Annotated in this window: 172 protein-coding genes, 1 tRNA gene, 1 other RNA gene, 7 pseudogenes and 1 riboswitch; of the genes and pseudogenes, 49 read left to right on the top strand and 132 right to left on the bottom strand. The window is 35.9% G+C overall.

The window, feature by feature from the left end; all coding sequences use genetic code 11:
* Positions 1-136: 136 nt before the first annotated feature.
* The 4 genes from WAK64_RS11700 to WAK64_RS11685 form a co-directional block, all read right to left on the bottom strand.
* Positions 137-937: a nucleotidyltransferase domain-containing protein gene (locus WAK64_RS11700; RefSeq protein ID WP_336587156.1), complete on the bottom strand. Its 801-nt coding sequence runs from the start codon at positions 935-937 to the stop codon at positions 137-139.
* 816 nt (positions 938-1,753) lie between these two features.
* The gene (locus tag WAK64_RS11695) at positions 1,754-2,425 is read right to left on the bottom strand and encodes a TetR/AcrR family transcriptional regulator (RefSeq protein ID WP_336587155.1); all 672 of its coding nucleotides are present in this window, start codon (positions 2,423-2,425) and stop codon (positions 1,754-1,756) included.
* 16 nt (positions 2,426-2,441) lie between these two features.
* Complete coding sequence (locus WAK64_RS11690; RefSeq protein WP_336587154.1) at positions 2,442-3,239, bottom strand: ABC transporter permease subunit; 798 nt, start codon at positions 3,237-3,239, stop codon at positions 2,442-2,444.
* Positions 3,240-3,253: 14 nt separating this feature from the next.
* Complete coding sequence (locus tag WAK64_RS11685; protein WP_336587153.1) at positions 3,254-4,132, bottom strand: ABC transporter ATP-binding protein; 879 nt, start codon at positions 4,130-4,132, stop codon at positions 3,254-3,256.
* Between the two features lie 793 nt (positions 4,133-4,925).
* On the opposite strand from WAK64_RS11685, the gene WAK64_RS11680 reads away from it, so the two are divergent.
* The 5 genes from WAK64_RS11680 (at position 4,926) to WAK64_RS11660 (ending at position 7,882) form a co-directional block, all read left to right on the top strand.
* Positions 4,926-5,372: a hypothetical protein gene (locus WAK64_RS11680; protein ID WP_336587152.1), complete on the top strand. Its 447-nt coding sequence runs from the start codon at positions 4,926-4,928 to the stop codon at positions 5,370-5,372.
* A gap of 296 nt (positions 5,373-5,668) precedes the next feature.
* The gene (locus WAK64_RS11675; protein ID WP_336587151.1) at positions 5,669-6,094 is read left to right on the top strand and encodes a MarR family winged helix-turn-helix transcriptional regulator; all 426 of its coding nucleotides are present in this window, start codon (positions 5,669-5,671) and stop codon (positions 6,092-6,094) included.
* Positions 6,078-6,419, top strand: coding sequence for a DUF3147 family protein (locus tag WAK64_RS11670; RefSeq protein WP_336587150.1), 342 nt, complete (start codon positions 6,078-6,080; stop codon positions 6,417-6,419). The genes WAK64_RS11675 and WAK64_RS11670 overlap by 17 nt, the downstream gene beginning before the upstream one ends.
* Before the next feature lie 580 nt (positions 6,420-6,999).
* Positions 7,000-7,353, top strand: coding sequence for a DUF2500 domain-containing protein (locus WAK64_RS11665; RefSeq protein WP_336587149.1), 354 nt, complete (start codon positions 7,000-7,002; stop codon positions 7,351-7,353).
* A gap of 352 nt (positions 7,354-7,705) precedes the next feature.
* Positions 7,706-7,882, top strand: a complete 177-nt coding sequence (locus tag WAK64_RS11660) for a Fe3+ hydroxamate ABC transporter substrate-binding protein (protein ID WP_419465935.1) — start codon at positions 7,706-7,708, stop codon at positions 7,880-7,882.
* 212 nt (positions 7,883-8,094) lie between these two features.
* On the opposite strand, the gene WAK64_RS11655 is transcribed toward WAK64_RS11660, so the two are convergent.
* Positions 8,095-8,688, bottom strand: coding sequence for a hypothetical protein (locus WAK64_RS11655; RefSeq protein ID WP_336587148.1), 594 nt, complete (start codon positions 8,686-8,688; stop codon positions 8,095-8,097).
* Positions 8,689-9,845: 1,157 nt separating this feature from the next.
* On the opposite strand from WAK64_RS11655, the gene WAK64_RS11650 reads away from it, so the two are divergent.
* Positions 9,846-11,438 (top strand): MFS transporter, encoded by a 1,593-nt coding sequence (locus WAK64_RS11650; RefSeq protein WP_336587147.1) that lies wholly within the window; start codon positions 9,846-9,848, stop codon positions 11,436-11,438.
* Between the two features lie 724 nt (positions 11,439-12,162).
* Complete coding sequence (locus WAK64_RS11645) at positions 12,163-12,603, top strand: NUDIX domain-containing protein (protein WP_336587146.1); 441 nt, start codon at positions 12,163-12,165, stop codon at positions 12,601-12,603.
* Positions 12,604-13,319: 716 nt separating this feature from the next.
* Here WAK64_RS11645 and WAK64_RS11640 read toward each other — a convergent pair.
* A complete protein-coding gene (locus tag WAK64_RS11640; RefSeq protein ID WP_336587145.1) occupies positions 13,320-14,207 on the bottom strand; it encodes a LysR family transcriptional regulator in 888 nt (295 codons plus the stop codon).
* Between the two features lie 104 nt (positions 14,208-14,311).
* Between WAK64_RS11640 and WAK64_RS11635 the strand changes: the two genes are divergently transcribed.
* The gene (locus WAK64_RS11635; RefSeq protein WP_336587144.1) at positions 14,312-14,437 is read left to right on the top strand and encodes a hypothetical protein; all 126 of its coding nucleotides are present in this window, start codon (positions 14,312-14,314) and stop codon (positions 14,435-14,437) included.
* A 21-nt stretch (positions 14,438-14,458) separates the two neighbouring features.
* Positions 14,459-15,373 carry a PhzF family phenazine biosynthesis protein gene (locus tag WAK64_RS11630; RefSeq protein ID WP_336587143.1) on the top strand — a complete coding sequence of 305 codons (915 nt, stop codon included), beginning with the start codon at positions 14,459-14,461 and terminating at the stop codon, positions 15,371-15,373.
* 126 nt (positions 15,374-15,499) lie between these two features.
* Here the strand turns inward: WAK64_RS11630 and WAK64_RS11625 are convergent, their stop codons facing one another.
* The 3 genes from WAK64_RS11625 to WAK64_RS11615 form a co-directional block, all read right to left on the bottom strand.
* Positions 15,500-15,997 (bottom strand): CBO0543 family protein, encoded by a 498-nt coding sequence (locus tag WAK64_RS11625; RefSeq protein ID WP_336587142.1) that lies wholly within the window; start codon positions 15,995-15,997, stop codon positions 15,500-15,502.
* 249 nt (positions 15,998-16,246) lie between these two features.
* Complete coding sequence (locus WAK64_RS11620; protein ID WP_336587141.1) at positions 16,247-18,259, bottom strand: beta-1,3-glucanase family protein; 2,013 nt, start codon at positions 18,257-18,259, stop codon at positions 16,247-16,249.
* Between the two features lie 887 nt (positions 18,260-19,146).
* A complete protein-coding gene (locus tag WAK64_RS11615; RefSeq protein ID WP_473700447.1) occupies positions 19,147-20,364 on the bottom strand; it encodes an MDR family MFS transporter in 1,218 nt (405 codons plus the stop codon).
* A 37-nt stretch (positions 20,365-20,401) separates the two neighbouring features.
* Here WAK64_RS11615 and WAK64_RS11610 point away from each other — a divergent pair, with 37 nt between their 5' ends.
* Positions 20,402-22,264: an SgrR family transcriptional regulator gene (locus tag WAK64_RS11610; RefSeq protein ID WP_336587140.1), complete on the top strand. Its 1,863-nt coding sequence runs from the start codon at positions 20,402-20,404 to the stop codon at positions 22,262-22,264.
* Positions 22,265-22,554: 290 nt separating this feature from the next.
* Here WAK64_RS11610 and WAK64_RS11605 read toward each other — a convergent pair whose 3' ends face one another.
* A complete protein-coding gene (locus tag WAK64_RS11605) occupies positions 22,555-24,045 on the bottom strand; it encodes a UDP-N-acetylmuramoyl-L-alanyl-D-glutamate--2,6-diaminopimelate ligase (RefSeq protein WP_336587139.1) in 1,491 nt (496 codons plus the stop codon).
* Positions 24,046-24,481: 436 nt separating this feature from the next.
* On the opposite strand from WAK64_RS11605, the pseudogene WAK64_RS11600 reads away from it, so the two are divergent.
* Positions 24,482-24,874: pseudogene (locus tag WAK64_RS11600) on the top strand (DDE-type integrase/transposase/recombinase); the annotation flags it as partial.
* A 237-nt stretch (positions 24,875-25,111) separates the two neighbouring features.
* Here WAK64_RS11600 and WAK64_RS11595 read toward each other — a convergent pair.
* The 4 genes from WAK64_RS11595 to WAK64_RS11580 all read right to left on the bottom strand — a co-directional run bounded on the left by WAK64_RS11595 (position 25,112) and on the right by WAK64_RS11580 (position 30,741).
* Complete coding sequence (locus WAK64_RS11595; RefSeq protein WP_336587138.1) at positions 25,112-27,709, bottom strand: polynucleotide kinase-phosphatase; 2,598 nt, start codon at positions 27,707-27,709, stop codon at positions 25,112-25,114.
* 2 nt (positions 27,710-27,711) lie between these two features.
* Positions 27,712-29,070 (bottom strand): 3' terminal RNA ribose 2'-O-methyltransferase Hen1, encoded by a 1,359-nt coding sequence (locus WAK64_RS11590; protein WP_336587137.1) that lies wholly within the window; start codon positions 29,068-29,070, stop codon positions 27,712-27,714.
* Between the two features lie 598 nt (positions 29,071-29,668).
* Entirely contained in the window at positions 29,669-30,091 is a 423-nt protein-coding gene (locus WAK64_RS11585) for a YbaN family protein (protein ID WP_336587162.1), read from the bottom strand.
* Positions 30,092-30,267: 176 nt separating this feature from the next.
* Positions 30,268-30,741 carry a GNAT family N-acetyltransferase gene (locus tag WAK64_RS11580; protein ID WP_336587136.1) on the bottom strand — a complete coding sequence of 158 codons (474 nt, stop codon included), beginning with the start codon at positions 30,739-30,741 and terminating at the stop codon, positions 30,268-30,270.
* A gap of 622 nt (positions 30,742-31,363) precedes the next feature.
* Here WAK64_RS11580 and WAK64_RS11575 point away from each other — a divergent pair.
* The gene (locus tag WAK64_RS11575; protein WP_336587135.1) at positions 31,364-33,550 is read left to right on the top strand and encodes a hypothetical protein; all 2,187 of its coding nucleotides are present in this window, start codon (positions 31,364-31,366) and stop codon (positions 33,548-33,550) included.
* Between the two features lie 503 nt (positions 33,551-34,053).
* Here WAK64_RS11575 and WAK64_RS11570 read toward each other — a convergent pair.
* From WAK64_RS11570 to WAK64_RS11495, 16 genes are all read right to left on the bottom strand, one after another.
* Complete coding sequence (locus WAK64_RS11570; RefSeq protein ID WP_336587134.1) at positions 34,054-34,515, bottom strand: GNAT family N-acetyltransferase; 462 nt, start codon at positions 34,513-34,515, stop codon at positions 34,054-34,056.
* Positions 34,516-35,082: 567 nt separating this feature from the next.
* Positions 35,083-39,963 carry a phage head spike fiber domain-containing protein gene (locus WAK64_RS11565; protein WP_336587133.1) on the bottom strand — a complete coding sequence of 1,627 codons (4,881 nt, stop codon included), beginning with the start codon at positions 39,961-39,963 and terminating at the stop codon, positions 35,083-35,085.
* 1,056 nt (positions 39,964-41,019) lie between these two features.
* Positions 41,020-41,325 carry a hypothetical protein gene (locus WAK64_RS11560; protein WP_336587132.1) on the bottom strand — a complete coding sequence of 102 codons (306 nt, stop codon included), beginning with the start codon at positions 41,323-41,325 and terminating at the stop codon, positions 41,020-41,022.
* A gap of 424 nt (positions 41,326-41,749) precedes the next feature.
* Positions 41,750-42,113: a transfer-messenger RNA gene (gene ssrA / locus WAK64_RS11555) on the bottom strand.
* Positions 42,114-42,252: 139 nt separating this feature from the next.
* The gene (gene smpB / locus WAK64_RS11550) at positions 42,253-42,726 is read right to left on the bottom strand and encodes an SsrA-binding protein SmpB (RefSeq protein WP_336587131.1); all 474 of its coding nucleotides are present in this window, start codon (positions 42,724-42,726) and stop codon (positions 42,253-42,255) included.
* 196 nt (positions 42,727-42,922) lie between these two features.
* A complete protein-coding gene (gene rnr, locus WAK64_RS11545) occupies positions 42,923-45,268 on the bottom strand; it encodes a ribonuclease R (protein ID WP_419465933.1) in 2,346 nt (781 codons plus the stop codon).
* A 36-nt stretch (positions 45,269-45,304) separates the two neighbouring features.
* Positions 45,305-46,051, bottom strand: a complete 747-nt coding sequence (locus WAK64_RS11540; RefSeq protein WP_336587129.1) for an alpha/beta hydrolase — start codon at positions 46,049-46,051, stop codon at positions 45,305-45,307.
* A 259-nt stretch (positions 46,052-46,310) separates the two neighbouring features.
* Positions 46,311-46,541 (bottom strand): preprotein translocase subunit SecG, encoded by a 231-nt coding sequence (gene secG / locus WAK64_RS11535; RefSeq protein ID WP_336587128.1) that lies wholly within the window; start codon positions 46,539-46,541, stop codon positions 46,311-46,313.
* Between the two features lie 115 nt (positions 46,542-46,656).
* Complete coding sequence (locus tag WAK64_RS11530) at positions 46,657-47,766, bottom strand: D-alanyl-D-alanine carboxypeptidase family protein (RefSeq protein WP_336587127.1); 1,110 nt, start codon at positions 47,764-47,766, stop codon at positions 46,657-46,659.
* A 617-nt stretch (positions 47,767-48,383) separates the two neighbouring features.
* Positions 48,384-49,673, bottom strand: coding sequence for a phosphopyruvate hydratase (eno, locus tag WAK64_RS11525; protein ID WP_336587126.1), 1,290 nt, complete (start codon positions 49,671-49,673; stop codon positions 48,384-48,386).
* Between the two features lie 20 nt (positions 49,674-49,693).
* Positions 49,694-51,229: a 2,3-bisphosphoglycerate-independent phosphoglycerate mutase gene (gene gpmI, locus WAK64_RS11520; protein WP_336587125.1), complete on the bottom strand. Its 1,536-nt coding sequence runs from the start codon at positions 51,227-51,229 to the stop codon at positions 49,694-49,696.
* Entirely contained in the window at positions 51,222-51,983 is a 762-nt protein-coding gene (gene tpiA / locus WAK64_RS11515) for a triose-phosphate isomerase (RefSeq protein ID WP_336587124.1), read from the bottom strand. Before tpiA ends, gpmI begins: the two co-directional genes overlap by 8 nt.
* A 44-nt stretch (positions 51,984-52,027) precedes the next feature.
* Positions 52,028-53,212 (bottom strand): phosphoglycerate kinase, encoded by a 1,185-nt coding sequence (locus tag WAK64_RS11510; RefSeq protein ID WP_336587123.1) that lies wholly within the window; start codon positions 53,210-53,212, stop codon positions 52,028-52,030.
* Positions 53,213-53,367: 155 nt separating this feature from the next.
* Positions 53,368-54,375, bottom strand: coding sequence for a type I glyceraldehyde-3-phosphate dehydrogenase (gene gap, locus WAK64_RS11505; RefSeq protein ID WP_336587122.1), 1,008 nt, complete (start codon positions 54,373-54,375; stop codon positions 53,368-53,370).
* 54 nt (positions 54,376-54,429) lie between these two features.
* Positions 54,430-55,452 carry a sugar-binding transcriptional regulator gene (locus WAK64_RS11500; RefSeq protein ID WP_336587121.1) on the bottom strand — a complete coding sequence of 341 codons (1,023 nt, stop codon included), beginning with the start codon at positions 55,450-55,452 and terminating at the stop codon, positions 54,430-54,432.
* A gap of 126 nt (positions 55,453-55,578) precedes the next feature.
* Positions 55,579-55,821: a glutaredoxin family protein gene (locus WAK64_RS11495; RefSeq protein ID WP_336587120.1), complete on the bottom strand. Its 243-nt coding sequence runs from the start codon at positions 55,819-55,821 to the stop codon at positions 55,579-55,581.
* Between the two features lie 727 nt (positions 55,822-56,548).
* Here WAK64_RS11495 and WAK64_RS11490 point away from each other — a divergent pair.
* The gene (locus WAK64_RS11490) at positions 56,549-56,998 is read left to right on the top strand and encodes a hypothetical protein (protein ID WP_336587119.1); all 450 of its coding nucleotides are present in this window, start codon (positions 56,549-56,551) and stop codon (positions 56,996-56,998) included.
* Positions 56,999-57,555: 557 nt separating this feature from the next.
* Positions 57,556-57,750, top strand: coding sequence for a hypothetical protein (locus WAK64_RS11485; RefSeq protein ID WP_336587118.1), 195 nt, complete (start codon positions 57,556-57,558; stop codon positions 57,748-57,750).
* 217 nt (positions 57,751-57,967) lie between these two features.
* Here the strand turns inward: WAK64_RS11485 and WAK64_RS11480 are convergent.
* Positions 57,968-58,502 (bottom strand): annotated as a pseudogene (locus WAK64_RS11480) (recombinase family protein).
* A 1,024-nt stretch (positions 58,503-59,526) separates the two neighbouring features.
* On the opposite strand from WAK64_RS11480, the gene WAK64_RS11475 reads away from it, so the two are divergent.
* Entirely contained in the window at positions 59,527-59,871 is a 345-nt protein-coding gene (locus WAK64_RS11475; protein ID WP_336587117.1) for a hypothetical protein, read from the top strand.
* Positions 59,872-60,041: 170 nt separating this feature from the next.
* On the top strand, positions 60,042-60,221 hold the full coding sequence (locus tag WAK64_RS11470) for a hypothetical protein (protein WP_336587116.1): 180 nt from the start codon (positions 60,042-60,044) through the stop codon (positions 60,219-60,221).
* Between the two features lie 10 nt (positions 60,222-60,231).
* Here WAK64_RS11470 and WAK64_RS11465 read toward each other — a convergent pair whose 3' ends face one another.
* Positions 60,232-60,384: a hypothetical protein gene (locus WAK64_RS11465; protein WP_336587115.1), complete on the bottom strand. Its 153-nt coding sequence runs from the start codon at positions 60,382-60,384 to the stop codon at positions 60,232-60,234.
* Between the two features lie 481 nt (positions 60,385-60,865).
* Here WAK64_RS11465 and WAK64_RS11460 point away from each other — a divergent pair, with 481 nt between their 5' ends.
* Positions 60,866-61,777, top strand: coding sequence for a right-handed parallel beta-helix repeat-containing protein (locus WAK64_RS11460; protein WP_336587114.1), 912 nt, complete (start codon positions 60,866-60,868; stop codon positions 61,775-61,777).
* A gap of 393 nt (positions 61,778-62,170) precedes the next feature.
* Here WAK64_RS11460 and WAK64_RS11455 read toward each other — a convergent pair whose 3' ends face one another.
* Entirely contained in the window at positions 62,171-62,344 is a 174-nt protein-coding gene (locus tag WAK64_RS11455; protein WP_336587113.1) for a hypothetical protein, read from the bottom strand.
* Between the two features lie 395 nt (positions 62,345-62,739).
* A tRNA-Arg gene (locus WAK64_RS11450) sits at positions 62,740-62,811 on the bottom strand.
* 241 nt (positions 62,812-63,052) lie between these two features.
* On the opposite strand from WAK64_RS11450, the gene clpP reads away from it, so the two are divergent.
* On the top strand, positions 63,053-63,646 hold the full coding sequence (gene clpP / locus WAK64_RS11445) for an ATP-dependent Clp endopeptidase proteolytic subunit ClpP (RefSeq protein WP_336587112.1): 594 nt from the start codon (positions 63,053-63,055) through the stop codon (positions 63,644-63,646).
* 112 nt (positions 63,647-63,758) lie between these two features.
* Here the strand turns inward: clpP and WAK64_RS11440 are convergent, their stop codons facing one another.
* The 12 genes from WAK64_RS11440 to hprK form a co-directional block, all read right to left on the bottom strand.
* A complete protein-coding gene (locus WAK64_RS11440) occupies positions 63,759-64,016 on the bottom strand; it encodes an HPr family phosphocarrier protein (RefSeq protein WP_336587111.1) in 258 nt (85 codons plus the stop codon).
* On the bottom strand, positions 64,009-64,992 hold the full coding sequence (gene whiA, locus WAK64_RS11435) for a DNA-binding protein WhiA (RefSeq protein ID WP_336587110.1): 984 nt from the start codon (positions 64,990-64,992) through the stop codon (positions 64,009-64,011). The genes WAK64_RS11440 and whiA overlap by 8 nt, the downstream gene beginning before the upstream one ends.
* Positions 64,993-65,048: 56 nt before the next feature.
* Positions 65,049-66,023 carry a gluconeogenesis factor YvcK family protein gene (locus WAK64_RS11430; protein WP_336587109.1) on the bottom strand — a complete coding sequence of 325 codons (975 nt, stop codon included), beginning with the start codon at positions 66,021-66,023 and terminating at the stop codon, positions 65,049-65,051.
* Positions 66,020-66,913 (bottom strand): RNase adapter RapZ, encoded by an 894-nt coding sequence (gene rapZ / locus WAK64_RS11425; protein WP_336587108.1) that lies wholly within the window; start codon positions 66,911-66,913, stop codon positions 66,020-66,022. The genes WAK64_RS11430 and rapZ overlap by 4 nt, the downstream gene beginning before the upstream one ends.
* A gap of 16 nt (positions 66,914-66,929) precedes the next feature.
* A complete protein-coding gene (locus WAK64_RS11420) occupies positions 66,930-67,388 on the bottom strand; it encodes an 8-oxo-dGTP diphosphatase (protein WP_336587107.1) in 459 nt (152 codons plus the stop codon).
* Between the two features lie 295 nt (positions 67,389-67,683).
* Positions 67,684-68,628, bottom strand: coding sequence for a thioredoxin-disulfide reductase (gene trxB / locus WAK64_RS11415; protein ID WP_336587106.1), 945 nt, complete (start codon positions 68,626-68,628; stop codon positions 67,684-67,686).
* A 101-nt stretch (positions 68,629-68,729) separates the two neighbouring features.
* The gene (locus WAK64_RS11410; RefSeq protein ID WP_336587105.1) at positions 68,730-70,238 is read right to left on the bottom strand and encodes a tetratricopeptide repeat protein; all 1,509 of its coding nucleotides are present in this window, start codon (positions 70,236-70,238) and stop codon (positions 68,730-68,732) included.
* A gap of 317 nt (positions 70,239-70,555) precedes the next feature.
* On the bottom strand, positions 70,556-71,089 hold the full coding sequence (locus tag WAK64_RS11405) for an acyltransferase (RefSeq protein WP_336587104.1): 534 nt from the start codon (positions 71,087-71,089) through the stop codon (positions 70,556-70,558).
* 2 nt (positions 71,090-71,091) lie between these two features.
* A complete protein-coding gene (gene ppaX / locus WAK64_RS11400) occupies positions 71,092-71,736 on the bottom strand; it encodes a pyrophosphatase PpaX (protein ID WP_336587103.1) in 645 nt (214 codons plus the stop codon).
* Positions 71,733-72,671, bottom strand: a complete 939-nt coding sequence (locus WAK64_RS11395) for a nucleoside recognition domain-containing protein (protein WP_336587102.1) — start codon at positions 72,669-72,671, stop codon at positions 71,733-71,735. Before WAK64_RS11395 ends, ppaX begins: the two co-directional genes overlap by 4 nt.
* A 14-nt stretch (positions 72,672-72,685) precedes the next feature.
* Positions 72,686-73,492: a prolipoprotein diacylglyceryl transferase gene (lgt, locus tag WAK64_RS11390; RefSeq protein ID WP_336587101.1), complete on the bottom strand. Its 807-nt coding sequence runs from the start codon at positions 73,490-73,492 to the stop codon at positions 72,686-72,688.
* A gap of 14 nt (positions 73,493-73,506) precedes the next feature.
* On the bottom strand, positions 73,507-74,451 hold the full coding sequence (gene hprK / locus WAK64_RS11385; RefSeq protein ID WP_336587100.1) for an HPr(Ser) kinase/phosphatase: 945 nt from the start codon (positions 74,449-74,451) through the stop codon (positions 73,507-73,509).
* 186 nt (positions 74,452-74,637) lie between these two features.
* On the opposite strand from hprK, the gene WAK64_RS11380 reads away from it, so the two are divergent.
* Positions 74,638-75,309, top strand: coding sequence for an N-acetylmuramoyl-L-alanine amidase (locus tag WAK64_RS11380; protein ID WP_336587099.1), 672 nt, complete (start codon positions 74,638-74,640; stop codon positions 75,307-75,309).
* Between the two features lie 137 nt (positions 75,310-75,446).
* On the opposite strand, the gene WAK64_RS11375 is transcribed toward WAK64_RS11380, so the two are convergent.
* The 12 genes from WAK64_RS11375 to WAK64_RS11320 form a co-directional block, all read right to left on the bottom strand.
* Positions 75,447-75,794 (bottom strand): phage holin family protein, encoded by a 348-nt coding sequence (locus WAK64_RS11375; protein ID WP_336587098.1) that lies wholly within the window; start codon positions 75,792-75,794, stop codon positions 75,447-75,449.
* A 123-nt stretch (positions 75,795-75,917) separates the two neighbouring features.
* The gene (locus WAK64_RS11370; protein ID WP_336587097.1) at positions 75,918-77,000 is read right to left on the bottom strand and encodes a DUF4097 family beta strand repeat-containing protein; all 1,083 of its coding nucleotides are present in this window, start codon (positions 76,998-77,000) and stop codon (positions 75,918-75,920) included.
* An 18-nt stretch (positions 77,001-77,018) separates the two neighbouring features.
* Positions 77,019-77,333 (bottom strand): magnetosome magnetite crystal formation protein family, encoded by a 315-nt coding sequence (locus WAK64_RS11365; protein WP_336587096.1) that lies wholly within the window; start codon positions 77,331-77,333, stop codon positions 77,019-77,021.
* Positions 77,334-77,688: 355 nt separating this feature from the next.
* Positions 77,689-80,562, bottom strand: a complete 2,874-nt coding sequence (uvrA, locus tag WAK64_RS11360; RefSeq protein ID WP_336587095.1) for an excinuclease ABC subunit UvrA — start codon at positions 80,560-80,562, stop codon at positions 77,689-77,691.
* A gap of 7 nt (positions 80,563-80,569) precedes the next feature.
* Positions 80,570-82,564, bottom strand: coding sequence for an excinuclease ABC subunit UvrB (gene uvrB, locus WAK64_RS11355; RefSeq protein WP_336587161.1), 1,995 nt, complete (start codon positions 82,562-82,564; stop codon positions 80,570-80,572).
* A 406-nt stretch (positions 82,565-82,970) separates the two neighbouring features.
* On the bottom strand, positions 82,971-83,201 hold the full coding sequence (locus WAK64_RS11350) for a CsbA family protein (RefSeq protein ID WP_336587094.1): 231 nt from the start codon (positions 83,199-83,201) through the stop codon (positions 82,971-82,973).
* A 75-nt stretch (positions 83,202-83,276) separates the two neighbouring features.
* Positions 83,277-83,912: an HD domain-containing protein gene (locus WAK64_RS11345; RefSeq protein WP_336587093.1), complete on the bottom strand. Its 636-nt coding sequence runs from the start codon at positions 83,910-83,912 to the stop codon at positions 83,277-83,279.
* A 56-nt stretch (positions 83,913-83,968) separates the two neighbouring features.
* Complete coding sequence (locus WAK64_RS11340) at positions 83,969-84,739, bottom strand: alpha/beta fold hydrolase (protein WP_336587091.1); 771 nt, start codon at positions 84,737-84,739, stop codon at positions 83,969-83,971.
* Between the two features lie 141 nt (positions 84,740-84,880).
* Entirely contained in the window at positions 84,881-85,636 is a 756-nt protein-coding gene (locus tag WAK64_RS11335; protein WP_336587089.1) for a (S)-benzoin forming benzil reductase, read from the bottom strand.
* A gap of 1,277 nt (positions 85,637-86,913) precedes the next feature.
* Positions 86,914-87,459, bottom strand: a complete 546-nt coding sequence (locus WAK64_RS11330) for a TlpA family protein disulfide reductase (RefSeq protein WP_336587088.1) — start codon at positions 87,457-87,459, stop codon at positions 86,914-86,916.
* On the bottom strand, positions 87,459-88,022 hold the full coding sequence (locus tag WAK64_RS11325) for a MauE/DoxX family redox-associated membrane protein (RefSeq protein WP_336587087.1): 564 nt from the start codon (positions 88,020-88,022) through the stop codon (positions 87,459-87,461). Before WAK64_RS11325 ends, WAK64_RS11330 begins: the two co-directional genes overlap by 1 nt.
* Complete coding sequence (locus WAK64_RS11320; RefSeq protein ID WP_336587085.1) at positions 88,015-89,799, bottom strand: ABC transporter ATP-binding protein; 1,785 nt, start codon at positions 89,797-89,799, stop codon at positions 88,015-88,017. Before WAK64_RS11320 ends, WAK64_RS11325 begins: the two co-directional genes overlap by 8 nt.
* A 110-nt stretch (positions 89,800-89,909) precedes the next feature.
* Here WAK64_RS11320 and WAK64_RS11315 point away from each other — a divergent pair, with 110 nt between their 5' ends.
* Complete coding sequence (locus tag WAK64_RS11315; protein WP_336587084.1) at positions 89,910-90,485, top strand: hypothetical protein; 576 nt, start codon at positions 89,910-89,912, stop codon at positions 90,483-90,485.
* Positions 90,486-91,151: 666 nt separating this feature from the next.
* Here the strand turns inward: WAK64_RS11315 and WAK64_RS11310 are convergent.
* Complete coding sequence (locus WAK64_RS11310; RefSeq protein WP_336587083.1) at positions 91,152-91,691, bottom strand: GNAT family N-acetyltransferase; 540 nt, start codon at positions 91,689-91,691, stop codon at positions 91,152-91,154.
* 280 nt (positions 91,692-91,971) lie between these two features.
* The gene (locus tag WAK64_RS11305) at positions 91,972-92,721 is read right to left on the bottom strand and encodes an alpha/beta fold hydrolase (protein WP_336587082.1); all 750 of its coding nucleotides are present in this window, start codon (positions 92,719-92,721) and stop codon (positions 91,972-91,974) included.
* 356 nt (positions 92,722-93,077) lie between these two features.
* On the opposite strand from WAK64_RS11305, the gene WAK64_RS11300 reads away from it, so the two are divergent.
* Positions 93,078-93,674, top strand: coding sequence for an ArsR/SmtB family transcription factor (locus WAK64_RS11300; protein ID WP_336587081.1), 597 nt, complete (start codon positions 93,078-93,080; stop codon positions 93,672-93,674).
* Positions 93,675-93,763: 89 nt separating this feature from the next.
* On the top strand, positions 93,764-95,563 hold the full coding sequence (locus WAK64_RS11295; RefSeq protein WP_336587080.1) for a M3 family oligoendopeptidase: 1,800 nt from the start codon (positions 93,764-93,766) through the stop codon (positions 95,561-95,563).
* A gap of 375 nt (positions 95,564-95,938) precedes the next feature.
* Here the strand turns inward: WAK64_RS11295 and WAK64_RS11290 are convergent, their stop codons facing one another.
* The 6 genes from WAK64_RS11290 to WAK64_RS11265 all read right to left on the bottom strand — a co-directional run bounded on the left by WAK64_RS11290 (position 95,939) and on the right by WAK64_RS11265 (position 101,126).
* Positions 95,939-96,562, bottom strand: a complete 624-nt coding sequence (locus tag WAK64_RS11290) for a GNAT family N-acetyltransferase (protein ID WP_336587079.1) — start codon at positions 96,560-96,562, stop codon at positions 95,939-95,941.
* Positions 96,563-96,686: 124 nt separating this feature from the next.
* Positions 96,687-96,953 carry a CD3324 family protein gene (locus WAK64_RS11285; RefSeq protein ID WP_336587078.1) on the bottom strand — a complete coding sequence of 89 codons (267 nt, stop codon included), beginning with the start codon at positions 96,951-96,953 and terminating at the stop codon, positions 96,687-96,689.
* A 290-nt stretch (positions 96,954-97,243) separates the two neighbouring features.
* Entirely contained in the window at positions 97,244-97,576 is a 333-nt protein-coding gene (locus WAK64_RS11280; RefSeq protein WP_336587077.1) for an HIT domain-containing protein, read from the bottom strand.
* Between the two features lie 450 nt (positions 97,577-98,026).
* On the bottom strand, positions 98,027-98,773 hold the full coding sequence (locus WAK64_RS11275; protein ID WP_336587076.1) for a class I SAM-dependent methyltransferase: 747 nt from the start codon (positions 98,771-98,773) through the stop codon (positions 98,027-98,029).
* A gap of 232 nt (positions 98,774-99,005) precedes the next feature.
* On the bottom strand, positions 99,006-99,158 hold the full coding sequence (locus WAK64_RS11270) for a hypothetical protein (protein ID WP_336587075.1): 153 nt from the start codon (positions 99,156-99,158) through the stop codon (positions 99,006-99,008).
* A gap of 771 nt (positions 99,159-99,929) precedes the next feature.
* On the bottom strand, positions 99,930-101,126 hold the full coding sequence (locus tag WAK64_RS11265; RefSeq protein WP_336587074.1) for a PDZ domain-containing protein: 1,197 nt from the start codon (positions 101,124-101,126) through the stop codon (positions 99,930-99,932).
* A gap of 690 nt (positions 101,127-101,816) precedes the next feature.
* Between WAK64_RS11265 and WAK64_RS11260 the strand changes: the two genes are divergently transcribed.
* A complete protein-coding gene (locus WAK64_RS11260) occupies positions 101,817-102,365 on the top strand; it encodes a GNAT family N-acetyltransferase (RefSeq protein ID WP_336587073.1) in 549 nt (182 codons plus the stop codon).
* Between the two features lie 206 nt (positions 102,366-102,571).
* Here WAK64_RS11260 and WAK64_RS11255 read toward each other — a convergent pair whose 3' ends face one another.
* The 5 genes from WAK64_RS11255 to WAK64_RS11235 all read right to left on the bottom strand — a co-directional run bounded on the left by WAK64_RS11255 (position 102,572) and on the right by WAK64_RS11235 (position 108,840).
* A complete protein-coding gene (locus WAK64_RS11255; protein ID WP_336587072.1) occupies positions 102,572-104,008 on the bottom strand; it encodes a S41 family peptidase in 1,437 nt (478 codons plus the stop codon).
* 162 nt (positions 104,009-104,170) lie between these two features.
* The gene (metX, locus tag WAK64_RS11250; protein WP_336587070.1) at positions 104,171-105,241 is read right to left on the bottom strand and encodes a homoserine O-acetyltransferase MetX; all 1,071 of its coding nucleotides are present in this window, start codon (positions 105,239-105,241) and stop codon (positions 104,171-104,173) included.
* Between the two features lie 11 nt (positions 105,242-105,252).
* A complete protein-coding gene (locus WAK64_RS11245; RefSeq protein ID WP_336587069.1) occupies positions 105,253-106,563 on the bottom strand; it encodes an O-acetylhomoserine aminocarboxypropyltransferase/cysteine synthase family protein in 1,311 nt (436 codons plus the stop codon).
* Positions 106,564-106,697: 134 nt separating this feature from the next.
* Positions 106,698-106,808, bottom strand: a riboswitch (SAM riboswitch).
* Positions 106,809-106,909: 101 nt separating this feature from the next.
* Positions 106,910-108,064, bottom strand: coding sequence for a trans-sulfuration enzyme family protein (locus WAK64_RS11240; protein WP_336587068.1), 1,155 nt, complete (start codon positions 108,062-108,064; stop codon positions 106,910-106,912).
* A 227-nt stretch (positions 108,065-108,291) separates the two neighbouring features.
* Positions 108,292-108,840, bottom strand: coding sequence for a redoxin domain-containing protein (locus tag WAK64_RS11235; RefSeq protein ID WP_336587067.1), 549 nt, complete (start codon positions 108,838-108,840; stop codon positions 108,292-108,294).
* A gap of 572 nt (positions 108,841-109,412) precedes the next feature.
* Between WAK64_RS11235 and WAK64_RS11230 the strand changes: the two genes are divergently transcribed.
* The 4 genes from WAK64_RS11230 to WAK64_RS11215 are packed head-to-tail and all read left to right on the top strand — an operon-like array spanning position 109,413 to position 112,422.
* On the top strand, positions 109,413-109,976 hold the full coding sequence (locus WAK64_RS11230; RefSeq protein ID WP_336587066.1) for a sigma-70 family RNA polymerase sigma factor: 564 nt from the start codon (positions 109,413-109,415) through the stop codon (positions 109,974-109,976).
* Complete coding sequence (locus tag WAK64_RS11225) at positions 109,973-110,407, top strand: anti-sigma factor (protein WP_336587065.1); 435 nt, start codon at positions 109,973-109,975, stop codon at positions 110,405-110,407. The genes WAK64_RS11230 and WAK64_RS11225 overlap by 4 nt, the downstream gene beginning before the upstream one ends.
* On the top strand, positions 110,408-111,490 hold the full coding sequence (locus WAK64_RS11220) for a hypothetical protein (protein WP_336587064.1): 1,083 nt from the start codon (positions 110,408-110,410) through the stop codon (positions 111,488-111,490). It abuts the gene before it with no gap.
* Positions 111,487-112,422, top strand: a complete 936-nt coding sequence (locus WAK64_RS11215; RefSeq protein ID WP_336587063.1) for a hypothetical protein — start codon at positions 111,487-111,489, stop codon at positions 112,420-112,422. Before WAK64_RS11220 ends, WAK64_RS11215 begins: the two co-directional genes overlap by 4 nt.
* 123 nt (positions 112,423-112,545) lie before the next feature.
* On the opposite strand, the gene WAK64_RS11210 is transcribed toward WAK64_RS11215, so the two are convergent.
* From WAK64_RS11210 to WAK64_RS11045, 34 genes are all read right to left on the bottom strand, one after another.
* Positions 112,546-112,680 (bottom strand): tumor necrosis factor receptor family protein, encoded by a 135-nt coding sequence (locus WAK64_RS11210; protein WP_336587062.1) that lies wholly within the window; start codon positions 112,678-112,680, stop codon positions 112,546-112,548.
* A 132-nt stretch (positions 112,681-112,812) separates the two neighbouring features.
* Positions 112,813-114,891, bottom strand: a complete 2,079-nt coding sequence (locus WAK64_RS11205; protein ID WP_336587061.1) for a heavy metal translocating P-type ATPase — start codon at positions 114,889-114,891, stop codon at positions 112,813-112,815.
* Positions 114,892-114,912: 21 nt separating this feature from the next.
* A complete protein-coding gene (locus WAK64_RS11200) occupies positions 114,913-115,248 on the bottom strand; it encodes an ArsR/SmtB family transcription factor (protein ID WP_336587160.1) in 336 nt (111 codons plus the stop codon).
* Positions 115,249-115,887: 639 nt separating this feature from the next.
* Complete coding sequence (locus WAK64_RS11195) at positions 115,888-116,298, bottom strand: disulfide oxidoreductase (RefSeq protein WP_419465932.1); 411 nt, start codon at positions 116,296-116,298, stop codon at positions 115,888-115,890.
* An 18-nt stretch (positions 116,299-116,316) separates the two neighbouring features.
* Positions 116,317-116,979 (bottom strand): DsbA family protein, encoded by a 663-nt coding sequence (locus WAK64_RS11190; protein ID WP_336587059.1) that lies wholly within the window; start codon positions 116,977-116,979, stop codon positions 116,317-116,319.
* 226 nt (positions 116,980-117,205) lie between these two features.
* Positions 117,206-118,495, bottom strand: a complete 1,290-nt coding sequence (locus tag WAK64_RS11185) for a murein hydrolase activator EnvC family protein (RefSeq protein ID WP_336587058.1) — start codon at positions 118,493-118,495, stop codon at positions 117,206-117,208.
* Between the two features lie 41 nt (positions 118,496-118,536).
* Positions 118,537-119,421 (bottom strand): permease-like cell division protein FtsX, encoded by an 885-nt coding sequence (gene ftsX / locus WAK64_RS11180; RefSeq protein WP_336587057.1) that lies wholly within the window; start codon positions 119,419-119,421, stop codon positions 118,537-118,539.
* The gene (gene ftsE, locus WAK64_RS11175) at positions 119,411-120,097 is read right to left on the bottom strand and encodes a cell division ATP-binding protein FtsE (RefSeq protein ID WP_336587056.1); all 687 of its coding nucleotides are present in this window, start codon (positions 120,095-120,097) and stop codon (positions 119,411-119,413) included. Before ftsE ends, ftsX begins: the two co-directional genes overlap by 11 nt.
* A 504-nt stretch (positions 120,098-120,601) precedes the next feature.
* Positions 120,602-120,898, bottom strand: a complete 297-nt coding sequence (locus tag WAK64_RS11170; RefSeq protein WP_336587055.1) for a c-type cytochrome — start codon at positions 120,896-120,898, stop codon at positions 120,602-120,604.
* A gap of 51 nt (positions 120,899-120,949) precedes the next feature.
* On the bottom strand, positions 120,950-121,822 hold the full coding sequence (locus WAK64_RS11165; protein WP_336587054.1) for a YitT family protein: 873 nt from the start codon (positions 121,820-121,822) through the stop codon (positions 120,950-120,952).
* Positions 121,823-122,148: 326 nt separating this feature from the next.
* Positions 122,149-123,250, bottom strand: a protein-coding gene (gene prfB, locus WAK64_RS11160; protein ID WP_336587053.1) for a peptide chain release factor 2 whose coding sequence is annotated in 2 segments (ribosomal slippage) — positions 122,149-123,177 and positions 123,179-123,250 — 1,101 coding nt in all. Because the reading frame shifts where the segments join, the coding sequence is not laid out codon by codon here.
* Between the two features lie 212 nt (positions 123,251-123,462).
* Complete coding sequence (secA, locus tag WAK64_RS11155) at positions 123,463-125,970, bottom strand: preprotein translocase subunit SecA (protein ID WP_336587052.1); 2,508 nt, start codon at positions 125,968-125,970, stop codon at positions 123,463-123,465.
* A gap of 231 nt (positions 125,971-126,201) precedes the next feature.
* Positions 126,202-127,245 (bottom strand): SEC-C metal-binding domain-containing protein, encoded by a 1,044-nt coding sequence (locus tag WAK64_RS11150; RefSeq protein ID WP_336587051.1) that lies wholly within the window; start codon positions 127,243-127,245, stop codon positions 126,202-126,204.
* Positions 127,246-127,457: 212 nt separating this feature from the next.
* On the bottom strand, positions 127,458-128,015 hold the full coding sequence (hpf, locus tag WAK64_RS11145) for a ribosome hibernation-promoting factor, HPF/YfiA family (protein ID WP_336587050.1): 558 nt from the start codon (positions 128,013-128,015) through the stop codon (positions 127,458-127,460).
* Between the two features lie 206 nt (positions 128,016-128,221).
* Positions 128,222-128,644, bottom strand: coding sequence for a DUF8042 domain-containing protein (locus tag WAK64_RS11140; protein ID WP_336587049.1), 423 nt, complete (start codon positions 128,642-128,644; stop codon positions 128,222-128,224).
* Positions 128,628-128,969, bottom strand: coding sequence for a flagellar protein FliT (fliT, locus tag WAK64_RS11135; RefSeq protein WP_336587048.1), 342 nt, complete (start codon positions 128,967-128,969; stop codon positions 128,628-128,630). The genes WAK64_RS11140 and fliT overlap by 17 nt, the downstream gene beginning before the upstream one ends.
* The gene (gene fliS, locus WAK64_RS11130) at positions 128,969-129,367 is read right to left on the bottom strand and encodes a flagellar export chaperone FliS (protein ID WP_336587047.1); all 399 of its coding nucleotides are present in this window, start codon (positions 129,365-129,367) and stop codon (positions 128,969-128,971) included. The genes fliT and fliS overlap by 1 nt, the downstream gene beginning before the upstream one ends.
* Positions 129,368-129,388: 21 nt before the next feature.
* A complete protein-coding gene (locus WAK64_RS11125; RefSeq protein ID WP_336587046.1) occupies positions 129,389-130,918 on the bottom strand; it encodes a flagellar hook-associated protein 2 in 1,530 nt (509 codons plus the stop codon).
* 12 nt (positions 130,919-130,930) lie between these two features.
* Positions 130,931-131,293, bottom strand: coding sequence for a flagellar protein FlaG (gene flaG / locus WAK64_RS11120; RefSeq protein WP_336587045.1), 363 nt, complete (start codon positions 131,291-131,293; stop codon positions 130,931-130,933).
* 947 nt (positions 131,294-132,240) lie between these two features.
* The gene (locus tag WAK64_RS11115; protein ID WP_336587044.1) at positions 132,241-133,500 is read right to left on the bottom strand and encodes a flagellin N-terminal helical domain-containing protein; all 1,260 of its coding nucleotides are present in this window, start codon (positions 133,498-133,500) and stop codon (positions 132,241-132,243) included.
* A gap of 144 nt (positions 133,501-133,644) precedes the next feature.
* Positions 133,645-133,872: a carbon storage regulator CsrA gene (gene csrA / locus WAK64_RS11110; RefSeq protein ID WP_336587043.1), complete on the bottom strand. Its 228-nt coding sequence runs from the start codon at positions 133,870-133,872 to the stop codon at positions 133,645-133,647.
* Positions 133,873-133,876: 4 nt separating this feature from the next.
* On the bottom strand, positions 133,877-134,320 hold the full coding sequence (gene fliW, locus WAK64_RS11105) for a flagellar assembly protein FliW (RefSeq protein ID WP_336587042.1): 444 nt from the start codon (positions 134,318-134,320) through the stop codon (positions 133,877-133,879).
* Between the two features lie 18 nt (positions 134,321-134,338).
* Positions 134,339-134,929 (bottom strand): DUF6470 family protein, encoded by a 591-nt coding sequence (locus WAK64_RS11100; protein ID WP_336587041.1) that lies wholly within the window; start codon positions 134,927-134,929, stop codon positions 134,339-134,341.
* 48 nt (positions 134,930-134,977) lie between these two features.
* A complete protein-coding gene (gene flgL, locus WAK64_RS11095; protein WP_336587159.1) occupies positions 134,978-135,886 on the bottom strand; it encodes a flagellar hook-associated protein FlgL in 909 nt (302 codons plus the stop codon).
* 14 nt (positions 135,887-135,900) lie between these two features.
* The gene (gene flgK, locus WAK64_RS11090) at positions 135,901-137,451 is read right to left on the bottom strand and encodes a flagellar hook-associated protein FlgK (protein WP_336587040.1); all 1,551 of its coding nucleotides are present in this window, start codon (positions 137,449-137,451) and stop codon (positions 135,901-135,903) included.
* A 20-nt stretch (positions 137,452-137,471) separates the two neighbouring features.
* The gene (locus WAK64_RS11085; protein WP_336587039.1) at positions 137,472-137,966 is read right to left on the bottom strand and encodes a flagellar protein FlgN; all 495 of its coding nucleotides are present in this window, start codon (positions 137,964-137,966) and stop codon (positions 137,472-137,474) included.
* Positions 137,967-137,990: 24 nt separating this feature from the next.
* The gene (gene flgM, locus WAK64_RS11080; RefSeq protein WP_336587038.1) at positions 137,991-138,251 is read right to left on the bottom strand and encodes a flagellar biosynthesis anti-sigma factor FlgM; all 261 of its coding nucleotides are present in this window, start codon (positions 138,249-138,251) and stop codon (positions 137,991-137,993) included.
* A 64-nt stretch (positions 138,252-138,315) separates the two neighbouring features.
* Complete coding sequence (locus tag WAK64_RS11075) at positions 138,316-138,735, bottom strand: TIGR03826 family flagellar region protein (RefSeq protein WP_336587037.1); 420 nt, start codon at positions 138,733-138,735, stop codon at positions 138,316-138,318.
* Between the two features lie 76 nt (positions 138,736-138,811).
* Positions 138,812-139,492, bottom strand: coding sequence for a ComF family protein (locus WAK64_RS11070; protein WP_336587036.1), 681 nt, complete (start codon positions 139,490-139,492; stop codon positions 138,812-138,814).
* Positions 139,489-140,964 (bottom strand): ATP-dependent helicase ComFA, encoded by a 1,476-nt coding sequence (locus WAK64_RS11065; RefSeq protein ID WP_336587035.1) that lies wholly within the window; start codon positions 140,962-140,964, stop codon positions 139,489-139,491. Before WAK64_RS11065 ends, WAK64_RS11070 begins: the two co-directional genes overlap by 4 nt.
* 172 nt (positions 140,965-141,136) lie before the next feature.
* A complete protein-coding gene (locus tag WAK64_RS11060) occupies positions 141,137-141,985 on the bottom strand; it encodes a DegV family protein (RefSeq protein ID WP_336587034.1) in 849 nt (282 codons plus the stop codon).
* A 190-nt stretch (positions 141,986-142,175) separates the two neighbouring features.
* Positions 142,176-142,730, bottom strand: a complete 555-nt coding sequence (locus WAK64_RS11055; protein WP_336587033.1) for a hypothetical protein — start codon at positions 142,728-142,730, stop codon at positions 142,176-142,178.
* A gap of 191 nt (positions 142,731-142,921) precedes the next feature.
* The gene (locus WAK64_RS11050; RefSeq protein ID WP_336587032.1) at positions 142,922-143,602 is read right to left on the bottom strand and encodes a response regulator transcription factor; all 681 of its coding nucleotides are present in this window, start codon (positions 143,600-143,602) and stop codon (positions 142,922-142,924) included.
* Positions 143,603-143,623: 21 nt separating this feature from the next.
* Positions 143,624-144,763 carry a sensor histidine kinase gene (locus tag WAK64_RS11045; protein ID WP_336587031.1) on the bottom strand — a complete coding sequence of 380 codons (1,140 nt, stop codon included), beginning with the start codon at positions 144,761-144,763 and terminating at the stop codon, positions 143,624-143,626.
* 351 nt (positions 144,764-145,114) lie between these two features.
* On the opposite strand from WAK64_RS11045, the gene WAK64_RS11040 reads away from it, so the two are divergent.
* Both WAK64_RS11040 and WAK64_RS11035 read left to right on the top strand, forming a co-directional pair.
* Positions 145,115-145,750: a YigZ family protein gene (locus WAK64_RS11040; RefSeq protein ID WP_336587030.1), complete on the top strand. Its 636-nt coding sequence runs from the start codon at positions 145,115-145,117 to the stop codon at positions 145,748-145,750.
* A 245-nt stretch (positions 145,751-145,995) separates the two neighbouring features.
* The gene (locus WAK64_RS11035) at positions 145,996-147,045 is read left to right on the top strand and encodes an LCP family protein (RefSeq protein WP_336587029.1); all 1,050 of its coding nucleotides are present in this window, start codon (positions 145,996-145,998) and stop codon (positions 147,043-147,045) included.
* 114 nt (positions 147,046-147,159) lie between these two features.
* Here WAK64_RS11035 and WAK64_RS11030 read toward each other — a convergent pair whose 3' ends face one another.
* From WAK64_RS11030 to WAK64_RS11020, 3 genes are read right to left on the bottom strand one after another with little or no spacing between them, the layout of a single operon-like run.
* Positions 147,160-148,206: a glycosyltransferase family 4 protein gene (locus tag WAK64_RS11030; RefSeq protein ID WP_336587028.1), complete on the bottom strand. Its 1,047-nt coding sequence runs from the start codon at positions 148,204-148,206 to the stop codon at positions 147,160-147,162.
* A gap of 58 nt (positions 148,207-148,264) precedes the next feature.
* Positions 148,265-149,389 (bottom strand): glycosyltransferase family 4 protein, encoded by a 1,125-nt coding sequence (locus WAK64_RS11025; protein WP_336587027.1) that lies wholly within the window; start codon positions 149,387-149,389, stop codon positions 148,265-148,267.
* Between the two features lie 27 nt (positions 149,390-149,416).
* Positions 149,417-150,154, bottom strand: coding sequence for a WecB/TagA/CpsF family glycosyltransferase (locus WAK64_RS11020; RefSeq protein ID WP_336587026.1), 738 nt, complete (start codon positions 150,152-150,154; stop codon positions 149,417-149,419).
* 338 nt (positions 150,155-150,492) lie between these two features.
* Between WAK64_RS11020 and WAK64_RS11015 the strand changes: the two genes are divergently transcribed.
* The 3 genes from WAK64_RS11015 to WAK64_RS11005 all read left to right on the top strand — a co-directional run bounded on the left by WAK64_RS11015 (position 150,493) and on the right by WAK64_RS11005 (position 154,748).
* Entirely contained in the window at positions 150,493-151,935 is a 1,443-nt protein-coding gene (locus WAK64_RS11015) for an O-antigen ligase family protein (protein ID WP_336587025.1), read from the top strand.
* A 108-nt stretch (positions 151,936-152,043) separates the two neighbouring features.
* A complete protein-coding gene (murJ, locus tag WAK64_RS11010) occupies positions 152,044-153,573 on the top strand; it encodes a murein biosynthesis integral membrane protein MurJ (protein ID WP_336587024.1) in 1,530 nt (509 codons plus the stop codon).
* Positions 153,570-154,748: a glycosyltransferase family 4 protein gene (locus WAK64_RS11005; protein WP_336587023.1), complete on the top strand. Its 1,179-nt coding sequence runs from the start codon at positions 153,570-153,572 to the stop codon at positions 154,746-154,748. The genes murJ and WAK64_RS11005 overlap by 4 nt, the downstream gene beginning before the upstream one ends.
* A gap of 173 nt (positions 154,749-154,921) precedes the next feature.
* Here the strand turns inward: WAK64_RS11005 and tagH are convergent, their stop codons facing one another.
* From tagH to WAK64_RS10960, 9 genes and pseudogenes are all read right to left on the bottom strand, one after another.
* On the bottom strand, positions 154,922-155,719 hold the full coding sequence (gene tagH / locus WAK64_RS11000; RefSeq protein ID WP_336587022.1) for a teichoic acids export ABC transporter ATP-binding subunit TagH: 798 nt from the start codon (positions 155,717-155,719) through the stop codon (positions 154,922-154,924).
* Positions 155,720-155,736: 17 nt separating this feature from the next.
* Entirely contained in the window at positions 155,737-156,546 is an 810-nt protein-coding gene (locus WAK64_RS10995) for an ABC transporter permease (RefSeq protein WP_336587021.1), read from the bottom strand.
* 26 nt (positions 156,547-156,572) lie between these two features.
* Positions 156,573-156,947 (bottom strand): CDP-glycerol glycerophosphotransferase family protein, encoded by a 375-nt coding sequence (locus WAK64_RS10990; RefSeq protein WP_336587020.1) that lies wholly within the window; start codon positions 156,945-156,947, stop codon positions 156,573-156,575.
* Positions 156,948-156,965: 18 nt separating this feature from the next.
* Positions 156,966-157,544, bottom strand: a pseudogene (locus tag WAK64_RS10985) (CDP-glycerol glycerophosphotransferase family protein).
* A 506-nt stretch (positions 157,545-158,050) separates the two neighbouring features.
* Positions 158,051-159,223, bottom strand: a complete 1,173-nt coding sequence (locus WAK64_RS10980) for a CDP-glycerol glycerophosphotransferase family protein (protein ID WP_336587019.1) — start codon at positions 159,221-159,223, stop codon at positions 158,051-158,053.
* A complete protein-coding gene (gene tagD, locus WAK64_RS10975; RefSeq protein ID WP_336587018.1) occupies positions 159,216-159,614 on the bottom strand; it encodes a glycerol-3-phosphate cytidylyltransferase in 399 nt (132 codons plus the stop codon). The genes WAK64_RS10980 and tagD overlap by 8 nt, the downstream gene beginning before the upstream one ends.
* Before the next feature lie 329 nt (positions 159,615-159,943).
* The gene (locus WAK64_RS10970) at positions 159,944-160,081 is read right to left on the bottom strand and encodes a hypothetical protein (RefSeq protein WP_336587017.1); all 138 of its coding nucleotides are present in this window, start codon (positions 160,079-160,081) and stop codon (positions 159,944-159,946) included.
* A gap of 236 nt (positions 160,082-160,317) precedes the next feature.
* Positions 160,318-160,707, bottom strand: a complete 390-nt coding sequence (locus WAK64_RS10965) for a YkvA family protein (RefSeq protein WP_336587016.1) — start codon at positions 160,705-160,707, stop codon at positions 160,318-160,320.
* 221 nt (positions 160,708-160,928) lie between these two features.
* Positions 160,929-161,534: a class D sortase gene (locus tag WAK64_RS10960; RefSeq protein ID WP_336587015.1), complete on the bottom strand. Its 606-nt coding sequence runs from the start codon at positions 161,532-161,534 to the stop codon at positions 160,929-160,931.
* A 535-nt stretch (positions 161,535-162,069) separates the two neighbouring features.
* Here WAK64_RS10960 and WAK64_RS10955 point away from each other — a divergent pair.
* From WAK64_RS10955 to WAK64_RS10935, 5 genes are all read left to right on the top strand, one after another.
* Entirely contained in the window at positions 162,070-162,663 is a 594-nt protein-coding gene (locus WAK64_RS10955; RefSeq protein ID WP_336587014.1) for a CalY family protein, read from the top strand.
* A gap of 164 nt (positions 162,664-162,827) precedes the next feature.
* Entirely contained in the window at positions 162,828-163,637 is an 810-nt protein-coding gene (gene tapA, locus WAK64_RS10950; RefSeq protein WP_336587158.1) for an amyloid fiber anchoring/assembly protein TapA, read from the top strand.
* A gap of 2 nt (positions 163,638-163,639) precedes the next feature.
* A complete protein-coding gene (gene sipW, locus WAK64_RS10945; RefSeq protein WP_336587013.1) occupies positions 163,640-164,218 on the top strand; it encodes a signal peptidase I SipW in 579 nt (192 codons plus the stop codon).
* Positions 164,219-164,249: 31 nt separating this feature from the next.
* Positions 164,250-164,858, top strand: a complete 609-nt coding sequence (locus WAK64_RS10940; protein ID WP_336587012.1) for a TasA family protein — start codon at positions 164,250-164,252, stop codon at positions 164,856-164,858.
* A 70-nt stretch (positions 164,859-164,928) separates the two neighbouring features.
* The gene (locus WAK64_RS10935; protein WP_336587011.1) at positions 164,929-165,558 is read left to right on the top strand and encodes a TVP38/TMEM64 family protein; all 630 of its coding nucleotides are present in this window, start codon (positions 164,929-164,931) and stop codon (positions 165,556-165,558) included.
* Positions 165,559-165,714: 156 nt separating this feature from the next.
* Here WAK64_RS10935 and gndA read toward each other — a convergent pair whose 3' ends face one another.
* Complete coding sequence (gndA, locus tag WAK64_RS10930; protein ID WP_336587010.1) at positions 165,715-167,124, bottom strand: NADP-dependent phosphogluconate dehydrogenase; 1,410 nt, start codon at positions 167,122-167,124, stop codon at positions 165,715-165,717.
* A 151-nt stretch (positions 167,125-167,275) separates the two neighbouring features.
* Between gndA and WAK64_RS10925 the strand changes: the two genes are divergently transcribed.
* The 4 genes from WAK64_RS10925 to WAK64_RS10910 all read left to right on the top strand — a co-directional run bounded on the left by WAK64_RS10925 (position 167,276) and on the right by WAK64_RS10910 (position 171,186).
* The gene (locus WAK64_RS10925; protein WP_336587009.1) at positions 167,276-168,124 is read left to right on the top strand and encodes a MurR/RpiR family transcriptional regulator; all 849 of its coding nucleotides are present in this window, start codon (positions 167,276-167,278) and stop codon (positions 168,122-168,124) included.
* Between the two features lie 12 nt (positions 168,125-168,136).
* Positions 168,137-169,624: a gluconokinase gene (locus WAK64_RS10920; protein ID WP_336587008.1), complete on the top strand. Its 1,488-nt coding sequence runs from the start codon at positions 168,137-168,139 to the stop codon at positions 169,622-169,624.
* Between the two features lie 241 nt (positions 169,625-169,865).
* Positions 169,866-170,771, top strand: coding sequence for a UDP-N-acetylmuramate dehydrogenase (gene murB / locus WAK64_RS10915; RefSeq protein WP_336587007.1), 906 nt, complete (start codon positions 169,866-169,868; stop codon positions 170,769-170,771).
* 127 nt (positions 170,772-170,898) lie between these two features.
* On the top strand, positions 170,899-171,186 hold the full coding sequence (locus WAK64_RS10910; RefSeq protein ID WP_336587006.1) for a hypothetical protein: 288 nt from the start codon (positions 170,899-170,901) through the stop codon (positions 171,184-171,186).
* Positions 171,187-172,782: 1,596 nt separating this feature from the next.
* Here WAK64_RS10910 and WAK64_RS10905 read toward each other — a convergent pair.
* Complete coding sequence (locus tag WAK64_RS10905; RefSeq protein WP_336587005.1) at positions 172,783-173,346, bottom strand: ATP-binding protein; 564 nt, start codon at positions 173,344-173,346, stop codon at positions 172,783-172,785.
* A 1,034-nt stretch (positions 173,347-174,380) separates the two neighbouring features.
* Here WAK64_RS10905 and WAK64_RS10900 point away from each other — a divergent pair.
* Entirely contained in the window at positions 174,381-176,291 is a 1,911-nt protein-coding gene (locus WAK64_RS10900) for a hypothetical protein (protein WP_336587004.1), read from the top strand.
* A gap of 140 nt (positions 176,292-176,431) precedes the next feature.
* A complete protein-coding gene (locus WAK64_RS10895) occupies positions 176,432-176,650 on the top strand; it encodes a recombinase family protein (protein WP_419465931.1) in 219 nt (72 codons plus the stop codon).
* A gap of 606 nt (positions 176,651-177,256) precedes the next feature.
* Here WAK64_RS10895 and WAK64_RS22425 read toward each other — a convergent pair.
* The 7 genes and pseudogenes from WAK64_RS22425 to WAK64_RS10865 all read right to left on the bottom strand — a co-directional run bounded on the left by WAK64_RS22425 (position 177,257) and on the right by WAK64_RS10865 (position 181,528).
* Complete coding sequence (locus tag WAK64_RS22425) at positions 177,257-177,433, bottom strand: SunI/YnzG family protein (protein WP_419465930.1); 177 nt, start codon at positions 177,431-177,433, stop codon at positions 177,257-177,259.
* A gap of 164 nt (positions 177,434-177,597) precedes the next feature.
* On the bottom strand, positions 177,598-177,771 hold the full coding sequence (locus tag WAK64_RS10890; RefSeq protein WP_336587003.1) for a hypothetical protein: 174 nt from the start codon (positions 177,769-177,771) through the stop codon (positions 177,598-177,600).
* 20 nt (positions 177,772-177,791) lie between these two features.
* Positions 177,792-178,682: a right-handed parallel beta-helix repeat-containing protein gene (locus WAK64_RS10885; RefSeq protein ID WP_336587002.1), complete on the bottom strand. Its 891-nt coding sequence runs from the start codon at positions 178,680-178,682 to the stop codon at positions 177,792-177,794.
* A 20-nt stretch (positions 178,683-178,702) separates the two neighbouring features.
* Positions 178,703-178,972 carry a hypothetical protein gene (locus WAK64_RS10880; RefSeq protein ID WP_336587001.1) on the bottom strand — a complete coding sequence of 90 codons (270 nt, stop codon included), beginning with the start codon at positions 178,970-178,972 and terminating at the stop codon, positions 178,703-178,705.
* Positions 178,973-179,128: 156 nt separating this feature from the next.
* A pseudogene (locus tag WAK64_RS10875) lies at positions 179,129-179,475 on the bottom strand (DDE-type integrase/transposase/recombinase); the annotation flags it as partial.
* 612 nt (positions 179,476-180,087) lie between these two features.
* Positions 180,088-180,627 carry a GNAT family N-acetyltransferase gene (locus tag WAK64_RS10870; protein WP_336587157.1) on the bottom strand — a complete coding sequence of 180 codons (540 nt, stop codon included), beginning with the start codon at positions 180,625-180,627 and terminating at the stop codon, positions 180,088-180,090.
* Positions 180,628-181,303: 676 nt separating this feature from the next.
* Positions 181,304-181,528, bottom strand: coding sequence for a hypothetical protein (locus tag WAK64_RS10865; RefSeq protein WP_336587000.1), 225 nt, complete (start codon positions 181,526-181,528; stop codon positions 181,304-181,306).
* A 337-nt stretch (positions 181,529-181,865) separates the two neighbouring features.
* Between WAK64_RS10865 and WAK64_RS10860 the strand changes: the two genes are divergently transcribed.
* Entirely contained in the window at positions 181,866-182,210 is a 345-nt protein-coding gene (locus WAK64_RS10860) for a hypothetical protein (RefSeq protein ID WP_336586999.1), read from the top strand.
* Positions 182,211-182,452: 242 nt separating this feature from the next.
* Positions 182,453-182,584 carry a hypothetical protein gene (locus tag WAK64_RS10855; RefSeq protein WP_336586998.1) on the top strand — a complete coding sequence of 44 codons (132 nt, stop codon included), beginning with the start codon at positions 182,453-182,455 and terminating at the stop codon, positions 182,582-182,584.
* Positions 182,585-182,773: 189 nt separating this feature from the next.
* Here the strand turns inward: WAK64_RS10855 and WAK64_RS10850 are convergent, their stop codons facing one another.
* A complete protein-coding gene (locus tag WAK64_RS10850; RefSeq protein WP_336586997.1) occupies positions 182,774-183,178 on the bottom strand; it encodes a hypothetical protein in 405 nt (134 codons plus the stop codon).
* A gap of 58 nt (positions 183,179-183,236) precedes the next feature.
* Positions 183,237-183,338 (bottom strand): annotated as a pseudogene (locus tag WAK64_RS10845) (colicin E3/pyocin S6 family cytotoxin); the annotation flags it as partial.
* 420 nt (positions 183,339-183,758) lie between these two features.
* Between WAK64_RS10845 and WAK64_RS10840 the strand changes: the two are divergent.
* From WAK64_RS10840 to WAK64_RS10830, 3 genes and pseudogenes are all read left to right on the top strand, one after another.
* Positions 183,759-184,873, top strand: a pseudogene (locus WAK64_RS10840) (IS110 family RNA-guided transposase).
* A 426-nt stretch (positions 184,874-185,299) separates the two neighbouring features.
* The gene (locus tag WAK64_RS10835) at positions 185,300-186,241 is read left to right on the top strand and encodes a right-handed parallel beta-helix repeat-containing protein (RefSeq protein WP_336586996.1); all 942 of its coding nucleotides are present in this window, start codon (positions 185,300-185,302) and stop codon (positions 186,239-186,241) included.
* 206 nt (positions 186,242-186,447) lie between these two features.
* Complete coding sequence (locus WAK64_RS10830; protein WP_336586995.1) at positions 186,448-186,693, top strand: hypothetical protein; 246 nt, start codon at positions 186,448-186,450, stop codon at positions 186,691-186,693.
* 74 nt (positions 186,694-186,767) lie between these two features.
* Here the strand turns inward: WAK64_RS10830 and WAK64_RS10825 are convergent, their stop codons facing one another.
* The 4 genes from WAK64_RS10825 to WAK64_RS10810 all read right to left on the bottom strand — a co-directional run bounded on the left by WAK64_RS10825 (position 186,768) and on the right by WAK64_RS10810 (position 190,369).
* Complete coding sequence (locus WAK64_RS10825) at positions 186,768-187,715, bottom strand: right-handed parallel beta-helix repeat-containing protein (RefSeq protein WP_336586994.1); 948 nt, start codon at positions 187,713-187,715, stop codon at positions 186,768-186,770.
* Positions 187,716-188,056: 341 nt separating this feature from the next.
* Positions 188,057-188,953 carry a right-handed parallel beta-helix repeat-containing protein gene (locus WAK64_RS10820; protein ID WP_336586993.1) on the bottom strand — a complete coding sequence of 299 codons (897 nt, stop codon included), beginning with the start codon at positions 188,951-188,953 and terminating at the stop codon, positions 188,057-188,059.
* A 60-nt stretch (positions 188,954-189,013) separates the two neighbouring features.
* Positions 189,014-190,015 carry a right-handed parallel beta-helix repeat-containing protein gene (locus tag WAK64_RS10815; protein ID WP_336586992.1) on the bottom strand — a complete coding sequence of 334 codons (1,002 nt, stop codon included), beginning with the start codon at positions 190,013-190,015 and terminating at the stop codon, positions 189,014-189,016.
* A gap of 45 nt (positions 190,016-190,060) precedes the next feature.
* Positions 190,061-190,369, bottom strand: a complete 309-nt coding sequence (locus WAK64_RS10810; RefSeq protein WP_336586991.1) for an alpha-helical endospore appendage domain-containing protein — start codon at positions 190,367-190,369, stop codon at positions 190,061-190,063.
* A 1,154-nt stretch (positions 190,370-191,523) separates the two neighbouring features.
* Between WAK64_RS10810 and WAK64_RS10805 the strand changes: the two are divergent.
* Positions 191,524-192,005: pseudogene (locus WAK64_RS10805) on the top strand (hypothetical protein); the annotation flags it as partial.

The raw sequence follows: 192,005 nt of genomic DNA, 5'->3' as shown, positions 1-192,005 counted from the left end.
TAAATCCCATTGGTCCTTCTAGATATTCTTTAACAATGGTTAATTTTAAATCGTCACTATATTTTGCCATACAAAAACACCCCAAAAATTAGTTTTTAACTCTAACTTTTGGGGTGCAGAACCATCGGCGGTTTTTTTATAAATCGGTCACAGGGGTACGACCGTCCATCCAACTCCATTCAGTTTCTGTTAGAAATCGATTAGGCCAGCCTTCTTTTATTTCAGGCCAATCTGCAAACTGAAGGATGCTTTGACAAAATGCTTCCGCATTTTGTTTATTTGGTGAAGAAAGCAACTTCTTCGTTAATTCCATAAACTGATCTGGCTTATTTTCCACGTCTTCAAGTACACGCATAAACCACTTATGATACGGATAAAACACTTTGTTATGTGCTAATATTAATCTTCCACCAAACAATACAAGGGAAGATACTGTATGCATCATTAAATATTGATCATTTCTTTTTTCAGCTTCCCCTACATACCACCTCGCTGCCTCAAATTGAACAAAGAACTTTTCTATCTTTTCCTTTTGTTCCTCTTCAGGATAGGCTGTAATCTTTTGCAGCAAAGTTTCAATTTCTGTTTTTTTAGAAAAGGCAATAATTGCATCTTGAAAAGCAAACCGAGCAGGTTCACTCCCTTTATCGGCAACATCTCTTAAAAAGGAAAGACTAGTAATTTTTCCATCTACAAACCCACCCTCATACTCACATACATCATCTGACCAGTAAAAAAGGTCGTTCTTTGCTTTTCTTTTCTCAAATTCCTCATCTGTTGTCACAAGCATGATATCCACATCAGAATTTTCACTCGCATAACCTTTTGCTACTGATCCACCAATTAATAATGCTAAAATGTTAGGGTCATCGATAAACTGTTTTGTTAAGGCATTTACTACTTTTTTATGATGTTCAAACAAGATTTCTTCCTCCATTCATTTCATCCTCATAATAAGGTTCTCCATTAAAAGCTATTGTAATTGAAATACATGCAATTTAATAGAGTATGTGGGAACTACGCCAAATTTCATAAAATCCTTCAAAAAAAAGTAAACATCAAGTAAAACTGAATTCATCCACTATTCTTGTACTTCACCGTCTTATATTCTTTCTATCCTGATCATCCCTCATCAATATAGTCTATAATTGGTCGTCATTTAGTTTTTTCTCTAGGGATAAACAACTATATTGATTATTCAGCTCAAAATTCATTCAGTATAGAAATAACAGCTTCTACTCGAGAAGAAGAAAGATATAATACCACTACTGCTAATGATTAAAAGCTCCCATTTATTTAACGAAATAAAAGGTGGTTTGGTTGCACTTTTTATCAATTATTTTTTAAATATCCCTGAAAAATTTGTACTTTCTATTAACTAAAGCCAAACCATTTTAGGGTTTGGCCCAACTCCATTTATTATGAAATAATAACGAATGAGGTAGAAAATAAATTCTTATTAATGCGTACACTTAGACTAACGCTGAAAAGATATATAGATATTACCAAAATGACCTACATGACTTCTGCGTTAGTAATAACTTTTTCATAGGCATGTAATTGTTCCAATATAAGTTCTGCTGTAATGCAAAAAAGTTGATAGAAAAACAACCAATCCATATAAAAACGATTGGCTGTTTCTTTGATTTTCGTTCACCTACAGAGGTTTAATGATTTTAAGAGTGAATCCACTGTACGAAGGGTACTTCCAAACTTGACCTTCTCTCCTCACTTACTAAAATACCGTCTCTCTTTACTCTTTCTCGGAATTTTTTGAAGGACTATAAAGTCCGTATTTTAAAACTTTAGTGTAGATATTTAAGTCTTCCATTAATAAATGTTGGTTCTTTATTAATTCCTCAGGCTCACCTTTATAGATTTTTCCATACTTTACACCAAGAAATTCAAAAAGCGCATTTATCATTTCGATTGCTTTTTCTCGGGAAAGACCATCGACAAGCATATCTTCTCGAAGAGAATGATAAATATACTCCGTACTCATTGGCTCCAATACTTCCCTTTTTTTCATGATTAACTGTAAGACGTCCTCTTTTATAGAAACAGGAAGTTGATACGTTGCCATCATAATTAGTTTATTTTCATTTGGATATAACGTAGCTAGTTCCATTTTCTTTAGAACAGAGATTTTAATACTTTCAAAAAAGTCCATTTGACGATTTTGAAGAGAATGAAAGACACTAAATACTTTCTCAGCTAGAATATCAATCGAATATTCTAACATATACAGATATAGACTTTTCTTATTCTTAAAATAATGAAATAAAATCCCTTTTGAAATTTCCGCGCGGCTCGTAATCGTATTAGTAGATGCATTCATATAACCATGCTCAGCAAATTCCTCAATACATATTTGAATGATTCTATTCCTTTTTTCTTCAGGTAAATTATTAAAAGCCGAATTCAAATTAACACCATCTTTGTCAGACTGTAATGTCTTTTTTATGATAAATCACATAAGCAACAATTGTGCTAAGAACTATTATCACTAACATTATAGCCAAATACAACGGTTTTATCTCTAAATTTTGAATAAGGTATGCTGGATCGACATATTCAAATGGCGTAATATATTTTAAGTTTTCTAGCTTGTCAGAAACCCCCTGCACGATATCAAGAAAGTACGTAAGCAAGACTAGCCCAAGGGAAAATGACACTACCATTCGGTTTTTTCTAAAAAAGCTTGATGCCATAAAGGCAAGACCAGCAAATGTTAAATGAAGCAGAAAAGGTCCTAGTGTAATAATAGCAAAGGTTTTTGCATCTACTGATTGATCACCAGCTATTTTAAACCCAATAAAATTAATTACCGCTATGGCAATATTAAATATAACAATATTTGTAAAAACGGCTAATAATTTTTCCGACACAATTCTCGACCTTGTAACAGGTTTTGAGAGAAGGAATTCAATAGTCTTATCTCCCTCTTCCTTAACCAACATATTAGCTGCCATAATGGCAACATAAATGCTACCAAAGAGTGTTACAAACAAATAGCCTTCAATGGCATAAAAACTGAGTGCCGTTGAAAAATCAAATTGATCCATATTGAATGCTTTAATCATTGCCTCTGGGTAGGCTTCCATCATTTGATCTATACTATCTTGTTGTTTTGCAAACTCTGGATAAATACTAAGCATTAACAAAATTAAACCACCTAAAGCAATTACCCAAATCCAAAGAGACTTTTGTGATTTTAGGACTTCCCGTTTATAAATCATCCTTTGCCCCCTCCTTAAGCCTTTTCATAATAGTGCATAAATACTTCTTCCAAAGATGGCTCTTCAATTAAAATATCTCTAAACGGTACTTTCTGTAGCTCTTCAAGTAACAAATGCGTATTACCGCTATACAGAAATTTCACACTATGTGAACTCTTCTCCTTTTGAATGACCCCCTCGAATTGAGGATCATACGTATCGTCGTCATTTAAAAGAACCGTAACATTTTTAAACTTGTTATTACGTAAATCTTCTATACTTTCAACTTTTATCAGTTTCCCGTCTTTAATAATCGCAACTCGATCGCAAAGCTTTTGTACTTCTCCAAGGTAATGAGAAGAGAAAAAAATGGTCGTACCACTTTCTCGCATTCCTTTAAGTAAATCAAAGAAGATGTTTTGCATTAAAGGGTCTAACCCTGAAGTTGGTTCATCCAAGATCAAAAGCTTGGGCTTATGAAGCATCGCTTGAATAATTCCGACCTTCTTCTTATTTCCGAAAGATAAATCCTCAATTTTTCTATTCAAATCTAAGTCAAGTCTCTCCGCAAGTTCCTCAATCCGATTGGTTTGGTTACCTTTATAAAATCCAGCAGAATATTTCAATAACTCTCCTGCTTTTAAATCATCATAATAATGTACCTCAGATGGTAAATACCCTACTTTTTTTCGAATTTCCTTTGATTCCTTTACACTATCATGCCCGAGAATAGAAACGCTTCCAGATGACGGATAAATAAAGTTCATCATCGTACGAATTGTTGTACTTTTTCCGGCACCGTTCGGACCAATAAAGCCGAAGATTTCACCTTCTTTAACTGAAAATGTAATGTCTTCAATCCCACGACTCTTTCCATAAAACTTCGTCAAATGATTAATCTCAATCACACTCACACGGTTCCCTCCTTCATTGACCAGTTGGTCATTTATAAATATTATAAACCCTTATTGACCATATGGTCAATAAGGGTTTTAAAATTAAGGTAAGTACTATAACGAACAAGTGGCATTAAAACAGGAAATCCAATAGGTAAAGTAAAGAAGGTATGGTTTACACTAAAGGAAGAAACCTAGATATTTAGCTGGCATTTTAGAAAAAATGTATAAACGGTTCTTCATCCAGAAAATTTCATCAACTGAAATGAATCCGTTGTCTCAGGAAAATGCCATAGAAAATAATTATTAATGCGATGATAATTACTCCTAACATATTCTGAAACTGCACATTTTAACTTACTTTTACTGTGGTTTTGAAGAAAGAAATGCCGATAATAATTATAACGAAAAAACCATCGTGGTGCCCAATGATTTTGCCACGATTCAAGGTGCAGTCGATGCAGCCGATCCAAGAGATATTATATTAGTAAAAGCAATAGCAACATGGTGAAAGGGAATACCATTAATGAGAATAGTAATGATCGTATTTTGTTATCGAACAGTTCTAACGACAATGATGTTTTCTTTAACCGTGCGTTCGGTAATGGAAATTTAGATATAGAAGATCTCGATGCCAACAATTTCAAAGGGAATAAATGGTGGTATTCCCTTTTATCATGTTTCTCTCTAAATTATTGGTTAAAAAAATTCCAATGTTCACAAAGTTTTGAACCATAAAATTCTTCACTAGCACGCCAGAAGTGTTACATGAATACACTAACTGTATTCGATTGGTTTGGGGGTGTGAAAATTGAGTGAATACCATAAACAAAAATCATCCTGGCTTATATGGATTGCTATTTTCTTGCTTGGAGCATTGTTACTCCTTGGGATAGTCCTAGCGTTAATTTTTGGGTTCGGTTTTAATGAACAACAACCTAACGATAATTTTAGTATGGATATAGCTCTAACATCAAATGATCCATCAAATGTTGTTTATAAAGATGTAGAACCTCAACCTGTTAGCATAACAGCAAATTTCAATTCTCTTGGAGAACAATCTGATGCTTGTGAGGCCAGGATTACCTTGGAAAGTCAAAATGGGGATATTTTTGAAGATATCGAGTTTGTTCCGAATGAGGTAAACCAAGCTGTTACACTGGTGGGTAAAAAAGTGACTCAAATAACCGTAGAAGCTACTGTAGTTGATGCTGATCGTTGTATATTAGATTTAGAAGGTTCTACCGGCACTGACTAAAGTACCTTAGGAGTTACCAATGTAGATGGTTCTGGTGCAAAACATCAAGATGAGGTTTTAATGTAAATTTATTAATCTCTTTTAAGATTATCTTGAATTCGAGTCTCCTGCTATCGGGCGCGATGTTGTAACATCGCGTTTTTATTATGTTTGTATAAATTGTTGTAAGGTTTAAGTGGTTTTGAAATAATTGGTATTAAGCTAAAGGAACAGTTTAGTGAAAGACAAGTTGCTATATAGTTAATTATATCGTATTATAAGATATATTCTTGAATTACGATATAAGGAGGGCAATAATGATTAGAGAAATTGCATTTTTAAATCATCTTTGGACTGACATTTACTACCAATTACGTTATAACCATCAAGAAAAAATTACTCACCAAAGCATACGTATTCTACAAGTTATTCAAAAAGAGGGAGAAGTAGGGATTAAAGAAATTGCGGAAGCCATTCAGGTGTCTCATAACACAGCTTCTGAGCATATTAAACGCTTGTTGAAAAAAAATTATTTATTTAAAATCCGCAGCAGCAAGGATGAGCGTAAGGTTATTCTGAGGCTTTCTGATTTAGGGAATGAAGTATTACACCGTCATTCGAGTCTAGATGAAGAAAAACTGAAACAAGTTCTATTCGAACGAATGAACGATGAAGAAAGGCACCGTATATTAGAGGCATTTACATTATTAAAGGAGCGAGCAAAGGATGTTCACAATCGTTAAGGTTATTATTTCGGCTATTATAATAGGCGTTATTACAGAAATTTCCCGAAGATTTCCTCAACAAGGTGGAATCATTGCTGCCTTACCGATCGTAAGCCTTTTAAGTATTATATGGCTATATACACAGGGGGAACAAATGGACAAATTGAGTAAGTTTGCAATTAGTGTTGTGTGGGGGATTCCTGGAACAGTTGTGATGTTGCTAATCATAGGAGTTTCTCTGAAACATTCCATAAATTTATTTGCTTCATTAGGTATGGGAATCGCAGGGTGGCTAATTTTTTATTTAGCTCAAGACTTGATTGTAAAAAATCTAATTAATTAAAATAGGAACTTTACGAATAAATCCATTTAAACAACAAATGGGGCAGATTGTTTAGTAAGGTATGGAATTATTAGAAAGGGAATGATTCTCTTAGTCATTCGATTAACTACAGGATAATTCATTAACGACCCGAAAATATCTTATATAATAGGTATGATTAGTACAAGTATTATCTTCTATATCAAGAAAAGAGAGTACAATAAAGATGGGAAACAATATAACTAACGAATGGCGTTTCTGAAAACAACCAGAAACGCTTGTTTTGCTATCGAGCAGTATTGTGTAATAAAGGGGGAGTAATGTGCTTTCAAAAATATTTGCTTCTATAATGATGTTAATTAACTTAATCTTTATTGATATCTCGAATTCGAGTCTTCAGCAAATGGGAGCTTTTCTGTAATAGAAAAGCCCCTTTCTTATGAATGGGTGTTATGAAATAAAAAACCTTGTGCAATATAGATAATTTTGAAATAATTATTAGGGATTTTTCTGATACCATGTCTTATTTTACTTTTAAATCATTAAATTAAGAAGCGAAAGGAATATTTACATGTCTGATGCATTTTTTATAGGGGATCTAATGTTTCTTATTGTTCCTATTTTTATTGGTATTATTTTTGTAATAGTTTTCGGTAGTATTATATTTTCAGTTTTTAAAGGGGTTGCTCAGTGGAGAAAAAATGAGCAGTCTCCAAAACTGAGTGTACCAGCGATTGTTAAATCTAAAAGAGAAAATGTTTCCAGAAGGTCAAGTGAACATCGTCACGGCACTTATACAAATTACTTTGTTACTTTCGAGTTCGAAAGTGAGGACCGTTCAGAGTTCCAAATTTCCGGTAAGGAGTACGGTTTACTTTCTGAAAATGACAATGGCATGTTAACCTTTCAAGGGAGCCGATATTTAGGTTTTGAGAGGAAGAAAGTAAGTAATTAAATAGAATATTAAGTAGTAAGTAAATTGACAAAACACTCTTCTCAGTTAAATGAACAACCCTTTTGATGGAGTTGAATCATTTAAGCTTATTGAAATCTGTTTTAACGGTAATGATGGTTGTCTCGAAGTAATAATAGATGAGAATATTTTTATAGAGCAAGAGAGAAAATTCCTTATTCCACATAAGGGCGCAAGAAATGAATAAGGCTCAACTGTCTGAGGTGTATTTTTCTATAATCTCATTAATTTAGAACAGGTTACTTCAAATAATTAATAGGATTAATAGGAAACTTTATATAAGAGTTTTTCGTATAGGTGGGTAAGAAAGAATTATTGATGTGAAGTTATAGTGTTGTGGGATAAACCAAAATGTAATTTTTGTGAAAAAGAAATAAAAGGGGATGACGTTGTTTTTGTGAAAATGCGTTATCCTAAACGAAAAGGTTTCACAGAAATTAAGACATATTTAAGAAATGAAGGTAAATTTATATGTGAGGAATGTTTTAATAGTAAGTTAAATCAATCTTGATAATTCAATCTGTAACTTTAAATATAAGTTACTCGGCAATCGGGCGCTTTTGTGGAATAAGGATTACAATAATGATCAAACTTTTTATAACCTATACTATAACTTCCTAGATAAATACTTTATTCTAAAGCAACAACAGTACCAATTGATATAATAACAATGACCAACAATCTATTTAGTTTGCTGGTCATTGTTATCTCTGAAAAATTAAGTTAATTTGACGGAACCAAGATTTTATATTCTTTTGGAATATGTAAAACTGTTTCATAAAATACGTTTGCATTATATTTATTTGAAATATCTTTTTCAATCTTTTTATATGTTAGATATGGTGTATCAATAGATTCTTTCTTAAAAATAGTTTGAACAGTAATTTCTTTATATTTTCCATCATCATCCAACACTTCCACACTTACCCATGTGGGTTTAGTTAAGGAATCTAGATAAATAGAATAAATCCCTTTATTTTCATTTAATAATTGTGAAAAATCTTTTACATTGTATTTTTGTTCTGGTAGTGAATTAATATAAGGAGTTACATAATTTTCTTCCCATTGATTTTCACTCATTGAAAAATCATATTCTACAATAGTAACAAATAAAAAACTCATTATAGAAAGTATGAAAACGAGAAAAAAACCTCTAATAATAGATCCAAGAAAAGAAAAAGACTTTCTATCTTTTATTAAATGAATAATAAATGAAATTAAAATTATTATACATAATATCTCAGAAATTATCACAATTGGTGCTTCATAAATCTTTTCAAACCCTTTATATACTTCAATTACTTTCTCAATCGTCACTACAAAATCCTCCTGAATTAATATCTATGGGTAAAAAAATAGAATTTACATAAGTTGATAATAATTTGTTTGTTCTCCAATCAAATTATCCAAAGGTATTTTATAATTCCATTCATTTATACCGTTTTATCTGTTTGTTTTTACTCTTTATTTTTTTGGTTTTCTCAGTCTATTCATTTCTTTATTTGCTTGTTCAAAGCCTTTTAGTTATATCTGAACTGGATTTCCCCTTTAAAACTAAGTATTTGATCTGCTCACGATTAGATCATTCACCCATTCAGTAGAATGATGATTTGACATTCAAGGATAGGCGAAAAGATTGGATTGCAGTGTAATCGCTCACAAACGAAGTTTGTACTAGTATGTTCTTAATCACTACGCCCTTAAGGAATAATATCACAGAATGGTTAAAATTTCTCACCATTTCATCTATATTCATCGGTTTAAGGAAGTGGACGAGATAGTTTCTAAAGAGAGGAATGAATAATTTGAAAGTCTTTGATTTTTTTGTTGTGGGTGGTGATCTTTTATGTTCATTAATAATAGATGACATTGGAGGTATTGGTAATATCCTTCTATCTCGAATTCGAGTATTCAACTATTGGATGCGATTGTCCAATAACAAAGGTAGAAAATCATCGAACTTTTTTAAAAAAAATTCACATTAAATCTTGAAGAATCCATTTTGATCAATCTTTTTTCAAAATGGATTCTTTTTATGAGCAATAATAGTAAGGTTTGTGACGTGTTTTTGATCAATCTTAATTTTAAAGAGACACTTTTCTTCCTTTATCAACGATTAGTTACAATTTGTTAAAGAAGCAATTATAGGTATTTTGATTATTGAGCTAGTGCTATTAATTATTGGGTTTGTTGTTGAAAACGTGGCTAGAACTGCTAGCACATATTCCTCCAGTTATTCATTTAGGATAATTTGGAATCTTATTATTAAGTATCGTAACATAGTGGTTTTTTAATATTAATAAGAACAACCTTTCTGATAAACATAATAAAAAATTAGTCAAGTAGAATGGAAAAGCCTAATGATAATATCGTTACGGTAGATTCAAAATGATGAAATCATCTATGAATAGAATAAGGAATATTATATAAAGATAAAATATTACTACAACCTACGTTTTAAGGAGATACAGATAATGAAGAAATGGTTACCATTGATTGTACTCGGAGCAGCTCAATTCCTTATGGTGCTGGATACATCGGTCATGAATGTAGCTATCTCCCAACTTGTAGTAGATTTTAAAACTGATGTAACGCAAATTCAGATAGCCATTACGTTTTACGCTCTTATTATGGCAGCATTTATGATAACAGGTGGTAAGTTAGGTGATGTGTTCGGGAGACGCAAGACATTTGGCATTGGGATGGCTATATATGCCGTTGGTTCCGGAGTTACAGCCATATCACAAACAGTACCAGTACTGATTTTTGGGTGGTCAATATTAGAAGGAATTGGTGCATCTCTTGTACTTCCTGCATTGGCTGCATTGCTCGCGAGTAACTATAAAGGCAGAGACAGGGCGACAGCCTTTGGGCTAGTTGGCGGCATCGCTGGAGTTGGGGTAGCGTTAGGACCAATAGTAGGTGGATGGGTTACGTCGAATTTATCTTGGCGACTTGTCTTTGCCTCTGAGGTGATTATTTCAATTGCCATTCTTCTTGGGTTGAAGTTGATCAATAATGTAGCTAAACAGAATAAGCATCTCGAAATAGACTGGGTAGGAGCGATTCTAAGTGGATTTGGTCTAGGGTTGGTAGTGTATGGTTCCCTTAAGTCAAGTGAATGGGGAATGATATTACCAAGAAATTCACCAGTCGAGCCTTTAGGATTTTCTTTAACACCTTTTGTTGTCTTAATTGGAATGTTAATACTTTATTGGTTTGTGAAATGGCAAAAACGTCGTGAAAGTCGGAATCAGGATCCACTGTTCCATTTAAGGTTATTAGAAAATTCATCACTTAGTAGTGGTCTTGCAATGTCACTTATACAAAACATAATTCTTGCAGGAGTATTTTTTTCCATACCTCTATATTTACAGTTGACCATAGGATTAGATGCTTTTAGTACAGGCCTTCGTGTGTTGCCTATATCCATTACGTTGCTATTGGCCTCAATGACTGGCTCAATATTGGTGAACAGGTATTCGCCTAAACAGATTATCCGAATTTCTTTAGGGATTCTATTATTAGGAATATTTGTACTTCTCTCAACAATAGAACCAACTTTGAAGAGTACTGGGTTTGCGTTAGCAATGGCGCTGTTAGGTGTTGGAATCGGACTAATGGCATCAGTTCTTGGTAACTTAACACAGTCAGCCGTCGGTGATAGGGACAGAAGTGAAGTAGGAGCTTTAGGAAATGCTGGAATGCAACTAGGCACAGCGTTAGGCACAGCAATTATTGGAGCGACTGTCATCAGTAGTCTTGCAAATAGTTTTGCCTCAGAAATAGCAGATGATGAACGCATTTCTACCCATGTTGAACAAGCCATTGAAGTTAGATTAGCTAGTGGTATAACTTTTATCTCTGGAGAACAACTTGAGACAATCCTCAATCAATCTGACGTTGAGGGTGAATTAATTGATGCAATAGTTGACAATTATGTAATTGCTCAATTAGAAGCACTTCGGTTTGCTTTATTTTCAACAGGAATACTTGTCATAGGTGCCTTTTTCATAACATCTAGATTACCTGACAAACCACTATTAACTGAAAGTAGCAATTCTTAGAAGATTGGTTCTAGAACACCCTCGGAAATAGTTCCTTTTTTATTAGTGGATTCAAGTTTCTTGAAATGCTTTTACTTTTATTTTAAACCCACAATAATACTAATTAAAAAAGGGAATATCTCAATTTTTTGAGACATTCCCTTTGATTATTCAGAGTACCACTTACTTTCAATAAAATAAAAGGCTCGTTGATTTGTTGAAATTTACATTTTTTTAAACTAACATTGGATAATATGACTAGTACATTAGAAATTATGTTGAAAATGGACTATCTTAGACGACCTTTAAAGATAACGGATTATAGTAAATAATTTTTTGTTCAACTAACTCAGGCTTAACTAAAGAAAACAATACGTTTTATGTCGATTTCAAATTTTCGGCAATCGTGCGTTAATCTGAAAATTAGGTAAGCGTCATTTTTTATTTTAGGGCCATTTAATTTAACAACGATTATTAAGCTAAGGGGTATTCAAGATCACCCCTTTTATTTTTAAAGTTTTAGTTGTAGAATATTAAAGTGTATTAAAAAATATAATAATTGTTTATGAACTGGAAAATTGTAGCTAGGGTTCCGCTATTTAGGTCAGTGACCGAGGGCTACATCTTTTACATAAGTAAAAGGCACCTATTGACATAAAAGGTCCGAGGGGAAAGGTTCAGCGTATTTGTTATGCGTTGAGATCTTTTCTTTCGGACTTTTTTATTTTTAAGGAGGATTTATTGTATGAAGAGAATTGATGAATTGAAAGCTGGTGTTGCCGTTATCATTTTGAATGAAGAGAATAAAGTTTTGTTGCAGAAAAGAGCTGATGTAGGGCTCTGGGGTATTCCTTCAGGACATATAGAAATAGGAGAAACAGTTTCTGAAGCAGCTATCAGAGAAGTAAAAGAAGAAACCAATTTACGTATAAGAATTAAAAAGCTGATTGGTGTATACTCTGACCCTAATTCACAAGTGTTTGTTTACCCAAATGGTGAAGTAATACATTTTATAACTACCTGTTTCCTTGCTGAAATTACAGGTGGAGAACTTAGATGTAACTCAGATGAATCACTTGAACTTAAATTTTTTGATCAACAAAACCTACCACAAGATTTATTGAAAATGCATCCGCGATGGTTAGAGGATGCGCTTGCTGAAAGAGAAATGGCATTCATTCGTTAAAATCAAGTAAGAGGTAATGTTTAATAAGTTAGTGAATCGTTTTAAAGACATGATTAATTCTAGAAAAGAGCGAGATGATCTAACATCGCCTTTTTATTATGTTAAAGATGTTGTTATAAGAATAGAGTGGTTTTGAAATAATTGGTCTTAAGCAAACGGGCAGGAATTTTGGATAATAGAATTTTTAAAAAATATATTTAATTAAAAATGAAGGATTATTTGAGAATTTTAAACAGCAAGCATGTAATAAGTGGGATATTGATTTCTAGATTTAGCATTAATAGTTGTCTTAATATTCACTTTATCTAATGGTTATTTCATCAGTAGAGAGCTAAATGATATCACTACAAAATGCTATGAGAATGGTGGAACCGTTAAAATGGATATACAGGATTTATCAAAGGGAAAATATTATTTTGAATGTGTTAAAGATTAAATTTATCATATTAACTAATCATTTGTGAATAAAGCTATCCAAAGTTACTGGTGTTTTAGGAAAGAGTATAATAAAAATTATCTCGAATCGAGCCTTCAGCATAAGCATTGTCGAAAATCATGATTGAAAGTGATAGATTTTTTACAAAAACAAGTAGTTAATCTTCAAGAAAAAAAGTCATTTTGATTAATGTATTTTCAAAATGACTTCCTTTTGTTGGTAATAATTTTAAGGTTTGTTGATCGAACTTTATTCCTAACCAACATTTACGACCTTACAGTCATACTCTAATATTATCTTTGTCAATCAAAGAGTTCGTTACATTGATAAAAGCAGAAACCGCTGGAGACATATCGTTCACGCTCGGCAAGGCTAGACCAATAGTTCGGTAACATTCCTCATGTAACGGTACCGTTGATAGTTCATCATGATTGCTTTTTTGTACTACCATTTTAGGAACAATACTTACACCCAAGTTTTTTTGTACCATCTCTATAATTGTCTGATTATCGGAAATCTCGCAAAAGATATTTGGCGAAATATGATTATTCCTCAATAATTTCTTAACCAAAAAATCGCACCCTGCTTTCGGCATAATAAAAGGGTCATTCGCAATTTCCTTCACACTAACCACTTCTTCATTTGCTAATGGGTGGCTTTTAGAAAAAATGACATAAAGATGATCCTCAAATAAAGGAATAAAGTCAAGCTTCTCTGATTCATCCCTATTGAGAAAACTAACATCAATTATATTTTCTACAAGCATCTTTCTAAGCTCCTGGTACCCGCCCTCATAAAATTCAAGGTGAATATGAGGGTAAGCAGAATGAAATTTTTCTATCAATATAGGTAGTAAATAGGCAGACACACTAGGAAACGTACCAATTCTAACAGTTCCAACCTCAAGTCCATTTAACCGACCAGCTTCCTGCTTCATTTTTTCTTGAAGATTGAGTATTTGTCTTGTAAATTCAATGATTACCTTTCCTTCTGATGTTAACGCCACTCCATTTCTTCCCCGTTTTATTAAAGTAAGGTTAAATTCATCTTCTAATCCTCTTATAGCATGACTAATGGCTGATTGTGTTAGCCCAAGCTTATCACCTGCTTTCGTAAAGCTTCCTAAATCAATGACCGCATGAAAAATCTCATATTGAAGCAATGTCATAATAATAAACCTCCTTACATTAATTATATTCATATTAACTATTATAAACATTCATTTGATTAATGAAAAGCTGCGTCATATGATAAAAATGAGGAGGGATTCAAATGAAAAAAAAGAAATGGACTGTTTTGTTCATCGTTCTAATTATAGGAGGATATTTTTATATAACAGAAGAAAGCAAAGAAGAAAATAAGAAAAGTCCCTTTCCCAATAGTCAACTAGTTCCATAATAACGATATAGGAGGACAAAAATGAAAACATTACATTATACGTTAGTCGATGTATTTACAAACAAACCATTTGGTGGTAACCAATTAGCCGTTTTTCATGGTACTACTATGTTAAACGAAGAGACCATGCAAAAAATTGCACGAGAACTAAACTTATCTGAAACTGTTTTTATCCTTCCACCAAATAATAATGATAAGATAGCACGATTAAAAATATTCACGCCGAAAGTAGAACTGCCCATGGCCGGACACCCAACGATTGGAGCAGCGTATGTATTAGCAAAGACCAACATAATAGAAACAATAGAAGGTGAAAACCAATGGATCTTTGAAGAAGGAATTGGGGATGTCCCTGTAACTGTATGGAAGAAGGATGGCCAAATAACGAAAGTTGAAATGGAACAACCTTTACCCAATTTTGGCGATAAATTCGTAGACACCCAAATGGCAGCCAAGCTGTTATCACTTTCTGTTAAGGAATTACACACTACCTTACCTATACAAACAGTTTCATCAGGTGTACCCTTTTTATTTATTCCCGTCTCTTCCATCTCATCCATAAAGAACATTCGCTTTCGTACAGATATATGGGATCAATATTTTAGTACTAACCAAAATACAATGCATATTTTTACTTTTTCATTGGAAACAGAAGCACCGCATTCTTCTGTACACAGCCGAATGTTTGCCCCTGCAATGGGGATAGCCGAGGACCCGGCAACAGGAGCAGCAAGCGGTCCATTAGGAGCCTACTTAGTGAAGTATGGTGCAATTCAGGCGATTGATCAAGAGAACTACTTCATTAGGAGTGAACAAGGGTTTGAAATTCAACGACCAAGTCATATTGATATTTCCATCCATGCCAACCCCGATATAAAGAGAGTTAAAGTAGGTGGAAAATCCGTTATTATCGGTTCGGGACAACTATCTGTTTAAAGAAAATATACACCCTTTCCTTCCATCGCTTTTGTCTTATAAAAAAAGGAGCACTTTTTGCTCCTTTTCTCCAACACAATAATGTACTTTAACCATTTTTTCTCATAATCCTGTAGGCAAAAAACATTAAATAGATTGACGTTTCGTTAACTTATGATTGAATTCATCATTAAAGAACCAACGATAAAACAGCCTAGAAGAATAATATGTGAAGCCAATCGTAATGAAGCTCCAATACCATTTCCACTTTTTATACTCAATTAAGTTCGTATACTTTTCTGCTAACACCTCAACGCTTGTGATCAGGCCTGAGTGAAAAATATAATATAATAATTTAATTCCTTTGCTTTTTATTTCTGGATAATTTACGTTAAAAATAGCACAGAATGCGGGAAAGAAAAAATATTCAAATGAAAAACTAGATTTATTGGCATAAGGAAACAGTCTCACGGGGTATTTAATTAACCTCTTTTCAACAATGAGTAGTCCTAATACCCACGTAATAATTTGTTTAAATAAAAAGGACAAAATCCCATGCTTCATTTTATCTTTAGGAATGTATTTAAATAACAGCACTATGGTAAAGACCCAAAGAAAGAGTAGGACCCCTTTATCCTTTGACATAATTTCACAAACCCCCTAGTTACAATAGAATATCAGGCACGACTATTTTTTAATATGTTCAATATGTTTATAATGAATAAATTGCTACATGACCATTATTTTTTTCATTTACTGAAAAAATATGCAACTATTCGTCCTGTCGATGTATTTCACCTTATTTTAAATAGTCACTCCCTTAAGCAATGAAAAAAAGAGCCTGTCCCTCACCGCTATCTAACATGCAGTGGGAACAAGCTCTCCCTTATTTTCTTACCAGCCCACGTTGATAATAAGGGCTTCAGGATTAGGATGCTCTAGCAATGTACTAAAGTTTCTTACATCATCATAAGCAAATCCGTAAGCTAAACCATCGATACTATAATCATGCCAAAATTTCGCATAGAAATTAGCCGTATCATTTTGATAGAAGGCATTTGCATTACTCCAATTTCCTGGATCATACATTATTCCTCTATTTAAAGCTGCGCAAACTTGTGCCTCAACCACTTTTTCATCTGGAGTTCCCGTGTCCATAGGCCCTGAGCACTCAAGAACTTCAAGTGTTGATGGTTTCCCTTTTATATATAAGTTGTAAGGACCACCGTTTTTAGAAAAGACAAAATCATCGCCTACTACACGACCGCTAAATGACCCAGCTTCTGCTGTGAACGATAATTCATTTGTGCGATAATAATCCCAAACCTCATTCACATATTGGTCAAAGTAATTTTCGTAAATGCCACCTTGTTTAAAGGTTCCTTTACCAGGAGCCACGATTCGATATGGCTCTTCAACTAATGTTTTGAATTCTGTTGGCATTTCATTTTTAAACGCTGCAAAAATCTCATCTCGAGAGTATGTTTCACCTACGATTCTATCATATCCGTCAGAACCAATTAATCTAGTCGTAATTGGGAAACTAAATTGGTCTACTCGAGTAGAGTTTCCATGATATCCCCACTGATCAATCGTAAATTCAATCCATTCAAAATAAATATCTTGGTTCGGGTCAGTTGGATTATTTAAATCTGGGCCAGCAAAACCTACTCTTCCATCAGCTGCCATATTTAACTTAATATACATAGGGCTACCTAAACTAATAAACATTCTTCCAGAATCAATCTCTGGCATAGACGTCCAATCAACTTCACTCATTTTATAAAAATAGTTCGGATAATTCTGTCCGTTTTTCGTTAAATGACCTGGTGCGTCATTATCACTAACAGAACTCGGGATTAACTGACCATTTTTATCTACATGAGCCAGCTGCCCTGTCGCTTTATCATATCCAAGAATTGCCCAATAAATTTCATCATCTGAATATTGTCCACCTGTACCATTTTGTAATTGGAATGTCATGACCCCATTCCCGGTTGGAAAAGATGGAACCTCACCAGGAACAGTCGGTTCTGTCGGTTCTGTTGGTTCTGTCGGGGATGTTACAGAGTCTGTTGTAAACTCAAACCAGTTTAAGTTCCCAATTCCCTCTGCTGTTCCTTTAAATACAAAGTATACATCATGTACACCTGTAACAGTAGAAATGGCAGAAGATTCCGTCACCCATGATTGCCATCCTCCAGTATGCTGAATATCAATCGTTCCAACTAGCAATCCATTTGGGCTATCTAATCTTACCTCCATTACTCCGCCGGCTGATTCGGTAGCGATTCTTGCTTCAATTCCTTTCGCTCCTTCAGTACCGAAATCAAGATTATTGAATACAAGATAATCTCCATTTTCTATCCAGCCCACATTCTGTCCGCCACCCACATCAGTGGTAGATTCCGTTTGAATTCCGCTCATTGAATCATAATCTTCTGCTTGAATTTGAACATACGGATTAATCGTATCCGGAGTAGTTGGTTCTGGTTCTGTTGGTTCTGGTTCTGGTTCAGTTGGCTCTGGAGTTGGTTCTGTTGGCTCCGGAGTTGGTTCTGTTGTATCCCCATGAGCACCAGTAAACGTTGGTGTGTTATAAGCTGGTGTTCCATTATTATAAGTAAACCAATAGCTAATTACATCACCTGAACTTAAGTTAGCTACTTCTTGAGTAAAGGTACTTCCATTTCGGTTCATTCTTACATTTTGCTGAATACCTGAATTTACAGTGTAATGAACGTCAACCCAGGTCGTCTCTACGTTCGAAGTAAACGTTATTTCGGATTTCGTATCAGATATTGTATCCACTGAATGATCGTAATCTGCTGCTGCTGCAATCGTTCCGCTAAACATTGGTGAGATAATCAACGCGAAGACGATCATCATCATTGTTATTCTTTTCATTTGAAACCTCCGAGAAAGTGTTTAGTAAAATCAATATCATTATTGTAATTAGAATTAAATATTGAATAATACCTCCTTTCACTTATATAATACAGCCCATTATTTTTATTAAGGGGGAAATGGACGAAACGTAACAGAACATTAATACTCCTGTAAAAAGAATAGGAAATTTAGGGATAAATAATATACTATACTACTATATCAATGTGGAGTGAGTAAGAATATGGTACTAAAGTTTATCACTGTTTATTTTCATTAATGTCATAAGCCTGATTCAGAATTTAGTTTTCCTAAGTAAACAGATAGTATTTGAGTTATCACTAGTATAAGGATGAGGTTATGTACGAGAAATACGATATTTAAGACTAAAACAAAAATGACCCCAAACTCTTTGTTTAGGGTCAAATGGAATCATCCTTATATGACTGTTCCACTACAAAAACTATACTAATATATAATATATATTAGTCCATTCTAAATTCACTCATACTTTATTATTTTTGAGGGGTCATCATTTTAATAATTCTAACAAGTCAATAACAAAGGGAATTACCTCACCTAAAAATGTTAAAAAAGCAATTGCGATGTTCATATAATTAGCCCCTTTCGCCTTGAATGAATTATTTGAATATTCAAATATATTATAAATATTATATTTTAAAATAACACCTCTTGCAAGGTTTTTTTTGATTATTCTATTAATTTTTCATCAATTCTACTATTTTGACAGAAGCTTACTTCGATTAATAATAGAGGAATAGCATTACAAGTTCCATTACTATCATAAAAATAGCAAATGAGCTTGGACCACCCACACAACCATTATCTTCTTTAAACAGGACATACAAAAAGTGCGCATAAACTTGAGTAAAAGTCTGTTAGTTGTTTTATTTTTCCTGTAAAATTTTGAGTGAAGGTTTCTCAGACGTTAAAATGAGTTGAGCGATTCCTCCAATAAGGAGGAGAAAAGCTGACAAGAGGAACAAGACTCCTCCTCCCCATTCTATTAAAACCAAACCTCCTAGAAACGGGCCTCCCATTCGTGATAAGTCCCAATGAGTTCCATAAATTGAAAAGTAAAGCCCTCGCGCATTAACCGGTGCTATTTCAGAAATATGATTTAAGAAACGATTTAACCCCAAGCTTTCTGCAATGGTCAACAATAGTTGAGTAATCACGAGCAAAGATAGAGAAGTAGAATATCCGTAAGAAATGGCAGCAATAAAATATAAACTATATGAAATGAAGATGATTTTTCTAAAAGAATAGCGATTGCTCCATCTCACGAGAGGAATTTCACATAAAATACTCATCACTGCTTTCACAGAGGCTAAGATTGTCAGAACCATAAGATATTCAGAAAACATGTCTTCTATGTAAATCCTGTAACTCGATTCTGTTTGTGCATAAAAAAAACTAATCGGTAAACTAAATATCATCAGACTAAGGACATAGTGATGTCTTGATATAAAAGTTCTAAGGCTAAATCTCTGTGGTATTTGTTCATTTTCACTCGTATCCACTGGTATTGTTTCGGGAAGCTTGAAATAGACAAGAACTGCATAAATGGCGAGAGTAGATGACTGCAACCCAAACATGAGAGTAGGATCCTGTGTATAGACAAAATACCCTAGCACTGGCCCTAAGGTCATTCCTACCGAAGCGACGGTATTAATAAGAGCGAACACTTCAGACCTTATATTGGCTTCTGTTGAATCTGCAATTTGTGCCCTTTGTGCTGGAATATAAACAGCTCGGCCCAGGCCATTTAAGACATAATACAGGGCGAAAAAAAACACACTCTCTGCAAATATAAACCCAGCCATTGAAATAGACTGTGCCAGTAAACCGAACAAGATGATTTTCTTTCTTCCTAATCGGTCTGTCAGCCCTCCTCCCACTATCGTAAAAAGAACTTCTGCCAGAGGTTGAAGTCCGATGATGATCATCGAAAGTAGAACATTTCCATCCAGTTGCTCGTAAAGATAGAGAAGGAAAAAGGGTGCGAGCATAGACCCAGTAACACTTGTCAGTAACTCTCCATACAAGCGAATCCAGACCACAGCTGGATAACGGTTCAGAATTTGGTGCTTCATATTCATCATTCCTTTCACTACCTTCATTCTATAAAGAAGAGAAAAGATGAAAAAGCGTAGAAATAGAGGTATAATCACTTCATCTTTTAAAGAAAGGAATGTTCTAATGATTATTTTGGAGCATTATCTTCGTTTACATATAGCTTTAGCGAAAGAGAAAAAAGAGAAAGTTTATGAAGTTTCTCTTTCTGAGATTTCAAAAGTGCTGTATTGTACAGCTAGAAATAGCAAAATGACGATCAATAAATGGGAAAAGGAAGGCTGGGTAGAATGGTTGCCTGGAAGAGGGCGGGGCAATAAATCGAGACTGATTTTTTTAAGAGAACCTATTGAGCTTATCTTTGAAGAGTCTAAAAAGCATGTAATAAACGGAAAGCTAGAAACTGCCCAGCAGCTAGTCGATAAATTTAACGTCCACTACCCATCGCTAAGTTCAATTTTTATGCGATGGATTGATACGATGTTCGGATACAAGATAGAGAACAGAGAACAGAAACAACGGGATGTCCTTAGAATGAAATATGATAAACAGCCTTTTTCACCTCTTGATCCGACGCTCGCTACACTTCGCTCGGAATGTCATATTCTTAAACATGTTTGTGATACACTTGTGGATTTTAATGAAGAAACACTAGTTTTTGAGCCTCGCTTAGCCTTTCACTGGGAAGTTAATGAAGCGGGGGATCAATGGACCTTCTATATTCGAAAAGGAGTAAAATTTCATAATGGAAGCAGCTTGACTGCTTACGATATTCAACACAGCATCCTCCGCTTTCAGGAAATAGAGGACAGCCCGTTTCAGTGGATGCTAGTGGGGCTGAAAGAGGCGAAGGTTATTGACCCTCATTGTATTACGCTGATTCTCGATAAGCCAAACTTTCTTTTACTGGATATTTTGAGTGATGAACACTTATCAATTGTAAGCAGAAGTAGTGCCATAAATTCTTATGCTGAGCAATTAATTGGAACGGGTCCGTTTAAGTTGAAAAAAAATGATGGATCGATGTTAGTGCTCGAAGCAAATGAGAACTATTTCAGAGAAAGGCCGTTTTTAGATTCCGTGGAAATATGGAACGTACCAGAAGAAAATGGAGACAGAACTCCCGTAAAAAACGAAATAAAATTTGGATATAGCCGATACAGCACGGACAACCAAGTGGGAAGAAGTAGACCGCAAACATTAATTCGATTAGAGAAAAATGTCCAATTTCTTTCACTAAACAGGAAGAAAAACGGACCGATGAGAGACCCCTTCCTTCAACAAGCTATTCGAATGATTGCAAACTCTTCCTTACTTGTGGAAGAACTCGGTGAATTCCGGCAAGAAAATGCTACGTCCTTTTTACAACCCAAGCTATGTTTCGTTCGAGAAGACCCCAAGGTGTTACTAGAACAAAGTGTTTATAACGGAGAGGAGCTGCATCTATACAGCTTTCAAGACCGTGATCATGTAGAAGATGCACACTGGTTAAAAGACAAATTCGAAAATTACGGAATCAATGTAACGAATCATTTCGTTCCAGCAGAGATATTGCTGAAAAGAGAGACGATGGAGAAAGCAGATATCGTTCATGACAGCGCAACATTGACAGAGCAAGAAGAAGTAAGTTTTTTACAATTTTTACTGACAGAGAACAGCCCGGTCTATCACCATCTTAACCAAAAATTAAAAAGGATGGTTTTCCAAAAAGTTAGTGAGCTAAAAGGAAAGACTGACCGAAAAGAAAGGATGGGTATGCTTCAATCTATAGAGAAAATGTTACTAGATGCATGCCAAGTAGTGCCTTTATATAAAAACCTATCTGAACTACATAGCGATGAAAAAATCCAGCATGCTCTCATCAACTCACAAGGTTGGGTCGATTTTTACCGTATCTGGTTTAAAGAAACTACCACCAGTGTATCGTAACGGAATCTCTTTTAAGATGGATTCAGATAATAACGAATAGTAAGGTTAGAAAAAACAAGAAAACGATAAGCACAGCTTTACACTCCCTCGTCATAAGGAGCTCACGAAGGAAAACCTTTACTGTATGAATGAGCTTAACGAAGGAAGAAACCTTTCATTTTCTAAAGCCAACTGACTCGTCAGTATGACGAGTCTCCTTGGACTTCTCCTCTATTCATGATTCCCTTCCATGATGGTCAACCATAGAGCTCTCTACTAAATAAAACTTTATTCTTTGTGTAGCGCAGTATTCAATTCATTACCATGGAAAAGCCTATTGACTTTCTTGCTACGTCTCTATCATCAAATGGAAATTTAGTCCCATTTATTAGTTGATAGGTTTCACTCCCCTTACCTGCAATAAGAATAACATCATTCGGAGCAGCCATTGAGATTGCTTGTTGAATTGCATCTTCTCTATTCACAACAAGCTGATAATTTGTCACATTAGATTTAGCTATTCCTTTTTCAATATCTCTTACTATTTTTTCAGGATCCTCTGTACGAGGATTATCGGAAGTCACAATAACCACATCACTGTAATTTCCTGCTATTTCTCCCATTAGTGGTCGCTTAGACACATCTCTATCCCCTCCGCAGCCAAATACAGTAATAATGTTACGTTGGCAAAACTCGCTGATTGATTGTAAAACATTTTCTAGCGCGTCAGGTGTATGTGCATAATCGACTAATACAAGAAAATCTTGTCCTTCATCTACCGCTTCCATCCGGCCCCCAATAGGCCTCATGTCATATAGACTATCCCTTATATTTTCAAGCGATATATCTTCAATCAGTGCCGCAGCAATTCCTGCTAAAGCATTATATACATTAAAACGACCTACTATTTGAAGACTTATTTCTATTTCTCCTTTAAAGGATACAAGTTTAAATTCGACACCATTTAACGTCATCACTATATCCTTAGCCATGACATCCGCTTCATTATCGATTCCATAAGTAATGATCTCTACGGTCGTTTGTTTTTTGAAAAAGTCAAATGATGGATCATCTGCATTTAACACGGCAAACTTCGATTCGTTTGGCTGATACGTATGGCCGAGTCGTGAAAAGAATAACCCCTTTGTTTCTCTATACTTTTCAACAGTCCCATGATAATCTAAGTGATCTTGAGTTAGGTTGGTAAATACAGCTGTACGAAAATGGCACCCTGACACTCTCCCCATATCTAACCCTTGAGAAGTTACTTCCATCATACAATAATCGGTTTGGCATTCCTTCATTGTTCGTAAATTCTTTTGAAGAGTTGGTGGTTCTTGAGTATTGATATCTGTTGAATACCAATTGTGGTTAATTTTCACACCTGTATTACCCATTAAACCGGTTTTAAAGTCGTTATCAGCTAATATCTTCTCAATAATATATGAGGTAGTCGTTTTACCGTTTGTTCCTGTGATTCCTATTAATCGCATCGCTTTTGAAGGGTGGTCATAATAATGGGATGCTATCATAGCCATCGCTTTTCTAGCATCCTTCACCACAATCTTAGGTACATCTATTGGTACATCACGCTCTACGATTAAAGCAACTGCCCCCTTTTTGACCGCATCTGCTGCATAGAGATGTCGATCTTCAAGAAAGCCTTCAATTGCTGGTACACAAATAAATAAATCCCCTTTTTCTATTTTCCTTGAGTCCATTTGGATTCCCTTAATTTTTATTTCCATATTCCCGATTGTCCTTTTAACCATAAAAAGGTCTGCAATTTGTTTTAGCTTCAAGAAAAACAGCCTCCCCCTGCTAATTTCTTTTAAATTCTACCTACATTTTCCTTTTAATAGCCTGTTTATCATAGGACAAGAATGTGTCAAGAAAATGTCAAATTAACCATTTACTTATAGAATAGTTGATTAATGCCGCCCTTTATAATAGATGTTTTCACAATTATAACAAAATACCCATACTTTGGATGGGTATTTTTAAATATAAATAGACATTAAACAACAAAGTGTTAATTCCATTCCCTTCACTTTTATCAGTAGGAAAGACTCTTGATTTTTATTCATTAAAAATAACAAATATCGTAAACGTATAAGGTTCTGGTGCAAAAACTGAGATAACTCTCAAAAACTTGGAAATACTAATACTATTAATCTAAAAAGGTAAGTAAATGATTGGTATGAAAATCAATATAAATGGAAACATTAATAGCCTGATATGATCACTTTATCGGTCAGATGGTACTTGCGGTACAATAATAGCTTTCGAGATCTAGTAGATATGATGGAGGAGCGAAGTTTATGGATGGCTCAAACGACTACATCAATATGACCCAAAGGAACATGAATGTACCTATCGTGCAGTTGATTGAACAGGGAATACGATTGATTTTTCCTAAATGCATCAAAAGATAAACAAGCAGCCAAGTGCTTTATTAAAAAAGCCTTGGCTGCTTGTCATGTTGGTGAACCTCGTGTGATTACAGTCGATCAAAATTCGGCTTACCCTGTAGCAATTCAAGAGTTAAAAGAAGGAGGGACGATGCCAAAAGGCATTCCGATCCGACAAATAAAGTACCTCAACAATATCGTAGAACAAGATCACCGTTTTTATCAAATAACGAGTACATTCTATGTGAGATTTAAGTCGTTATAAACAGCCATTTCAATATTGAGAGAATTTGAGAGACAATGCATAGGTTATAAAAAGAACAACTTGGCTCAAAGGTGAAGTCTCCCTCCATAGCTTGTATGGAATCGTAGCATAAATGAGCAATCAACCTGAAAGTGCACTCTATTAATCTACCCATTTTTTACATATCAACTTCTAATATTAAAGATAATTTACTTATAACCTCGGATCAACCGGATCCGACTCCATTGCTAGCGTTCCAAGCACACACTCATGTACTCTTTCAATAGATTCTCCTCGAACAAACCTTCGAATACCTTCTATTCCTAGTGAAAATTCCTTAAGTGCTAGCTTTTGCTTCTTTGAAACGTTTCTCTTTTTTAATCGGTTTAAATTTTCTGGTAGTAAATAATCCATACCATAAATAATGTTTAAGTACTTTCGACCTCTAACCTTAATGGCAGGCTGTAGGAGCTTACCACCATTCGATTTCGATATAAATGTTTCTGGTTTAATAACGATACCTTCATGGCCGTCACTTGTAATTGTTTCCCACCAATTAATTGCCGCGTCTTCACTCGATGAATCATCAATAACCATAAATTCTGTTTCTACAAAAAGGTCTACCATTCTCGCAAATTCTCGATTCATTTCCATATGCCATGTATGTGGCTTATTAAAGAACGTTTCATTACTATGTGCTAGTACATGGAATGGGGCAATCTGAATTTGGTTAATATCTTCTATCTCCCAACAGTACTTTTGAAAAACTTCTTTAAATATATGGGCATTATTTAGTTTTTCATCATATTCAGCAAACCACGCTTCTAAGTCTTTATTATTATTTATAGATTTTTCTAGCTTGCTTTTAATCATAGTTCGATCTAGGCTTGCATTTTCAGACACGTGAGCATATTGTTTACTAATTAATTCTTTAGCTTTTAGATTCCAAGGCATTATCTCAGCATCTAACAGTACATAATCAGTTTCATACTTTTGAAAATAATTATGGTGGTTTAATCCGTCGTTCAGCCTCTTTAGGATATCGCTTTCTACTTCATCATGAAAGAATCGTCTTCCTGATCTTGTATATATAACACCCAATGTTTCACGTCCGACGTACTTTAAACCAGATTTCTTAGAGTTAAATAGCATCAATATTCCTCTACTACCCATGTGCTTCTTTTCAGCAACCATTTTCTCAACACCCATCCTTCGATAATATTCAATGACTTCCTTGGGATGTTCAAGATAATCTTTTAAAGCAGAAGGCTGAGGAGTAGGGCTCATTGTTGGTGGAATATAAACAAGCTCTTCAATCGGAACAGTATAATGAGATACTGTATCGATTGATGGAATTGCATATTCTTTAGGAATGTGAATTTTCGCTAAGTCCTCGGTTAAAACGGAGTAACCATTAATGAACTTGGAAATATTCGGGGGATCTAATCGTTTTTTCTCCAGCTCTTTTAATGGATTACTAGCAGCTCCTGAGTAATTTTTTTTAGCTTTAACAGAAACAAATTCCTTTTCTGGGTAGCGTAAGGCTGTTAACTCACCACCAAAAACTACACCTTGATCAATATTAATTGTATTGTTACTAATAAGTGGCTTAGGTTTTGGATCATGTCCCCAAACGATTAGTGTGTTAGTTTTATGATGAATTGACCAATCTTTTCTAATTGGCTTACCATCACTATCAATACCACCGGTATCTCCATAGCGACAATAATCACTCACTTCATAAGATTGTTTCCCAATAAATTCGTCTTTAATTCCTGCATGGGCACAAACCAATAATGGTATATCATTATTGGTCAATACATAGTGAGAGGGTGCACGAAGAAGAAATTTCTTTAATTCCTTTTTTAATTCTATAGTAGGTGCTTCACCATATTGTTCTTGGAATTGTTTCATTTCTTCTTCTACAAGTTCGTCACCATGGCTTAAAGTAACTTTCCTACCGTCTAGCCATCTAGCTATTTTCCAGCCGTGATTACTATCTATCATATATGCGAGGTCATGCTTAACGTGCCTCAAGAAGAATTGCATCGTTTCTAACGATTTTGGTCCTCTACTCATGATATCTCCAAGAGACAAAAACTTTCTACCTTCTGGATGGATATAAAAATTATCTTGGTTTTGTTCGTATCCCAATTCCTCAAGAATTTCAATCATTTCATCAAAGCAACCATGTACATCGCCGATGATATCTATTCCTTTACCAACATCTAACTCAATAGGGTTTTTACTATGTCTTTTTAATACCATTTCATCAGAATGACGGATGAAATATGTTGCATGGTAACCTTCTTTTTTAATAAAGCGTTTCTCTCTTTTAAAGACTTGATATTGTTGCTTGATTCTCCTTTTTCCTCTTGGGTTCTCACGCATTTCGTCTCTTTCAAGTAAGATATTTTGATCAACATCTAATATGATTGCTACAATTGGTACATGATTGTTTTTAGCCATTGTGATATACCTTTTACGGTCATCAGGATGTAAATGCGTTGCATCAACAATCGTTAACTTGTTCAGCCTACACCTTGTTTCAATTAATGAGTCCATTAATGAAAAGGCTTCCCTTGATATCTTTTGATATTGGTCATAGAGAGAATCTGATTCATCATTTGACCGTTGCTTCCAATCTATAAATTCAATATCACTTACTAACACTCTAAAATCATCTGAACTAACCACTTCGGAAGAAAGCAGTTGTTCCTTTTTCACTAAGTTTTTTAAAACAGTCGATTTACCACTATTAGATGGTCCAACTAGTAGAACGATTCCAGCGTAAGGTACGACAACTTCCATTGTTATCTCTCCTTTTTCGTAAATAAACACATTTGGGTTGGGTATCCATAGTGTTCATGTTCTTTTCCAATACCATCAAACGTCAACTCATACTTTCCATCTTCATTTTGCTGATTACACCAGTTATAAAACTCTTCTCTAGTCCATTCAAAACGGTGATCAGGATGTCGATACCCTTCAGCCATATCATAAACTTGATTATATTCCTGGTTAGGTGTAGTAATAATTAGATTACCAGGGTGATAGTCATTTAAAATCGTCTTCATAATTTTAGGTAATCGATTCTCATCAATATGTTCAATTACTTCGCACAAAATCATAACATCTTTATGCTTTAATCTTTCATCATAATAGAAAAGCGAACCCATGATTGTTGTAGGCAAAAGGAAGCCTTCCTTTTGATTAGCTTTCTCAAATCGTTTTAAAGCTTTAAGGGTTGCAGACTCTGATGGTTCAACTGCCAATATTTCTTTTATACCACTTACAAAACCTAGTCTATTAGATAACTTACCTTCTCCCGAACCAAAGTCAACAATACTTTCTCTTTTCGCCAAATTATTAATATAATGTATGATTTTCTCATACCTTAAATCGTTTAACCGTACGTTAATATTATCTTTTTTACTTTTTTTCGTACCCCCATTGTCCTTTTCATATTCTACCAAGCTATAAACCTCCTTGAAACGAAGTGCTTTCTGTAGAATAAATTCTCTCTTAGGGTGATGATCTAACCACCCTTCACCATACCTTTCAACCTTTTCGATCTCTTTTTGATCTATATAATAGTGCTTATAATTATCTAGTACCGGAATCAATACAAAAAGCTGCCTTAAACCATATTGAAGCGTTGTCAAACCTTCTATAGTAATATATCTAGCTGAACTTTTTGATTTTAAATTTAAGTTATAGTCAGCATCACCATAAGCAATAGTCACCTCATACCCTAAAGGCTCAAATAAATCTAAAATTTGTTTATCGGATAGATTTGATGCTAGTGGACCAAACTCGAACTTGAATGGAAAAGCATGACTAACCCACGAAGCATATTCTTCTTTTGGTTTTCCGTTTAGCGCTGTCCCTAAAGCCGATCTAAGAAAAGTACAAAAAATACTACTTACTACAAATTCCCTATCATTAATATAAGAGGTAATGTCATACTTCTCGGAGCTGTTCCTTGAAAGTTCAATCGGATCTGGTGTAACAAAGAAAGTCACTTCTACCTCTTCTTCAGTAAATTTACTATAAAACATTCTTACTAAATGACCGTTCTGGTTTCTTTCATATATATTATTTGGGTTTTTGGCTAATAGAAATGAAATTACCTCAACATCTTTACCTGATGCTTGGATCGTTAGTTGCATATTATCACTTCTTTCATCTTTTATTTCTTTAACTAAACTATATTAAGTGTATCTTACCATAGAGGGTTCTAGTGAAAATTCTGTAATAAATCTCAAAAAACTTGAATATACAGATATTATAAATTTTAAAAGGGACGTTATTAGAATGGAAAGTACAAACTTAGCTTTATCTAGTAGATATGATGAAGAATCGAGGATATCAAGCGTTTAAGCCTTAACGAAATCAGTTGGTACTTAGGTTTGCGAAATTTGAATACAAAAAAGATTAACCTTATTTGGCTAATCTTTTTGGACCCTATTAATCTTCTTTTCATTTGTTCTTAATTGTATCTACTTTTCTTTAATTTTGGTTTACTTTCTGCATATGCATAAAACCCTTCTTCAAGAAGTTGAGGTTTTTCTTTCTTCGCCACTAATGCCCTTACATTTAGTAATTCAATAAATTCTTCTTCAATCGTATTGGAAGTTGTTTTCTTTCCGTCTTGATTCGAAGAATCATGAGATGAAATCCAATATTTATCACATATAAAAACTCTTTTGCTCCCATTCTTTTAAGAAGGGACAATAACGTTTCAGAATTGAAAAGGAAAAACAATCATTAATTAGGCTTTTCATTCATTACGCTCTTTGTCTCATTGCTGTTTGGATCAATTGTCTTAATTTTCTTTATAAAGTAGTAATGTTTGTAGAAGGCAACCAATAACAAAATGACTTTAACTAGAGGGATATCCACATAAAATATAGACATCAAAATAAAAAAATCTGCAATCACATTTATTCTGATTTTTTCTTTTAAGGTCATCCCTTTTTTCTGAAGAAATGCTAAAACGTATTTTTGATATATTGAAGTGCCTTTAAACCACTTATCAATTCGCTTAGAACTTTTTGCAAAACAAAAAGCGGCAAATAAGTAAAATGGACCACCTGGCAAAACAGGGAGAATCGTCCCTGCAACCCCGATTACAAGAGATATGAATCCAAGTATAAAAAACAGAACACTTTTTATTTTTTTAATTGTCATCACCTTATATTTTCTCGATGTAATATTACTTCATTACATTTCTTTTATTATCTAAATTATACTACAAGATGCTAGAAATGTAATAAAATCAAGATTTCAAAAAAGTAAATGCGGATGGCTTTTATACCCAACTTCCTTTTGCTTCATATCATTTTTCAAACATCTTTTTTCTTCTCTTACAAAGTCTTAGTCATTTTTATAAAGGCAACTGGATGTCCACAAAAGTCTCCCTCTATTTCTTCTATAGGTTTAAACCCTTCTTTTTCATAAAAAGAAAGATTCGGGTTTCCTTTATAAACTATAAGTGAAATAGATGTTGGATTGTCGTAGTGATTAATCCCAGTATGATATAGTTTTTTCCCAATGCCTTTTCCTTGTTGACTCGGATGTACGTAAATAGATTCTAGATAAATCTCACTTTTATTTTCATTTGAAAAGAATGCATATCCCTTCATTTCTCCAGCTTCTTCAGCTACTAGCATCACCGAGGTCTTAAATCGTTTTTTCATATTTTCTTTCGAATAAGCCTCTTTTAATGTTTTTTCTTGAATGTCGATAGGAATAAATGAGCTATATGTATCTTTCCAAGTAAAGGTGGCTATATCCTTTACACTTTCAATATCAGATTCTTCCATCTTTCTAATTTCCAAAATAAAACCCCCTAGTAAAATTTGTTCCACCAATTCCCCCATTTTTTCAATTTCACATGTCACTTAAACATATTGAAATCTAATAGGTCGCTATATAATAAGTTAACAATCTATTTGTTTCCACCGATCGGTACACCCTCCTGAAGCCTTCCTGATTATAGCAATGTTGTTTTTAGCAGGTCAAGAATGCAAAAACTTATACGGATACGGTGTTTTATAAATTCATAGGGAAAAATGAATGAAGACATAAGCAGGAAAGGGAATGACGAAGAGGTACTTCTTATATATTAACTCTATAAAATTGCTTTTTACTATTTTTTCTTAAACATAATACTTGACCACACCTTTAAAGAGAGTGTAATATGTTCTCAAAGATAAATAATAATAATAATTAAATAATAATAATTATCAATAGTGGTTTTTTATTTAATTTAACTATCGATATTCAAAATCTATTGTTTTATTATTTCGCTACTCTATTATTTTTTGCACTTTTAGTTAGTTTGTACTAACTATTGAAACTGTTGTTTTTTTGATTAATTGTGGGGGGTGGTCATTATGTAAGGGCATGTTTTTAATACTAGAAATTCAATTTATATAATATTACTTAGGAGGAGTTATTGTGAAAAAGACAAAATTTAAAAAAGTTCTCGTAGCAGCTGGTATTTCTTCGACATTACTTGTAAGTAGTTTCCCTGCTATTTCATCCATTAATGTAAGCGCTCAAACTTTTGAGCTGTCAGAGCAAGATACATATTACGATGAAGGAAATAATCCGACGATTGCAGTTAATGAAGAAGGAAGAGTGTTCGAAGCTCATGAGGCCGTTACGATTAACTTTGGTAACGGTACGGTATATTACAATTTAGGAAAAATGAATGGGTCAAAAATCACATGGGATAAAGGAAATGATAATGGAACGAGAATATATATAGCAGAAGGAGTATCCATTACAGACCTCAATCATCTTGAAGCTCTTTGGCTTGATAATGAAACAATCTTTTTAACGGGAACTACTGAGAATACTAGTGACTTGAGATACTATATTTTAAAAGTTGAAGAGGATGAAGTTAAGGTAAAATCTAGTGGAAAGATTGATGTACCTAATCAAAGTGATATAGGGGTACTAACGACAGATGCTCCTATCAAGACAATTGCCATGGATGAAAACGGAGATCTAATTAAATTCTTTATAAATGAAGAAGACCAAGATATCCATTTTGTTGTGGGAACTCCTGATTATAATACTTCAGGCGATATCATTGATGTAAATTGGGGATCACCCATTGCGACAAACAATCCAAGGGGTGAGAATGATACCGTAGGTTCTTTCGCACTTGGGAAAGACGGAACGATTGTTGCAGTCCATAATCGAATGAATAAAGACTGGGACGGAAAGACAAGATTAAACGGTCAAGCATTCATGAGTATCGGTAAAATTGATCAATATAATAGAGTTACATGGTACGAAAAAAACAAGAAATATGATGATAATTCACTTAATCCTGCAATCGCCATTTCAGGGAATAAGCTATATGAAACGTATTCAAATGCAAGAGTACTGACAGACGTGGATAGGGATTATCAATTAAAACTCCGAGAATGGATAATAGGGAATGATAGTAAGGGTGGTACAGCCCTTCACTTAAATGAAGATAAGGGCTTCTTTAACGAGGGAAAACAGATCGCTTTAACTGCGCTTGATGGATACTTAGTAGAATCGCATGCTTACGGTAGTGAATATGGAGATGATTTATTCTACAGTGTAACGGAAGCAGAAGAAAATATTAGTATTGATGATTTTAAAACAACAGGAGTAACGAAAATGCCTATAGATGAGACCGTCTACGGGGCACCGGCCTATCAATTAACGGCTGATCGGGAAGATAAAACAGATTATCTAAATTATACAGTGAACGGGAACTTCCAAGGAACCACACAAACGTTTAGCGTTTGGTTAAAGGCTGATCAAGAACAAACGGCCACATTACGATTCAGAAGTGACCTTAAGGATTTATTATATGAGCCAGATGATCACCAAGTAGATATTCAAGTGACGGACGAATGGAAGGAATATGAGATTACGGTTCCATTCCAACTCGATAGTGAATTTATGAGAGCGACCATCTATCCTGCAGGAAGGGAGAGCGGAACAGGGTCAATTTATGCAGCGAACCCTCAAATAATAGATGGAGGTACTATTTACACTACTAATCAAGCGAATGCTGCGAATATTTATGAAGTCGATAATGTCGGTGACGTAATGAAATTTGCTTATTATCTTAATCTTAACTCTAGTACAGGTGAAACAGCTTCCCTTCGTCGTGAAAAGCTATACCCAAATGGAAACTGGGGATATACAGATTATAATATAACTGACTCAGGCGTATGGGAGAAACAATCCGATTGGGACACCCTTTATCGAATGAAGATTACGGTGACCAATTCAATGAATCTCGTTTCTTATGTCACACCAGAAAAATATTACTATATGCCAAAACCAATCGAAATTGGGGATGTCCTCAATAGTGATAACCAAATGATTGTGAAATTAAAAAATAACGTGGATCAATTAGGTGCCCAAGGTGAAACAGCCTATTTACGACGAGAGAAGTTATATCCAGATGGCAGCTGGGGGTACACAGATTGGAAGCTTTCAGAAGATAATTGGAAGACTTCGAATATATGGTCAAAAGAATCAGACTATGACACAGAATATCGTATGAAATTAGTATTGAAAAAGGGTATTGCTCAGGATCAAATTACGTATGAATCAGACTATGTTTATTACACTATGCCTGCTGAATAAAGCTATGTGTACGGTTGGATGAAAGAAACGTGATTCTACCGTAGATAACCCCCACTTTCACCGATTATTATGAAAGTGGGGGTTATCACATTCTTCAGGCTACAATTCCTAGGTGCAAGCTGAATAAGGTTTTTCCATTGGATAGCTTTATTAGCTTGGGGCATACAAGCTCTCAATAATATCCTGGTTTTCTTAAACTAAGACTTTTGTTAGCACAATATTAATATGGTTTACTTTTTCCTACCAATATAGAGTAGATGACTTGAAATTCCAAGAATATAAGGGTAGTCCATTTTGAAGGACAATTTAAGAAATTCCAAATTCCCCCTCCAAAGCTGAACTACTAACTATTTTTTATATGGTATTCTCTTTTTTATTTAGGTGGTAAAGAATTTACTAGAACCGAATATGTGCCTTCAAATATTGCTGAAATATAGCAATTCAAATTCCTACCTATAGTTAAACTTAATATTGTATGGATCCATCGTCTATACCTACAAAGATTATTCTTGATATGGCTGTTTACGAACTAATTGCATAAAGAACTCTGGGTTGTTAATTGGTTCAAAACCATATTTAACATACAACGAGTGAGCATCTTTTGTCGCTAGCATAAATCTACGAACGCTTGTCAATTCTTGATGATTAATCATAATGTCCATTAGCCATTTAGCTAAACCTTGCTTTTGAAAGTTTGGTAATATGAACACATCACATAGGTAAGCGAAAGATGAGAAATCTGAAATGACTCTGGCAAAGCCAATTTGTACGGACCCTTCTTGCCCAACTTCCCCTTTATACACCCCAAAGCATAAAGAACTATTTTTGATTGATTTTTTTACGTTCTCCATTGGTATACCTTTTGACCAGTATGCTTCTTCACTTAAATAACTATGAATCACATTTATATCTAAATAATCTTTATTCGTACATATAGAAAACTCTTTATTCCTCCACAAATCCATATTAATCCCTCCTATGAAAGTGATGGTTAATTTTTATTTTACTTAATTATCATATTCCAAAATATATTAATAATTATAAAGAATCTTTGATTTTATGGAGTTGAATATATTTAAAAAGAATAATATAAACCATAGAAACAAATCATGAAATAAATATATTGCTTAATGTAAAGTGGACAGTGTTGGAAACTTGACCAAACTCTATCATGTACCTTCATCCCACTCCTACCGAAGTAAACAGCCGCGTTAAGAGGAATACTCTAATTACTTTATTCTTGTGAACATGATAAAGAACATTGTCTAATAATATTGTTTGAATGGCTGATTGTACCCACTACCTACAATGATGCAACAACTATTTTAACCCTGCCTTAACATGATGACGGAGTTAAACGTTTTAAAGGATCAGACTATTATTCTATGGATATATTCAAAATATCCAAGTTTCGAGACTACACCCATTTTTACCAAAACGAGACTTTTTGTGAAAACACATTTCTTTCCTCAAAATCACTAGTAAAAAAAATCGTAGGAATAAAAAACCTACGATTTTTTTCATGTGAACTATTATCTTTCTATAAGCTCTGTTCCCCATACGTATACAGAGTTTGTTGCTCCATTATTGTAAGCACTTGGCCATAATACAGCAGTTACACCATCATTAGTTGAAAAGGGTTGATCAGATGTTACAGAGAAATATTTCCAATCTGTTGTGACATCAACTTTGATACCCGTTGATTCTGTATTGTGGCGATTTTGAATCTTTATCTGAGCTTGATGAGGCTCATCAGCTTTCATCCATACGCCAAATGTATATGTCTTTCCATCCGAATCAATATCTACAAACTGTTGTATCCTACCGTTAAGCTCTGTTTGTGTTAATTTTTGTGAAGGTGTCCCATTAGGTGCAGTGAGTGAACCATCATCAATAGTGATTCCGCTATTTTGCCAATCAGTATCTGAAAAGCGACTATAGTATTTTTCATCTGCACTATCGCTTACGTTCTCAACAACATCTTCGTTTAGTTTTAACGGGTTGCTATTTTTAAATCCATAATATATGTTTTGGTTTGAATCTGAATACATAGCCATGGCTATATCCCTAGTACCAAATTCTATGTCGGATAATCGTTCACCTTTTTTATCCCAATCCAATGTCCCTTGACTATAGTGACCAATCGCATAAGAATAAGAATCAATTGTGTTATAAAATACAGCAATGTTTCCACTGCGATCGATATCTACAATAGGGTCCCAACCTTTATCAAGCTCGATTGGTTTGAATGTACCGTCTTCAGTGGTATTGTCCCATTCAATTGCATCATCTTGAAGTTGACCCGTGTTATAGTAGACCTTCCCATCGTTATGCATAGTAGCAACCACGTGACCATCATCATTTACAGCAATACTCGGCTGATTACCTGTAGTATACACTGTACCTGTTTGCTCTTTATCTACGTCTACATTTTTCCATATAATGGTTTCATATTCAATATCTGAATTATCTAATCTCGTAAATAGTTCAGGTACTTTACTAGTTAAGGTTGAACCCGTTGCATAGATTGTTGCGTCTTCTTCCACGTAATCATTAATGTCAGAATATAGCTTAAGACCCGTAGGGTATAAAATAATCTCTAGAAATTCACCATCCTTAGCAAAATAACCCGTTACGCTATACTCTTTCCATTGATTTGTTATATTTACTGTTTTTTCGGCTTCTTGTCTATCTAAGTAAAATGAATCTATTAACTTTAATGTAACAGGCTGCGATTCGCCATCCTCTAAGTCTCCATCTTTTAACCAAACGGAATACGTGTATTCTTGCCCCTTTGGATTAATGTTTAATATTCTATTAATATTCTTCGCTGTAGGTTCAAAGGCTTTTTCTGTTGCTATTTCATAAACACGATCACCAGTCGGAGAATCCTGATCTGAAGCTTCACTTATCTTCGCATAAGATGTTCTAAATTTATCTAAATCCGGCATCGTTTCCCTTAACTGCGCTGCTGCTGCATAAACATAGCCAGCCTCTGAGCTTTCTTTTCCTTTTGGATATAGGAATACCCTAAGATCATCGCTTCCCTGATTAAAGTACTTCGAAACGCTATATTCCTGCCATTCATTTGTAACATTAAACGTTTGCTCGACTACATTGACAGACTCTTTATCTCTCAATCTAAGCGTTACAGGCTGTGTCTCGCCATTAGGTACATCTGCCTTTAAATAAACGGAGTACGTAAATTCGCGAGAATTTATCGCATTACCTACTGTTGGTTTATTAAGATAATCTAATATTGAGTCTTCGCTTACTACTTGTCTAATATTTTGTTTCGTTGTCGTACCATCTACTTCTAATTTATATACACCTCTACCAAATAACCATTCATCTGTTGGTACAATATCTGTAGCATTCGATGCTGTAAATTGATCAATAGATGGAAGCAAATTATTGAAAGCATTGTAGAAAGATTGTTCGATCGATTTCTGGTATTGATTAATCTCATCTTTTAATTTTTCTACATGATCGGGATTGGCATAATTCGAATCTTTGTCTATTATAACAGTCCCAATAAATCCATCTGTATTCCAGCTAAACGGCATCACGTCATCTGTGAATAATTGATTTTCCACTGCGCTTTTAACGCCAAAGACAACATTCTTCCCATTCGGATCTGGATTCCCGTTGGCATCTAAATCTTTTATGACTGGCAATGGAACTTGTGATATATTACGGGTAATTCCACTAATATATTCCTCATCCGTATCGTTTGAAGTAAATAAGTCAATTCCCAATGTTTCCGTTTGTAGATACTCTCCTATGCTATAACTGATGTTATCTTTTCCATCATTATGAGTTTCCACTACAGTTCCATCACTCATGATATCTACATAGGTTTCTGTTCCTTTTCCAAAAACAGTATACATGGACATAAACGCATCTGATCGCGGTTTATTCCATTTAATTACTTTCTTACCATCACTCTCAATAATATGACCGATATTGTAAACAAGGTCATCCACACCTTCGATATGCGTTTCAATAATCGCTTTATCATCTGTGATTACAACAGATGGTTTATGTCCTGATGGGCTATATTTTATTTCATCTTTTCCATCTTGTACCTCATTGCTTGGATAGTCGGTAATCCACTGTACATTATCACCTTCCGCATTACCTAGTTGATACGATAAGCCACCGTCTGTATTTTCATATACAGATACGGCAGTTCCATCACTAGCAATCGACATGTTCATATAGTCATCTGTCGGGTACGTCAATTTTAATGTTGGAATATCCACTTTTGCATTTAATAAAGGATTTTGATCAACAAAAGCATTTGGATATTTTAAACTTACTAATTCACCGGTATTACTAAATATCCCTTGACCTACTTCTGAATTGTGTAGGGTTACAATCTTTCCTTCATTATTTAGTGAAATAGTAGGATATCTACCCGTATCGTAGAAAATATCAGCACTAGTCCATTCAATTAAATCATCTACTAATTTACCCGTCCTATAATATAAATTATTAGGATGCGATAAAGAGTCAGCACTGAAGTGTGTTTCGATAATGGAACCATCATCATTTATATCCATATCCGTTTGATAGGCACTTGTTTTCCCTTCAAATGTGCCATACTTCTGCGCGTCATTCCAGTTAATCGTGTCCCCAACTATTTCCCCTGTCATATAAAAGAGTATATTTCCTGAATAATCAGCGAAACCAGCTAACCACTGGTTATTTTCTAGAAACCGATCAAATGAACTTCTATTTTCAATTCTGAAAACCTGTACAACCTTACCATCGTTCGTTGCTGTTATTGAAGGTTTTACACCTCCATCAACAGATAGTGTACTGATGGTTTTATTCGAGTTAGTTGGATCTTCTTTATACCAATAGATTTTTTCTTCCTCTTTATTTAACACACCAAGATTATAATATAGTTTTTCGTCTTTAACATGTGTTTCAATAACCGTTCCATCTTCTAGTAACTCTATTTGTGGGTTCGTTCCATCTGCGAAGTAAATGGCATTATCCGCATTTAACTGAATGGATTTCGACTCTTCATCTAGTTTCCCAATTGTATAATACATTTTAGAACTACCAGCGCCATCTTCATGGACTTCTACTATCGTTCCATCTTCACTCATTGCAACGGATGGAAAACTACCATATCCATACCTTGTGCCAGAATCAGTCCCTTTCCACCAGTTAATTTTACCATCACTATTCAAGGTACCACCATTAAAGTATACTGAACTACCACTATCTCCAAACCTAAGGTCGTAATGCACTTCAAGTACGGTACCAGAATCAGTCATCGCAAGACTAGGGCGATCTCCCTCATCAAATTCTTTTCCGTTACTAGTACCATCATATAAAGCAAAACCAACCATTTCTTTTGCTTTTACAGTAGCTACACTTGTGTATAAGGTATTATTTCGGGTCGTTCCATCCGTTCCTTGATGGATTTCTACCGTTTGATTATGATTATTTATTGCTACGGAAGGGTTGTTGCCTGTATCATAACTTGGTGCCTTTTGTTCCTGACTATTAACCGAGTACCAATAGATTGTATCACCAGTAAGGACACCCATATTATTCATTAGTTTATTACTTTCAAATTTACTTGATAAATGTACTTCTGTAATAATGCCATCCGCGTTTATCGAAACAGAAGGGGAGTAGCCATCATCATAAAATGTTCCACTATCCTTCCCCTTATTCCAGTCAATATTTCCTGTATCATGATTCACCTTACCAATATTGTAAAATAACTTACTCGAACTAGTAGGTGCTTCATGGACTTCAACAACTGTTCCATCAGCCGTTAAGGTCACAGATGGACGATCACCTGTATCAAAATATGTTCCACTATCTTTCCCCTTATCCCAAGTGATCGTTCCATCATCGTTAACTTTACCGATGTTAAAGTATAAACCACCATTATTTTGATGTTTGTGTATTTCTACAACCGTTCCATCATTATTTACTGCAACAGTAGGAGATACCCCATCATCATACTGAGTTCCATTGTCTTTTCCTTTTATCCAGACAAGGTCTCCTCCATCTGTTATTTTCCCGACATTATAATATAAAGCCCTACTAAAGGCATTATTGTTTTCATGCACTTCAACAACATATTTCCCATTTGGACTAATGGCAACATAAGGGTCTATCCCTTTATCGTAATTTTCTCCATTATCTTTTCCATTCTTCCAAACAACCTCACCATTTGTTACTTTCCCTACATTGAAGAATAGTTTATTATCAAGACCACCTTCATGCACCTCAATTGCTACCCCTGAGTCACTTAAAGCGATCGATGGATTGCTTCCTGTGTCATGGTAAGCTGCTGCAAGAGCTGTAGTTGGAGCAAAATTGCTTACTATCCCTAAAAGTAATATAAAGACCATCGTAATGCTAGTAATTCTCTTTTTCATACGTATTCTCCTCTCACAATCTGTAATACTAAGAGTTCTTGTGTTTATCTCCCTCGACTAGTGAACTTGGTTAACGTAAGTACAAAGCATATATGGATGAATCCAGCCATCACGCGTTATGTTGTCTTTAATCTTCGTGTACACTCTTCAGCATAATAGTCAGAAATAACTACACTACCAAACTACCATTCCGTATCTTTGTTAACAATATTCGGATAATCCCCTATTGTTTCAAGAGTTGTAGCACGAATCCATTCTTCAGGTTTATAGATTTAGCAAAACCCTGCTGTCCTTCTGCTAAAGCGATTAGAGCCAATCCGTTTTAACGACTACATATCCATCACTTCCATTCCTAAACTACTACGAGAAATAAGTTAGTGCTAACCAACTAATTAAATATTACTTTACCATAATACTCCAAGGATTGGTACTTTTTTATAAATAAAATTCCTTATGCATTGCATCACCTCTCTAGTTGTTATTAAATTTTCTAATAATTAGAATTAGGAAAATTATACTAATCTAAAATAATCCTAAGTGTGATTTAAATCACATCTTTTTCTGAAGCAGTATCATTAGTATTATTTTATTGAAAAATTCCCATTTTTCATTATATAAAAATAATAAAATTGCACTATTATGCATAGATATAATTTGTTGAAACATCATAATTGCTCCTTATTAAAGTATCGTATTTTACATAAAAACCCTTTCGATAGAGCGAGCTATATATGTCTTCCATTCGGGTCTATTTGTACTGTCACCCCCTTTATTGTCTCAATGAAAATTTACTAGTATAACTATATTTTTTTCTGATTCAGTAAGTAAATCGGAGGAAAGTACATTATAAGGTTATTTTTTGTTTCCTTACCTTTTATTGGAACTCAATACATAGATGGAATTTTTGACCATTAATGGAGTCTAGCGATTTTTCCTTATTAATTATATTGATAATGGACCAAGTATTAAAAGGTAACAACGGAAGAGTTAGATAGAGAAATGCACGGTATAGGAGGAAAAAGATTGTATCGGTGATTTTATAGGAAGGCTTTGAAGTTAAGAGAGTTTTTCAAAACGATCTTTAAACACATCCAATTCAAACCAGTTAACTGGAACAAATTTAATATTTTTTTCTTCACATAATGGGAAAATAAGTTTAGGGTACTCGTTTTGCGTCTCTCCAAGAATACCTTTAGGGTTCCCTTCTTTAAGGTAAAGATCCCAACTGTCTGGGTGAACTTCCCCACATATTACATCAGGATTGAATTCATTTATTAATTCTTCAATTAAAGATAACGGTAAATTATACTTCTCTTGCCACTCTTCATCATGTGTCATCCCTAAAATTCCAACAGTAGTCATCAACAAAGCCTCCATAATTTAGTGATTTAATGCCATTTAATTTGTAAAGAATCTTACTTCATTACTAATTATGATAATAATATCCTTTATAATGTCCCTTAAATACACATTATTTCAAATATTAATAATTTAGACAACCTCATTCCGCCATTTGGCCTTTGTGTCGAATAAGGGTCCTCTTTCCGAAGCCATAAGGAGACATATTATGCGTATTGAATGGCTAGAATGCATAACAAAAAAGCAGTTGATGGATTTTGATTAGTTAAAATCCACAGCAACTACTGGAAAATTTACTATAAGTTTAATGAATGGTTATTTATCAAACACAATGTTGTTTATTTCTCTAGAATAAAGCATAAAGCTTCCAATGGATATATTATGCTTTACATCACAACACAAAATAAAAAACCACCAAATATGTATTTGGTGGAGACGGTGGGAGTCGAACCCACGTCCAGAAACATCGCCACTTAAGCCTCTACGAGTGTAGTCGATATATTTGCGAGTTCGCTAACTCCTATGCCTATCGACTGGCGTCAGAGCAGCTAGCCTGATTATTCTCTTCCTTTTTCCTCAGACGGTGGAATCCGGCGTAGCCCACTAAGAGTGAGTCCCTTACCCTACCACATGGGCGATGGAGGGAGGAACCGCTAAAGTGCTATTAAGCAGCTAAAGCGAAGTTATTGTTAGTTTTGCCAGTTATTATTGGCGTTGACGTTTTAACGAGGACGATCCCCTCGACTCGCAACCTAAGCTCGAACTATCCCTGTCGAATCCGTAACGTCCCCATAATAAAATATAAGGAAGAACGGGAAGAATGTTGAGCATCAGTCAACTATTCAGTTGTTCTTATGTGTCGTGTTTATCCCGACTACATAATTAATTATAACAAAATAACGTAAAAATGCAATTGTAATATACTAGGAGTCAATAGGTTCCTTTTTGCTTTTGGACTAGTGCTCGTTGAATTGCACGATTTGCTTCTTTCTTCTTCAAATCTTCACGTTTATCATACTTCTTTTTACCGCGTGCTAAGCCTAACAATACTTTAGCAAATCCATTTTTTATATACATTTTCAGTGGTATTAGTGAATAACCTTGTTCCTTTGTATCCCCAATAAGAGTATGAATTTGCTTACGATGGAGCAATAGCTTTCTCGTTCGTAATGGATCATGATTGTAACGGTTCCCTTGCTCATACGGGCTAATGTGCATGCCTACAATAAACACTTCTCCATGCTCGATTCGAGCATAAGAATCCTTTAGATTGACTTTTCCCGCTCGCACAGATTTAATTTCCGTTCCTTGTAACACAATACCTGCTTCATACGTTTCTTCTATTGTATAATCATGGCGAGCTTTTTTATTTTGGGCAATCAGTTTGCCTTCTCCTTTTGGCATGTGGCATCCCCCTTTTCTATCTCTCTGTGCTTCTTATTGTACCGAAAACAAAGAAAAGCGCAAGTACTATAGGGAGTGTAATGAATCTCCTTTCACACTGTTTATCAGAAAAAGCATCACTCTATTCTGCCCTTTAACAAAGGTTAAAAGGAAAATCCTTTATAACCTTTGTTATTCTACGTTCCTTCCGCTCAAATTACCTTTTTTTCTTCTTTTTTCGCTTAACCGCAGGAGCGTTTTCAAAAAATCGTTTATTTTTCTTTTTCTTTTTTTTCTTTGGCGGTCGTGTTGACCACTCTCCCTGCTTCTCATTATCTCGATGATTTCCCCCGCTACCACGCCTTCTGCTTGAATCCTTTTGATTAGCACGAATGGCTTTTGGTCTTTCACCTCTTAGTGGTTGTCGATTACTAACCATTCCAACAATTTCAAAGTCAATCGCTCGTTCATCTTTGTTTACGTTTACAACACGAACAGAAATTTCATCGCCAATTCTAAAAACATTTCCTGTCCGTTCCCCAATCATCGCCATATGCCGTTCATCATATCGGTAATAATCGTCTGTCATATAACTCACGTGAACTAGACCTTCAATGGTATTAGGGAGTTCTACAAACATACCGAAGTTTGTGACAGAACTAATCATCCCTTCATATTCTTCCCCAATTTTATTTAACATAAATTCTGTTTTTTTCAAATCGTCCGTTTCACGCTCTGCATCGACAGCTCGTCGTTCTCGACTTGATGTATGTTCAGCGATTTCAGGCATTAAAGCGTCCCATTTACTTTGCGTAGTATCATCTAGCTTTCCTTCGATTAAATACGTACGAATAAGTCGATGAACGATTAAATCAGGATAACGACGAATTGGAGAAGTAAAATGAGTATAAAATTCTGTAGATAACCCAAAGTGGCCCAAACTTTCTTCGTCATATTTTGCTTGTTGCATAGAACGAAGCATCATCGTCGAAACAACCATTTCCTCTGGCTTCCCTTCGACTTCTTCAATAATATCTTGTAGGGCACGAGGATGTACAGCGTTTGCTTTCCCTTTAACAACCATCCCAAAGTTTGTGATGAATTCGAAAAAGCGTTGTAATTTCTCTTCCTTCGGATCCTCATGTATACGATAAATAAAGGGAACTTCCATCCAATGGAAATGTTCCGCTACCGTTTCATTCGCTGCTAGCATAAATTCTTCAATTAGCCTTTCGGCTACTGACCGTTCACGCAGAACAACTTCCAGCGGGGCTCCTTCTTCATCAACAAGGACTTTTGATTCTTTAAAATCAAAGTCGATTGCTCCACGGTTCATCCTTTTACTTCGTAAAATTTCGGCGAGCTTCTCCATTTCTTGAAACATCGGAACAAGCGAATTGTAGCGTTCAATTAATTCTTCATCTTGATCAACAAGGATTTTATTTACATCGGAATACGTCATTCGTTCATTCGTTTTTATGACACTTTGAAATATTTCATGGTGAACAACTTCTCCATCTGGTGCTATTTCCATTTGACAAGAAAGTGTTAATCGATCGACTTTAGGATTTAAAGAACAAATCCCATTAGATAAACGATGGGGAATCATGGGAATGACACGGTCAACTAAATACACACTCGTCCCGCGTTCAAATGCTTCTTCGTCAATAGCAGACCCTTCCGTAACATAATAACTTACGTCAGCTATATGGACAGAAAGCTGATAATTTCCGTTCTTTAAGATCACGACAGATACTGCATCATCTAAGTCTTTTGCATCTGCGCCGTCGATTGTAACAATCGTATCATTACGGAGATCACGACGGTTTTCTATTTCCGTTGGATCAATTTCATCCGGAGCCTTATTCGCTTGGTCCATTACTTCCTTAGGAAACTCTACTGTGATTCCATGCTTATGTATAATCGATAAGATATCAACACCCGGATCATTCTTATGACCTAAGATCTCGATAATTTCACCTTCTGCACTTTTTCTTCCTTCAGGATAAGACGTAAGCTCGACAACTACTTTATGCCCTTCCACTGCTCCTAAATTATCATTTTTAGGAATAAAAATATCGCTGGCAAATTTCTTATCATCCGGAATCACAAAGCCAAAATGTTGGCTCTCTGTATAAGTACCTACAATTTTTTGAACTCCTCGTTCTAAAATGCGAATAACAGACCCTTCACGCCTTGAACCCGAACTGGAAGCAGCAACCCTCACTAAAACGATATCTCCATGCATCGCATTATTCGTCTCACTTGGTGGGATAAAAATATCATCCATTCCTTGCTCTTCTGGAATCACAAACGCAAAACCTTTCGCGTGAGCCGTTAATTTCCCTCTAATTAAATTCATTTTCTCAGGTAAGCCATAACGATTGCTTCTCGTACGGACCACTAATCCTTTTTCTTCCATATGAACGAGCGCTTTAACAAAAATTTTAAAATCTGAAGAATCTTCAATTCCTAAAGACTCTTCAAGTTCTTGAACTGTTAATGGTTTATATGACTCTTCCTTCATGTAGGTTAACAAGCGATCCACATGCTCTTTAATCATTTTATCCAACTCTATTCCCTCCTAACATCATCATGATTAGTCCTTCCAATCTAAGCTATTTAAAAACTCCAGTACATCTATATGAAGCTGCTCTTTTTCTTTATCCAGTGTGATGACATGGCCTGATTCTTCATACCACTTTAAATCTTTATGATCAGACTCAATTTCATTGTAAATAATATTGGCTGAGTTTGTATTAATCATTTCATCGTGCCTAGCTTGTAAAACAAATGTCGGTGTATAAATCATATCGACGTGCTGACGAACATCAGAAATTAACTGCTGCAACGCTTTCAATGTGGCCATTGGTGTTTTAGCAAATTCAATCATTTCTTCGTCAATTTCTTCTGGAGACTTGCCGAGGAATTTTTTAAATGATCGAGCATAATCTAAGACACCTTGATACATTACCTCTTCACTTTTAATATACATTGGCGCACACATGGTAACAATCCCCTTTACAGGTACAGTGTATCCTAATTTCAATGAAAATACCCCACCTAAAGATAGACCTGCCACCGCAATCTCTTCATACCCAAGACTTCTTAGGTAGTCATAGCCCTTCATGACGTCAATCCACCAATCATGTGGTCCAAAATGAACAAGCTCCTCAGGTGGTACTCCATGCCCTCTATAATGTGGAGCATGGGATGAATATCCGTTTTTTTCTAAAAATCGTCCGAGCATCCGTACATCAGCAGAATTACCTGTAAATCCGTGAAGTAATAATACTGCTCGTTTTCCTGCTTGAAAAGTAAATGGTTTTGGTAAAACTGTTTTCATTTCGCTTTAACTCCTTTATATTAACGCTAAGCCATGTTAAACATGTAATCTCTCTCTACTATTATTGTAAACATATTGGGGATCCTCAATCCAATTCCCTGACTTCAAACTGAAAAATCTATAGGGAAATAGTGCCTCAGACTCAGCATGAATTCTTTCACATGAAACAGAAAAATCTAGAAAATACGGAACCTAGATAGGAAGAATAACAAGAAAAGCCTGTCCCCAGGGGATCAGGCTCTATCTTTTTCCTATCTAATTAAGCAAAGTAGGCAACCGCGATAGTTAAAACAAAGAATAATACTGAAAGTACAGTGGTTACTCGATGTAGTACTAAATCAATTCCACGAGCTTTTTGTTTTCCAAAAAGTTGTTCTGCACCACCTGATATGGCACCTGATAACCCTGCACTCTTTCCTGATTGGAGTAAAACTACAGCAATAAGAGCTATACAATCAATAACAAGTAATGTTACTAAAAATGCGAACATGCTATCCACCTCCTGAACGAACATAACGGTATTTTTATTTTATCATATTGAAATACCGCTCACAATAAGAAGGAAAGCAGAACAGTCTTTTTTTGAATGATTGTTATTATTCTTACTACATTTCCCCCAAATACTCTTCTAAAGTAATTTCTTCTCTCCATATCTCTTTTGCCGCTTCTTTCCCTACAAAGCGGAGGTGCCAAGGCTCATAAGTATACCCGGTTATTTCTTCTTTTCCTTCTGGATAACGAATAATAAATCCGTAGTCTGCACTATGTTCAGCAATCCATATCCCTTCCATTGTTTCACCAAATTCTTCTATTAATGCATAAGAGACACTTTTACTTGAAACATCCATGGCTAGGCCTGATTGATGTTCACTATGACCAGGACGCGCACTGAATTGATTGGCTTCTTCTTCTCCATGAAGATTGGAATTCCAAGCAAAAATCGACGTTTGATCGTCGTATGAACGATATCCTGAGACAGCCAAAAGGTCAATCCCATCTTTTTTCGCAGCAGAAAATAACTCCTCTAATGCTAGCGCCGCTTCCTGAACCATAAGTTTTTTCGGTAAGTTTTCTTCAAATGTAAAAGGAACATTAGGCTCTACTAATTCTACTGGAACATAATCAGACGGGAGGAAATAGCGTTTGTTAATTAATGCTAATGTACTCATATAGTCATCAGCCAAGTCAGGATAAGATTTACTATCCGAAATTAACCATTTATTATTTTCATATACAAAAACCATTTCGACAGTCTGTACACCCAATAAATCCGTTTCATTTCCTTGAGTAGCTACATATTCCGTATCGCTAATTTTGTTTAAGGTTACTTCTTCTGTCTCTTGTAAAGGCTGCTTTGTTTCCTGAGCAATTAATCGTAATTGACCGCTCTCTTCTTCATAAAGGCTATTAACTTGTTTCTCGGCAAACTCTCTTTGTGCATACTTAGAAAGATGATTAACAAGTTCTTCTTTTGAAGAGAAGTCCTTTACTACTAAGTATTCATCTGTTTCCTGAACAAGGTTTTGATAAAACTGATCAACCAATTCTTGAACGGACGTTGCGGATATCTCAGCAATGCCCACTACTTCTCCATCCTGTGCTATGACAGGTAAACTACTATCTTGTTCGCTTTCACCTACATTTTTGCTAAAGGCAACAGCACATCCTGATAATAATAACAAAGAGCTTAATACGATTCCTCGTACAGACTTCATCGTCTACACCTCTTTTCGAGATTATGTAATTGAAGGGACATCATTAGTTCCTATCAAAAAAATGGAAATATAGGGATTAATTATTTTAGCAAAATACGATTGGGTTCATTCTGTTACATCGATAAATGGTGTGAAAAGCAGTATTACTACTCAGAATATAGAGAATGAACGAAAAAAGAACTTGAATATGAAATAAGCATTAACGAATAAGAAGGATGCCTCCAATTGTTCAAATTATGTAGACATCAATAAATACAAATTCACGTTCTAGTTTGTATAAGTATTTTGTCATTTATAATTTCACTTCATACAATCATCATTATTTTTTCTCTACATTTTGATAGCTATTATAGTAGGACAGAGATGTGTCAGTAGTATGTCAAATAGAGCCTATTATTTAATTTGTTTTTTAGAAAATTGACTAGCGGATACTTACGCCATAATTTCTATGTAAATGAACAATAGGATGGAGGAGCAATATAAACGTGGATACGATTTGAGGAATTGAGAAATCGTTAATATCGAAAGAAAGCAACCCATAAAAAAAGATGACCTCGGGCGATTCCGAGGTCATCTCATGAACAATGTCAACTATATAGAAGACCGTTCAAAGTTTATTATTTCAAGTTATAAAATGTTTTTGCACCTAAGTATTGTGCTGTGTCAGCTAATTGATCTTCGATGCGTAAAAGTTGGTTATATTTTGCAACACGGTCTGTACGAGATGGAGCACCTGTTTTAATTTGACCAGCATTTGTTGCTACCGCAATGTCTGCAATGGTGCTATCTTCCGTTTCACCAGAACGGTGAGAAATAACCGCTGTATAACCAGCGCGTTTTGCCATTTCAATCGCATCAAACGTTTCTGTTAATGTACCGATTTGGTTTACTTTAACTAGAATAGAGTTTCCTACACCTTGCTCAATTCCTTGAGAAAGCTTAGCTGTATTTGTGACAAACAGGTCATCACCAACAAGCTGAACTTTGTGTCCAATACGATCTGTTAACAGTTTATGACCTTTCCAGTCATTCTCATCAAGACCATCTTCAATTGAGATAATTGGATATTTATTTACCATTTCTTCGTACCAATCAACCATTTCTTCAGAAGTACGAACAACCCCTTCTCCAGATAGGTGATACTTGCCATCTTCTTTATTAAATAACTCAGAAGATGCTACATCCATTGCTAATAGAACTTCTTCTCCTGGTTTATATCCAGCATTTTCAATGGCTTCAATAATTGTAGAAAGCGCTTCTTCATTTGATTTTAAGTTAGGCGCAAATCCACCTTCGTCACCTACCGCTGTGTTATATCCTTTATCTTTAAGAACTGATTTTAGGCTATGGAAGATTTCTGCACCTATACGAAGAGCTTCTTTAAACGTAGGAGCTCCTACAGGCATTACCATAAATTCTTGAATATCCACATTGTTATCAGCGTGTTCTCCACCATTGACAATGTTCATCATTGGAACTGGAAGTTGTTTAGTGTTGAAGCCTCCAAGATATTGGTAAAGCTCAAGACCTAATAGATCTGCTGCTGCACGAGCTGCTGCCATGGAAACACCTAGGATTGCATTTGCTCCTAACTTCCCTTTGTTTTCTGTACCATCAAGCTCGATCATTGCTTTATCGATTCCTACTTGATCCGTCACATCGAAGCCGATTAACTCTTCTGCAATCACTTCGTTTACGTTTTCTACCGCTTTTTGAACACCTTTACCTAAATAACGTCCCTTATCACCATCGCGTAATTCAACGGCCTCATACTCACCAGTTGATGCTCCACTTGGGACAAGTGCACGACCAAATGCACCAGATTGAGTGTACACTTCTACTTCAATTGTTGGGTTACCACGAGAATCTAATACTTCACGTGCATATACTTCTGTAATAAATGGCATATTGTAAATCTCCTTTAATATTATTTTTTTATTAATGATTTTCCAGTCATTTCGGTTGGCTTATTAACATTTAATAAATCTAGAACAGTAGGAGCAAGGTCTCCAAGAATTCCACCATCGCGAATGTCCAATCCTTTTTTCGTCACAATAACGGGAACTGGATTTGTCGTATGAGCCGTCATCGGTGCACCCTCTAACGTCATCACTTCATCAGCATTTCCGTGGTCAGCAGTGATAATAGCAGATCCACCTTTTTCCAAAATAGCATCAACTATTTTCCCTAGACATTCATCAACAGCTTCAATCGCTTTTATCGTTGGTTCTAACATACCCGAGTGACCAACCATATCAGGGTTGGCAAAATTTAAAATGATCGCATCATGCTTATCATTCGCAATTTCACTTAATAGGGCATCCGTCACCTCGTAAGCACTCATCTCCGGTTTCAAATCATAAGTTGCTACCTTAGGTGAATCAATTAAAATTCTTGTTTCACCTGGAAATTCCGCTTCACGTCCTCCGCTCATGAAGAATGTAACATGCGGATATTTTTCCGTCTCAGCAATTCTAAGCTGCTTCATATTATTTTGAGCTAATACTTCCCCTAGTGTATTATCCAGGTTAACTGGCTTAAATGCTACATAGCCTTTAACCGTTTCACTGAAGTGAGTAAAGCAGACGAAATGAAGATCCTTCGGGTGTTTTTCACCTCGATCAAATGAACGGAAATCAAGATTTGTAAATGTATTTGATATTTGAATCGCACGGTCTGGACGGAAGTTATAGAAAATTACTGCATCTTCATCCTGAATCGTTGCAACAGGCTCTCCATTTTCTTTCGTAATCACAGACGGTATCACAAATTCATCATAAATTCCATTTTGATAAGAATCCTCTACTACTTCCAAAGCCGTAGTGTAGGACGGACCTTCGCCGTATACCATGCTACGATAAGATTTCTCTACACGATCCCAACGCTTATCACGGTCCATTGAATAATATCGACCAGAAATGGAAGCAAACTCTCCCACACCAATTTCTTTCATTTGTTGTTCAGCTTCACGAATATACTTTTCAGCTGTCTGAGGACCAACATCACGTCCGTCTAAAAAGCCGTGTACATAGACCTTTTCAACACCCTCTGCTTTCGCTAGCTTTAAGAGGGCATACATATGATTGATATGGCTATGAACTCCACCATCTGAAAGTAATCCTATTAGGTGAAGAGCCTTTTTCTTTACTTTTGCATGCTCCATTGCTGCTTGAAACGTTTCATTTTGCTCAAATTCACCTTCACGAATGGCAACATTTACCCTAGTTAAGCTTTGATATACAACGCGACCAGCACCAATATTTAAATGACCTACTTCGGAATTCCCCATTTGTCCTTCAGGTAATCCTACTGCTTCACCAGAAGCTTTTAACGTATTGTGAGGAAATGTCTCCCAGTAGCGGTCAAAGTTAGGCTTATTCGCTTGAGTAACAGCATTTCCTTTCACCTCGTCGCGAAAAGCAAAACCATCTAAAATAATTAGGGCTACTGGGGCTTTACTCATGAGAACCTGCCTCCAGTAATTGAACATAAGATTTCGGCTCTAAGCTCGCCCCACCCACTAAGGCACCATCAATATCTGGCTGCGCCATATATTCTTGGATGTTTGCTGGTTTAACACTTCCACCATACTGAATACGAAGTGCATCTGCTGCTTCTTGTGTAAATTCAGTTGCAACGACTTTACGAATGTACGCACACACTTCATTTGCATCTGCTGCTGTAGAAGATTTTCCAGTTCCAATTGCCCAAATAGGCTCATACGCAATAACGGTTTTCTTTACTTGATCTTCCGATAATCCAATAAGGGCTTTTTTCACTTGATCGCCAACAATCGTCATCGTTTGATCATTTTCACGCTCTGCCAATGTTTCACCTACACAAACAATTGGTGTTAAATCATGCTTAAACGCAGCAATTGTTTTTTTGTTCACAGCTTCATCCGTTTCATTGAACATCTCACGTCGTTCTGAATGGCCAAGAATTACATATTGAACACCTAAGTCTGCTAAAGCTGTTGGGCTAACTTCACCCGTAAAAGCTCCACTTTCTTCATAGTGCATATTTTGAGCACCGATTTCAATATTATACTCCTTAGTGATTTCCACTAAGCGCTCTAAAAATAGAGCAGGAGAACAAATGACCGCATCAATACGATCTTTACTAGGAGCAAGCCCGTTTACTTCTTCAGCAAAAGCTTTTGCTTCCTCCATCGTTTTATGCATTTTCCAGTTTCCTGCAATGATTGGTTTGCGCATATTTCCCCGTCCTTTCAAGAAAGTACTTGCTTTCTTCTGTTAGTTTACTTATCGTTTAGGGCTACGACGCCTGGAAGGTCTTTCCCTTCCATAAATTCTAGAGATGCTCCACCACCAGTTGAAATATGACTCATTTTATTGGCTATACCAAATTTTTCAACAGCCGCAGCTGAATCTCCACCACCAATGACAGAATATGTATCTGTCGAATCAGCTAACGCTTGACCTACAGCTTTTGTTCCACCAGCAAACGATTCTAGCTCAAATACACCCATTGGCCCATTCCAAATCACTAGCTTAGATTCTTTAATTACTCCAGAATAAAGCTCTTGTGTTTTCGGTCCAATATCGAGAGCTTCCCACTCTGCAGGAATTTCTTCAATTGGAACAATCTTTTGGTTCGCTGAATCAGAGAAATCATCAGCAACAATGACATCAACAGGCATATAAAACTTAACGCCTTTTTCTCTAGCCTTTGTCATAAATTCATTTGCTAAATCAATTTTGTCTTCTTCAAGTAAAGATTTGCCGACTTCATGGCCTTTCGCTTTCACAAAGGTGTAGGCTAATCCACCGCCAATAATTAAATTATCTACTTTATCTAAAAGGTTTTCAATTACACCAATTTTATCCTTTACCTTTGCCCCACCGATAATCGCGGTAAAAGGTCGCTCTGGATTTGATAATGCTTTACCAAGTACTTCAAGCTCTTTCTCTAATAAGAAACCAGCAACAGCAGGCAAATGCTCTGCAATCCCCGCCGTTGAAGCATGAGCGCGGTGTGCAGCTCCAAATGCATCATTCACATAAAGGTCTGCTAAATCAGCGAAGTTCTTCGCTAGTTCAGAATCATTTTTTGTTTCACCAGGATAGAAGCGTACATTTTCTAGAAGCAGTACATCTCCATCTTGCATTGAAGCAATTTCAGCTTTTACCGTTTCACCGAATGCTTCATCTGCTTTTCTTACATTTGTATCAAGGTGCTCAGCTAATCGTTTGGCAACTGGTGTTAAACGAAGCTCTTCCACCACTTGTCCTTTTGGACGGCCAAGGTGGCTAGCTAAAATCACTTTCGCTCCTTGTTCAACTAAATATTGGATCGTTGGTAATGCTGCTCGTATACGAGTTTCGTCTGTAATCACACCATCTTTCATTGGTACGTTAAAGTCCACTCGGCAAAATACACGTTTTCCTTTTACATCAACATCTTTAACACTCTGTTTGTTCATTGCAAAAGGCCTCCTTTTTTATTTAACGGGCTAATGCCCCAAAAAAACTAGAAAAGGGAAGAGGGAATTTTCCCCACTCCCCTTTTCATCCATTATAGATGCTACCACACAATTCAATAATATCCTATTGAAAAGGCAATAAATGTTGGATTGTATTAAAGACCTTTTGAAGCGATATAGTCTACTAAATCCACAACTCGGTTAGAGTATCCACTTTCATTGTCATACCATGAAAGTACTTTTACCATGTTATCTTCTAATACCATAGTTGAAAGAGCATCAATTGTAGAAGAAGCAGCATTTCCGTTGTAATCACGGGATACTAGTGGCTCTTCAGAATATTCAAGAATACCTTTCAGTTCACCTTCAGCAGCTTCTTTGAATGCCGCATTAATTTCTTCAGCTGTAACAGTTTTGTCAATTTCCGCTACAAGGTCTACAACTGAAACGTTAGGTGTTGGAACACGCATTGCCATACCGTTAAGTTTTCCTTTTAACTCAGGTAAAACTAGTGCAACTGCTTTTGCTGCCCCTGTAGTTGTAGGAATAATTGATTCACCCGCTGCACGAGCACGACGATAGTCTTTATGTGGTAAATCTAATATTTGTTGGTCATTTGTATAAGCATGAACAGTTGTCATCATACCACGTTTAATACCGAATTTGTCATTAAGTACTTTTGCAAATGGAGCAAGACAGTTTGTTGTACAAGATGCATTAGAAATTACGTGATGATTTGCTGCATCATATTTCTCATGGTTAACACCCATTACAATTGTAATATCTTCTTCAGAAGCTGGAGCAGAGATAACTACCTTTTTCGCACCTGCTTCTAAGTGTTTAGAAGCATCCGCACGTTTAGTGAAGCGACCAGTTGATTCAACAACTACTTCTACACCAAGATCTCCCCATCCAAGTTGAGCTGGGTCACGCTCTGCAAGAACCTTCACACGGCTATCGCCAACTACTAAATAGTCGCCATCCACTGTTACTTTTGAATCAAGTGTACCGTGAACTGAATCATATTGTAGAAGGTGAGCTAGCATATTTGCATCCGTTAAATCGTTAACAGCGACAACCTCTACATTTGGGTTAGCCATTGCTGCACGAAATACTATACGTCCTATACGTCCAAAACCATTAATACCAATTTTTACTGCCATGAATAACTTCCTCCTTTAAATAAATAAGGCTAGTATATATATTTCAAAAGGTTTTTACCCTTTTAAAAGCTCTGTTGCTGCACCTTCATCCGTAATTAAAACGGTTTTTGAAGGGGCACTTTTTAAATACGAACGAATTCCTTTCGCCTTTGAGGTCCCACCTGCGACTGCAAATACGTTTGGAATGTCAGATAAGTCATGAAGCTGTAAGCCAATGGTGGGAACTTTATGCACAACCTCACCTTGTTCATTAAAATAATATCCAAAGGCTTCCCCAACTGCCTCATTAGATGAAATCTTTCGGATATCTTCTTCACTCGTTTTTCGCCGTCGAGCCATCGTCATAGCATCACCAATTCCATGAAGCACAATATTAGCTGACGTAATGAGCGTCATGACTTCTCGAATATCTGGCTCTTTCATTAAGGAGTGATACACTTCCTTACTCACCTGATCCGGTACGTACAGTACCCGATGCTTAGCACCAGTGATTTCAGCCATTTGAGCACAAATTGTATTGGCTTGATTTTTGACATCTTCCCCAATACCCCCTCGTGCAGGTACGAACAAAATTTCCTTTTCTGAGAAATTCGGCGTAAGCATTTCTGCTACGGCTGCCATCGTGGTGCCACCGGTTACAGCGATGATATTATTTCCTATTAGGCGCTCTTTCATACTAGATGCTGTCGCTCTTCCTAATTCTTCTTTAATCCATGGGGACTCATCACTATCTCCAGGTACAACAACGACTTTTTGAAGCCGTAACTGCTCTTCTAGCGCTTTCTCCATAATGTTCAAACCTGATATTTCACGCATCATATCTTGAAGTTGCATTAATAATGACTGACCTTCTGCTGTTACGCTCATCCCTGCGGTTTTAATATCAATAAGGTCTTGTTTTTTAAGAAAATCAACCTCACTACGTAAAACACGCTCAGTTAAACCTAACGTTCCAGCTAGACTTCTTCTTCCGACGGGCTGTAAAAAGCGGATAGATTGAAGAATCTGATACCTTTTTTGCATAATCTCAAGCAGGTCCGGTAATAATTGTTTTTGTATTTCAATGATTGATTTCATATAAAAGCTCCTTAAACAATTTGGTCAAAATACGTCCCACTAAGACATATTATGTCCCACAACCGATAAAAAAATTTATCCCTGCCTTCAAAACCTATTGTAACAGGGTTGTATGCTTAATTCAACTCACAATTCTTGTTGTAAACGTTTACTTATTGAATAAAAATCAACAACTCCAAATTGTACAATTTCTCCCTCAATTTCTACAACAGGAATCATTAAACCAAACTGTTCTGTCCACTCATCCTTCTCACTAATATCACGTTCTACAAGAGAAAATGGAATATCTTCTTGAACGAGCAATAAAGTTTGCTTAGCTTCCTCACAAAGTGAACACTGTTTTCTTGTATAAAAAATAATTTCCTTCAATACGTCCTGCTCCCTTAACTATATCCCTTCTTCTAATAGAAGAAGGGATACTTAGTTGATAGCGATTCTTTCCTACTATCCTTCTTATATGAGAATACCGTTTTTTTCTAGCTATTTGCAAATTTTCCCGTCAAAAAAATGGATTTGTTTATTTTTTTCAGCCATAACCTTTGAGATGCTCTCCTTTTTAACACTATTCAGCGTACAGGAATTCGTCAAACGAAATAGTTAGCGCTCTTTTAGAATTAGAGACAAAACATAACCTTCATTCAACTTATTTGCCTTTCATTAATTTATCATTAACTTATTTCCTTCAACAAGTATGACACCCAATCCAATACATCTTTAGGTGGTACTTTACAAATTGATTTAGTCTAACTTGCTGTATACTAGTAATTATCAACGTCCAAACGTTAATCATATATATAAAACAGCCGTTACCCGTGATATACAGTTGAAAGTACTCTATATACACTAGTGGAAGTGTAGTAGTGAATGTTGTTAGATGTTTCATTATCGCGATGTCGTCCTTTGCTTGTTTCCTCTTATGTATTGGCTAGAGCTGTCATCCGTCGTTCGGTGTTTTTGCCACAAGAGGATGTGCTCATCAGTCATGTCTTGTATTTTTCATGTTATAGCCTCTAACCTATCCTTTCATATACACAATTAAACTAAAATGCTATAATTTTACTATAATAATTATATGTATGATATGAGGTGATAACAAATGAATCAATTGAAGAAATTTATCATTACGATCCCGATATTAATAATTAGCCTATTTTCTCTAACCATGACCGAAGCCCATGCTGGGAACGGCTCAACTGGAGTTTGTAGTGCATATGTCAATACTGATTACACTAACTACTACCAGCCTGGTGCTAAAACAGTCGATGTATATGCTTCTAAGCCTTCTTCTACATGTGGAGGAACTGTTATGTACCAAATAACGATTGAAAAATACACTGGGGGTAAATGGGTTTATCATAGTAGATTTTTCGAAGGTGGGGGATACTTTTCTTTCCGCTCACCAACAAAGTCTTTAGATATAAATAAGTACTTTGGTTCATCTGGAACGTATAGAGTTGAATTTTATTTGTATGAACCTAATGTCCCTGAAACAGAAGCTATGACCTACGGTCAAATATATTCACACAATATTTATATTCACTATTAAAATCCGACGTCTAAATGGCGTTACAGAAACACAGTAAGCCGAGTTCCATCACGGAATTTGGCTTTTTCTATTTCAAGAAGTAGACCCTTACAATAGTGAATGAAAAAGTGTTTAAGAAGTTAGCTTCTCCAAATCTTTTTAGTGAAAGGACAGTAACGACGTTTCAGTTCTTTTATACTTTCATGCAACAGTTAGTCAATGATTGATGTCCCCTCATCTCATGAACTGGAATCATGCTCCCCTAGTGACCAAAAAACAAAAAGGCCCATGCGCAACATTAACGCATGGGCCTCTATTATCTTTTACTTTCAGTACGCCCTCGAAGGGAATCGAACCCCTATTTCAAGAACCGGAATCTTACGTGTTATCCATTACACTACTTGTTAACGCTACCTAGGTTCATCCTCGGAATAAAAAGCTTAATGCGTTTTTTTTTGCGAAATGACTTCGTATTATTTAGTTTTTTGCTACCATTTTACATTATTTATATAATACCAATTATTAGAGGAAGGAATGTATTGATATGTATCAAATCATATCGAAAAGGAGGCCGTACCATGAACGAAGAAGTCTCATTTCTCTATGTACCTAGCGAATATAAAGTAATTGCAGACGTTATAAAACTAGGCGATAAATACAAGTCCTTAGGTTCACGCGATAGTTGTACGGTTGCAGTTGAACACACCGACGAATTTCCTACTGCACCGTTAGTGTATAAAGCAACGATTCAATGGGCTCAGGTGTCAAAGTGAAAATTTAACGCTCGGATTTTAGATGCGTCTGACGAAGGTCCCGGTGTTTTATCCACGCCCCCATTCGTTGTGAGCTCGTTGACTGTGTGCCGAAAGTTAAAAAAAGACCGCCATTTGACGGTTCATCTAGGTTGTCGATAATGTTTAACATAAAAACTATTTACATCTATAACAGCATCAATCAACTCTTCTATATGAAAGTGCGCGACAGGGTGGCTTAGGGGGCGCAAAATTTACTCCGCCAACTTCTTCGTTTCGCTAGAATTAACGTCGATTTGCTGATTCTATTCATTTTCTTCCACCTGTTCATACGAATACGCATCAAGCAATCCTAACACATGTTCTATCTGTTTCTTCGAATACTTTTTCGGCCTTCCTTCACGAAAATCGTCGCGTTGTTTTGCAATCGTCTTCCCTTCCTGCGTGCGCTACACTATAAGGTTCCTCCAAACTCAGCGAACCCGCTCATGACCGTAACTAATAACCGTCCTGTTGGTGTGTTTTCGATTAGTCCCATATTCAATACGTGCACCCTTACGCCACAATCGAATAGTTCCTTAACGACTGTCAACGCTTCTGACATCGACCTAGCAAAATGTTCCAACTTCGTGGTGTCGCCATCCTCTATCGTAGATAGTAGCGATTGGAATTCGGGTCAATCGGTTTTCGTTCCGGTGAAATTTTTCCGAGTAACTCTTTTCGCAACCCTCTTTCCTTAACGCTTCCATTTGTCCGTTCAAGTCTTGACCCACCGTTGATACTCTAGCGTAACCTTATTTCATCACGTACTCGCATATATTTATGACACTAAGATAGGACACGTCTTTATATCTTTATTTTAGCGAGTAGTGATAACGGTGTTAATGCTTTTAAGTTACGATACTTTTAATAAGAAAAAGCACCCTTTAAAGGATGCTTGAAATCTATGATTCTATTCTCTTCTTTACTCTCTTCTTTATAATTCGATAATCTGTAAACCTCAAATAATATGCAATACCTACTATGATAAGCCACCCAATTGCAAGGCATACCGAAACAACATTCGTCCAATGAGCGTAATCTCCGTAATCTAGTCTGGAAAAATAAAATATATATGCCACTAGCGTTAAAATACTCCAAACATCAAAAATTCTGTTAAAATTTTTCCTATAAAAGTCTTTAAGCGCATTCATATGTATTACCCCTTTCTTCATTTACCATTGTATTTTTTACATAAAAGAAAACGAGGTGGGAAACGCCCAAGTACGCATCGCCCTCGCTTTGCCATTCCTATAGGCATGAACGTACATGTACAAGGTTAGTCAATCACGAGCCGTTTGACCGTCGTACTTCTCCTTCAGCTCCGGTAGTAAATCCCGATAGATATAATGCGGTACTGGCGAATACTTCCCTTTAAGCGCAGTTTCTTTCTGACGAATGTACTCTCGCTGATCGTCCGTTAATTTCTAGCTCATATACAATTCCTTCCTTCCGCTTATAAGAATTGAATTTAACGTAAGCATCTAAACAGGCTTGTTATTACGCCACTCGCTTAACAATCGATGTAATTCGTCGGTGCGTTTGTATTGCCAAAACTTTCGCATTGTTTTTTCGTTGAGCCCTGCGCATGTGTAACGCTGTCCTGCGACTGTAAATACGCTTGCATTTTAATTGAGTAACACTAGAAAAACTCGTTAGTCATTTCGCAAAACCTCCGATAAATTAAGAGTGTGAAGGACACGTAAACGCTTTATTTGTCATACGATAATATATCTAAATATGAAAGGTGGTGTTTAAATGAGTCATAAAAAGAAGAAAGTAAGAACAACGGGCGTTTTGTATCGAGAAGTAGGTACAGATAATAGCCATGCTGAAATTTTAAACCGAAGCGACCAAACGATTAAAATAACTGCATTTGCTTACGATTGGGAAGATGCAACGGAGCCGAGATTAATTAAAAAAGAAAAAATCACCATCGAACCAGAAACTCGTGCGACGTTTGATTCCGATGCTACCCGTCACTTTGAAGTACTATTTGAAATCGACCCGGACAAGCAGTTGATTATAAACCTTTACTTCCGCGATAGAGATAATTGTTCTGTAGGTAATACTTTTTATAACGAAGACTTCGTCGAATTGTAATTCCTGTTAATTTCCTCCTCGCTCATTCGAAATAAATTTGAAATGTATGTGGAATTACTTCTGTAGTGGCTATGAGAAGGTGATTTCGTATGAATATTCGATTTGTAACTGATTCGGGGGCGACGGCATCGGACTTAACCCACTAATGTTTGGCGATAAGACGGGCTGAAATGGCTATTACATTGACACCGGGGTATCGCCAACATTTCATCTACAATAGAAAAAACACCGTTAAAGTAACGGTGCTCGTCAGTGGTGCCATGCGTTTTCATTTTATCGCCTTCCTTTTTGTCTTATATTTAACCGTTAGTTATTTCGCTAACCTTCCGTTAAGGAATTCGAATATTTAGTACAAGGACACTAAGCTAGTTGAAATAACTGCAAGGTATTAGGCTCACTCTCTGGTATTATAAAAGATTGATTTAGTGTCGAAACTCCAGTACCACCAGCTTGAATTAACATCACCATCATCATCAACATACAGCATGTTGCCATCAAGGTAAGTGTTTTCATAGTCGTCACCTTCTTTCTCAGCTATAGCTATACTAGAGTATATGATAGATAAACTAGTTTAGCTTGGACTCTATCGGCAGAAAATTGGAAATTAATGTCAAATTAACTATCGTAGTGACTAAGAGGAGGAAGTATTCCATTTCGATAACTTTGTTAGAACCGCTATGTAAACTTCACTTCACTACGTATCTAAATTTTTCCCCATCATTACGTATAACAACATATTAGGGTAAAATGCAGGTTGAAGAAAGCGAAAACGACTGATGGAATCGTCTTTTTCAACTACTTCACCGCAAATCCACTAATTTGTCACTTCACCTGTCACCTATAAACTCTCCGATCCAATAATTGCTGCCATACTAGCCTACAAGAAACGAATCAACATCAATAGTTAAACGTACATTTATCCGCATAGTACAAGCCGTTTTAGCGCTCTTTTCATATACTCTAGTAACGCTAATTGTGAAGGGAGGTATACGATATGGTATTACGACTTGTACCAACGGATTTTCTAACGGTGCAGGCTGCAATTGATGCTTCAAGTTCGGGGGATAGTATAAAGATTTTAGCTGGGAAGTTTGACGGGTTTGAAGTAGATGTCGACAATTTAAAAATTTTCGGTTGTGGCATTGGTCGGACGATTATTGAAGGTGCTCCAGCGCAGGGAAGTGATGACGGTGTGGTTGTAATTTCTGACAGAATTACATTACAAGATTTCACTATCCAAGGGTTTCCAGATGAGGGAGTTCGAATCAATACTAATTTCAATGTTTTAAAGAATATTGAGTCAAAACTTAATATAGGTAGTGGTATACAGTTAATTGGAGACAACAATTTAATTATTGAGTGTTCTATCTTGATGAATAGAGATGATGGATTTAATATCTCTCCTGGGCAAAACAATTGTATATTAAAATGTGAAAGTAATGTAAATGACGGTACTGGTTATTCATTTTCTAATGTGAATAATAAGCTTCTATTAAGTACAGCTAAGGAAAACATAGATGATGGTTTATTAATTAATGATTCATTTAATACAATTATCGGAAACATATCAAATAAAAATAATGCACGAGGAATTCTAGTTGGGGCTGGTGATGGTAATAATAACATTATTAAGAATTTAACTTGCAATAACAGTGGAAGTGGAATTGAAATTGAAGATGGGGCTTTTGTAAACGCCATCGACTCTAACATCGCTCGAAACAACGGTACTGATGTCACTGACGCAGGTATTTTAATTGAAGATAGCGCAGCTGACAACACCATTCGTTTCAACGAAGCGAAAAATAACTTCGAATTTGACATCGAAGCCATTCCACCTGCTGATACTGCTAATACATTCGACGGCAACAAATGCGGAAATAGCTCTCCGCCTGGACTGTGTACCTAAACGAACAGTAGGTGTGTCAACTCGACGCGCCCCTCACCCTATTCTCACTTTAATTCCACCACTACTCGACTGCGCTTAAAACAATCGAAACGGATATTCACCGTCTAATCCATACCGTTTCTCAGCGATTATCAGCACGTGTGGCACCGATACGCCAAGAACACCACGGCTATATAAATCGATATAACGATCCATCTTTTCCCGCATCTGCTTTTCCGAGTAGATGCTTTTTGTACTTCGATAAGGAACGGAGTGCGTCGAAACAAGCAATACACGTCGGGCTCAGCCGTTCCTTTGCTGGTGTTCAATTAATTGCTCAATATGTGGCGTTTTAATATGCCTCATATCTTTAAGAGATATATCTAACTCCAGGAAAATCTTTTTAATTTGTTTTTAATCCTTATCGTAATACTTAACAGTGTAAGTCGATAAACCACGTATACGGCAATGCCTAAAAAATCCTTCTACCACTTCATCAAAGTTGGAAGTGTTGTTAGGTTCTTCCGGAATTAATTCTTGTAGAGTTCGTTTTGCCTTAACATTCTTAATTTCATTTCTTCGCTTCATACTACTGTCACCTATACCGTTTATTTCGTAAAACAGGTACTTAGTTACGTGGTACATTTCGTGTTATTCTTTAAAAATTTATACCTACGAAAACAACAAAGTTCATTCGCCCTATTCGCACCTTTATTCCGCTACTATTGGCGACATTTTTCGGCTATTCTTCATTCCACGAACAAATAAAACTCCGTTAACGACTGCGGTTGAAACAAAACCTTCCCGTCCAGTACATTCGCCACCTTCAGTAGTCTGCTGTCATTCATATCGATATAACGATTCATAGTATCATTCGTTAATTTTATCATTCGTTAAATTTCTTCAAGTTGTTCACCTAAAAAAACAAAAAAGCTCATACGCAACAATAGCGTATGAGCTTTTAATATAACGTTTTTTGAGTACGCCCTCGAAGGGAATCGAACCCCTATTTCAAGAACCGGAATCTTACGTGTTATCCATTACACTACGAGGGCATATAATAATATGGTACGACAATATATTATAAATGACAGATCGTAATTACGCAATAGCTTTTATTTGTTTTAAAAGAAGGTGAAGTGGGTAAGATGGAAAAGGTAACGTGTATCTCGTTTGGATAGATTTACATAACTCAGTACATTACGTTTGACCTTTATTGACCATCGGTGTATGATTACATTACATAAACAAAATTATACAGGAAATCCTGTAATACATTAAAAGGAGGAAGTAAGAATGAACTTAATTCCTACAGTTATTGAACAAACAAACCGTGGTGAGCGTGCTTATGATATTTATTCACGCTTATTAAAAGACCGTATTATTATGTTGGGTAGTGCCATTGATGACAATGTTGCCAACTCCATCGTCTCTCAGCTATTGTTCCTTGAAGCTGAAAATCCAGAAAAAGACATTTCCATTTACATCAACTCTCCTGGTGGAAGCATTACAGCAGGTATGGCGATTTATGACACTATGCAATTTATTAAGCCAAAAGTACAAACCATCTGCATTGGGATGGCTGCTTCTATGGGCGCATTTTTACTTGCTGCGGGTGAAAAAGGACATCGCTACGCACTTCCAAACAGTGAAGTCATGATTCACCAACCATTAGGTGGTGCTCAAGGTCAAGCGACTGAAATTGAAATTGCTGCAAAACGCATTCTTTTCCTACGTGAAAAACTAAATTCTATTTTAGCAGAACGTACTGGTCAAGATATTGAGGTAATTAGCCGAGATACAGACCGTGATAATTTCATGACAGCTGAGCGCGCACTAGAATATGGTTTAATTGACAAAATCATGACTAGACACGAAGAACAGAAATAAATGGATCCATTAAACGGAGTATTCACTTTCACTAAGTGGGTACTCTTTTTTTAGGTTGATTACTAAGAAAAACTCACATACTTAGCAGGTATGTGAGTTTTTCTCTAAGATATTAACCTTCATTTGATACAAATTCAACCAATGCTTCAATTACTTCATTTTCATCATTACCTTCAGCAATAAGGGTTACAATAGCACCTGAGTTAACCGCTAAGCTCATCAAGCCCATAATACTTTTCGCATTCACTTTCTTCCCATTTTTCTCAAGAAAGACTTCTGAAGAAAAACGATTTGCTTCCTGAACAAATAGTGCAGCAGGTCTTGCTTGTAAACCTGTTTTAAGCTTTACTTCTACTTTTTTTTCAACCATGTACCCTTCTCCCCTTTTTCATTTCATTTTTTAGTGACACTGATTCACCAGCACGCAATTTTTCAGCAATTTGATCAATTTTACGTAAACGATGATTCACACCTGATTTACTTACCGCTCCACCTGATACCATTTCACCTAGCTCTTTTAATGTTACGTCTTGGTACGCTACACGAAGTTCGGCGATTTCCCTAAGCTTATCTTGTAAAACGTTAAGACCAACTGTTTCTTCAATATAGCGTATATTTTCAACTTGCCGCAATGCAGCTCCAATTGTTTTATTTAAGTTGGCTGTTTCACAATTAACAAGGCGGTTAACGGAATTTCTCATATCACGTACAATTCTAACGTCTTCAAATCGCATAAGTGCATTATGTGCCCCAATGATATTTAATAATTCGGTAATCTTTTCTGCCTCTTTTAAATAGGTAATGAACCCTTTCTTCCGCTCTAATGTTTTACTATTCAGACCGAAATCATTCATTAAGCTTGAAAGTGCTTGGTTATGTTCTTCATAAAGAGAAAAAATCTCTAAATGATATGAAGAAGTTTCCGGATTATTAACAGAACCCCCAGCAAGAAATGCCCCTCTTAAGTAGCTACGTTTACAACATTTCTTCTTAACAAGTTCATTCGAGATATTATAAACAAAGGAAAATCCTTCTTTCAAAATCATTAAATCTTCTAAAATTTGTTTTGCTCCTTCGTTTAACCGAACGATGTATACATTATTCTTTTTTAGCCTCATTTTTTTTCGAACGAGTAGCTCAACTGGAAGATCATATATCTTCTTAATTAACGTATATATTCTTCTAGCAATCGCCGCATTCTCTGTTTGAATATTTACAATTAATGTACGATTGGAGAAGGATAGGGAGCCATTCATTCGAATGAGCGCGGACAATTCCGCTTTTGCACAGCAATCTTTCACTTCTAAATTCGTTAGTTCTTTTTTCGTTTCGGATGCAAACGACATACCCTACACCCCCTGGACAAACGGTTGCATAACGTCATTCTAACAAAGAATTATTATTAATTATGCTTCTCGTCTTCTAATAATGAATAAATTATTTTTGCCACTTCGTCTGTATTATGACGAATGGTATGTTCTCCTTCAAATGAAAGGATGCTTTCACTTAACACGTCAAGACCGAGCTCTACTAATTGTTCAATATCAAACACAACTGGCTTAGCTAACTCTTCTTTATATTTTTCCTGAACAGCCTGAGGGACTTCTTCATTGTTTACTAATATTATATCAAGAAAGCTAGACTTCATGTGGTCATAAATCGCTTTTACATGATCACTCGCTGTAAAATCAAGCGTTTCTCCAGCTTGTGTCATAATGTTACATATATAAAGCTTCTTTGCACTTGCTTTGCTTACTTCCTCGCCAATCTGTGGTACGAGGAGATTAGGTAATAGGCTTGTATACAAGCTCCCTGGACCTATTATGATTAAATCAGCTTCTTTAATTGCTGTAATTGTTTCTGGAAGAGGGTCTAGACTGTTTGGAGTTAGAAAGACCTTTTTAATTTTCTTCCCGGAATATGGAATCTTTGATTCTCCAGATACAATAGTACCATCCTCCATTTCAGCGTGAAGCACCACACTTTGGTTAGCTGCAGGAAGAACCTTTCCTCTAACATTTAAAACTCGACTCATCTCTTGAATTGCATGTACAAAGTCACCGGAAATAGAGGTCAATGCCGCAATCATTAAATTTCCTAGTGAGTGTCCCATCAACTCATTGGATGTGTTAAATCGATGCTGAAACAGCTGTTCGATTAAAGGCTCAACTTCAGACAGCGCTGCTAAAACATTACGGACATCTCCTGGTGGTGGGATATCAAGTTCATCCCGAAGCCGACCAGAACTTCCCCCATCATCAGCCACTGTAACGATGGCAGTTATATCTACTGGATACTTTTTAAGCCCTCTTAGTAATACAGGGAGCCCCGTCCCCCCTCCTAGGATGACAACTTTCCGTTGGTCAGGCACTATCATGCATTCTTTTCCTTTCTCTTTTTAACATCTCGATGAAATACTTTAGTCGGGTAATCTTTGACAAAATAATTCGAGAAATACTCCGCTAATGCCACAGATCGATGCTGACCACCGGTACAGCCTATCGCCACGACTAACTGGCTTTTCCCCTCCCGCTTATAATGTGGTAACATAAACGAAAGTAAATCCGTTGTTTTTTCAATAAATTTATTCGTTTCATTCCATTTAAGTACATAGCTCGACACTTCTTCATCTAATCCGGTTTTTGGTCGCATCGTTTCTATATAGAATGGGTTAGGTAAAAAACGAACATCAAACACTAAATCTGCATCGATTGGGATACCATGTTTAAAACCAAATGACATGATATTGATGGTAAAAGTGGATTGATGCTCAGCAGAGAACTCTGTTATAATTTTACCTCTTAGCTCTTTAGGCTTCATCTCACCTGTATTGTAGATAATTTGGGCACGCCCTTTAAGCTCTTCTAACAGATCACGTTCTTGCTTTATTCCTTCTAAAGGTAATCCTGAAGGAGCGAGTGGATGAGTACGTCTCGTTTCTTTATACCGTCTCACAAGCGTAGCATTATCTGCGTCTAAATAAAGTATTTGAGGGGCAATCCAAGATGTTTCTGCCAAATCATCTAAAGCGATGAATAAATGTTCAAAGAATTCTCTTCCACGCAAATCCATGACAAGTGCCACTTTATCCATTTTTCCTCCGGATTCCTTCATTAACTCCAGAAACTTAGGTAATAGGGTTGGAGGAAGATTATCAACACAAAAGAACCCTAAGTCCTCAAAGCTCTGAATGGCTACTGTCTTTCCAGCTCCTGACATTCCTGTAATAATCACTAATTGCACATCACTAACTGATCCTGTACTCATGACACCCCTACCTTTCTTAGCTCGGATCTAACCGATAGGATAATAATTCAAAATCAGGTGTATACGTAAACGTTCCATAAATGATGCCTTGTCCATGCACCATATAATCTAATATGTGATAGTCCCCTTCTGCCATCGGTAATTCCTTTATATTTTCGAGGGGATGCCAACTAATTTTTCCTTCTTCTGATTCCTTTAAGTTAACACCATCTGCTTCTTCGGCAAAAAATGTGAACATCATCCACTCGGATGTAATCCGGCCTTCTTCTTTAATTATAAATGTAAAAATCCCTTTCATTTGGGGAGAGCGAAGGTAAATACCCGTCTCTTCACGAAATTCACGAATTACAGCATCTTTAACAGATTCTCCTGGCTCCATCTTGCCACCAGGTGCAACCCACCAGCCTCTTCGTGGCTTTTTTAACAGTAGGACCTGACCGTCTTTAAGATATAAACAATTCGTAACTCGTTGCAAAATATCACCTCAAAGCTTATTCAGCCATTATCATTCTTTTTATTATACTATTTTTGCAACCCCCTCACAATGTATTAAGCCCGTTCGCGCACGTCTTATCACCATTTAAACAAACTATATTTATAAAAAATAGACACAGGAAACTCCTGTGCCTTCTACGGGATTTATTAACTTAAAGGGGGTCAATTTCTTAATTTCTATATTACCTTACTTACATTTCACTACTGTTACAACCTGTTTAAAACAGAGTTACGCTTTATTAAAGCTACATTAACTTTTTTGACATTCAGCTTTATTATACCTTTAACTTTTCCTTCAACTCTTCAACATAATGCTGTACTGCTTGCGCTGCAATACTTCCATCGCCCGTTGCTGTCACAATTTGGCGAAGTGTTTTTTCACGAACATCTCCTGCAGCAAAAACACCTGGTACCTTCGTTTCCATTAACTCGTTTGTTTCAATATACCCTGCTTCATTCGTAATCTTTAGGTTTACAAATGGTTTTGTTAATGGGACCATGCCGATATAAATGAATACACCGTTTGTAGGGAATTCTTTCTCCGTATTGTCCTTTGTAGAAACAAGGGTTACACTCCCTACTTTTCCATCTTTCTCATTTATTTCTTTCACTGTATGACTCCAAATAAAATCAATTTTTTCATTTTGGAACGCGCGATCTTGAAGAATTTTTTGAGCACGTAATTCATCACGACGGTGAACAATGGTTACTTTATTCGCGAATCGAGTTAAATAAACTCCTTCTTCTACTGCCGAGTCTCCTCCACCTACTACAACTAAATCTTTTCCTTTAAAGAAAGCACCGTCACACACTGCACAATAAGAAACTCCACGTCCGCCTAGCTCATTTTCACCAGGAACTCCAATATGCTTATATTCAGCACCAGTAGTAATGATGACAGCGTATGCTTTATATTCTTTAGAGCCTGCTTTGACGATTTTATATTCCTCACCATCAACAACCTCTTTAATATCTCCGTATGCGTACTCTGCGCCAAATTTTTTCGCATGATCAAACATTTTATTAGAAAGGTCTGGCCCTAAAATGTGGTCAAAACCAGGATAGTTTTCAACCTCTTCTGTATTAGCCATTTGCCCACCTGGAATTCCTCTTTCAATCATTAAAGTCGAGAGATTAGCACGAGATGTATATACAGCTGCCGTCATCCCAGCAGGACCTGCACCAATGATGATAACATCATAAATTTTTTCTTCGCTCACGACACAACACTCCTTCTGTTCTTGTCAATTGTATTATATAAATAATATTTCCTATATACTGTTATCCTATAAAAAACGAGCATATTCGTCCATGAATATGCTCAACATAAGTAATTATTTACAATTTTAGTATATTCAATAAGAGTAGTTACAGAAATACCATACTTTTCCGCAATTTCTTTTTGCGAGCAACGTTCTGAACGAAGTTTAACCCATATATATTCGGTCGCTGCTGCAAAAGCTTTTCCATTTTGAAAGGAGTCTCCAGCGCTTAACCCTTTTTCAGCTATCGTAAACCATAATAAATATAAGCCTGAACTAACCGAGTTGATCGGTTGATTGTGTTTATATAAATTGAGCGCGATTTCTTGAAGTTTACGAATTCGAACCTCTTGTAAAACCGCATTTCCTGGATGTAATACCTCTTCTAAATATTCTCTTTCTAACTTAGTAAAAATAGAAAGCTCATTGAATTTTGGATGTGAGAGCAATTGCTTCTGCTTATCACTAACTGAAAGTAGAAAAAGTCCGAACAAACGCTCTTCAGAATAGGAACTCTTTAGTTTCCTCATTAACGAGGGGATATGATTTTCAAATCCTTTATCTTGTTGACTATCTTCAACCCATGGCTCTTGTCCTTTTTTTTCTGGACTTTCAAGTAACACTTTTTCCCAAGCACTATACGCCGTTTTTTCATTACCAGTATAATACGCTGATTTTGCCAACCAATAATAAAAGCTAGATTCGCTGTCGTACCCTTGCTTATATAAATTCTTTAACCATTTATATGCAGAATGATAATCTCCAATTAAAGCGAACGTGGCTCCAAGTTTAAAACGGTGCTCATAAGCTATCGGACGCACTTTTTCTAAGCCTATCAATATGGCCTTTAAATTAGGCTCATCCTGTTCGTAAAAATACAATACAGCTAAATTACAAAGTGCATGTAAATTCCCCGGATTTTTTTCTAATACTTCAGCTAAAATTTTTTGAGCTGTCTTGATCTCCCCTAAATAAAAATGCGCCAAAGCTAAATTATTATAAGCAGACCAAAATTCTGGATATTCCTTTATAACATCCTCTAATAAAGCAATCGCCTTTCGGAAATTGCCAGACTCCAGCAGTTGTTTCCCCTCTTCTTGCTTTACAATTAAGTCATCTTGCTCATACAATAAATCAAGTGCTTCATCTGAATCTAATTCTAATAATTCAAGTAATTCCTCTGCATCCTCAATAAATTCTTTCGCTTTATCTCGCTCTATATATTCCATCACATACTTATATGCTTCCTTAAATAGTCCTAAATGAGCATAATTATTTGCTAAAAAGTAGTAGCATTCCGTCATATAAGGATCTAGGTCCTCTAATATATTATGAAGCAATTTATTGGACTGCTGATATTCTCCCATTTCTGTTTTCACAATCGCCAACTGGCAAGCAATCATTGGCTCCAATGGCTCTAATTGTAAGGCGCGGTCCAAATATTTATTTGATTTTTGGAGTTCTTGGCGATGGTATGCCTTAACCCCTTTGTTGAAATAATATTCACCTGTTGGAACGAAAGAAAGTAACTTACCTCTTTCATTTTTCACACTTGAGCCTTTTCTCATTAACATCCCCCGAACATATTATTAACTACCGTAGTATATCACATCTACCATAATTGCTGAACTATTGTCGAAAGATATTTAATGGAAAAAAATCACTTTTTGTTAAAAGTAGATTTTCATGTCTTTTCATTAAAAAGTGTTTTATTCTTTAATAATATAGAGCATGTAGAGATTAATAGCGACTACATGAAAATGAACAATTTGTTTAGTCATTTCTTTAGCAGGAGGTATTGTAAGAACCACTTTCAATATAAGCAACCTCAATCGTAATCGACGATTATTTTATTCCGTGAACATAGACATTAGTTTTCAACATTTCAATCCCCTTTTCCATAAATCGGATCATGTTGCCACCGTGTCTGAAGCTCTTCTTTAGAGTAAATTATCTTCATTGGATTTCCTCCAACAAATGAACCTGCTGGAACATCTTGATGTATTAATGTACCGGCTGATACAATAGCTCCGTCGCCAATTTTCACACCAGGTAATATGGTACAGTTCGCACCAATCATTACTTCGCTGCCAATTTCCACATTCCCCAACCGATATTCCTTAATTAAATATTCATGGGCTAAAATCGTTGTGTTATACCCTATGACTGTATTTCGCCCAACTGAAATTTTTTCAGGGAACATTACATCCAGCATGACCATTAAGGCAAAAGACGTTTGATCGCCTACTTTCACCCCTAAAAAATTGCGGTACAACCAATTTTTCATTGCTAAAAAAGGGGTGTACCGAGCGAGCTGGATAATAATGAAATTTTTGACAACTTTCCAAAATGGAACAGTTTTATATACATGCCATAGAGAATTTGCCCCTTGAACTTCAAAACGGGTTGTACGCCTCATCCTTATTCCACTCCTAAAAGATCTAGTAAATCAGGCATTTTATCTAACATATAATCCGGTTCATAATGTTCTAAGTAATCTCTTCCTTTAGCAGACCATGCTACACCAATTGATTTTGTGCCAGCATTTTTCCCTGCCAATATATCATGGTGGTTATCACCAATCATAACGGCTTCATTTGGTAGTGAATTCAGTTTCGTTAACGCTAATTGGATAGGTTCAGGATCTGGTTTCGCCTTTGTCACATCGTCTAAAGCGACGATTACATCAAAGTAGGCTTTTAGCCCCATTAACTCTAAGCCTTTAATGACAACATTGTGGATTTTTGTAGAGACAATGGCTAGTTTATATCCTCTTTCATGCAGCTTAGCAACCGTTTCTTTCACTCCTTCGAATTCCTTCACAAGTGCATCATGATTTTCAAGATTATACTTGCGGTAACAATCTACCATTTCTCTTACTTGTTCTGGCGCTACCTTTTCAAAGCTTTCTTCTAGCGGTGGACCGATAAAAGGTAATACATCCTCCAATTTATACTGATCAGGAAAAAAGCGGTTTAACGTATATAAAAATGATGAAATGATAAGTTCGTTCGTATCAATTAATGTTCCATCCAAATCAAACAAAATAGTGTTGGTGTTTTTCATGATAGTGTAACTTCCTTTCCTTTGGAAACATTCGCTTTAGACCAAATCCTTCCGACAATAAACGTTAGAACAACGGCTGTACCGAGTCGAATCAATAGGAGCGGCCATATTGGTATTCCAAGTGGGAGAAAGATTAATGTATCCTCTACCACTGCATGGCAAGCTACTAAAAAAATAAAGGCAAGTGTAACATCTCTTCTACTAACATTATCTTCTTTTACAGCCTGAATCATAACGCCTGCCCCGTAAGCCAACCCAAATAAAAAACCTGCTGCTAACGTTGTCGTTGTATTTTCTTTCATTCCTAATGAACGGGTTAAAGGGGACATTGCATTCGAAAACTTCGGTAGCCATTGATAATCTTTTAATAGCTGAATGCCTATCATTAGTGGTATGACAATAATTGCTAGCTGTATTACACCAATTACTGCTTTTTGAAAGGCGGTAAACCATATCATTTTCCATCCGACAATATCCCCTGTTTGTGGAACAAAACCATATTGAGCAAGCTCTCCTCCACCACTCCATACATAATGAATGACAAGTGCTGAAGTAAGGGCTAAGCCAATCCTAACAAGAAGAACGACCCACAGCTTAACACCTACTCTTACAGCTACGCCTGTTTCAATGAGTAAGTTGTGGGAAAATGACAACATAATAGCAATAATAAATACTTCCTTTACTGTCAACTCTAATGAAAGAATGCCTCCAATCCCTGCATATAGGTTCAAAAAATTACCTAATACAAGCGGAATCGCCGCATCTCCAGATAAACCAAACCAATTCATAAAAGGAGTGATCTGTTTGATCACCCAAGGTAGTATTGCTGTATATTGAAGAAGCGACACAATCAGGGTGATAGGAAAGATAACCTTTCCTAGTGCCCACGTGGTGCTTAACCCAACCTTTGCCCCTTTTCCAACCGATTCCCACATACTACTCTCTCCTTCTATTCACTTACTTCTTGATAGCGTACAGGAGCTTTACGAGTTTTGCGAAGATATAACCAAACGCTAACTGCTCCTATAATAAGGACAATGGAAAGGACTTGAGCAGCTCTTAATCCAGGTGCCACCATTAAACTGTCTGTTCGTAGCCCTTCGATAAAGAATCTCCCAATCGAATACCAAGTTACATACAATAAGAACATATACCCGCGCTGAGGGTTCATTCTTCTAATGAATAGCAACAGAATAATCCCACCAAAATTCCACAATGATTCATAAAGGAAGGTTGGATGATAATAAACGCCACCAATATACATTTGATTTATAATCCAATCAGGTAAATATAAGTTCTCTAAAAAAGAGCGAGTGACGGGGCCACCGTGTGCCTCTTGATTAATAAAATTCCCCCAACGTCCAATGGCTTGTCCGATTAATAGGCTCGGTGCCGCAATATCGGCAATCACCCAGAAAGACATTTTCTTCATTTTTGCATACAAAATAGTGGTAATTACCGCTCCGATTAAAGCTCCATGGATGGCAAGTCCCCCGTTCCAAATTTGGATAATTTTCTCTGGGTACTTAGCATAATATTCCCATTGAAAAATAACATAGTATATTCTTGCCCCAATAATTGCAGCAGGTATCGCCCACATTAATAAATCAGGAAATAAATCGGGATCTAATCCCAATCGCTTTGACTCTCGTATAGCAATATATAACGCTAAAATAATCCCCAAACCAATAAGAATTCCGTACCAGTTGACGGACAAACTGCCAATTTTAAATGCTATTGGATTGATTGGCTCCATTGTTTCCACTCCCTCTATAATTCTTCATTATCATCTTGTTCTGCTGATGAAATTGCTCCTGATAAACGCTCCTGAAATTGCTCTGCCGCATTAACTCCCATACGTTTTAAACGAAAATTCATCGCAGCAACTTCAATGATAACAGCTAAATTTCGCCCAGGTCGTACCGGTACCGTTAATTTAGGTATATCCGTATCAATAATTCTCATGGTTTCCTCTTCTAAACCTAAACGGTCGTAATGTTTGGTCTTATCCCATATTTCTAAATTTATGACCAAAGTAATTCGTTTATAGCTCCTAACAGCTCCAGCACCAAATAAGGTCATCACATTAATAATGCCAAGTCCTCTTATTTCTAGTAAATGTTCGATTAACTCTGGTGAGCCACCTATCAGTGTATCCGTATCCTCCTGTCGAATTTCTACACAATCATCAGCTACTAAACGGTGGCCTCGCTTCACTAATTCCAGTGCTGTTTCACTCTTTCCGACACCACTTTTCCCGATGATCATCACACCCACACCATATATATCTACAAGCACGCCGTGTACGGCCGTTGTTGGTGCTAATTTACTTTCAAGGAAATTGGTTAAACGACTAGAAAACCTCGTTGTTTTAAGCGAAGAACGCATTAGTGGAACAGAGTATTTTTCAGCAGCCAACTTTAACTCATCTGGTACCTCTAAGTCTCTTGAGATACAAATCCCTGGCGTGATGTCTGTACATAGTTTATCCATGCGGACCTCTCGCTCTTCCTTACTCAACTTTTCTAAAAAAGAAAGTTCAGTCTTCCCAAGGAGTTGAATTCGTTCAGCAGGATAATAGTTGAAGTAGCCTGCTATTTCTAAACCAGGTCGAGAGATATCACTCGTTGTTATCGGCCTGTGAATACCTTCCTCACCACTAATTAATTCTAAGTTGAATTTTTCAATAATATCTGTTGTTCGCACTTTCGCCATTGAATTACTGCCTCCTTCATGCCAATATACTAGCGGCCATATGTATTCAATATACCATTCTATTGTAGCACTTTTCCATTTCTCTAAACCAGAGAACATTTTCCCCAAAATAACATAGGAGCAGTGTCCATTGTACATAGTTTCACATATATATAAAGTATCCTACCATAAAGGAGTGAAGAAATAATGAAGATAATGCTAGATGCTGGACATGGCCTTAGCACTCCAGGAAAAAGGTCACCAGATGGAATGAGAGAATATGAATTTAACTCTAAAGTAGTTCAGTATGCTAGGGATGGATTAAAAGCTTACGAAGACGTAACCGTATTTTTTTCCCATTCGGATAGTAGAGATGTTCCCCTATCTGAAAGAACAAACTTAGCAAACGCTAAAAATGTAGATGTATTCCTTTCTGTTCACGCCAATGCATTCGGGGATGGCGGATGGAATAGCGTAAGTGGAGTTGAAACATACGTATATCCCTCTCGACCAGCTGAAGCTCTATCATTGGCTACTAAAGTCCAAAGAAATGTTGTAAATGTTGCTAAACTTCGTGACCGAGGGGTTAAAACCGCAAACTTTCATGTGCTAAGAGAAACAAAAATGACAGCCGTTCTTGTCGAATGTGGGTTCATGACCAATCGAAACGATGCAAGACTACTAAAATCAGATAGCTACAGAAAACAGGTCGCTGATGCACTTGTACAAGCTCTAGCTTCACAATATAAGCTTAAGAAAAAACCGAAGGGATTATATAAAGTACAAGTGGGCGCCTATAGTTCAAAAGAAAATGCAGAACGAATTGCAGCTCAATTAAAAGCTAAAGGTTTTCCTTCCTACGTTTATTACGAAGAATAATATTTAATTTTAGAAGAAATGTTCAAAGAAACAACTCCGTTTTTACATTTCCTCTCTAACGTTGCTCTCTTCGATTCTCACCCTTCGGTATTAATAGCTAAAAGCCGCTCCCCAAAAAGAACGGCTTTTTAAGACTATTATTCTTTATCAAAAATCACTTTTTGAAAAAGGAGATTTGCGATTGATATAAGGATTGAAGCAAGCAACGCCATTCCAAAACTTGAAATGTCAAATGCATCTCCCATAATCCATTCAGTCAGCATTAACGTAGTAGCATTAATAACAAATAAAAATAAGCCTAAAGTAACAATTGTTACTGGAAGGGTTAATATTATTAAAATGGGACGGACTAAAACATTTAAAATCGATAGAATAAAGCTAGCGCCGATTGCCGCGCCAAAACTGGAAACACTAAAGGAATCGAAATAACCGTCAAGTGCCAGAAACAATACCGCGTTAATGATAATTGTAAATAACCATTTCACTCTCTTATCCTACATCCTTTCGTTCATCAATATAATTATAAGGTGCATATAAAATAAATTGCTCAACAACAAAACTTGCTTGCATTAGTCTAAAAATATGAGTAAAGTACTTCCAAAATTACTCTATTGAATTTTAACTGAACCTGTTTTTGTATCAGCAAACACATGCAATTGTCTTGGTAATAACCCCTTTTTTGTAAACTGGAGTTGTTTTTGAACTAGTTCATTTTTTTCTTCTAATATTGTAATATCTGACAGTCTTATATTAAAGTTACCGAGGTTTGATTTTAATTCACCGTTAATAGACTGTTCATTTGGTATCGTCATGTTAATATTTCCTGTAACGGTTTTCATGTGTAATGTTTCGCTGTTATCTCCGATTAATTCGCATTCAACCGTACCACTTAAAGATTGAAGATCAATGCGCTCACTTTCGCCCTGAAACAAAATACTCCCGTGAATCGTCTCAGCTTCTACCTTCCTACTAACACATTGCTCAAGAATCAATGCTCCGTTAGCTGTTTCAGCGTCAATAGACTGAGTGATTAATTTCTTCGTTCGTAATTTTCCGTTAGCCGTTTTAAAACGAAAATCGTTTACAATTAGTTCTTTACCCACTAATCCTCCGTTGAATGTTTTAACGGATAACTTTTCAAATTGACACTTCGGTAAATAAAGGGCCGTATCTATTTTTATCCACTTATACGGCATTAAAAAAAATAAATGTCCCTTTTCAACTGAAAACGTTGTATTATCTAAAAATATTTTCCGGGCTTCTTCCACATCCTCTGTTCTGTAAACCTTTACGTGACATTCCATTCGAACGTCCCTCTGATCCCAAGGAATAATCTCAATATTTCCGTTAAATAAATCCAATTCAATTTGTTGAATACCATCACCGCTATGCTGGAAAACATGAGAGAACGTTACTGATTGACCAAATTGAAAATCTAAATCAAGATTTTTAACCTTTTGAAGGGTAGACTGTACAAAGTCCATAACCTTTTCTTTCGTAGAATTGAAATTAGGACCGTCATCTTTTTTCTCTTTTTTAGTCGAAATAACCAATTCATTAATGATTTTTTCTTCCTTCTCTTTACTTTTCTTTTCAGCCTGGTCTAACGCTTCTAGTAATGTTAATGCCTCTTGTGCTGACAAAGCACCACTTTCCACCATCTCTAATATCCTTTTTCGTTCTTTATTCATCCTCATCTCTCCTCCTTACTACAGAAGTACTTTCACACCTTTATATACATTCCATATTACTATAATCATCACAAATATTAAGTAAATGGCAATTGAACTTATTAGAAAAAATGGAATTCCACTCCCTGTAGCGATGACACCAATATCAAAAAATATGGAAAGTAAAAGAAATGGTACTCCGATAATGGGAATAATATGAGAAATTAAAGCTTTCATAGCATGACCTTTTACTTCTTTATCCGTTGACACGAAAAAGACGACTAACGGAAAAACAAAACCTGCGAAAAAAATGCTAAAATACGATAAGGATGATAATATCTTATTCGTTTCCATCGTTTTCATCTCCTTTATTAATAGGTACGGTTAAACGTTAAAAAAGTTTCGTCGAAACTGAAAATAAAAGAGGCTGGGACAAAACTAAATGTACCATTCTCTAAGCCGAATAATTTATTATATAACAAGAGTTATAATTACAAAAACCGAACTATATTGGAACTCTATATTAGAGTTTTTCATTATAGTTCGGTTTTTCCTTTGGCTGGAATGCTTCTGTCCCAGCCTCTTTCTTTATACCCGTCTGTAACACTATAGTTAAGGGAGAAAGACATCATTTCTCTCATTTTTATGCTTTGCTCCCACCACTAATACTAAATTTCACCTTCCAAACAGGATGCTACAGCATGGTTCCTTACGATGAAACACTTTCATGCTCTAATAGCTTTTTCTTCATTCTTTCACGATCCCTTTGAAGAATAGGCTTTAAATATTTCCCTGTATAAGACCCTATCTTTTCTGCTACTTTTTCAGGAGTACCTTTGGCAATAATTTGCCCCCCTTTGTCTCCTCCCTCAGGCCCTAGATCAACAATATAATCAGCCGCTTTAATAACATCAAGATTATGTTCGATTACTAAGACGGTATCACCGTTTTCTACAAGACGCTGTAAAACAATCAGTAGTCGAGCAATATCATCCACATGTAAACCCGTTGTAGGTTCATCTAAAATATATAGTGAGCGTCCAGTCGAACGACGGTGTAGTTCGGATGCCAGCTTTACGCGTTGCGCTTCACCGCCGGATAACGTTGTCGCGGGTTGACCTAATTCCATATATCCTAATCCTACGTCAGCAATGGTTTGAAGCTTACGGTGAATTTTAGGAATGTTTTCAAAAAAAGGTAGAGCGTCTTCAATCGTCATTTTAAGAACGTCTGCTATGTTCTTCCCTTTATACTTTACTTCAAGGGTTTCACGATTATATCTCTTTCCATGACAAACCTCACAAGGTACATATACATCCGGCAAGAAATGCATCTCAATTTTTATAATTCCATCACCACGACACGCTTCACAACGGCCACCTTTTACATTAAAGGAGAACCTCCCCTTTTTATAGCCTCGTACCTTTGCTTCATTCGTTGTCGCAAAAACGTCACGAATATCATCAAACACACCAGTATATGTAGCAGGATTAGAGCGCGGAGTTCGTCCTATAGGTGATTGATCAATATCAATCACTTTATCTAAATGCTCCACACCTTTAATTTCTTTATATACACCTGGCTTACTTTTAGATCTATGAAGCTTTTGAGCTAACGACTTATGAAGGATTTCATTAATTAACGTACTTTTTCCTGAACCCGATACCCCTGTTACGGCAATAAACATTCCCAGTGGAAACTTGACTCTAACATTTTTTAGATTATTTTCCTTTGCCCCAATAATTTCGACATACCGCCCGTCCTCTTTACGACGTTCTAAAGGAAGAGGAATGAATTTCTTACCAGCTAAATACTGGCCTGTTAATGAATCGTCCATTTTCATAACTTCATCTGGGGTACCTGCAGCGACGATTTCTCCACCATGTACACCTGCTCCTGGGCCAACATCAATTAAATAATCTGCTGCAAGCATTGTATCTTCATCATGTTCAACAACAATAAGTGTATTCCCAATATCTCTCATATTTTGAAGCGTGGCAATTAATCGGTCATTATCGCGCTGATGTAAACCAATGGAAGGCTCATCAAGAATATATAGAACTCCCGTTAAGCGAGAACCGATTTGGGTAGCAAGCCTAATCCGCTGGGCCTCTCCACCAGACAAAGTGCCTGCAGCTCTACTCATCGTCAAATAGTCTAGCCCTACGTTGACTAAAAACCCTAAACGTTCACGAATTTCTCTTAATATTAAATTGGCAATTTTCATGTCCTTTTCAGAAAGTGATAACATCTCGAAGAATTTATCCGCATCTTCAATGGAAAGAATAGTGATTTCCCCAATATGACGGTCAGCTATTTTAACAGAGAGTGCCTCTGGCTTTAAGCGGTGTCCCTTACAGGTTGGGCATGCTTGCTGAGCCATATACTTTTCCATTTGTTCACGAATATAATCTGAACTCGTTTCACGATATCGGCGCTCAATATTGCCGATAACTCCTTCAAATTGAATATGATTTTCTCGAACTTGGCCAAAATCATTCTCATAACGAAAATATACTTGTTCATTTCCAGACCCATACAATATTTTATCAAGTTGATCTGAACCGAGCTCCTTCACTGGAACATCCATATCAATTCCATAGTGATTGGCAACAGCTGATAACAATTGTGGATAATATTGTGAACTAGTTGGTTCCCAAGGAGCAATTGCATGTGATTTTAAACTCAACTGGTCATTTGGAATGATCAATTCCTTGTCTACTTCTAGTTTTGTTCCTAATCCATCACAGCTTGGGCATGCTCCATACGGAGAATTAAAAGAAAACATGCGAGGCTCAAGCTCACCAATTGAAAAGCCACAAATAGGACAAGCATGATGTTCAGAAAATAACAATTCTTCTTCTCCGATCACGTCAATAATCACTCGGCCTTCAGCTAACTTTAATGCTGTTTCTAATGAATCCGCTAACCTTGCCTCTACTCCTTCTTTCACGACTACTCTGTCTACAATTACTTCAATGCTATGTTTTTTATTTTTTTCAAGCTGTATATCTTCACTTAAATCATGCATATCTCCATTAATTCTTACACGAACATACCCTTGTTTCTTTACTTCCTCCAAAGCTTTTACATGCGTTCCTTTTCTTCCTGACACAATCGGTGCCAGTACTTGGAGCTTTGTTCTTTCTGGGTATTCAAGAATACGATCCACCATTTGTTCAATTGTTTGAGACGTAATTTCAATTCCATGATTAGGACAAATCGGTTTTCCGACCCTTGCATAGAGAAGGCGTAAGTAGTCATATATTTCCGTCACCGTTCCAACGGTAGATCGTGGATTTCGACTCGTCGTTTTCTGATCGATAGAAATCGCTGGAGAAAGCCCTTCAATCGCATCAACATCCGGTTTATCCATTTGGCCAAGAAATTGGCGTGCATAGGCTGATAATGATTCAACATAACGACGTTGTCCCTCCGCATACACTGTATCAAACGCAAGGGAGGATTTCCCTGACCCAGATAAGCCTGTTAAGACGACCAGTTTATCCCTCGGGATTGTGACGTCGATATTTTTTAAATTATGAGCCCTAGCTCCTTTTACAACAATATGATCAATACCCATTTCATGGTCATCCTTCCGCTTTTAACTCTAATATTGTATCCCTTAACTGCGCAGCTCTTTCAAAGTCAAGTGCTTTGGCTGCATCCTTCATATCTCCTTCAAGTTGAGTTAATAAATTCTCTTTTTCAGTTTTGGTTAATTTCTTCGTCGCTTGTGTAGCTGGTGTATATTCTGCTGACTCCTCCGCAGCATGCGAGGCTCGTATTACTTCACGAATTTCCTTCTGAATGGTTCTTGGAACAATATCATGCTTTTCATTGTATTCCATTTGAATTTCACGACGACGCTTCGTCTCATCGATTGCTTTTTGCATAGAATCCGTCATTTTATCTGCATACATAATAACGTGACCGTTTGCATTTCGAGCGGCCCGACCCATCGTTTGGATTAAGGAGCGTTCCGACCGTAAAAAGCCTTCTTTATCAGCATCTAATATTGTCACTAAAGATACTTCTGGAATATCAAGACCCTCTCTTAGTAAATTAATTCCTACGAGTACATCATATTTACCTAACCTTAATTCCCGTATAATCTCTATTCGTTCTAATGTCTTCACTTCAGAATGCAAATATTGCACTTTAATCCCTAATTCCTTCAAATAATCTGTTAAATCTTCTGACATTTTCTTCGTTAATGTCGTTACTAGCGTCCGCTCATTTCGGTTTATACGCTCTTGAATTTCATCTACAAGATCATCTATTTGTCCCTCAATTGGCTTGACCTCTATCGTCGGGTCTAATAATCCGGTCGGACGAATAATTTGCTCCACCATTTTCGGACTATGTTCTATTTCATATGGACCTGGTGTGGCGGTTACATATACAAGTTGATTTGTTTTCTTCTCAAATTCATTAAACTGCAACGGCCGATTGTCCATGGCCGATGGCAAGCGAAACCCATGGTCAACAAGCACTTTTTTACGTGCTTGATCTCCGTTATACATCCCGCGAACTTGTGGAAGTGTCACGTGGGACTCATCAATAATCATTAAAAAATCTTCAGGAAAATAATCCAATAAAGTATATGGGGTCGAACCAGATGGTCGTAAAGTTAAATGACGTGAATAATTCTCAATTCCGGAGCAAAAACCCATTTCACGCATCATTTCTAAATCATAGCGGGTCCGTTGTTCTAATCGTTGAGCCTCTAGAAGTTTGTCTTCTTCACGAAGAATCGTTAGCTGCTCTTCTAGCTCTTTCTCAATATTTTCAATGGCTAAACGCATCTTCTCCTCTCTCGTTACAAAGTGAGATGCTGGGAAAATAGCGACATGATCTCGCTCTGCTACCACTTCCCCTGTAAGGGAGTCTATCTCTCTAATCCGGTCTATTTCATCGCCAAAAAATTCAACACGTATACACTGCTCGTCTCTTGATGCAGGAAAAATTTCAACAACATCTCCCCGCACCCTGAACGTACCCCGGCGAAAATCAATATCGTTTCGTTCATATTGTACGTCAACTAACTTATGAAGCAACTGATTCCTCTCAAGCTCCATTCCAACTCGAAGGGAGACGACAAGCTCCCGATACTCTTCAGGAGAACCCAAACCGTATATACAGGATACACTCGCAATCACGATGACATCCTTACGTTCAAATAATGATGAGGTAGCTGAATGTCTAAGCTTATCAATCTCATCATTAATGCTAGCATCCTTTTCAATGAATGTATCCGTTTGAGGGACGTAGGCTTCTGGTTGATAATAATCATAATAACTAACAAAATACTCTACTGCGTTGTCTGGGAAAAACTCCTTGAACTCACTATAAAGTTGTCCTGCTAATGTTTTATTATGAGCAATAACTAAAGTCGGTTTCTTCACTTTCTCAATCACATTCGACATTGTAAAAGTTTTACCCGTACCAGTTGCTCCTAACAAGGTTTGATGACGCTTCCCCTCATTGATGCCTTCAACAATCTTCTGAATTGCTTTCGGTTGGTCTCCTTGAGGTTGATATTTAGATTTCAACTGAAAATTATCCACTGTACTGCCTCCCATCTGCGTCACCGCTTCAACTAACGCGTCCATTTTAAACAATTGATTACGCTTTCCACTTTATTCTCATTTTACCACAAAAGAAACAGGATAAACCACCAAAAAGCGAACGTTTGTTTGATTTTTTATAAAACTACTTATAATGTTAGATTTACAGTCGCCGTCCAGTTTTTTTGTTCGTACAATTATGAACGAAATCCTCTTTTGTATAGGCTTTTGCCTTTTTAAGCAAGCAATTAAAGACACCATTTATCACTTTCGCCCAACATATGCGCAATAGAAAAAGCGAATTATCCCTATTGCAAGGATAATTCGCTTTTTCTACTTCAGAGTGAATAAAGTCTTCCCGATAGAACATTCTTTTTTTCAATAATAAAAGTGCTTAAGATGGAAGATACGATCCTTCTTCTTAAGCACTTTTATTCGCATTAGTCCTCATTCGATTAGCGCTCCAAAAACCCGCCGTTAATGAGGCTGCATCGACAACGATTAGCAACCATGTATCAGTGTACCCTTTATAGACAGAAGCTGCTATTAGGGCAACCGTTAAAAGGAGCGCAACAACGTGATTAAACGTAACCCTTGCAAAAAACATAACTAATAACCCTGGTAAGAAAATGGCTAAAAGCAACTTGGTCATTCAGATGGTCACTCCCTACTTATTTCCACCTTTCATCTTACCTTATTCCTGACATGGTGAAAAGGAATATTCTCGTTAAGAGCGTTCAATAATCTTTTTGGTAATCAGCCTTAATTCGTTTTGTGGAATAAATTTCTCTGATAGCATGTCCGGTAAAACTTCCTCTAAAAAATAGGTTACTGAGGTTAATTCCTTAAATTTCAATATTGTACTGAGTGCTTCTTGATAAATCTCGAAAAATAATGGTTCTGGATTTCCTTTTTGAATTTCACCAAACGATTCATATAAAAGGTCAATTTTATCAGCGACTGATAAGATATTTCCTTCTAATGTATCATCTTTTCCCTCTTGGAAGCGGTGCATATATACCGCTTGATAAGGTAATGGAATTTCTTTTTTTACAAATTTATCTGCCATTTCCTCCTCCACTTCACTAAATAATCGTCGCAGTTCCTCTGAAGCATATTTTACAGGTGTCTTAATATCTCCAGTAAAGAGTTCCGCATAATCATGATTTAAAGCTTTTTCGTATAACGTTTTCCAGTCCACTTTTTGTCCTTCAGCTTCTTCTACTGTCCCCAAAAATTGAGCAATTTTTGTCACTTTAAACGAATGACTTGCAACAGAATGCTCATCATACTTGAACTTCCCTGGACAACGATAAATTTTCTCTAAATCGGATAAACTTTTAAAATAATGGTGAATTCCCATAGAACCTTCCTTTCTGTAATAATACCCCTTATAGTCAGTGAATGTTTTTCTTTTAACTATGGTGAAAGAAGAGATAATTTCTTTATAAATTGTTGAATTGCTTCATTACATTGCTGAGGAAATTTCGACGGAATTTCATGCGTTCCGCCTTTAATAAAAACTTTTTGTTGCAGGATATTGTCTTGATAAAACCGTGATTGATTGTTTACCCAATCGGCTTTCTTACCGTATACGAGTAGTAATGGGAAACAAAGCTTATGTATCGTTTCAGTTCCATTATAATGATAAGACTGCTCATAGAAATATGACCAATTTGGAACATATGATTTTTTCATATGATTTTCCAGCTTTGCCTTCACGTCAGAGTTCGTGCTATGTACCTTGGCTAAGAGTGACATTAAGCGATTAGGATGATGCTTTAACATATAGATTCCTAATTTATGCATTACTTTTAAACGTTTATCTACTACCTTTGGATACCCACCTAATAAAATCATTCCTTTTACTTTATCTGGAATACGTTTACCTAGCTCTTGTGCAATAATGCCACCAGCAGAATACCCGCATATGAACAAGGAGGAAATTCTAATTTCTTCAATAATGTGAACCAACTGTTCAACATACTCTGTTATTGTAAAAAGTACTTTTCCACCACTATCTCCATGTCCCCCTAAATCAGGCATAACTAGTTGATAGGATTCCCTCAACACTCGTTGTTGATAGAATATCTCCCTACCCAATCCTGGAGGATGAATCAGTAATAAGGGTGTTCCTTCTCCAATCACTTCATAATAAATCGACGTATCCTTTACTAGGCATCTTGGCATAGACATTCCTCCTTCATGTCCCTAGCATGCCACGTATTTCCTTTTTCCATAACGACAATGATGCGACACAACAATCTGCCTATTTAAGAAAGAACGTAATCAATTTCTTTTTACAAAAAAACGGATGATTATTCATCCGTTCTACAGTAGATCGTTAATTTTGTATACTTTTCCCGTTTCTAATGATTCACCCGTCATTAGTTTGGCTAGTTTTTCAGCTACAAGGTTAGGCGTTCTTAAAATACTCTTCTCTTTGTACTCTTTAAACTTTTCAACATCCTTAAAATTGTCCTTTGTCGCTGAGCGAATTTCTGTCTGCATTTCCGTATCCATCACACCTGGGTTAAAGGAAATGAACACAGGCTTTTGCTCCCCTTCTGTCTGCTCTAATGCGGCTGTTTCTGTATATAAATCAAGTGCAGCTTTCGTTGGTCCATAAACACTCCAACCATGAACAGGGTGATTGGCAGCACCAGAAGTAATATTCACGACGATTAATTGTGTTGAAGTATTCTGAAATACGGCTGTAAACATATTGTTAATGAGCATCGGAGCCAAGATATTTATATGAAGACTTTTCTCTAATTCTTCAGATGAGATCCTTCCTATCTTCTCAATAGGACCGACGACTGCTGCATTATTTACAATATGAATAGTACTAGCATTTTGCTGTAATAATTCCTTACTAATGCTAGAAAATAATTCTTCTGTTTCTTTTCTGTTTGATAAATCACATTGGTACTGTTCAAAAACGGCCTGGTTTTCTTTAGCAATCTGTTCTAGCTTCTCATTTCTTGTTCTAGCAACAGAAATAACCTTCATTCCATATTGAAACATTTCAGTGGCAAGAGCAGCTCCTAACCCTTTTGAACCTCCTGTAATAATGGCAACTTTCATCGGTACCCTCCTAAAACTAGTATGCTCTGAGTATAGCTAGTGACCGTGTGAGAATCAACTATCCTGTTCGTTCACTTTACTTGTTACCTTCTTTATAGGAACGAAATCCCCTTACTTAAGAATCCTTTCATTAAAAAATGTCCATATTTCAATAAGATGAGCAACACTTTCAAATGTACTCTCACTTAACAAAACTAATTAAGCTTATATTTACCGAATAAATTTTATTTTCCTCTTTATCAACATGCTTCTTTATTTAATGAATTTGGATTAACCACCATCCAGTCACAAAACAAATTACCGCCTATAATTATCGATGAAATCAGGTATTTCTATTTAAGTATTTATTTAATCTATCAAATTTATAATCTATCTTATTGCTTCATTTATCTTTCTTACCTATTAACAATTGAATAAATAAATACCAAATTAGACATATTGTATTTTATTTCTAAATATGTTGACATTATCCAATAATGGATTATAATAGTGTATGAGTATTATAAATAATCAAAAAATTCAGATTGGTTATGTGTTTTTTTGATTGAGGAACTCTACTTAATTTCTTTCATCACCTATGTATGTCAAAGGAAGTAAAACCACTACCGTTATTAATAGTTTTATACTATTAATGATAAATACCATACGCTAAGGAGGTGAAAAATATGCAATTCCTACCATGTGCTGATCCAGCATTCCACAGTTCAAGAACTTACTGTGCCTATGATTCTAGATGTTTCGAATTCTTTAAAGATCATGCGAAGTGGAAAGAAGTTTATGACAGCCGTACTGGCGATGTTTGCCGTGATTATGTAAGTGACTGTCCTTGTTAAGTCTTTATACATATCTCGGAAACAAAAAGAGGAGGGCACCAATGCTTTCCTCTTTTTGTTATGAATTAATATAGATAAGCTTGCTTACTCCCCTTTCTCACCTTCAATGTATTCAACTATCCCATCATTTTATTAATGAAGTTATTACGTTTAGACGTATGACGTACTTGCTTGGTGCAAAATCGGATGATGCTTATAATGACTAAACAAACGAGCGACGAACACTACTTTCCTCTAAATAAATGAATGAAGAATTACTAAAATAATTTTTCTTATATACAAACACGTATAAGAAGCTACGAGTTGATACAAAATGACTATTTTGTACAAACAAACTCAATATTAGCATTTACTTATTTCTACCAGAAGAACAGTTTCACTAGGTTTCTTTCCAACACAAAGAAGGCAAAATTAACTACTAGTAACGTTAATTTTGCCTTCCCTTTAGCTAACTAATTTATTTTTCTCTGTAATTAACATATTTAATAGACTATTAAAATTGGATACCTTATTAGTCATTTTTATCTTTCCTTTTTCAATCAACACTACTGTTGGTGTTACATAAACATAGTAGGACATAGAAATATGAGAAGCTCTAATATACTTTACACTGTCTGGAAGTGCTTTCTTCACTTCACTGTCATCAAATACTTCATCATTATTTATCGCAACAATATTTAAATCATAGTTTTTTACGATAATATCTAGCTTATCGATAATAGCTTTACACGTATGACACTTAGTGTTCATAAATAGTAATAGCGTGTTTTTATCATAAAATTCTTTTTTAGACACAAATCTCTTGCCACCTTCATCCATCACTCGAAACATCGGGGCTTCTTCTCCTACATTTAACGTGTCGAATTGCACTCCTTTTAGGCTCTGGATTTGTTTAAGAAAATTACTATTATACTTTAACATATAATATAAAATCCCTAATGTGGCTACGAGTATTACTAAAATAATGGAAAGCAATATACTATCTAACATCAAAATTCCTCCTTAACATTACTAAAATACTCTAATTTTTCTTTCAATCTTTTAACTAACTTGATTTGTAGTGAAAATAAATTAATCACTCCATACAACAATAAGATGCTTAAACTAACTAAAAAAGCATTTAATAAGTCAGCCCATTGATAGTGAAGAGGATCTAAAAATAGTAAGGAACCTCCTAAAAGTATTAACGATAAATTCCTAATAAGGAGCATTGAACTCAGCCTATCATTTTCTAAAGGACCTCCACACCCACAAGATATTAATGTATTTCCACGATACAAATTAATCGCGATAGCCCCCGTATACATACAGATTAATAATACAAAAATGAATAGGTTAAGTAAGGAAAACTTCATTAATAAAAAGACGAACACTAAGTAGAGTTCAATTAGTATAAAAAAATAATTAACTGGCTTTACTAATTTTTTTGGTAATAATCTATATTCCTCCACTTTACTTACAAATGCATGCCAATTTCTAACTTTATCGATTAATGAAAAGAGAAAAACTAGTAATAGTATGTAACTTATAATTGGTATAGCAAGGTTATCCAACAGGCACGCCTCCTTCTTTACGAGCTAAATAGTCTAATTGTCTATTGTACAGCTTGAAATACTGCCCTTTCTTACTTACAAGCTCTTCATGCGACCCCCTTTCTTTAATCTCGCCATCTTCCATTAACAATATTTCATCGGCTAACATAGCAACGTTAATCCGATGGGTAATATAAACAACACCAACATCTTCCATTTCATTAAGAAGGTTGTTAATGATTTGGAATTCACTTTCAGGATCCATTGCTGACGTAGGTTCGTCGAGAAAAAGAAAATCTGTTTCTTTAAACATGGCCCTTGATAAGGCGAGCTTTTGCCACTGCCCCCCAGAAAAATCTTTACTGTTTCCAAATGACCTACCGAGAATCGTGTCATATTTATCCGGAAGCATTTGAATATGATCATTTATTCCTGTCTTTGTCGCATAGTAAACCATTTTATCTAGGTTTAAATCTTCCACATTCGAAATAGAAATATTTTCCTTGATAGAGAAATCATATTTATTGAAATCTTGAAATAATACACTAATATTTGCTCTAAAATCCTCTTGGTTAAGTTCCTCTAAATGGTATGAATGATTAATTTCAACCATTTTACTTGTCTCATAGAGTCCAATCAAACATTTGATTAATGTAGTTTTTCCGGAACCATTGTTTCCAATAACGGCTATTTTCTTTCCCCTTTGAAGAGATAAATCAATATTTCTTATCGTCTCTTGAACATTATTCGGATAGGTAAACGAGAGTCCCTTCGCTTCAATTGACTCAATGATAGGAAGAGACCTTTTCTCAACAGTCTTTCGCTCGTATTTAGGTGAGAATCCTTGAAATTCCTTTACATGAAGAGCACTTTCGTAAAAGGTCGATATATTGCCTGTGAGGTTCGGAACAATTCCTTGTAAAGTTTGTATGGCTTGTAGTACTGCTGCCAAGACTCCAATTGTAAGCAGCTCTTTATACATTAAGTAATACACATATCCTCCAGAGGCTAAATAAGAGAATACTAACACAATGTTTGAAAGAAAGAGCCATTTCGTTTGTTTAATATCTAAGCGTACTTTTTCCTTTGAGCTTTTCACAAAATTTTTTTCCCACTTATCAACAAAATACGTTTCTAGATTATTTATTCTTATTCCTTTTAATGACTCTCTTCTAATTAGTAGGTTCTCGAGGTAGCCATTCATTCTGCCGATTTCTGTTAGTTTTCTCATTAATTCATACCTTTGTTTTCCATTCTTTACCTCAATGATGTAAAGAGGGAGTACCATAATAATTAACAATAGGATGAACAGTATGTCTATATGAAGCAAATACCACATAACTGTAACTAAAGAAATAGAGGATTGAATGATTGTTAAACTACTATCTACTACATTAAGCATATTTTGTTGACCGGAAAAAACTCGATAATAACTATTCTGAAACTCTGGATTTTCATATTCAATATAAGGCACATTGCGTGATTGGAGAAAAATATATCTCTTTGAATAAACCTCAAATTTATAGCTCATAATTTTTTTCAAAATATCTGTTAATCTGTACAATACAAACGTTAGAAAACTAGTAAATGCTAGACCAAAAAGATAAATAAACACAACGGTATCCATCGTATTGTTCGAAACGGATGTTGCAATTGAGTCAAATAATTTCTCAAATAACCATATATTCAATAACGGGACAAAGCCCAATCCGATCTTTAATAATAAAATAATAAATAATAAAAATTTACTCGCTTTCCACACCGTACGATAACTATACGTCAAGCTCTTTAATACCATCTAATTCCCTCTTTTGTATTTTATTACTAATAATGTTGACAGCTTCCAAATGAAGTATATAATAATGTATGAGTATTGTAAATACTCTAAAAATTTAGACGAGGGATAACATGAATAATAATGAATTTTTTTCTATTTTAATTACATCTATTAATTTCTTTTTCGTTTTGCTTTCTATCATCATTGTCGCTTACTTATTACATAGATTGATCACTTGGATGATAAAGTTTAATGAATGGCAGAAATCCGTTGTGGAAAGTGAAAATAGCCCTAATTTTGCTAACCATAAAAAGAGGCTTTTAAATCTTCAAATCCCGGACGTTCTTGTTAAAAAACCAGGAGAAGAAGAACAAAGCCTTCATCATGTCATATCCAAAAATAACTATTCCTTATTTGCTCTATTAAATAAATCATGCATTCACTGTAGTATCAATTTTGAGGAATTTTTTTCTCTCTCAAATGATAATGTGAAATTCAATTATTTTGTTTTGTTCCAATCAGATGAAGAAGAGCAAGCAAAACAATTTCTAAAGTTATACAACAATAAAATTGATGTTTATTTAGTAGAGAAGGAACTTCTAACTACATTAAAGATTTCTTTTTTTCCTGCCTTTATTGTTTTCGATCAACAGTATAGTGTAAAGAAAGCAACTCCTATTCCATTCACTGCTATAAATAGTTTATAAAACTTTGTGTAACACCTTATCGCGATTAAAAGTATACCTATTTTGTTTTGAATGTTCCTGAACCAGGCTTCTTCGGTTGAGAAAGATGCTTGTCAGGCTGGAACAGATTGTACTGTTGGGTCCTGCCCTTCCAAATCTTTTTACATATTTTATTTGTTTTCAAAAACACCTATAAGAGAAAAGAGAAGGGAATGTCCCTTCTCTTTTCTTGTGCAAGGATTATCACAATTGAAGTGAGGATGTACCTAAGCGTTACTCTGTTACCCTTGGAATTATTTTTATAAAGGAATCCAACATTGTTCTCACTCTTAGTCACCCTTATTTACCACAAACTGTTAGAATGATGTCACCTACTGTTAGTTTGGAACCTCAATCACATAATCACCAGGCTTAATATTGTTTCGGTATATCAACGCCAAGCGATTTGTATCCTTCGGAATTTCATACGTTAATAATACATACGCTTCCCCAGGAGAGCCTAACCAAACGAATCCCCTAACTTTCCATCCGTTTTAACGTAAAAATCTACCGCTGTCATTACTAACAGTGATGGAGTATCAATTATTATTTTTTGATGCTTTTCATTAAATTAAATAATTTTAAGTGAACATATTCCAAGGAAAATGAATAATAAAAGGGACACTTCTCTACCTTGATTTCATTTGTTTAATATAAATAACCTAATAAATCTAATTCCCCAGCTTGCCATTTTCTATTGCCCACTTCTTTAATCATCAGCCCCTCTATTTTCTCATGCCCTATTCCATAAATTTTTTGATTTTCGTCGTCTATTTTCAACCATTTGCATCTATTTCTAACTGGTTTAAATCCAGCTTTCAAGTACAAGTTTTTGTTATCCGCAAACAAGAGTATAAAATCTACAGCTTTATGCTTACAAAACAAATCTATTTTAGCCAGCAGTAATGAGCCTATTCCCTTTGAACGATCATTTTTTGCTACACATAAGTCTATTACTCCAAGGACCTTTGTTGGTTCTCCATTTAAGTTCATCACTCTATAATCTAACCCAACGTGACCAACAAGTTGACTATTATCATTAAATACAATAAACCGAAAATGTGGTAACTGCTTGAAGTAATACCTATCCTTTGGGTAATCGTCTGAAAAACATTCTACTAATAACTGTTGTAATTCTAGTCTCATTTCATCTTTTAAATCATATTCCATCACTTTTTCAACTCTCAAGTTACCATCTCCCTGTGAACCTTATATCTTCCACTTTACGTTGAAACTTTCTTATTTCACAACATGTTTCTACATAAGATAGAGAACTTCATCAAAAACAAAGAGAAAGAGAAGCCATTTTGAAAAAAATAGAACCAAAATGCCTTCTTCTCCTAATAATTATTGACTTTTTTACTATCAATTATTTTTAATCTGTCGTTTCTTCAATTGTTCCCTATTACGGAAGATGGTCCTACATTATTTAGGTAATCATTTTTGATTTGAATTCATTCTAGAAATTTCATAAACTATTTTTTACTTCATCTACCATTTCCTTAATCACTTTCGTAACAGCCTTTGGGTTGTCAACATGAACAGCATGTCCAGCGTCGTCTACAATAATATGTTTACTATTTGAAGATAATTTCGCTAAATCTTTTTGAAAGGTCATCCAATATGCCCAAGCTTCTGGAGTATGATGTGGTTGTGTACCACCAGTTACAACCGTAAGCGGAATATTCCCTAGTGATTTAACAGTCCTAACTTGTTTTAAACTTTCTTCAAATTCACTAAGAGAACTTTCGAATTGAAAACCACTGTAATAATCTTCTTGTAACTCTTTAGTCCATAAAGGGACCATTTTTTTATTTTGGTCTTCGTGACATGAATCAATTAGAATTACTCCAGCAACTTCTTCTGGATAGGTATTTGCATATAATCTTACATTTACTCCTCCATACGAGTGACCTACTAATATATAGGGAGGTTTTATCTCTACTTTTTGAAGTAAATTTCTAAGATTTACTATATTTTGCTCACTATGTTTATTTTGAATTGTATCCTCGCTTTTACCTACATTTGCTCGATCATACATAAACATATTTGCAAACTTTGAAACATCCTCTCTTATTGGCTGCCAATTGCCTAACTCCCACCCAAATCCAGAATCAAATACTATTGTTAAATTATTATTGGACTTATCAATATATTCATAATATAACTCTGTCCCTTCAACCTTTACCTTGTGAACATTTACTTTAGTATCCATCATTACCTCCTGAAAAATATGTTTACTAGATAAAACGGAAATTATGTTATTTTTACAATACTCCCATCTATCTTAACAACATTTTTCTCAAATTCCTATTATAGGAACAAGAAGTTATACCATTATTTTTCCCCATTTTTAAAGAAAAGGTAGGAATGAATTCTCTCCTATATTCACTCATCAAGTATCCCCATTAACGATAAACCCAGTAAGTTTTTTCCATACTTATTAAATTAACAAGTTAATTAAGTGGTAATTTAATTTACATATTTCCCTTATTTTCTCAATTGTATTGTTGTAATATGGAAAAACATTTGTTAACGTTAAAATAAATTTGAACGTTAAAGGAGAGTTGAATAGTGTCTTCCAACAGTATATTAATGATTAAAACGTATGAACAATTAAAAGCGATTAGTGATCCTTTAAGAATCAGTGTTATTTCCCAAATAGCTCACAAATCCAAAACTGGGAAACAAATCGGCGAGAGTTTAAACGTCTCCGCACCAAAGATCCATTATCATTTAAAGGAACTAGAGAAAGTTGGGATAGTCTACATTGAAAAAATAGAGCTGTTAAATGGAATTGCTCAAAAATTTTACATCACATCTGGAACAGATATCGTGATAGACCCAGAGCTTATTCCTCATTTGAATGAACTTAAAGAATCTATTCGAGCATCAATTTATTCCATATTATCTAAGTCAAAAGCGGAAACTCTCTCTGCACCGGAGGAATCATTTTCAGTTACGTCAGGTGAGTATATGGACTGGCCAATCATTTCTATTCAAACCTATGTAAATATTAATCGCGACCAGTTTATGGAGTGGAAAAAAAAATATCATAATCTATTAGATGAATTGGCCACTTTAGAGAAGAACAATAAGGGAGAGAAAACTAGATTTTTCATTTCAAGTGTGGGATTTGAAGCTTCAACAGAAGAAGGAGAAAATCAATGATGACATTATTCAGAAACTCGCGTTTTATGAGACTACATAGTTAATGGCGCCAATGTAAAAACATTCTTATCAAATGGGGGGAATGAACTATGGAAGAAATCATTAGTCAAAATTGGGACTTAGATCGGTTATATTTCGGTGGAATTCACCATGACCAAGTAAAAGAAAAAATGATTCTACTAAACGATGAGATTAATGAATTACTAAAGAAAGTACAGGCGTATAATGCTTCTAATGGAAGAGGAAACATAGATAGGTTAAGTGAAATCCTTCAAGAGGTTCAACAAGTGATGAGTACGTGGGAAGAGCTAGATGACTTTTTAATCTGTCTGCAATCTGAAGACGTAACAAATGTAAATATGTCTAATTTGATGTCCTTTTGCTCAGAGATAAAAGTAGATTTGATGTCAGTTCAAGGAGAGTTAGATCAATCATTATTGAACCTTTCAGAGCAATCCTGGCAAAATTTTATCCAGCAAGAAAGCATAGAACCAATTCGCTTTTATTTAGAAGAAAAAAACAATGCAGCAAAAAGTCGCTTATCTCTTGAGATAGAAAACATAATAAGTGCTTTATCCATTAATGGTTTTACAGCTTGGGAGGATCATTATGAACAGCTAATTAACCAAGTAAAAATCCCTCTTCAAGTTAATGGAGAAGAAGAGCTTGTACCGTATGGTCAGGCGTTACATCAGTCAATGTTCTCTAACGAACGGAGGGTACGCCAACAAGCTGCTGAATCCGTTCAAAAAGTATTTGGAAAAAGTGCGGATTCATTCTCCTCTATATTAAATGCTATAGCAGGCTACCGATTAAAGATGTATGAACAGCGAGGGTGGCCTATGTTAAAAGAGACATTGAATCAAAATCGAATAAGTGAAGAATCGTTACATATGATGGTTTCAACAATAAAGCAACATCATAATATGGTTGGAAAGTTTATCAAACGGAAATCAATGATTGATAAACTTGAAGATATCGCTTGGTATGATATGAATATACCTAGCTTTACGTCAGATAAACAAATAACATATGAGGAAGCAAAAAGACTCATTATTGCACAATTCCATCAATTTAGCCCAAAGTTAGGGGAATTTGCCAAAAATGCGTTCGAAGCAGGTTGGATTGAAGCGGAAGACCGTCCGAATAAGGCAGTACAAGGCTTTTGCGCTTCAATGCCACTTTCGAAAGAGAGTAGAGTATTCTATACGTTTAGGGGAACATATCAAGATGTTGTCATATTAGCGCATGAACTTGGTCATGCCTATCATAATGTTATATTACACGAAGAGCCGCCTTTTGCTCAGGAAAAAGGGACAAGTGTGGCAGAAACTGCCTCTACCTTTATGGAAAACTTTGTCCTTGACGCTGCGATTGATCAGACAAAAACTAGGAAAGAAAAATTAACTTTGCTGGAAATGAAAATCTTAAACGGACTAACATACGTGGCAACCGTTCCTGCGATGTTTGAATTTGAAGTTAAGTTATATGAGAAACGGAAAATAGGATTCGTTACGACAGAAGAAATCAAAGCTTTGATGTTGCAATTAGAAAATGATGTGTACGGTGGACAGATTAAGGAAATTGATTTGTATAAATGGATTTATATCCAACATTTTTATAGTACGGAAAAAGCCTTTTATAATATTCCCTATACGATTGGCTACCTATTTAGCAACGGGATTTATATGATGGCTAAAGAAAAAGGATCGCTATTTCAAAAACAGTTTGATCATCTATTACGTAATACAGGAAGAATGACTGTAGAACAATTAGCTTCGGCTTATTTAAATAAAGATCTTAACAAAAAAGACTTCTGGGAAACTTCGCTCAAGCCGTTAGAAGAAGCTATTGAAGAATATCTTGTATTAACAGAAGAAATGATATAGGAATGGTAAAGCTTCGTTTCTATTTTAATGAGAGAAAATTTTATTACAAAGATTAGAGTAATAAAGGAAAAAGCTAATAAACTTAAATAAGGTGTTAGCTTTTTCTTATTCAAATATTCTCTCCTGACGTAGAGCATATAGTGAGGGCTTTGAAGTGTCTATTCCAAATACTCAGCAATTCGTTTATGGCTTCGGTTAACATCAGCATGATCTTCCATTGAGAGCTTCTTTGGCTGTAACTTATATTCCCCTCATCTATTTGTTCCTCTTCCTCAAAATAGAGAATTCTATAATATTTTACTCAGACACTTTCCTTGGTTATCTACATTAACGATATTAATCTATTTCATATGTAAACCTATACCATTCAATCTATTATGAATCGAGCCACTCTGACTTATTCAATACATAGTGACAGTAAAGATCATCTTCTATTTTCGTTTGGCACAAATAAGTGAATCCACATTTTTGAATAACTTTATTTGATGATACATTGTGAAGTAAAGCTACTGCATTTATGACATCTACATTTGTATTTGTAAACAAATAGTTAATTAAACCTTTAGACGCTTTAGTAGCGTATCCTTTTTTTTGATACTCACTCGAAACAGCATACATAATTTCTCTATTTGGTAAAGGAAGCTCCTCTTTAATGCCTGTACAGCACCAACCAATAAATTTATGATTTTCTTTAATAAATATTCCTAGTTTTAAAATATGTTTATCTAGATTTAATTGCTTTTCAACTGCACCAAGAAAAGCTTTATTTGCTGGTATTTCATAGTTACTTACCCAATCTAACCTTTGTTCTTTTGTTGATTTCCAGTCTGGCAAGAATTTCACTATTTCGGACTGATTCGAGATTTTGTAAATACTATTTACATCATGAATAGAAAACTCTTGAAGATAGATATCTCCGCAATCTATTTTAAATAATTTCTCTGAACTCTTATAATTTAAATTTATTCCTTCCATTAATTCACCTACCGACTTCTTCATTTCTCTTTGGCCTCTTAATATTCATTTTAAGAGTAAATCATTTATTAGGCTACCTAATAAATGATTTAAAAAAATTTATAGGAAAAGCTACCTGACTCTAAACAGAGCTAGGTAGCTAAATTTCCTACTTATGTTCATACACAATTTTTTCAATACTCTTCTTTGAGAGATAATAACTTTTTGCTAAGGTAGATATAGACTCTCCTAGAGTATATTGGCGAATTATTTCTGCATTTCTTTCTTTAATCTTTTTTCTAGTACCATTTTTTGAACCCCAAGAACTTCTTTTCCCTTCTTTAACTGGAATGTAAATACATTCACCATCTATATAATTCTGTATCATTTCAATAAGTTCATCGGGAAGAACATTTTTAGCTTTTTTGTATACCATCTCTTTACTCCTCCTTATTTTTAAATAAGAAATAAGCAAAGACCGCTACAAAAGTTCTTTTAACATTAAGAACATTAAGCAACTAATAGCAACCTTTGCTATTAGTTAGAAATTAATTTTCTCATAGTAACACCTCGTTTAAAAAATAGTATAGTTCTTGAATAACCCTCATTTTAAAAAGAAGAACATTATTTCTTTCATAATTTACAGTTTCAGAATTTTACGTCCATCTTATAAATACGCGCACATTTCTGAAAACTTGCAGTATAATCTTTTCTTTAATCCCATCACTACCTCAACGGTTTACCAGAGACAATATGCCAATGGAGATGTTTCGAGTCTTGATAATTTCCTAGGTTTGTTATTACTCTACACGCACCTTTTTCCTCTGTAACCATTGACGCCACTTGTTTAATTACCCCGAGTAATTCAAGTAATAAATCATTATCGCTCTCCTCTAATGTAATGAGAGATGCTATGTGCTTCTTAGGTATGGCAACAATATGTGTGGGGTAAAAAGGCCTTGTATGATAATAGGCCAACACATTTTCTGTCTCTAATACCTTCTTTACTTGTGTTTTACCACTTAAAACTTCATCACAATAAAAATCTTCAGTTGTCATCGTTCATAACCTCCACCATACTCTAAAATGTTGCTCACTTACTCAATACCTATCCTTTCAAAAACCTTATTGAGAGCCAATGATTAGTTAGCATAAGAGAAAACACGATAGTAGATTATCCCGCCAATCCCTATAAAACGAACTTAATACGAATACCCTTACAATCGCGACAAAATAAACCCAGTACCGATAAAAATGATAATAAATGTTATTATCAAGGGCCATTTAGGCGGAGGGTAAGCGATAATACCTACAGCTAAAATAAAAAAACACTTAATAGTTCCACTAATCTCACGTCCCTACACAACGGAACATTTATGTACGAATATCATTGTATAATAGTTTCATGCTTCAATTAAATGAATTCTGTACCAATAATTTGCCATAATAGTAGGAACATCCTTCCTTACTACGATAACGTATGGCTCTAATACTCTCTACTTGAGGAAACTATAACTTTTGACTTTTGATAATAACAGATGTAGGAAGTGCTTTCGCTTTTTCATAAGAATACCATCTATTTGAGTCCCTTTGAATATCTTCCTTAGTTAAACGAACATCCTCAATCATTCTTTCAATTTTAAATCCATTATTGATTAATGTATTAATATATGTACTTATTTTATATTGTTGCATCACTGCGGGCTCGCTCCACGCCTCATGATAGTAAGAACCTTCTTCATGATAAGATTTATTAAATAATAGAGTACTGTTTTCATTACTTACACGGTTATAAATGGGGTGTTCCCAACTAAAAATAAATATGCCACCCTTTTTTAAGTATTGATTTACATTGGCAAATGTTTTATCTAGATTAGTCGTCCATCCTAGTGCATAAATAGAAAAAATAATGTCAAAATGGTTAGTGGGCAAGCCTGGATTATCTTCCATTGGCGACTCAAATAAATGTACTGGTGAATGACAATTCTTTAATACTGTTTTAGCTGCCTCAATCTGTTTTTTTGATAAGTCCAGCCCCCATAATTCACCTGCATTTCTTTGATCCATGTATCGTAAAGAATGTCCACTGCCACAGCCAATTTCTAATACGTTTAAATTTGTAACGTCTCCAAATAAATTTAATTCATCCTCACTAGGTGCCAGTGGCCCATAATCTGGTAAAGGATTTCTACCAAAAAAACGATGCGCTGCTTCATCCCAACTTTGCTTATTAATTTCAAGATACGTTTTATCCATTCCTTAAACCTCCTAAACAATCACAAGAACATATATTCTATTAAAAATCATCATTTTCCTGCAATAACTCTTTATCTTTTTAAATAGGATAAATATCCGGTCCACTTCATAAAGAATGGGCACGCTTCTTTTCCCTGAAGCGCACCCGATTGACGAAGCTTGAATTCAAGATAACTGCACTAAACTCTTCAATAAAAGCTTCCGAAAATACAATATTAACTCATCATTATTTTTACACTTTGTATAGTGTTCTTATGTCCACCATTAAACCAAACATCCAAATCATAAAAACATACATTCTTTGGGCATATCCGAAGTGTACTCCTACAAATAAGGAATCAGAGGCATCCTTTTCTTTTTCTAACATTTCTGCAATATATATCATATTATTTCCTATACCATTGTTTTGAAACTTAATGAGTATATATAAAATCATTTATTTGAGGGATATTCTTTGAGGCAAACGATTCTATAATACAATTGACCAGTATAGTAACGTATCCGGTAACTTGTTGATTTACTTCAGCAACGATTATTTCTAATTCTTTATTTAACTGTTGAAACAGAGCTAGTTCCTATTGGCCTTCAACTCTTCAAATGAATGTCTAATGAACCTCTTTTCTCGGCTACTACCATAAAAAGAAAACTAATGAAATAAGTTATACTGGTGACTCCAAATAAAGCAAAAATTCCGGGGGTACCACTTGTATATAAACTAATTGGTAATGACCACAAAAATGCGATTACCATTAAGCTTCTTTTAAGTTTTATAGCAGCTATAATGGCTAAACAAGCAGGGAGAAACAACATTAAAAATGTAATGATCATCGGTTCAGTTTGGTTTAAATTTGAATAAGGATTATAAAAGTTAAATACAATCCATAAAATTATGCTTGAGAACCCTCCTACTACCCCTAATATTTTTGATATATTTCTAATTTTAATCACCCCTTATTTCTGAATGGTCGCGGTATTTCACTTAATAACAATTATCTCAAAATTCCATAATTTACACAATATACCCCTTTTCTAGTATACCTTAACCGTTCTTTTATTCATAAATGTACACAACACCCTCTTTTAATAGACCAAAAAAACAGGTGATTGCACACCTGCTTGTTTGTTTATCCTTTTAAACAACCTTGAAGAACTCCTATTAAGCTCTCTCTGCTTGCTCCCATTGTTTATCTTCTTTTGGAAATAGTATACCTAACTCGTGGTGATCGCCTTCATAAAGTGCTCCCTTAACAAAACGAATTTGTTGATTTATATCGAGCACTTCTATTTTACAATAGGCTCGATTTTTTTGAAGTGCATCATAAAAACTCTGTTCATCCTTCACATAAAATCCATTTACTTTTTCAATAACTTCTCCAATCGTAAGCCCGAGCTTATCTGCTGGTGAATTTGGAATGACACCAAGTACCATCATTCCTTTATCTTGAGGAGAGAAAAAATATGGGCGGTTATCCTCTTGACTTCGTTGCTTCAGCGCAACCCATTCACGACCTACGATGGCAACAGCAACAGCAAGAGCGGAAAGCGTTGGAGACACATATCCACTTGCAGCAGCGATTCCAACAAATCCTCCTAACCAAAATACTTGTTTACCCGTTTCCTTAATTGCCCGCTTCGGTAATGTTGATTGAATTCGTTGATAAAAACCGATTGGAAATGGTAAAAGAATAAGTAAAAACGATTGTTCCCCAACTGTGGCAATTGGCCACCAATCAAATGGGAGAGAAAATCCTTCACCAGGAATAAGAAGGAACATCGGTAATAGCCATAAGCGCTTAGAGATATGAGTACCCACTGTCAACCCTCTCGTACTTTTCGTAAACTGGGGAGACGTTTGCTTAGCACCATTCAACTGTATAATTAATCCTTCTATTATTAGTAACAACGCTAATAAAACCGTCATTCCTACCAGTTCTTCCACATTATGGCCTGTAACTGTTACATTAAAGACAGAAAACTCCCACTGAAAATAATCCATTATGACAAGAATCAAATAGCTTGTCCCTATCGTATAGGCTGCTGATACGAGACGAAGTTTAGAGGATATCATCAAGATGAACGTGATCGCTCCCATAACTACTATCGCACTAAAAGGTATCGACACTCCTATTCCAAGTGTGATGAGAGAACCGACTACTCCTAAAACAATCCCGATTGGTAATAAAAACCGCAATTCTTGGTACATATCGTATATACGTACATGGAAATCTCTTCGCTCTCGTTGAATACGTAAATAACCCACTAGAAAAACGACGACAAAAGATAAATAGAAAAGCGGATGAAGAAATAGCTTACTTGAGCCACGCAATAGCTCCATTACCAATTGCTCAGTCATAAAACTCCTCCTTTCTGATGAATTCTTGTTAGTTTTCTTGTTATCTTCCATTTTATCAAATCTCTTCCGAGAAACGTATACTAATTTTCATCAAATGTCTTTAGGTATTTCGACAAGGCGCTTCAAAATTCCCCTGGAAATACAGTCAACTGCTAAAACTTTCGCAAAGTTTGGACTATAGCAACAAATCTCTCACCTTTAGCGCTCCTCACTTCTTTAGTAGTAATTTTTAAAAAGGTGATATATAGAACAATAATACTATTGGAATATAGGTATAATAGTTCCTAATAGTAGAATAACTTATTGTGGAGAGTATGGGACTTTGTGATGAGTGGGAGGAGTAGAATTAAAGGAGGTAGTTAAGTGCGATAGAATGTTCTATTGATTTACAATAAAGAGACGAACCAATTATTAATATGCAAACGATTAAAAGATCCTTAAAGACTTACATAACTTAATTGGAGGAAAAATACTAAATTTGTTTCTTGGTTGTGGAACTCTACAAATTAATCAAGACAAGGAGTAATCGACTTTTTCTTTATTAGTTCTATCATTATACTAATAGGAGGTTAACCCGTTTCCTTTTTCCGCCTTTATAAAGAATAAATATAGATTAAATGATATGTTAAGTAACATATTTGTTGAAATTTGGAACTTTAATCCTGTATAAAATTAGGAGGGGAATATATTTTGCAAAATATTTTTCCAAATTTAGAATCGGAAAGATTACAGTTAAGAGAGTTGGACTTTAAGGATACTGAATTTATTTTTAAACTTTTTAGTAACGAGAAGGTTTGTGAATATTTGTATGACGAAGATGTCTTTACCAACATTGAAGAAGCAGAAGAATTTATTGAATGGAACTCAAATCCTGAAGAAAAAAGTCATAATCGATGGGGAATTGTAAGAAAATTAGACCAATCATTAATTGGAACTTGCGGGTTTGATTATTGGGATAAGTATAATAACATAGCTGAAATAGGTTATGATTTATGGTACGAATATTGGGGAAACGGATATATGAAAGAAACTTTAGAAGTGGCCATCGAAAGTGGTTTTAAAAATATGAACCTTAATAGAATTAATGCCTTTGTAGCTTTGGAAAATGAAAAATCTTCTAGTCTACTAGAAAAATTTGGTTTTATACAAGAAGGTATTTATCGAGACAAACACTTATTTAAAGGAAAATATTATGATCATTATTCTTACTCATTATTAAGGAAAGATTGGAGAAGCTAGAAGTCATCACTTAAGAAAAGACGCAATTTATTCCGTAAAACAGGTAGAAAATGATTGAACTTTTTTATTCATCTCTTTCTAATTCATTCGTTTTTCTAAAGAGTTTCCCCTTGTCTAAATTTCTATTAATAAAGAGAACTTGATTGAATCGAACAACATAGATAAACCACCTCCAAGAAGGAAGTGGTTTATGATTTAGGCCTGACTCATTCATCTTGCGCAGACAAATAATGAATGGCTGCTTGAAGCTGTATATCATTCTTCTCTAATTCAGTCTCTTGTTGAATGACTTCTTCCAGTTTATTTGCTGTTTTCTTATCAATTACACCTGTAACAGCTAAGGAGTTTGTGACTTGAAATGCTTTTACCGCTTTTTCGGTTTGCATACTAAAATAACCATCTGTTCTTCCTGGCCCATACCCTAATCCATACAACATTTCTTGAGCACGCTTAACGGCTTCATCGTTCATTTCTACTTTTAACGGTTGCTCTATTTGCAGTGGGTGTGTATGAAAAAAGGATGGTTGCTCAACTTCAATTGTCGGTTGTATTCCTTTTCGATGAATCCAATTTCCATCTGGAGTTAACCATTTGAATGTTGTCATTTTTATGTTGCTACCATCTCCAAGTGGAATAGCCTGCTGAACAGTACCTTTACCAAAGGTTTTAACACCTATTAAAGGGTATTGACCTGCTTCAGAAAGAGCACCAGCTAGTATTTCCGATGCAGATGCACTCCCTTCATCTATTAGGACCGCAATCGGATAAGGTTTCTTCTTTTTTAACGGAGAGTAATATGGTCTTTTTTCACCACTTCTCTCTTGTATTTGAAAATAAGGCTTTTCTCCTGCCACAAGCTGTGCGGAAATTTGCTCAACTGCCTTTAAAAGCCCCCCAGGATTCCCTCTTACATCAATAATTAAACCTGTCAGGGCTTCCTCCTCTAAATCCGTCAGTGCCTGTTGAAATTCTTCAGCCGTATTTTCGGAAAAAGACGTAATCTCTACGTATCCAATTGGTTGGCGACTATCACCTTTCATTCCATAATGAACGGACTCATTTGGGATTTCCGCTCTTTGTACAGATACTTCAATCGGGTCTACCAAGCCTTCGCGCTTAATTTCTAATCGAACAGTAGTCCCTTCTTTTCCGCGAATTTTTAGCGTTGCCTCATATACATCCTTACCTTCTAAACTCTCCCCATCTACTTTCATGATTTCATCGTTTGGCTTTAGTCCTGCTTTCTCCGCTGGTGAATTTTTAAAAGGAGCCACAATTTTAATTTTGCCATCAACCTCTGTGACTTCCGCACCAATCCCTTCGAAAGAAGAATCAAGGGAATCATTAAATTGTGCCGCTGTTTGAGCATCCATATAGACTGAATAAGGGTCATCTAGTGTTTTTAACATCCCTTGAATCGCACCTTCGACTAATGTCGCTTCTTCTACTCCTTCTACATATTTACTTAAAATCAATTCATAGGCCATTTCTACCTTACGAAGATCTTCATTCACTTGCTCAATCTGTTGTGGGATTTTCGTGATGGACTGCTTTTCTGAATACCATTTATACACACCGTACCCTACCCCACTCACCAACAATATGAGGAGAATACCTATTAGGAATCTATATTTCTTCCCCATCTCACCCATTCCCTCCCTAAAAGATCATAGAATACAAGAAAAAGACATCACACAAAAACAAATGTGCAATGTCTTTGTTACCCTATTTATATGCATTAGGGTGGACAAGATAGAACTGAAGCAAAATTCGATTATTATTGACTCATTGATTGGAACGATTTTTTAGCCTGATATAACATTGTTTCCTTTTTGGTCGTCTTTCATCAGCTTTGGTAAATACGTTGAAATAAGGTATTCCCATTTTTCAAATTGAACAAGGAAACCATCGTGCCCCACCTTTAGCTTTACTTCATGAAACTCTCCCTTCGGCACAAGCTCACTTAACTCGCTTAGAGCATCACTTGGGTAAAGTAAATCCCCTTGAAAAGCAATTATCTTTACCTTTGATTTATATTGTTTTGCGGCACGCTTCCAACCGCCTCTGCCAGAACCAATATCATGAGAATTCATCGCTTTCATAAGAAGTAAGTAGCTATTTGCATCAAACCGGTGAGCGAGATTTTTTCCATGATAGGCTAAATAAGATTCCACTTCAAAAACGTCGTTATCAGCTTTTTTCCTATTAAACGTTTCATTCCATACCTCTCTACTTCGATACGTCACCATTCCTGCCATTCTAGCTATCTCAAGACCTCTTAAATCAGAGGATTGGTCATAATTCCCGTTATCCCATTTTGGGTCGTTTTGAATAGCAAGCGTCCCAATTGTATTAAAAGCAATAGCATAATCACTTAAAAAAGGGGTCGCTGCTAAAACGACTAAGCGGTTCATAAATGTGGGGTATAATAGACCCCACTCTAGAGCCTGCATTCCCCCTAATGACCCCCCAATGACTGCCTCTACCTCATTTATCCCTAGCACATCCAATGCAGCCCGATGGGAATGAACAATATCACGAATCGTTACGGGGGGAAAGGTAAGTCGATAAGGTTCATTTGTTAATGTATTAATGGACATTGGGCCACTACTACCATGACAGCCTCCCAAAACATTTAACGTAATCACTTGAAACCGGTCCGTATCTATCGTTTTTTTCGGACCAATTACCTCATGCCACCACCCCGGATTCTTCTCCGTTCCGGCTGCTCGATGATCACCTGTTAGAGCATGACAAATGAGAATAAATGGGTTATGCTCCTCACCAACCCATTCATAGGCAATTTCCACCTTAGATAGTTCCGTTCCGTCCTGAAAGCAAAAATTATTGAGAATGACTTTTCCTTCTCTTCTCACCTTGCCCCTCCTTATGATTGCGGGATTGTCGAGGTGAATTTTTTGGCTTTTAGTATGGCATCGGATAAGTCTGCTATTAAATCATTTTTTGATTCCAACCCTACCGACAAGCGAATTAACTCTTCCGTGACGCCTGTCGTTAACATTTCATCTACACTTAACTGTTGATGAGTCGTTGAAGCAGGGTGAATAATGAGCGATTTTGCATCCCCTACATTTGCAACATGCGACCATAAATTGACGGAGTCGATAATAGTTCTACCTACTTCTCGCCCACCTTTAATGCCAAAATTAACAATTGATCCATACCCGGTTTTTAGGTACTTCTCTGCTAGCGGCTTTGTTTGATGAGATGCTAAGCCAGGATACGAAACCCAAGCAACATCTTCATGTTTTTCCAAATACTGAGCTATAGAAAAGGCATTATCGTTATGACGGTCCATCCGCAAGTGTAAAGTTTCAAGTCCTTGTAAAAGTAAAAAGGCATTTTGAGGACTTAAGCACGCCCCTATATCTCGTAATAGTTGAACACGAAGTTTAATAATAAAAGCGGCTTCCCCAATATCTGTCGCATACCTCAAACCATGATAGCTCGAATCAGGTTCTGTAAGTCCTGGGAATTTCCCATTTGTCCAATCAAATTTTCCCCCATCTACGACAATACCCCCAATCGCTGTTCCGTGTCCCCCAATCCACTTCGTGGCGGAATGAACGACAATATCCGCCCCATACTTAAGTGGTTGACAAAGGTATGGCGTAGCAAATGTATTATCTATAATGAGGGGGACACCACATTCATGAGCAATATCAGCAACCTTTTCCACATCTAAAACATCTAAGCTCGGATTTCCAATAATTTCTCCAAACACCGCTTTCGTCTTTGGCGTAATGGCTTGGCGAAAATTTTCTGGATTTGCTGGGTCAACAAACCTTACATTAATCCCATATTTCGGTAAAGTAGTTGAAAATAAATTATATGTTCCGCCGTATAAGGAAGAAGCTGCGACAACCTCATCGCCAGCATGAGCAATATTTAATATAGCTAATGATATTGCTGCCATACCTGATGAAACAGCAAGCGCTCCTACTCCTCCCTCTAATAATGCCAACCGTTTTTCCAATACATCAACCGTTGGATTTCCAATGCGCGTATAAATGTTCCCTGGCTCTTGTAAAGCAAACAGCTTTGCAGCGTGGTCACAATTGTCAAATACAAAAGAAGTAGTCTGATAAATCGGCACAGCTCTCGATCCTGTCGTAGCATCTGGAGTCTGACCTCCGTGCAGTAATAACGTCTCAACCTCAAATGTTTTTTCTGTCATCTTTATTCCTCCTTAAGAGATTCTAAAGTCGATGGCCAATGACATAGTCGGATGGGGAAAAATGAGCGTGGAGAGTAAAAAAGAACAGTAAAAAACCCTCTTCCGTAAGAAGAGGGCAAACTTACAAACTCCTCCTCTCATCTTCCAGGTTATGACCTGTAGGATTTAGCACCTTTTCAAGTGTTGTTCACTTGAAGGTTGCCGGGCTTCGCAGGGCCTATTCCCTCCGCCACTCTCGATAAGAGTATTAAATTGTAATCATTATTCATGGCTTATAAAGATTATAGAGTATGACTGTGTTAACGTCAATCATTTATTCTGAATTTTCTAATAAATATTCTTTCATTCACTGCTTACTTGAACCCTTTTGCATCTTTATATGTGAGAGAGCATCTTGGAATTGCTTCACAATATCCTCTTCTTCTTCAATTCCTACCGATATACGCACAACTCTTTCGTTAATGCCGAGTTCTTCCTGAGCTTCTTTTGGCAAAGCTCGATGACTCGTTCCAAGCGGATAAGAAACGGTCGTTTCAACTCCTGCTAAAGAAGGAACAATTTTAATCCAACTTAACGAAGTGAAAAACACGCTCATATCGACGCCTTCTACTAATTCAATTGTGACAATGGCTCCATTTCCTTTATGGGACAGCCCATCTGGATAGTAAACCTTTTTTATTTTATTATGTTGCCTTAAGGATTGTGCTAATCGTTCCGCATTTCTGGCCTGCTGATTCATGCGAAGAGCCAGTGTCTTCACCCCTCTAGAAGCAAGCCATGCTTCAAAAGGGCTTAAATTAAGGCCAAGATTAACCACCTTTTCCCGAACCTTTCCCATCAGCTGCTCACCCCCGATGATTACTCCTGCAGTCACATCACTATGGCCCCCTATGTATTTTGTCGCACTATGGACAACTACATCTGCTCCTAGCTTATATGGCTGTACAAAATAAGGTGTCGAAAACGTATTATCAATCATTAAACTGAGTTCATGTTGTTTTGCCAACGTCGATAAATGGGCAATGTTTTCAATCCGCAGGAAAGGATTTGTTACGGTTTCTGAGAATAGGAGCTTCGTTTCCTTACGAATAGCCTTTACGATTTCCTGCTTATTAGCAAAATCAACAAATGAGACACTTATTCCAAATGCGCTTAGCTCAGTAGCTAAGAGATGATACGTGCCACCGTACAAATCCTTTGCTGCAATAAGGTGATCTCCAGCTTGAGCAATTCCTAAAATTCCCGCTAAGATGGCACCAAGTCCAGATGATGCAGCGACGCCACTCGGCGCCCCCTCTAACCCAGCCACCGTCTGCCCTAATTCATCTGTATTCGGATTCCCTACCCTTGAATATAAATAAGGTGATTCACCTGTATAATAGCTTTCCAGTTCTTCTAAGGAAGAAAAAGAGAAAACGGAGGTTTGATAGATGGGAGTTGCTTTACTCTGAATGTTTCTCGTTTGTTTATATCCATGCACGACTTTTGAACCAAACTTCATCTTATCTCCACCTTCTAAATTGTAGTGTATGTTTGTTATTGTCAATCGAACCTAAGCAAAACTGGAATAGCCCGCTCTTTTCCTATTATGAACTCTTCCTACTAATCTCTCAATATCAATCATTAAATGCGAATTAATTAACCATTGTGACGTGTTTAGTAATCTTAACATTTCCCTCTCAATACCCCTTCTTAGTCAAGCTAATGTGATCCTCTTCTTCGAAATCATTATGGCATTTGTTGGACTATATCACTCAACATCTCCTCACTCATTGGACCTATCCTTTTTTCGTAAATATGTCCATCAGAAGTAAGAAAATAAGTAGTGGGAATGGATAACACCTTATAGCTATCGGCTACTTCTCCCGATTTATCTAAAAGGACTGGAAAGGTCAATTGATAATCTTTAATAAATTTTTGAACCGCGCTAGGGCCATTATCCTCACTTGTTAAATTCACTGCGACGATTTCTACATTATGCTCTTTTTGAAAGGTCTCATAATATTGTTGCATATAGGGCATTTCTGCCTTACAAGGTGGACACCATGTTGCCCAAAAATTTAAGATGACCTTCTTCCCCTTTAAAGCAGATAACGTCATGTCCTTTCCATCAACTGTCGTTAACGTGAAGTCAGGAGGGGTCGCTCCTTTGTTTAAGCTTACTTGAGACTGTGCCGAAACCTCTTTCTCTTTCATTTTTCCTTCGTATAGCAGATTAGCTGCAAAAATTAAACTGATTAATAGAAAGAATAGACCAAAGAAATATCGTTTCTTCATTTACATTCTCCTCATCCTATTATGAATAATAAAAAGTTTACCACCATTATATACGATAAAAACAAAGTGTTTACCACATCTCCGTGAACACTATTTGAAAAAGCATAGGCTATGACTACTCTTTTGCAATTAAAACAAAGACCTACTTCTCTTACTACATCACTACTAGTATAGCCGCACTTTTCCAAAATACACGATCTTACTGCCGATTCAATCAATAATTCCATGCGAAAAATACAAAGAAAATACATTAATATAAAAGTGAACTGTTTGATATTAAGTAATCAAATTAATAGACCGTAAAATTTCTACCATAAAATAATCAAACATTCCCATGAGCTTAGCTATAGTAGACTTAGAACATATACCGGTTCATATAAGCAATCCCATTTGCGTGCTTACTACTAAAGAGGAGTCCCTAACTATTCGTACATAGCCGTTCTGATCCATGATAGGTCGTAGACTAAGTGCATACTTCTAAATCGTAATTGGGTATCATTAATAGTACCCTAATATTTTTTTTAAAAAAGTGTAGGGGTTAGCAAAATTCTGTCGTCTATATAGGTGACGTCATGAAAAAGGGGGGAGAGAGGTTGGTTGAATCGCTCATTGACCGAGCGAGGAATGGCAGTGAACATGCTTTCCGATTGCTCATCGAAACATATAAAAACGATGTCTTTCGAAGTGTATACGGTGTTCTCCGTAATCAAAAAGATGCAGAAGATGCCTCACAGGAAGTTTGGATTAAGATTTATTCCTCTCTCCTCAGCTATGAAGGGAAAGGTTTTAAGACATGGATCACACGCATCGCTGTTCACCATGCGATTGATTGTAAAAGAAAGCAGGCAAGGCGAAGTGAGGAGCTAGTCGACGAGCTTCCACCCTCAATTGATGCAAATAGAACAGAGACAATTGAGAACATGCTGCTTCGGAAAGAACAAAAGCAATTGTTAGGAAAAAAACTTGCGAAGGTACCACCAGCGTATCGAGAAGTCATCGAAGGATTCTATATAAAAGAAAAATCATATCAGCAACTTGCGGATGAACAAAATGTTCAAATTAAAACAATCGAGACAAAGTTATATCGCGCTCGATTATGGATGAAAAAAAATTGGAAGGAGGAGGAGTTTCAATGAAGCATTATTCACTAACGGAATGGCAGGATTACATTAATGGGAATTTACTTGATGATGAGGTTCGAAATGAATATGAGCAACATCTTTATTCATGTGACGATTGTCTAGAAAGCTATATGAGTGCCATTGAAAGTCTTGAAACAGACCTTCCGACTATAACGGAACCCTCCTTATATACAGATGAGTTGATGAAGAAAATTCCTTTTAAAGAAGCAGATAAGACAATCTATAGAAGGAAGTGGTACGAAGACAAAGTCTTTCACTACCTACTCGCAACAGCGATGACCTTTCTACTAATGTTAACAGGGGTCTTTTCTGAATTGACCAACGTATCTTCCAAATTTGAACAAAAGACACAACCTTCCTTCACCGAGCAAGTACTCACCTTCCTAGATAAGGTGGAAAAAATAGAAGAAAAGGAGAAAAAATAAATGGTGAAACAAAAAAATCCAATTATAGCAGTTTTACTCGGCTTTATTCCAGGTGCAGGTTTAATGTACTTAGGCAATGGTTTTATAGGTCTTATGGTTCTGTTGGCTACTTTCGGTTCGCTCCCATTTGGCATTTTGGTTGCTGAAATGACTTATAGTGACGCCTTTGCCTATTTATTCATTTTTGCAGGGTTCCTTTTATACGTCATTAGTATCATTTATACAGCCATTAAGGCATCTAAAATGTTAAAACGGCCGAATATTGAAGGAAAAGAAACGACCGAATTAAGCTCAGAACGCTTTTACACAATCGTATTATCGCTTATCCCTGGGCTTGGTCATTTCCAGCTCGGGTTAATGAATCGAGGCATGACCTTTTTAGCCTCATTCCTCGGAGTAGCAGCAATGATTTTATTTGTGACCGCTATTACAGGTCGTGGTGAATTTATCGTTTTCTTAATAATTTTACCAGTACTATGGGTTTACAACTTCTTTGATACGATGCAGTTATTAAATAAAAAGGAAGCTGGAAAAGAGCTAACAGACCACTCCATTTTAGAAGACTTTGAAAGTCGCCATGCAGAGGGACGAAAGAGCAGAACATTAGCTACCTTATTATCCATGTTTCCTGGAGCAGGTCATCTTTACTTAGGATATCAAAAGAGAGGGATTCAATTAATGGCCGCCTTCCTCTTTTCCATCTATATATTAGATGTCCTTCGCCTAGGGATTTTTCTCTTCTTTGTTCCTATTATATGGTTTTATAGCTTCTTTGATGGGCTACAAAGAGCATCGAGACACGATCAAGAGCCTTTAGAAGATGAACCGATTGTCTCGTATTTTCTCAACCATCAGAAATGGATAGGGATCGGGCTTATTCTCCTTGGTGTTTATTACCTTGCAACAAACCTTTTCTTCCCTATCGTATCACCCATTGTATATGAATATTGGAATATTCATCTTTACACTTGGGTTAATACGTATTTACAAACAGGGGTCATCTGTTTGTTGTTAATAGGAGGGGGCATAAAGCTTATGTCAGGAAATAAAAAGACGACAAAGAATGAGGAGATTGAGGAATGAGAACTTGGAGAGTAGGAACCTTTTCCATGGGAGGATCACTGTTATTTTTAGGGATTTTATTACTTTTAACACAAATTCTTCATTGGGAAACAGCCTTTATTTTAGTCAGTTGGTGGCCTGTGCTATTCATTGTGTTAGGAATCGAAATTTTACTATATTTATTTCTATCTCGTAGCGAAAAGGCCTTTTTAAAATATGATTTTTTAAGTATAATCTTTGTCGGATTTATTGGCATGGTTGGTATTGGATTGACCGTCGTTCAAACAACAGGGTTGCTTGAGCACGTTACCTCTTCCTTCAATAATGAGGTAGCGACTGCAAACCTCCCTGCCTTTAATAAAGAAACAGGAACAGAGATTAAGAGAATCGTAGTCGATACAGGGGATCACCCTTTAACGATTGAAACCTCAACTGATAAGGAAATCAGTATTTTTGGGACGTATCGTACTCAGTATGTCGACCGCAAACCTTTGTTAGAAGAGGTCAATGACTACCTTTTCACCAAAATTAAAGGGGATACGATTTTTATTACGTTTAAAGATTTACCCCAACGTAACGAATGGACGACAACGTTTCATTCATTAGAAGCAACTTTAGTCGTTCCAGCCTCCGCTTCTCTTGAGGTTGAAAGCGATAATGCCATTACGTTAAAACCACGAAAAATAGTAAGTTCATGGAATATTGAAAACTCATCCAATGTGTCGCTGGACCTCACTAAAGCAGAAGATGTTACGGTTCGACTAAGAGACATCCAGCATATCGAAGGGGATGAAATTCAGTGGACCTATCCAGAAACGAGAGAAGGTCAACAAGAAAGTAACGAGGTTGATCTGGAGGAACATCGCACTTCGGCTACTTATAAAATAGGAAGTGGCGAACAGTCCATTTCAATAACCGATGCTTATTCTGTTCATGCCACCGTTTCTCCGTAACCTACATGATTGAAGTGCCAATCCTATGAATTGGCACTTCAATTTCTTTTTTTAATTTATTTCTCAAGGAGAATCGGTACATATCTTCATGTAGTCCTTGCTAGTAATGAATAATTTCCCACCCTATACTTCATTTTCATTCATTTCTTTTTCTAACTTTTGAAGCTCCTGCCTCGATTTTCGTTTAAAGAAAAACAATACTAGCAACGTTGGGATTGATAAAATCAAATATACTAATATAACATTAACGATGTCCATTTTTCCCTTCCTTTCTATGCTACTTTTCCAAACCACAATCTCAACTCATTTTATATAGAAAATATATCACAATTTCCTTCATCTGTTTAGGGAGTAGGTTTGGTCCTACTCCCCTACACAGGTTCAGAGACCTTATTTCGTCTCTCCAATCATAATCGTCAAGCTAATTAACGTAACCAAAATCGTTGCACCCATATCTGATAAAATAGCAATCCAAAGGGTAAGCCAGCCTGGAATAGTTAGTAATAAAGCAATAAGTTTTAAGCCTAAAGCTAATGAAAGGTTTAACTTAATAATATTATTTACCCTCTTCGAAATTTTTACAGCAGAGGGGAGTTTCCCTAAATGATCTTGCATTAAGACGATATCGGCTGTTTCAATTGCACTATCCGTTCCTTTCCCCATAGCAATACCTAGATCGGCTGTTGCTAATGCAGGAGCATCATTAATCCCATCACCTACCATGGCTACTTTTCCACGTTTCGTCAGCTCTTTCACTTTCGCTACTTTATCCTCTGGTAATAGACTCGCATAATAATGAGTAAGCCCTACCTGTTTTGCTACCTTTTCTGCTGTCTTATCATGGTCTCCCGTTAACATAACGGTATTGTTAATCCCAGCTGAATAAAGCTGATTAATAATTTCTTTACTCTCCTGTCTAATTTCATCCGTTACACCAAACACGCCTAATACAGTGACTTTATCTGAAACAATGACAAGTGTATAGCCTTCATCTTTTAACAGTTGAATGTTTGCTGCGACATCGTCAGGCAATGGGAAATGGAGGCTTTGTTCATTCCCTACTGTATACTCTTTGCCATTGATTACAGCAGTCACACCTTGACCTGAAATGGTACGAATGTCGTCTGGCTCAATAAACAGAATACCTTGTTCATTAACCTTTTCCATTACAGCTTTTGCAATAGGGTGGGTAGAATTCTTTTCAATCGAACCAGCAATGGAGAAAAATCGCTTTTCATCATAGACGAACATCTTTTCTACATAAGGATGACCTTTTGTTAATGTCCCTGTCTTGTCAAACGCAACGGTATTAATTTTTCCAAGCTGCTCAAGGAATACCCCTCCCTTTACTAGAATTCCATTTTTAGCATTACGTGCTATTCCTGAAACAATAGCAATGGGGGACGAAAGAATTAAAGCGCAAGGACAACCAACAATAAGAACGGCTAACCCTTGGTAAAACCATATCCCCCAATCACCTCCGATAATGAGTGGGGGAATCACCATGACTAAAAGGGAAACGACCATAATTAGCGGCGTGTAGTATTTAGCAAATCGATTAATAAATTGTTCAGTTGGTGTTTTCGTTTCCTGTGCTTCTTCAACTAAATGAAGGATTTTGGCCAAGGAGGAGTCCTTATACTCTTTCGTAATGCTTACTTTGAGCACACCTTCGTTATTAATACTCCCCCCAAATACTTTCTCATTTTTTTCTTTTTCTACAGGCATCGCTTCCCCTGTGATGGCTGCTTCATTCACTGAACTTCTTCCTGAGACGACTATCCCATCAGAAGGGATTTTTTGACCTGATTTGACGAGAACTACATCCCCCTTCCTAAGTGTTTCAATAGGGACGATTCTTTCATGCCCGTTCTCAAGCAGAATCGCTTCCTTCGGGGCAACCTTTAATAATTCCTCCATTGACTTTCTAGCCTTCGCCATCCCCAAGCCTTCTAGTAATTCATTTACACCGAATAAAATGGCTACTAACGTACCTTCTTTCCATTCTCCGATAGAAAAAGCACCAATTAAAGCAATGGTCATGAGCGTATCGATGTTAAACTTGAGCTGAACTAGATTTTTTGCCCCTTTAATAAAGGTTGGGTATCCACTTAAAGCCGCAGCAGTTAAATACATAATGACTGGTATATTCGTTTGAACTTGTGTATCAACATAAATGGCTGCTAAGAAAATGATTGTTGATAGGCCAAGCAAGATTTTCATACGATCTGTTCGGTCATGCGAGTGGGTATGATCCATTGAATCATAATCGCCTTCTTTGACAATGATGGCTCCATCCGCCGAGAGAATTTTCTCTACTTTTTGCAAATCAACCTCATTAGTTAGAATCAGTTTACTACTATTGTAGAGAATCCTTGACCCTTCCCCATTCTCTAATTTATTTATTGCTTCCTCCATCTCTCTTGCACAGTTTCCACAAGAGAGACCTTGTAACCTATACTCATTCATTCTTCATCTCTCCCCAAAGTACTAATGATGTCTGGCATGGTGGATTGTTTGCTGTAACATGTTCATCACATGATCATCATCAGCAGAGTAATATAGTGTCGTTCCTTCACGTCTATATTTGACTAATCGTAAATTCTTTAAGAAGCGTAATTGATGAGAAACCGTTGTTTGAAGAAGAGATAACGTTTCGGCTATATCATTAACAGAGTGTTCTTTTTGAGCAAGTAAGTGTAAGATTTTCACTCTCGTTGGTTCTGATAAAGCTTTAAATGTTTGTGTTACAATAAATAGCGTTTCTTCATCTATTTCTACACACTCTTCAAGCTCAGGAGCTTGACTGTTCTTATTCAGTCCCATTTTCTTTTCTTTATTACTTTCTCCCACGATACCACTCCTATTCTATTCTCATATATGACAATATGTTCATGTATTATAATTATATCATAAAAAACTGGAAGCCCTTCTGTCAATCATATCTCTACTATATTAAGAAGCTTTCCGAAAGAAAGCAGATATAAATCCCTATAGTCTACTACTACTAACATCGACTCTCACCAGTAAAGAGGATTGAAATGTCTTAAATAACACGATGAGGGACAGGTAGCGATTACACAGGTAAATAGCAAGGTTTGCTGTGAAAGAACACAATAGTGCTCCCTTGTTATTTTACTAATATCCTTTTACTTTGTTACATCCTCTGCAAATGGTTATCCCTATATTTCTATTGGCAAAGTAGTACCTACCACGTAAGTACAGTTATTCATAAGCTAAACATATTGGTCGTCAAAAAATGACTTCATCTTTGGATATAATAAATGGATTAGGTACCCACCCTTTTTAGTTAAATAGGTGTATCTTCTGATTAAGTGAAGAACAAAACCTTCTAACATCATATAGCTGGAATAAAATAAAAAAGGAGGAGGAACTTTTTAAGGTTCCTTCTCCTTTTTTCAATACGATGATATAACATTCATGCGAAACATGGAATACCAAACGTTACTTTTCTTTTCGAGCTAATAACGTAAAAATAAGAATAAAAGTAAAGCCTGTTAAAGCTAAGAATGGAATGGTAATAAAACCGAACCAGTTAATGTATTCTGCACTACATGGAACACCGTTTGCACATGGTTTAATCTCCGCAAAGCCTGGTACTTTTTGTTCCAAATAGTGAAACAGAGAAATACACCAGCCTATTATAGCCATTGGAAAGACTATTTTTCTTACATTTAAGTCATGCTGAAAAGTTCCAATTCCAAGAATTAGGGTTAAAGGGTACATTAATATTCGCTGATACCAACAAAGTTCACAAGGAATAAACCCTTTAATTTCGCTGAAGTATAAACTACCTAATGTAGCAATCATCGAAACGAGCCAAGCTGCATACATAAACAATTGACTTTTACTGATCTTATTGTCGCTATTCACCTATTCTTGCCCTTCCTCAATTAATGACTTAATTTGATCATAATCAAAAGGATTTTCTAGCTTTGTGCCATTAATAATAATCGTTGGAGTTGAATTAACCGAATATTGCGATACTAAAGACGCATCCTTTTCTACCTCATCAATAAATGTCTGTTTCTCTAAATCTTGCTTCAATGTTTCTATATCCATATTCGTTGTCTTCTCTGCAATTTCAAGCATCTTATCGACTGTGACCCAAGCACTCTCTTGCTCTGGTTGTTCATCATAAATCCCTTTATGAAATGCCCAATAAGAATCTGGGTCATGATTATAGACCGACTCTGCTGCTAAAGAACTTAATTGCGATTCGGCACCATGAAATAATACATTTACATAAGAAAAGTTCGCCTTACCTGTATCAATAAATTCCTCTTTTAATGCAGGATAAATCGTTTCACCCCATGATTTACAAGCAGGACATTTATAATCCCCGAACTCAACGACAGAAACAGGGGCATCCTTTTCACCGAGTGTCGGTTGATTTTCTGTAGAGGGATGAGAATCAAGTACTTCCCCTTTATCTTCGCTCTTCTCTTTCAGTACAACAATCGTTGCTAACAATATAGCGAAAAACAAAGTAATTAATACAAAATATTTTATTGGAGATTTTTTCAATTTGTTCACCTCAATAATGTAGTTATCTATATCACTATAATAGCATACTATAAAATCATTTACAGAATTTAGTTATAAATAATTATCTATCCTACTAAATAAAGACATAGTACGATTTTACAGATAAAAGATTGCTAGCCAAAGTAATTTACCTTTAAAAAAACACAACATTGTTATGATAACCATAAGCAAGTTGTGTTTTTTTATTTAACCGCTTTCTTAATGAATTCATGGGTTAGAAGTTAATAACACTTCTCGGATTTATAGCATTGGATTTACTTCCGTTCCAACCACCTGCATGAACTTCAAAGTGCAAATGCTGACCGAAAGAATAACCTGTATTCCCCATCACACCGATTTTTTGGCCTTTTTTAACCGTTTGAAGATTTGACACTGCATAAGAGGACATATGAGCATAAACCGTCGTATACGTTTGACCATTTATATTATGACTGATAAAGACGACATTTCCGTATGAGTTGCTCCATTTGGCTTGTGAAACTACACCATCTGCTGCGGCAACAATCGGAACGCCACTACCAGATTTGGCGATATCCATCCCGTAGTGATAACGAGTTTTACCATTAAGAACATCTAAACCAAAATTCGTCGTAATAATCCCACTTGCTGGTTTCGTCCAACTACCTGAGCTCACTGCTGGTGCGGCAGCCGAAGATGAACCTCCTGACGATGATGATCCACTTGTATTGGATGCCGCTGTCGCCTCAGCCTGCTCCCTCGCAATACGCTGTGCTTCACGTTCTGCAGCTATAATTTCTGTTTCGACCGCTTTGCTCATCTCATAAAGTGCATGTGCGTGCTCTTCTAGCTCTTCTTTTTCCTCTTCAAGGCTTGAGTGTTCCGTCTCTAATTGCGCTAATAAGCGATCTTTTTCTGCCTTTTGACTATCTAAACTTGCCTTAAGGTCTTCAAGCTTGTTCTTTGCCGCTTCTAAACTCTCTAACTTTTCTTCTACTTCTTTTTTCTTTTTTTCTAGTAATTCTTGGTCTCTCTTCTGATCTGCTAATATATTTTTATCGGCATCCATTATAGTATTGACGGCTGTAATACGTGAAATAAAATCAGAGAAGCTTTTCGCACCAAGGACCACATCTAAGTAACTAGCACTTCCACCTTGTTGTTGCACCGTTCTTGCTCTTTCTTCTAATAGCTCATTACGTTCTGCTATTTTTTTCTCAATTTCTTTTATTTCTTCTTTTAATTTATCAATTTCTATATTCGTTTCTTCAATTTCTGCCGCTTTTTTTTGAATTTCCCCTAAATTTTTATCTATTTCTGCGTCAATTTTTACTATTTCTGCCTGCATATCCTTCTGCTTAGCAAGGTTTTTATCTATTTCCGCCTGTTTCTGATCAATACTTCCCTCTACTTCGTTTTGTTCCTCTTCAAGCTTGTTCTGCTCCTGCTTTAAACTATTCATGGACTGTGCAAAGCTATTGCTAGGGAAACTACCTACTGTTAAGACCCCCGCAAGTGATAATGCGATAAGTGGTTTATTTTTCACAATATGTGCTCCTCTCACTTCTATATCTTACGGTTTTTGTTTTATATTTTTAAGAATTTGCGGACGGACATCATGCTGCCCCAAACACCGATCAAACATCCCATTAATACGATCAATATGTTCACTTGGTAAATAAATGGCGTTACTTCTAGTATTGAAAAAAGAGAGTTTCGAAGCTTAGGCTCAATATATTGATAGGCATAATAATAGCTAGTAGATACTAGAATGACAGGAATAACGGATCCTAATATACCAAGCCACAGCCCTTCTAAAATAAATGGCCATCGAACAAACCAATTGGTTGCTCCGACTAGCTTCATAATTTCTATTTCTTTTCTCCGTGCGACAATCGTAATTTTAATTGTATTAGAGATTAGAAACATCGCTGTAAATAACAGTCCAATGATTAACACTAAACCTACATTTCGACTGTATTTAAAAAAGCTAAATAATCGATCGATTTTGGCTTCGCCATATACTACTTCCTCTATATTATCGAATCGTCGAATTTGTGTTGCAATTGACTTCGTTTCTGTCGGATCTTCTGCTTTAATAACAAACGCATCGTATAATGGATTTTCTTGCTCAAAAAGTCCAAACTCTTCGCCAACATCATCCATTAAATCCTTCAATTCTTCATCTTTTGATGAGAATACGATACTTTCCACTCCTGAGATACCCTCAATTTGTGACTCTAACTTGTCAATCATCTCTTCATCTGCTTCTAAAGATAAGAACACCTTAATTTCAATATCTTTTTCTATATCTGTCGCCACTTTATTCATATTTAGCATGAGTACTACAAAAACACCAACAAGTACTAATGTTACTGTAACGGCGCTAGCTGAAGCGAAAGTCATCCAGCTATTTCGCACGATATTTTTCAAGCTTTCACGTAAGTGACGTAAAAGGGTATTAAAGTTCATAGCCGTAATCACCTCGTTGCTCGTCTCGAACAATTTTACCATTTTCTATAGCAATGACACGATGGCGAATCGTGTTAACAATATCACGATTATGGGTAGCCATAATAACTGTCGTACCACGCGTATTAATTTCTTCAAAAATCTTCATAATTTCCCAAGATGTTTCAGGATCTAAATTCCCTGTTGGTTCGTCAGCAATGACTAACTTCGGCGTGTTCACGATGGATCTGGCAATCGATACACGTTGCTGTTCCCCTCCTGAGAGTTCATCTGGTAGCATTCTAGCCTTATGTTTTAAACCGACTAAGTCTAAAACATCCATCACTCTTTTCTTCATCATCACAGTGGGTTCTTCAGTCACTTCCAATGCAAACGCTACATTCTCATACACGGTTAAAGATGGAAGAAGTTTAAAATCTTGAAAGACTACTCCCATATTTCTGCGCAAGTATGGGACACGGTGGCTTTTTAGCTTCGCAGTATTAATGCCATTAATGATGACATCTCCAGAAGTAGGTTTTTCCTCACGGTACATTAATTTAATAAATGTAGACTTCCCTGCTCCACTGGGACCTACCACGTAAATAAACTCACCTTGCTGGATTTGGACATCAATCCCATTAGCAGCAACAATACCATTTGAGTATTCTTTATAGACATTTGTCATTTGAATCATGTGTTAATCACCTAATTTATTATTGTTGGATTATGCAGTCACATCTTGTTGTCAAATAGGCTCGAAAAATGCCCACAGTTCATTATACCATTTGACCTAGATCAGGTCATCGAAATTTGTATTACAGTTTCTTTTCAATTGTAATTTTCAATTTTAGATGAAATGATTCTAAATTCAACATTATTCTTCAGTAATTCTTGTTTTTCCACTTTATTTCTTTTAATGAAGTAAGGTAATTGTTTAATATCTTAATTTATAATCTATTGTTATTGTCGAAATCAATAATTGATTAGATATATTTCGTAAGTATTTTCTATGTACCAACAAGTCTTTTTTCACAAATAATCATTATTTTTTCGTACTTGAAAGAGTAAAAAAAGACCCGTTTTTTCTAAAGTTAACAAAACGTACTTCGCCTATTTTCAGCAAAATCACTCACAAAAAAGCTTGTAGAGAAATCCACTAGGTTTCTCTACAAGCTCGCAAAGACATTCCCTGTTACATTTATTTTTTATTTGCAAACCATTCTGCTACTTCTTTTGCTTCTTCACCTTTTAGGACACCAGGCATTTGTCCTTTTCCATTTACGATAATGTCTAAAATCTCATCTTCACTTAGTTTTGCCCCGATATTATCAATCTTTGGGCCATAGTCACCTTGTAAGTTCCCTCCATGACATGTCGCACATTTTTGGTCAACAAGCTTTTCGATTCCTACTTTCTCAGGCTCATCTTCACCACCACCACATGCACTTAACACTAATACAGAACCTAACAGGACACTATATATTAATTTTTTCACGGCTATTCCCTCCTTGGGAAATAATAGAATCACAATTACATTATACCAATTTTACGCCCGATTGAAACCTTCTCCAAGCACTTCAGAAGAGTCCGTAACAACAATAAATGCTGATGGATCAATCGCCTTCACTAGTTGTTTCAACTTTGTGAATTCTGTCTGATCGACAACACACATTAATATGGGTCTCTCATCATCCGTATAACCACCATATGCAGATAGTTTTGTCACACCTCGATCAATTTTATTCAAAATACCATCTCGAATTTCTTCTTGACGATTGGTAATAATGAGTGTCATCTTCGAACGACCAATGCCGACTTGTACTAAATCAATCGTCTTACTTGTAACAAATAGGCCAATCAGCGCGTACAAACCTTTCTCAATATCGAAAACAATGGCGGCTGACAGTACAATTAACCCGTCAATTAACGCCACACATGTTCCAAGTGTTAAACCTGTATATTTATTAATAATTTGCGCTGCTAAATCTGTTCCTCCTGTAGAAGCCTTGCCTCGAAAGACAATTCCAAGTCCAAGCCCAACTCCAATCCCTCCGAAAAGTGATCCTAATAAAGGGTCGGAGGTCCACGGTTCCCAATCCTCAGTTAGATAAACGACTAGTGGTAAAAAAATAGTTCCTACCGCTGTTTTTACACCGAAATGAACTCCTAAAAGTATAAGGCCCGCAATAAATAGTGGAATGTTTAATGCCCATTGTACATAAGCTGGATTCCAATCTACTAACCCTTTTAAGATTGTTGAAATACCTGTAACTCCTCCTGATGCCACTTCGTTCGGCAATAAAAACACATTGAAAGCAATCCCGATTAAAATGGATCCAATAAAAATATACCCATATTCTAATAATTTATTTAATGCTGGATTCGCTAGTTCACCGCGTCTTCGCTTACTATTGCTCATCTTTGTAGCTCCCTTTCCAGTCAGTCTATGTAGTTTCCCCTAAATCTTCCGTTTTAGGAGTATAGCATGTCGAAAAATGTCTGTAAATGACACTACTATAACGCGTTAAAGTAATGGATGCTTAAAATATTGAAGAACAATTTACATCCTAAACCTTTAAAATATAGAAATGGGAGTGAATGCTAAATAATCCTTAATTACGTGGAGATTCTCAAAAGGTAGGGATATATAGGAGACAGTAGTCAGAAGGGTTGCTATAAATGAAGGAGCAATGAATCATAACACTTCATTCGACCATAAAAAAAGCTGACAATTAAGTCAGCCGTTTAATGTATACGTGAACGTAAATATGAATCAATAAATGGATCGATATCACCATCCATTACTGATTGTACATTCCCAGTCTCTGTGCTTGTGCGGTGATCTTTCACCATCGAATAGGGGTGAAATACATAGGATCGAATTTGACTTCCCCAGCCAATTTCTTTCTGCTCCCCACGTATTTCAAGAAGCTGTTCTTGTTGCTCTTCAATTTTCTTTTGATAAAGCTTGGCCTTCAACATATTCATCGCTTGTGCTCTATTTTTAATTTGAGAGCGTTCAGATTGACACGTCACGACAATGCCTGTTGGAATATGAGTAATCCTGACAGCAGAGTCAGTCGTATTAATATGCTGTCCACCAGCACCACTTGCACGATACGTATCAATTTTCAAATCTTCTGTACGTACGTCTAGTTCAACTTCTTCGTTAAATTCTGGAACAACCTCACAAGACGCAAATGAAGTATGACGACGACCTGAAGAATCAAAAGGAGAAATACGCACTAAGCGGTGAACACCTTTTTCTGCTTTTAGATAGCCGTAAGCATTATGCCCTTTAATTAAAAGCGTCACACTTTTAATCCCTGCTTCATCACCAGCAAGGTAATCAAGAGTCTCAACTTTAAACCCTTTTTTCTCTGCCCAACGTGTATACATTCGAAGTAGCATGGATCCCCAATCTTGAGATTCGGTACCTCCAGCACCAGGGTGCAGCTCTAAAATGGCATTATTTTTATCATAAGGTTCGCTTAATAACAACTGAAGTTCAAAATGGTTTAGTCTCTCTGATAAGTCAACTAATTCCGTCTCGAGCTCCCCTTCGAGGTCTTCGTCGGCCTCTTCTTTCGCTAGTTCAAATGTGACTTCTAATGTTTCATGAGTTTCAAATAAATCATTGTACTCATTAACAAGATCCTTTAAACCATTGGCCTCGTTTATGACACCTTGAGCTGCCTGCTGATCATTCCAAAAGTTTGGATCTGCCATCATTTCATCTAGCTCTGCAATTCGTTCTTCCTTCGTTTCGAGGTCAAAGAGACCCCCTAAAATCAGCTAGCTTCTTAGCTGTTTTTTCTAACTCCACTTTCATTTCTGACAATTCCATTCTAAGTTCACCTCTATGAATAATCTGTGTTTCATCAATCTTCTGAAGGTAAGCGTATAGGTTCAGTACTAATAAAACTCACTTCGTCTATTAAATAGGTAAGACGAAGTGATTCACTATAAATTCTTCGTATATCATTAAACGTTCATCTTACCATTTTTCAGTAAAACAGTAGTATGGTGTATGACCAAAAGTCAAACACCATACGCTCTTTATCCGTGACAATTTTTATATTTTTTCCCGCTTCCACATGGGCATAAATCGTTTCGACCGATGTTTTCCTCTTTGCGAACCGGCTTACGCTTTTTCACCTTTTGGTCGCCTTCTTTCGGATTTACCGCTTGGCCTTTTGCTACTTCTTGGCGTTCAAGATTATTGCGTATTTGGGCCTTCATCGCAAGTCGTGCGGAGTCCTCTTCAATCGCTGTGACCATCGATTCAAACATAATGTATCCTTCATTTTGATATTCCCTTAAAGGATCATTCTGACCGTAAGCACGTAAATGAATTCCTTGACGAAGGTGGTCCATCGCATCAATATGGTCTGTCCATTTCGTATCAACAGCACGTAAAAGGACTACTCTCTCAAATTCTCTCATACGTTCAGAAGTCATTTCTTCCTCTTTTTCACTGTATAGAGAAAGAACCTTTTGGAAAATAAACTCCGTCATTTCGTCTGGTGATTTATCCTTTAAATCCGCAACCTCGACATCGCCTTCACTAAGAAGATTGGCTTGAACAAAATCCACTAATCCTTGAAGATTCCATTTTTCTTCTTCTTCCGCCAGTGATGCGTGAGCCTCCACTTGTCGTTCAATCACAGAACGTAGCATATTTTCGACGATTCCACGAAGATTTTCTGAGCTTAATACTTCATTACGCTGAGCATAAATAATTTCACGCTGCTGACGAAGCACATCATCATATTGAAGTAATTGCTTACGCGAGTCGAAGTTATTTCCTTCCACGCGCTTTTGCGCACTTTCAACGGCTCGACTTACCATTTTACTTTGAATTGGCTGAGAATCGTCCATCCCAAGACGCTCCATCATCGATTTCATATTGTCAGAGCCAAAGCGACGCATTAGCTCGTCTTCCATAGACAAATAGAATTGTGTAACACCAGGATCTCCTTGACGACCTGAACGACCTCTAAGCTGATTGTCAATTCGGCGTGACTCATGACGTTCTGTTCCGATAACAGCCAGTCCCCCTAAGTCAAGAACACCTTCTCCTAATTTAATATCCGTTCCACGACCCGCCATGTTTGTCGCAATCGTCACGGCACCTTTTTGACCTGCATCTAAAATAATATCCGCTTCACGCCCATGGTTCTTCGCATTTAAAACGTTATGACGAACACCTCGTTTAAGTAATAGCTTGGAGATTACTTCAGAAGTCTCAATCGCTACTGTACCGACGAGAACAGGTTGCCCCTTCTTATGACGTTCGGCAATATCCTCTACCACTGCACGGAATTTCCCTTCCATTGACGCATAAATTAAATCGGAACGATCATCACGAACAACCGGTTTGTTCGTCGGAATCACAATGACATTCATATTATATATATTTCGGAACTCTTCTTCTTCCGTCTTAGCTGTTCCCGTCATTCCGGACAGTTTTTCATACATACGGAAGTAGTTTTGGAAAGTAATCGTTGCCATTGTCATGCTTTCGTTTTGAACTTCAAGTCCTTCTTTTGCTTCAATAGCTTGATGCAGCCCTTCACTATAACGACGCCCCTTCATTAATCGTCCCGTAAAGGAGTCAACAATGACCACTTCGCCATCCTGCACTACATAGTCTACGTCTTTATGCATCGTAACATGAGCTTTTAACGCTTGATTAATATGATGAAGGAGCTTGACATGATTTAAATCAAAGAGATTTTCAATATTAAAGCCTTTTTCAGCTTTCGAAATACCATCTTCTGTTAATAATACACTTTTCGTCTTTTCATCATACGTATAGTCGCTTTCTTTATTAAGCATCCGTACAAAGGCATTAGCTTGCATATATAGCTGAGCAGAGCGCTGTGCTTGTCCTGAAATAATAAGCGGCGTTCTTGCTTCATCAATAAGAATGGAGTCAACCTCATCAATGACAGCAAAGTTAAGTGGTCTCTGTACTTTATGTTCATTGTAAAGGACCATATTATCGCGAAGATAATCAAAACCAAATTCATTATTGGTTCCATAGGTAATATCCGCTAAATAGGCTTCACTCTTCTCTTCCTTCGATAATGAATTTAAATTTAGACCGACGGTTAAACCTAAAAACTCATACAACCGTCCCATTTCCTCAGCGTCACGACTTGCTAAGTACTCGTTCACTGTAACAACATGAACGCCTTTGCCAGAAATCGCATTTAAATAAACTGGCATCGTAGCTGTTAACGTTTTACCTTCACCTGTTTTCATTTCCGATATATTTCCTTCATGAAGAGAAATTCCCCCCATGAGCTGGACTCGATAAGGATGCTGGTTAAGAACACGACGGGCTCCCTCACGAACAACAGCAAACGCTTCTACCAATAAATCTTCTAGCGTTTCTCCGCTTTGATAACGCTCTTTAAATTCAACCGTCTTTGCTTTAATCTCTTCATCTGATAATGCTTCTATCTTAGGACCTAATGCATCTATTTGGTCTGCTAGCTTTTCAGCCTTTTTTAATTCGCGTTTATTGGCATCGAAAACTTTGTTTAAAAATCCAATCATGTCTTAACGCTCCTTTTTCGTTATACATATCTCGTCTACGTCATTCTTACTTCTTTCATCGATCGAATGACTCGTAATCTTTCTTTTTATCTTACCACTTCACCAATTGAGTGACAACTTCAGAATAACAAAGTTTACCTATTGTCATTCATAAAAAGGCAAACACGTCCGTGTTTGCCTTTTTATGAATTTACTCTATGAAACTAGATGTTGATAACGAACAGCCTTGCTTTACTGTTGAAGCGACAAACCTTCCTTATCAGAAATCATATCTTCCACAGCATCAACAATCTCTTTTCTTTTTTTCGAAATAGATTGAGGTGAAACGTCAAAGCTTGCAGCAATTTCCTTTTGAAGAAGATTTACATGCTTAGGTAAATAATGTTTCACTGCTTCTACTGTAGCCGCTGCGTATACGTGTGGGTTCCTCATAGTAGGCTTTGCTCTTTCTAAATATTCTTCTAGTAACGAAACAGCAAATTCTACTCGATTGCTTTCCTCCCCATTCTCTTCAAGATATGTTTTTAGTGATTCGGTTGCCTTTTCATATGAAGCTTTATTAAATTTCGACTTCCCTGTCACTCGTGGCGACTTCTCTTTGCGAGTATCATCTTTGTATACTTGAAAGGCATAGTCGACCAATGTAAAGAAACTTTCATGAACTCCCTCTATATACTTTTCTTGCGCGTGTGCAAATAATTCTTCGCCAAGGCTAGGAAAAATAAAATATTGACCAAATAACACTTGTTTTTCACCATAGGTAAGAACCACTCCAATAACAAAAGCGTTCTCCTTTAAGTCTTGATCTTGTTCATCTAACGAAAATGTCTGACCACTTAATGCATCTTGAAGGGTAATCGACGTCTCCTGGACATTTGATATTTTCCCAGCAATAAACGGAGCTTCCTCCCACGAAGATACGATTTCCCGTGTAAGAGGACGTTGAATCGACTCCATTTGACTTTCAATAAATTGCTTCGATAGCGTATGTCCCTGACTATTTTTACGAATAAATAAATACCAAATAGTAAAGGCGATTTCAAAAATTTCCTCGTCTTTTTGGAATTGCTCACTGTTTGAAATGTATTTCTGATACTCCTGCACCATTTCAGCATCTTTCTTCTTAAGAACATAATCCATCATTTGCATTTGTAGGTGGTCAAGCTCTGTAGAGACTAGTTCTTCAACTGTTACGGAATTCGCTTTTCCACAACATTTTTTATATTTTTTGCCGCTCCCACATAGGCACGGTTCATTTCTACCAATTTGTGTCATTCCATTCACCCTTTTTTCTAGAATATCTCCGAAAAATCTAACCTCTTTATCATAAAGCAAAATGACAAAAAGAAAAAGAACCAGGATATTCCGATGCTTAGTCAAATCTTATTATTCTATATTTCATAGTAAGAGAGGTTTCAGCCTTCACCCTCCTCTTCATTTCCAACAAAAAAAGCGGACTCAATTTTGAGTCCGCTTTTTTTCTCTCGTTAGTTCGTTTCAATTAGTCCGTACTTCCCGTCACGTCGTTTATAAACGATATTGGTCGCATTTGATTCAGCATCTGTATAAATGAAAAAGCTGTGACCTAATAGATTCATTTGAAGAATCGCTTCCTCACTATCCATTGGCTTCAAATTAAATTGCTTTGTACGAACGACTTCCATCTCCTCTTCATCTTCTTGAAGCTGAGCAGCTTTCGTTCCTCCCATATTTGCAAAAAACTCTTTTGGACTTCCATTTTCACGAATTTTTCGATTAATCTTTGTTTTATGCTTTCTTATTTGTCTTTCTAATTTATCAATGATTAGATCAATTCCTGCGTACATATCTTCATGTCTTTCTTCAGCACGAAGGACGATATGTGGCATTGGAATCGTTACCTCTACTTTTGTTGTTTTATCATGGTATACTTTTAAATTTACGTGTACGTTTGCATCAGGAGTTTCATTAAAGTAACGCTCCAGCTTTCCTACTTTTTTCTCTAAATGCTCCCTAATTGCTGGAGTTACCTCAATGTTCTCACCACGAATGTTATAAGTTAACATGTAAACTCCTCCTTTATTTAAAGCTTATATTTATATTTCTATTTTACCCTTTAGAATCCTTCTTAATCTTTTGAAAAATTATGTCTATTTTGCGGCAACTATGTGAATTTTTGGTGAATAATGTCGAGTGAATGGTACGTTTGCGCATAAAATGTTTACCAATCCTTACACCTGAAACTTAAAAAAAGAGCAAATTTCTTTGCTCTTTACTGTCTTACATAGCGACTAACGTTATAATCGGCAGCTTGCTTCCACGTAATAAACGCCGGAAAAAGCTTCATTTCCAATAACTCTGACTTTTCTAAGGAAGCAACCATATCCATTGCATACTCTTCTATAACGGAAAAATCTTCAATGCTTTTCAAAACCCCCTGATCATCAGAAAAATAATCAAGAAGAAGAGGGTGCGCTTTTTGGAGCTGAGCGAGTGCTGATAAAATATCTAGCAACACTACATGGGCATTTGCGTCTTTTTGTGACCTAAAGGCAGAAATAACATACTGACATGCTTCTTCAACAGACACCAGCAACTCAATATAATGACGACATATTGTAAATTGTTCTTCTGTTAATTGAATCGGTTTTATCATCTCCATGTCATCTCCATGTCCCCTATTTCTTTTTGTCATAAAACATCCCGTCATGCTGAAGTGAGGCATACGGGTTTACATATTTATAAACCGAAACCTTCGTCTTCTTTAGTCCATTTCGATCTCGTTCAATCGATTTTTTCATTTTCTTCATTTCACTTTCAATCACTTTATTCATAACAACGATTTGCTTTCCAAGCTTTTCTTCTTCTGGAGTAAACGGAGGCTTAACTTTGTGTAATATCGCTTGTCGCTTTTTAAGAAGGGAGGTCATTTGTTCCATTTTTCCTTCCCGCTTCCCGTCTACTTGAAAAAGCTTATAAAGAGTTTTTGTAATGGTATAGCACTCGTTTACCACACTCATTACGCTTGACCACCAGTGTGTTGTTGTCTGCGGTTTAGTTGAATTACTTGCTTCCATGTGTCGCGCAACTCTACAATCATGCCTTCCACTTCTTCCATTATGTCAAGATCATTTTTGACATTCGCTGTCATTAACTGACGGTTCATATAATCATATAAACTCAGCATATTTTGGGACATTTCAATCTCCAGATTAAGCGTCACCATTAACTCCTGGATAATGTTCTGTGCCTTTTGAATATTAGTGTTCTTTAGTTCTATATGCTGATCTTGCATGGCTTTTTTGCCAGCATGAAGAAACTTCAAGCATCCATTATATAGCATTAGCGTCAGCTCTCCTGAAGAAGCGGTATTCACCGCATTGTCTTGATAGGTTTTATATGGGTTGTTTACGGCCATAATGACACTCCTTATCCTTTCTTAAAAACTAAATTGCTGCATTAAATACGTTGATTGAGTGTTCGCTTGCTGAATGGCTAATTCCATTGCCGTGAATTGGCGCCAATAGCGATCCTCAATTTGAGTCAACCTTTGTTCAAACCTGTCCATTTGATCTTCAATATTGTCTAAATTCCGACCTAATGTAAAGGTATGGTTGGTACTACTTGCTCTTCCCGCACGAACCTCAATACCTGCCATTGCCTCTTGAACGGTATCACGTAATCTTCGTGCTATTCCTTTTTCATCCATACTCTCGCCGTTTTTTGTAAACACATCTTTCAATGCATTCGGGTCGTTGGCAATGGTTTCTCTTAGTTTTTCTTCATCGATAATAAGTTTTCCGCGATCTAAATAGTCTTTCGAAGTATCAATACCAATATCCGAAAGTAAATTACCTATACCACTGATAGGAGAAGATAGGTCTAAACGCATTTGGTTGATAGCCGTTGTTAAGGTCGAGTCATTTCGTAGTGTTCCACTACGAGCTTGTTCTTCCCACAATTCAATTTCCTTCTCCTCCATGCCTTTTTTCTGTTCACTAGTTAGTGGTGGATAATCACGTTGTTTTACTTCCACTAATTCTTCATTTATTTTTTTTATTATGTCATTATATTTTTCGACAAATTGAACGACAGTGTCTAAAATACTATCAACATCCGGTGTGGATTGAAAATGAACTGGGTCTCCCGTCGCTTGCTTTAAAGTGACTTCGAAGCCTGATAATGTAAATGTATTCGAATGTCTCTCTGTCTCCAAGCCATTATAATTAAATTTCGCATTGGCCCCGAGTGTTCCATTATTTAAGGTCTCTGAGTGTATATTCGTTGCTTTACCAGTTCCATCATCGTCAAACTGTAAAACATTCATAAAAAAGTCGCCAGACAAGGTTATTTCAGGAATATTTGATCCATCACTTGCTTGTGCATCTCCACTATAATTAGCTGTTACAGCAACTTTTCCTGTAAAAGAATCATAAAACATCGTGACATTTGACTCTGCATTAATCATTGAAATTAATGAATTTAACGTATGCTCTGATGGATCAAATTCAATCGTCGTCGGTTCCGTCGATGTCACTCCGTCCTCCCCAATCGCTTGAATAGTAATCGTTTGCATACCGGAAACTCCTTGCTCACTGAGCGCTTTTGTTGGATCTAAATGAATGTTTGTATTGCTAAACATCGTTGCCGCTGATGCTAACGATGTTACTTCTATTGTTCCTGCAAAATCCCCTGTTGAGGACAGATTTTTTATCGAAAGCTCTTCAGGTGCTGACACATCAACTTGCTTTTGATTAAATGTAGAATCCCTATAGATTCCATCAAAGATTAACGTATCGAACTCTAAAAGCATCTTATTCATCTCACGATAATCATCCCGTTGCCATTCTAAATACGCCTTTTGCTGTTCAAGCCTATCCATTGGCAGCCTCTCTGCCCTCATTAAATCGCTTACGATTTGATCCGTGTCCATCCCACTTGCTAAACCACTTATTCTCAAATCATTCATTACGTCACGTCCTTATATCTTCTTATCGACTAATATTCCGACAAACTCCGTCATAGCTGCATACATGTCTAATAGTTTTTTTGGGGGTATTTCACGCACTACTTCCTTTGTCTCATTATCAATTACCGAAACAAAGTATTCCTGAAGCTTTTCATGAAATTCGAATTTCAGTGATGTAGGTGAGGCCTTTAAAAACTCGTTCACGCTATGAATAACTTTTTCAACTTGTTCTTTAGGAGGAATCTCTTGTTGTACTGCGTCCTGTTCTATTTTCAAGAGTGTACTAGATAATTCGATTGGTCTGTTTGATAAACTAGCCTCCATCGAATCTTGTTTAAGTGCTGGTACAGTGTTCAAATCAACCTTATTCACCATTTTCTTTCCTCCGATCACCCGAGTGTCTCTATTTCTATTATCGGCCAACAGGTCGAATCGTTTAATACTAGACAATGGATTCACTAAAGAACAATAAAGTCCTCATTCTCCCCAGACGGTACGCTTTATCAGAGAATCAGTCGAACCATCAAAAGATGTCACTGCCATCAGGCAAGCCATGTCACAAGGGCATATTTTTGCTATTGAGACAGAACTCTTCTTGATACACAACATATCTTGGAACACTTGTCGATTATCGTTCAAACGGCGCACAAATCTTGCTGAAAATCAAAAAGTTGAAGATGGTTAAATGAGGAAGAGGTGGGGTTAAAAAAATGAATTATGTATAGGAAACGCACAAAGTGGAATTGAAGAAAGTCGAACAGCATCATTTTTCAACTGAAGAAAGATTATAATCTACCATGGTGTGATAATTGGTGTTTTATTGGAGGAGAATGGATTTGATGTCTTGAAAGGAGCTCTCTATCGAAGGGATTGATAATCATCCGATTTTTAAGGTAGTAGCCGATCACTAAAATACACCCAACCTATACGAGCCATAGGCAAACAGGTAGTGACTTTGTTACATAGCCTTGATCATCGGAGGAGCTTAGATTAATATTTAATAGACCGAAATTCCTCTTTAATAGATCACATCATGTGGTCTTTACGTTTTAACTGCGAACACCGACCGTAACGCCACCACAGGGTCGTGTCACGCCAATCGATGTTCTTATTTATCTTAGAGTATGGAATGGGTTTCATGTCAAATTAAATTTAAGCACTTATTTAGCTTGAGACCGCCTTAGTGTTACGTTTAAAGAGTTAAGTAACACTTGAAAAACCAATCCGAAAACGATACGTAAAAATAGTACATTAGATATCTCGCGTCGAAAGCAAAAAAAAAAGAAACCCTCGTAAAACGAGAGTCTCTTTTTTTTTAATGATTAACGTAATAATTGAAGAACACCTTGTGGCATTTGATTTGCTTGAGCAAGCATTGCTTGAGCAGCTTGAGCAAGAATGGATTCTTTCGTTTGCGTCATCATTTCTTTTGCCATATCAACGTCACGGACACGAGATTCAGCAGCAGTTAAGTTTTCGCTAGCTGTTCCAAGGTTGTTGATTGTATGCTCTAGACGGTTTTGGACAGAACCAAGCTTAGAACGTTCAGCTGATACTTTTTGAATTGCGTTATCAATTGTTTTGATCGCAACATCTGCTTGAGATTGAGTTTCTACTTTAATACCCTTTACACCAAGAGCAGATGCACCCATATCTTCAACAGAAAGGTTCATATTTTGCCCTGTGTTCGCACCGATATGAAGCGTTGCACTTCCATCTGTACGGTTGTCTTGAGCAGCTGTTGTTTCACCGAAAGAAGAAAGAGTGTCTGTAGCAGACGTACGCACAGCTCCAGTACTATCTTTCACCGTAATTGTGATTCCATTAACAGCTCCAGCATAACCCGTATTATCAGCAGTAGCTACCATTTGACCATTACCATCAACAGAAATGGTGAAAGCTCCATTTGGATTCGGTGTAGCTGCTCCATCAGTATCTAATGCATCGATATCAGTAGTTGCTGAGACAGTAATCGTTTGCTCTGTATATGTTCCATCTTGAGTGTATGCCACTGTAATTGTATCACCAGCTGTAATGCCAAGGTTATTGCCATCTTTGTCTTGTAAAGCTGTCAGTAAAGTTGTTCCAGTAGCAGGTGCTGCACCAGCTTGAACTACTTCACTTGTGTTTATATTTGCTACAGCACCATTAACAGCTCCACCCATTGAACCATCAATTAGGTTTTTCGTGTTGAATTGAGTCGTATCACGAATACGGTCAATTTCACTTGTTAATTGTGTGATTTCATCTTGGATATTTTCACGATCTTGGGCTGTATTCGTGTCATTGGAAGATTGAACCGCTAGCTCACGCATACGTTGAAGGATTGAGTGTGTCTCTTGCAGAGCTCCTTCAGCTGTTTGGATCATAGAGATACCATCTTGTGAGTTACGAGCGGCTTGGTCTAATCCACGGATTTGTCCACGCATTTTTTCAGAGATAGCAAGACCCGCTGCGTCATCTCCTGCACGGTTAATACGAAGGCCTGAAGATAACTTCTCCATAGATTTTGCTTGATTTGTTGAGGCAGTGTTTAATTGACGATACGTGTTAAGCGCTGCGATATTATGATTAATTCTCATGTTTCTTTTCCTCCTTGAATGTAGAGCTCACGTCCTTGTGAGCTTTATGAATAGTGTGGAAAGAAAGGTCGGCCGCCCCTCTCTCCCTTACACTATTAATATCGACAGAGCCTATCCTTCTTTAATAGATTTACATAATCTTTTTTATTTTTTCACGTTCGTAGGAAGGAGCTTCGAAAGATCTTCTACATGCTTCGTCGCCGCATTATTTTCTTCCTGTATAGACAAATAGATTTCTTTTCGATGAATGTCAATGTGACGAGGAGCATTAATGCCAAGCTTTACTTGCTCCCCAGCTAAGGAAACGACAACCAATTCAATATTCTCCCCGATTTGGATGGCCTCTCCTGGCTTACGATTTAGAATGAGCATCTCCTCACTCCTTTACATTTGCCTGCTCTTGAAATAGAGCGTGCTTCGTTTTGTATTTATCATCGCTTAAGATGACTTGCTTCCCTTTTCTCGTTCTCACGTTAACAATGATTGGACCTTGCAAATTAGCGGTGGTTCGCTCAAACGGGGTTTCAACCGTCAGAATCGTATAAACGAGAACATCTTTTTCCGTTTTAATGTGCAATGAATGAAGCGTGTTCTCCTCTAACGCAAAATCATAGTCTGTAAAATAGTGAAATGGGTTGGTCACGACAAAGGCTAGAGAGGGTGTTTGACACGATTGGAGAATTTGAAACACCTCATTTTCAGGTAACGGTAACATAACAAAAGCCGTTTCATCTACAAATCCCGGTAGCCCATTAGGGAAATCAATAATTTCTTCGTTGCTAATTACTTGCACACCATGATACTGTGTTTGAATCTCCATACAATCCATTCCTTTCGACTAAATTTCTTGCTCATATTGAATTCCCACATACTTCAAGTGCTCAAAATCAATGGTTACACTTTGATATTGCTTCATGCTGATGGTCGTATTACCCGGTTCGTAGTTGATGATTGGCTCTTCAATCTCTGTTTTATTTATTGGTCTATTTACCTTCCAATCAATCTCCACTTTACTAGGTTCATACTGCAGTTTAACAGAACCAAAAGGAGGTATCCAACCAATATTGAAATGGAGCTCAGGCCCTTCACTATTGCGCTTTGAAATGCTTGAAATTGCATTCCCTCCATTTTCAATCTTCAACAACTCTTCCCCTTCTGCTGTCGCACGGGCCAAACCACTTAACCACGCTTCATAGCCTTTGTCTGCTATTTCTTCACCGAAACGAAGAGAGCTTTTCTGATTTAATGCCTCCCATGCTAGCGTTTGGTCAATCGTTAGTTGAGATGGCGTGGTATTGATGGATAATTCTGGTTTAGGCTGCTGAATGTCAAGCTTTGCCTTCGGCTGTTGGATCGATTGTTGAGGAGGTTCAATGTTTAACTGAATAATTGCTTGTTCTGATTGGATTCGTATTTGGGGTAATTGCACTTTCTTATCTCCTCCCTAGTAAAAGAAGCTATTCTAAAAGAATAGCTCCTAGCGTAAAAAGTCTAGCAACGTCGGTTGTATGATTTGTGCTCCTGCACTTAAGGCAGCTCGGTGAATACTTTCCTGGATGGTTAAATCAATAATTACCTTTTCCATATCAACATCTTCATTATCTGAAAGGACACGTGAAGCGTTAATTTCTTGTTGATTTAACCGATCCTCCACCATTTCTAAGCGATTGTAGCGCGCTCCAAGTTCTGAGCGTTCTGCAGATAATGTTCCTATCACATCATCTAAATCTGATAATAACGTATCCAAAGATTGAGAAGAATTCCCCTTTAACACATCTTCAATTCCTTGTACGGTGTCAAACAACTTTTGACTAAAGACCTTTGTAGGATTTACATTCGCTTTTAAATAGACCCCTTCAGATACTTCTACTTTATAATCATCAAGAAGAGGGTTATATAATGGATTTGCCTCATTAATATTATCCGCTACTATTGGTGGATTTGTCTGCTTAATTGGCGATTGATCGACATCTGTGCCGTGATAAATATAGCGCCCAGATATTTTTGTTTCAGCCGTACTGACCAAATCTAATTTAATTTGCTCAATCTCCTCCGCAACTGCTTCCTGGTCCTCAGGACTTAACGTTCCATTCAGCCCTTTCACCGTCAATTCTCTGATCCGTTGTAATCCAGCATTTGCTTGTTCCATTCCTGCTTCTGAAGTCTCTAGCCATAAATACATTTCTGAAAGATTCCGCTTATACTGCTCGATGGACGTTAAATTTGAACGATAGTACATCCCTTTCATCGCAACGACCGGATCATCTGATGGCTTAGTAATTTTCTTTCCTGTTGATAGCTGTTCTTGTAGTTCACCAAGACGACTATAGCTTTGGCTCAAATTAGTTAAAGAGTTGTTTGCTAACATATTTTGTGTCACACGCATCATTTATCACCTACCTATCTCCCACCGGTACCCATACCGTTAATTATTCGATCGAGCAGTTCATCTGTTAATGAGATCATTCTCGCACTTGCATTATAAGCGTGCTGAAATTTAATCATATTTGTCATTTCTTCGTCTAAAGAAACAGAGCTGACTGAGAGCCTTCTCGTATCGACTGCACTTCGAAGTACTTCTGAGTTACTAGCGAGTCGAACAGCCTCTTGTGACTCGACCGCCATATCGCCAATAATTGATTCATAGTGAGACTTGAACGTCGTTGCGTTCGGTCCATAATTCAGCTCCAACTTGTTAATAACATTGGCTAATTCATTAATGTTTTCAGCATTTCCTAACGTAGGGTTTGCCGTACTTGCACTGGCAATATTGTCTGTATTCTCAAGAATGCCTGCCGATACTTCCATTCGTCTTGCAAACCCTTCAATGTTTGTGGAATCTAAGACTGTGTTATTCTCATCTGTAAAGAAATCATAAGAAGAAACGGTCGGATCCGCTAATTGAGCAGGAGAAATACCTGCTTGATGTTGCGCGTTAAATGCTTCAGCAAAAATGTAAGCCATTGTATCGAGCTCTGAAAGCATGGTTGAATAGGTCCCTTGTACGTCACCATTTTGATCTATATAGCCATAGGATTCAATCAATCCCTTCAGCTTTCCAGTCGACTCAAAATCGGTGATCGCCATCACTTGATTTCCTACGACCACTTCATTTACAGCAGATGTCGCTGCATCATAGTTCACGGTAATCGAATTGACACCGTCCTTCCCTACTAGCAAGGCTGATCGTAAACTTTGCTCTCCTGATGCTAAATAAACCATTGCACGTCCTTCTGCTAACGGGTTCGGTGCACCACTACTCGGTTCGTAGCTAACATTAATGTCCACGAGCTGTGATAAATCATCGAGCAACCGATCGCGCTCATCGTATAAGTCATTCGGCATAAAGCCATGAGGCTCCACATCAGCAATTTGATTATTTAGTTGATTAAGCTGATCAAGGAGTGAGTTTACTGCCTTTTCCGTTACTGCTATTTCATTGTTAAGGTCTTCTTGAACTCCTACTAAAGAAGAAGACAAATAATTAAACGTTTCCGCCACGTAAACTCCTCGTTCACGAACAACAGAGCGAGCCCCATCATTCGTCGGGTCTACCGCTAGATCCTGTAATGATTGCCAAAACAAATCCATTGTTTTAGATAATCCTGATTCAGATGGTTCATTCATCACTTCTTCCATTTTCTCTAATGCAGCCATTTTCGTTTCCCAATACCCTAGCTTATTGCTTTCGCCACGATATTGTACATCTAAAAATTGCTCACGTACTCGTTCTACCGAACCTGCTTCCACCCCTGTACCTATTTGCCCTGGTATTTGAGGTCGGTTCATACTTGGGGTAGGAAAAGGGGTTGTTTGCTCAAAGTTTACACGCTGACGTGTGTATCCTGGTGTATTGGCATTTGAAATATTATGTCCCGTTGTGTACAAAGCACTTTGTTGAGTGAACATCCCGCGCTTGGCTGTTTCTAATCCATGAAAAGTTGATACCATAGAGAATTCCTCCGTCTACATTATGCTTGTGAATCAAACAGTGAACGGTTGACATGTTTTTGCTTCGGCTGATTAGGACGCGAATACGTTACCGTTTCTGTTTGAGGTTGAAGCATCGATATATTGAGATTCACAAATTGTAATGATTGATAAATAAGCTGTTGATTTAAATCATTTCGTTCTTTTAATTGTTCCATTTGGTATACAAGCTGCTCATGTTCTGCAAGTAGCTGTTCCTTTTCTATTTCATTTCCATATTCAACACATTCCTTGATGGTAGGTGTATTGAGCAACGTTCCCCCCTTTTCTTCAAGAAAAGAGACTACCGCCTGTTGTCGCTGTTTATCCACTGTTTGAACGGCGGCCAAATATTTTTGTTCATTCTTCAACAACTCATTGAGCTGATCGATGTTACCTTCCTTTACCACGTCGGTTTTTCGGACGGACAGCTCAAACAAGCTACGATGCAGCTTCGTTAAATGATTCAGTGATGTTAAGAGCGACTGAAACGACATGCTCATTCCTTCCTTCCATGCTTATCATTTTTTCTGATACTTGATTATACTCTCCGCAATGCTTCGCGCATCTAGCTTATATTGACCACTTTCCACTTGATTTTTCAGTTGCATTATTTTCATATCACGGTCTTTTGAAGATTTTGTCGCAGCGTTCATTTCGAGTGCTGTTGATGAAATTTCCACTTTATCTTCTCGATGCTGTTTCAAGTCAGCTTTACCCACTTTATTCAGCTGATTTTGATACGGATTCACACCATGAATCCGATTAGGGTTTATTTTCACGTTCATTCCTCCCTTTTTTCCGATCGATCGACTACTCGTTATATCGACTAATTCAAATGAAAGTTTACTCCTCTTGAAAAAAAGTACGATACGTAGCTGTTTTACTTTGTTGTCGAGCCTTCTTTCGTTCTTGATCTTCACTAACGGACTGAAGATCTTTTTTTATGTCTGTCACACATGAGGCACAAACCTTTCCAGCTTGTATGAGATCTCCACAACGCTCACACGGGAAGCCTAAATTAGTAAACTGCCTGACATTTAGCCTTCCCTTCCGTACCCATTTGTAGAGAAGTGCAACCTCAACACCAATTCTCTCTGCAATCGCTTGAGGTGTTGCTGCTCGATTTTCACGTTGGCGTAAAAATCGATACACTTCCTCAAACGTTTTCTCCTCTTTCTTAAAGCATGCCTCACACACTTCACGAAACTTATTTTTCACGTAAATCGATCCACAGTTTGGACAATTTAATAGTTCTGTCATCATCGCTCCTCCTGTTAACCTGAAGTACTTTTTTTATCGACAGAACCTCCCCTCTCCTAAAGAGGAGAAACGAAAAATATTAACCTCGAATTAAGGTCAAAGAAGCAATGTCACCTGCCCCTGCAGCCCTTAAAATGGATGCTGCCTGCCTTACCGTTGTTCCTGTTGTATAAAGGTCGTCAACCAGGACGATGTTTTTATCTGCTACAACAAACGTATTCTTAAATTCAAATGGATTTTTCTTCTTCATTCGCTCTTGTTTTGATTTTTTTGATTGTTTCTCATCTGGCCATTTAAATAACAAATCAGTATAATTCAGTCCGTCTACTAATCCTTCCACCTGATTAAAACCTCTTTCATACAACCGCTGTTGACTAGTTGGAATAGGTGTGAGTATATCATACTCCATCGTTATCAGGATTTTTTTTATAAAGGGTCGAAAATACAATGAGAGCTCATAATCTCCTCTATATTTATAGCGAGCAAAATACTGCTTCATCCACTCATTATACGCAAAAATAGAAAAATTCCAACTAAGGGAGTTTTCCCCATTCACACACTGATTCCACGCTTGACAATCTGCACATGTCTTTTGAGGAAGGCCTTCGAGCATACGGCTACAACCTTCACACCGCGGACCAGTGAGAAGCGTAAACTGATCGGCACATTCATCACATAATACTTTCCGCTCGACGGGACGCAATAGGCTCGTCCAAGTGACAGGCACAGTATCTTTCTGATCACAGTACAGGCACCTCACGTTAATGCACCACTTTTCCGAGCTTGCCGGTTTATTGTGACAATATGAATAAGTGCCTTCTCCATCTCACGACTTTTCCCATTATGAAAGAAGATAACGTCACCAGTCGGAGAGGACGCATCTCGCCCAACCCGTCCGGCAATTTGAATAAGTGCACTTTCAGTGAAAATAGTCTGTTCTGCTCCAATTACTGCAACGTTCAAGTTTGAGATGGTAACACCCCTTTCTAAAATCGTGGTGGTTAACAGGATTGGTATCTCTCCATTCCGAAGCTTACTTACTTTTTCCTTCCTTTGCGAATCAGTCGCATGGACGGAAGCAATTTTTTTATGCAATTTTTGAAATAATGGTAATGCTTGATTCATAACAGATACGGAAGGGAAAAAGAGGAGGGCTTGTTTTTCTTTTTGAAGAAGTTCTGTTATCCAAGATTGAATGGAAGGGGGAAGCTTTCGTTTCGTCAACAGCTTTTTCCAGTTTCCACACCAATGAAAGGTTGGTTGTGGAAGTGGATGTCCATGGTAACGTGCAAGAATTTTGAAAGTAGGTGTTTTTTTCCACCTCCTCGTTGGTGTTGCTGTTAAATAGACACTCGATCCAATCCGCTTCTTCGCTTTTTCGACAGCGAAGTGAAGCGATTCGTCGTATGAGAACGGAAAAGCGTCTACTTCGTCTATTATCATCACGTCAAATGCTTGGTAAAACCGAAATAGTTGGTGGGTTGTTGCAAGAATGAATTGACTTTGTTGAAAGATCTCTTCGCTTCCTCCATACAAACCAATAATATTAACATTTGGAAACACTTGGCGTAATCTAGGGAGTAATTCAAGGATGACATCTGTTCTCGGACTCGCAAGGCAAACCTTTCGATTATTCGACAGCGCCTGTCGAATCCCTTCAAATAGAATTTCAGTCTTACCGGCTCCACATACAGCCCAAACTAGAAGTTGCCTTCCTAATTTTATTGTCTCGACGATTTGTTTCGAGGCCTCTTCTTGTCCTTGTGAAAGGGTACCATTCCAGTTGAATTCCACTTGACTTACAGACATAGTCGGTGCATTTCCTCTCCATAATAATAAGGCAGAGCAAGCCGATACCCGCCCCATCATAATACATTTCCGACAATACTTGCAGGAATGATGACATCGAAAGCATTGAAACTCACCAAATAATGTATCATCTTGATTTCCACATCTCCTACATCGTAGGAAGTTTCCTTTCTTGATTAAACCAGGCTCCCATTGTACATATCCTTCAAGATAGTGTTGATATAGTAATTCGAGAGGGAAAGGAAGTTCATCTAGTAACAGTTGTTTACCAAAAAGGTATTTTTGTAATGAAGCGTTAAACGTAAAGGTGGGATTAAGAATAGGGGGGGATGGAATAGATAAAGAGGCTATTGACTGATATGGATAAGGATGTTTCGACAACGGTTCAAGAATTAGTAATTGATTTTTTACATAATATCGCATATTCATCTCCTTTTAGTTCTATCGTTACTTTTCTTCTACAATATTTGTTCATATTCCTTGTTAGAGATGAAATTGAGAGGGTATGTCTAATAGAAAATATTAACAAAAAAACTCAATAAGCATGGTGAATGCTCCTTCAATAAGGAGGTTCACCATTAGCTTATTGAGCCAATTAATGATTTCGTTTCATCCACCCAAGCCCCATCGATCCTTCGCCAAGATGCGTTCCAATCACTGGACCAAAGTAACTAATCGAGAACTCTACTGTAGGGTACTTTTCTTCTAACTCACCCTTCCATGCTTGGGCTTCTTCTAGACGATTTGCATGAATAATACTTGCTTGCAGTGGGATGCCCTTTTCAACATCTTTCTCTAGCAATTCAACAATTCTCTTCATTGCCTTTTTACGTGTGCGGATTTTCTCAAACGGAACAATCACCTTATTTTCAAAATGGAGGAGCGGCTTCACTTGTAATAAACTACCGATAATTGCCTGCGCGCTTGATAGTCTTCCCCCTCGTTGTAAATGAGATAAGTCATCTACCATAAAATAGGCTTTGCTCGTTTCCCTCATCTCATCTAGATGTCTTACAATAGAGGTAGGGTCTTCACCCATTTGAGCTAACTTGGCAGCCTCCAACACATAAAAGCCTTGGACCATGCAGCTAATTTCAGAGTCGTATACAACTACTTCCACATTATCCACCATATTGCTGGCCGAAACCGCACTTTGGTACGTCCCACTAATACCACTAGAGAGAAGAATGGATATAACTGCGTCATAATCCTTAGCTAACTGCTCAAAAAGCTCAACAAATTGTCCAATGGGAGGTTGTGAAGTAGAGGGAAGCTTACCAGAATTTTTGACTTCCTCATAAAATAATTCACTCGTAAGGTCAAACTCTTCTTGATAGGATTCCCCATTCATCACAACACTCAAAGGTATCATATGTATGTTGAGTTGTTCGCGCAATTCTTTCGGGATATAGGATGTACTATCCGTAACAATTGCCGTTTTCATATTATTACCGTCCTTATAAACTAAATTTATCAGTCCAATCTGATAGTGATGCTCTAAAGATATGCATATTCCTCATTTTATATGATATCTTTATCATTTGCACTCTTTTATTATAGACAAATAAAGATGCACTCTCGAAGGTAATGATTTTCACAATATAAAAAAGGTGAGAGTCCTTCTCACCTTACTGTCATTCTTCTTCATCCTTTGTAACGAATATAGCAGCAACCTTCCAACCATCGTCCGTCTTATTCATAATGGTCAACTGTTTACCCGACTCTTCTACGGATTCACCGGTATCCGTTTGAACGGTTGTTGCTGTAAGCTCAGCATATACATCCGCTCTTCCTGCTGTATAGTTCACGATTTTCACATTTTCAGCTTTTCTTTCACTGTCCATAGTAGCAAAAATCTCTTTTACAATTTCTTCTTGATCTTCATATTTGAAATTTATCGGGGTTTTAGAAAGAGTATTCATATATTCTTCAACGTTTTCATTGTTAAACGAATCAATATATTTCTGAAAATCCCCTACTATTTCTTGTTTGACTTCCTCAGGGACATCTACTTCCTCAAGATTAGGTACTCCCTCTAAAAGGACACTTTTCTCACTATTACCCGGTGTTTGTTCTGTTACTTCTTCTTTTGTATCGACTGATTCTTTATCCTTTTCCGAGCATGCCGTTAATAGGAATGCACTGACACTTACTCCCACTATTAGTGTTTTCAAACGATGTTTTTTCATACTTTCACCCTTCTCCTTTGTCTACTCTACTCTATTGTAATGAAATCGGAATAAACTCTCAACGTTATTATTGAGAGGTCATATTCATAAAGCGAAGGTAACAATGGCGTTTACGTCATTCAAAGACGTTTCTCTAAATAAAAAAAGGTGAATTCGTGTTTCATCCCGAATCACCTTTTGTTTATTATTGATTAACGAACTTCTACCCAGCCTTTTTTAATGGCCGTCACAACCGCTTGAGTACGGTCATTTACACTCATTTTCTGTAAAATATTACTCACATGGTTTTTCACCGTTTTTTCTGAAATATAAAGCTCTTCCCCTATAGTTCTATTGCTACATCCATCTGCAAGAAGTTGAAGAACTTCACATTCTCGTTTTGTAAGTAAATGGTACGGTCTCCGAATCTCAACTTGTTGATAAGCATTTGACGTATGCTCCTCATTAGCTAAGCGGCGAAATTCACTCACTAAATTATGTGTAACCTTAGGGTGGAGGTAAGATCCTCCTTTTGCTACTACCTTTACTGCTTCTATAAGGGCATCAGCATCCATTTCTTTCAGCATATACCCTAATGCCCCAGTTTTCAACGCATGTGAGACATACATTTCATCATCATGAATGGAAAGAATAATGACTTTCGTATCTGGGTATTTTTCTAATAGTTGGCCAGTCGCCTCAACGCCGTTAAGCTTCGGCATATTAATATCCATTAAAACCACATCTGGGCTATGTTCTTCCACTAATGAAACCGCATCGACCCCATCACTTCCTTCAGCCACTACCTTAAAGGATGATTCAAACTCTAAAATGCGTTTGACCCCTTCTCGAAACAACTGGTGGTCATCAATAATTACAATATTAATTAACATACTTACATTCCCTCCCTAGCGTTAGCTTAAAGGTACTGTGATGGTTACCGAAGATCCGCTGCCAATTTTCGATTGAATCTCGAGTGTTCCTTCAAGTAATTCAACTCGCTCATTCATTCCCATTATTCCAAATGAATTTGCTTTCTTTTGACTAACATCAAAGCCTTTACCATCATCCTTAATAATAGCTAGTACCTTATCTAATCTTATCTCTATTTTCACATTAATTTGTTTTGCTTCTGCATGTTTAAGCGCATTATGAACGGATTCTTGGACTAGTCGAAATAACGCTACTTCGTACTTCTGCTCTAACCGCAGCTCTCTTCCTATATTTTGAAACACAATTCTTGTGCCATTATGATATTCTTCAATAGTGGATAAGTATTTTTTGAGGGTTGGAATTAATCCTAAGTCATCAAGCGCCATCGGTCTCAAATCATAAATAATACGTCGTACCTCATATAAGGCTGACCGAACCATATGCTTCATGCTTCGAATTTCTTTTAGAGCCGCATCAGCTCCCTCTTCAACATGGATACGTTCAACTAAGTCCGTTCTCATCAGTACATTTGCTAACATTTGCGCAGGACCATCATGAATTTCTCTCGATAATCGTTTCCGTTCATCCTCCTGTGCTTCAATAATTTTCAACCCAAATTCCTGTTTCATTTTGGCATCTTCCAATGCTTGCCCCATTATTTTTAGGTCACTACTTAAATAACTCATGACAACAGAAATCTGAGAAACAAGGTGCTCGGCACGATTAATCGTTTCTTCTAAGGAATAAAGACGACGTTCCAGCTCATCTCGCCTATTTCGAAGCTCTTTTTCTTGATGACGATTCATACTGAATTTCATTTGTAAATCATGAGCTTGCTCATACGCATTTCGAACTTCTTCTTCTGAAAAATCTTTAAAATTTCGACTTACTTCGGAAAGTCGATTTCGTGCTAATTTTGTCTTTATTTCTAACTCTTCTCCATCCAAGATGACTTTATGAACCATTTCACGAATATATTTCAATTCCTTTGATAATGAGTCATAGTCTTGGCGACTTTGTTCGCCAATTTGGAAGATTTCATCTTTACTTTGCCCAACAGTATCGACCATTTTATTTAATATTTGATCAAGTACTATTTTATTTACTTTCTTTAAAGACATAAATTTCCCCTCTTTATTGTTACTAATCTTTATTGTACATGGAAAAACTTTCATCTTCTATCTTCGACAAAAAAATCTACCTATTTTTTTTTAAAATCGTCGTATTGTCTTAGAAAAACGCAGGAAGTCTAAGTAAAATATCCTATATTCTAGTGAAAAATATAATATTAACTACAATATTGCTTCAAATAAAAAAGAGAAAAATCAGACGAAAACAATGGTATAATTATAACATGTCGTATTTTGTTATACATTAAACTTGTGTTACATTCCCTTCCAGTAATTGCATTTTTACTGAGACAATTGATAGCTAGCAGCTGAACTTAACGACAAAGCGCAGGAGGTTTTGTTATGCTTGAACGATATAAAACAGTTTCAGGATATGGAGAACATGAAATCCTTATCCAAAAATCTCGATTTATCGCCTATGTCAATCGAGCAGAAACAGAAGAAGCAGCGCAACATTTTATTGAACAAATAAAAAAGAAGCATTGGAATGCCTCTCATAATTGTTCTGCTTATTTAATTGGCGAACGCAATCAAATTCAAAAGGCAAATGATGATGGAGAACCAAATGGAACAGCTGGAATTCCTATCTTAGAAGTGTTGAAGAAAAGAGATTTAAAAGACACCGTGGTAGTCATTACTAGATATTTCGGAGGAATTAAATTAGGTGGGGGAGGGTTAATTCGTGCCTACGGCCGTGCGACAACGGAAGGCTTAAACATCACGGGCATTATCGAACGTCGGCTAATGCAGGTAATAAAAACCCAGATTGAATATCCCCTATTAGGGAAGGTTGAAAATGAAATTCGATCGTCTACGTTTGAATTAAAAGAAATTGAATATGTAGAAAATGTTGTGATCTCCACCTATGTTGAAGAACCTCTAATAGCTGAATATGAAGCATGGATGACCGAAATTACAAATGGACAAGCGCTTATTACTAAGGAAGAGAGACTATACTTAAATAAGAACTTAGAGTAATGTGTCTCTAATATAATCTTTAACTTTTCTTTTTTTTTGAAAATATTTGAATGTACTAGTATACGAAGTACTTCAAGGGAATAATTTCTCCATCTAGACTATACATCCGAAATGTTGTTACCGAATTGTAATTTTATTATGTTAGAGTAGCATAGTAGAATAGGTGAAAGTATTTAATTAACTATTAGCCTAGTGCTTTTTCCTATTAAACTTTATTTCTAAAAAATCTTTAAAGGAGACAATTAATGGATCGTCAACAATTTAAAAAGAAACGCATAATGAAACCAAGAAAAAGAAGAATACTCTTTTTTATATTAATACCCATTCTCTTTCTCAGCTTATCGGGGGTTGGATATGGAACCTATTTGTACAAGCAAGCAAAAGATACACTAAGTGATTCTTACAAAAAAATTGATGGCCGTGATAAATCGGACAAGCGTACTGATATGGTCAATCCAGAAGATGACCATGTTTCTATTTTAGTCATGGGTGTAGATGATAGTGATAAACGTGATTATGGAACAGCCATTCGAACGGACGCACTATTATTAGCCACACTCAATAAAGAAGATAAATCCATTAAATTAGTGAGTATACCTCGTGACACATATACTTACATTCCAGAAGTAGGATATGATGATAAAATTAATCATGCTCACGTATTTGGTGGAGAAAAAGCGACCATAGAAACCGTCGAAGAACTTTTTGATATCCCTGTTGATTATTATGTAAAAGTAAACTTCTATGCTTTCATTGATCTAGTGGACGCCTTAGGTGGAATTACGGTAGATGTTCCTTATGAGTTTTATGAACAAGATTCAAAAGATAAGAGCGATGCCATTCATTTATATCCAGGTGAACAAACGTTAGATGGAGAGGAAGCACTCGCTTTAGCGAGAACGAGAAAACTAGATAGTGATGTAGAAAGAGGGAAGCGACAACAGGAAATCCTTAAAGCGATTGCGACGAAAGCACTATCTGTTGATGCTCTAACAAAGTATGATGAGTTACTTTCAGCCATTGGTGATAATATGACAACAGATTTAACATTTAATAACATAACGTCTTTTTGGAAATATGGGACAAGTGGTAGACTAAATATTGAAACCTTAACATTGGAAGGTGAGGATTTATACCTTAATAATTCTGATGGCTCAAGAAAATATGTATACAATTTAGATCCTATTGCCCTAGATGAAACGATAGCTACATTAAAAGACCACTTGGAAATTTCAAATCCTACGATTTCAAACGAAGACGAAGAAGATGAAATTGAAGATGAAACAGGCATTTAATTAGGTCACCATCTATCGTTTTCTAACTAACATCATTGCGATAACAAACAAGAAGAGTGAGTTGCTATAAAAGCGACTCACTCTTCTTGTTTTTCATACTTATTATTTAAACGTTTATTTATCTTTTTCCCCGCCAATTAGCTTTAATATTGGCCTGTATTCTTTCCCTATCAATCCGATACTCTCAACAAATAACTCAATGGCTAAGATGACTACCCCAATTAAGATTATTCCGCCCCAAATGGTAGCCTGCGAAAAAATAATGGCAATTAATCCAAATAAAGTGGAAATAGCATAAATCACAATGACCGTTTGTTTATGTGTATAACCTAGATTTAATAAACAATGGTGTAGATGAGATCGATCTGGTGCAGATATAGGTTGTCTATTCACCTTTCTGCGTATTATGGCAAATAACGTATCGGATATTGGAACACCTAGAATAATCACAGGAATAATTAAGGAAATAACCGTAACATTTTTAAATCCTAACAAGGAAACAACTGCTATCATAAATCCTAAGAAAAGAGCACCTGTATCCCCCATAAAAATTTTAGCAGGGTAAAAATTATATGGTAAAAAGCCTAAAATACTTCCACATAAAATGACAGAAATCGATAGAACAAACATATCCCCCATTAATAAAGACATAAATCCAATTGTCATAATTCCTATAAGGGATACACCAGCAGATAATCCATCCAAACCGTCAATAAAGTTTATAGCATTTGTAATACCAATAATCCATAAAACTGTAATCGGAATACTCAAAACACCAAATTCAAGCACACCACCGAAGGGCAAGTTAATGAATTCGACTTGAATTCCTCCTAGGATAACAATAGCCGCAGCTAATGATTGACCTACAAGTTTTATTTTTGGTGTTAACTGAAATAGGTCGTCTAATAGTCCCGTTAGAATAATCACAAGACTTCCAATTAAGATTGGAATGAGTAATTCATTGTCAGGTCTTATTATCATAATCCCTACTAAAAAACTTAAATATATGGCAATTCCGCCAATCCTTGGCATTACTTTTTGATGAACTTTTCGATTGAAATCAGGCTGATCAACAGCACCAATTTTCACAGCAAACTTAATAACAAAAGGCGTAATAGCCAATGAGAAAAGCAAACAGCTGACTAACGCTACTACAATCATGTTTCCACCTCTACTCCTATATTACCCCTCTATTGTTTATCTACACAGGGAAAAATTCCTATAGTGTAGTCATTCTATTTTTTTTTATTAATCTTAAATATACATTATAAACATTACTGGCTAATTTTTCTATAGAAAAATTTTGGGAGGCCATATTTTTCAACCTTATCCCCTTCAAAATTAGTTCATCTTTACTCTTTAAGTAGATTGCTTCTTCAATTGTCTTTTGCAACACTTCAGGTTGACTACCAGATAAAATCCATCCATATTCTTCGCTAGGAATTAATTCATTCACACCTCCCACATCTGTTGTCACTACAGGGACACTTGCTCTAGCAGCTTCTAGTAAAACTAACGGAAAGCTCTCACTATGTGATGTTAGTAGACAAAGATCAGCGAGCGGGTATATTTTTTCTACTCCTTCAACGTGACCAAGAAATTTCACCCTTTGGCAAATTCCAAATTCTTTGACCTTTTTCTCTAAGTAAGTACGTCTTGAGCCCTCGCCAACTAATAATAACTGTACAGAATCATCCTTTGCTGAAATGGCCTTTATTGCTTGCAGTGCAATGATATGATTCTTAACTGGTTCTAATCTTGCTACCATAACAATAATAAAGTCCTTATCAGACAAATTAAAAGAACGCCTACTGTAGGGATCTGGTAAGCTTTGCTTAAAATTTATACCATTAAGCACTGTTGTAATTTTTGCTGTACCAATTCCTTGTTCTATTAAGATCCTTCTAAACCTATCCGAAATCGCAACATAATGATCTGCAAAACTTAAGACACTTAGGTTCAATTTCGTGTATACTTTTCCTATCATTCCTCTTCCCATAAAATCATCTCTAGGATCACTATGAATGGTTACAACCCACCTGATTTTGGCTACCCGTTTAATTAAAGCTCCGTAAAAATTGGCTCTAGCACCATGAGTATGGATTACTTCTATATTATTTAGACGAATAAACTGCGTCATTTGTTTCACAACACTTAGATCATATCTGTTTTTCTGTGAAAAGACTACTGTATTTATACCCATCTCTTCAGACTTATAGAAAAATTCTCCCTCTTCAAAAAGGCCTAAAATAAACTCTTGCTTATTCCATTCCTTTAACAATGAAAGGATATGAAACATACCCCCTCCAGTCTCATTACCGGCATTTAAATGCAATATTTTCATTAAAGATCACCTTTATTAGGATTATTGTCAACTGTTTCCCTTACGATATTTGTTAATTTTCAGCATGAATTTTGGAAGTACGAGTAGTCTTCTCCATCGTGATGGCTCTTGAATCAAACGATATAACCACTCAAGATTTAGCTTTTGCCACAAGATTGGTGCACGTTTCATTTCCCCAGCGATTACGTCAAAACTACCTCCCACCCCCATAAAAATTCCTTTTGTAAAAACCGGTAGATGATCCTGGATCCATTGTTCTTGTTTGGGTGACCCAAGCGCGACAAACACAAAATCAGGGTGGTACTGACTGATTTTTGAAGCAATTGCGGTGTCTTGGCTATCAAAAAAACCATGGTGATATCCTACTATATTCACATGTGGATATCGTACCTGTACCATTTTCGCTGCTTTTGCTACCACTGTCTCTTTTGCTCCTAGTAAAAACACTTTCAGTTTGTTTTCATTCCCTAATTGCAGAAACTCTTCCATAACTTCAATTCCCGGGACTCTATTTTCCAAAGGCTTTTTCAATATTTTCGATGCGATCACTACCCCTATTCCATCTGGTATGACAAAATCTGCTTGCTCTAACAGCGCTGAAAAAGCTTCATTCGCTTTTGCAATCATAATCATTTCAGGGTTTGCGGTGACAATAAAACATTTTCTTTCTTTTTGAACATAGTTTTCAAATACTTGTTTTACAAAGTCTTTTTTATTTGTACGTAAAAAGGGGATGTCCATAATCTCTACAAACTCATTGCTCATCTAGTGTTATTTCATTCCTTTCTCATCCTTAATACATATCTATAATTTGACAAGGAACGTGGTCAAAATCATCATATCCTATTAATTCTTTACATAGTGGGGATTTTCATTAAACATTGTTATGTTTACATTTATGAATGTAAACACTAGTATTAAGGTTTTTTCAGCTAATCCCTTACTTTATTTACTATTTTCGTCTACTGAAATGTAAATAAAATGACTATACACAAAAATAATTTACAATGTTTTACAATTTGTTAATACAAAATGTAAGTTAACAATTTATGCTTGTACAAAGATATTTATTTTTTTATATTTAATTGAAAGAGGGGACGAACATGGACACATTAAAAAAATACTCCCTATTAGTAATGATTTTATCTATCAGCATTTCTATACTTGTTTCTTCGAGTTTCTTCGGCTTTATAGTAACCCTTATAATTATTCTACTCACCTTTGTAAATTCAAAACATGGATTGTACTTTCTATTTTTCTTTTTCCCTATTCGACCTTTTTTAATTGAAATCAATTCCGGATTAAAATATGCTGGTGATTTTGTCATTTTAACATTATTATTTTTTGCACTTTATTCATTAAGAAAAAAACCATTAACTCATTTAAATCAATACCTATTGTTCATCCCTTTTCTTCTCTTTTTACTAATTGGTTCAATTTCAGCCATTTTATCTGAAGTATCCTTTGTTGCCATTATTTTTGAGCTACGGGCACTTCTCATCACTTTCTTTTTAGTTTTCATTTTTTCTACAATGACTTTATCAGAAAGAGATAAACATGGACTCATGTGGTTATCCATCTTAATGGGGACCTTTCTAGCTCTGCATGGATTAATCGAAAAAATATCTCATCGAACCATCTTATTACCGGAAGCCTGGATAAACTGGGAACTATCCTCCGTAAATATAATGAGAATTTATGGCTTAACAGGAAATCCTAATGTACTAGGAACTTTTCTTCTAATTGTATTCTTTATTACGTTATTCGCTATGAACGTATATAAAAAATATACTTTTGTGCTTTTATGTCTTGCAGGATTACTCCTTGGCACTACATTGTTAACCTATTCCCGAGGATCAATTCTTGCCTTTACAATAGCTGGACTACTTTTTATCGTATTATCCAAGGATTGGAACGTCTTTCGAAATGCATTACTAAGTATTCTTATTGGTAGCTTACTTATTTACTATCCTGTCAATACTTTGGTTACACCCAAATTAACAAACGTAAATAATAGTGAACAAACTGAGAAAAAACCTCTTAAAACAGGAAATGAACTCACGAAGGATGATAATGGTGGCTTCTTACAGCGCTTTACCCAAGTTTTTTCAGAGGACATTATAAATAAGAGTTCAGAATGGGGCCGGCTATTTTTAGTATTCAAAGGGTTAGAAATTTTTACTGATCACCCCGTTATAGGGACAGGCTTTGCCACCTATGGCGACTCTGCTACACTAGCCTACGGATCACCCATTTATGATCAATACGACCTTCCTCAAGAGAGTGGGATGTATACAGATAATCAATACATTCAACTATTAGTTCAAACTGGAATTATCGGCTCTTTATTTTTTGTAGTGTTTATCTTATTATTATTTCAGCAATTTCGAAGGAGAAAATCAGAGAAAATAGCGCACGTCATGTTCGCATTACTTCTTTGTTCAACTATATTAGCTCTGTTTTATAATATATTAGAGGAGAAAATTTTCACCCTCTATTTTTATAGTGCCGTAGGGCTCTTTATGAAAGAGAATAAGGAACCTTAATCAACTATTATTCGAATTATATTAAAGTAGGTTGTTCATTGTCATTCCAATTAATAAGGAAGTGACTCTTGTTCCATATGGAAGGGAACGTGGGTAAGTGAGGTTCATATGATGAAATTCTCTAAAGTATTTAAAGCCGTAGGGCTCGTCACTCTCATATCTGCATTAGGTAAACTTCTAGGGTTTGGAAGAGAAGCCATTATTGCTGCTTATTTTGGTGCTTCAAACATAGCAGACGTTTTTTTTGTTGCATTTTTAATTCCAACCATTCTATTCACTGCTACAGGATCAGCTATTCAAGCTGGAATTATTCCCATTTATATTGAAGAAAAAGAGAAAAACGCTACTCATGCAGACTACTTTATGAGCCTATTAGGTACATTTTTTCTCCTTATCAGCATTATGATGATTATTTTGGTATTAATTTTCACTAAACCGATTGTTTACTTAATGGCACCTGGTTTTACTGAAGAACAACTTACATTGGCCATTCAGCTAACACGAATAATGGTGCCAAGTATGTTTTTTTTAACCCTCACTGCTATTGCAACAGGAGTATTAAACGCAAATAAAAAGTTTTTATTACCCGCATTCACGGCGACCGCTCAAAACGTTGTCATTATTATCTCAACCATTATTTTGGCGAAAGAATATGGTGTTATAGGGTTATCAATTGGTGTGTTAATTGGTTCTGTCAGTCAGTTCTTCATCCAATACCCTGCTTTTTCAAAATATAATATTACATTTAATTTTCAGTTTAAAAAAGAAAAAGAGAAAATCTTGAAAACACTGACAATGTTCTACCCCATTATCATTGCTTCTGTCGCTGTGCAATTAAATAGCGTTGTCGACAGAATGATCTCATCTAGCTTGGATCAAGGTAGTGTGTCCGCTTTGAACTATGCGTATCGATTATTATGGTTGCCCTTAAGCATTACTCTCGCCCCTTTAATCACGGTCCTCTACCCATCAATTGTTGAATTTGCACTTGAGAGCAAGAACCGATTTCTGCACCTAATGACCAAAGGGATGAACACTATCATCTTTCTGTCCATTCCATTTATCGTTGTTATGATAGTAGACGGGGTGAAAATTATCGAAATCGTCTTCCAAAGAGGTGCGTTTAGTACAGAAGATACGCTTAAAACAAACAGTGCATTTTATTATTACGCTATCGGACTTGCGTTCTTTGCTTTACGTGACTTTTTAATGAACTGTTTTTACGCATTGAAAAAAACAAAAGTTGCCATGTATTCTTGCTTAATTGCTGTTGTCTTCAATATCATTTTAAGCTACCTGTTATCCAAATCATTGCATGTGAGTGGCATTGCCCTAGCTTCAAGTTTGTCTATGTTCATTCAATGTTTTATTTTGTTCTTCTATTTAAAAAGAGACTTAGAATGGGGTATCCCTTCAAAGAAGATAATAAAAAGTACATTTCAAATTATGACAACGTTCAGCTTATCTTACGTTGCTGGAAAAGGAGCAATGGTATTGATTCTGGACTTCCATCCTATCCTTGAATTATTTTTAGTATCATTGGTTATTTTTTCTACCTATTTCATAAGCTGTATACTTTTAAAAATAGAACACATAAATCCATTAATTAAAAAAAGAACAAAGGAGCCAATATCATGAAGATTTTGTTTACTACTATCTTTGAATACCCCCATGCAGGAGGATTATCTACTCACATTTCAACCTTAAAGAAGGGACTAGAAGAAAGAGGTCATCAAGTAGATGTACTCTCCTTTTCAGATTTTAATCCTGTTAAAAGAAAGGTGTATGCACAGGCTCCTGGCTTCTTTCTTAATATCATTCATAAGGGGAAGGGGCAGGTGTTGAATGACCAACGTCGAAAAAACCTATTAGTAACGTATTTAAAGGAAAGAAAGCAACACTATGATGTTATTAACTCCCAAGACATTTTTGCAACTATGGCCTCTATTGAATGTGGATTACCAACAGTTTCGACTGTGCACGGCTATTATTCATTTGAGGCAATAAGTCGTGGATCTATACAAGAACATAGTGATGAGGATCAATATATTCAAAAACAAGAGAAAATTGCCTACAAAGTAGCAACAGATGTGGTCTCTGTTGACCGCAGAATAAGTAACTATATAAAGAAGCTTTCCAATAGAGAAGTGACCATCGTTAAAAATTTCATTGATATCGAAGACTTTAACCCTGCTCGGCAACGTTATAGCGACATAAAAACAGAATATTCGATACCAGAACATCATAAAATCTTGTTTGTCCCAAGACGATTAACAGAAAAAAATGGGGTGAAGTACCCTTTACTCGCTCTTAATCAAGTATTAGCGGTTCACCCCGATACAACCTTAGTTTATGCTGGAGAGGGAGAACAGTTAGCTAACCTAAAGAAACTTTCCATGAGTGAAGGGGTTGCTGACCATATTAAATTATTGGGAGCTGTACCACATGAGAAGATGAAATATTTATTTGAAGTTGCGGACATCGTTTTAGTACCAAGTGTTCATTCACATGGGGTAGAAGAAGCAACTTCAATATCTGCTCTTGAAGCAATGGGATCAGGTTCACCCGTTATTGCCGGGGCTGTAGGTGGATTGAAGGAGATTATTTCTCATGAAACTGACGGAATATTGGTAGAGGAGAAGAATGTTAATGCTTTAGCCCAATGGATCAATCATTTACTAGCGCAACCTCAAAAGGGTAAACAATTAGCTCAAAATGCACGTAAAAAAATTGAAAGAGAATACTCACATCATTTTGCAGCAAAAAAATTTGAGAGTATTTACAAAAATGCAGTCACGTCCTATAAAGTATAGTCTCTTTAATATAGATGAAAGCATTTTATAAGCAAGACATAGATAAAAAACCACTGCCACTTTTCACTCTATCTAAAAAAGCTTGTAGACAAGATCTACTTTTTTAGATTTTGTCTACAAGCTGAACCCTTCGGACACACCGTAGGTTTTTATCATGCTGTTCACTCGGTATTTTATTTTACAACCTCTGTACTTCTTTTTTTCGCTACACTATCTCTGTATGCTTTTTTCTCATCTGCAGACATGGCTTTATATTTTCTTAAGAATTGTTCATATTCCGGCAAAACCGTTTCAATACTTCCATATGACCGTAATTCACCATATTCCATCCATATCGCTTTGTCACAAAATTTCTTAACTTGTCCCATAGAGTGACTAATAAAGAATATCGTCTTTCCTTTTTCCTTAAATTCATTCATTTTATTAAAACATTTATCTGCAAACGTCTGGTCGCCTACAGACAATGCCTCATCGATAACCAGTACATCTGGGTTTATATTCACAGAAATAGCAAATCCAAGCCTCGATTTCATACCACTTGAATATTTCTTCACTGGCTGATCAATAAAAGAGCCAAGCTCTGCAAATTCGATAATCTCATTCTCTAATGCCTGAATTTCCTTCTTTGAAAAACCAAGCATAAGAAGTTTAAGTTCAATATTCTCCCTACCTGTTAACTGATTATTCAATCCAGAAGCAATAGCAATGAGGGAAGCCTGTCCCTCAATATAGATATCACCAGATGTAGGAGGTACGATGCCTGAGATGATGTTGGATAGAGTAGATTTTCCCGCTCCATTTACACCAACAACTCCAATTACATCGCCCTTATTTGCTTCAAAACTAACATTTCGAACAGCAAAAAAATCTTCTCCATACCCACTTGGTAATAAAATATCTAATATCTTCTCAGATGTCTTCTTGTACATTTTATATTTTTTTGTAACATTTCGAAGAGTAACTGACTTCACGTCAACTCACATCCATTTTATAAGAAATCGATAAATCTGTTTCTAAATTTTACATGTATACTTGAACCAATCAATAATAACACAGACACTAACACCCAAAAGTAGATAGTATATTGAATTTCTTCTATGAAGTACCACGATGTTCCCAATAAAGAGGCTCTATAACCTTCAACTATATAATAAAATGGATTTATCTTCATGATCATTATAACCACTGGATTATCAATCATTTCTGGTGGCCATAAAATTGCCGATAAATAAAGCAGCATTCTCATAACAGCTTGTACAATCATTTGAACATCTCTAACGATTGTTGCTAATGTTGATGTTATAAGCCCCAACGCTAATAATAAAAATAAAGTACAAATCAACATGTATGGTAGTTGTATATAATACACACTTACAAAGAAGCCGTAAAACTGTAATATAATCATGATGATACCAAGTAAAATTAAATGAAAGTATATTTTAGAGATAATCACAAATGATGGAATTGCGCTCATTGGAAAGCTCATTCTTGCAATTGTTTTGATTCTCGTATAAATAGACTTCGATGCTAATAGAACACCCGGCTGGATAAAAAACCAAACAACAATCCCAGACAGCATCCATGGGAGATAAGGAACGTCGTCAACATTATCTCTAGTACTAAGACCATACCCAAAGACAAACCAATAAATCCCAATTTGTATCATCGGATTTAATACTTCCCAAAAGACACCTAGATAATTATTACTGTTTGTACTTTTGGCTTCATAAAGAGATAAACGTGTAATAAGATAAAAACTATCTATTTGCTCTTTTAATACTTTTATTAAAGATTTCATTTACGGGTCCTTCCTAAAAAGACCTTCTATACAACTCTTTCGGTAGTATGACCTGATTCTAAATAACAAAATGTTCGATAAAAATCTTCAAATGACTTTGGCATTATAAAGGAATACTGCTCATAATTTCTAACGGCCTCAATAACATCAGGTGTCTGTTTAACAAGCGGTCCTTGAGCCTTATTTTCAAAGTCAAAATAAAATCCTCTTAACTTATTTTGATAACGGTCAATATCGTACGCATAGAATATCATTGGCCTTTTTAAATTTACATAATCAAAAAGCACTGAAGAATAATCAGTTACTAACAAATTTGAAATTAAATACAATTCACGAATATCTTCGTGATTGGAGAAAATCGAAAACAACTTCCTCGGTATCATGAGTATAAAGTATATCATTACGAGGGTATCCCGACTCTACCATCTTGTTTTTATATTAAAAGCACGTCGAAATATCTGTGATGAATAACTACTTAGCGAAACTAAATAGTCCCCATTCTTTGCTTCTTTAAGAAAATTTATTTTATATTTTTGTGTAGTTGTTCCAAGCATATGAACCTCTCCCATATATGCAGCTAAGTGCTTTAGAGGTGTTCCATGCCAAGTTTGCAAATAAGTTATATGCCTAGGCTTGGCAAGCCATAGTGGAAAACGGCTATTGATGACCCAATCATTCGCTCTTGTCTTATATTAAAGCCAATTCAATGAGAACCGTTTAATATACTTAATGCCTTTGCCTTCAGAATTCTTTTCAAATTTATTCTCAATACTCCAATACAACTTAAACCCTGGATAATTTTCTTTTATATATTCATAAATTATACGAGGATTACAACTATACTGTTTTCCTAAGTAGCTTTCAAACATAATAACATTTTTCTTTACTGGAAGCATCCCAACCTTTTCAAATAACTGTTTGTATAGTTTTTTTGTCTTACTATTTCTAAAGAAGGCTTTAAAGTTCTTCTCTTCAGTTATTATATAGAAGGTCCGCATATTTTTCATTGCATTTAATGTTAATTTAAATTTCTTTTCATTACTTTTTAATATAATATGTTTAGGTAGTTGGTTGCCACTGAGGTCAGGTGATACTTTTATTGATGTACTATAAACTGTTTGCTCGTAATGACCAAGAGACCTTATGCCTATTTTGAATTTTAATCGACCTTTGTTTAATTTTGTAAGCTGAAGCGAATGAAGGCCAATCTCACCTTCGAATCCGGTGTAAGCTAAGCTTTGTTTACCCTTCACATAAAGCAATTTCCCCAAACACTTCTACAGTCATAAATGGTAGTAAAACCCTCTGAGCAGTAAGATTTCCTGGAATGTGAGGTCAAGAGATTCAATTTTCTTATCCTATATTACATCAGATGTTAAATACAATTGAATAATTTGACATAAGCCCTGATACATTATGGCATTAATTGTATCCCTTTTGTTACTCGTGATAGTCTTAACATACCCTATTTATTTAGTACCCCCTAAAAACTGAACTCGACTTATTATAAAATAAGCTCTTTAATTAAGTTTTCACTGGATTGACCATTTGAATACCTATTCCATGTAGAGGAAAATTTTTGGATTTGATCCATATTATAATTCCCCTCTTTAATACATGCTATAATCTCTTTTGTGGAAAAATAAACTGGACCAGGTACCATCTCTTCATACTTAGACCAAATCCCTCTATCCTTCGTATATTGGTCTAAATCATATGGGTAAAAGATCATTGGCTTTTTTAATAGAGAAAATTCATAAGGAATAGAGGAATAATCAGATATTAATATATCGGTTATAAGTAATAAATCATTTATATCTTTATAGTAGGAATAATCAAAAACAAATTCTGGATATAAATTTTGTAAACCTTGCATATTCTTCACCGCAGGATGTGCCTTTATAATCAACCTATATTCATCGCCTAATTCCTGATACATTTTATGAATATCTAATTTTGTAGAAAAATTATTCAACTCATAGTCTCTATAAGTAGGAGCATATAAAATCACTTTTTTATTTTTTAACAGATCATTTTCTTTATAAAGACGTTTTCGAATAGTCGTCATCTTTTTCTCATTAAAAAAAAGATCGGTTTTTGGTATACCAGTATACAGAATATTTTCTGGCGCAAGATTAAACGCTTTCGTAAAAATATCTGCAAAGGCATCAGAGCCGACCACAACTTTATCAAAATTAGCATATACTTTTAAAAATCGCTTCTTAGCAATTTCAGATCTATTCAGTACTGATTCATCCTTTAAACCAAACGTTTTTATAGCACCTGCTGCATGCCATAATTGAACACATTGAACGTCAGCTTTAAATGTAACAGCAGATAAAAAGCCGAAGTAATTATCAATAAAAATCCTTTTTGATGTGGATAAATAATAAATGGACATTATCATTTGATACAAATTAAATGTTTCAAACTTTAAAATTTTTACATTTTTATCCTGTTGATATTGATAAAAATCAACAGAGCAAGAAGGTTTTTGAAGGAAAATCACTTCCCACTCTTCAACATTCATCGCTTTCATTCTCTCATAAACATATTGGTTATTATGTCCAAAGGAAGATAAGAAAACGATTCGTTTTTTTAATGAAAAAGGTCTGAATAAATTGAAAATAACCCTAAAAAGGAACAGGTATATTTCTATAATCCGTTCCCTAAGCATTATTAACTTTTAATAAATCCTTTTTGATTTGTGTAGTAGAAATTCCAACCGTTCTTGGTAAATAAATCACTTCACAATGTTCTTTAAGGAAATCAAACTGACCTTTCCAATCGTCTCCCATAACAAAAATATCAATATCGTTGTCAATAACATCTTGTACTTTCTGTTCCCAATGATTTTCTGGAATCACTTCATCCACAAATCGAATTGACTCTAAGATCATCTTACGATTTTCAAAGCTGTGGTAGGCTTTTTTATTTTTCAATTCATTAAATTCATCTGTTGAAACGGCAACTGTTAAATGGTCACCAAGTTCTTTAGCACGTTTTAAAATATTAATATGACCCCAATGTAGTAAATCATATGTTCCGTATGTTAGTATTTTCTTCATCGTATCACTCCCATATGTTTGATCTATTATTTTGTCATTATGATTTTATTATCAATTAACCTATTAGGTTTTTGTAAAATTTATCACGAACATAAACCTTAATATATTATAAAGTTATTAATCTACCTTTTCAAACTAAATAGTTACGTATTACCGAAAAATCTTACACATTTATCAATAGTTCGACATAATCTAATTTTATATCACGTATGCTCTATATCTATCTTACCATTTCATTTACATACCATCAATATGGGATTTACACCCAGTTAACAATTGGTTTTACTTCATTTTTTTACCTGAACTCTTTATTATTGCAACTAACCCATTTAAACAGACAAAAAGCGATGCCCTGTCATCGCTTTTCCTATTATCCCTCTATCAGTCCATCCATTTGAGTTTATACTAATTAAATTAAAGTATGCATACATTAAGATGGTATAGATGCTCTTCAACCGGTTATTCAATCAACAGCTACACCTGTTTAACAGAAATGCACTCTGAATTTTAGCCATTTGCCAAAGGGTAGTGTCTAGAATAAACCGACTTTATATTTTCTAATGGTCTTTAGTGTGAGCAACGATTAATATAATAACCCTTCAATCGAAAAACAATTTATATAGTATTAACGTTCTTCTCCTGCTGAATAATCAATTTCTATAGAAATACGTGAAAATAATTCCTAGCATGTCACCGAACGTTATTATTCATGCTCTATTTTTTTGTCAACTTGAGATGTATCTACACCTCTTCCAAACCACTCTTCCAGCTTTATTTTTGCTTTTCCCTTTACTTCATCATCCATATATATTGCTACTTGAACGAGAGCTACACTAAGTGCGCCAAGGTCATCTGTATAGCCTATTCCTATTAACAAGTCAGGAATTAAGTCCGTTGGTAAAATGAAGTAACCTAGCGCAGCAATAATCGTTGCTTTTACCTTTTTAGGAACCTCCGGCTTTTGCAATGTGTAGTATAAAAGCAAGGCCGCATATACAACAGATGCTCCTGCTTTCTTGCTATACCTTTTTAGCTTTGTCCAAAACTTCTTTTCACTAAAATACTCTTCTGAATTGATAACTTCCTTCTTCACCTTTACCCCTCATTTCATATTATTGTCCACCTAACGATTAATGATCTATTAGCCTAATAAGAAACAAACCGAATCAATGCTCCTATCTCCTTAAATAAAACATTTACTCATCATAGTCATTTTCAACATCTACACCGTTCGCTTCAATTTACTACCATTAACGTATGTTTACGCTTTTCGTTAATAGTATTTATTTAAGTCAATAGAACATCCTGTATTATTTATTCTAACACTCGTTCCGCTTCAATAATGTACCGTTCTTCAGAGGAACCAATAGCAGTGAAGGGATAACATGTGGATAAAGTAAGAATCTCCCTTGGACTTGTTGATCGTATAACAGAAACATCATACTTGTTCACAATATACATATCAAAAATTTTATAGGTAAACGCTTCTGTTGACAACACAATGGTGAGGAGGTCTCCTCTCTCTAAATCCCCCATGTCTCGAAAAGCAGTATCTCTATGTCCCGCCAAAAATATTTGGTTAGATTGATTCGGTAACATTGTCCCAGCATAATGGCCTACACCACGTTTTAACTCCTCTCCATCTACTCCCTCAATAATGGGTAGTTCCCTTTCTAACTTAGGAATTTGCAATAATCCTATAATATCTCCTTGTTTGAAATTATATTGAGCTGGTGAATTTAAGGTTTCCCCTTCTTCTCTTTGTATGCTTGAGTCATTGACTATTGCGGCTTTGGCAACTTTTAGTGACTCTTGTACGGAATTTTTTTGTTCGAATATTCGGAAAAGTGAAAATAAAATAATAGCTATCCCAAACAGTATTAAACCATAACTTATGACCTTTAACCATTTCGTTCTCATTACGCTACCTCCCACTTCAAACTAGAATTTATTTCCGTTCATCTATTTATCTTCCTTTGGTTTCAACCATTAAGGAGAAGAATATAATCGTTATTACCTATTACATCGATTGATCTACAGTCGCACCATCCTATTTTTCGTTCTTAATAAAGAACATAATTGTATTTTACATGAGGATAAGATAAGAATCTACTGGAAGATAAATAAAATTACCTATTTTCTGTCTGTAACAGAGCGTATAAAGCAATATCACAATACTTAATACCCTTTATAAAATACTCATAATGACCTATTCTTCTCAAACCTTTTTGTTCTCAATAATGTTGTTTTTCTAAAAAAAATAATAAAAAATAGTAAGAAAATGAAAGAATTCAGGAGAATTAATACGATTTTTGTTCGTTTTAGCGAAATTCTGCCTATATTTGAGCATTTTCAAAATAGGTCAAATCTCATATACTTCAATTGTAAGTTCTTTATAGAGAACGAAAAATTCTCTATATTAGACAAAAAATGGTATTATTAGGAGGAATTCGAAATGGGAATTAAGAAAAAATTAGGTTTAGGTGTGGCATCAGCAGCATTAGGTTTATCACTAATTGGTGGAGGTACATATGCATACTTTAGTGATAGCGTCGAAACAAACTCTACTTTTGCTGCCGGTACTTTAGATCTAAATGCGGCTCCAACTACAATCATTGATGTTACAAATATTAAACCAGGAGACACAATGCTTCGTAGCTTCGATTTAATGAATGATGGAAGTTTAGACATTGCTTCAATTGACTTATTAACAGATTACACAGTAATAGATGCTAAAGGGGATAATGTGAATGATTTCGGAGATCACATCCGTGTAAACTTCCTTGTAAATGCTGATAAACATGATGTACCCGTTTTCTCTACAACACTTTCAGAACTTAAGTCCATGAGCCCTGATGTCATTAAAGGAAACATCTTTACCCCATGGTTCCATGAAAGAGGAGGAAATCTCGCAGCTGGTACATCTGATAAATTCTGGGTTCAATTTGAATTTGTAGAAAATAATGAAGACCAAAATGAGTTCCAAGGTGACTCTTTAGAACTTAAGTGGACATTTGAAGCGATGCAAGGTGAAGGGGAAGCAAAATAAACTATCATACGTAATAGAAAGGTGGAGCCCACCTTTCTATTACATTCCTGTTAACTTTGTTCAGATAATACAAAATTTTTTATTATTTGAACAAAGTTAATTTTATAGATTAAGAAAAGGAAGTGGTTACTATACGCCATTCAGGAAAAAAAACATATAAATACATGTCTTGGAAGCAAAAGGTCTCCATTAAACTTATGGCTATTTTATATCTATCTTTCCTTACTACTTCATACTTAGTTTCATCAACGAACGCCTATTTTAATGATTATGAACAAACAATTGGTTCCATTAAAGCCGGAACATGGGAGGTTATTTCTTCGCAATGGGATAAAAGTTCATTAGTATTTACATCCTCTACCGAAGATAAGCCTGACAATCAAGAGATTGTAATCGAACTGTGCACTTCTGGAAACATTTCAGCAACAATCAAAAATGGTGGAAGTGATATGGAGGGGCCTTCTGAATACGAAGTGTATTATACAAAAAAAGGAAACCCTAAAAAAGGAATAAAAATTGCTAGTGGCACTATTCCACCTATCACATCCGAACAAAAGACTACCTTAACTCAAGAAATTAGTGATCCTGGTCATTACAAATTCAGAGCCCTTCAACGACCTGGTCATGGGAATAAAGAGAATACTAGGCATGATTTATGGAGTTCAACCATAACGGTTATATGCAAGGATTCAGATAAAACAGCACATCCATTACAAAGCTATGAAGCAGAAGCACAAAACGATCAATCAGTTGAATCAGAAAATCAACTAGAGGAAAATCAGAATTTTTATACTAGTGAACCCGAACAAAAATCCGAAATGACTAATGAAGAAAGTAATAATAATGCTGAAACCACTACTGCTACTACTAATGATCAACAAAACCCTTCTATTATAAGTGAAAAACAAGAAACGAGAGCTTCTAATGAAGAATTAAACCATCCCGAACAGACACCCACACTGGAAGGAGAATAAACATGGTGTTCAACTATTTTAAAAAAATTATTAGTGCAAGTATCACCACTATACTATTTATCGTATTTATCACTCTGATATTTGTCGCCGTCTCTTCCAAATTATCAGGCGGAGAACCGCAAATATTTGGTTATCAAATCAAAACTGTTCTTTCTGGTTCGATGGAACCAGATATTAAAACAGGTTCAATTATTGCCGTAAAACCTGGTGGAGACTTAACTCGCTTTCATGACGGGGACATCATCACGTTTAAGAAAGAACAGGACATGCTTGTTACCCACAGAATTGTGGAGGTAGTTAAACAAAACGATCAAGTCATGTATCGAACAAAAGGGGATAATAATAAAACAGAGGATTTAGACCTTGTCCCTTCTAATAATATCGTTGCAGAATATACAGGAATTACCGTACCTTATGTCGGTTATTTAATGAGCTCCATCAACTCAAAAAATGGTGCCTTTCTACTCATCATCCCTGGAATATTATTATTACTTTACTCTGTCGTTTCCATATGGCGGACACTCTCACAAATTGACTTAACAACAAAAGAAGAAAAGCCCCAAAAAAACAATGCCTTATGATCTTGTGGAATCTGATAAGGATGTGCATGTAATGAAAGGAAGATATTCATTCTTTATTTTAATTAGTGTTGTTTTTCTCTGTCTTTTTTCAAATGGATCGGTCAAAGCGTTTCCAAATCAGCAAATAAAAGAAATAGACATTGCATCCTCTCCCACTAACATACTTTTTAACATAACTAATATGAAACCTGGAGATTGGGCGACAAGAACGATAACTATTCACAATAATGGAAAACAAGATTTTAATTATTCCATGTCTACAAAAAGAAACGCTGGTTCAAAAGAATTGTATAACGAATTACAAATAGTTATTTCTGACGAAAAAAAGGAACTATACAGTGGAAACCTCTCTCATTTTGAAGGGTTTCCGTTGAGAAATTTACTAAAATCAGCAGATGAAGAGATCACTTTTAAGATTGATTTCCCATCCTATCTAGGAAATGAATTTCAAGGGTTAGAGGTTGAAGTCGAATTTTTGTTTTATGTTGACGAACCCTCCGAGAGTCTTCTTCCTCTTGACATCTCTATGCTACCCGATACTGCTACAAATACAATGAGTATACTTTTATTAGGTATGGTATTATTAAGTGGAGGCTTAGTGTTGTATTTATATCAAAATAAAGGGAAGCTCAATATATAAGATTTATGCTGTTCAAAACCTTGATGCTTTCATCAAGGTTTTTTTTAACCTACAAACTGGAGGTGATTCCGTGAAGGTTTTTGTATCCATTATTCTTACACTAACTCTTCTCATCCTATTTTTTATTCAAAAGGATTCTTTACTAGAGTGGATTCATACAGGTGGATTAATGGCTATTTTAGTGAGTGTTTGCTTTGTCTCCCTTGTCGTCTTTTTTCCTATCATACCTTATCCTGCATTAGCGGGAATTATTGGCTCAGTTTTCGGATTAATTGGAGGCACTTTGATTTCACTAACAGGGGTTCTAATTGGATCAACCTTTATGTTCTACCTTTCCCGTAGTGGATTCCGCGATTGGGCACAAGGTTCATTGAAAAAATACCCAAAAGTTGAAGAATATGAACATTTTTTTGAGAAGAATGCTTTCTTCGGAATTTTATTTGCCCGCTTAATACCTGTTATTCCTTCCCCTGCAGTGAACATTGTTTCTGGTTTAAGTAAGGTAAAACCATCTATTTTTTTCTTTGCAACGCTACTAGGAAAAATCCCAGCCATTATTACTTTCACATTTGCTGGGAGTGTATTTGAAGGAGATCAATGGACATCTATTTTGATCTACGGCATTTATTTTTTCATTATTACCATGTTTACTTCTATCCACCTTTATAAAAAACAAGCAAAAATGAACTACACACAATAAAAGATTCGAATGGTATCTATTCATGAACAACTATTCAGCAAGGAGACCCTTACAAATTCTGTCTTAAACAAACGTTTGATTAAGACCTTTTTTAATCAAAAAAACTAGGGGAGAGTAACCTCACCTAGTTTTTTCATATTTCTTTTCACTTTACTCTTACTTTTCTAACCAGTTTGTATGGAACACACCCTTTTTATCTATACGTTGATACGTATGAGCTCCAAAATAATCACGCTGTGCTTGTAAAAGGTTAGCTGGTAACGATTCAGAACGATAACTATCATAATATGCTAACGCACTTGCAAGCCCTGGAACAGGCACACCCAACTTGATTGCTGTAGCAACTACTTCACGAGCAGAATGCTGATATGATTCGACGATTTCTTTAAAGTATGGATCAAGTAATAAATTACTTAAATCAACATTACGATCGTAAGCAACCTTGATGTTTTCTAAGAAACCAGCACGAATGATGCAGCCTCCTCTGAAAATCATCGCAATTTCACCAGGTTTTAAATCCCAGTTATACTCGTTTGAAGCTGATTGTAATTGAGCAAATCCTTGAGCATACGAACATATTTTACTTAAATATAAGGCTTGTCTTATAAATTCAATAAATTCCTCCTTATCTCCAGTAAAAGTTGTGTTCGGTCCTTTCAGCACTTTACTTGCTTTCACACGTTCTTCTTTCATTGCTGAAATAAAGCGAGCAAATACAGATTCGGTAATAATGGAAAGCGGGACACCGAGCCCAAGTGAACTAATGCTTGTCCATTTTCCAGTTCCTTTTTGACCAGCTGTATCTAATATGAGGTCAACAAGCGGCTTGCCAGTTTCTTCATCGATTTTCGTAAAGATATCTGCTGTAATTTCGATTAGATAACTATCAAGCTCACCTTTATTCCATTCTTTAAAAATTTCATGTAGTTCTGGCGCACTTAAGCCTAGAACATTTTTCATTAAATAATAAGCTTCACAAATTAGTTGCATATCACTATACTCAATACCATTGTGAACCATTTTGACATAATGACCAGAGCCGTCAGGACCGATGTATGTGCTACATGGATCGCCATTAACTTTTGCAGAGATTGCTGTTAACAATGGTTCAACTTCATTATAGGCTGCTTTATCACCACTTGGCATAATCGCTGGCCCATAAAGAGCCCCTTCTTCTCCGCCTGAAATACCTGCTCCAATAAAATGAATTTCTTTAGAGGCAAGCTCCTTATGGCGACGAATAGTATCTTCATAATAAGTGTTACCCCCATCAATCAAGATATCACCTGGTTCAAGATGAGGCACTAGTGATTGGATGGCTTTATCCGTAATATCTCCTGCTGTCACCATTAATAGGATCTTACGAGGTTTTTCAAGTGATTGAACAAATTGCTCAATCGTATTGGTACCCGTAAGATTCTTTCCTTTGTTCTCAGATAATATGTTTTGAATTCGATCTTTTGATAAGTCAAATAAAGAAACATAATATCCTCTACTTTCAAAATTTAAGGCTAAGCTTTTCCCCATCACACCGACGCCAACGACACCAATATTTTGCTTAAGCATTCGATCTTCTCCTCCTGAATAAAAAAAATTTCAATGTATATATTATAGTACGAAATAAAATTTCTCGCTTGGTTTATGAAAAAATATTCTCTTATTATTTTGTCTAAGTTAAAATATCTTTAATATCTATTACATATTAGGAGGGATTTCGTTGTCTCAGGAACAGTGCTTACCTAGAATCCGTTCGTTTTACCCACAATTTAGCGTAAAGGAAAAAGTGATTGCCGATTATATTTTAAAATCCCCCGAGCAAATTGTTCATTCAACAATCAGCCAGGTTGCCGAGGATTTAAAGGTGGCTGATGCAACCGTCTTTCGTTTTTGCAAAAGACTTGGCTTCAAAGGCTATCAAGCAATGAAAATCTCTCTTGCTGCTGAGCTTGTAACACCCATTCAAGATATTCATGAAACCATTGATGAAGGGGACTCCGAAAAAAAGGTGGCTCAAAAAGTATTCCGTTCTAATATTAGGACTCTTGAAGAATCCATGAAGATATTAGATGAACAATCGTTTACGAATGCGGTGGAGCTATTATTAAACGCACGCCGAATTGAATTTTATGGCACTGGAGGATCTGGTTTTGTCGCCATGGATGCCCATCATAAGTTTTTACGTACTGGGATGTCTACCACCGCATATAATGATTCTCATATGCAAATCATTTCTGCCTCTCAACTAACCGAGAGGGATGCCATTGTCTTTATTTCCCATTCTGGAACGAATAAAGATTTATTAGCCGTTTTAGATGTTGCCAAAAAACACCATGTACCAACTATAGCTATAACAAATTTGGCGAAATCCCCGTTGAGTAAGAGCGTCGATATATCCCTTTACACTTTATCAGCAGAAACAGATTATCGCTCTGAAGCACTTGCATCAAGAATTGGGCAGTTATCCATCGTGGATGCGCTTTACGTCAATCTTATGATGAGGCAGAAAGAAGTGGCAAAGGAATCGCTACAAAAAATGCGCGAAGCCATATCTGTGAAAAAAATGTAGAGGAGCAGTATTGTGAAGAAAACATTTGTAATGGGCTTAGATATTGGAACGACTAGCAGTAAAGCTTTACTTTATGACTTTACGGGAAATGTATATGGTGAATACGAAGTTGCCTATTCCCTATTTCACCCTAAACCGGGATGGGCAGAACAAAACCCTAATGAAATTGAACGAGCAGCGATTAAGGCGATAAAAAAAGTAGTCGAACATAGCCAATTATCGCCAGAGAAATTAATCGGCATTGGGATGTCTACTGCCATGCATTCGTTAATATGTGTGAATGAACAACATGAAGCTATTTCACCGATGTTAACGTGGGCTGACATGCGTTGTGCACCTCAAGCAGCAAAACTTCAAGACCAATCTAATCTATATAAAAAAACTGGAACGCCAATTCATCCGATGTCTCCATTCGTAAAGCTACTATGGATGAAAGAAAATGAATATGAACCGTATACACATGCAGCTAAATTTATTTCAATTAAAGAATTCATTTTACATAAATGGTTTGGTAAAACAGCAGTAGATTATTCTGTTGCATCTGCCACTGGGTTATTTAATATACATTCTCTTCAGTGGGAAGAGGATGCTTTGCATCTCGCTGGAATAAAGAAGGAACAGCTTTCCTTACCCGTTGCTGAGACAACAATCTTTCAAGGGATGTATTCTGTGGTTGCACAAGAATTAGGATTACATATAGATACCCCCTTTATCATTGGTGGAAGTGATGGACCACTTGCAAATATTGGCGTAGGGGCAATAGCAGAAAATGATATAGCGATTACAATTGGGACAAGTGGTGCAATCAGGAAATTATCAAAAGAACCACAAATAACAACTACTTCCCAAGAGGTATTTTGCTACCGCTTTTCGCAAAATTTATCTGTCATCGGTGGACCATCGAATAATGGTGGGAATGTACTTAAATGGATACTTGAGACCATTGGTCATCCCAATCAATTTGATTTAGTGAACGAACTAGCATTAGCGTCTCCCCCTGGCTCGGATGGGCTTCTCTTTTTACCTTTTCTGAACGGAGAACGCGCTCCTTATTGGGATTCGAACATACGTGGAGGTTTCCAAGGGTTAACCACATCTCATCAAAAACAACATATCCTTCGGGCGGGGCTTGAAGGAGTAATATTTAATTTATATAGCATTAGTCAGAACTTGAAATCTCAATCTCATTCACTTTATGCAAGTGGAGGTTTCGCACGCTCATCGGTATGGTTACAAATTTTAGCAGATATATTCGGGGAAGATGTTTTCGTTCCAGAAAGTCATCAAAGCTCCTCTTGGGGAGCGGCTTGGACTGCTCTGATCGCTTTAGGAGAAGTAGATTCTTATTATGACATTAAGCAACATATTCCAATAAAAAAAATCTACTATCCGAACGAGAAGAACCACACTTTTTATCAAGAGTTGCACAAGATCTACAGTGAACTTGCCTTAACATTGCAACACCATCACCACCGTTTAGCAACTCTTTTAAAAGATTGAGTTTAAGCTTATTTAACGTATGAATGCTTGACATTAACCTGTTATTCTCACGATTTTGACCGTTTTTTACTTTTATTCACCTAGCTATCAAATTAATGGTTCCCTTTTCTTATTTTTCACATAAACTGTCTACGAAAATGATCGTAATCATCGATAAGGATATGAAGCTTAATTGTGCTATAATGACATTATTGAAAAGTTTCTTCAATGTTAACTAAAAATATTAACAGGAATGATGATGATGAATATTTACGATTCCTTAAGAACGGTTTTACAAGAAGATCGTATTTTACGTGAGGAACTACTACGAAACTATACCTATACAAAACTAGGCGGAAAAGCGGACTTTATCGTCAAGCCACAAACATACCAAGAAGTCGCAAACATTGTAAAAGTAGCGAAAAAAGAGAAAATCCCATTGACTCTACTAGGAAACGGTTCAAACCTTATTGTAAAAGACGGGGGCATTCGTGGTGTTGTCATGCTCTTGAGTGAATTACAAAAAATGGAAGTTAATGGAACGAAATTAACGATTCAAAGTGGCGCAGCCATTATTGAAGCTTCTCGCTATGCACTTGAACATCAATTGACTGGGCTTGAATTCGCTTGCGGAATTCCCGGAACAGTTGGTGGAGCTCTATTTATGAATGCAGGTGCCTATGGCGGAGAAATTCGTGATGTACTGTCACAAACCATAGTAGTCACCCAAAATGGCGATATTATAACTCGACAAGCAAGTGAATTAAACCTTGATTATCGTTATAGTAACATTGCAGAAAAGGGAGATATTGTACTAGAAGCTACTTTTGAACTAAAGCATGGAAATTACCATGATATAAAAGCCATAATGGATGACTTAACCTTTAAACGTGAGTCTAAACAACCACTTGAATATCCATCATGTGGCTCTGTTTTCAAACGACCACCAGGTTATTTCGCTGGAAAACTGATTCAAGATAGTGACCTTCAAGGAAAAAGTATTGGCGGTGCAGAAGTGTCTACGAAACACGCAGGCTTCATTGTTAATAAAAATAATGCTACAGCTTCTGAATACATCTCATTAATTGAACATGTTCAAAAAACTGTCAAAGAAAAATATAATGTCCACCTCGAGCGTGAAGTACGAATAATTGGGGAAGATGAATAAAGCTACTTAACAAACGAGTACGGAAATATCCGTACTCGTTTAATTTTTCATATTTATAAGCTGAAATCCACCTTGAATGAAAATGGAGAAATAGGGGAAATTGATAATAGAAGGGAGTGTTTTTTATATGGATTTCCCCATTATTCACACTAATTTTTGGGATGCTGTTATAGCCATTCCTTTAATCATTGTAATTACACAGCTACTAAAAATAATGTTGAAACCCCCTAAAAAATATATACCTTTTATTGCTGTCTTTTTAGGATTAAGTATATCTATTTTTATTAGTCATCGTGATAACCTTGTTGCAGGAGTATTTATGGGCTGGTTTTATGGTTATGCAGCAATTGGGTCGTACGCTTCTTCCAAAACAGCTTTCTTATCATTCCGAGGTGAACGGATGGAAAATCGCTGATTTTATCACTATTTTTTCATCATCTGACATAATCCCCTTATCATCTCCCCGGAAATATTTGCTCATTCCTCATATTGCTAGTAACTACCGCAAAATTACTTACAATACATCTAATTTAATGTCTAAATAGCTGGAAATTTAGATGGTTTTCTCAAAGTGTTGGTTTAGAATAAAGTTTGATTAAATACGTCTTACAAACCTTACTATAGTCTCTATTAAAAGATTATTATAATCCATAATATTATGGATTATATTAGAAACCTGACCAATTCTTACCTTTGTTATTTGATAAACTCCGTCCAATTGCTGAATATCTTAGCATAATTCCTTCCTTGTTCGAAGGACATATGGTTCTATTACCCACCCTGTTTTTTTACAAATTAGCTAAAATGACACTTAAAATTTTCTAGGCTAACTATCTCAATTCCAAAGAAAAACTGGAATTGAAATAGTATGGTCATAATTTTTTATACAAATGAATGACTTTTTAGTTTGAATAGTAATATGCCTATCATCATAATACTAATACCTAATAATTTATTAAAAGTAAAAGGAATACTTTCGAAACCAAACCACCCTAACTAATGAGAATAATATACCTTTCATCAAATACACTCCCTATAAATCAATTCATATCTTCATTAAAATATAAATTAGTGGAGAACTAGAAGGACATTTGTCTTGTTTTACAAGAATTACTTACTTTTTTACAATGCTGCGTAACCCTTACCTAAGTGATGTTACTACACTTTATTAAGCAAGAAATTTACTATCATAAATTAACGGCTTGTGTTCAGCATGACAACATAATTCATCTCATGGTACGCAAGATACTACTTCTGCATCTTCCGAAAGCCTAATTTGTCCAATTCTAAACTTCTTCGTCCGCTTTAGAAGAACTGTGATACCCTCGCATTAAACAAGCATAAAAGCGTGTATCCTTGAGAGTTACAATACGCTTTGATCTCATCTATAAGAAAAGAAGACAACCTCATTTATATTAAACTGAGGTTGTCTTCATAAAAAGTTCAATCTAATCTAACATACCATTGATACATTAAAGGTAATTTATCATCCAATACTACCGTACCTACCCATGCATCATCATCTTGGTATACTGCTACACGGTCATTTAGTTTCAAGTTAAAAATTTCCACTTACTCTTTGGATAATACTGGAATGTCTGGATTTTTATAATTAAAATTACAGTCAACTTCAAACTTTTTCATATTCATTACCTATCACTTATTTTTATGAACTTTTCAAAAATACTTATTGATTTGTCGATTTACTACTTATTATTTTCACCATAAATTTGGTTGACTCTTAAATAAAACAGATAATGCATTTGCTTGTTTTACTGTGATAGGAGGAACAATTGAGCATAGGGATTCTCTATTACTCTCCCACCATCCCATCTCCATCATTATCTCGCATGTAGGGGTATAACCAATGTTATATTTAGGTTAGGAAAGTGAAACAGTTGACACTTGAGGGACTACACATATTAGACATATCTAAAATCGTAGGTCTTATTTTGATCCCATCTTCAACTAACTCCCTCCGTTAACTTAACATTAGGATGGAAATGAACCATTAACTTTTAGCTATATGAACGATTTCCTTAATTACAGAATCAACTTCCTTATTATCTCTTATCACAAATAAATAATCTGCTTCCCCTTCTTCTGGGTCCACAACATCCTTATTCATAGAACCACTCTGTTGACTAACAAGCACTTCCTCAAAGCTAGAATAAGTCCCCCTTAGTATATTGGTACTTCGTTGACTTTTAGTTACTCTTTCATGAAGAACTTCATCAGGAATATCAAAATGAACCAAGATACTTACAAACGCATCCTTATCATATATTTCTTCCAGCAAATACTTTCTCCCTTTTCTAGTACGATTAGCACTACTCGCAATAATATGAAAGTCTGTTTGTTCTTTAGCATAATCAACAATTACCTTTGATATAGAATGCTTTAGAATGTTAGGTCCTTGTTTTGGTAATAGATTCTTATAATATGTATTTAAAAATTCAGCATTATTATCTTGGTCCATTATTAATGAATTGTTTAACTTACTTTCTAAAGCTTTTGCGAAGGTAGTTTTTCCACTATGGGTTTTACCTACTGTAATAATAACCAACCTTTTCATAATTTCTCCTATTTTCATAACTATTGAGATTTTTAAAATTAAATTACTTTGAGTTGAATTCATCCTTAATTTGACGAAAACCAAATTATATAAGTTTTGAATATTCCATTAATCTGCCCTTTAGCTTAATACCAATTATTTCAAAACTATTTAAACCTTACAACAACTTTTTTAAACATAATAAAAGCGCGATGTTAGATCATCGCGCCCTTTTCTGGAATAAGAAAAAAATCCTGCTACCCTTCCAACAGAATTTTTGATCAAACTTTATTACAAATAATCAATCTTTTTTACAAATTATCAAACTTTATTTTAAAACTACAATAACTTATTTTCTTCAGTTTATTCTACCTATATTTTCATAAAACATTTCTCGATATCTACCAACCAATGCCCAGTTCAGTTATTGGAATAAAAGAAAATCCGAAGAGAAGTAAGGTCTTCAGCTCTCGTTCTCCTGTAGCAAAAATGTAATGCTTTGTTAGCGACTAAACAGACATTAGGAGCATTCATAAATGCTGTCCTTATCGTTAAATTTCCCATAATTTAGAGTCATTAAATAAGAGAATTGACCGCATTTTCATTTTATAGTTGTTGAGACAAACTAAAGAAATATTATTGTCAAGTAATTCTATTTGCATATTTTTTATAATACTTTTTACTTATTTATAAAAATGTAATATTTATCAAATTAAGCTGTTGAGTAATTTTTTATGAGTCAAGTAATGATTTTTGTTATTAATTGGTAACTAAAGGAGGTTAATGTCATACCTTTTGGTTAACTGGAAAAAAATAGGTGTGATTTCAATCACACTTTTGTCGTTTTTTAAAAATGTATAATATACTCAATTCTTATATTTTTCAGAATATTAAATAAAAAATAGAAAGTTTGGTGGTATTTGGAATATTAGGGATATCATTTTTTATAATCTCTGTAGGTTCAGGAATTCATCCTAGAGTTTACTCACAAAAATTAGTAATAAAGGATACGTATATAATTTAATTGAAACTAATTTTTAGGAGTGTGAGATTTTATGAAAAAAATTAAAAAGATATTTATAGCAACGGGTGTTTCTTCAACTTTATTATTAAGTAGTTTATCGACTACTTCACCAATTGCTGTAAATGCACAGGTTTTCTCGGTTGAAGGTCAGGCCACATATTATGATACAGGAAATCAACCAGCTATAGCTGTTAACGAATCCGGAAGAATATTTGAAATTCATCAATCTGGAGAGGGAAATAATCATATCTATTATAATTTAGGGAAATTGAAAGATAAAAATATCACTTGGGATAAAGGAAAGGATAGTGGAACACAATTAGTAGATTCTAACGGCTCATCGATAGAAGGTGTATATGCGAAAAACCCAGAAATATTTTGGCTTGATGACGAAACGATTCTTCTTACGGTAAATAATGTCAAGGATAATACGATCAATTCTCATCTATTAAAAATTATTAATGGAGCAGTTACTGTAGTATCTAGTAAAAATATAAATATCCCTTATACCAAAGGACCCTTCTCTTCCGTTACTCACAATTCTACAATGAGGACTTTATCAATTGATCAAAATGGGAATGCCGTCATGTTCTTTCAAAATAAAAACGATAGACATATCAATTTTGTTGTAGGACAACCACAGTTCGACACTTCTGGTACAATTGTTGGAATAAAATGGGGGGACCCTATCGATACAAACAATCAATTACCTGAAAACTCGAGAATTGCTTCGGTCGTACTAGGAAAAGATGGAACCATTGTTGCAGCAAATACTATTCTAAAGAAGTTGTTTGATGGTGGCTATAATGCTGATGGAAGAGCATATAGAAGTCTTGGAAAGATGGATAAAGAATATAACGTCACATGGGATGAGAAAAATATACAATACGATAATGATGCTTATAATATTGTACTTTCTATTTCAGGGGATAAGGTGATTGAATCTTATACCACCCTAGGTGATCATCGTGACTTAAAATCCAGATTATGGAAGATTAGAAATGTTTCACTAGATAGTCGAACGATAGAACAGCAAGATGATCAAGGTTTTTATAACAATGGAAAAGAACAATCTTTAACACTTACTGATGGGTATTTAATAGAATCTCATGTAGATCCAGCTGTATTGGGGAGAGATGACTTATATTACAGCATTTCAGAGGCAGAAGAGAATATTAATCTGACTGATTTTAATCAATCAGGCGTTACAGTCACGAAAAAGTCTGATGAGACGGTCTATGGATCACCTGTCTATAAATTAACAGCTAATCGAGCTGATGAAATTGACTATTTAAATTATACCATCAATGGTTCTTTTTATACATCACAACAAGAGTTTAGCATATGGCTAAGAGCCGATAAAGAACAAACGGCTACATTACGATTAAGAAGTGAAATGAAGGGTTGGCCATTTGAGCCAAATTTCCGCACACTTAATGTTAAGTTGACTGAAGAGTGGAAAGAATATAAGATTACTCACGGTTATCAAATGAGGGTTGAATTTATTCAAGCAGAAATTTATCCTGCTGGCAGTAGAAATGGGACAGGTACTATTTATGCAGCGAACCCTCAAATAGGAGAGAAAGGAGAAATGTATCAATCTTATCTTGAAAAACTAGTGGAGCTTTCTGAGAATCTTAGGATTGATGGCAACACTTTGATAGTTCCTTTTGGTGTAGCATGGCCATCCACTGACAATGATAAATACAAAGTAGTGATGAGAATCGGTAAGTATGATTTAAATGAAGGATGGATAACGAAAGATTATGATTATGACAATCAGCAATTAATTGATCGTGGAGAGGTCCAACTTGGAATGTGGAGAGAACAGGCAGAATGGAATACTCTGTATAGAGCAATGGCGCTCGTGTTGGACACTGAAACAGGAAATGTTCTTTATCATTCGTATAATGGCTATTACATGATGCCAGAACAACCTTAGATACTGAATAAGATACTAAGAGGTTCAATCGACCATTAAGGTTCCATTTCACATTTAAAATGGTGAATATTCCGAAAAATCTGTAGTATTCAATTACTTGTCGATTTAAAAGAACTAGAACAACGTGGCATTCAGTGATAATGAATTTAGGGATTGTTAAGAGAACGTCCTCAGGGAAATTTATTTTGACAGTCATGTCATCTTTTAGTGAATTAGACCGGACATTAATCAAAGAAAAGCAACAAGCAGGAATTGCAGTTGTTAAAAAGACAGTGAAAGAAATATGTAAAATTACGAATATAAGTGAAGCAACGTTTTATCTCATGTGGCGAGAGTATAAAAATAATCTGGGTTGTTAACTGTAATTAAAAAATAGGGTAGAAAAAAATATTCGTTCTTGTTACAGCATTATTTCATTTCATTCCTAAAAAGAATGAATTACAATATTTTCTAGAGGATATTTCCTCGAATAACTTCTCTGTATCCCCTGCAGTTGCAGGGGTTATTCTTGTCCCTTGAATTTCTACCATTCAAAATTGACATGCTCCTTTTTAGATGAATAGTATCAGTATGTCCAAGTTTTTGAGAATTCCTACATGTATATTGAATTTTAGTACCAGAACCATATTCAAGCACCTTCAAATTCAAAAAAGAAGTATTAATTAATACAGAAGGTAGTGTTAGAGAATACCTTTACTATGTATACTTTTCAAATATTCGCATGGCTGCTCCTAATCTGTCACTTTTGAAGTTATTTTGCACCTTTTTTAAGTACTATTTTGCACTGTATGTAAATAAAAAAGGTCCGATTCCCCAGCATTAAAATTGGGGAATTAGACCTTTTTGTTACTCCACAATCGCGCCCTATTGCAGAAGACTTGAATTCGAGATACCTTGTAATATAATCTTCGATTACAGCCCCCGATTTTAAATAAACTAAGCCATATATGACAATATCTTTTCTTTCAAACCACCAATATTACTAAATAGTATGTAAGTATCTTTTTTATTTTGATAACTATTGTATCAGTACTTGCATACGGGTAACCAATCCTAATAGCTGACTTATTCTTACTACCATACGTATTATCATAATCAACATTGGTTATTTCGGATAAGGGTATTTCAATTTTACTAAGCAATTATTTGATAATGAAGCTCTCATTTTTTACTCACATTAATGAATAGGTGCATTTCTACTAATTATATACGATTGTTTGAATTAGATAGTTTCAATTATTGGGAACATTTATCTGTTACATTATTCCGTAAATCTAGTGCAATACATAAAGAAAAAGTACATTTCTTACTGCAGAATTGCGCACCCTTGAACGGCAAACCCTTGTAATGTTGTTCGATCCGCACTTACAACCACACCGTTATTACTCCCTTGTGCTCTCAATAAATAGTTTTTCGATAGATTTATATGATCAATAACACTATTCCGTAAAACGGCCGTTTTATGGAATGGTGTTTTCAAAAAAAAACCAAATTTGGCTCTTAATTCGGACAGTCCACATTAGCACCTATCGATGTTCCACATTTATTTCCTTTGAAATTGTTGGCATCTTGATCGTTAATATCGACAGTATTCGTCCCATCACCATTCCTAAACGCACGATTAAAGAAAACATCATTGTCGTTAGAACCTGCAGAAAACAAAATACCATTATCTACATTATCATTAACGTTATTTCCTTTAATCATGTTGCTATCTGAATTGGTGGTTAATTCTATACCTTCATCATTTCCATTAGTGGTATTCCTTATAATCATGTTGCTAGGCGAACCGACTAACAAAATACCGTTAAAAATATTTCCGTTAGCTGTATTCCCTATGATCATGTTGCTTTCTGAATTGAATATGCCAATACCCGGATTCTCATTCCCATTAGCTGTATTCCCTTTAATGATGTTGCTACCTGAATTGTTGAACATGCTAATACCATTATTACCATTCTCATTAAGGGTATTTCCTTTAATCATGTTGCTAGTTGAACTGTCTAAGAAAATACCCTCCTCATCAAAATTTTGAATAGTAAAATTCTTCACCAACACGCCAGAAGTGTTATTAATCGTTATTCCATTACCTCCCACCACAGTATCTCCATCTAGTATAGGTTTTGTTTTCCCTATCCCAATCAACTTGATTTTCCCTTTATCAATAGTGACGTTTTCCTCATAAGGTCCACCACTGGCTTTTACTAAAATGATATCTCCTGGACCAGCTGCATGAACGGCATCTTGAATTGTGAGTTCATCATCCGGCACAACGATGGTTTTTTCGTTAAAAAGTATAACACCTACTCCGATAACGATACCAATCAAGAATACCCCAACAAACGTAAAGAATAGAGCTGTTATTGGAAATTTGTCTTTGAACGTCTTCAATTCTTCACCTCCAATCACTATTATTCAAACAGTGTTCTAGCAGTGATGTTTTTTTCTTTCAAACATTGGCGTACAAACTTTGCAATGAGAAACAGAGTAATGACGGCAAAAATAATTCTGATAATCAAGACGACAATCGTAGGAATATCAACCATTGCAAACCATAATTCTCCGAAACCTAGTACGAGTAATGCGGTAGTGATAATACTGTTGTTTGATAGTGCTAACCAATAAAGGTCAATTCTAACGTCTTTACAGGCACAACAGACTTTTTCTTCTTGAAGTGTCATTGTTTGTTACCCCATATGTTTCTCCCACTTTTATCTTATTAGTGAATACGCAATTAAATGCTTGACTAGGAGACATTTCACTCCTTGATAAAATCATCCCAAACAACCTTCTACCAACTGAATAGTAGAGGGATTTGTATGGGTAACTGTCAAGAATTACGGTTCTGGTGAAAAAACATCCACTTCACTTAATATTGAAACGGCTACTTCAAATGATTTGAACCCCAGCATGTAGCGTACTCATTTTTTGATAAAACGATGGTCTTGTTCCATGATATCGTTGAGGTATTTTATTTGTCTGATGAAATGCCTTCCGATATCCTTCCCTCTTCTTTTCCCTCTTGAATTGCTCCAGGATAAGCTGGATTTTGATCAACCGTGACCACACGAGGTTCACCAATATGAGAAGCAGCCAAGGCTTTCTTAATAAAGCGCTTGGCTGCTTGTTTATCACTTGATTCACTTAAATAAAAATCAATCGTATTCTCTACTGAATCCACTGCACCAGGAGAATCATCTTCTATAATTAGTGATCCGTTAGATCCTACTACGTTATCTTATATTGATTCAACTGTAGAAAATGGAGTAACGTATTACTACACTATTTGGGTAGTGATAGACAGTCAGTCTCTACAACCGTCTAATGAAATTTCTGTAACACCTCAAGTAAACTTAAATTCAGAAAAAATATCTACTCTTTAAAACCTACGTAAACATTAAGTAGCCCAGAAACAAGAATGAATTTGTTTCTGGGTTATCTTTTATTTGATTCACTTTTTTTCAGAACTCTATAAATTGAGGAGAGACTCGTTGACCAAGGTTAAACTTATCGATGTTTTCTTTATTGGTTAGGAGGTCGATAGTGGGTAGCGTTTCAAATAAATACTAATGAGGCTAATACAGAGTCAAATCGTTCTTTTTTCTCGATTCAACCTTACTTTATAGAATAGCATTTATCATTAAAGTTTAGAAAATGACATAACGTATTTGATTAGTTTTCCGACATTCTGTATAGAAAAAACAGTATATTTTAGTTTTATCTCGAATTCAATCCTTCAAGAATATGGCCCTTTCCACAAAGAAAGAGCCCAATTCATACTCCTGAATTGCGCCCTCTATAACGGAATATCAGAAGCCACAAATTCGTTTTCTAGTATGCTCATTTCCCATATGCTCCAGTATTCGTTACCATTTTTTCTAGAGTCTCTAAGCAATCCCTCTTTTTTAAAACCAGTTTTTTCATAACAAGCGATTGCAGACAGATTGAAATCAAAAACGCCAAGACAAACTCTATGTAAATGTAGTTCATTAAAAGCGACTTTAAGTATTTCTGTCATCATTAATTGACCTATTCCTTGACCCCTTGCATTCTTATCACCGACTAATACTTTACCCACCCTCGCAGACTTATTTTTTCTATCAATTTTACCTAAAGAAATATGACCAACAATAGTTGCTGTTTCTTTGTTCATTACTTTGTACACGAAGGTATCAGAGTTAACATCATTTGCTTTCTCAATGTATTTTTCTAACTGACTTTCATCTAAAGGATAATCGAATCCAGGTCCTCCCCATTGAAGTAAAAATTCATATGAATCAATCCAATTGATAAGTTGTTTGAAATCTGAACGCTCAAAATATTTAAGTTCGATCATCATTTGTTCCCCTCTTTTATTTTTGATTTATGCACTGAAGACCATTGTATTTCACAATTAAACTTTATTCCATAAAAATGTCACTACCATAAAAAATGACACTGATCTGAATTTCAGATTTGCGCACAATAGCTGAAGGCTTGAATTCGAGATAACTTGTGAAATAGACTTCTATTAAAACACCTTTTACTTGAATAAGAGATAAGCTATATTTTAACACTCATTTTATTAAGCCCATCTTTATTTATAAGTGCTACTTCCTTTGATGTGTTCCATTTCAATTAACCAAAATACTTATGGAATTTTTACTTTTTATTATATCTCCAGTAGTATTTTTAATTATGATAGTAGTGAAGAACTTATCAAAGTCATGTTCACAATATACTTCTGCACGATGCTTCCTATCAGGGCTTTTTTAGGCTTTTGCCTTATACAATGAATTTCATAAAATAAGCCTCATTAAATGGATATTGATCCTATCATTTTTTGTCACTAATAATATCTAATCCCTTTTTTAAAAAATGAGAAGATGAGCTTTTTCTTTCAACATTGTTTAAGCTAAAATAGTAATCAATATTGAAATCAACAAGAACCTCGGTGACTCCACCTACACATTTAACCTCATTATTATTTTGCAATCTATTAACACAATTAATCATAACCTGCCAATTGTCAACTATCTTATACTTGATGAAGTTTTGTCCAAAGAGAGAGACAACACACCTAATTTCATCTCTAAATTGTACCTTTTTTCTTTCCAACTCATTTCATAATCCTCTTCGGATCCATCTTTTCTTATATATGGTATATCCAAATCAAACTCTTTAAGGGTAGGCATATTTTGCCCCCATTTCATTTTTAATATAAACATCGCTTCTTCAACAATTCTGGACGTTAGCAAAAACTCTCCTTAAAGTGGAGTGTTTCAATATATTTTTCTATTCTAGGAGATTTGTCTATTTTAGCTTGATGGAAATGTGGCAGAACCCCTTCTAGGTTTATGTTGACGATTAGGATTACTCGCTTAGCAAACATTCAAACTCGTACGTTTGCTTGTACTGTCAAAACTGATGCATGCTTGAATCGTTCAGCCCTTTGCAGATGACCTCAACGCCACTATCACGCAAAACTCATTAGTCATTTCGCAAAACCTCTATTAAATTATGAGTGTGAAACCTGCACGTAAATATCTTATTCGTCATACTATAATATATCTAAATATGAAAGGTGGTGTATAAATGAGTCATAAAAAGAAGAAAGTGAGAACAACGGGCGTTTTATATCGAGAAGTAGGTACAGATAATAGCCATGCTGAAATTTTAAACCGAAGTGACCAAACGATTAAAATAACTGCATTTGCTTACGATTGGGAAAATGCAACGGAGCCGAGATTAATTAAAAAAGAAGAAATCACCATCGAACCAGAAACTCGGGGAACGTTTGATTCCGACACTACTCGTCACTTTGAAGTACTATTTGAAATCGATCCGGACAAGCAGTTAATTATAAACCTTTACTTCCGTGACAGAGATAATTGTACTGTAGGTAATACTTTTTATAACGAAGACTTCGTCGAATTGTAATTCCTGATAATTGTCTCCGGCTCACTGTAAAGAATTTGACAACCGATGTCGAATAATATATGTGTGAACAAGGTAGGTAATTTCATATGGAAATTCAATATAATTTCGCTGATCTGGGTGGTAGCATCGCAATTTTCATTCCAATTATTGCTAGTAGGTTGGGTGGTTATTTTTCGTTTGCACTATACCAAATACAATCTATTAACATAGTATATAGAACAAAACTCATGGAGGTGAAAGAGATGGGTTCATTTATAATAGTAGTGTTAGTGTTGTTTATTTTGCTAGTCATCATATTGCTTGGTTCGTGTAAAGAAAGTACAACTGAATTTCCATTAATTACTACAAGCCCAGGATTAGTCGGATCTCTGTGACAGACCGATTCTTTTAACAAGCCTTTACACAAGCATTAGGGGGTCACGTTACCAAAAGTAAAAAATTGTATGTTTAGATATATTTTAGCCGGTTACCTGTACGGTAAGAAACTGACTGTTGTTTCCTAGTATTTCTTAACCCGTAGTAACAGAGTAAACGTCAAGTAGCCCAGAAAACAATAAGTTAGATCAATATTGGGTATGGTCCTCAATAAATAATTCTAAATCTAGTTGCTTTTTAGTATATGCCTGAGCAGAATCACCATCAAGCATTGGCACTATTCTATTAATATCCTTATTATCAATAATAAACTCATGTTGCAAGTAAAATAAAGGAGCAACTTTTGATACCAGCAATTTACTAGTATAAGTAACTGAGAATTCTCTCTTAGTATATCCTTCAAACTCAAAAAATATTTCTGTTGACGGCCAAACCCCTTTGTTGTTGTAAACTTCTATAGTAATATTATTTTCTGTAACAAAAGCATTCACTTCTTCTGGGAGCAAAGTTTTCCTTTTACATTTTGTTAGATAATCAGATGCTTCCTTTTCCATATAATACTTTTCAATTGCCTTTTGGATAGCAGTATTCATTCTATCTTTCACTACCTATTTATGATTAAATCATGCCTGTTTTATTTATCTGAATATTCTATTTTTTCTCAAAATTAAATTCTCCTAGGTGCTTCCCTCTTTTATTAGTCTTTTCAAATCTGCCATGTTGAGTATCTATAGAATAATGGTTTTTTCCTTTCGAATCAGTATAAACATCTTTTTATATGGACGCTTCCTCACATCGTTCATTTTATACATAAGATCCATCTGGTCAAAATGAAATATTATTATCCACCATTTGTTCCTTTTATTATATACTAGTTAATTTTCTAATTTATCTCGATTTCAAGTCTTCAAGATAATGGCCCTTCGTATTATAAGGTCAGCCAGAAAATATTTCTGGTTGACCATTTTTTATATTGATATATGATTACGGTAGCCGGGGTAGAACGTAATGGCCCTTGGGACTTGATCCCGTCGGCTATACTGTCCACCCCCTACTTGTAGAAACATGTTTGAGGCTGGTTGGGGCAGAGACCCCGCATAACAAGCGAAGCTATGACACTACAAGATAGACAGGGGCTACCGACAAATCTACTAAAAGGAGATGTGATACCATATGGATCCAGTGATTGGCCTGGATGTCGCAAAAGGAGAAAGCCAAGTTCAAGCTTTCCTGGCAAGAAAGCAACCCTTCGTTTTTTAAAGAGGTGGAAAGCCACGCTGAATTAAAACCTGTCATTGTTTTTGAATCTACAGGGCACTACCATGAACCTATTTTACAGTTTCTCGAGGAAAAAAGGATTGCGTACTATTTAGTGAATTCCGTTGTTTCTTAAAGTAAAATCAGACCCAGCTGATGCGAAACATTTATGCGAGATGTATTACAAAGAGGACTTAGTCGCCTATCAACAAAAAATATTCAAACGATGAACCTGAGAAATCTAAATAGACAACCGATTCCTTAACACGGAACTATGTCCATCTAAAACTTCAGTTTCAAACGATACTCGATCAAGTATTTCCTGAATATAAAGGGGTTTTTAGTAATTTATATGCGCCTTTATCTTTAAAAATGCTACTCCTCTACCCTACTTCTCATGAAGTATTAAAGGTACCAACAATAGAATTAGCTACGGAAATGTACGGTATAGGAGGAAAAAGATCGTATGGGTGGTTTTATGAGAAGGCTTTGAAGTTAAAAGAGTCAGCAGAACAGAACCCATTTAAGAAGACACTGTATCAAAGCCATTTGGTTACGCTAAAAATGTATATTCAAATGCTTCTTCAACAACGAGAGTTTCTGAACGTACTAGAAAAGGAAATCGAATCGCTAGCGATGAAGTTTGAGGAATATGAGATTCTTACATCCCTCCCAGGGATAGGGACTAAAATAGCAGCGACACTAATTTCAGAAATAGGCGATGTCACGCAGTTTAGTCACCCGAAAAAACTAGTAGCTTATGCCGGGATTGATCCAAGGGTTTACCAATCTGGTAAGTTTACAGCAACAATCAATCGAATTACCAAAAGAGGATCTACTAAGCTCCGTCAAACGCTTTATACAGCTGTTCAGTGTGGATTAACCAACAATCGAAATGTAAAGATACGAGCGTATTATGACAAAAAAGAAGTGAGGGCAAGCCTCACAAAGTAGCCATCATAGCTTGTGCCAACAAGCTATTGCATTGGATTTATGCCATATTAAAGCATAAACGAAGATACACTGCATAAATCAATACAAATAATTACATAACTTACAAAAAACTTTAATTAGAAACATTGAAGCTTCTTTGTCATACATATTTTTAATTATGTCATCTTTAATCTAGTAGAATATTTAAAAAGTATTGACTTATATTAGCTGGTATAGCTGAAGACTTGAATTCAGGATAGCCTTAAAAGAAGTTAATTAATTCACATTGAAACTCCTCGTATTCATTCCAACACCTCTCTTTTTCCACATTACCTACTAAATACTATTTAATAATATTCCAACTTTTATATACCCATGATTATCTTATTTATGGGAACAAATTAATTCAAAAATACGACTTTCACTCATGAAAACTACTACTTATTTCTTTACCAGAAGTCCAAACACCCCTTGTCCTTCTTTCGTATACTATAGTAACTCTAATAGAAAGGAGGGTAACGAATATGGTATTTAGAATTGTACCTACTATGTTTCCAAACGTACAGGATGCCATTGATGCGTCGAGTGAAGGCGATAGCATTAAAATACTAGCTGGAAAGTTTGACGGGTTTGAAGTAGATGTAGACAATTTAAAGATTTTCGGTTGTGGCATTGGGCGAACGATTATTGAAGGGGCACCTTCACAAGGCAGTAGTAACGGTGTGGCTGTGAATGCGAACCGAATCATTTTACAAGCCTTTACGGTTCAGGGGTTTACTGGAGACGGTGTATTTGTTGAATCAGGTAATAATAACGTATTAAAAGATATTGAATCAAGGTTTAATGGGAGCGACGGTTTCGACCTCCGCACTGATAATAATCTAATTATTAATTGCGTTGCTTCCTTTCATTCTGAAAATGAAACAGGTTTTCAACTTACTTCACTTTCAGAACATACTTGCATAATTACCTGTAACAGCTTTCGAAATGGTACAGGATATCAAACAGCTAGTGGTGTCAACAATAATGGTATCGGCAACAAATTCATATCTAACATTGCCAAAGAAAATAGTGTGGGTGTTGATTTGGATAATTTAAATGGTCCTGATGGTTTTAATACTTTTATTAAGAACAAAGTATTTCTAAATAACACCGGGTTCAGAATTGACGTAAATAATAACAATGTAATTAACAATATAGTATGCAACAATGCAGGAAACGGTTATGATGTGGGAATTTCTGATAACAACATCATCGACTCCAACATTGTTCGTAACAATGGGACAGATGTGACAGACGCAGGCACCTTAGTTAACGATGGTGCAACTAGTAACACGATTCGATTCAACAAAGCGAGAAATAATATCGAATTTGACATTGAAGCGCTAGGCAATGCTTTTAATAACAATACATTTGATGGAAACCAGTGTGGGAGTAGTGATCCCCCTTCAATATGTGATTCTTAATAAACAAAACCTCTTTTTTGAATAGAGAGGTTTTACATAATGGAAGAATAGTTAATGCGTTCATGTGTTTATAAGTATATTTATTAAAATTACGATTTTCACACATGAAAAATAATTTTCTCTATCCCCAATATCTAATTTCACATATAGCACAAACACCACTTGTCCATCTATTATATACTATAGTAACTCGGAGAATAACAAATATGGTATTAAGAATTGTACCAACTATGTTTCCAATGACACAAGATGCAATCAATGCTTCAACCGATGGAGATAGTATAAAAATATTAGCTGGAATATTTGATGGATTTAATGCAAGTTATAGGAATAATTTAAACATATTTGGTTGTGGCATTGGCAAAACAATTATTGAAAGTATACCGGGGGTTGGTACCACAGGTATACAATCATCTGTTTCATATTTACCCTCAACTAAGGCTCTTTCTTAGGGTGCAGCCACATCACCATCAAGCTTAATGAAAAAATATGTACAAACTCTCCTTTTAAAAGAGAGTTTTGCTTATTAAGAATCACAGATACCTGTAGGCGGAAAACTGTTACTACATTTGTTGCCGTCGAAAGTGTTGTTAACGTCAGCAGGCGGAATGGCTTCGATATCAAATTCGAAGTTATTTTTCGCTTTGTTGAAACGAATGGTGTTGTCAACTGCGCTATCTTCGATTAGGATTCCTGCGTCAGAATTAGCAGTGCCGTTGTTACGGACAATATTGGAGTCAATCACGTTTTCACTAGCAAAAAGAAACAATCTAATACCACTATCCTCATTGTCACATACTACATTTTCTATAATATTATTATTGCTTGTGGGGGTGGGGCCACCTGGAATTGTTTGTAAGCGAATTCCGTCATCACCATTTTTAAATACTTTGTTTGCAAACAGCGTGTTGGAGACTGCTAAGTTGCCCAAACTAGTCAGTAATCTGAACCCAGTTAGTCCATTTCTTTTAGTAGTATTTGAAATGAATTTATAAGCTATAGTAAGAGTAAGATCAAAACCATGTTGGCTATTTTGACTACTATCACAACTTATAATACAACTACTGCCTCCTCGACTTAAAAAACCAATGAGATTAAAAGAAGCTATACAATTCAAGAAAGTGTTATTAGAACCTGTAAAAAAACCATTATTATTAAGTTTGGACTCGATTTCTTTTAGAACATTGTTAGAGGATAGGGAGATTACTCCAGATTGATCGAACCCTTGCACGGTAAACCCTTGCAATGTTGTTCGGTCAGCATCCACAACCACACCGTTGTTACTTCCTTGCGCTGGAGCTCCCGCAATAATCGTCCGACCAATCCCACAGCCGAAGATTTTCAGATTTTCCACGTTTACCTCAAACCCATCGAATGTCCCAGCTAAGATTTTAATGCTGTCTCCAGAAGTCGATGCATCAATGGCATCCTGAACCGTTGGAAAAGCAACTGTAGGCACAGTACGTAAAACCATATTTATTCCCCTCCTTTCTTCATAAAATTCTCATGGTTATCAGGTACAGAAGATAGAAAGAAACTATCCAGTACGGACCTATCCTTTTCCACATTGAAATCTGAACATTCCTTTAGATTTTCCGCACATCTATTTCCCTTGTAAACATTACGTGTAGCATATCAAGCTCCTTTAAGCATAGAGATATTTAGATATTAGACAGACTGCATAACTATAAACGGAGAAGGAAAATACCGACGTTAAGGATTTGTCAAAAATGAGGATGAAGAAAATCGAATAATTAGTTAAAGGACCATTGAGATTCAAGAAAAGTTGTAGGACATAGGAAGAAATATGATGAATTAAGTGCATATCGTAGCAGGATCACTACTACCACACTGGTTAGCATCGAAGGTGTTATCAGCAAAAGCAGCACCTTGTGCTTCAATGTCAAATTCAACGTTGTCCTTTGCTTTGTTGAATCGAATGTCATTATCCATCGCACCATCTTCTACTAAAATACCAGCATTTGTAATATCTGTCCCATTGTTACGAACAATATTGGAATCAATACTGTTTCCGCTTACTCCTGTAAGTACGGAGATTCCATTAGACCCGTTATGGCAAATCGTATTCCTTTGAATGTTACTATTTTCATCGGTCAGTTCAACTCCATCGGTCCTATTATTTTGAATTTTATTTTCAAATATTGTGTTGGTTTCACCTACCAATACCCCATTCTCACCATTTTTCTCACTAGTACTATTTATTATAGAAATATCATTACCAATAGTTTCAAATCCATTCATTTTATTTAAAAAGGATTGGCAATCGAACACTAAACTACTAGTAGTAATATTGTACCCAGTAGTATTAAATGCAGCTATACATCTAGTTAGGTAATTATCAGGGTTAATAATTAAAAAACCAGCACCTTGATTGTTTATTGACTCTATATCTTTTAGTATGCAACCGTTATTAACTACGCTTATGCCATTACCGATAAATCCTTGAATCGTAAACCCTTGTAACATGTTAAGATTGGCAATTACCAAGACTCCATTCATTCCACCACCAGCGGGTACCCCTTCAATAATTGTCCTTCCAATCCCACAGCCGAATATTTTCAAACCCTGAACCGTCACTTCAAAACCATCAAACTTACCAGCTAATATTTTTATGCTGTCTCCTGGACTTGAAACGTCAATGGCATCCTGAACCGTTGGAAAAGCAACTGTAGGCACAATTCGTAAAACCATATTTGTCTACCTCCCTTCTTCTATAAATTTTCATGATAATCAGATACAAAACTTTCAACATTAATTGATCCCTGGATCACAGGCTTCCATTGGACTACTTGGGTTGTCTGTGCACACATTACCATTATAAATATTTGGCGTTGCAAGACCTGCTCCGTCTAGGATGCTGAAATCTTCATTTAACTTTAATTTATTAAAGGTAATCGAATTCGGCTCTACAGTACCCGCACCATCGATTACAAAAATCCCCGCATTATCCGGTTGACCCATTGTCCCATTTCCGCGAACAATATTCCAGTCAACACGATTCCCATTAGGCTCAGCACCTTCTGCTCCAACCAATGCAATCCCTATGGTCGTATTATTACATACTTTGTTTTCTACAATTCGGTTATTGTCTGTTTGACAGTTGATTCCAATATTATTCTTAAGAGCTGTATTTCCATCTAATATCGTGATAGATCCAGAATCATCTAACAAAAATCCATCCTCAGTATTTTCTTTGGCTACATTATTGGCCAATCTATTTAATATCCCGGAGACATGATATCCTGTTGTATTTTCTTTACTTGTATTTCCCTTGAGAAAATTAGTGCTTCCACTAATCTCAAAACCATCGCCTTCTCCCGTTGCATTCGACGTTGCGATATTGTTGACGAGTGTATTGTCATCCGTTTGAATATCAAAGCCAACTTCGTTGAATGTTGCTTCGACATTTTCAATCACGCAGTTATCACCACTCAAGTTCGGTCCTACCTGAAGGAGGACACCACTTCCACTATACCCTTGTACAGTAAAATCCTTTAAATAAGTCTGTGGTGACCCATCAATCACAACACCATCACTTGCTCCCCCGAAAAAGATGGTTCTACCGATTCCACAACCAGCGATTCGAACACGTTCAAGAGGGTCTACATTTTGATCTTCATCCGGTAGCACGAATGAAGGAAACATCCCAGCTCTTACTTCAATTGAATCTCCCGATACAAGAATAGGAGGAACAACGTTATCAATTACAGCCTGAACGGTAGGAAAGTCATCTGGTACAATAAAAATTGTCATTTTTCTCCCTCCTTTCTAATTAGATATTGTCTTGACTGTTCATTCCTAGCAATCTTCGACGACTTCAAATAGCTCGATGACATTTTCTACTTTAAATTGAAGTAACATTTCTTTTTTAATAACATGTTTGAGTGTTTCATTCACATTATCGTTCACTGCAAGTAAATCTTCGATGGTTAAGCAATCATCTTCGAAAGCCATCACAGCAGCTTGAATTTTCTCGCCTTCTGCGTTCATAATGTGGGCGAGAGCGAGCTCTTCTTGTCCAACAGTTGCAAGAAGAAATAAGAGGGTTTGATTTTTATCTAAATCTGGTAAGTCATTAAACATATCCGGAAAGTTAGGTTGTCCCATCAGAATCAACTCCTTTCTTCTTAATTTTCACCTCACAGTATTTTATGTAACTAGACAAAGAATGCCTGTACAAATAACTAGATTGACATAAAAAAGCTACGTGTGTGCCGTTCCACGTAGCTTTCGAAAGGAGTATTGGGACTTTTCCGGTAGTCCCATTATTAGTATATGAAAGTCTTATAATAGTGATTAGACAACTTCCCTATACAAACCTTTTCTATAGTGTATTCTTTCAAATATACAGAACGAAGGAATAACGGTTAAGTCTAAAAGATTTTGTTTCAAATAAACTGTATATTTATGAAAATGAAGTTCAATAGATAGATTGAGCACTTTGATTCTGAAGTTTTTTGCAATCCTGTACATTACTAGAGAATTTAATTCAACAGGGATATCCTTCAATATAATTCAATTTGATTAAAAATTTATCTCGAACTCAAGTCTTCAAGATAATGGCCCTTTCATAAGAAAGGTTCTTCTCAATTACAGAAAAACGCACGGTCGTAACTCTTGTAATGAAGTTTTCCTCTCCCAATCACTAAAAAAGCTTTGTGTACTCAGGGAAGTATCTATCAATCCATCGGTGTACGTGTCCCTAAACAATTTGAAGGCCCTTCATGAGCTGACCGTACAGATTCATTCCTTCACGTAGGTCTGTATAGATTATCTCGGGTAAATGAAGTTCAGAATAACGGCCACCCTGAATGAGCGGTGAAATGAGATTACTTTCATTTTTTGTACCAGAACTCAACAACTACTATAAAGATTCGTAATATGTACTAACATTTTTTCATTGTAAACTTTAGAGCTTTAAAGTAATATAGAAGAAGAGTTTGTGGAAATTAATGAAACTAACATAACTCTTATATATAGAAGGATTCCGTTCATTAGAAGTAGATGCACCTCTGACCCATATTCTCTAACTATAAGGCAGGTATATAGATGATCTAAGTGATAAAACTAGAATGCTTCATTTCTATTATTGTTATATTAATAACTTTATGTTTATAAGAACGAATATTTTTGAATTTTTTTATCTAAATTCCTAGTTTTCAACTAAGAATAATTTGAATTGTACATAAGAGGGTTGATATACATCTATCATTTTACTAAAGTTTTACATCAATACTACTCTAATAAAAGGAGAACTCTTTATGAAACAGAAATTCATAATATTATTTTTGATATTTTCAATAATCTTAGGTGGAGTGCAACTTGTATCTGCTGAAGTCCCTGAAAATCCTGATTCCATTGAATTAACAGCCACTCCAGGAAACAATCAAGTGACACTGGAATGGGATAAAGTAGAAGGCGCTACACATTATCTAGTTGGAAGATCCACTACACCAGGAGAATCATCTTTGATCATTAGTGATCCGTTAGAACCTACTACATTATCTTATACTGATTCAACTGTAGAAAATGGAGTAACGTATTACTACACTATTTGGGCAGTGATAGACAGTCAGTCTCTACAACCGTCTAATGAAGTTTCTATAACACCTCAAGCTACTTCGGAACCTCACCAAGTGAGGGTAGTCGCATCTGATTCTCAGGTGACACTGGAATGGGATATGGTAGAAGATGCTACACATTATCTAGTTGGAAGATCCACTACACCAGGAGAATCATCTTT

It is taken from the genome of Bacillus spongiae, from assembly GCF_037120725.1.
Taxonomy (GTDB): domain Bacteria; phylum Bacillota; class Bacilli; order Bacillales; family Bacillaceae_K; genus Bacillus_CI; species Bacillus_CI spongiae.
Note: the sequence above shows the minus strand (reverse complement) of the source record. Positions and strands in the feature narration are given on the sequence as shown.

Excerpts from the sequence above, each read along its gene's own strand:
- WAK64_RS11700 (WP_336587156.1), bottom strand. The coding sequence starts at position 937 with ATGGAGGAAGAAATCTTGTTTGAACATCATAAAAAAGTAGTAAATGCC.
- WAK64_RS11690 (WP_336587154.1), bottom strand. The coding sequence starts at position 3,239 with ATGATTTATAAACGGGAAGTCCTAAAATCACAAAAGTCTCTTTGGATT.
- WAK64_RS11675 (WP_336587151.1), top strand. The coding sequence starts at position 5,669 with ATGATTAGAGAAATTGCATTTTTAAATCATCTTTGGACTGACATTTAC.
- WAK64_RS11670 (WP_336587150.1), top strand. The coding sequence starts at position 6,078 with ATGTTCACAATCGTTAAGGTTATTATTTCGGCTATTATAATAGGCGTT.
- WAK64_RS11665 (WP_336587149.1), top strand. The coding sequence starts at position 7,000 with ATGTTTCTTATTGTTCCTATTTTTATTGGTATTATTTTTGTAATAGTT.
- WAK64_RS11650 (WP_336587147.1), top strand. The coding sequence starts at position 9,846 with ATGAAGAAATGGTTACCATTGATTGTACTCGGAGCAGCTCAATTCCTT.
- WAK64_RS11645 (WP_336587146.1), top strand. The coding sequence starts at position 12,163 with ATGAAGAGAATTGATGAATTGAAAGCTGGTGTTGCCGTTATCATTTTG.
- WAK64_RS11640 (WP_336587145.1), bottom strand. The coding sequence starts at position 14,207 with ATGACATTGCTTCAATATGAGATTTTTCATGCGGTCATTGATTTAGGA.
- WAK64_RS11635 (WP_336587144.1), top strand. The coding sequence starts at position 14,312 with ATGAAAAAAAAGAAATGGACTGTTTTGTTCATCGTTCTAATTATAGGA.
- WAK64_RS11630 (WP_336587143.1), top strand. The coding sequence starts at position 14,459 with ATGAAAACATTACATTATACGTTAGTCGATGTATTTACAAACAAACCA.
- WAK64_RS11625 (WP_336587142.1), bottom strand. The coding sequence starts at position 15,997 with ATGTCAAAGGATAAAGGGGTCCTACTCTTTCTTTGGGTCTTTACCATA.
- WAK64_RS11620 (WP_336587141.1), bottom strand. The coding sequence starts at position 18,259 with ATGAAAAGAATAACAATGATGATGATCGTCTTCGCGTTGATTATCTCA.
- WAK64_RS11615 (WP_473700447.1), bottom strand. The coding sequence starts at position 20,364 with ATGATGAATATGAAGCACCAAATTCTGAACCGTTATCCAGCTGTGGTC.
- WAK64_RS11610 (WP_336587140.1), top strand. The coding sequence starts at position 20,402 with ATGAAAAAGCGTAGAAATAGAGGTATAATCACTTCATCTTTTAAAGAA.
- WAK64_RS11595 (WP_336587138.1), bottom strand. The coding sequence starts at position 27,709 with ATGGAAGTTGTCGTACCTTACGCTGGAATCGTTCTACTAGTTGGACCA.
- WAK64_RS11590 (WP_336587137.1), bottom strand. The coding sequence starts at position 29,070 with ATGCAACTAACGATCCAAGCATCAGGTAAAGATGTTGAGGTAATTTCA.
- WAK64_RS11585 (WP_336587162.1), bottom strand. The coding sequence starts at position 30,091 with ATGACAATTAAAAAAATAAAAAGTGTTCTGTTTTTTATACTTGGATTC.
- WAK64_RS11570 (WP_336587134.1), bottom strand. The coding sequence starts at position 34,515 with ATGGATTTGTGGAGGAATAAAGAGTTTTCTATATGTACGAATAAAGAT.
- WAK64_RS11565 (WP_336587133.1), bottom strand. The coding sequence starts at position 39,963 with ATGAAAAAGAGAATTACTAGCATTACGATGGTCTTTATATTACTTTTA.
- WAK64_RS11560 (WP_336587132.1), bottom strand. The coding sequence starts at position 41,325 with ATGACTACTGTTGGAATTTTAGGGATGACACATGATGAAGAGTGGCAA.
- smpB (WP_336587131.1), bottom strand. The coding sequence starts at position 42,726 with ATGCCAAAAGGAGAAGGCAAACTGATTGCCCAAAATAAAAAAGCTCGC.
- rnr (WP_419465933.1), bottom strand. The coding sequence starts at position 45,268 with ATGATTAAAGAGCATGTGGATCGCTTGTTAACCTACATGAAGGAAGAG.
- WAK64_RS11540 (WP_336587129.1), bottom strand. The coding sequence starts at position 46,051 with ATGAAAACAGTTTTACCAAAACCATTTACTTTTCAAGCAGGAAAACGA.
- secG (WP_336587128.1), bottom strand. The coding sequence starts at position 46,541 with ATGTTCGCATTTTTAGTAACATTACTTGTTATTGATTGTATAGCTCTT.
- WAK64_RS11530 (WP_336587127.1), bottom strand. The coding sequence starts at position 47,766 with ATGAAGTCTGTACGAGGAATCGTATTAAGCTCTTTGTTATTATTATCA.
- eno (WP_336587126.1), bottom strand. The coding sequence starts at position 49,673 with ATGCCATTTATTACAGAAGTATATGCACGTGAAGTATTAGATTCTCGT.
- gpmI (WP_336587125.1), bottom strand. The coding sequence starts at position 51,229 with ATGAGTAAAGCCCCAGTAGCCCTAATTATTTTAGATGGTTTTGCTTTT.
- tpiA (WP_336587124.1), bottom strand. The coding sequence starts at position 51,983 with ATGCGCAAACCAATCATTGCAGGAAACTGGAAAATGCATAAAACGATG.
- WAK64_RS11510 (WP_336587123.1), bottom strand. The coding sequence starts at position 53,212 with ATGAACAAACAGAGTGTTAAAGATGTTGATGTAAAAGGAAAACGTGTA.
- gap (WP_336587122.1), bottom strand. The coding sequence starts at position 54,375 with ATGGCAGTAAAAATTGGTATTAATGGTTTTGGACGTATAGGACGTATA.
- WAK64_RS11500 (WP_336587121.1), bottom strand. The coding sequence starts at position 55,452 with ATGAAATCAATCATTGAAATACAAAAACAATTATTACCGGACCTGCTT.
- WAK64_RS11490 (WP_336587119.1), top strand. The coding sequence starts at position 56,549 with ATGAATCAATTGAAGAAATTTATCATTACGATCCCGATATTAATAATT.
- WAK64_RS11485 (WP_336587118.1), top strand. The coding sequence starts at position 57,556 with ATGAACGAAGAAGTCTCATTTCTCTATGTACCTAGCGAATATAAAGTA.
- WAK64_RS11475 (WP_336587117.1), top strand. The coding sequence starts at position 59,527 with ATGAGTCATAAAAAGAAGAAAGTAAGAACAACGGGCGTTTTGTATCGA.
- WAK64_RS11470 (WP_336587116.1), top strand. The coding sequence starts at position 60,042 with ATGGCTATTACATTGACACCGGGGTATCGCCAACATTTCATCTACAAT.
- WAK64_RS11465 (WP_336587115.1), bottom strand. The coding sequence starts at position 60,384 with ATGAAAACACTTACCTTGATGGCAACATGCTGTATGTTGATGATGATG.
- WAK64_RS11460 (WP_336587114.1), top strand. The coding sequence starts at position 60,866 with ATGGTATTACGACTTGTACCAACGGATTTTCTAACGGTGCAGGCTGCA.
- WAK64_RS11455 (WP_336587113.1), bottom strand. The coding sequence starts at position 62,344 with ATGAAGCGAAGAAATGAAATTAAGAATGTTAAGGCAAAACGAACTCTA.
- clpP (WP_336587112.1), top strand. The coding sequence starts at position 63,053 with ATGAACTTAATTCCTACAGTTATTGAACAAACAAACCGTGGTGAGCGT.
- WAK64_RS11440 (WP_336587111.1), bottom strand. The coding sequence starts at position 64,016 with ATGGTTGAAAAAAAAGTAGAAGTAAAGCTTAAAACAGGTTTACAAGCA.
- whiA (WP_336587110.1), bottom strand. The coding sequence starts at position 64,992 with ATGTCGTTTGCATCCGAAACGAAAAAAGAACTAACGAATTTAGAAGTG.
- WAK64_RS11430 (WP_336587109.1), bottom strand. The coding sequence starts at position 66,023 with ATGATAGTGCCTGACCAACGGAAAGTTGTCATCCTAGGAGGGGGGACG.
- rapZ (WP_336587108.1), bottom strand. The coding sequence starts at position 66,913 with ATGAGTACAGGATCAGTTAGTGATGTGCAATTAGTGATTATTACAGGA.
- WAK64_RS11410 (WP_336587105.1), bottom strand. The coding sequence starts at position 70,238 with ATGAGAAAAGGCTCAAGTGTGAAAAATGAAAGAGGTAAGTTACTTTCT.
- WAK64_RS11405 (WP_336587104.1), bottom strand. The coding sequence starts at position 71,089 with ATGAGGCGTACAACCCGTTTTGAAGTTCAAGGGGCAAATTCTCTATGG.
- ppaX (WP_336587103.1), bottom strand. The coding sequence starts at position 71,736 with ATGAAAAACACCAACACTATTTTGTTTGATTTGGATGGAACATTAATT.
- WAK64_RS11395 (WP_336587102.1), bottom strand. The coding sequence starts at position 72,671 with ATGTGGGAATCGGTTGGAAAAGGGGCAAAGGTTGGGTTAAGCACCACG.
- lgt (WP_336587101.1), bottom strand. The coding sequence starts at position 73,492 with ATGGAGCCAATCAATCCAATAGCATTTAAAATTGGCAGTTTGTCCGTC.
- hprK (WP_336587100.1), bottom strand. The coding sequence starts at position 74,451 with ATGGCGAAAGTGCGAACAACAGATATTATTGAAAAATTCAACTTAGAA.
- WAK64_RS11380 (WP_336587099.1), top strand. The coding sequence starts at position 74,638 with ATGAAGATAATGCTAGATGCTGGACATGGCCTTAGCACTCCAGGAAAA.
- WAK64_RS11370 (WP_336587097.1), bottom strand. The coding sequence starts at position 77,000 with ATGAATAAAGAACGAAAAAGGATATTAGAGATGGTGGAAAGTGGTGCT.
- WAK64_RS11365 (WP_336587096.1), bottom strand. The coding sequence starts at position 77,333 with ATGGAAACGAATAAGATATTATCATCCTTATCGTATTTTAGCATTTTT.
- uvrA (WP_336587095.1), bottom strand. The coding sequence starts at position 80,562 with ATGGGTATTGATCATATTGTTGTAAAAGGAGCTAGGGCTCATAATTTA.
- uvrB (WP_336587161.1), bottom strand. The coding sequence starts at position 82,564 with ATGGGAGGCAGTACAGTGGATAATTTTCAGTTGAAATCTAAATATCAA.
- WAK64_RS11350 (WP_336587094.1), bottom strand. The coding sequence starts at position 83,201 with ATGACCAAGTTGCTTTTAGCCATTTTCTTACCAGGGTTATTAGTTATG.
- WAK64_RS11345 (WP_336587093.1), bottom strand. The coding sequence starts at position 83,912 with ATGGGAATTCACCATTATTTTAAAAGTTTATCCGATTTAGAGAAAATT.
- WAK64_RS11340 (WP_336587091.1), bottom strand. The coding sequence starts at position 84,739 with ATGCCAAGATGCCTAGTAAAGGATACGTCGATTTATTATGAAGTGATT.
- WAK64_RS11335 (WP_336587089.1), bottom strand. The coding sequence starts at position 85,636 with ATGAAAGTTGCCATTATTACAGGAGGTTCAAAAGGGTTAGGAGCTGCT.
- WAK64_RS11330 (WP_336587088.1), bottom strand. The coding sequence starts at position 87,459 with ATGTTAGATAGTATATTGCTTTCCATTATTTTAGTAATACTCGTAGCC.
- WAK64_RS11320 (WP_336587085.1), bottom strand. The coding sequence starts at position 89,799 with ATGGTATTAAAGAGCTTGACGTATAGTTATCGTACGGTGTGGAAAGCG.
- WAK64_RS11315 (WP_336587084.1), top strand. The coding sequence starts at position 89,910 with ATGAATAATAATGAATTTTTTTCTATTTTAATTACATCTATTAATTTC.
- WAK64_RS11305 (WP_336587082.1), bottom strand. The coding sequence starts at position 92,721 with ATGATGGATACTAAAGTAAATGTTCACAAGGTAAAGGTTGAAGGGACA.
- WAK64_RS11295 (WP_336587080.1), top strand. The coding sequence starts at position 93,764 with ATGGAAGAAATCATTAGTCAAAATTGGGACTTAGATCGGTTATATTTC.
- WAK64_RS11290 (WP_336587079.1), bottom strand. The coding sequence starts at position 96,562 with ATGAAGAAGTCGGTAGGTGAATTAATGGAAGGAATAAATTTAAATTAT.
- WAK64_RS11285 (WP_336587078.1), bottom strand. The coding sequence starts at position 96,953 with ATGGTATACAAAAAAGCTAAAAATGTTCTTCCCGATGAACTTATTGAA.
- WAK64_RS11280 (WP_336587077.1), bottom strand. The coding sequence starts at position 97,576 with ATGACAACTGAAGATTTTTATTGTGATGAAGTTTTAAGTGGTAAAACA.
- WAK64_RS11275 (WP_336587076.1), bottom strand. The coding sequence starts at position 98,773 with ATGGATAAAACGTATCTTGAAATTAATAAGCAAAGTTGGGATGAAGCA.
- WAK64_RS11270 (WP_336587075.1), bottom strand. The coding sequence starts at position 99,158 with ATGATATATATTGCAGAAATGTTAGAAAAAGAAAAGGATGCCTCTGAT.
- WAK64_RS11265 (WP_336587074.1), bottom strand. The coding sequence starts at position 101,126 with ATGACTGAGCAATTGGTAATGGAGCTATTGCGTGGCTCAAGTAAGCTA.
- WAK64_RS11255 (WP_336587072.1), bottom strand. The coding sequence starts at position 104,008 with ATGGGGAAGAAATATAGATTCCTAATAGGTATTCTCCTCATATTGTTG.
- WAK64_RS11245 (WP_336587069.1), bottom strand. The coding sequence starts at position 106,563 with ATGACAGAAAAAACATTTGAGGTTGAGACGTTATTACTGCACGGAGGT.
- WAK64_RS11240 (WP_336587068.1), bottom strand. The coding sequence starts at position 108,064 with ATGAAGTTTGGTTCAAAAGTCGTGCATGGATATAAACAAACGAGAAAC.
- WAK64_RS11235 (WP_336587067.1), bottom strand. The coding sequence starts at position 108,840 with ATGAAGAAACGATATTTCTTTGGTCTATTCTTTCTATTAATCAGTTTA.
- WAK64_RS11230 (WP_336587066.1), top strand. The coding sequence starts at position 109,413 with ATGAAAAAGGGGGGAGAGAGGTTGGTTGAATCGCTCATTGACCGAGCG.
- WAK64_RS11225 (WP_336587065.1), top strand. The coding sequence starts at position 109,973 with ATGAAGCATTATTCACTAACGGAATGGCAGGATTACATTAATGGGAAT.
- WAK64_RS11220 (WP_336587064.1), top strand. The coding sequence starts at position 110,408 with ATGGTGAAACAAAAAAATCCAATTATAGCAGTTTTACTCGGCTTTATT.
- WAK64_RS11215 (WP_336587063.1), top strand. The coding sequence starts at position 111,487 with ATGAGAACTTGGAGAGTAGGAACCTTTTCCATGGGAGGATCACTGTTA.
- WAK64_RS11210 (WP_336587062.1), bottom strand. The coding sequence starts at position 112,680 with ATGGACATCGTTAATGTTATATTAGTATATTTGATTTTATCAATCCCA.
- WAK64_RS11205 (WP_336587061.1), bottom strand. The coding sequence starts at position 114,891 with ATGAATGAGTATAGGTTACAAGGTCTCTCTTGTGGAAACTGTGCAAGA.
- WAK64_RS11200 (WP_336587160.1), bottom strand. The coding sequence starts at position 115,248 with ATGGGACTGAATAAGAACAGTCAAGCTCCTGAGCTTGAAGAGTGTGTA.
- ftsX (WP_336587057.1), bottom strand. The coding sequence starts at position 119,421 with ATGAACTTTAATACCCTTTTACGTCACTTACGTGAAAGCTTGAAAAAT.
- ftsE (WP_336587056.1), bottom strand. The coding sequence starts at position 120,097 with ATGATTCAAATGACAAATGTCTATAAAGAATACTCAAATGGTATTGTT.
- WAK64_RS11165 (WP_336587054.1), bottom strand. The coding sequence starts at position 121,822 with ATGAGCAATAGTAAGCGAAGACGCGGTGAACTAGCGAATCCAGCATTA.
- secA (WP_336587052.1), bottom strand. The coding sequence starts at position 125,970 with ATGATTGGATTTTTAAACAAAGTTTTCGATGCCAATAAACGCGAATTA.
- WAK64_RS11150 (WP_336587051.1), bottom strand. The coding sequence starts at position 127,245 with ATGACACAAATTGGTAGAAATGAACCGTGCCTATGTGGGAGCGGCAAA.
- hpf (WP_336587050.1), bottom strand. The coding sequence starts at position 128,015 with ATGTTAACTTATAACATTCGTGGTGAGAACATTGAGGTAACTCCAGCA.
- WAK64_RS11140 (WP_336587049.1), bottom strand. The coding sequence starts at position 128,644 with ATGACAAAAAGAAATAGGGGACATGGAGATGACATGGAGATGATAAAA.
- fliT (WP_336587048.1), bottom strand. The coding sequence starts at position 128,969 with ATGAGTGTGGTAAACGAGTGCTATACCATTACAAAAACTCTTTATAAG.
- fliS (WP_336587047.1), bottom strand. The coding sequence starts at position 129,367 with ATGGCCGTAAACAACCCATATAAAACCTATCAAGACAATGCGGTGAAT.
- WAK64_RS11125 (WP_336587046.1), bottom strand. The coding sequence starts at position 130,918 with ATGAATGATTTGAGAATAAGTGGTTTAGCAAGTGGGATGGACACGGAT.
- flaG (WP_336587045.1), bottom strand. The coding sequence starts at position 131,293 with ATGGTGAATAAGGTTGATTTGAACACTGTACCAGCACTTAAACAAGAT.
- WAK64_RS11115 (WP_336587044.1), bottom strand. The coding sequence starts at position 133,500 with ATGAGAATTAATCATAATATCGCAGCGCTTAACACGTATCGTCAATTA.
- csrA (WP_336587043.1), bottom strand. The coding sequence starts at position 133,872 with ATGCTCATTCTAAATCGTAAGCCAGGAGAGGCCATCCAAATCGGGGAG.
- fliW (WP_336587042.1), bottom strand. The coding sequence starts at position 134,320 with ATGGAGATTCAAACACAGTATCATGGTGTGCAAGTAATTAGCAACGAA.
- flgL (WP_336587159.1), bottom strand. The coding sequence starts at position 135,886 with ATGCGTGTGACACAAAATATGTTAGCAAACAACTCTTTAACTAATTTG.
- flgK (WP_336587040.1), bottom strand. The coding sequence starts at position 137,451 with ATGGTATCAACTTTTCATGGATTAGAAACAGCCAAGCGCGGGATGTTC.
- WAK64_RS11085 (WP_336587039.1), bottom strand. The coding sequence starts at position 137,966 with ATGTCGTTTCAGTCGCTCTTAACATCACTGAATCATTTAACGAAGCTG.
- WAK64_RS11075 (WP_336587037.1), bottom strand. The coding sequence starts at position 138,735 with ATGATGACAGAACTATTAAATTGTCCAAACTGTGGATCGATTTACGTG.
- WAK64_RS11065 (WP_336587035.1), bottom strand. The coding sequence starts at position 140,964 with ATGCGATATTATGTAAAAAATCAATTACTAATTCTTGAACCGTTGTCG.
- WAK64_RS11060 (WP_336587034.1), bottom strand. The coding sequence starts at position 141,985 with ATGAAAACGGCAATTGTTACGGATAGTACATCCTATATCCCGAAAGAA.
- WAK64_RS11055 (WP_336587033.1), bottom strand. The coding sequence starts at position 142,730 with ATGAAAAAACATCGTTTGAAAACACTAATAGTGGGAGTAAGTGTCAGT.
- WAK64_RS11050 (WP_336587032.1), bottom strand. The coding sequence starts at position 143,602 with ATGTTAATTAATATTGTAATTATTGATGACCACCAGTTGTTTCGAGAA.
- WAK64_RS11045 (WP_336587031.1), bottom strand. The coding sequence starts at position 144,763 with ATGTCTTTAAAGAAAGTAAATAAAATAGTACTTGATCAAATATTAAAT.
- WAK64_RS11040 (WP_336587030.1), top strand. The coding sequence starts at position 145,115 with ATGCTTGAACGATATAAAACAGTTTCAGGATATGGAGAACATGAAATC.
- WAK64_RS11035 (WP_336587029.1), top strand. The coding sequence starts at position 145,996 with ATGGATCGTCAACAATTTAAAAAGAAACGCATAATGAAACCAAGAAAA.
- WAK64_RS11030 (WP_336587028.1), bottom strand. The coding sequence starts at position 148,206 with ATGATTGTAGTAGCGTTAGTCAGCTGTTTGCTTTTCTCATTGGCTATT.
- WAK64_RS11025 (WP_336587027.1), bottom strand. The coding sequence starts at position 149,389 with ATGAAAATATTGCATTTAAATGCCGGTAATGAGACTGGAGGGGGTATG.
- WAK64_RS11020 (WP_336587026.1), bottom strand. The coding sequence starts at position 150,154 with ATGAGCAATGAGTTTGTAGAGATTATGGACATCCCCTTTTTACGTACA.
- WAK64_RS11015 (WP_336587025.1), top strand. The coding sequence starts at position 150,493 with ATGGACACATTAAAAAAATACTCCCTATTAGTAATGATTTTATCTATC.
- murJ (WP_336587024.1), top strand. The coding sequence starts at position 152,044 with ATGATGAAATTCTCTAAAGTATTTAAAGCCGTAGGGCTCGTCACTCTC.
- WAK64_RS11005 (WP_336587023.1), top strand. The coding sequence starts at position 153,570 with ATGAAGATTTTGTTTACTACTATCTTTGAATACCCCCATGCAGGAGGA.
- WAK64_RS10995 (WP_336587021.1), bottom strand. The coding sequence starts at position 156,546 with ATGAAATCTTTAATAAAAGTATTAAAAGAGCAAATAGATAGTTTTTAT.
- WAK64_RS10990 (WP_336587020.1), bottom strand. The coding sequence starts at position 156,947 with ATGATATACTTTATACTCATGATACCGAGGAAGTTGTTTTCGATTTTC.
- WAK64_RS10980 (WP_336587019.1), bottom strand. The coding sequence starts at position 159,223 with ATGCTTAGGGAACGGATTATAGAAATATACCTGTTCCTTTTTAGGGTT.
- tagD (WP_336587018.1), bottom strand. The coding sequence starts at position 159,614 with ATGAAGAAAATACTAACATACGGAACATATGATTTACTACATTGGGGT.
- WAK64_RS10960 (WP_336587015.1), bottom strand. The coding sequence starts at position 161,534 with ATGAGAACGAAATGGTTAAAGGTCATAAGTTATGGTTTAATACTGTTT.
- WAK64_RS10955 (WP_336587014.1), top strand. The coding sequence starts at position 162,070 with ATGGGAATTAAGAAAAAATTAGGTTTAGGTGTGGCATCAGCAGCATTA.
- tapA (WP_336587158.1), top strand. The coding sequence starts at position 162,828 with ATGTCTTGGAAGCAAAAGGTCTCCATTAAACTTATGGCTATTTTATAT.
- sipW (WP_336587013.1), top strand. The coding sequence starts at position 163,640 with ATGGTGTTCAACTATTTTAAAAAAATTATTAGTGCAAGTATCACCACT.
- WAK64_RS10940 (WP_336587012.1), top strand. The coding sequence starts at position 164,250 with ATGAAAGGAAGATATTCATTCTTTATTTTAATTAGTGTTGTTTTTCTC.
- gndA (WP_336587010.1), bottom strand. The coding sequence starts at position 167,124 with ATGCTTAAGCAAAATATTGGTGTCGTTGGCGTCGGTGTGATGGGGAAA.
- murB (WP_336587007.1), top strand. The coding sequence starts at position 169,866 with ATGAATATTTACGATTCCTTAAGAACGGTTTTACAAGAAGATCGTATT.
- WAK64_RS10910 (WP_336587006.1), top strand. The coding sequence starts at position 170,899 with ATGGATTTCCCCATTATTCACACTAATTTTTGGGATGCTGTTATAGCC.
- WAK64_RS10905 (WP_336587005.1), bottom strand. The coding sequence starts at position 173,346 with ATGAAAAGGTTGGTTATTATTACAGTAGGTAAAACCCATAGTGGAAAA.
- WAK64_RS10900 (WP_336587004.1), top strand. The coding sequence starts at position 174,381 with ATGAAAAAAATTAAAAAGATATTTATAGCAACGGGTGTTTCTTCAACT.
- WAK64_RS10895 (WP_419465931.1), top strand. The coding sequence starts at position 176,432 with ATGAATTTAGGGATTGTTAAGAGAACGTCCTCAGGGAAATTTATTTTG.
- WAK64_RS10880 (WP_336587001.1), bottom strand. The coding sequence starts at position 178,972 with ATGACACTTCAAGAAGAAAAAGTCTGTTGTGCCTGTAAAGACGTTAGA.
- WAK64_RS10870 (WP_336587157.1), bottom strand. The coding sequence starts at position 180,627 with ATGATCGAACTTAAATATTTTGAGCGTTCAGATTTCAAACAACTTATC.
- WAK64_RS10860 (WP_336586999.1), top strand. The coding sequence starts at position 181,866 with ATGAGTCATAAAAAGAAGAAAGTGAGAACAACGGGCGTTTTATATCGA.
- WAK64_RS10855 (WP_336586998.1), top strand. The coding sequence starts at position 182,453 with ATGGGTTCATTTATAATAGTAGTGTTAGTGTTGTTTATTTTGCTAGTC.
- WAK64_RS10850 (WP_336586997.1), bottom strand. The coding sequence starts at position 183,178 with ATGAATACTGCTATCCAAAAGGCAATTGAAAAGTATTATATGGAAAAG.
- WAK64_RS10835 (WP_336586996.1), top strand. The coding sequence starts at position 185,300 with ATGGTATTTAGAATTGTACCTACTATGTTTCCAAACGTACAGGATGCC.
- WAK64_RS10830 (WP_336586995.1), top strand. The coding sequence starts at position 186,448 with ATGGTATTAAGAATTGTACCAACTATGTTTCCAATGACACAAGATGCA.
- WAK64_RS10825 (WP_336586994.1), bottom strand. The coding sequence starts at position 187,715 with ATGGTTTTACGTACTGTGCCTACAGTTGCTTTTCCAACGGTTCAGGAT.
- WAK64_RS10820 (WP_336586993.1), bottom strand. The coding sequence starts at position 188,953 with ATGGTTTTACGAATTGTGCCTACAGTTGCTTTTCCAACGGTTCAGGAT.
- WAK64_RS10815 (WP_336586992.1), bottom strand. The coding sequence starts at position 190,015 with ATGACAATTTTTATTGTACCAGATGACTTTCCTACCGTTCAGGCTGTA.
- WAK64_RS10810 (WP_336586991.1), bottom strand. The coding sequence starts at position 190,369 with ATGGGACAACCTAACTTTCCGGATATGTTTAATGACTTACCAGATTTA.